Source organism: Flavobacterium sp. AC267 (assembly GCF_979258715.1).
In genome coordinates this window covers 1,960,442-2,191,127 of record NZ_OZ409875.1, presented here as the reverse complement: position 1 = coordinate 2,191,127, position 230,686 = coordinate 1,960,442, and the positions used below count along the sequence as shown (strand labels likewise).

Below are 230,686 nucleotides of genomic sequence, written 5' to 3'. Positions count from 1 at the left end.
CTAAATATTCTTGTGTGATTTGAAATTCCATCATTAAAGGCGTTTTGGGCATCGCACCAAATAACGGATGAAATGGTTCTCTAGGCTGAAAATCGATTGCCCCGTTTTTAACCTGAACGATTACATTGTGTTTAAATTTTCCGTCATACGGCTGAAATTCCGCGTAAGCCTGTTTCGCCCGATCGTTTGCATCATGTTCAGAATATACAAAAGCTCTCCAAATAATTACGCCTCCAAAAGGAGCAACTGCATCGGCCAGCATATTCGCACCGTCAACATGATCTCTTCCATAATTTTGAGGCCCAGGCTGACCCTCTGAATTGGCTTTCACCAAAAATCCTCCAAAATCAGGAATTCGTTTGTAAATTTCAGCAGACTTTGTCTTTCCACCACTTTATAACTTGTGCATCTTTTGGATCGGCAGTTTTTAGATTTCCAATTTCAATTGGTGCTGAAAATCTTGCCGTTAAATATACTTTTATTCCGTAAGGTCTAAAAACATTTGCGAGTGCTTCTACTTTCTCTAAATATTGTGGTGTCAGAATAAGAGCATTTGCATTTACATTGGTCAAAACTGTTCCGTTAATTCCTATTGATGCATTTGCTCTGGCGTAATCAATATAGCGTTCATCGATAAAATCAGGTAATTTTTGCCAGTTCCATAATGAGAATCCAGCATAACCACGTTCCACAGTTCGATCGAGATTGTCCCAATGGTTTAAGATTCTAATATTTGTTTTTGGTGAATCAGATATATTTAGATTTTGGATTGATTTATGGGTCTGTACTAATCTTAAAAAATTGAAAACTCCATATAAAACTGCAATATCATTTTTCCCCGAAATGATAATCTGCTTTTTATTTTTTAAATTAATTGTTTTGATTATAAAACCTTCATTAGTTATCTTATCAAAATCCGTTTTTAGTATTTTTCGTAATTCCGAATTTAGAGAAGTTTGAGAGCCTATAATTAAATTATTTTCTCCAATAATTTCTGAATTGATTTCTGGTTTACTACCGAGCATATTTACAATTCCGTTCTCCAGTTCTTTTATAGTAATTTTCGATGTTTCAGAATTTCCAAAAGAAACAATTCCCTGAATATTATTTTTATATTCTGAAGAAATTATATCATTAGCTATCTTATCATACTGAAGCCATAATTTATAATCCTTTTGCGCTAACGCCGAAAAGGAAATTAAAAATAACAGGAAAACAAATTTTAATGAAGTCATTTAATTTGGGTTTATTCTGAATGTTTATTTTTTACGATTTCAGATTTTTTCTTCTCAATACGTATATTTGATAATATTTTAATTTAAAAAATACATTATTAAAAATAAAACAATAATTGCAATCGGTTGCGTAAAAATATAGGATTGTTGTTTAAGAAAAAAATTTTATCCTATTTTTTTTCATTAATTTTATTTTTATAACAAATAAAAGCAGGATAATTTAAAAAACTATCCTGCTTTAGTATGGTAGAATCAAGATTAAAGATCTTGAATTTTGCAATGTTTATTTCTGCGTAGATTCCCTCGCCAGTACTTCTGTATTTAAAAAAGTAATTTCTTTGGCATCATCATTTTTAGACGATTTCAAGTTTTTGATAATAATTTCCGTCGCCGCTTTTCCCATTTTTTCGGCGGGATGCGTAATAGTAGATAAGTTGGGATCAATAATCTGCGAAATAGGGTCGTTATTAAACCCTATAACTTTTAATTCTTCTGGTACTTTTATACCTCGTTTTTTAGCCGTCTGCACAGCACTAACCGCAATAATATCTCCAGGAGCAAACAATCCGTCTGGCATTGGTTTTAAATCAAATAAAGCATTGCTTGCTTTTACACCGTCATCATAAGTAACCGAATTTAAATTAATAATCAATTCTTCTTCAACGGTAATATTATGATCTTTCAACGCTTCTATATATCCTCTTTTTCTTTCATTGTATAAATTACCTAATTCAGATCCGGCGGTTAAATGCGCAATGCGAAGACAGCCTTGCTCAATAAGATGTTTTGTAGCTTTATAACCAGCTGAATAATTGTCGATTACCACACGAAAAGTATTATAATCTTTTGGAACCCTGTCGACAAAAACCAACGGAATATTATTGTTTGAAAACTGATGAAAATGCGCTGTATCTCTGGTTTCCATAGCCAATGAACAAATTACGCCGCTTACGCGATTGCTGTAAAGGGACTTAGCCATATTTACCTCTTCTTCGTAGGAGTCGTGCGACTGCATAATAATGACAGTATAATCAGACTTTTGAGCCGTAATTTCGATGCCGCTGATTAAGGATGATAAAAACGGCTGGGTAACGGTTGGAATTAAAACTCCAATCGTTTTGGTTTTGTTTCCGCGTAAACCTGTCGCTAAAGTGTTGGGTACAAAGCCCATTTCTTTCGCAGTTTCTTTTACTTTTTTTATCGTTTTATCACTAATGGTGTGATGATCTTTTAAAGCTCTCGAAATAGTAGATGTGGCCAAATTTAATCTTTCGGCAATATCGTATATCGTAACGTGTTTATTTTCTTCCATGAAATAGATAATAGAAATGTAAATATAAACTATTTTCCCGTTTATAGACCAGTAGATAAATGGGGTCTATAAACGGGAAAATTAATTTGTAGAATAGCTTTATTTATTTTTTCACATCATTCTTTTTATCTTTTAGAATCTTACCGTCTTTCGTAAATTCCAAATCGATATCATTTGTTAAGTCAACATCCAAATCTTTGTGTCCATAATCTATATGCGTTATTTTTTCATTTGGATGATTTTTGGCGACATAAGCCTTAATATTATCTGGAATAAAAGCGGTTGGAATTGGTGTATCGCCACCATCAACTTCACGGTATGATCCGTCTTTCCAAAATTCTACTTCCGTTCCGTCTTTCAATTTTACTTCAAAACCTTTTTCTCCGTGTTCTGCGTCTTTTTTGGCGCTTTCAACAGCGGTGTTGCCAAAGTGTTTCTTTAAAAATTCCTGAGCTGGTTTTGGCAGTTCTGTAACTTCTATTTTCTTCTGTGCGCTGGCCGAGATTGTTAGACTTAACAATACGATGGCTAAAAATATTCTATTTTTCATGATGTATTTATTTAAGTATAGTATACTAATTTACATCAAGAAAAATTATATTCAAATTAATTTAAGAAATTTTTAGTCATTTAAAAGCACATAAATCATTAAATAACAACCATTTAACGATTGAGGAATTATCAATAATTTAAGCAAATTTCGTTTATTCACAAAACCCATATAAAAGCAAAAAACCCTATCCGGTTTGGATAGGGTTTTTCAAAGAAAGGCGACGACATACTCTCCCACATAACTGCAGTACCATCTGCGCAGGCGGGCTTAACTACTCTGTTCGGGATGGGAAGAGGTGAGCCCCGCCGCAATAACCACCTTAAGGTTTTTAGTAATTAGTCCTTAGTGCCCAGTAATTAGTCCTTAGACTCTTTACCAGTTACTTTTCACTGCTTACTGCCCGCGACAGGCAAATATCTTAACATACTGAGATAAAGAAAAGTATTTTAGTTTTAGAAAAGTTTCTCCCAGCCCCCTTTGTTCCCCCTTCGGGGGTTAGGGGGCTGGAAAAGGGTGTACATAAGCTTACGGATTATTAGTACTACTCGACTATGACATTACTGCCTTTACATCTATAGCCTATCAACGTGGTCATCTTCCACGATCCTTAAAAGAAATCTCATCTTGTGGTGGGTTTCGCGCTTATATGCTTTCAGCGCTTATCCCTTCCAAACGTAGCTACTCTGCGGTGCCCCTGGCGGGACAACAGATACACTAGAGGTTTGTCCAATTCGGTCCTCTCGTACTAGAATCAGATCCACTCAAATTTCTAACGCCCGCAGTAGATAGAGACCGAACTGTCTTACGACGTTCTGAACCCAGCTCGCGTGCCACTTTAATGGGCGAACAGCCCAACCCTTGGGACCTTCTCCAGCCCCAGGATGTGACGAGCCGACATCGAGGTGCCAAACCCCCCGTCGATATGAGCTCTTGGGGGAGATCAGCCTGTTATCCCCGGCGTACCTTTTATCCTTTGAGCGATGGCCCTTCCATGCGGAACCACCGGATCACTATGCTCTACTTTCGTACCTGATCGACCTGTATGTCTCTCAGTCAAGCTCCCTTATGCCATTGCACTCTACGCACGGTTACCAAGCGTACTGAGGGAACCTTTAGAAGCCTCCGTTACTCTTTTGGAGGCGACCACCCCAGTCAAACTACCCACCAAGCAATGTCCCCCGCTAAACGGGGTTAGGCTTCAGATAAACAAAGGGTTGTATTTCAACAATGACTCCACAACGCCTGGCGACGCCGCTTCATAGTCTCCAACCTATCCTACACATCATTTATCCAAAGTCAATACTAAGCTATAGTAAAGGTGCACAGGGTCTTTTCGTCCCACTGCGGGTAAACGGCATCTTCACCGTTACTACAATTTCACCGAGCTCATGGCTGAGACAGTGTCCAGATCGTTACACCATTCGTGCAGGTCGGAACTTACCCGACAAGGAATTTCGCTACCTTAGGACCGTTATAGTTACGGCCGCCGTTTACTGGGGCTTCAATTCAATGCTTCTCCGAAGATAACATCTCCTCTTAACCTTCCAGCACCGGGCAGGTGTCAGGCCCTATACTTCATCTTACGATTTTGCAGAGCCCTGTGTTTTTGATAAACAGTCGCCTGGACCTCTTCACTGCGTACCCGATTGCTCGGGGCGACCTTTCTCCCGAAGTTACAGGTCTATTTTGCCTAATTCCTTAGCCATGAATCTCTCGAGCACCTTAGGATTCTCTCCTCAACTACCTGTGTCGGTTTACGGTACTGGTACTAATTACCTGAAGTTTAGAGGTTTTTCTTGGAAGCCCTTAGGCGCACTATCTCTTTGTCCGAAGACTCCGAGTACTATCGTATTTCCCCAAAATCTGTGGATTTGCCTGCAGATCTTATAGGTAGGTACTTCAACGAACTATTCCGTCAGTTCGCGACGCTTTCATCACTCCGTCACCCCATCACAGTAATTAGTAGTACGGGAATATTAACCCGTTAGCCATCGACTGTCCCTTTCGGGTTCGCCTTAGGACCAGACTAACCCACAGCTGATTAGCATAGCTGTGGAAACCTTAGTTTTTCGGTGTGCGGGTTTCTCGCCCGCATTATCGTTACTTATGCCTACATTTTCTTTTCTAACCGGTCCAGCATACCTTACGATACACCTTCTGCCCTGTTAGAATGCTCCCCTACCACTTAGAGTAATCTCTAAATCCATAGCTTCGGTAATATGCTTATGCCCGATTATTATCCATGCTCGTCCGCTCGACTAGTGAGCTGTTACGCACTCTTTAAATGAATGGTCGCTTCCAAGCCAACATCCTAGCTGTCTGGGCAGACAAACCTCGTTCTTTCAACTTAGCATATATTTGGGGACCTTAGCTGATGGTCTGGGTTCTTTCCCTCTCGGACTTGGACCTTAGCACCCAAGCCCTCACTGTTAGTGAACATTATACAGCATTCGGAGTTTGTCAGGAATTGGTAGGCGGTGAAGCCCCCGCATCCAATCAGTAGCTCTACCTCTGTATAACTTTATAACTAACGCCGCACCTAAATGCATTTCGGGGAGTACGAGCTATTTCCGAGTTTGATTGGCCTTTCACCCCTACCCACAGGTCATCCGAAGACTTTTCAACGTCAACCGGTTCGGTCCTCCACTGTGTGTTACCACAGCTTCAACCTGCCCATGGGTAGATCACACGGTTTCGCGTCTAACACTACTGACTAAAGCGCCCTATTCAGACTCGCTTTCGCCGCGGATCCGTGGCTTAACCACTTAACCTTGCCAGCAACGTTAACTCGTAGGCTCATTATGCAAAAGGCACGCCGTCACCCCACAAAAGGGCTCCGACCGCTTGTAAGCGTATGGTTTCAGGATCTATTTCACTCCGTTATTCACGGTTCTTTTCACCTTTCCCTCACGGTACTGGTTCACTATCGGTCTCTCAGGAGTATTTAGCCTTAGCGGATGGTCCCGCCAAATTCAGACAGGGTTTCACGTGCCCCGCCCTACTCAGGATACCACTATCTATTACATTTATTACCCGTACGGGGCTGTCACCCTCTATGGCGTCACTTTCCAGTAACTTCCGGTTCTGCATGCATAAAATGTCGTGGTCCTACAACCCCAGCACTGCCGTAACAGCACTGGTTTGGGCTAATCCGCGTTCGCTCGCCACTACTTACGGAATCACTTTTGTTTTCTTCTCCTCCGCCTACTTAGATGTTTCAGTTCAGCGGGTTTGCCCACCTATCGGTGTACTATGTCTTCAACATAGTGGGTTGCCCCATTCAGGTATCTGCGGATCAATCGGTGTGTGCCCGTCCCCGCGACTTTTCGCGACTTATCACGCCTTTCTTCGCCTCTGAGAGCCTAGGCATCCCCCATACGCCCTTATTTTGCTTATTGTACCAGCCTTAAAATTAATCAAGACCGTTTTTTTTTGTCTTTTGTTAGTTGTATTGCTACTATAACAAAAAACGCTTTCTACTTTTTATTATTTTCTTATCTCAATATGTCAATGAACTTTTTTCTAGTGATTAGTCCTTAGTAATTAGTGATCAGCTTTTGACTAATTACTTTTACTCTTTACTATTCACTTGAATAGTGGAGAATAACGGAGTCGAACCGTTGACCTCCTGCGTGCAAGGCAGGCGCTCTAGCCAGCTGAGCTAATCCCCCATTTTTCAATCTTAGATTGTAGAATTCAGATTTTAGATTTCTTAATTCTTCTCTAATTTCTTTTGGCGAATCCCAACTTCCAGAATTTCCTTTTTTAAGTTAAATAGTAGTCCCGGGCAGACTCGAACTGCCGACCCCTACATTATCAGTGTAGTACTCTAACCAGCTGAGCTACGAGACTCTGTTTTACTTAATTTTCATTTTTTTTTAAATTAACAGCAAGAGTAATTGAATCTTGTGATTCAGTTCCTTTAGATAGACATCTTTTTTCCCCATCGTGCAATAATGCTAACAAATGGGGCTCTAGAAAGGAGGTGTTCCAGCCGCACCTTCCGGTACGGCTACCTTGTTACGACTTAGCCCTAGTTACCAGTTTTACCCTAGGCAGCTCCTTGCGGTCACCGACTTCAGGCACCCCCAGCTTCCATGGCTTGACGGGCGGTGTGTACAAGGCCCGGGAACGTATTCACCGGATCATGGCTGATATCCGATTACTAGCGATTCCAGCTTCACGGAGTCGAGTTGCAGACTCCGATCCGAACTGTGACCGGTTTTATAGATTCGCTCCTGGTCGCCCAGTGGTCGCTTCTCTGTACCGGCCATTGTAGCACGTGTGTAGCCCAAGGCGTAAGGGCCGTGATGATTTGACGTCATCCCCACCTTCCTCACAGTTTGCACTGGCAGTCTTGTTAGAGTTCCCGACTTGACTCGCTGGCAACTAACAACAGGGGTTGCGCTCGTTATAGGACTTAACCTGACACCTCACGGCACGAGCTGACGACAACCATGCAAGACCTTGTAAATTGTCTTGCGAAAAGTCTGTTTCCAAACCGGTCAATCTACATTTAAGCCTTGGTAAGGTTCCTCGCGTATCATCGAATTAAACCACATGCTCCACCGCTTGTGCGGGCCCCCGTCAATTCCTTTGAGTTTCATTCTTGCGAACGTACTCCCCAGGTGGGATACTTATCACTTTCGCTTAGCCACTGAAATTGCTTCCAACAGCTAGTATCCATCGTTTACGGCGTGGACTACCAGGGTATCTAATCCTGTTCGCTACCCACGCTTTCGTCCATCAGCGTCAATCAATTAGTAGTAACCTGCCTTCGCAATTGGTATTCCATGTAATCTCTAAGCATTTCACCGCTACACTACATATTCTAGTTACTTCCTAATAATTCAAGTTCAGCAGTATCAATGGCCGTTCCACCGTTGAGCGATGGGCTTTCACCACTGACTTACTAAACCGCCTACGGACCCTTTAAACCCAATGATTCCGGATAACGCTTGGATCCTCCGTATTACCGCGTACGCTGGCACGGAGTTAGCCGATCCTTATTCTTACGATACCGTCAAGCTGATTCACGAATCAGTGTTTCTTCTCGTACAAAAGCAGTTTACAATCCATAGGACCGTCATCCTGCACGCAGCATGGCTGGATCAGGCTTGCGCCCATTGTCCAATATTCCTCACTGCCGCCTCCCGTAGGAGTCTGGTCCGTGTCTCAGTACCAGTGTGGGGGATCTCCCTCTCAGGACCCCTACCCATCGTTGCCTTGGTAAGCCGTTACCTTACCAACAAGCTAATGGGACGCATGCTCATCTTTCACCGTTGTGACTTTAATTATAAAATGATGCCATCCTATAATGCTATGAGGTATTAATCCAAATTTCTCTGGGCTATCCCTCTGTGAAAGGCAGATTGCATACGCGTTACGCACCCGTGCGCCGGTCTCTATCTCCGAAGAAATATACCCCTCGACTTGCATGTGTTAAGCCTGCCGCTAGCGTTCATCCTGAGCCAGGATCAAACTCTTCATCGTATATTGTGTGTCTTAAATAAATCAAGACTAATTATTATGCGATGTTTTCTCTATCGGTTCCTATCGAATCTCTCGATTCTATTACTCTTATTCTTTTGTCTCATCCTGCGACGAGACGGCTGTCAATTCAATATGTCTACGAACGTGTTCTTCTTTTCAATTTCGCTTGTGTTGCAAAGCGGGTGCAAAAGTAGAAAACTTATTTCAAACCGGCAAATGTTTTTTGAAGTTTTTTTTTAGAAAATTTCTTTTCCTTTTTTTCTTCTAAACCTTACCAATCTTTCAATGAACTTTCCCTGTTTGCGGGGTGCAAATGTAACATCCGTTTTCAAATCCCACAAGCTTTTTTGAATCTTTTTTTGAAAAAACTTTTCAGTTTAAAATTCAATGCCTGTCAGTGTTTCAGTGAACGTTTGTCGTTGTTGCGGGTGCAAAAGTACCACCTTTATTTACATTTACAAGCCTTTTTTTTATATTTTTTCCATGTTTTAAACGCTTTTTTCTTAACACTCTGATAACTGATTATTTACAAAACTAATTTTTTCATTATGCTGTAAGTTTTTTCTTCACTAGAGTGCCATTATTATATTTTTACTGCTTTTTACAATGCCTATTTTGTCAATTTTATATTCTTGAAGGCTCTTTTTTGATATTCATCTCCTCTTTCCTTCTTTTGAAAACTACTGCCCTAGCCCCGAATTAAAAATAAAATCCAATTTTTTAAAATCCAAATTCCAATTTTCTTGGATTGTGGGATATGGGACGCGGGCTTCGACTTCGCTCAGCCTGACAAACGGTATTTGAATTCTAAAAACTTCCGCTTCGCTCAGCCTGACATGACTTTACATTTGTCTTAGTAAGTTAGATTAACAAATCAGATTTTAAATAATACCTGCGTATTGCATAAGACGCACTGCTGTGCGTCTCTACGGAAAATTGGATTTTAATTAAAATTAATTCTATATGTATATATATATATATACATATATATATATATATATGTATATATAGGTAAATACAAAAGTAAACCCGACAGGTTTTAAAACCTGTCGGGTTGTGTGAATGAAATCTACTCTTTATATATATGTATACTTATATATGTATACTTTCATTTAAACTGTCGATTACTTCTTTTGTGATCTCAATGCTTTTTAGTTTTGCCTGATGGTCGAAGATTGGGCTTGTTACCATAAGCTCGTCGATTCTGGCGTAGTCTATGAACTTTTTCAAATCGGTTATTAATTGTTCTTTGTTTCCTGTAAAGGTTCCTGCTGTCATTTGGTTTACATGGAAACGTTCTTGTTCGTTCATAATGTCATCTAATGATGGAACGGGCGACTGTAAACCTTTGCGGTCGTTTCTAATTAAGTTCAGAAACATTTGATGTAAACTTGTAGATAATAGCTCTGCTTCTTCGTTTGTATCTGCCGCAATGATATTAAGACAGGCCATTGTTTTGGGTTTGTCTAAATATTCTGAAGGCTGGAAATTTTCGCGGTAAAATTCAAATGCCTGAATCATCAGCTTTGGTGCGAAGTGTCCTGCGAATGCATAAGGCAATCCGTAAGTCGCCGCTAATCGTCGCGCTGTCCATACTTGATCCTAGAATCCAGATTGGGACTTTTAAACCTTCGGCTGGGAATGCACGTACTTTTCCTGTTTCATTTTCTGAAGAAAAATATTCTTGAAGTTTGCTTACATTTTGCGGAAAACGCTGTGCCTGTTCAAAAAAATCTTTTCGAATTGCTTCTGCAGTTGGCTGATCTGTTCCCGGTGCTCTTCCTAAACCTAAATCGATTCGGTTTGGATAAAGCGTTTCAAGGGTTCCGAATTGCTCGGCAACTACTAAAGGAGAGTGATTCGGCGACGATGATTCCGCCAGAACCTACACGGATATTTTTTGTCTGACTTGCTACATAACCAATCAAAACAACTGTTGCTGTACTAGCAACATGTGCCATATTGTGATGTTCGGCCAGCCAAAATCGCTTGTATCCTAAATTATCTGCTAATTGCGCTATGTCTTTTGTTTTTTGAAATGTTTCTGAGGCATTGCTATCCTGAGTGATGATAGCTAGGTCTAATAAAGAGACCGAAATTGGGTTTTTCATATAAAAAAATGCTAGTATACAAAATTAACTCATTTATATGGATGCGTTTTGTTTTCTAATGTTAATAGAATTATAATATTCTTAAAAGAGCTAAGAAGCAGAATTTTCAATAATTAATTATTGTTTTACGATAATTAATTATACATTTGCAATATCAATTTAACTTTTCAGTTTATGAAGACAACTCATATTGTATCAAAAATACTATTTTACTTTACTCGATTTTTGGCTGTTGTTTATTTCTTTCTGGCCTTATATTCTGTTTTTACTTTGCTAACAGGATTATTTTTGACATTTAAGGACAACGGAAGGTATTTTCAGGTTTGTTATCCTTTTACTTCTCATCCTTTAATGCTTGGTGATTATAACGTGCCGTATATTCTTTTTGATTTTTTGGCTCCGTTGAGTTTATATGGACTTTTCTTTTTATTAAGCAGTAATGTTTTTAAGGTATTTTATCAGCCTAAATTATTTACTCCAAATGGAATTTCCCATTTAAGGCGTTTCTATTTATCCAATTTATTGATTCCAATTAGTGTAATTTTTGTGGCTTTCTTTTTTGTTCCGTTGGACAATGAAGTATCCATTTTTATATTGCTCGCACGGAATGCTTGGGGTTTTCGCTTATTTTTTAGCAGCTGATTTTTAAACAAGGTTTAAACCTTCAGAACGAACAAGACTTATTTATATAACTATGCCAATAATTGTAAATGTTGATGTAATGCTTGCCAAACGCAAGATGCAGAGTAAAGAGTTGGCAGAAAAACTAAATATTACACCTGCTAATTTATCGATTCTAAAAACTGGAAAAGCAAAAGGAATCCGGTTTGACACACTCGAAGCTATTTGTAAAATCTTAGACTGCCAGCCTGGCGATATTTTAGAATACACGGCCGAATAGCTTTCTTCTAAATCTTAATTTCTAAACATAATAAGTCGGTTTTTGAAGCCGAGAGGTATTCTATTGCCTAAATTTTTCACATCATAATTTAATTTAATCATCAAAATCAATCAAAAAATGAACAGTTTATCAATCAAAAATCTCAGCAAAACGTACGAGAACGGTACGAAAGCGATTGACCATTTATCGCTTGAAATTACAAACGGAATGTTTGGCTTATTAGGTCCAAACGGCGCAGGAAAGTCAAGCTTAATGCGAACTATTGCTGCTTTGCAGGAACCGACTTCTGGAATTATCGAGTTTAATGGAATTAATATTCTGGAAAATCCAATTTTTATCAGACAAAATCTGGGTTATCTGCCACAGGAATTTGGTGTTTACCCTAAAATTTCTGCTTATCGACTTCTGGATCATCTGGCGGTTTTAAAGGGAATTATCAATAAAAAGGAACGCCACAATCAAATTCTGTATTTGTTGCAAGAGACTAATCTATTACAGCATAAGGACAAGGCGGTTCATTCTTTTTCTGGCGGTATGCGACAAAGGTTTGGCATTGCACAGGCTTTACTGGGAAATCCCAAGATTATTATTGTAGATGAACCAACAGCAGGACTTGATCCCGAGGAAAGAAACCGATTTAATAATCTGCTGAGTGAAATTGGCGAAAGCATTATTGTAGTTCTTTCGACTCACATTGTAGAAGACGTTCGTGATTTATGTCCAAAAATGGCAATTATCTCCAACGGAAAATTGATTTTGGAAGGAAAACCCAACGAAGCAATCGATTCTCTAAAAGATAAAATCTGGATGAAGGCGATTCAAAAACATGAATTAAACGATCACAAATTGAACTTTAATATCATTTCATCACATTTAAATTCAGGTAAAATCAATATTCATGTTTTCTCAAATGAAAGACCCGATTCTGGTTTCGAATTGATCTCGCCAGATTTAAGCGATGTCTATTTTAGTATTTTAAATCAAAATCAACTTAAAAATTAAAGTTATGCTTTCTAAATTAATTCAATTTGAATGGCATAACAACACCAGAAGCTGGACTTTTTATGCCACATTTATTATATATCTGATATTAGGCTTTTTTGTGAGTGCTTTTGCGAACTTCTCTTTTTCGGGTGCTTACAAAAACAGTCCGTATGTGCTTACTTATGCGATTGGTCTGATTTCATTAATGACGATATTTTCGATTACACTTCAAACAGCACAAAGTTTTTTAAAGGAATATGAAACGAAATTCGATTCGATCATTTTCTCCTCTCCTATTTCTAAGTTTCATTATTTGTCGAGTAAATTCATTACCGCATTTGTAATTGCTGTAGTTTCTTTCGGAATGTTTATTATCGGAATGATCGTTGGGCATCAAATGTCATGGCTTGAAAAAAGTGAACTTGGACCTTTTGAAATTATAAATTATGTCTGGCCGTATTTGATCATTGTGATTCCCAATATTTTCTTGTGTCTTTCTATTCTCACAGCTTTAGCTTGGCTTACAAGAAGTAAACTTTTCATTTATGTTGGTGGTTTACTAATTTACATCTTATATATTGCGGGTTCGATTTTTTCTAATTCTCCTCTATTTGCGAATGCTTCTCCATCTTCGGCGAAAGCCATGTCTCTGGCGACAAAAATAGATCCGTTTGGTTTGGTCGCTTTTTTAGAACAAACGAGATATTGGACAGCGATTGAAAAAAACACAGAACTGTTTTCGCTTTCGGGGAACTTTTTATTCAATCGGATTCTTTGGATTTTGGTTTCGATGCTTTTACTTTTTATTTCGTATCGATTGTTTTCTTTCCGAAAAACGAAAACCAAAAAAGTCAAAACGCCTAAAATTATTTCAAAAGAAGTAAATGTGCTTTCTTCGGAAATTCCAAAAAACATCGAATTCAAAACTTTCAGACATAATTTTACTGTTTTTAAAAGCAATATTAAAATGGATATTTTTTTGATTCTAAAAGGAATTCCGTTTTTGTTGATTGTTCTCTTATTTTCTGGATTGTTAATGATTGAGATTTCAGATGAAATTGACGGCGGTATTAGATTAGCGGAAAAAACTACCGATACGGCTTTGTTGCTTACAACCATAATGGACCGTCTGCCTTTTATTCTGATCTTGATTCTTCTTTTTTATAGCAGTGAATTATTAAACCGAAGTGAGAATTCGAAATTTGAAATGCTGGAGAATACAGCGCCTTATTCTCAATTTGCAGTTTTATTGGCGAAATTGACGTCACTTTTTATAATTCCGTTAATCCTTATTTGTATCAGTATTTTGATTGGATGCGCATTTCAGATTGCTAATTCTAATGCTCCAATCGAAATTGGTCTTTATCTTTCTTTATATTATTATCTGGGATTTCCGTTGTTGTTGATTTCAATAATGATTATTGCGATTCAGACTTTTATTAAAAACAAATATATAGGACTTTCAGTTGTCGCTTTTGTCTGCATTTTGTTTTGTACTGGAGTTGGAGAACAATTGGGTATTTCGCATCCATTATTACGATTTGCAAATCCGTTTAAAACAGAATATTTGGATTTGAATGGTTTCGGAAGATATACTTTCCCATTTCATATTTCGATGTTGTACAATTTCGGATTGGCTTTAATTCTGCTGACTTTGACAGGGATTTTATGGAAAAGAAATGCTTCAATCGTAAAAACCTTTCGAAGAAATTCATTTAATATTATTCAAAAAACAACTTTAGGTTTTGGAATCATCCTTTTTATTGGTTTTGGAAGTTACCTTTTTTATAAAACTAACATCGAATATCCATATTTAACCGAAGACGATCAGAATAACTGGAGCGAAAAATATGAAAATCAATTGAAAAAATATACAAATCTGGCACAGCCTACAATTGTTTCAGTAAAAAGTAAAGTCGACTTATTTCCAGAAGAAAACCGCTATGAAGTTAAAGGCAGTTATGAGTTAATCAATAATTCTGAAAAACCAATTGATAGTTTACTCCTATATATAGATCGAAATTCTAAACTGACTTCTATTGAGATTCCGAATTCTAAAAAACTAGAAGATGTTTCAACATTTCATCATTATTGGTATCGATTGGAAAAATCTTTAGAACCTCAACAAAAAATGAAAATAAACTTTTCATTTGAGTCATCATGGTCGCCATTTAAAGGACATACGCCATTTAATTCAATAATCGAAAATGGTTCTTTTATGCGTATAAGCCGTTACTTTCCTCTTTTTGGTTATCAAGAATCTAATGAAATCAGCAGTAAAAAAGAACGAGCCAAAAGACATTTAAAACCACAGACGCCTCTTAAAAAACTGGAAGATAAATCGGAAATCAAATACGATTTTGTTGATTATGATGCTGTTGTTTCAACTTCAGAAAATCAAACTGCAATTGGTGTTGGAGATTTAATTGAAAACTGGAAAAAAGGCGATCGCAATTATTTTCATTATCAATCAAATGGCAAGATTCCGTTTCGATTTGCTTTCGCTTCCGCGGAATATCAAATCAAAAAAACAAATTATAAAGGTATTTCGATTGAAGTTTTTTATGATAAAAGACATTCTAGAAACATTGAAAAGTTAATTCAGGATGTAAAGAATACGTTAGATTACTGTCAAAATAATTTTGGAAAATATCCGTATAAATCCATTCGCTACGCCGAAGTTTCTGCTTTCGCCGATGGATTTGCCGCGACTTCCTATCCGTCGACAGTTTTTATGAAAGAGAATTTTGGTTTTTACAGCGATCTTACCAATAAAGACAAAGAAGATGTAATTAACCAATTAACGGCTCATGAAATGTCGCACGAATGGTGGGGAAATACGCAGATAAGTCCGGAACAAAAGGAAGGAAGCTGGATTTTGACCGAAACTTTGGCGCAGTATACAGAGCTGATGTTGTATGAAAAAGAACATGGTTTGGAAAAAGCGCTGGAAACTTTAAAAATTCATCTCGATTTATATCTAAGCGCCCGAAGTTACGATCCTGAAACACCTTTATACAAAACTAACTACGACACGCCGCATTTACCTTATGACAAAGGAATGATTATAATGCATCAATTGCGAATGTTAATTGGGGAAGAAAAAGTAAATCTGGCTTTGAAAAATTTTTTACATCAGTATAAATATCCAAATCCGTTTCCTGATTCTGAGGATTTATTAAAAGAGATTTATGCCGTAACGGATAAAAAACTGCATTCTAAATTAGATGAAATGTTTAAGCAGATTATTACCTATTCTTCAAAAATAGAATCGGTTACAAGCACTAAAAAAAATGGTTTTTATGAAATTTCTTTTAAAGCTGTTTCTGAAAAATATCAGGAAAATGCAACTGGAGTACGAACACAAATTACAAACGACGCAACAATCGATATTGGAATTTACGATGAAAACCGAAAGTTATTCCATTATACTTTCCTTATAAAAAACAATAAAATCGAAGGTAAAATTAAACTTAAAACAAAACCTCAACGCATTGTTATTGATCCATATTTAATGAATATAGATACTTTTATAAAAGACAACGAAAAGGAAATTGATTAGTTTGTAATTATTTAAACACATAGAAACATAGTTTTCTCTCTATCTTAAAAAGAAGATTAAAAGAAACTAGTTTCTAACACATAGCTATAAAACGCCTTTTACCAGTTGCAAAAACTATGTTTCTATGTGTTTATTTTTTTTAGCCACAGATTAATTGGATTATTTCCATTGAATTAAAATCTGTTTATGAGTTGTTTTTCCGTCGTCTTTAATTTTAAAATGTGAATTATTGTTTTCTATTTCAAATTTTGAAGAGGTATCAATTAGTAATGAAATATCGCGATTTCTGAATTTTTCTGGAATTTCAGGTAACACGATTGTCACTTCAATTTCTTTATTCGTCTGCTTGTATTCGACTTTAATTCTGTCTCTTAACCAAATATATTCGTAGACTTCCTGCCACGGCGCCATCCAGATGGAATCGTTTCCTTTTACGCCGTATTTATTAGAAAGCGTTGTCATATAATATTTAAAATCAGGAAAACGCATGCTTAAATTCCACAGATTTCCATTTCCTGTTCCGTGTGTAAATTCGTTAAACCAAACTGTATTGGGTTGTTTAACAATCGAATCTAAGGTTTTTAAATAACGATCCATTGTTTCAAAACTGGTTGTGTCTTTTGAACTCTGCACAAAAGTTCTCGCAGATATCATTTTATCTAAATTCATTTTAGAATCAACGTTAAAAACTGGACCAACTCCTTTATAAGATGCAACAGAAAGAAATCCGTTAGCAAGTGCTTCTTTCTCATATTCCAAATGATAATCTGGATCTCCTTCTCCGCCTGGAACTACAAAATGAGACATTGTAAAATCAAGATTTTGCTTTATCGAAGTAGTATTTTCGGTTACTTCTGTCGAATAATTCGTGCCGTGCTTTGTTGCATGATGAAAACTGTGATTCAAAATATCCCAGCCAGCATTGTACATTTCCTTTATTTCTGGCCAGGAAAGATGTCCGCGGTTTGTTGGTAAATCGCCAATTGAACCGCCGTTGACTGCCAGAGCCAATTTAAACGGAATTTTATTTCCTAATCCGTCTGAATAGAAAAGTCCTTTTGAAATTGTTCCGTCGCCTCCTTGATCGATTTTCCATTCGTTTTGGTTTGGACTACTTATTTTTCCGCCATACAATAATGGAAATGCTGTTAAATAAGCTGATCTGTATCCATCGTCAAGCGTAAAACTATAGGCGAAATGTTTATTGAATTTTAAAGGCGCTGGTTTTATTTTGACTTTACTATCCGATTTTAATTTGATTCTAAAGAAAATAGTTTTAGCCTTTGTGGAATCTTTTTTAGCATTAAAATCATTTGCAAAAGAAAAAGAAACCGAAATAATCAGCAGAACTAAAGTGAATAAAAGTGGTTTTATCTCGTTATGTGGTATTTTCATTTTAAAGGTCAGGGTTAGATTTTCTAAAGGTACATTTTCTTTAAACATAAATTCATGTGATCAATTGAGCGTGGATAAAACAGATTCGCTTTGCGAAAATGCTGATTGACGCAGATTTGATTTTTTATTAATAAAACCAAAAATTAAAAATCCGTTTTTATCCCAATAAAAATTGATATTTCAATACCTCAAAAAGTATTTAACGAAATATAATAATTCGAAAAGGAACAATATTACTTTAAACTCATAAAAATCAACACTTTGCAAAGAGGCATATCATTTGTATTTCACGATTTATCTAAAAATCCTGTTATGTATCTTTCAAGTGCCAAAACGATAGTATTTATTTCGGGAGCTTTTGTGAGCCATTTGTATTGGGGGAAATGGCTCACTTTTTTTGAAAATAAAGGATATAAAGTTGTGGCACCTCCGTGGCTTCATAAAAATGATAGCGCTTCAAATTTAAGAGAGCAAAATCTGCGTGTGAAAATTGGGTCTATCACTTTATTTGATCTTTTGTGTTATTATACCGAAATCATAGAAAAACTTCCTGAGAAACCTATTTTAGTAGGACATTCTTACGGAGGACTTTTGGTACAATTACTGGTTCAGAAAGATTTAGCCGAAGCGGGAATCTGCATTAATTCTTTTCCGCCAAAAGGCTTTACGACTTTAAAACTTTCATTTTATAAAATTATTTTACGCTTTTCTTGCGCGATTTTTTCTTCTAAAAAAACTTTGCTTTTATCGTTTGAAAATTGGAAGAATCTGTTTTTTAACGACATATCAAATCAAGAACAAAAAACAGAATATGCTCAATTCGTTATTCCCGAATCTAAAAAAGCATTGCGTAATTTGTTTTCAAAACAAGCAAAAATCAATTTTAGAAAAAAACATATTCCGCTTTTCTTTATTTCCTCTTCTAAAGATGAAATTATTCCGCCAAAATTGGTTCATTGGAATTTTAGAAAACATAGAAATTTACATTCCATAACTTGTTATAAAGAATTTAAAAACAAAAATCATTTTGTAATTCTTCATTACGAATGGCAGGAAGTGGCGGAAAGTATTGCAAAATGGATTGAAAAAGTAATTTGAAATTGTAATTAAACACATAGAAACCTAGTGTGTATTACCGCTAAAAGGCGTTTCACTTGCGTTAACAAACAAAGCTAACTATGTGTTAGAAACTAGTTTCTTTTCATTTTCTTTTTAGTTAAAGAAAAAACTATGTTTCTATGTGTTATATTTTATACAGTAGATTAACTAATTTCCCGCTTAATTTCTAACTTCTTAATTTTTGAATTTAAAGTGGAAGGGTGAATATCTAAAATTTCGGTCGCTCCGCCTGCGCCTGATATTTTTCCGTTACATTTCTTAAGGATATATAAAATGTAATCCCGTTCATTTTCTAAAATAGTTTTAATTGAAAATGAATCCATATTTTGTTGTGGATGCATTTTTGATGAAGATGAAAATTCAACTGTTTTAATCGTATTTCCTTCCGTCAACAATAATGTACGCTGTATAAGATGCTCCAATTCCCTGATGTTTCCCGGCCAGTCGTAACTTGTAATTTGCTGTAAGGCATTATCAGAAAGCATTGGTATTTTTCGATTCATGCGATCGCTGTATACTTTTATAAAATGATCTGCCAATTCTGGGATATCTTCTTTTCTCTTTTTAAGCGAAGGAACTAAAATTGGAAAAACATGAAGTCGATAATACAAATCCATTCTAAAACGTCCAGCGACGACTTCTTCTTCGAGGTTTTTATTGGTTGTCATGCGATAATTCTAACATCAATCTTTATGGGCATAAGTCCGCCAACGCGTTCTATTTCACGTTCTTGCAATACACGCAGTAATTTTACCTGAAGTTCTAAAGGCATCTCTCCTATTTCATCAAGGAAAATAGTTCCGCCGTTTGCCAGTTCAAATTTACCAATTCGTTTTTCCGAAGCGCCCGTAAAAGCCCCTTTTTCATGTCCGAACAATAATGATTCTGCTAGGTTTTCAGGAATAGCGCCACAGTTTATAATGATAAGCGGTTTGTCTTTTCGAGGTGATAAATCATGAATGCTTTTGGCAATTTTTTCTTTTCCCGTTCCGCTTTCGCCTAAAATTAAAACCGAAGTATCAGACGGTGCTACTTTTTTGATGTAATTAAAAACCGTTACCATTTGAGAACTATTTCCAATTATTCCCTCAAAACCAGTTTTTACATTTTCAACTTTTTCCCTTTTAACAGGAATTTCTTTTGTCTCTGTAATTAGTGTGGCAGGCGAATAAAAACGAGAAATAAATTTTGAAAATGTATTTTCAAGATTAGATAATAATTTCAGATTTTCATTTGAATAAATATTGAAATTACGGCTGTAGAAAGTCAAGCAAAAACGCTCCGAAACTGCAATCAATAGCGGAAAAACCAAATACGATTTGATTCCGAAATTATGTGAAATAATTCCTTTTATTGGTGCCGACTGAAAATTATTAATCAGCGATTCTTCACTGTAAATAATAGGTTTTAGATCAATCTGCGATTTTATATAGGTTTCGTTTAATTCTTTTATAGAGATATCAGCAATCTGCGAAAGCTTTTGTACGTTGATAATTTGATATTGATCGATATTTTTTCTGATGATTCCGAGATTGGAATATTCATCTGCACTTACAAACCCAGCCTCTAAATAATCAAAACAAACAAAAGTCTGAATGATTTTGGCAAAAGCCAGTAAAGCTTCTTCGAGTTTGAGGTTGGAATTGATTATTTCTGTAATCTCGTTTTTCAATTCTAACTGTCGCATTAACTGCGATTCAAGACTGTATTCTTGTCTGTAAAAAGCAATTTCGAGAGTAGTCAAAATATCCTGTTCTCTAAACGGTTTTACAATAAATCCGTATGGATGTGTAGTTTTGGCTTGGTCTAAAATTCTCTTGCTTGAATTGGCAGAAATAAAAATAAAGCCGATATTTTTTTCTTTTAAAACGTGCGCCAGTTCGATTCCGTTTTTATCTCCTTTGAGCATAATATCAACAAATACCAAATCTGGTTTCTGGGTCTGAATTACATCCAAAGCTTGATCTACCGAACGCACAATCCCGATCACTTTATAATTTGCTTTTTCGAGAATTAATTGCAAATCATGCGCTTCAATAAATTGATCTTCTACAATTAAAATTTGTTTTTGAAAGTCATTTTCGTCAGATTGAGGGCTTTTATCAGACAAGGTTCCCATAAATGTAGTATTATTTATATTATAATCCCGTAATTCACTGCTATAAAAATAGTTAAATAACCTCAGTAATTTCAGTGTTTTGAAAAAATTGTACCAAAAAAACCATATTTAATGTGAATTTTCTTGATATTTTTCAAAAAAAGCGAACTTCTTTATTTCTATATTTGTTTTACCAAAAACCATCCAAAAACCTAATATTTAACAAATTATGAAGCGATTCGTTATTTACTATTTGCTTTTATTCGTTACCACTTCATCATTGGCACAACTACCTCCAGCAGTTGCCAAATATGATCTTCCTAAAAAAAGATTATTGATACAAGCCTCCTCGATGTATTTGTACAATGCCAATCAAGGTGCAATTGATGTCGACAGTGCCGTAGTTGTCGCTTGCAAAGCATATAAACTCCCTGTTTCGTTAAGTTACGATGAGGGTTTTTATGATGATGCTAAACTAATTGGAAATGATTTAATCCAGAAAGGCGATATCAATTCTGTACAAAAACTTTTGGCTAAATCAAAAGGAGAAGACAGAATCAAACTATTGCTTCAGTTAGGAAGTTTTTATTTATTTAAACCCGGTATGAAACCACAGGATTTAAAAAATGCAGACTTATATATAAAGCAAGCTGTTGCCGCCAGTAAGCGAACTTTAAAATAAAAAAATGGCAGCAGAAGAAAGTTTACTATTGTTAGGTAAATATTATTATCAGGCCAATAATCCGATCGAAGGCAAAAATTGTTTTACGAAAGTTATAGACGAATGCCGAAAACAAAATGATAAACGAAGTCTTGCCGAAGCGCTAGATGCTTATGGAACTCTTTTATTTAATCTTGATCCCGAAAAAGAAAAAGATCCTGCAGGAAGCTGTTTCGCTTTATGCGTCTTTAGGAATGGAAGAGAAAAGAATCGAAAATTACATGAAGATTACGACTATTTATTTTTGGGGAAGAAAAATAAATGAGGCCAAAAAAAGGTTATACCAAAATTTAGCCGATTTACGAAAAATCAATTTCACACATCAGCAGTTTGCAGAAACAACAATTGTTTATATTGAATTATTTCAGCACAATATACAAACAGCTTTATATTATGCCTTGAAAAGTGTAAAAAGAATGGACGTTGAAAAGGATTACACTTTTGGAGATGTTTTTTATATGCGTTTGGGAGATGTTTATAACCATTATGGTCATCATGAAGAAGCATTAGAATTATACAAAAAAAGTATAGATATAGGCCGACAGACAATTGACACTGGAACTTGGTATAAAAGTTTTTACAGCGCTGTAGCCGCTTTATCCCTAAAAGGAAAAACGAAAGAAGCTATTGGCTACATCAATTCAATGACAGAAAAATATCCTCCTAAAAGTATTTTCGATAAAATGTCTGTTGCTTATATTAAGGCTAATTGTTATGAAGTATTAAAAGATTTTGCTCGGGCCGAAAAGTATTTTAAAGAAACAGCTTATTACGCTGGTCAGTTAAATAGCCCCGAAACATTTAGAGAAGTTATTCATGAATATACGATTATAGCGTTATTTTATATCAGGATCAAAAAACCAGAAGAGGCAAAATTTTATGCTGATAAGGTTTTTTCTCTTATGAGAACTAAAGACACAACTTATAATTCAGAAGCGCTTCAGCTTTTATTGTATAAAACAGATTCTATTAAAGGAAATTATAAAGATGCTTTAGTGCATTTTCAGGATTATAAAAAAATAACCGATTCTGTTCATGGAGTTGACAAAAACAAACAAATCGATGAACTTAAAATTCAATATGAAACAGCCAATAAAGAACAAAAAATTAAGCTTTTAAACAATCAGGATAAATTGCAAAAAAGCGAACTTCAAAAATCCAAGCTTTTAAATAGCGTATCGATTTGGAGTTTGGTTTTATTACTGATTATCATTGCGTTATTATTTAACAGATATCGTTTAAAACAACGAAATCACGCTAAACTTGAAATCAAAGAAAAAGAAATCAACCAGAAAAATACTAATCTGAAACATTTATTGGATGAAAAAGAATGGCTGTTGAAGGAAATTCATCATCGGGTAAAAAATAATCTGCAGACAGTCATTAGTCTTTTGAATTCGCAATCGGCTTATTTGGATAATGATATGGCTTTATCGGCGATAAAAAACAGTCAGCACAGGATTCATTCCATGTCTTTAATTCATCAAAAATTATATAGCTCAGAAAATATTTCAACAATTAATATGCCCAATTACATTAAGGAATTGGTCGAATATTTACGAGAATCTTTTTCGCTTGGGCAGAGAATTCGTTTTGATGTTAAAGTTGATCCGCTTGAATTGGATGTGGCACACGCAGTCCCGCTTGGATTGATTTTGAATGAAGCAATTACAAATTCGATTAAATATGCTTTTCCCGAAGATCGAACTGGAATGATTTACGTAACGCTGGAAACCAAAGCCGAAAATCAATACCTACTGACAATTTCTGATAACGGAATTGGTTTTGATCTGGACGGCGCCGATAAAAAAGCAAACTCATTCGGAATGATGCTAATAAAAGGTTTAACCGATGATCTGGACGGAAAATTAAGCATCGGAAATAATAACGGAACCGTTTTGAAAATCGAATTTTCGCAAGAATTTCCTCTGAATCAAAAAAGGCAAATGATTTAAAACCTAAATTTGTATCACGAAAATAAATTTCGTTTCTAGCTTTTTCCTTAAATGACACACAAAATTTTAATTATAGACGACGAAGAAAAACTTAGAAGTCTGCTGGCACGTATTATAAAATCGGAAGGATTTGAAGTTTTTGAAGCCAAAGATTTAAAATCAGGTTTTAAAAAACTCGAACAAACTGATATTGATGTGGTTTTGTGTGATGTAAAACTCCCTGATGGAAACGGCGTTGATTTTCTGCAAAACATAAAAAGCAGTTTTCCTTTGATTGAAGTTATTTTACTAACCGCTTTCGGAAATATTCCAGACGGCGTTCAGGCCATGAAAAATGGTGCTTTTGATTATATTGTAAAAGGCGATGATAACGATAAAATTATTCCGCTTCTTTATAAAGCGGTAGAAAAAGTACAGTTGCAGAAAAAAGTGCGCAGCTCGAAAAACGTATTGGCAAGAAATATTCTTTCAATACCATTATAGGAAAATCAAAAGGAATTGAACAGGTTATTGATCTCGCACAAAAAGTCGCTAAAACAGATTCGACAGTTTTACTAACCGGCGAAACTGGAACTGGAAAAGAAGTTTTTGCACAGGCAATTCATGAAAACAGCCTTCGCGTTGGCAAATCATTTGTGGCGCTAAACTGTAGTACTTTCAGTAAAGAAATTCTTGAAAGTGAATTATTCGGACACAAACAAGGTGCTTTTACCGGAGCTTTAAAAGATAAAAAAGGTTTTATTGAAGAAGCCAATGGCGGTACTCTATTTTTGGATGAAATTGGTGAAATGCCAATTGATCTTCAGGCTAAATTATTACGTGTTTTAGAAACTTCCGAATATATTCCGGTTGGCGATACCACGCCAAGAAAATCAAATTTCAGATTAATTGCCGCCACAAATAGAGATTTAAAAACAGAAAGTGAAGAACATCGTTTCCGTTCTGATTTATATTTCCGTTTGAATATCTTTGAAATAAAATTGCCTTCTCTAAAAGAAAGAATCAAAGATATTGCACTATTGGCGAATTATTTCGTCAAGCAATTTTCTGAAAAAACAAATAAAAAAACTTTAAATATAGCCGATGATTTTCTGGAGAAATTAGAAAATTATTCTTGGCCGGGAAATATTCGCGAACTTAAAAATATCATCGAAAGATCGGTTATTTTGAGTAATGGAGATACTTTAACTTCAGATGTTCTGCCTTATGAAATGCAAGATCAGCCAGAAAAACCTACCAAATCTATGTCGGCTTTCTCTATGCAAAGTATTGAGAAACTTCATATACAAAAGGTTTTGAATTATACTAAAGGCAATAAAGCGGAAACGTCCAGATTGTTGGAAATTGGAATTGCGACTTTATATAGAAAATTGGAAGAATATGGGATTGAAAATTCCAAAATTTAAATTCCAAATTTCAAGTAAAATAACAATGTCAAATTCAATTTTTAAAGCTTCAAAAGAAGCGAAATATTTATAGAATTATTTATTGCCAATGATGTAAAGCTCCAGAGGAGCGACACCTACGCAATCCAAAAAAATATTTCACCCCGCTTGGGGCTCTGATGACTATGATTCTTTATTTCTATAAATATTTCGCTCCTCCGGAGCTTGACAATAACATATCAAAACGAGAAAAGCTTATCAAAATGATAAGCTTTTTTTATGCGTATTTTTTGGCACAAAAACACATTCCTTTTATTGACAGCACTTTAACTGTAACTTGACTTTTTCGGAACATATTTTGGCATAAGGAGGAAGAACATTAAAATTTCATCCAAATGAAAAATCAAGTCACCTCAATCTACAAACAAGCGGAACGTTTTGCCGAGATAACAAAAAAATCTATTATTTCCGGCAACATCGTTCGTGCAAAAAAAATGCTTAGCTCTTGCCGAACGTTTGTTTATAACGGGAAGCATCGAAACTAAAAATGCCATTTCTAATGTCTATGTTTTCTCAGTTTCTTCTTTTATGGAAGTGCGTCACTGCAATATTTCACATCTTTTTCCACAAACGCTTAAAGCAGAATATATCAAGCAGGTTAATGCGTCTGGCGTGTAAAAGTTTAATCGGTTAACTGTTTAATTGTTTAATCGGAAAATCTAAAATCTAAAATCTGAACTCTAAAATCTAAAATAAATTATATGATCACAATTCTTTTACTCGCATTGGCTGTTTTGCTGTTTGCGATTTGTTTTAAATCTGTTGAATTTTTTGAAAAAATCTAAATCATGACTGCACTATTTATTATTTCAATCGCCGTTTTCGTGTATTTGATTTACGTATTAATCAAACCCGAAAAATTTTAAAAAATGAATTTTTAGAATTTAAGATTGTCTCAAAAAATCTAAAATCTAAAATCAACAATCTAAAATTAAATATATGAATACAGAATTATTAGGCGTCATTGGTATTTTTATCCTCACCATTGTTTTGGCAATTCCTTTAGGAAAATATATTGCTAAAGTTTTCTTGGGAGAAAAAACACTTCTTGACCCAATTTTCAATCCAATTGAAAAATTTATTTTCAAAATCAGCGGAATTAATTCCAATGAAGAAATGAACTGGAAACAGCACTTAAAAGCACTTTTGAGCATTAACATGGTTTGGTTCTTTCTTTGTTTTTTTGTTCTGATGTTTCAAGGTTCTTTACCATTAAACCCAGATAATAATCCATCGATGACGCCTGATCTGGCATTTAATACCTCCATTTCATTTTTAGTCAATTGCGATTTACAGCATTATTCTGGCGAAAGCGGTGTTTCTTATTTATCTCAAATGGTTTTAATGTTCCTGCAATTTGTTTCAGCTGGAGTTGGAATAGTCGCTGCCGCAATAGTTTTTACTGCAATGAGAGAAAGAAGTGCCGATAAATTAGGGAATTTCTACAACAATTTCATCAAAAGCTGTACTCGTATTTTATTGCCTCTTTCTGCAATTGTTGCTGTTGTTTTAGTTTTCAGTGGTACTCCAATGACTTTTGAAGGAAAAGATGCCATTACAACTTTACAAGGCGATAACGTAGAAGTTTCACGCGGACCAGCAATCGCTTTTATTGCGATTAAACATATTGGTACAAATGGAGGTGGTTTTTTTGGAGCTAATTCGGCACATCCGTTAGAAAACCCAACTTATGTAACAAATGCCGTTGAACTTTGGGCGCAAATGATTATTCCGTTTGCGATGATTTTTGCACTTGGATTTTTCCTTAACAAAAGAAAATTCTCTTATATCATTTTTGGTGTAATGACGGTTGGATTCTTACTATTAGTAATTCCAACAATCTCAAGCGAACTTAACGGAAATCCTGCCATTGAAAAAATGGGAATCGCTCAGGCAACTGGAGCTATGGAAGGAAAAGAAGTTCGGTTTGGGCCCGCAATTTCAGGATTCTGGAGTATTGCTACAACCGTAATTTCTACAGGTTCTGTAAATAGTATGCACGATAGTGCGATGCCGGTTTCTGGAGCGATGCAATTATTGGCAATGATGGTCAATGCTTTTTACGGAGGCTGTGGCGTGGGTTACCTCAACTTTTATATTTTCATTATTCTGGCTGTATTTATTTCCGGATTAATGGTTGGTCGTACTCCTGAATTTTTAGGAAAGAAAATTGAAGCTCGGGAAGTTAAAATCGCCGCTTTTATTGCTATTCTTCATCCTTTATTGATATTAGCAGGAACAGCTTTAGCATCTTATTTTGTCGCACATGATACCGCAATGGGTTATTGGTTTAGCGGAAATGCAACAGGCTGGCTAAACAATCCTGGAAATCACGGATTCTCTGAAATGTTATACGAATATACTCGAGCGCCGCTAATAACGGTTCTGGATTTGAAGGTTTAGGAGATAACAATCCGTTCTGGAATATCTCTACAGGAATTGTTTTATTGTTAAGCCGTTTCATTCCGATTATTGGGCCATTGGCGATTGCAGGTTTATTGGCCAATAAAAAATACATTCCTGAAAGTGCGGGAACTTTAAAAACGGATACTACAATTTTTGGTATAATGGTTTTTGCTGTGATTGCAATTATTGTCGCTTTATCATTCTTTCCAGCTTTGGCTTTAGGTCCATTAGCTGAATATTTTACAATCAAATAATAACTCATTTTTCAATGCTGAAAATTTAAACACATAGAAACATAGAATTTAATTATCTAAAACGTAATGTATTTCAATATAGCCCGCGGTTTCAACCGTGGGAGACACGGAGACGATAAGGATTGTGTTAATATATTGCGCTCCCACGGTTGAAACCGCGGGCTATATTTCATAGCATTCGTATTTACAATTTTATCTCTAAGTGTTTAAATCAGTTAAACAAAATAATCTAAAAATGACAACTAATAAATCCGCATCATTGTTTGAAAGCAAACAGGTAAAAGAAGCCTTAGCGCAGTCTTTTGTGAAGCTTAATCCAAAATTGATGATCAAAAATCCGGTAATGTTTACCGTAGAAATAGGAACTGCCATTATGTTTGCTGTTTGTGTTTCCATTTTAATGGGAGCTACAAATCAGGGCAGTTTTACTTATAATTTAATTGTGTTCTTCATTTTACTAGCAACGCTTTTGTTTGCCAATTTTGCCGAAGCAATTGCCGAAGCAAGAGGAAAAGCACAAGCTGACAGTTTAAGAAAAACACGTGAAGAAACTCCAGCCAGACAAATTTTACCTAACGGAGAAATCAAAAACATCAGTTCCTCAGAATTGAAAAAAGGAGATATTTTCATTTGTGAAGCTGGCGATCTAATTGCAACCGATGGGGAAATTATTGAAGGTTTAGCCACTATCGACGAAAGCGCCATTACCGGAGAAAGTGCTCCTGTAATTCGCGAAGCCGGCGGTGATAAATCGTCTGTAACTGGAGGAACAAAAGTACTGTCTGATAAAATTAAAGTAATTGTAACTTCAGAACCTGGCGAAAGTTTTCTAGATAAAATGATTGCTTTGGTTGAAGGTGCAAGCGCCAGAAAACACCAAACGAAATCGCTTTGACTATTTTGTTGGTCGCGTTTACTTTAATCTTCGTGATTGTTTGTGTTACGCTAAAACCATTTGCTGATTATGCGAATGCGCCTATTACAATTGTCGCTTTTATTGCACTTTTCGTTTGTTTGATTCCAACGACAATTGGAGGTTTATTATCAGCAATTGGTATTGCGGGAATGGACAGGGCTTTGCGTGCAAACGTAATTACAAAATCTGGAAAAGCGGTTGAAACTGCCGGAGATATTGATGTATTGCTTTTGGATAAAACTGGAACTATCACCATTGGAAACAGAAAAGCAACTAATTTTTATCCAACCAAAGGAATTTCCTTGGATGATTTTATAAAATCTGCCGTATTGAGTTCGCTTGCAGATGATACTCCAGAAGGAAAAAGTATTATTGAATTGAGTAATACTATCAATTTAAATGGTAAAATGCAAGAAGACATTTCATATTTTACAGAAAATATTTCACATACTATCAAATTTACCGCAGAAACCAGAACTTCTGGAGTCGTTTTAAAAGACGGAACCAATATTAGAAAAGGTGCTCAGGATGCTTGCAAAAAACATTGCACTTCAAGCTGGGAATTCATTTCCGGAAGATACGGCTCAAAAAGTAATTGACATTTCGACAAACGGAGGAACGCCATTAGTGGTTATTAAAAACGACCAAGTTCAAGGTGTTATCGAATTGCAGGATATCATTAAAACGGGAATGAAAGAACGTTTTGACCGATTGAGAAAAATGGGTGTAAAAACGGTGATGGTTACTGGAGATAATCCACTGACAGCGAAATTTATCGCAGAAGCCGCAGGTGTTGATGATTTTATTGCCGAAGCAAAGCCTGAGGATAAAATGAACTACATCAAAAACGAACAAAACTTAGGTAAACTTGTTGCGATGATGGGCGACGGAACCAATGATGCTCCTGCCCTAGCGCAAGCGAATGTTGGTGTAGCTATGAACAGCGGAACCCAAGCCGCAAAAGAAGCAGGAAACATGGTCGATCTTGATAATGATCCAACGAAGTTAATTGAGATTATTGAAATTGGAAAACAACTTTTAATGACTCGTGGAACTTTAACGACGTTCTCAATTGCGAATGACGTAGCGAAGTATTTTGCTATTGTTCCCGCGCTTTTCATTACAGCGATTCCTGCTTTGCAAGGTTTAAATATTATGCATTTGCATAGTCCGGAAAGTGCTATTTTATCGGCTGTAATTTTCAATGCGATTATCATTCCTATTTTGATTCCGCTTGCGTTGAGAGGCGTTGATTACAAACCAATTGGAGCAAGTGCAATCCTTAAAAGAAATCTTTTGATGTATGGTTTAGGCGGATTGATTGTTCCTTTTATCGGAATTAAATTAATTGATTTGGTTGTAGCTCTTTTTATGTAAAATTAAACCTGTCAGGTTTACAAAGCTCAAATTAAAAACAAAGACTTTGGATTGCTAGTTTTCTAAAAAAAACTTAGAACCTTAGCAACTTAGTCCCTTAGAATCTCAAAAAACAATGAAAACAATATTTTCACTTTTAAAACTTACCGTACTTACTTTAATTCTGTTTGCGGTTATTTATCCTTTAGCGATCTACGGAATTGCACAAATTGCTCCAAATCAAGGAAAAGGAGAAACTATTTCGGTTAACGGAAAAGTGGTTGGTTACCAAAAAATTGGTCAGAAATTCGATAAGTCGAATTATTTCTGGGGAAGACCTTCGGCTGTGGATTATAATGCTTGCAGGAAGTGCCGGAAGCAACAAAGGACCAAGTAATGCAGATTATTTGGCTCTAGTTCAAAAAAGAATTGATACGCTTTTACTTGTTCATCCGTACCTGAAAAAATGGGAGATTCCGTCAGATATGGTTACGGCTTCGGGAAGTGGATTGGATCCGAATATTTCTCCTCAAGGCGCTTTGATTCAGGTAAAACGAATTGCTAAAGAAAGAAATTTAGCTGAAGCTAAAGTAAAAGCTTTGGTGGAATCTAAAATTAATACGGCTGTTGTTGGTCCTGAAACGGTTAATGTTTTAGAATTGAATGTGGCTTTAGATGCGCTACGCTAAAGATGCTAAGGTTCTGAGATACTGAGATACTGAGATACTGAGATTCTAAGTTTTTCTCCTGCAAGGTTTTCAAAACTTTGTAGGTATGAAAATCGACATCAACTATAATCATGAAGTAACCACAGAGTTTGTCATCCTGAGGAACGAAGGATCACACGAGAAACTCCATCTGCATGATCGCCAATCTTTGTCGAGCTCCTAGTGTGATCCTTCGTTCCTCAGGATGACAAAAAATGGCGAGAATTGGAATCGAAAAACTAAACTTACAATAATACCTAACAGGTTTTGGAAACCTGTTAGGATATGAAAATATTATAATACAAAAACGCCTTTTTAGCCCAAATGCCCTAGCCCCGATAGTAGTGGAAATCCTTTTGTGCCGGTCCCGAGGCTTCGGGAGGCACAAAAGATTGAAACGGATTGCTTCGCCAATTCGCACTTTCAGGCTCGGGTGCGGGATTAGCTCCTAAAAAATCTACTAATAAATAATTGAATACCACAAAAATGAAAAAAATAATACTTACTGCTTTAATCGCTTTTGGTTTTAGCAACTTACACGCACAAGAAGAATCAAAAAGTCCATTTACGTTTTCAGGATATGTAGACGCTTATTATAGTTATGATTTCGGAAAACCGGAAGATCATACACGTCCGGGATTTTTTTATAGCTACAATAAAAGCAACGAGGTAAATCTGAATTTGGGTATGGCAAAAGTGAATTATTCGAAAGAGAATATTCGGGGAAATTTCGCTTTGATGGCAGGAACTTATGCTGAATATAATATGGTCGCCGAACAGGGTTTATTGAAAAATGTTTACGAAGCAAATGTTGGTGTAAAGATTTCTTCCAATCATAATTTGTGGATTGATGCGGGAATTATGCCTTCGCATATTGGTTTTGAAAGCGCAATTGGGAAAGACTGTCAGACTTTAACGAGAAGTATTCTGGCTGAGAATTCTCCTTATTATGAAACGGGAGTAAAAATTGGTTACACTTCTAAATCTGGAAAATGGTATTTGGCGGGAATGTATTTAAACGGCTGGCGCCGAATTGAGAAAGTCGAAGGCAATCAAACACCAGCTTTTGGGACTCAAGTTACGTACAAACCATCGGACAAAGTGGTTTTGAACTGGAGCACTTATGTTGGAAATGAACAGCCGGATATCGACAAAAAATGGCGTTATTTCAACAACTTTTATGGACAATTTAAAGTAACGGAAAAAACAAATATTACAGCTGGTTTTGATGTTGGATCACAGCAATCGGCTAAAGACAGCAACAAATACGACACTTGGTTTTCGCCAATTTTAATCTTGCAATACAAACCGACGGATAAAATTCAGCTTGCGGCGCGCGGTGAATATTATAGCGACGAAAAAGGCGTTATTATCGCGACTGAAACGCCAAATGGTTTTAAAACTTACGGATTTTCAGCTAACTTTGATTACTTAGTTACTGATAATGTAATGTTTAGAATTGAAGCCAGAAATCTTTCGAGCAAAGATGAAATCTTCACAAAAGATAATCTTCCAACGGATACGAATACGTTTGTAACAACTTCGCTGGCGATTTCTTTTTTAGCTTTAAGCTATAAGCTTTAGGCAATAGGCTTTTTAAAAGTCATACTGCCTAAAGCTTACGGCTTATAGCTTAAAGCAAAAAATATGGAACAGAAAAATAACGCACAGCACTTTCTCGATTTAATTCAGAAATCACGAAAGGGAAAGTTTAAAATCTACATTGGAATGAGCGCCGGTGTGGGCAAAACTTTTCGTATGCTTCAGGAAGCGCATTCGTTATTGAAAAACGGAATCGATGTAAAAATTGGTTACATCGAAACGCATATGCGAAAAGAAACGCATGAATTATTGGCGGGTTTGCCTGTGATTCCGCGACGGACAATTTTCTATAAAGGAAAAGAATTAGAAGAGCTTGATGTTCAAGCTATAATTAATCTTCGTCCTGAAGTAGTTATTGTAGATGAATTGGCACACACAAATGTGGAAGGAAGCAAAAACGAAAAACGCTGGCAGGATGTTTTAGAAATTTTAGAAGCTGGAATAAATGTGATTTCGGCGGTTAATATTCAGCATATTGAGAGTTTAAATTCGGCTGTAAAACGTATTACAAACATTGATGTTCAGGAACGAATTCCAGATAATGTTTTGCGATTGGCAGATGAAGTCGTCAATATCGATTTGACTTCGGAAGATTTAATTGCGCGTTTGAAAGAAGGAAAGATTTATACTCCAGATAAAATTCAGACGGCTTTGACTAACTTTTTTAAATCGGAACAAATTCTGCAATTGCGTGAATTGGCTTTGAAAGAAGTCGCCAGTCAGGTGGTTCGAAAGGTTGAAAATGAAGTTCCGCAACTTCACGCTTTACGCCATGAGAAACTTTTGGCGTGTATTAGCAGTAATGATAAAACGGCAAAAATTGTAATTAGAAAAGCCGCACGATTGGCGAGTTATTATAATGGAAGCTGGTATGTTTTGTATGTAGAAACGCCGAAGGAAAGCAGTACAAAAATTGCTTTAGACAAACAGCGGCATTTGATTAATAATTTCAAGCTTGCCGTGCAATTAGGCGCAGAAGTGATTAAATTGGAAAACAAAAATATTGCCGATGCGATCTTAATTTCCGTTGAAGAAAAACAAATTACAACTGTCTGCATTGGAAAACCTCATTTGAATTTATTTAAAGTAATTTTGTCTACAACAATTTTTAGACGTTTGCTAAACAAACTGTCGTTATCAAATGTTGATCTTGTTATACTTTCGTGAAAATTTTCAAACCATATAAGTTATATAAGTTCATTTTAATGTAGGAACGATAAAAGTTTTAACCGCAAAGAGCGCTAAGTTCTTTTTATTTACAAAGCTTTGCATATAACACATAGGTTCGCAAAGCTTAGTAAATAAACTTTGCGTAAACCTTAGCGCTCTTTGCGGTTAGAAAAACGCAATGCTACTATTTTCTTACATCACTTATATGGTTCAAAAAAGTTCAAAAAAAATTAAATGTTTTATAAAATGAGAATTAAAACCAAATTAAATCTGGGTGTTGGATTATTATTTTTGATGATCATTATACTTTCGTTAGTGAGTGGGTATTCTGTTTTTTTAATAAAAGCGGATACCGAAAATATTCTGAAAGCGAATTATAATACGCTGGAATATTCCCGAAATATGATTTTGTCTTTGGATGAAATTAAAGCCAATCCTGATAATAAGATTCAAACTTTTAAAGAATATCTGGAAAAGCAAACTCTAAATGTTACCGAACCCGGCGAAAAAGAGGCAACCGCAAAACTTGAAAATGATTTTTCGTTTTTAGAAAAAAGCGACTCCGATGAAACCATAAAAGCGCAAATTAGACAAGATATTTTTGCGATTATGAAGCTGAATCTGGATGCGATAAAACAGAAAAGTGACATTGCAAAACTTACTGCCGAAAATGCTAATTTATGGATTGCGATTGTGGGAAGTTTATGCTTTTTGATTGCTTTTAATTTACTGGTTAATCTGCCGAATAATATTGCCAATCCGATAAAAGAATTGACGATGAGTATTAAGGAAATCGCCAATAAAAACTATTCAGAACGGGTACATTTTACCAATCATAACGAATATGGAGATTTAGCCAAATCGTTTAATACGATGGCGCAGAAACTTCAAGAATATAATGATAGTAATTTGTATAAATTATTCTTCGAAAAGAAACGTTTGGAAACTTTAATCAATAATATGCACGATCCTATCATTGGTTTGGATAATGAAAATATCGTTTTGTTTGCTAATGACGAAGCCTTAAAAATTATTGGTCTAAAATTAGAAGATGTTGTTGGCAAATCGGCTTCAAATTTGGCTTTATCGAATGATTTAATTCGTTCTTTAATTTTAAAAGAAGATACAGAAACTCCTAAAAAACAACCGCTTAAAATTTACGCACACGGAAAAGAAAGTTATTTCGAAAAAGAGATTCTGAATATTACGATAATTCCAACGGGAGAAGAAAAAGAAATCAATATTGGCGATGTAATTATTCTGCGAAATATTACGCTTTTTAAAGAACTGGATTTTGCCAAAACCAATTTTATTGCTACGGTTTCACACGAATTAAAAACTCCAATTGCGTCTATTAAACTAAGTCTTCAATTACTTGAAAATACCAAAACGGGCGACATGAACGACGATCAGAAACAATTGGTCGAAAGTATAAAAGATGATAGTCAAAGGTTATTAAAAATCACAGGCGAATTATTGAATCTATCTCAATTAGAAACTGGAAATATTCAGCTGAATATCGAAAAAAGCAATCCACACGAAATTGTAAATTATGCTGTTGAAGCCGTAAAAGTCCAAGCCGATCAAAAGCAAATTAAATTGGTTATTAATGCCGATGAAAACCTTCAAGACGTAAAAGCTGACAGTGAAAAAACAGGCTGGGTTTTGATTAATTATTTATCGAATGCGATTCGGTATTCTTCTGAAAAAAGCACGATTATCATCAAACTAAAAAATGAAAACAATCAAATTGTATTTCAGGTGATCGATACTGGAAAAGGAATTGACGCGAGATATAAAGACAAAGTTTTTGATAAATATTTTCAGGTTCCGGGAAGTCAGAAATCTGGAACCGGATTGGGTTTGGCAATTAGCAAAGAATTTATTGAAGCGCAGAATGGAAATGTTGGGGTTGAGAGTAATTTAGGATTGGGAAGTATGTTTTGGTTTTCGTTGAAAGTCTAAATTATTTACATCTTTTTAAAAATAAATCTTTAATTTTGAGTATTAAAAGAATTTGATATGGACATGACAGCGCAAATAAAGGAAAATTTAATCTCTAGAATTAGAGATTCTAAAGACATGAATTTTTTAAAAGCTCTTCAAACTATTTTTGATTCTTCTGAACAATCTCTATATGAATTAAATCTTGAACAGGAATCTTCTATTGAAACGAGCAGAAATCAGATAAAAAATGGCAAGTTTCATAAAAATGAAGACGTAATTTCAGAGATGAGAGAATGGCTAAAAAAGAAATAATCTGGTCGGAACTTGCTAAACTTGAGTTCTCTAATGTTCTTGAATTTTATGTTCTTCGGAATGAAAATTCAGATTATAGTTTAAAAATTCTTGAAGAAGTTGAAGATTTACTGGAAACCCTTTCAAACAATGAATTTATAGGAAGGCTCACTTCAAATAAAATTACCCGAGTTATTCCAATGAAAATCTATTTGATTTTTTATGAAATAAATTATAATCAAATAGAAATTATATCTTTTTGGGACAATCGTCAAAGTGATAAAAAGAGAAAAGTAAAATAATATTACAATTATTATTTCATACTGTTTGTCTTATGAAGTCGAAGACCTCATCGTTACAACGTCTTCGACTTCACTTAGACTGATAAATGAGAACTTTTACGTATTCGAAGTATTATTCTTAATCTCCATAACTTCTCTTTTTTACTTCCAAAAGCAATTCTTTCATACTTTCAGTTTCAGAAAGCTGTTGCTTTTTGTCAGATCGGCCGATATTGCATTCGTATTCCCAAATCTCAAGAATATCAGAAGCTTTCACTTCATAATTCGGATAAAAACTATTGTCTGATTCTAAAACTAAGGTGTTTTTTTTATTTTTATTGAGACGTTTGTAAACCATACCTTCATTTTTGGTAATCAGAATATAGGTTTTTCCATCCATTACCTCGCCCAGCCTTTCGACATAACGGCCAATAATGATAGAACCATCTTCATGCGGCAGCATCGAATCTCCTTCTACGGGAAAGCCACGGTGTTTACCTGGTCCTAAAAACGGAAGCGAAACCTGCTGTAAACTTTCGATATATTCTGGATCGGCATAACCGTTGAGGTATCCTGCTTTTGCTTTTTGAGAGACAATTTCGATATAATTCTCCCCAAAACTATCTACTTGTATGGGTAAAATAAGTCGGTTGCCTTCTAATTTGATCAGGTTTTCTATATTGATTTTACGTATATCGACAGATAATAGTAAATCGATACTCATATGAAAATATAAGGCGATTTGCTTTAAAATGTCATACGGCGCTTCGGAGGTTCCATCTTCGTATTTAACGTATCTACCTCGGGTAATCTTTAGGTTTCCAGCTAATTTCTCCTGCGATATTTTATGCTTAACCCTTAATGCTCTGATGTTGTCTGAAAATAAGGACATAATTAATTTGTTATAATTTGGAACAGCAAATATACAAAAAATTGTTATCGTCTGTACTAATTTTGCTTTATACAAAAACAAAAAGGAAAAATGGCAAGGGCAATTGTACATATGGATCTGGATACCTTTTTTGTATCCTGCGAAAGACGCACCAACTCTGAACTCAATGATATTCCGCTTATTATAGGCGGTGGAGATCGTGGTGTTGTCGCATCTTGTTCTTATGAAGCCCGTAAATTTGGAGTCCGTTCTGCTATGCCTATTCGTATGGCACTGAAACTTTGCCCAGACGCAAAAGTTATGAAAGGTGACATGGAATTATATTCTCAGTTATCACATGATGTTACTGAAATTCTTCAGGAAAAAGCGCCTGTTTTAGAAAAAGCCAGTATTGATGAATTTTATATGGATATTACTGGAATGGATAAATTTCACGGCAGTTATAAATGGACAAATGAATTGGCACAAAAAGTGATTCAGGAAACTGGACTTCCTATTAGTTTTTCATTATCTGTTAATAAAACGGTTTCTAAAATTGCTACCGGCGAAGGCAAACCAGTTGGAAATCTAGAAATTCCAGAACAAGGTGTACAAGCATTTTTAAATCCGTTATCTATCCAAAAAATACCAATGGTTGGTGCTGTAACTTTTCAGCTTTTATCGCGAATTGGTGTTCGTAAAATTCAGACTTTAGCCGAAATGCCTCCCGAAGTGTTACAGCAGATGATTGGTAAAAATGGTATTGACATTTGGAAAAAAGCCAACGGAATCGATCATACTCCTGTTGAGCCGTATACCGAAAGAAAATCAATTTCTACTGAGCATACTTTTTCTCAGGATACGATTGATATTGAAAAACTCAAAAGAGTACTGTTGGGAATGGTCGAAAAACTGGCTTTTCAGCTTCGCTCAGAACAATGGTTAACCTCAACAGTTACAGTTAAAATACGTTACGCCAATTTTGATACTGAAACCAAACAATGCAGAGTAGCATACACTTCTGCAGATCATATTTTAACCAAAAATATAATGGAGCTTTTTGAGAAATTGTATCAGCGCCGTATGCGTCTTCGTTTGATTGGCATTCGCTTTAGCGGACTCGTGCGCGGTACGTATCAAATTGATCTTTTTGAAGATACTCAGGAAATGCTTTCGCTTTATGCGACAATGGATAAAATGAAAAGCCGATATGGTTTTGATGCCGTAATGCGCTGCGCCGGAGCTCATTTTAAACCAAATAATAAAGATGAAATTTTAAAACGCAAAAAATAATCATGTACCTCAATTGTCATTCATACCATTCACTACGCTACGGCACAATTCCACTTAAGGAACTGGTTGACTATGCTGTTTTGAATGACATAAAAGCAATGGCATTGACGGATATTAATACCGTTACCGGAATTTATGATTTTATAAGAGAATGCAAAAAAGTCGAAATCAAACCTCTTATTGGAATGGAATTTAGATGCAATCATCAATTTCGATATATTGGTCTGGCTAAAAATGTGGAAGGTTTAGCTGAAATGAATCGGTTTTTAACAGATTATAATTTCAGCGACGAAGCTTTGCCTTTGATTGCTCCCGAATTCGAATCGGTTTTTGTGATTTATACTTTAGAAAATGCTCCGAAAACACTTCGTGAAAATGAATTTATCGGTATTCGGACAGATGAAGTTTCAAAGCTTTTTACATCAGAACATAAAAATCAAATTTCTAAAATGGTGGTGCTTCAACCGGTAACTTTTAGAAATAAAAAAGAATTCAACCTGCATAAAATTCTTCGCGCGATTGATACCAATATTATTTTATCAAAATTGACAGAAGCTGATTATTGCAGAACTTCTGAAAAAATGTCGCCTTTAGAATCGCTTTTGCCTTTCTATGAAAAATATCCTGAAATTATTGCCAACACACAGAAAATAATCGATTCCTGTGATTTTCAATATGATTTTTCAATTAAAAGAAATAAAAAATTCTTTACCGGAAGCCGTGAAAGTGATCTCAAAAAACTAACAGAATTGGCCGAAAAAGGTTTTGAATGGCGTTATGGAAAAGAAAACAAAATTGCTCGAAAACGTGTAGAAAAAGAATTAAAAGTTATTGACGAATTAAAATTTAGCGGCTATTTTTTAATCACTTGGGATATTATCCGATACAGCAACAGTCAGGGATTTATGCACATCGGGCGCGGAAGCGGTGCCAACAGCATTATTGCCTATTGCCTCGGAATTACCGACATCTGTCCAATCGAACTCGATTTGTATTTTGAACGTTTTTTAAATTTAAATCGAAAAAGTCCACCCGATTTTGATATCGATTGGAGCTGGAAAGAACGCAACACCATTTTAGAATATATCTTCGATAAATACGGTCGTGATCATGTTGCTTTTTGTGGCACTAATGTCGAATTCAAACATCGATCTATTTACAGAGAAGTCGGAAAAGTGTTTGGCCTTCCAAAAGAAGAATTGGATATGCTGGCTAAAAATCCGATGGCACTACACGAAACCAATTCTATCGTGAACTTGGTACAGAAATATAGCATGATGATGGGTAAATACCCCAACCAACGCAGTATGCATGCTTGTGGGATTATCATTTCTGAAGATCCCATTACGAATTACACGCCTTTGGAAATGCCTCCAAAAGGATTTCCAATCGTACTTTTTGACATGCATATTGCCGAAGAAATTGGTTTCGATAAATTTGATATTCTGAGTCAGCGTGGGATTGGACATATTGATGACAGTGTAAAACTGATCGAAAAAAACCGTGGAATTAAATTAAATATTCGTGATACTTCTATTTCTAAAAATGAAGCTGTATGTAATATTCATTTGGCACAAGGCAAAACAATTGGCTGTTTTTATATCGAAAGTCCAGCCATGCGCGGTTTATTACGCCGATTGAATTGTGATAATTATAAAGTGTTAGTGGTCGCGTCTTCCATCATTCGTCCTGGAGTTGCTCAATCCGGAATGATGAAAGAATACATTTTCCGCCATAATTATCCGGATCAATTCGAGTATTTTCATGAGGTTTTTAAAGAGCATCTTGGCGAAACTTATGGAATTATGGTCTATCAGGAAGATGTCATTAAAATTGCCCAGCATTACGGAGGCGTTCCGGTCGCTGATGGCGATATTTTGCGTAGAGCCATGTCTGGAAAAGGACGTTCTCTAGAAGCTTTACAAAAAGTAAAAGATAATTTCTTTGCGTCTTGTGCCAGAAAAGGACATCCAGAAGCGCTAAGTCAGGAAATTTACCGTCAGATTGAATCGTTTGCTGGATTTTCATTCTGCAAGGCACACTCGGCTTCTTATGCGGTAGAAAGTTACCAAAGTTTGTATCTCAAAATTAATTATCCTGTTGAATTTATGGTGGCGGTCATCAACAATCAGGGCGGATTTTACCGAACCGAAGTTTATGTACACGAAGCGCGTATGTCTGGCGGGACAATCCTAAATCCGTGTGTGAATAAAAGCGAATATCAAACCACGGTTTATGGAAATGATATTTATTTAGGTTTTATGCATTTGCAGGGTTTAGAATCGAAAACGGCGAATTTGATTGAATCAGATCGGGAGAAAAACGGTCCTTATCTTTCTTTGGAAGATTTTATCAACCGAATTCCGATCGGGATTGAGAGCATTAAAATTTTAATTTTTATTGATGCTTTTCGTTTTACAGGAAAAACCAAAAATCAGCTTTTGGTTATTGCGAGTTTACTTTTAAACAATTTCAAACCCGAAAACAGAAGTTTAATGCTTTTGCAGGAACCCGTTAAAGAATATAAACTCCCAACTTTAGACCGTTCTGTTTTTGAAGATGCTTTTGACGAAATCGAATTGTTGAGTTTTCCTGTTTCGTGTACTGTTTTTGATTTGCTTCAGATTAAATACCGCGGCGATATTATGGCAAAGGATTTAGTCGCGTATCATAAAAAACAGGTTAAAATGCTGGCGTATTTAATTTCCAGAAAACAAGTTCCGACCAAAAAAGGGAACATGTATTTCGGCACATGGATCGATCACCAAGGTACTTATTTTGATACGGCACATTTTCCTGATTGTCTGGCAGAATATCCTTTTCAGGGCGGAGGCTGTTATTTGCTTTTAGGAAATGTAGAAGTCGATTATCATTTCCCGACAATTACCATTATCAAAATGGCAAAAATGCCTTTTATTCCAGATCCGCGTTATATGGATGCTAAAGATCAATTTAAAACCCAGCATCAAATTAAGGAAGATGTGAGTTCGACGCATCGGGAACCGTATCCGCAGGGACATGAAATCAATTTACCAAGACACCGAATGAAATTTCAAAAATAACCACGATGATTTTACAAGAACAAAAAGAGGTTTTGCGTTATAATAAAGAGATGAAAAATACGGAATATGCAATAGTAGATATCGAAACCACAGGCGGGAATGCCAGTGGCGATAGCATTACAGAAATTGCCATTGTAATTCATGATGGTAAAAATGTAATAGACCGTTATGAAACGCTTGTAAATCCAGAAAAAGATATACCCTTGTCTATTTTTGGCTTAACGGGTATTAATAACGAAATGGTCGCCAATGCACCTGTTTTTGATGACATTTCAGAGAAAGTTTTGGAAATGCTTACTGATCGTATTTTTGTGGCTCATAATGTAAACTTTGATTATTCTTTTGTGCGCCATCAGCTGGAACAAGCAGGATTTAAGTGGACAGCAAGAAAACTGTGCACCGTTCGCGCAAGACGAAAAATTAAACCAGGATTGACATCTTACAGCTTGGGGAAACTTTGCTATTCGTTAGACATTCCTTTAGAAAATCAACATCGAGCTGGCGGAGACGCAGATGCTACCGCAATATTATTTTCCCGATTACTCGAATGGGACAATGAAGGCGAAATAGCGAAAATGGTCAAAATGACTTCACAAGATCAGCGCTTACCCCCAAATTTACCACCGGAAGATTTTAATAATTTACCCGAAAAACCAGGTGTTTATTATTTTTATAATCAGCAGAAAAAAGTGGTTTATGTTGGAAAAGCAATCAACTTAAAAAAACGGGTAGCTTCTCATTTTAGCGGTCATAAAATCAATCCGCAAAGACAGCATTTTTTAAGGGATATTTATGGTATTTCCTTTGAAGTTTGTGCTACCGAATTAATGGCACTTTTACTAGAATGTACTGAAATAAAACAGCTTTGGCCAACTTATAATAGAGCATTAAAACGTTTTGAAGCAAAATTCGGCATTTATCAATATGAAGCAAGAAACGGATATAAATATTTGGCCGTTGGAAAATTAACCAAATTTCAGACTTGCATTCATGAATTTAATAGTTTGTATAACGCGATAGATTTACTGAGAAGTCTGGCTGAACAATTTGAAATTGATCAAAGATTCTGCAAATATTCCAGACCAGAAGAGGGAGAACTTTTTCAGAATAAAGACATAAAGGATCTTCCGGAAGTTTCGCTTCATAACGAACAAGTCGACAATGCTATTGATTTTTTATTAAGCAACCGACCCACTTTTGCAATTATAGACAAAGGAAGAACCAAAGACGAACGCGACTGTATTTGGATTGAAAACGGTCATTTTTATGGAATGGGACATATCCCGACAGATGTTTCAATTCATGACGCATCAGAAGTAAAAAACTATGTCACGCAGTACAAAAGCAATCAATATATGGTGCAATTGATTTTTGCTTACGCAGAAAAATACCCAGGTAAAGTCTTCTTTAACAAACAGTTTCTGAAATAAGAATATAAAAACATATCTAATTAAATGCTTAATAATCAGTAAATTTAATATCCAACTAATTAAATGTACCATGAAAATAGCAACATATAACGTAAACGGAGTCAACGGACGTCTTAATGTATTACTGCAATGGCTTGAAGAAGTCGCTCCAGATATTGTCTGCCTTCAGGAATTAAAAGCACCACAGGATAAATTTCCAATTAAAGCAATTAATGATGCTGGTTATAATGCTATTTGGCACGGGCAAAAACAATGGAATGGTGTTGCTATTCTTGCCCGTAATATGGAAATTGAAGAAGTTACGCGAATTCTTCCTGGTGATAAAGAAGATGTCCAGAGTCGTTATATAGAAGCTTTGATTAACGGAATCGTGATTGCCTGTTTGTATCTTCCAAATGGAAACCCTGCGCCGGGACCAAAATTAGAATATAAACTAAAATGGTTTGATCGTTTAGCCGAACGTGTCGCAACATTGTTAAGTTTAAAAACACCTGTGATTCTTGTGGGAGATTTTAATGTAATGCCAACAGAATTGGATGTTTATAAACCTGAAAAATGGGTAAAAGATGCGCTTTTCCTGCCCGAAGTTCGAAAAGCGTTTGCGACTATTGTTTCGCAGGGATGGACAGACGCAATTAGAAAATTATATCCTGATGAAAAAATTTACACTTTTTGGGATTATTTTAGAAATGCTTACGAAAGAGATGCAGGATTGAGAATTGATCATTTTTTACTAAGTCCGCAAATAGCAAAAGAACTCCGCTCCGGCGGTGTTGACCGTCATGTGCGAGGCTGGGAAAAAACAAGCGATCATGCGCCTGTATGGATTGAAATTGACAAAATATGAATGGAAAAATGACATTATTTAACGACACCGAATTATTTACAGCAGGTTTGGCAGGAAAAAAAGTATTTGACATCCCTGATTCTGAATTGATTTTGATTGATAACTTTTTTAACAAAGAAGAATCGGATCGCTTTTATGAAAGGATTCTTCGTAAAACCAAATGGAGAGAACATGAAATGGAAATTTATGACAAAACGTACACGGTTCCTCGAATGATTTCTTGGTACGAAGACAAAGATAATCCCGGTGCAGATCCAAACGGTCCTGACTGGACGTATGAATTGCTGACTATTAGAGGACGTGTAGAAAAAGAAACACAGCTCGATTTTAACAGTCTTCTTTTAAATTTATATCGAAACGGAAATGACGGCGTGGGCTGGCACAGCGACAAAGAACATAATACAGGGCCTAACCCAGTTATTGCTTCGGTAACTTTTGGAGAAACTAGAATGTTCAGGCTTCGTCATAAATACAGCAAGGAAATTCCGCAGGTCGAAATTCCGCCGCATCATGGTTCTTTTTTATTGATGTCTGGAACAACAAATAGTTTTTGGCGAGCACCAAGTTCCAAAAACAGCGCGCGATGTTTTACCAAGAATCAATTTAACTTTTAGGCAAACCTTACGAAATCTGTAATCTATTAATAACTAAAAACTAGCCTGTTTTTTAGCTTTAAAACCACGAGGAAAATTCTGTCGAAAAAAGTTAAAATACTGATTGTATGAATGTTTTATTAGGCAGACCCTATCTTTTTTACTATTTTTGCAACCTTTTTTTAAACACAATACCGTAATGGCATATTCAAACAATGATTTAGCGCGTTTCTTAGATGCGCAAAATAAACTCTATCTTACCGCTCTTTCTGAAATCAGTAAAGGGAAAAAAGAAACTCACTGGATGTGGTTCATTTTTCCACAAATAAAAGGATTAGGAAAAAGCGATACTGCAATTCTTTACGCCATTAATGATTTAAAAGAAGCTTCTGATTATTTGGAACATCCAATTCTTGGAAAACATTTAATCGAAATTTCAGAACTTTTGCTAACCTTCAAAAGAAAATCAGCAGATGGAATTTTTGGCGATTTAGACGCTCGAAAATTACGTTCGTGCATGACACTATTTTCTTTGGTAGAAAATGCAAATCCAATATTTCAAGAAATTCTGGATTGCTTTTTCTCAGGAGAATGTGACCCTATAACTTTGTCTATTATTAATTCAACTATAAAATCATCTCCAGAGCCTGTTATTGCATAATTTTAGAGCTCGACGATTTTTTACATTTTAAAGACACTACTTAATTGTAGTGTCTTTTTTTTTTAGTCAAACGGCAAAAACTTGAACACGCAAAAGCTTTATATTTGTATATCTATTAAAGTTCTATCTTGCATTACCCTAAAAATCAATATTATGAACGAAAAAATCAAAACTTTACAAATTATTCATCTTGCCATTTGTGCCGGAACTATTCTTGCCTATTATTTTTTAGGAGAGCTTTCTCTTGAAAAATTAAGTATGCCCAATATAGATTCTGCCTCACTAGTTTATGTTTTTATACCCGTTTTAGCTTTTGTTTTTAGTAGTTTTTTATTTAGATCCCAATTAAAACAAATCGATCCAAAATTAAAAGTCGAAGAAAAACTGCCATTTTATCAAGTCGCATCTATAATGCGATGGGCTGTTTTAGAAGGTGCGGCGTTTTTAATATTACTTTTAAAACCAGATTTTATCTTATTTGGAATATTAGTCATCATCTATCTTATCTTCTTAAGACCTACAGAAGAAAGAATTAATAATGATTTAAACGGACTATAAACCTAACCGCAAAGTCTATTCTCTATTCTCTATTCTCTATTCTCTATTCTCTATTCTCCAAAAAGTCGATAACGAAATTTCACTAAATACAGCTCCATTCACGATATATAACAGCCGAAATAACACTTAAAACACTCTTAATGCCTTGTTTTTAGTACATTTTTCAAGTGGCATGTGTATTGGTTTCTAATAACCTATTAACATTAAACCACATGAATTATGAAAAAATCAATTTTTATTTTATGCTTTATCGTTTTTAATTATGCCGTTTCAAAAGCTTGCGACAAATGCGGCAATTACGATAATAGTGATTTCAAAATAAAATCAGCCTCGATAACCCACAAGGCCGATTTAGGAATTACGGTTTGGGATATTAAAGTAGAAGGAACAGCTGGAAAAACAATGCCCAAACCAGTTGGTCAATTAAATGGAGCTCCTGTTCTCGCGTATGTTTTTCCAACCACCTTAAAATCATCTGATATTGGTTTCGGTCAAGCCGAAGGAATTGTCGCTCTGGCACTAACCTCACACCCTGATTTTGAAGACACACCGCTTTGGGACGAAAATCTAGATGGAAATTATCTTAACGATGGTTTGATCTGGCATGCACACTGGGTTTTATTGGTTGAAGATAAACGCGTCGCCGGCGGACTTTCGGTTAGGGAGTTTAAAAAAGGAGATCCAAATGTTGTTTTACCGCCAACAAATCCCGGAATGGCAATGTATATGGACAGCCCAGGTTTTAATATTGCTGTTAAAGGAAATTCTATAAAAGTAATTGTTCCCGATTTTAGAATCAACAACAAAACCAGCTTCAAGTTTGATGCCGTAAGCTGTTATATGGAAGTCAGCACTGGAGCTGGCGGGTCGCATGAAGGCGAAGGAACAAAACCAATGTTAGGCGTTTATAAAGTTTATACAGGTGCTAGCGGTAATCTTTCGCTTCCTTATTCTGTCAAATAATAAAAAAAATGTCTCATTTATCACTTAGTCGAGATGCTTGCCAATTGGAGCAGTTTACTTAAAATATTTTATTGTTCAATTTTGGTTTTAAATTTGTTGCACAAAAAAAGCGCCTTGTAAATTACAAGGCGCTTTGGTTTCTATAAAGAAAGATTCTGATCTTGAAACTAACTTATTTTATCTTCTTTTGGTTTGGTTAAATAATAAACTGGAATTCCTGTCAGCATAATTAAAACTCCCCATCCGCAGGTTGAGAATTTTGTAAGTAATAAAGAAACGCAAATTGCTCGTCGCAATAATAATATACAGCATTGGTAAAAATGGATACCCAAAAGCTTTATAAGGTCTTTCTACATCAGGCATTTTTTTACGTAAAATAAAAATCCCATAGATTGTAAGAATGTAGAAAATCAAAACTATAATAATTACAAAGTCCAATAAATCGCCATACTTTCCAGTCAGACATAAAGCAGAAGCCCACACACATTGTGCCCAAAGCGCCCAAGCAGGAACGCTTGAACTATTTAAAACAGCCGCTTTTTTAAAGAACAAACCATCGTTTGCCATTGTATAATAAACCCTTGCCCCCGCCATAATTAATCCGTTGTTGCAGGCAAAAGTCGAAATCATAATCATAATTGCAATAATCAATGTTCCAATATTTCCGAAAATATATTGCGATGCTACAACCGCTACACGATCAGATTTTGCTGTTGCAATTTCGTCTAACGGAATTACTGCCAAGTACATAATATTCGTTAAAACATAAATAATAGTTACAATAAAAGTTCCTAGAAACAAGCTGAAACCAACATTACGTTTTGGATTTTTAATTTCCCCGGCAATAAAAGTAACGCCATTCCAAGCATCACTTGAAAACAAAGATCCAACCATCGCCGCTGAAATTCCCGTAATCAAAGCCGTTCCGCCAATTGGAAGCCATGAACCGCTTTCTTTATCAAATACGCGAGTATTCCATCCGTCTGCCCAGTTTGCATCCCAAACAGAAGCTTTGGCTCCAAGAGTAAATCCAAAAACGATTAATCCCAGCAATGATAAAATTTTGATAATGGTGAGAACGGTTTGCAGAATTTTACCGTTTTTTACGCCGCGACTATTTATATAAGTCAATAATACAATTGTAAAAATAGAAACAAGCTGTGCAAGCATTAAGTTTAAAAGCCCCTAATTCATAAAGAATATTTTCGTCACTGAAAGGCTCATATAAATAAGCCGCGAATTTAGAAAAAGCCACTCCGACCGCGACAATTGTTCCTGTCTGAATTACAGCAAAAAAACTCCAGCCGTACAAAAAGGCGATTAATTTGTTATAAGCTTCTTTCAAATAAACATATTGTCCACCTGCTTTAGGAAACATCGCGCTTAATTCGCCATAACTTACGGCAGACAATAATGGTAATTAATCCAGAGATAAGCCAAATTAAAGTCAGCCATCCCGCAGATCCTACTTGTCTGGCGATATCGGCACTAACAATAAATATCCCAGATCCTATCATAGAACCAACTACAAGCATAGTTCCGTCTAATAATCCGAGTTCTCTTTTAAAATGTTCTTGGTCGTTTTCTTGCATTTCTATTGGTTTATGGTTGGTTAAAGATATACTTTTTTCTGAAATTTTAAATTTTAGAGCACTGATTTTAGATTATTTAAAAATATTTTGGGCGTGTCCCTTCGGGTCGGGCTTTCGGCTATATCTTTTGTTCCGTTTCTCTTCACAAAAGGATACCGCCTCTATCCCTCACGCGAATCGGTTTCATAAGATCTTTCTCTTCTAAATAGAATTATTGGCACAATAATTATAATAGATATTGTATTTGATTCATGAATCAAAAGAAGAAATTATAAATAAAATCGCCCAAGACAAATTAGATTTTGATCTTGGTTTGCAGTTATTACTTGAAGAGAAGAATAATTTTAAAGAACTTTTTACGACATTACAGAATTATATTTTTAATTCAATTCCAAACAAAACCCATTATAATTCAGAAGCTTATCAGACTGCAATTGATACAATTCCATTAAAACCAACTTATACACCAATTGTAATTTTAAAAAGTTTCCCAACGAAGATTGCATTTAATAAATTAGCTTCACTTCCTGAAAATGAGAATGAAAAAACGGTAACTGCCTTACTTTGGATTTTTAAAATAACAGATACAGAAAGAAGAAATACAGAGTGCAAAAATGGTCGCGGTCATTTTTGGCACAACCTTTATTAGATTTTTTAAAATAAAAACCTTCCTTTACGTCTTCCCGTAAACTTATACCACTCTGCCCCTTTACATTTGCAAGCATATAAAATAAAATCTTTTCAAATTAAAGTAAACCTATTTTAAAAAACTATGTCGAAACAAAATCCCTCAAACAAAAAGCTTTTTTTCTTTTCTTCTTTTATTTAACTGCAATGGCGGTCTTTTCTCAGCAAAACAATGCCCCAATTGACGCAAATAAAATTGCCAAATTACAAAAGAAATATGCGTATGTTTCCAAACCATCTAATGAAGGAACTTTTCTAACGGCAATCAATCCAAAAACTAATAATCAAGTTACTCTGAACTATGAAAACATCAGAGTAGTTGATATTAATGGAAAGATCATTAAAGAAAAAGAATTATCTTCTTATAAATTAGAAATAACAATGGGAGATAAAAATGAAAATTTCCCTCATACACACTGTATTATTGACGCTTCTAATAAAGTGGGACTAATAACTACTACTGGTGAGATTATTCTTCCTCCTACTTACGACCATATAAATGATTTTAATTCTAAAGGTCAAGCAGTTGCATTTTCTGGAACTGATTTACAAGTTATCGACACCAACGGAAAGCCATTGCTTACAGAAAAATACAAATCAAATAGTGATATGAATATTTATTGGGGATACTTACCCGATAACAAATATAGATTCTCTGTTATAAATGATAATGTGATCTGTGGTATTGATGAAAAACATTATGGAATTGTAAATGTTCTAACTAATAAAACTGTTGTTCCTTTTGAATATGAAAAAATTGGAGACAAGCTTTTTATTGATGAAAAGGATACAATAGGTTATTTTGTTTCTAAAAATAACCGAGCTACTATTCTAGATTTTAAAACCAAGAAAGAAATTGCTCCCTTTCCTTTCGAAAAAATTCAGACCGCTTTTATTTACAATAACTCTATTTATATTGATGGTCAAAATAATTCTCAGACTACTCGCGAGAGAAATTATTACGATGTAAAAAATAAAAAAATGGTTTTTGACAATAAAATTTCTTTGGAAAAAGCTGTTCCTTACGATCAAATCTTTTGGAAATATGAGAAAGATGGTATTTCATATCTTTACAATACCGTTAAAAATGAAGTTGTCAAAATTCCAGAAGAAGCCACTAATATCAGAAGGTTAACAGATAATTTGGCACTGTATTCTATTCGTGTTAATGGTAAAACATCATCTTGGATTTTCGACCTTACCCAAAATAAATTTTTACATAAATATGCTTCTCAGGTAGATTCCTACAGTTTCACATTAAAAAAAGGTACAACTTCTCGCGAATATTTTTTTATTACTGAAAAGAAGATACCAAATGATAGTAGATCGGAAAGTACTACCATGTATGACAGAAACTTAAAGACTTATTTTACAGATCTTCATTTAAGCACATCCTATTATGAAAATGATCGAATTGTAATTAAAGAAGAAGTTAATGGCCAATATCCTAATACTGCGTACGACATTGATGGCAATGTGATTGGAAATATAAGAGAATACAAAATGAAATAAATCCGTTTTTTTTATAAATAAAAACTTTTACAGAAATAAAAAATAAGGCCGTAAATAAAAATTTATGGCCTTATCTTTTCCATTCTTTTATAATTCTTATCCTGCCTTTAATCGAAATCATACAGCCTTTTATCTTTATCTCTCTTCGTAAAACATTTTTTTTTAAAATAAAAACCTCTCTTTACGTCTTCCCGTAAACATAAACAGTTTCAAGTATTTATATTTGATTCACTAATCAAAATAAACCAAAACTAGAAACTAATCTATGGAAACAACCAATCCAAATTCGCTTGAAATTTCAAGTCAGTTTTACAATTATGCGGCAGACCTAATGGTGAATCAGGAAAAATCTGCTTATGAAGCTAAGAATGCTTTAATCTTACAGGGGCTTACTCCAGAAAATGCGACTTTTGTTGTGGAGAATGTCGAAGATCAAATACAAGAAGCAAATAATAGCAAAGCTAGAAAAGATATGATCTACGGAGCTTTATGGTTTGCGGGCGGTACTATTTTAACCCTTTCCAATATTGGCTTTATTTTTTGGGGAGCAATATTATTCGGTGGCATTCAATTTTTTAAAGGATTGATAAATTTAAATTCTTAAATTCACTTCAGTATTTTCACACAAATTAATCTTTACTTTTTAAATTTCGAAAAATGAAAAAAACCACTTTTTTACTTTTATTCTTTTTTGCTTCTCTAAGCACATTCGCTCAAGACATTGTTGGTGACTGGAAAGGAGTTCTTAAAGTTCCAAATATGGAGCTTAATGTTGTGTTACATGTTGTAAAAACCGATAATGGCTTCAGCGCTACCATGGACAGCCCAGATCAACAAGCATTTGGCATTCCCGCTACCTCAACAACTTTTGAAAATTCAACTCTAAAAATTGCGGTAGAAAGCTTAACGATCGAATATGAAGGCGTTCTGGATAAAAACCAAGTTATTACTGGAACTTATAAACAAATGGGACAATCTGTTCCTTTAATTTTAAAACGTTAGCATTTTTTACTAACTTTAAAATAAAACTACATATATGACTTGGGATCCCAAAAAATACAACGAGTTTAAAGAAGAACGTTCTAAACCTTTTGAAGATCTTACAAGTCATATTGTTGACCAGCCAAATCTAAAAGTCCTTGATTTAGGGTGCGGTACAGGTGAACTCACAAAGAAACTGTCCGAAAAGCTTAACAATCCAACTGTTCTCGGCATCGATAACTCCGCAGAAATGCTGGCCAAAGCTCCAGTGGGAGAAAATCTTAAATTCGAAGAAAGAACAATTTTAGACCAGCTTAATACTGATAAGAAATGGGATTTAATTTTTTCTAATGCCGCATTACAATGGATTGATAATCATAATGAACTTTTTCCAAAAATAATTTCTTGTATAAATCCAGGTGGTCAGCTGGCTGTTCAAATGCCGCGACAGAAATGAAAATATTCTCAATAAAATACTTTTAAATTTAGTGCAGGAAGAACCTTTTTCGTCTTACTTAAAGAATTGGACACGCCCTTCTCCAGTACTAACTTTGGACGAATACGCAAAAATCCTTTTTGAAAACGGCGGTAAAAATCTAAATATTTATGAGAAAGTCTATCCTCTAATTTCAAATAGTAAAAATGACTTTTTTGATTTTATTTCGGGTTCCGCATTAACCGTTTATCAAGAACGCTTGAAAGAAAATGAATTTGAAGAATTATCAAATGAATTTAAAAAAAGAATTAATGCTTATTTTCCTGTTGTTCCGTCTATTTATGCCTTTAGAAGATTGATCTTATATGCCAAATTTTAGTAGTATCTGCGCATCGTTCAATTAAACAAAAATCCAATTTCCTCTCTTTCAAATGGAGCTATTTTTTTCTCTTTTTTAATTCATAAATGTGACTTTAAAAAATCATTTTTATTACGCCCTGGCAAAAAAACAATATCAAAAAACGATTAAACATTAAATTTCAATTATCTATAAAAACCGAAAAAATTAGTAATTATTTTTTCATTCACTCCTCTTTTTTGCAAATATTATAAGATAAATTTTACTACATTTGAAATAACCATTCCAAATTTATTTTCAAATAGCAAATAAAATTAACAATTGTTTAATTCAAAACAATAGATAACCTTTCCCCATAAGGTTATTTTAAGTTAGAAGCAAAACACCAAAAGACGCTTTATAATTAACCTGCTAATATAAAACTATGTCAAAGCTACGAGCGTTAAAGAACTTTCGCTTCCCCAATGTTTTCATTCTTATTTTAATAGTTTTTATCTCTTGTGCACTTCTTATCTGCATTAATTTTTTTACCATTAAAATTTTATCTGCAAACAGAGCTTACGTTAATGGAGAATCTCATTACTCCAAAGGACAGAAAGATGCATCAAGACATCTGCTAACTTACCTTTACACTAAAAATCCAAATCAATGGAAATTATATTTAGAAGAATTAAAAGTTCCGCAGGGTGATGGTATTGCACGAATTACACTTTTAAAAGCCGGAGACAACAAAATCGCGCGAAATGGTTTTTTAATTGGACGAAATCATGAAGATGATTTGGATGATCTCATTTGGTTATTTGACAATTTCAAACATGTCTCTTTTTTATCAAAAGCAATTGACGAATGGGGAAAAGCCGACAAACTTGTTTTTAGATTATTTATTATAGGCCAGCAGATTAATGCTAAAATCGAAAGAAATCTTTTAACGCTAGAACAAGAACAGCAATACTTAGAAGAAATTAGCACCATAAGCGATCAATTGACTATTAATCAACGGAATTTTTCGAATGTTTTGGGAGAAGGAACCCGAAAAATAAAAGACTTATTAATTATTACTAATGTTTTTTTCATCTTAGTAATAATCTGCGGCGTTTGTCTTTACTATTCAATAATGGTCAAAAGACTTCTTATTTCAAAAAAAGAAATTGAAGTAAAAAATGAAAATTTAATTATTGTAAATCGTGAATTAGATCGATTTGTTTACAGCGCTTCACACGATTTAAGATCTCCAATAACCTCACTAAAAGGTCTTATTGAAATTACAGCTTTAGAAGATGATGTAAATCAAGTGCGCAATTATCTGGAAATGATGCGAGCAAAGCTTGGCCAGACAAGACCAATTTATAAGTGACATTATTGATTATTCTAAAAACAAAAGAAAAAGAAGTAATCATGGAACCTGTAAGTTTAAAGGAGTTATTCAACGAAGCTATTTTACAATTGATGCATATTGAAAACGCCAGCAGAATAAAATTCACACAGGAACTTCTTGTAGATCAAATCGAAAGTGATGGTCTTCGTCTAAAAATCATTATTAACAATCTTTTATCCAATGCCATCAAATATGCTGATTGCAGTAAACAAGAAATGTTTATTACCATTAAAACTTATTTTAGTGACGGTGTAAATAAAATTGAAGTGGCAGATAATGGAATCGGGATTCATGACGACCACAAAGAAAATATTTTTGAAATGTACTTTGGAACAAACAAAAATAAAGGATCAGGATTAGGACTTTATATTGTAAAAGAAGCTGTTGAAAACATTAAAGGAGACATTTCTGTTATTTCAGAAAACAATATCGGAAGTAAATTTATAGTAACCATACCAAATTCTCATGGATTTTAAACCTCAATTCATAATTATAGATGACAATTTAATTGACCAATTTGTAACTAAAAAATTGCTCAAAAAAGGATTAGATGTCAATCCGCTGTTTATAGCAAATAATGGAAAGGAAGGAATAGAATGGCTATTAAAAAATTCAGATAATAATGAATCACTTATTATACTTTTAGATATTCAAATGCCTATAATGAACGGATTTGAGTTTTTAGATGAATTTGCACGACTTGGAGAAGACGTAAAAGAAAAGATTGAGATCTTTGTAATTTCTTCGACTTTGGATACAGAGGAAATTAAAAAGGCAAAAGAAAACAAATATGTTTCTGATTTTTGGAACAAACCGTTCCGATTGGATTTATTAAAAAGCGCTTTTCGTTAGTACTATTCTAAAACTCGATTTACTTGAGAAAATGCTCTTGTGTAATATGGTTCTTTTGTAGAAGAAATCATTACACCTCCGTGAGTTGATGAATGTACAAATTTAATTTCTCCATCGGCTACTTCAACTATCATTCCCACATGATTGATATGACGTCTTCCATTTGTTCTAAAGAAAATCAAATCTCCTTTTTGAGCTTCGTCACTTGTGATTTTTGTACCATAGCGTGATTGCTCTATAGAACTTCTTGGTAATTTAATATCGAAATTATTAAAGGTACAAATCATTAAACCTGAACAATCGAAACCTGCTTTTGTTGTACCGCCCGATCGATAGCGCACTCCAATATTTTCAGTTGCATTTGCGATAATCTGGTCTATTAATTCAGAATGACTGCCAGATGAGAATCTAACAAAAGTAGAATCTCTTTTGATTTCTGGAGCAGTTTCTGCTATTTGAGTTGAAGAAGAAATTGAAGCTATATTAGATTCCTGCAAGTTTTTCGCGACTTGAATTGCATCGGCTTTTTCCTTTGGAACACTAATTTTTAGTAGATAACCTACCGGCACTTTTCCCTTAATTGATGGATTCTGACGCTCTAATTCTGCAACAGTAATTCCATATTCTTTAGAAATACCGTATTTAGTTTCTTTAGATTTTACTTCTCTGTACAATTCAACATTAGTAGAAATAATTTCTGGAGTACTTTCAATTGTTTTTTCATTTAAAGAAGCAACAGTAGAAGAATTTGAAGGAATAACAATCTGCTGTCCGATTTTAAGTCCTTCTGACTCTAAAAGCGGATTTGCTTTCTTTAAATCATCAACAGAGACATTGTATTTTTTTGAAATTCCCCAAAGTGTTTCTTTTGCGACCACTTCGTGTGAATTTGGACTAGTATTTAGAACTACTTCAGATTTAGACTCTGTTTTAGTTTTAACTTTAGCAATATTTTTATTTTTATTCGGAATTAAAAGAACCGAATTTAGTTTTAAGATTTTAGAAGTGTTCGGATTGGCATCAGAAATATCTTTTACTTTCACTCCATATTTTTTAGCAATAACGGAAAGATTTTCTCCTTGTGAAATTTTGTGCTTAACAAAATTATCTTGTGCAAATGCCCCAACACTGAAAAAAAACAACCCTATTATTAATCTAAAAACCATAATCACTATTTAAGTTAGTACTCTTTTTTTTTAAAGTTTAGTTATAGAATTAAACTCAAAAATTACAAATATATTACCTCAAAGGCGAATTTAACTCTTAAAAGCATAAAAACCATAATTTTTAACAATTAATTTATGCTAAAATGCCAAACTTAAAATTGAATTAATATAGAAAAAAGCTTTATTATTGATTTTCAGTTAATTAAAATTTAAACTTACTTTTCTTACAAATATGATTTTTATCTAAAAAATACAATTCCAAAAAAAGTAAAAATTTTGAAGCTTTTTTCCAAGTATTGATGTTAAATAAAAAATGCTCTGTTTTCACAGAGCATTTTCTTTATATAAAGTATTTACTTAAAATTATGCTTTTCCAGCTGCAATTAAGTTTAAAGCAGAACCAGCAACAAACCAGCCAATTTGACCTGCGTTGTAGGTGTGATTTGCTAAGATTATATCTTTTGTACCATCTGCATGAACAAATTCCAATGTCAATGGTTTACCTGGAGCAAATTCGGTTAAATCTAAGAAATTAATAGTGTCATTTTCTTCAATTTTATCGTAATCAGCTTCATTTGCAAACGTCAATCCTAAAAGCCCTTGTTTTTTGAGGTTCGTTTCGTGGATACGTGCAAAAGATTTCACCAATACCGCTTTAACTCCTAAGAAACGAGGTTCCATCGCGACATGCTCGCGAGAAGAACCTTCACCGTAGTTGTGATCTCCAATTACGATAGATGGCACTCCAGTCGCTTTGTAGGCACGAGCAACAGCAGGAACAGCATCGTACTCTCCTGTTAGTTGATTTTTAACTGAATTCGTTTTTTGGTTGAATGCATTTACAGCACCAATCAGCATATTATTAGAAATATTATCCAGATGACCACGGAAACGAAGCCATGGTCCTGCCATAGAGATGTGATCTGTAGTACATTTTCCAAATGCTTTGATTAACAATTTAGCACCAGTAATATTTTTACCATCCCAAGCATCAAATGGAGCCAATAATTGCAAACGCTCTGAAGTTGGACTAACCACAACCTGAACTCCTGAACCGTCTTCAGCCGGAGCTTGGAATCCTGGATCTTCGGCGTAGAAACCTTTAGAAGGAAGCTCGTCTCCTGTTGGAGCATCAAGCATTACTTCTTCCCCATCTTCATTAATTAATTTATCTGTTAATGGATTGAATCCTAAATCACCTGCTATTGCCAGTGCCGTTACCAATTCTGGAGAACCAACGAAAGCTAAAGTGTTTGGATTACCATCTGCACGTTTTGAGAAGTTACGGTTGAAAGAGTGAACAATAGTGTTTCTTTCTTCTTTCTCTGCTCCTTCTCTGTCCCACATACCAATACATGGTCCGCAGGCGTTAGCAAACACAGTCGCGTTGATTTTATTAAACGTATCAATAAATCCATCTCTTTCAATTGTCGAACGAACAACCTCAGAACCTGGAGTAATTGTAAACTTTGCTTTTGTTTTTAAATTCTTAGCGAGCAACTTGCTCTGCTAACGAAGCGAGCACGAGCAATATCCTCATAAGAAGAGTTGGTACAAGAACCAATTAAACCAACCTGAATTTGTAATGGCCAGTTATTTTTTATTGCTTCTTCTTTCATTTTCGAAATTGGAGTAGCTAAATCTGGCGTAAAAGGACCGTTTAAGTGCGACTCTAATTGCGATAAGTTAATTTCGATAACTTGATCAAAATATTTTTCTGGGTCAGCATAAACTTCTGGATCTCCAGTTAAGTAAGAAGCAACCTTATCTGCTCGCATCTGCAACATCTGCTCTATTTGTAGAACGTAAGTAACGACTCATAGAATCATCATAACCAAAAGTTGAAGTTGTAGCTCCAATTTCGGCACCCATGTTACAAATAGTACCTTTACCTGTACAAGACATAGCTGTTGCACCTTCTCCAAAATATTCAACGATAGCACCAGTTCCACCTTTTACAGTAAGAATACCGGCAACTTTAAGAATAACATCTTTAGGAGCAGTCCATCCTGATAATTTACCAGTTAATTTTACTCCAATTAATTTAGGAAATTTAAGCTCCCAAGCCATTCCGGACATAACGTCTACGGCATCGGCACCACCAACACCAATTGCTACCATTCCTAAACCACCTGCATTTACAGTATGTGAATCGGTACCAATCATCATTCCGCCAGGAAAAGCGTAATTTTCAAGCACTACCTGGTGAATAATTCCAGCTCCTGGTTTCCAGAAACCAATTCCATATTTATTAGAAACTGACGACAAGAAGTCGAAAACTTCATTACTTTGTGTTTTTGCTCTGGCCAAATCGGTTGCAAGCATCTATTTTTGCCTGAATCAAGTGATCGCAGTGTACCGTGGTTGGAACCGCAACTGTTTTCTTACCAGCGTGCATAAATTGTAATAATGCCATTTGAGCAGTTGCATCCTGACATGCTACACGATCTGGTGCAAAATCAACATAATCAACTCCTCTTCCAAATGCCTTAGAAGGATTTCCATCCCAAAGGTGATTGTATAAAATTTTCTCTGTTAAGGTAAGTGGACGACCAACAATCTCGCGTGCTTTATCAACACGAGCGGGCATGTTCTCATACACTTTTTTTATCATTTCAATATCAAAAGCCATAAGTTATAATTGTTTTGTTTTTTTTATTTGATCATCACAAGTTACGAAAAATAGAGGAGTTAGAAAAGAAAAAGCCCGAGTTTATCACTCGGGCTTTCTATATATAATGATTATAACTAATCGAATATATTACATCACTAATTGTTTGCTAGAAGGCGCAAACTTAGTCAAACTAATACCTTCTACTGCGACTGTATATTCATCCATTGTAGGAGTTCTTCCAAGAATTGTAGACAAAACAACCACTGGTGTTGAAGAAAGCAATGATTCTCCTTTTTTACCCTCAGTATCTTCTACTACTCTTCCTTGGAACAAACGTGTAGAAGTTGCCATTACAGTATCTCCTTTTGCCGCTTTTTCCTGGTTACCCATACATAGGTTACATCCTGGACGTTCTAAATACAACATGTTTTCGTATTCTGTACGCGCAACACCTTTAGGAGCATTATCGTCGAATTCAAAACCTGAGTATTTCTGTAAAACTTCCCAATCTCCTTCAGCCTTAAGTTCATCTACGATGTTATAAGTTGGCGACGCTACTACAAGCGGCGCTTTAAACTCAACTTTACCATGTAAATCTTCTATATTTTTAAGCATTTGAGCAAGGATTTTCATATCTCCTTTATGAACCATACAAGAACCGATAAATCCAAGATCTACTTTTTTCACTCCTCCGTAGAAAGAAAGAGGTCTGATAGTATCGTGTGTATATCTTTTAGAAACATCAACATTGTTAACGTCTGGATCTGCAATCATTGGCTCTACAATTTGATCCAAATCAATAACTACTTCAGCATAATACTTAGCGTTTGCATCTGGAGTTAAAGCTGGTTTTTCAGCAGACTTAATTTCTGCAATTCTCTTATCAGCTTTATTGATCAATCCTTGAAGAACTTGTTTATGATTATCCATTCCTTTGTCGATCATAATCTGGATTCTCCCTTTTGCAATCTCCAATGAATCAATCAAAGTATCATCTTCAGAAATACAGATAGAAGCTTTTGCTTTCATTTCTGCAGTCCAGTCTGTAAATGTAAATGCTTGGTCAGCAGTAAGAGTTCCTAGGTGAACTTCAATAATTCTTCCTTGGAATACGTTTTCACCACCAAATTTCTTAAGCATTTGAGATTGAGTTGAATGAACTACATCACGGAAGTCCATGTAACCTTTCATTTCTCCAACAAATGTCACCTTTACAGATTCTGGAATTGGCATTGAAGCTTCACCAGTAGCAAGTGCAAGAGCAACTGTTCCTGAATCGGCACCAAAAGCAACACCTTTTGACATTCTTGTATGAGAGTCACCACCAATAATGATAGCCCACTCATCAATAGTAATATCGTTAAGTACTTTGTGAATTACGTCTGTCATTGAATGATAAACGGCTTTCGGGTCACGCGCTGTGATTAAACCAAAATCGTTCATAAATTTCATCAATTTTGGAATATTTGCCTGAGCTTTTTTATCCCATACAGAAGCCGTGTGACAACCAGATTGGTAAGCACCATCAACAATTGGCGAAATAACTGTCGCGACCATAGACTCCAATTCCTGAGCAGTCATAAGACCAGTAGTATCTTGTGAACCCACAATATTAACTTCTACACGAACATCAGAACCAGCATGTAACACTTTACCTGGAGTAATACCAACAGCGTTTTTGTTGAAGATTTTTTCTACTGCAGTAAGACCTTGACCTTCAATAGAAATTTCTTTTGATGGAGCAAATACAAGAGGAGCTTCAACATCAAGAACTTTTGTCGCTAATGTTTGCAATTTTTTACCAAATACAATTGCGTATGATCCTCCGGCTTTTATAAATTCCATTTTCTGAGGTGTGAATGCCTTAGAAATATCAATTAATTCTTTATCGCCGTTATAAAGCTTTTTAGTTTTGGTGTTTATTGTAAGTACAGTTCCTGTAGCAACAGAGTATGCTTCTTCCAAAACAGGTTCATTATTCTCGTTACGAATAACATCTCCATTTGCATCAAGTTTTTTAACCCAGTTTTTAAGATCTAAACCAATACCACCTGTAACATCTACAGTTGTTAGGAAAATTGGAGAGATACCGTTTGTTCCTGCAACAATAGGAGCAATATTAATAAATGGAACATATGGACTTGCTTGTTTACCAGTCCAAAGCGCCACGTTGTTTACACCAGACATTCTTGACGAACCTACACCCATTGTACCTTTTTCAGCAATAAGCATTACGCTTGCGTCTGGATATTGCGCTTGCGAGCATTTTAATTTCGTCTTGTGCCTGAGGCGTGATCATACATTTACCATGAAGTTCACGGTCAGAACGTGAGTGAGCTTGGTTACCTGGAGATAGCAAATCTGTAGAAATGTCTCCTTCACCAGCGATATATGTAACTACTTTAATTTCTTCAACAACTTCTGGCAGTGAAGTAAAAAACTCTGCCTTTGCATAACTTTCAAGAATTTCTCTTGCGATTGCATTATCATTTTTAAATGCTTCTTTAAGACGGTCAGTGTCTGCCTCGTAAAGGTAAACTTGAGTCTTAAGAACATTTGCCGCTTCTTTTGCAATAGAAGCATCATTACCCAATGCTAGATCCAACAGAACCTCAATAGAAGGTCCGCCTTTCATGTGTGATAATAATTCAAAAGCAAAAGCAGGAGTTATCTCTTTTACTAAGGATTGACCAAGAATGATTTCCTTTAAAAATTTAGCTTTAAGACCAGCAAGCACTAGTGGTCCCAGGCACAACATTATAAATAAAAAATTTAAGAGAGTCTTCTCTGTATTCGTTATTTAAATCTTTAATTTGTTCAATGATTTCGCTTAATAATTCAGCACCATCAATTGGTTTCGGGTGAAGCCCTTGACCTTTTCTTTCTTCAATTTCTTGGATATAATCCTGATAAATGTTCATAGTAAGAAGTATTTCTAGGTATTTTTATTTTTTTGTTCGCAAATTTAGTTATTAAAGCCGAGAATTAAAAAAAATATAATAGAACTCGCCTTTTCAAAAATTATTATTGTTAAAAAACGATTTTGACCGTCTGTTTTTGCTAAAAACTCAATTTTGCATAAAAAAAATGAATTATTGATATTTTAAAATCTTTTCTTTAACAAAGTCGAAATTTAATGTTACGCAGTAAGTGAGATTTTACCTCTATTTTCGCTAAGAATCTTTCTAAATAATCAATTATAACGTTATAGTTGGAGTTTTCTTGGTCTAAATTTGGATTTCTCACACACCTCTTTTTTTTACCAAAACAGAGATTTAAAAAAATGCCATAAAAAATTTGTAATTCAAATTTTATTATAACTTTGCAATTCAAAGTTCTTTTAAAAACATAAAACTATGAAATACAAATTAAAAAATACGAATGATTATTTTCAACAAACTGGAGTTGGTATCAGCACAATAGTTACGATGTTTAATATGCTTTTTCTAATCGTTTTATTAGCGAGTGAAAAATTCAATTTCGGCATGTCGCCCTTCTTAACACTACCTTTAGTAATTGTGTTTATATTTGGCGTTGTATTATCTTTTTCTTGTCCTCAGAAAAAGAGAAAAATATATTCATCTGCTTCCTTTTCTTTTGTTAAACTGGCTAATAGGTTGTTTTTGCCTTAATACTTCTATTCCTATTTTTGAAGATTTACCAGTCTGGATTTACATCACAACCTTACTTTTTTGTATTACAAATTTTTTCATCTATCAAAAATTAGAAGAGAACTACATTTCACTTTCACTTTTCTTTATAAATGGAGTTTGCTACACCGTAATACTATATTACACTTTATATCTTTTACCAATTTTTCCATTTTCAATTATTGCAATTTTAGTTCTTGGAATGGGATTCTATGGGGTGGTACCGCTAATTATTTCAGTTATTCATTTAAGCAAGATGATCCGGTCTCTTCAGGAAAACCAAAAATTTTTCAAGTCATTTGCTCTGGGATTTTTAACCGTTATTATTGGTTTAACTGCTTTTGTGATCCGATTAAATAGTGAAAGTGAAAAAATAATCAAAAATAATACTATCAGCTCTTTTGATCACAATGAGGATTTACCTACTTATATAAAAATTTCTCAAAATTTAAAGCCTAATTTTTTTAATGAAATTCTATTAAAAAAGGACATTGTTTATAAAGGCCCAGAAGAGTTTTTTAGATTTAGAGGTCTAGATTCTTTTGGAACTAAACAATTTAATGAAAGAAAAGTTCATAATCCATTTATAACAATTGCATATCTTTTTTGCAAAGATCTTAATTTAGATGGTGATGACCGAATCAATATTTTAAAATCAAATTTTGATAAACGTCTGGAAACCGAGGAACAATTAGTGGAGCGGTGAAGATTTATTTACCAAAAATATAAAGGAAGACGTAAAATTATATCCCGATTCGAGATTGGCATACACCGAAATTACTATGAATATCGCGTCCGAAAAAGATTTTTGGCAGAATAAAGAAGCTATTTATTCTTTTCAGCTACCTGAAGGTTCTGTGGCCACATCACTCTCTTTATGGGTTAATGGCATCGAACGAAAAGGGGTTTTAACTACAAAAGAAAAAGCTCAAACTGCTTACAAACAAATTGTGGGAGTTGAAAGCCGTGATCCGTCATTAATGCAGTGGAAAGAAGGCAATAAAGTTGTCGTGAGAGTTTTTCCTATCAATTCTAAAACTCCCCGTACCTTTAAATGCGGTTTTACAACACCTCTAAAAGTAGAAGATCATGAAATGAAATATGAAAGTCTTTCTATAAAAGGTCCAAATATTTCAAATGCTTCAACAGTTTCACGAATTCAGATAATTGGCAATTCTAAAGTCCAAACCAGTAAAAATTTTGATTTAAAAAACAATACTTACCTTAATCAATCAACAGGGCCTGACAGCTGGTCTGCCGTTATCCCTTTAAACAAAACGCTCCTTCCAAATTCTTTTGTGTGGAAGGATAAGGTATATGAGGTAAAAAATATTCAAAAAACAGTTGTCCCATTTAAAGCTTCTGAAATTATTTTAGACCTAAACAGTAAATGGACAACTCTGGAAATTGAATCTTTTTTAAACTTAAAAGGAAAACGATTTTACGTTTATATTGATAAAGAAAAAAAGGAAATCAATAAAGAGAATTACACAAATCTTCAATCAGAATTTACAGATTTACAATATTCTTTACTTCCTCTTTATAAAATTGCAAAGAACAGTTTAATCGTTACTAAATGCGGTACTTTCTCCGCTAATTTTGAAGAACTTGAAAAATTTAATTATTTAGAGAAAATAAGAACTGAAACTAAGAAGCAAAATTTAAAAGTCATAAATATCGCAAAGAGAAATTAATCCGTTTTGGCAGACTGCTAAAGAGCAAAAATATGTCGAATATTTCCAGACAACTTTAAGAAATGGTTTAAAAATGATAGAAGAAAATCAATTTGCAACCTTTAAAACAGCTGAAAATTTAGTTAATATTGAATCTGCACAAATTTCTATTCAGGAAAACCCTAAAGACAGTATTTCTAAAAGTTCTGGTTCCAACCATATTTACAGAATGTACGCTTTTGGAAAAGTCCTTGAAGAACAAGTTAAAATTCAAGGAGATACTTTAACTGCCAACAAATATGTAAGTCTTGCAAAAGATGCCAATATTGTGACTCCAATTTCATCTTTGATAGTTCTTGAAACTGATGAGGATTACAAAAAAAATGGAATTGAAAAAAATGTAGACACTTTAGGAAATGCTTCTATAAATAATGACGGCGCCGTTCCTGAACCGCATGAATGGGCCTTAATTTTTATTGCAGGCACAACTTTATTCTTGTATTACAGAAAAAGCAAAAAGCAGTCAAACTAATGAAAGAGTTTATAGTACAGCATACGAAAAGTATATTCATAGCAATGACAATTGTACTGTTATTGCTCAATTACAGCATTATTTTAAATGGTCTGGATGCTAATATGTTTGGTATTGTATTTTCAATAGTTTTATTTATTATTGGAGGAAGAAAGACCAATTTAAATTTAAACTATTCCCTTTTTGGGTTACTATTTATATTAGAGTTTATAAGTTTTCGCCTGCATACAAAATCGCCGCATTTTCTGGCTTTGGCTGTATTTGTATGTTTGCTGTACTATAATTTTACTGGAAAATTTTCATTTATTGCCTTTTTCTGTGTTATACTATTCTCGTCACTTTTTAATACTTTTTTTAATTATTTAACAACCGAGATAAAGCAAACATTGTGTTACACCAGCTATTTGGCTTTAAAAAATTTTATTGCAATTGACAAGATAGAAGGCGTAAATTTCTATATCAATAATTCTAAAATTACGGTAGACACGGCCTGTATGGGACTATCTATGTTTAAAACAGGATTGCTCAGCGGTGCTTTTTTATTGACTTTAGAAGAAAGAAAACAGCAAGCCTATTTTAACATTAAACAGATTGTAGTTTTTTGTTTTATTATGATTGCTCTTAATATTGTTTCTAATTTTTTCAGAATCATAACTTTAATACTATTCAATTGCACAGAAGAAAATATAATGCATCACAGTATTGGAATCCTTTGTTTCGTTTTTTATCAAATTATCCCGATGCTGTTTTTAATTCGTTTTTTTAAACCTGAAAAAAAAGAACTTGTTTCCAAAAAGAATTATGCCAGACTATTTCCGGCTTTAATGGCTTTAGGATTATTATTTGTGACTAGTTTGAAAATCAAAACAGACCAAAACTATGATATCTTAAAAGACCTAAATCCAAAATATGCTATTGAAAAGGGAAGCTGGGTTGATAAAGAAGTTTATAAAATTTCAACTCCTGAAAAACTTATTTATATTAAAACACCTATTCACAAACCTTTAATTTGCTGGACTGGAGACGGCTATACAGTAACAGAATCAAAACAAATAGACAGAAATAACGAAAAGATCTGGCAGGTTAAAATGGAGAAAAATAACATTCAATACCTTTCTTTTTGGTGGTATGAATGCGATAACAAAAAATACACCTCACTGGTAGATGTGTTATTTATAAAGTTGTTTTACAACAAATCGGTGCGGTTAATTAACGAGACCATCAAGGTATAAAACTACAAAGCCGGAAAGATTTTACAATCTTTCCGGCTTTTAATCTTAATGTATTTTTACATCAGCTTTTGAATAATAACTTCTTCAGTTATTCCTTCCGCATCTGCTTTATAATTTTTAATAATTCTATGGCGTAAAATTCCAGTTGCAACTGCTTGCACATCTTCAATATCTGGTGAAAATTTTCCGTTAAAAGTCGCGTGTGCTTTTGTCGCTAAAATCAAGTTTTGAGATGCTCTTGGTCCTGCTCCCCAATCCAAATAATTTTTCACAAAATCATTAGACAACGGATTGTCTGGACGTGTTTTACTTACTAATGTTACAGCATATTCAATAACATTATCTGCAACAGGAATTCTGCGGATTAAATGTTGAAAATCTATAATTTCCTGCGCTGTAAATAAAGGGTTAATTTCTGTTTTAACATCAGAAGTGGTTCGTTTTACCACTTGAACTTCTTCTTCAAAAGTTGGATATTCTAATTTTACCGCAAACATAAAACGGTCTAACTGCGCCTCAGGCAATGGATATGTTCCTTCCTGCTCAATTGGATTTTGAGTTGCCAAAACGAAATACGGCAAATCTAATTTATGATGCTGGCCCGCTATAGTTACCGATCTTTCCTGCATAGCCTCAAGTAAAGTCGCCTGAGTTTTTGGAGGCGTTCTATTAATCTCGTCGGCTAAAATGATATTAGAAAAAATTGGTCCTTTAATAAATTTGAAATTTCTATTTTCATCCAAAATCTCACTTCCTAAAATATCAGAAGGCATTAAATCTGGGGTAAACTGAATTCTTTTAAAATCCAAACCTAAAGCTTGAGACAATGTATTAATCATTAAGGTTTTTGCCAAACCGGGAACGCCTATTAAAAGTGCATGTCCTCCAGAAAATATACAAAGTAAAATTTGATCTACAACGGCGTCCTGCCCTACAATTATTTTCGCTATTTCTTTTTTTAATTCGTTTCTTTTTTGAACTAAATTGTGAATTGCTGTTACGTCAGACATTTATGAGTGTATTTAAAATTAAAAAGAGTTAATTCTATGAAATCATAAAACTAACTCTTTTTATTTATTTAATAAAAATTATTTTTTCAACCAGTTGTTTGCGAAGTCGCATTCTTTGTATTCTCCAATAATTTTAATGTAAGTATCTTTAATCTTATTATCAAACCATTTTGCAATTGCATTGATCTGCTTTTCTTTCAACGCTAATTCTTTAATTTTTGTATAATCTTTAGCGTAGTCAGCAGTATGATCTTCAATTCTATTAGTTACAGTAATAAGTTTATAGGTCTTTTTACCTTTATCGTCTGTATTTAAAAGCAGCTGTGTTACTTCATTTCCTTTTAAATTAGAAACCTGGCTATACAACGTTGGATCCATTTTTGTTAATTCGAAACGAGTATCCTGAGTTGTTGGGTTTACCAAAGTTCCTCCATTTGTTCTAGTTTCTTTTTCATCAGACTCTGTTCTTGTCGCATCTGCAAATGATATTTCATTACCAACAATCTTATTTCTAATATTAGTAATTCTTTCTTTTGCTTCTTTTAAAGCTACTTCAGAAACTGTAGGAGCAATCAAAATATGACGTAACTCTACTTCTTGTCCTTTAATTTTTTCAACCATAATAATATGGAATCCAAAAGTTGTTTCGAATGGTCGCGAAATTTCACCTGCCTGCAGACTAAAAGCAACGTCTTTAAACTCTTTTACGAAAGAAGTTTTTCTGTTCATTTTATAATAACCTCCATTTGGAGAAGATCCTGGATCTTGAGAATATAAAACTGCCTTAGTAGCAAAACTTGAACCATCAAGAACATCTTGTCTTATACCATTTAATCTATCGATTACTTTTTGTTTATCTTCTTTAGAGACTTTTGGCTCAACAACAATTTGAGCTACTTCCATTTCAGCACCAAAAGTCGGTAATTCATCTTTTGGGATTTTCTTAAAGAAATTACGAACTTCTTCTGGAGTAATTTCAACATCTTTAATAATCTTGTCTCTCATCTCTGAAGCAAGTTTTTGCTCTTTTAAGATGTCGGCAAAATAAGTTTTAAATTCTTCAACAGAACTCTTCTTGTAGTATTCAACAACTTTACTGATATCTCCTCCTACTTGCTGCGTCATATAATTCAGACGCTCTTCCATCATCCCTCTAACTTCGGCATCACTCACAATAATACTATCCTGAATTGCTTGGTGAGCATACAATTTGTCTTCTAGAAGTTTACCTAGCATCTGACATCTTGTAATATCTTTAGTAGATCCGCCTTGAGCTGTAATCTCTAAAAATCCTTTATCAATATCAGAATCTAAAACAATATAATCTCCTACTGTTGCAATAATTCCGTCAATTTTTAATTTCCCGCCTGAATGAGTTTCAACAGGTTTTTCAGCTACAACATCAGGAATTATTTCTTGTGCTGTAATAATTGGAGCAAAAAAAAGAAAAAAACAAACTGTTAGTGCAAACCTGTAGTCAATTGTTTTTAGCTGTAACTTTTTTAATAACATTATTTTAAATTTTATTTGAATGTAAGCCTGTTTGAGATAATCCTCCAAAATTATGGATGTTTTTAATACTTTATCAAAACATAAATAATTAAAGTATAGTTCTTTCGTAACTTATAACGAACAAAAATAACAATTCAATTACATAATACAACTATCCGATATACTATTAACAAAAAATTATAGGATCAATCCTTTATTGTCTTCAAAAAAACTGATGTTCTTTCCTGAAATTCAGCGATTAACACATTCCTAATCTCCTTAGTATAACATTCAATTTCTTCTGAGAAATAAACACTTAATTACAAGTCATTTAAAAAAGTTCTCAACACTACAACGTTTTCGTAACTAACTATTTCCTCACAAATTAAAATTAATGCAAAAAAAATATACTTTAGATGCGTAATTAATAATTTACAGCGTCTTAAAATGATAATTTCTATTTTTAAAACCTAAAATTAGACAATTACAATAACTATTTAACTAAACCCTATCTATCATGAAAAAACCTTTTTTAAAGTTGTGCCTTATTACAGCTTTCGCAGGAATGCTCTATTCTTGCTCAGAAAACGAAACGAGCGAAATTGACTCAAAAGCTGAAAGTCAGCAATTCAAAGTTATTGATGTTACACATCACGATGGAAAACCTTTTAGCACAGGAGCTTCCAGTTCTTCAACTGGAAAATATGTTGACAATCCCGGAGGAGGCGTTATGATTCAGGCTTTTTATTGGGACGTTCCTGCTGGTGGAAACTGGTGGAATACTGTAAGCTCTAAAGTAACTGCTTGGTCAAATGCTGGAATTGGTTCGATATGGCTTCCACCCGCATCTAAAGCTCAAAATGGAGCATTTTCCATGGGATATGATCCTACAGATTATTTTGATTTTGGAGATTTCAATCAAAATGGAACTACAGAAACCCGCTTTGGTTCAAAGACCGAATTAGTAAGTTTGATTACAAAAGCACATACTGAAAACATGAAAGTTTATGCAGACATTGTCATTAATCATAATAGCGGCGGACAATCTGAAGCAAATCCATTCACAGGAACTAATACTTGGACAAATTTTAATGGAGTTGCATCAGGAAAATTCAAACGTACCTATTCTAATTTTTATAAAAACAGTTATGGCAATAATGACGAAGGTTCTTTTGGAGGATTTCCAGATTTATGCCACGCAGATCCTTACGTACAAGATTGGTTATGGAAAAGAGCTGATGGCGTTGGGAAGTATTATAAAAATACCATGAAGTTTGACGGATGGAGATTTGACTACGTTAAAGGTTTTGGCGCTTGGGTCGTAAAAGACTGGAATACAAATGTAGGTGGTTTTTCTGTAGGCGAATTATGGGATTCTAATGTAAACATATTAAATGATTGGGCTAATAATGCAAATAGTTCTGTATTTGATTTTGCTTGTTATTATAAAATGAATGATGCTTTCGACGGAAATAATCTGGCTCTTTTAAATGATGATATGATGTGGAAAAGAAATCCGTATAAAGCGGTAACCTTTGTAACCAATCATGATACCGATGAAATTTGGAGCAAATTATTGGCGTATTCCTATATATTAACTCATGAAGGTTATCCAACAATATTTTATAGAGATTACGAAGAATGGCTGGATAAAAATAAATTGAATAATTTAATTTGGATTCATAATAATAAAGCAACTGGAACCACTTCGATTCTTTACTCTGACAACGATGAATATGTAGCTAGAAGAAATGGTTATAATGGAAATCCCGGACTAGTTGTTTACATAAACAATTCTGACGTTTGGCAGGAAAGATGGGTTGAGACCAATTGGGCGAGCACTCAAATTAAAGACTTCACCGGAAATTCGACTTGGTTCCCAACTACTCAAGCCGATAAATGGGTAAAAATACAATGTCCTCCCAAAGGATATTCAATTTGGTCAATTAATCAGTAATTTAAAATGACTATTGTAAGGCTGTTTTAGAACAGCCTTACTTTTTTTAAAGAATCTTTAAGCGAAAGACTTCCAAATTAAGAAGTGAATATTTTTATTAAGCCGTAATTAATAGTATTTTTGCAACCTATTTATACGAAATATGAGCTTTTTAAAAGAAATACAACGCAGAAGAACATTTGGAATTATATCGCATCCCGATGCTGGTAAAACAACATTAACAGAAAAGTTATTGTTATTTGGAGGGGCAATTCAGGAAGCGGGAGCTGTAAAAAACAATAAAATTAAAAAAGGAGCAACGAGTGATTTCATGGAAATCGAACGCCAAAGAGGTATTTCGGTTTCGACTTCTGTACTTGCTTTTAATTATAAAGACAAAAAAATCAATATCCTTGATACTCCAGGACACAAGGATTTTGCTGAAGATACATTTAGAACCTTAACCGCTGTTGACAGTGTAATCGTTGTTATCGACGTTGCAAAAGGGGTTGAGGAACAAACTGAAAAATTAGTGGCAGTTTGTAGAATGCGTAACATTCCGATGATTGTTTTCATTAATAAGTTAGACCGTGAAGGTAAAGATGCTTTCGATTTGATGGATGAGGTGGAGCAAAAATTAGGTCTAAAAGTTACGCCTTTAAGTTTCCCGATTGGAATGGGTTATGATTTTCAGGGAATTTACAATTTATGGGAAGAAAACATTAATCTTTTCAGTGGTGACAGCCGTAAAAATATTGAAGAAACAATTGCTTTTTCTGATGTTCAAAACAATCCAGAATTAGATAAAATTGTTGGTCAAAAAGCGACCGAAAGACTTCGTGAAGAATTGGAATTAATTGATGAAGTTTATCCAAAATTTGAGCGTCAGGATTATTTGGATGGAAAAATACAACCTGTATTTTTTGGATCTGCTTTGAATAATTTTGGAGTTCGTGAATTACTAGATTGTTTCGTTGCAATAGCTCCATCACCAAGACCAAAAGATTCAGAAACTCGTTTGGTTGATCCAACTGAAGAAAAAATGTCAGGTTTTGTATTTAAAATCCATGCTAATATGGATCCTAAACACCGTGACCGTTTGGCATTTATCAAAATTGTTTCTGGAACTTTTGAAAGAAACAAACCTTATTACCACGTTCGTCAGAAAAAAATCTAAAATTTTCTAGTCCGAATGCTTTTTTCGCTGAGAAAAAAGAAATCGTTGATATTTCATATCCAGGAGATATTGTAGGTTTGCACGATACAGGAAATTTTAAAATTGGAGATACTTTAACAGAAGGCGAAATTATGAGCTTTAAAGGAATTCCAAGTTTCTCTCCAGAACACTTTAGATACATCAATAATGCAGATCCGATGAAAGCAAAACAATTGGATAAAGGTGTCGACCAATTAATGGACGAAGGTGTTGCGCAGTTATTTACTTTAGAAATGAATAACCGTAAAGTAATTGGAACTGTTGGAGCGCTTCAATATGAGGTAATTCAATACCGTTTGGAGCATGAATATGGTGCAAAATGTACTTATGAGAATTTCCCTGTTCACAAAGCTTGCTGGGTAAAACCTGATGATGCTAAAAATGAGGAATTCAAAGAATTTAAACGTATCAAGCAAAAATTCTTAGCTCATGATAAGTACGGTCAATTGGTATTTTTAGCCGATTCTGATTTTACGATCCACATGACACAAAGTAAATATCCAAGTGTAAAATTATACTTTACATCAGAGTTTGATTAATTCTTTTTTTAAGAAGAAAAACATAAAAAAGGCTGTCTAATATATTTTAGACAGCTTTTTTCTTTATACTCTCACAAGTTTGTTGATTACTGAGTATAGTTAATTCCTAATCCACCAGCAATATAAATTTTAGTAAGTTCATCTGCTTCAATAATTATATTTTGCTCCAATATATTCCCTTTAACCCTACTTCTATTAAAAGCAATTTCTTTGGAAAGATAGTAATCATTTCCAGAAACGGTAACCATGAGCGTTTTGCTGTTTTTAAAACTTGCGTGGATATAGAAAATTCTCCCGTTTTTGAATCTATTTTCACTGCTTTTTCCGAGCTATTAATAGACAAAATTAAGTTAGGATATTCCTCTTTATTAAATGGCTTATTTGTTTTAGCCTCTAATAATTTTCCTTTAATTGTTATTAAAACTTCTTTTTCTGCTACATGACTTTGCACAACTTTACCTAATTTATAAGTATTCGGTTTGGCGCAAGAGATTTCAGTTTTAATTGGTTCTTTTTGCTGTGCTCACGATATTTGAGGTTATCAAAACAGAAGTCGCCACCGCCGCATATTTAAGGTTGGCTATTCTGGAGGTTTCGTTATGTTGAAATTCTTCTTCCAATTGTGATACTTTTAGTCGGGCACAAATATTTTTATCTTTACTTTCCGTAATAAACTTAGCAATCTCAGAATTTGTTTTTCTACTTAAATCAATTACATTTTTCATGCAGGAATCACAAAATGATCCATTTGAATTTGGAATCATATTATCAAAATTTTCAGAACATGGATTTGCTATCTCTAAGGTGAATTTCTTTTTCATACTCAATATTCTTTTAAGTTAAAATCTATTACAGATCGTTACCTATATAGAGTATGTTTTCAATGGAAAGGTTGGGAAGGAAAAGAAAAAAACTTCAAATTGTATATTTATTTTTCAGACATAAAAAAAACGCTAATCAAAAATTAGCGTTTTTCTTTAATTTGAATTAATCAACCTTACTAAGTCATTATATTTCAAAAATTAATCTTTCATAGGAGTTACCAAATTACTTTAATACAATAGTATAAAGAAATTTAGTCGATTAAAAGAGTTTAAATCAGATAAACTGCAATTACTATAGCCAGACCATAAAAAAAGCCCCATTTTCATGGGGCTTTAAAAATTATGCTTGTCCAGCAGGACCAAAATTAAGCGGTATTGGTGCTTGCTCTGTCTCTTTGATTTCGCCGTGAGTCGCTTCAAATCGATGGATATTTTCACCTATTGCTCTTAATAATCTTTTAGCATGTTGTGGTGTCAAAACAATTCTTGACTTTACCTTGGCTTTAGGAATACCTGGCATAATGCTCACAAAATCTAAAACAAACTCTGATGATGAGTGATTAATAATCGCTAGATTAGAATAAATTCCTTCTGCGATAGTTTCGTCTAACTCAATATTAATTTGCTCTTGTTGTTGTTTCGGATTACTCATAGTTTCCTAATTAATAAATATATTCTTCTTTATTAGCCATCATTTCGTTGTAATCGTCTTTAGATCCTACGATAGTGTTATCGTATTCTCTCATACCAGTTCCCGCAGGAATTCTGTGTCCAACAATTACATTTTCTTTCAATCCTTCTAAATCATCTACTTTACCAGCTACAGCGGCTTCGTTAAGTACTTTTGTTGTTTCTTGGAAAGAAGCGACAGAGATGAATGATTTAGTTTGCGCCGAAGCTCTTGTAATACCTTGAAGAACTGGCGTTGCAGTTGCAGTAATTACGTCTCTTGCTACAACAAGATTTCTATCATTTCGTTTCAATAATGAATTTTCATCACGTAATTCACGAGGTGTGATAATCTGACCTGGTTTCAACACTGAAGAATCTCCAGCATCTTCAACTACTTTCATACCGTATAATTTATCGTTTTGAACGATGAAATCTTTAGTGTGAATTAATTGATCCTCTAAGAATAAAGTATCACCTGGATCCTGAACTCTTACTTTACGCATCATTTGACGAATAACTACCTCAAAGTGCTTGTCATTAATTTTTACCCCTTGTAAACGGTATACCTCTTGAATTTCATTTACCAAGTACTGTTGAACAGCAACTGGACCTTGAATTCTTAAGATGTCATCTGGTGTAATTGCACCGTCAGACAATGGAACTCCCGCTCTTACGAAGTCATTTTCTTGAACTAAGATCTGGCTAGAAAGTTTAACTAAATACTTTTTAATTTCACCAAATTTAGATTCGATAACGATCTCACGGTTACCTCTTTTGATTTTTCCAAAAGATACAACACCATCAATTTCAGATACAACTGCTGGGTTAGAAGGGTTACGAGCCTCAAGCAACTCAGTAATTCTTGGTAAACCTCCCGTGATATCGCCTGCTTTAGAAGAACGACGTGGAATTTTTACTAATACTTTACCTGCTTTAATTTTCTCACCGTTTTCAACCATTAAGTGTGCACCTACTGGTAAGTTGTAAGAACGAATCAATTCACCTTCTTTACCGTAAACCAATAAAGTTGGAATTAATTTTTTGTTTCTAGCCTCAGAAATTACTTTTTCTTGGAAACCAGTCTGCTCATCGATCTCAACCATGAACGATTGTCCTTGCTCTAAATCTTCGTAAGCAATCTTACCAGTAAATTCAGAAACGATTACACCGTTATATGGATCCCATTTACAGATTACAGTTCCTTTTGCGACAGTATCACCATCATTTACAAAAATACTAGATCCGTAAGGAATGTTATGTGTATTTAAAACAATTCCAGTTTTCTCATCAACTAATTTTAATTCAGTTGAACGTGAAACTACGATATCAACAGAGTTTCCTTCTCCGTCTTCTCCTTTAACTGTTTTTAAATCTTCAATTTCAAGTCTACCGTTAAATCTTGTAATAATACTAGATTCTTCAGAGATACCCCCAGCAACCCCTCCAACGTGGAACGTACGAAGTGTCAACTGTGTACCTGGCTCTCCAATAGACTGAGTCGCAATAACTCCGACAGCTTCACCTCTTTGTGTCATCTTACCAGTAGCTAAGTTTCTACCGTAACATTTAGCACAAATACCTTTTAAAGCCTCACAAGTTAATGGAGATCTAACTTCTACTTTTTCAATTGGAGAAGCTTCGATAGTTCTCATGATTGCTTCAGTAATTTGTTGACCAGATTGAACCATTACTTCATTAGTAAGTGGATTTATAACATCTTGCAATGCAACACGTCCTAAAATTCTTTCTCCTAATGATTCAACGATTTCCTCATTTTTCTTCAAAGCAGATACTTCAACACCTCTTAAAGTTCCACAATCTTCGATGTTAACAATAACATCTTGAGAAACGTCATGAAGTCTTCTTGTTAAGTAACCAGCATCGGCCGTTTTAAGAGCCGTATCCGCAAGACCTTTACGAGCACCGTGAGTAGAAATAAAGTACTCAAGGATCGAAAGACCTTCCTTAAAGTTAGAAAGAATCGGGTTTTCAATAATCTCACCACCACCAGCAGTAGATTTTTTAGGCTTAGCCATCAAACCACGCATACCAGTTAACTGACGAATCTGTTCCTTAGAACCCCTCGCCCCAGAGTCAAGCATCATATATACAGAGTTGAAACCTTGCTGGTCTTCTCTAATATTTTTCATTGCTAACTCTGTTAATTGAGCATTTGCTGAAGTCCATACGTCAATAACTTGGTTGTAACGCTCGTTATTTGTAATAAGCCCCATGTTATAGTTAGTCGAGATACCTTCAACTTGCTCTCTGGCATCTGCAATTAACTTCGTTTTTTGTTCTGGAATTCTAATATCACCTAAAGAGAATGATAAACCTCCTCTAAATGCGAATTTATACCCCATATCTTTCATATTATCCAAGAAAGCCGCTGTAGTAGGTACATCAGTTACACTTAAAATGTGACCGATAATATCTCTAAGGTTTTTCTTAGTCAATACATCATTGATATATCCAGTCGCTTCTGGTACTACTTCATTAAATAATACACGTCCTGCAGTTGTTTGAATAATTTTGAACACTAATTCTCCAGCGTCATTAAAATCTTTTGCTCTAATTTTCACACGAGCATTCAATTCTAATCTTCCTTCGTTTAATGCAATGTTTACTTCTTCAGCAGAATAGAAAGTCAAATCTTGACCTAAAATTACATGTTCTGGAGTCGAGATACGTTCTTTGGTCATATAATATAGACCCAAGACCATATCCTGAGAAGGTACAGTAATTGGAGCACCATTTGCAGGGTTAAGAATATTGTGAGAAGCCAACATTAATAATTGTGCCTCTAAAATAGCCTCTGGTCCTAATGGCAAATGAACTGCCATCTGATCCCCATCAAAATCGGCGTTGAAAGCCGTACATACTAATGGGTGCAATTGGATCGCTTTTCCTTCAATTAATTTTGGTTGGAAAGCTTGAATACCAAGTCTGTGTAACGTAGGAGCACGGTTAAGTAATACTGGGTGTCCTTTAATTACGTTTTCAAGGATATCCCAAACTACAGGCTCTTTTTTGTCTATAATTTTCTTAGCAGATTTTACTGTTTTAACAATACCTCTTTCAATCAATTTACGGATAACGAAAGGTTTGTATAACTCAGATGCCATATCTTTTGGCAATCCACATTCGAATAATTTTAATTCAGGACCAACAACAATTACCGAACGAGCAGAATAATCCACACGTTTCCCAAGTAAGTTTTGACGGAAACGTCCTTGCTTACCTTTTAAGGAATCAGATAATGATTTTAACGGTCTGTTAGATTCTGTTTTAACAGCAGAAGCTTTACGAGTATTATCAAATAATGAATCTACAGATTCTTGTAACATACGTTTTTCGTTTCTTAAGATAACTTCTGGAGCTTTAATCTCCATTAATCTTTTCAAACGGTTGTTACGGATGATTACACGACGGTATAAGTCATTTAAATCTGAAGTTGCAAAACGACCTCCATCAAGTGGCACAAGCGGACGTAATTCTGGTGGAATAACAGGAACCACTTTCATAATCATCCACTCCGGACGGTTTTCGCGGTTTAAGTTAGACTCACGGAAAGACTCAACAACTTGTAATCTTTTTAAAGCTTCAGTTTTACGTTGTTTAGATGTTTCGTTATTAGCACTGTGTCTCAATTGGTAAGACAACTCATCTAAGTCGATACGTGCCAATAAATCCATGATACATTCTGCTCCCATTTTGGCAACAAATTTATTAGGATCCATATCATCTAAATATTGATTTTCTTGTGGAAGAGTATCTAAAATATTCAAATATTCTTCTTCAGTTAAGAAATCTAATCTTTGTAATGATTCTCCATCTGCATTTTTAGCAATACCAGCTTGAATTACTACATATCTTTCGTAGTAAATGATCATATCTAATTTCTTAGATGGAAGACCAAGGATATAACCAATTTTGTTTGGAAGAGAACGGAAGTACCAGATATGAGCAATTGGCACAACAAGGTTGATGTGTCCTACTCTATCACGACGTACTTTTTTCTCAGTAACTTCAACACCACAACGGTCACAGATGATACCTTTGTAACGAATTCTTTTATATTTACCACAAGCACACTCAAAATCCTTAACAGGTCCGAAGATTCTTTCGCAGAAAAGTCCGTCACGCTCTGGTTTGTGCGTTCTGTAGTTGATAGTTTCTGGTTTCAAAACCTCTCCTCTTGATTCTTTCAAGATAGATTCAGGTGAAGCCAATCCAATTGAGATTTTATTGAATCTTTTAACTGGATTTTTATCTTTATTATTATTTCTATTATTCATCATAGTTTTTACTATTGATTTATTTGCAATTAAAAAATTGATTTTGTTTAAGTCGAAAGTTTGAAAGTCGAAAGTCAAAAGTCGTTTGAGACTTTATAACTTTAAGACATTGGACTTGTGACTGTAACATACCTCGGGTTACTTCTCTAAACTTCAAACCTTCTTATTTTGAAGTGCTAATTATAAAACGCTTAGGGTTTATATAAAAAATCGGAACGGGTTACGGGTATAAATCCTAAAAACTTTTATTTTAATAAACAGCTTCAGTCTCAGCTTTCAGTGCTAAACTGAATACTGAGACTGTAACTGAAAATTTTATTTATTCTTCTAAACGAATGTCAAGTCCAAGACCTTTCAATTCATGCATTAATACATTGAATGATTCAGGTAATCCTGGTTCTGGCATAGATTCACCCTTAACGATAGCTTCGTAAGTTTTAGCTCTACCAATAACGTCATCCGACTTAACTGTTAAGATTTCACGTAGCGTACTTGATGCTCCATAAGCCTCAAGTGCCCAAACCTCCATCTCTCCAAAACGCTGACCTCCAAATTGAGCTTTACCTCCAAGTGGTTGCTTGCGTAATCAACGAGTATGGTCCAATAGAACGTGCGTGCATCTTATCATCAACCATGTGTCCTAATTTAAGCATGTAAATTACACCCACAGTAGTCGCTTGATGGAAACGCTCTCCAGTACCACCATCATAAAGGTGTGTATGTCCGAAACGTGGTACTCCAGCTTCATCAGTCAAGGCATTGATTTGGTCTAAAGAAGCACCGTCAAAAATTGGAGTAGCAAATTTTCTACCCAAGTTCATACCAGCCCATCCAAGAACAGTTTCATAAATCTGACCAATGTTCATACGTGAAGGTACTCCAAGTGGATTCAATACGATATCTACCGGTGTTCCGTCTTCAAGGAAAGGCATATCTTCATGACGAACGATTCTAGCAACAATACCTTTGTTACCGTGACGTCCTGCCATTTTATCCCCTACTTTCAGTTTACGTTTTTTAGCGATATAAATCTTAGCTAATTTCAAGATTCCAGATGGTAATTCATCTCCAACTGTAATAGTGAATTTTTCTCTTCTTAAAGATCCTTGTAAGTCGTTCAGCTTAATTTTATAGTTATGAATCAAATCATTAACCATTTTATTTGTAGCATCATCAGCAACCCATTGACCTTTGCTTAAGTGAGCAAAATCTTCTACTGCGTAAAGCATTTTTTGAGTATATTTTTTACCTTTTGGTAAAACTTCTTCACCCAAATCATTCATTACACCTTGAGATGTTTTTCCATTTACGATCAAGAATAATTTTTTCAACTAATCTGTCTTTTAATTCAACAAATTTAGTTTCGAATTCCATTTCTAAAGCGCCCAAAGCATCTTTATCTTGAGTACGTTTACGTTTATCTTTTACGGCTCTTGCAAATAATTTTTTATCAAGAACTACACCGTGTAAAGATGGAGAAGCTTTTAATGAAGCATCTTTTACATCTCCTGCTTTATCCCCGAAGATTGCACGAAGCAATTTCTCTTCTGGAGTAGGATCTGATTCTCCTTTTGGTGTAATTTTTCCGATTAGAATGTCGCCAGGTTTAACCTCTGCTCCAATTCTGATCATACCGTTTTCATCTAAATCTTTAGTAGCTTCTTCAGAAACGTTAGGAATATCGTTTGTTAACTCTTCGTTTCCTAACTTAGTATCTCTAACCTCTAATGAATAATCATCAACGTGGATAGAAGTAAAAATATCATCACGAACTACTTTTTCAGAAATTACAATCGCATCCTCAAAGTTATACCCTTTCCATGGCATGAACGCAACTTTTAAGTTTCTACCTAAAGCTAATTCACCATTTTGAGTAGCATATCCTTCTGATAATACTTGTCCAGGAATAACTCTGTCACCTTTTCTTACGATTGGTTTCAGGTTAATACTTGTACCTTGATTGGTTTTTCTAAATTTAATTAAATTGTATGTTTTCTCATCAGCATCAAAACTAACCATTCTTTCGTCTTCTGTACGATCGTATTTAATAGTAATGATATTAGCATCAACATACTCAACAGTACCATGCCCTTCAGCATTAATTAATACTCTTGAATCTGAAGCTACCTGACGCTCTAAACCTGTACCAACGATAGGTGCTTCCGGACGGATCAAAGGAACCGCCTGACGCATCATGTTTGATCCCATCAACGCACGGTTCGCATCATCATGTTCCAAGAAAGGAATTAATGAAGCAGAAATCGAAGCAATCTGGTTTGGTGCAACGTCTGTATAATGAACTACAGATGGTTCAACAACCGGGAAGTCACCTTCCTCACGAGCAATTACATTGCTTGCAGTAATTTTACCAGTTTCATCCATTTCAATGTTTGCCTGAGCAATCATTTTTCCTTCTTCTTCTTCAGCACTTAAGTAAATTGGAGTACTTTCTAAATCAACTACACCATTAGTTACTTTACGGTATGGAGTTTCAATGAATCCCATTCCGTTAACTTTTGCATAAACACCAAGAGATGAAATCAAACCAATGTTTGGTCCCTCTGGAGTTTCAATCGGACATAAACGACCATAGTGTGTATAGTGAACGTCACGAACCTCAAATCCAGCTCTCTCTCTCGAAAGTCCACCTGGTCCAAGTGCAGAAAGTCTTCTTTTGTGCGTAATCTCAGCTAATGGATTCGTTTGATCCATAAATTGAGATAACTGGTTAGTACCAAAGAAAGAGTTGATAACTGATGATAATGTTTTAGCATTAATCAAATCAATTGGTGTAAACACCTCGTTATCTCTAACGTTCATTCTCTCACGAATAGTTCTAGCCATACGTGCTAAACCAACACCGAATTGTTGAGACAATTGTTCTCCAACTGTTCTAACACGACGGTTTGATAAGTGATCAATATCATCAATCTCTGCTTTAGAGTTAATCAATTCGATCAAATATTTTACAATGGTAATAATATCTTCTTTGGTAAGCACTTGCTTTTCCATTGGGATATCCAAACCAAGTTTTTTGTTCATTCTGTAACGACCAACTTCACCTAAGTTATAACGTTGATCAGAGAAGAACAATTTATCTATAATACCACGAGCAGTTTCCTCATCAGGCGGTTCAGCGTTACGCAACTGACGGTAAATGTGCTCTACAGCTTCTTTTTCAGAGTTTGTTGGATCTTTTTGTAATGTGTTGTGGATAATAGCATAATCTGCTTGATTATTATCCTCTTTATGTAACAAAATAGATTTAACGTTAGAATCGATGATCTCTTCAACATTATCTTTGTCGATAATAGTATCTCTATCAAGGATGATTTCGTTACGTTCGATAGAAACTACTTCTCCAGTATCCTCATCAACGAAATCCTCATGCCATGTATTCAATACACGTGCAACAAGTCTTCTTCCAATATATTTTTTAATTCCTGTTTTAGAAACTTTAATTTCTTCAGCTAAGTCGAAAATTTCAAGGATATCCTTATCTCTTTCAAACCCAATTGCACGGAATAAAGTTGTAACAGGTAATTTTTTCTTTCTATCGATATAAGCGTACATTACACTATTGATATCTGTAGAAAATTCTATCCAAGAACCTTTAAAAGGAATTACTCTGGCAGAATAAAGTTTTGTTCCATTTGCGTGGAATGATTGTCCAAAGAAAACCCCAGGAGAACGGTGTAATTGAGATACTACTACACGCTCAGCACCATTGATAACAAAAGTACCACTTGGAGTCATATAAGGAATTGTACCTAGATAAACATCTTGTACAATTGTTTCAAAATCTTCGTGTTCTGGATCTGTACAATATAGTTTTAACCTAGCTTTTAAAGGCACACTATAAGTAAGACCTCTCTCTATACATTCTTGAATTGTATAACGTGGTGGATCAACAAAATAATCTAGGAATTCCAATACAAAGTTGTTTCTTGTATCTGTGATTGGAAAGTTTTCCATGAAGGTGTTGTATAACCCTTCGTTGCCTCTTTCGTCAGATTTCGTTTCTAATTGAAAGAAATCTTTAAAAGATTTAACCTGAACATCTAAGAAATCTGGATAGTCAGGAATATTTTTTGTAGAGGCAAAATTCAATCTTTCAGTCTGATTTGTTATCATCAATGGACAAAATTTTGATTAAAAAAAAGTAATTTTTTGTGTAAAAACACACTGTTTAATCTATACTTTCTTATTATAATCAATACATCTTTAAAAATGAACAGTAAAGTAAGTTCAATTTTTTTCTTCGTATTGATCAAAAACTTTTTCGTATTTTAAACTATTTGATAATAAAACTTGATATATTTTATTATACGAAAAATGGTTTAGACCCTTGGATGATTCCATCCAAGGTCTAAACCTAGTTCTAAACTGTGTTTTGTTATTTTAATTCAACAACAGCTCCAGCTTCTTCTAATGATTTTTTAAGACCTTCAGCCTCTTCTTTAGAAACACCTTCTTTAACGTTACTTGGAGCACCGTCAACTACATCTTTAGCTTCTTTAAGACCTAAACCTGTAAGTTCTTTAACTAATTTTACAACTGCTAATTTAGAAGCACCAGCTTCTTTTAATACAACTGTAAATTCAGTTTGTGCTTCTTCAGTCGCACCTTCTCCACCACCAGCAGCAACTACTACAGTCTGCAGCGAGCAGGCTCGATACCATACTCGTCTTTTAATATTGTTGCTAATTCGTTAACTTCTTTAACTGTTAAGTTAACTAATTGTTCTGCGAATTGTTTCAAATCTGCCATTTTTTCTATCGTTTAAAATGATTTGTAAAATTATATTTTGTTTATTGTGCGCTATTTAAGTCGCAAGAGAAATTCTCCTGCAATAATTATTATGCTTCAGTTTCTTCTTCGCTTCCTGCGAATTTGTTTTGTAAAGCAGAAATAATTCTTTGAGCTGGAGATTGTAATAATCCAATAAGTTCTCCAAGAAGTTCTTCTTTAGATTTAATAGTTGCTAATGCATCTAATTGATTATCTCCAATATAAACTTCATTATTGATGAAAGCACCTTTTAAAACTGGTTTATCAGATTTCTTACGGAAATCTTTGATAATTTTTCCAGGAGCATTAGCTACATCAGAAATGAATATAGCACTATTACCACTCAATACTGAAGGTAAATCACCATAGTCATTAGCAGAAGCTTCCATTGCTTTTGCAAGCAAAGTGTTCTTTACAACTTCTAATTTAATACCAGCTTTAAAACAAGCTCTACGTAAGTTTGAAGTTGTTTCTGCGTTTAATCCAGAAATATCAGATACATAAATGATATTTGTACCAGCTAACTGCGCAGTTAAATTTTCAATCGCGATTGATTTTTCTTCTCTAGTCATACTAAAAATTTTTAACTACCAATTATACTGCTTTAGGATCCAAAGCAATAGCTGGACTCATAGTGCTTGTAAGGTGAATACCTTTAATGTATGTACCTTTAGCAGCAGTTGGTTTAAGTTTTATTAATGTTTGAATAATTTCGTGTGCGTTGTCAACAATTTGCTCAGCTCCAAAAGAAACTTTACCAATTCCTGCGTGAACGATACCAGTTTTATCAACTTTAAAGTCAATTTTACCAGCTTTAACTTCTTGAACAGCTTTAGCAACATCCATAGTTACTGTACCTGTTTTAGGGTTTGGCATTAAACCTCTAGGTCCTAAAATACGACCTAATGGACCTAATTTACCCATAACAGCAGGCATAGTAATGATCACATCAACATCTGTCCAACCGTCTTTAATTTTTTGTAAATAATCGTCAAGACCTACATAGTCTGCCCCAGCTTCTTTAGCTTCTGCTTCTTTATCTGGAGTAACTAATGCTAATACTTTAACGTCTTTACCTGTTCCGTGAGGTAAAGTAACTACACCTCTCACCATTTGATTCGCTTTTCTTGGATCTACACCCAAACGAACTGCGATATCAACAGACTCATCAAATTTTGCAGAAGCAACTACTTTTAATAATGCCGCGAAGATCTTTAAGAGAGTATAATTTGTTCTTTTCAATTTTTGAAGCGACTTCTTTTGCTTTTTTTGTTAATTTTGCCATGTCTTTTTCTTAATTAAAAAGGAGCGTCTCCTGATACAGTTATACCCATAGATCTAGCTGTTCCAGCAACCATACTCATTGCGACTTCCACAGTGAAAGCGTTTAAGTCTGGCATTTTGTCTTCAGCAATAGTTCTAATTTGTTCCCAAGTAACGCTAGCTACTTTTTTACGATTAGGCTCACCAGAACCAGATTTTAGCTTTGCGCCTTCCATTAACTGAACCGCCGCTGGAGGAGTCTTAACAACAAAATCAAATGATTTGTCTTTGTACACAGTGATTTGCACTGGACAAATTTTGCCAGGTTTATCCTGAGTTCTAGCATTAAATTGCTTACAGAACTCCATGATATTAACCCCAGCGACTCCTAAAGCAGGTCCAACCGGTGGCGACGGATTCGCAAGCACCTCCCTTAACTTGTAGTTTAACTACCTTACTAATTTCTTTAGCCATTTTTAAAAAATTTAACATCGTAATCAATGGAAGCGATTACAATGGTTTATTATAGTGTAACAAAAATTATACTTTTTCTACTTGCATAAAACTCAATTCTAATGGAGTTTTTCTTCCGAAAATCTTCACCATAACTTCAAGTTTACGCTTTTCTTCATTGATCTTTTCAACCGAACCATTAAATCCGTTGAAAGGACCATCAATTACTTTTACAGTCTCACCAACGCTAAATGGTATAGATCTTGTATCGGTATTTACAGCCAATTCATCAACCTTACCTAACATACGGTTTACCTCAGAAAGTCTTAAAGGAACAGGTTCTCCACCTTTGATCTCCCCTAAAAAACCAATAACACTGGTAATTGACTTAATAATATGAGGTATCTCACCAACCAAGTTAGCTTCGATCATAACATATCCAGGAAAATAAACCTTATCCTTAGACATTTTCTTTCCCTCTTTTACAGTAACTACTTTTTCTGTAGGCACTAAAACCTGGGAAACATAATCACCCATACCTAATCTGGCAATTTCAGTTTCGATGTAAGCTTTGACTTTATTCTCTTGTCCGCTTACAGCTCTAACTACGTACCATTTTTTCACATTATTATCTGCCATCACAAAAAAATTATCCTTTTAACCAGTTAAAAAATCCAGCCAAAGCTTTTGCAAAAAATTCATCTACTCCCCATGTTGCCAAAGCGAATAAGATAGAAAATACAGCCACAACAATTGTCAATTTTTGAACTTCAGCCCAAGCAGGCCAAGTAACATTTGACTTTAACTCTTCGAAAGCCTCTGATAAATAATTAGTAACTTTTGTCATTTGATATATTTTTTTATTGCACGGGCGGAGGGATTCGAACCCCCATCAACGGTTTTGGAGACCGCTATTCTACCCTTGAACTACGCCCGTAATTAAAAGCCAGTGATTTCAGTTAAGAAAATCAACTGGCTTTTTATAGTTTTTATAGGATTATCCTACGATTTCAGTCACCTGACCTGCACCTACAGTTCTACCACCTTCACGGATAGCGAAACGTAAACCTACGCTCATTGCGATTGGGCTTAATAAAGATACATTGATAGTCAAGTTGTCTCCTGGCATTACCATCTCTACTCCTTCTGGTAAAGTAATAACTCCTGTTACGTCAGTTGTACGTACGTAGAACTGTGGACGGTAGTTATTATGGAATGGAGTATGACGTCCACCTTCTTCTTTTTTCAAGATATAAACCTCAGCTTTGAAAGTAGCGTGTGGTTTTACTGATCCTGGCTTAATGATAACCATTCCTCTTTTGATAGATTCTTTATCAATACCTCTTAACAATAAACCTACGTTATCTCCAGCTTCACCTCTATCAAGGATTTTACGGAACATCTCAACTCCTGTAATAGTAGAAGTTAATTTATCAGCTCCCATACCAATGATTTCAACAGCATCACCTGTATTAGCAATACCAGTTTCGATACGACCTGTAGCAACAGTTCCACGACCTGTAATTGTAAATACATCCTCAACTGGCATCAAGAATGGTTTAGCTACGTCACGCACTGGCTCTTCGATCCAAGCATCAACAGCTTCCATTAATTCAATGATTTTTGGTACCCAAGCAGGATCATTATTCAATCCTCCTAAAGCAGAACCTTGAACTACAGGACCATTATCTCCATCATATTCGTAGAAAGATAATAAATCTCTAATTTCCATTTCAACAAGCTCTAACAACTCAGCATCATCAACCATATCCACTTTGTTCATGAAAACAACGATTCTTGGAATACCAACCTGACGACCTAAAAGGATGTGCTCACGAGTTTGTGGCATTGGACCATCTGTAGCGACAACTACTAAGATAGCTCCGTCCATTTGAGCAAGCACCAGTAACCATGTTCTTTACGTAATCCGCGTGACCTGGACAGTCAACGTGAGCGTAGTGACGGTTAGCTGTTTCATACTCTACGTGTGATGTATTAATAGTAATACCTCTTTCTTTCTCCTCTGGAGCGTTATCGATTTGATCAAACGATTTTGCTTGACAGTAACCAGCATCTGACAATACTTTTGTAATTGCGGCAGTTAATGTAGTTTTTCCGTGATCCACGTGTCCAATTGTACCTATGTTTAAGTGCGGTTTGGAACGATTAAAATTCTCCTTTGCCATTTTACTTAATTTTTAATCTTAGTTATATATTAATTTTCAATTTCCTACTTACTTGAGCCAATGTCGGGATTTGAACCCGAGACCTCTTCCTTACCAAGGAAGCACTCTACCCCTGAGCTACACCGGCAGAGAGTTCTGATTTTAGATCTGAATCTAGATTTCAGATTTTAAAAACCCTAAATCTATAATCCGTAATCTTAACTTCATTTTGTTTTGTGGGGAGAGCAGGATTCGAACCTGCGAAGTTCACACAGCAGATTTACAGTCTGCCCTCGTTGGTCGCTTGAGTATCTCCCCTTAAGATAATTTATGATTTTAAATCAATGATTTCAGATTTAACTCCAAAACCTTTTCTTTACAATCACAACTATTTCATTTTCAATATTTTAAAAGAACCAGTTTCAAATCGCATTTGAAACTTTTTTTGAGCCGATAGAGGGACTCGAACCCACGACCTGCTGATTACAAATCAGTTGCTCTAGCCAGCTGAGCTACATCGGCGAATGCATTAAAAAAGTCCGCTATTTCTAACGGACTGCAAATGTAGCTATTTTATCTTTTAATCAAAACATTTTTTAAAAAAATTTCAATTAAATATGTGCTCTTATTTTTTCTTTCCTTTTCACAAGCAAACGTTCTAAAGATTCTGCAGAAAGCTCAACCGCCTCCTCAAATGTCTTACACTGTTTTTTCACCAAAAAATCATCACCAGGAACATTAATCTTAATCTCCACCACCTTGTTTTCTTTATCACTCGTTCTTTCAACTTTTAAAAAAACATCCGAAGAAACTACCCGATCGTAGTATTTCTCTAACTTATCCATTCTTTCCTGAATAAAATCGACCAACTTTCTGTCAACAGTAAAGTTAACTGCATGAACATCTACCTTCATAATACAAATTTTAGGATTTAACATTTAGAATTATCACTTATTTCTTGGATGCGCACCTTTATATACCTTTTTAAGCTCCGCCAAACTATTATGAGTATAAACCTGAGTAGATGCCAAACTAGAATGCCCTAATAATTCTTTAACTGAATTCAAATCTGCCCCATTATTTAATAGGTGAGTTGCAAAAGTATGACGAAGCACATGCGGACTTTTCTTCACCTTTTCTGAGACCCTACTAAAGTATGAATTTATTAAACGATAAACAAAAGATTCACTCAATTTTAACCCTTTTTTTCGAAATAAAAAAATAGTCCAAATCGGCAATATCTTCTAAAGCATCCCGCTCCTTTATATAGGAGTCAATTTGATTTATTATAATTGGCAAAATAGGAATAATGCGTTCTTTGTTTCTTTTCCCTAAAACCTTTATAACACCAGCAGAACGATCTACATTTTTAACCATTAAATGAATTAATTCTGCACGACGCATTCCTGTCACATAAAACATCTCAACAATAAGCTTATCCCGTACTTCCTCAAAACCCACCGGAGTATCAATTTGACCCAGCAAATCTTTTAATTCTTTTTCAGAAAAAGGAACCTGAACCACTTTTGGCGTTTTTAATGATTTATGCTTCAGCATCGGATTAACCTCGATTTGCTTTGACTTTAAAAGAAATCTATAAAATGCTTTCAAAGAAGCCATTTTTCTATTAACAGTAACATTTGATATATTTTGATCAACCAACGAAACAATCCAACTTCTTACCTGACTATAATTAACCAAATCCACATTTTCCTGATCAAATGCTTCTACAAGAAAAGACCCAAAAGAAGTTACATCATTCAAATACGCCCCAACCGTATGTGGAGAATATTTTTTCTCTAACAAAAGATAATCACTAAAAGCTTCTTTACTTGTTTTCATTAAAATTAAAATCTAAAAATTGAGCACAAAAAAACCGTTAGCATCAAAATTAAAACATTTTGACCACTAACGGTAATTATTTTTGAAAAGCTAGATATTAACTTTCTAAACTATCTTTCAAGCCTTGAATGTAAGTCGCTTTTTGAATTTGAGCTCTTTTCACAACAGACGGCTTAATAAAAGCAGTACGTGCTCTTAATTGACGAACAGTTCCTGTTTTATCAAATTTTCTTTTATAGCGCTTTAATGCTCTATCGATATTTTCTCCGTCTTTAATTGGTATAATTAACATAATATAGACACCTCCTCTCGTTAAGGTCGCAAATGTAAATATTAATTATGAATTATGAGTTATAAATTCTGAATTATTTCAAAAAGATAATAGACCATAGAAAAAAGAGAAATGATAATAATCTAACAAAGTGCACTTTAAAACTACTTTATTCTTTATTCTTTATTCTTTATTCTTTATTCTTTATTCTTTATTCTTTATTCTTTATTCTTTATTCTTTATTCTTTATTCTTTCAACAAGTTCCTAGAAATGACTAATTTTTGAATTTCAGTAGTTCCTTCTCCGATAGTACATAATTTCGAATCTCTATAAAATTTTTCTACTGGAAAGTCTTTGGTATAACCGTATCCGCCATGAATTTGAACTGCATCATTGGCAATTTTCACACATGCTTCAGAAGCATACATTTTTGCCATTGCGCCAGATGTTGTTACCGGTTTATGCTGTTGCTTTAAAAACGCCGCTTTATGCAAGCAACAATTCCGAAGCTTCAATTTCTGTAGCCATATCAGCTAATTTAAACGAAACTCCTTGAAAGCCGCTTATTGGCTGACCAAACTGATGTCTTTCTTTCGAATATTTTAAAGTCGCTTCATAAGCTCCTTTTGCTATTCCTAATGATAAGGCTCCGATGGAAATCCTGCCTCCATCCAAAATTTTCATTGCCTGAACAAAACCCTGCCCCACTTCGCCTAATCTATTTTCATCTGGAATACGGCAATTGTCAAAAACCAATTCGGCAGTTTCACTTGCTCGCATTCCTAATTTATTCTCTTTCCTCCCTGATGAAAAACCAGCCATTCCTTTTTCAAAAACAAAAGCAGTCATTCCTTTTGAATCTCCTTTTTCTCCAGTACGCACTATAACAACAGCAATGTCACCTGAAATGGCATGCGTTATAAAGTTTTTTGCACCATTAACAATCCAATGATCTCCATCTTTTACAGCAGTTGTACTCATTCCTCCTGCATCAGAACCTGTGTTATGTTCCGTTAATCCCCATGCACCAATATATTCAGCCGTAGCTAATTTGGGAAGCCATTTTTTCTTTTGCTCTTCATTTCCGAAAGTTAAAATATGATTTGTACATAGCGAATTATGCGCAGCAACAGATAACCCAATCGAGGGATCTACTTTAGAAATTTCTTCAATTACTGTAATATATTCATGATAACCTAAACCTGAACCTCCATATTCTTCGGGTACTAGAACTCCCATAAAGCCCATTTCACCCAGTTGTTTGAATAGTGGTATTGGAAAAATTTGTGCTTCATCCCATTCCATTATATTGGGTCTTATATTTTTTTCTGCAAAGTCTTTTATAGACTGAGCTATCATGAGTCAGTGTTTCGTTATAATCAAAATTCATCCGTTGTTTTCTTTTAGAACTCCAAATATAAACTAATTATTTTTGCTTTTTCAACAGGAAAATCTTTAATTTTTGCCAAATCCTCAATATTATTAAAATTTCCGTTCATACTTCTATACGTCACGATCTGTTTTGCAAGTGCATATTTGAAATATGAAAATTGAGATAATTCTTTTAAAGAGGCATCGTTTACCTTTATTTTCTTGAATGTTGCAGGAATCACAACTTTAAAATGGCTATTCAATTCGTTTATAACTTCGGGTGAAAGTCCCCAAATGTCATTCATCTGATCCATTGAAACAAAACATCCTAAAATTTCTTTCTGTTTTAATATTCGAGATGACAAACCTTCTCCAATTCCATAAATTTTTATCAAATCATCTTGGGTTGCCTGATTTATATCTAGCACTTCAAACTTCACCGCTTTCTTTGAGAAGCTCTTCGAAGTATATTCTGTTTTTTCTGTTTTGAAGCTTGTTTTATTCTGAACCCAATCTGGAAATTTAAACAAAGGAGAAATTTTATTTAATAACGAGTCCGAAATCCCAGTAACTTGTTGAAACTCTTCTGCCGAGTTTACAAATTTATTTTGTTTGCGAAACACCATCAAACGATCTATTTCTTCGAGAGACATTCCAAGTTTATATCCTTTGTAATCAGAAATAAAATTAGGGTTAAATAGATAATTTACTGGTTTATTATTTTTCTTACTGGATTTCTCCTGATCAATTTCTGACTGGAGTGCCAGCCACTCGTTCTTAGCCGAACTTTGGTTCTCCGAAATATTAAAATCTGCAAAGAGGTAAATTAACTGCAATATCAGCATAATTGTAAACAGAATTAATATACCAGTTCTTTGGTATTTTGTAAAATGCAAATAGTGCCTTAAATGTTTAAAATTCATAATGAAAAAGAGTTTCAAATTTGGTTTTCTAATAAAATAAGAAAAACCTTTCAAATTTATCAAGAAAATTAGTAAGAAAATAGTTTTTAAAAAAATTATCAAATCTTATACAAAAGAGCAATTAATTTAATGAATATCAATACTTGCAGAATTTTCCTTGAGAGTCTTGTAAAAAAAATCAACAATTTATAACTTAAAACAAGATAAATGTTTTTATTTTTTACAAAAAACAATACATTTGGAGCTTAATAACAAATAAACCAATATAAGAGTATGTCAATTTGGAGAGTTAAACCAATATCTGCCTTTGAGGCCGATATAAAAAAAAGTAATTTAAAGAGAGTTCTTGGAAAATGGAGTCTTACTGCGATTGGAGTTGGTGCCATTATCGGTGGAGGAATTTTTGTACTTACCGGTACTGGAGCTTATTATCATGCAGGTCCAGCATTAGCTTTATCGTTTATCATAGCAGGTATTGCGTGTGTTTTCGCCGCTCTTTGCTATTCTGAATTTGCCTCAATTTTGCCTGTTGAAGGATCTGCTTATGCTTATGCTTACGGTACAATTGGTGAAATTTTTGCATGGATAATTGGATGGGGACTTATTCTAGAGTACGCAATGGGATCCATGACGGTCGCCGTTTCTTGGTCGGGCTACTTTAATAAATTACTTAAAATGTTCCACATTAAGCTTCCAGACTGGCTTACAACCGATCCTGCAAGTTACACGGGAGAAGGTTTCTCTATGAACCTACCTGCTTTTTTGATCGTTATTTTAGTTATTTCACTTCTTATTAAAGGAACAAAAAGTGCTTGCTAAAGCGAATAATGCTATTGTAATTCTTAAAGTTTCTGCCGTAATATTTGTAATTATAGCTGGTCTTTTCTTCATCAATACAGCTAACTGGCATCCATTTATTCCTGAAGCTACTCAAATTGTTGAAAAAGAAACTACTCATAATGCTTACGGAATTGGAGGAATTGTTTCTGGAGTCATCGCAATTTTCTTTGCGTATGTTGGTTTTGATGCCGTTTCTACACAAGCTGGAGAAGCTATCAATCCTAAAAAAGATGTTCCGTTTGCGATCATCGCCTCTTTATTAATCTGTACAACTTTATATATTCTTGTTTCTTTAGTATTAACTGGAATGATGAATTACCAAGATTTCAACCCGCTAGGAAAATATCCAGAAGCTATTAAAGCTCCAGTTGCTTATGCTTTTGATATCGCTGGACAAGGCTGGGCTGGTTTTATTATTACTGTTGCGGCTACTATTGGTTTAGTTTCTGTATTAATGGTAATGATCATGGGACAGTCTAGAATTTTCCTTGGAATGTCTAAAGATGGTTTAATTCCAGCTGTATTTTCAAGAGTTAATCCTCTTTCTGGAACACCAAAAACCAATTTAATGATTTTAGGTGGTATTATTGCCACTGTTGTCGCTTTTACACCAATCAATAAATTAGCAGATATGACAAGTTTTGGCACCTTATTTGCCTTTACAATGGTTTGTATCGCTGTTTGGATCTTAAGAGTAAAACAACCTGGATTAAACAGAACATTTAAAGTTCCTGCTCTACCAGTTATTGCAGTATTAGGAATTTCAATCAATACTTACTTAATCATTAATTTAAGTTTAGATGCTCAATTATTGTCGTTAGGATGGCTTCTTATTGGTATCCTAGTATATTTTGGATACAGTAAGAAAAGATCGAAACTTAACAATAGTGAAATCGAAGAATAGAAATATTATTTCAAAAAAAAGCTCCAAATTTTCATTTGGAGCTTTTTTTTTATAAATCAAATACGGATGTTCTTTTTGAACGAATTAGATCTTTTAATCTAATCCAAAAAGCCAGCGTTAGGTAAACTCCAAATCCTAAACCTGCGGTAACGAACGATATGTAGATAAAAAACAATCTTACACTTGTTACGCGCATTCCTAGTTTATCTGCCAATCTTGATGAAACATGGAAACCATATTTTTCAAAAAAGAATTTAAGTTTTAAAATTGCTGACATTGGTGATTTTAGTTTTTAGCCTTAATATTTTTAGATTCCTTAGCATTCGCTTAGAATTACAAAAGTACAAATTATCTTATTACCTCATTTTCTAATTCTCAAATTCTAATTATTTTTAAGAAGTTCTAAGCCGAGAGCGCATTGCAAACAGGCTTTCTTATTGCAGTACTCATTTTTGAGTTCTAATAGGGTTTGACTTTCAAATGCATTTTCAGCCTTTATTTCAAACAAATCAAATTTGTCAATTATTGCGTTTTTTTCGGGAGCGACTTCGTTCATAAAATCAATCAAATCTTCTGCAATTGATTCTCCCATCATCATAGAATAAGAAAACTGAAGCGGAATTATAGTATTTATAACAATTAGATCTAGAAAGGATTTTGAAAGGATTTTAGATTTCTTCGGACTTTCTTTATCAAACTGGTAATGGTTTTGCCAGTATGGAGCGACCGAAATATTTAGCAGACTCATAAACACTCTTAAGAGATTTTAATTCAATAATTTTAGAAAACAAATTCTGATGTTTGTGATATACTCCTGCTAATTGCGAAAGCCTGATTGTGGGGAAATTATCAGGGCGAAGCTTAAAAAATTGAATTGGCTCTATTATGGTTTTCTCAAACTGATATTTATGCAACAAGTAAAAATATCTAAATTTTAGATCTTTAAAATAAACATCTTCTTTTTCCGAATCCAACAAACCTGCTGTTCCAAAAAATAATGCTTCTAAATTCTCTATTTCGAAACTTTCTTTTCTTATTATTGAAAATGGAATTGCTTTTGAAATTTGTAAGAAAGAATTTCCGTTTGTGTTTAAGCCAAAATTCTTAGCCAGAAGGCAAAATAAGACCGCTTCCCAATCTTGATTTGTTTCTTCTAATAATTCGTATATAAACTTTGATTTACGCTCTAAACGTTCAAAAAACAGTCTTTCCTGCCAGCTTTTAAAAACAAAACTGTCGATTTCTTTTATTTGTTTCTCGCATGAAATCCATGTTTTTGGAGAGACTAATTCATGATAATTAGAAACCACTTCTTTTGCGACATATTCTTTTAGAACCAAAACAGGAATTTCGGTATTATTTTCTCTAAAAATTGGAGTATCATTCTCCCAAACGACATGAAGAATTACATTTTTATACGCGGGATCTTTTTCATGATTGTGCAAATACCAATCAGACGATTTTAAATGAATTTCTACGTTACCTGCCCATTTTTGATTTCCAATTTTAATATGTGCATTGAAGAAATCAGGCCCAGAAAGTTCTAAGTAATCTCCTGTTTTAATGATGGTAATTAATTCACCTTGAGCGGTTTTTAAATTCAAAGTATCAAACTTCTTGAATTTCCAGAGATAATGAAGGAAGTCTTCTCTCATTTTTAGATTTTAAAAGATAATTATAAAATCTAAAAATAATAAAATTTTAATACTATTCTTACAAAATAGTGATTTTTATTTATCGAAGCATATACAATTTAGCGCATGCTCTGGCATCAGATAAAGCTTCGTGGTGATTGAGTTTAATATTCATTTCACGACAGCAGTCGCTAAGTTTTGTTGGCTTAAAACCTTTTGCTTTAAATATTTTAACTGTGCATTCCCACTTTGTTGCAATATTCAAGTCTTCATAATTTAAGCCGTGAAGCAAGATTGATTTCATCAAAACATTGCGGTCAAAACTTTCATTATGTGCCACTACAACGCGATTTTTCAGTCTCTTTTCAATTTCAGGATAAACTTGATAAAAAGATTTTGAGTTGACTGTGTCTTTTGGATAAATGCCATGAACACGAATTGTAAATGGATTATATTCGTTATTAGGCGGTTTTATTAATGTTACGAATTCGTCGACAATTATCCCGTTCTGAACCGTAACAATACCAACTGAACAAGGATGATGTCCCGTAGCAGTTTCAAAATCAATAGCTGTAAAATTCATTTTTTATTTTTAAATGACAAATCCACAAATCGAATTGTAAAAGCAATTAGATTTATGGATGAGTTTTATTGTAAAGGCTTATTTTATTGAGCCAATGATATCATATTTCGTTATAATGTGATGATGTCCGTTTCCTAAATCTATCAGAACTGCATCATTTTCTTTTGTAAAAAGTTTTGAAACTTCTTCGATTGGAGTTCCTAATTGTACAATTGGAAAAGGCTTGCCCATTACATCTTTAATTGGTTTTTCGGCAACATTTTTATCTGCAACGTAGCTTCTAAATAAGTCTGTTTCATCAACAGAACCTACAAAACCATTGATATCTACAACTGGAATCTGCGAAATTTTATATTTACGCATACGTTCAATTGCATGCGAAACCAATTCTTCGGTACGAACAACAATTAATTCCTTGTCAATATGATCTTTAATAACGTCTTCTGCTTTTGTGACGTTTTCTTCCAAGAATCCACGCTCACGCATCCAATCGTCATTGAACATTTTACCAACGTAACGGCTTCCTGAATCGTGAAACAGAACAACTACTACGTCATCTGGCTTAAATTGGTCTTTTAACTGCAATAAACCTTTTATACAAGCTCCAGCTGAGTTTCCAACAAAGATCGCTTCTTCCATCGCAATTTTTCTTGTATAAACCGCCGCATCTTTATCGGTTACTTTTGTAAAACCATCGATTAAAGAAAAGTCAACATTTTTTGGTAAAATATCTTCTCCAATTCCTTCTGTTATATAAGAATAGATCTCATTTTCGTCAAAAATTCCTGTTTCATGGTATTTTTTAAAAACAGAACCGTACGTATCAATTCCCCAAATTTTAATGTTCGGATTCTTTTCTTTTAGATATTTTCCAACTCCAGAAATTGTTCCTCCCGTTCCTACTCCAACAACAAAATGAGTAATTTTCCCATCGGTTTGTTTCCAGATTTCTGGTCCTGTCTGCTCATAATGAGCTAATGAATTTGATAAATTATCATATTGATTTACATACCAAGAATTTGGTGTTTCTTCTGCCAAACGCTTTGAAACTGAATAATAAGAACGAGGGTCTGTAGGTTCAACATCTGTTGGACAAACGACAACTTTTGCCCCAACAGCACGAAGAATATCCATTTTTTCTTTTGACTGTTTATCAGAGATAACACAGATCAATTTGTATCCTTTAATAATTGCTACAAGAGCAAGTCCCATTCCTGTATTTCCCGAAGTTCCTTCAATAATAGTTCCTCCCGGTTTCAATCGGCCGTCAGCCTCAGCATCTTCAATCATTTTTACCGCCATTCTGTCTTTTACAGAATTACCAGGATTAAAGGTTTCGACTTTTGCCAATACTAACGCATCAATTTCAGCAACAATTTTGTTAAGCTTTACTAATGGTGTGTTACCAATTGTTTCTAAAATATTTTTTGAAAAGTCCATTTTATTTAAGTTTAATATGTGGTTCTAAATGAAAGTAAGTTTTTTTTATTGGAAGAAATTCCAAACTAAACCAAAACGCAGTACAAAATCACGATATGGATTATTTGGCGTTGCATAGTAATTACTTTGTGAAAAAGCAGACATTGAAATGTTCTGCTTTTAAATAAAATCTTGTCTGGCGAATTCTAGCATTCACAAAAAAATCGAATGTTGCAAAACCTCCAATTTTTTTATCCTGCTCGCACAAAAAATTCAGCAATAACAGGATTGTAATCATCTCCATAATACTTTGTAAGATAGTTAAATACAAGACCAGTCTGAAGATATAACGCTTTCTTAAAAAAGTAACCTGAATAGTAAAATGTGTTTCTGGTTACAAAATCAGGAACATTTAAAATTAAATCTGACTGATCTACTTTTTGGTATAAAAGTGTATTATCTAATGCAAAAGGACCAAATTTAAATTCTCTGCTTGCTTTTATTTCCAAATAATTAATAACGTTTCCGTATTGAAATGGTTTAACGATTTGAATATTTCCTGCTTTCTGCTCATCTGTTGCATCATCTGTAAAATATAAGTGATCTTTCAGTACTGTATATTGAACCTGCCCTGTCAGCCAAGGCGTCTGGATTTCAGCGCTTAGAGAATTAATTTTTTCATTTTTAAAATCATGTGACCAGTTGTATTCTATCCAGTCGCTTTGGTACAAATTATAATTGTTATTTGGCAGTTTATTGATGTTGCGATATCTAAAATCAAATTTAATTTCATCGTTTAAATCGTATCTCAGTTTAGCATCTAAATCTGAAAGAGACTGATTGGTAATCGATCTAGAATATAGAAATCTACCATTCCATTTGTTTTTTTGGTATTCATATTGCCCGCCGACATTATTGAATTGTAAAAACAAGTTATCAGGAACAGCGTTTCCATCACTATCAATAATTAATCTTTCATATTTATAATTTGATCTATAATCATCTATAAAAAAGTTAAACTTCCCTAAAAGCGAATTTTCATAAGCAAGTCCTGCTTTATTATAAAGGCGTTCATATTTTGTTTGATCGTTAATTGCGCTTGCTACATAAGAATCGCCAAAACGTGCCACACGAACGCTGTTATTATCATTATCCGTTACGGTAGAAAGCACGGTTGGCTGTTTGTATTCGTAACCTTTATTTTCATAATTAAATTGATGCGTCACGTACAAATTATTATTACCGCTTGTTGGGTTTACTCTAAAAGCATGATCAAAAAATAATCTTCGGCCTTTTAATAAAGATTCAGCATCAGTCAAATAAACCTGTAGTCTTTGTCGGTTTTTGTAATCTTGATTATCGCTTTCAAAATTGGCATCATTGGTTATCCCTCCGTTTTCTTCATTCAAAACGTCTTGAAAAGTATAATGTGCATTTATGGCATAACGTCTGCTTGTTGTGGCATAACTGGTTGTAAATCTAAAATTTCCAGCACTGACCAATTGATTAATATAATCTCCCTCAGATCTTAAACCTCTATAGGCAATTGAAAAATTCAGATTTTTAGAAATGTTTAATGTGATAAAAGAATCTACATTTTGCCCTTTGTTAATTGTTGTATTAAAAAACAATTCTGTAAAAGGTGTCGCCGCAGAATAATAACGAATTTGATCTGCCTGCATATAATTAAAATGTTTTCCGCTAAAACCAATTTCAGGATATGGAGAGAAACTCGTTAAACTATATTGTAACGTATTTAAAGGCTGGCCAATATTTGAAAATTCCTGATATCCAAAAAGGTCTTTTCTAAGGTGATTTTGTCGGTAAGCACTTTTAAGCGTTAGTGAAGTATCTTGATAAATGGTATCGTGCTCCAGCGTAATAATTTTATATTGATCTATTGTAGCGATCTTGGCTTTTTCTTTTTTACGGTATCAGTAATACTTGAATATTCCGTATTCATATCTAAATTATTTTTAGAAGCTGGTTTTACTTGAGAAAATAATAAAGTTGAAAATAAACAAAAACCGAATAAAAATAAACTTCTTGCTAAATGCTTCATAATTTAGATAAATATATCCTGCAAATGTAAAAAGATAAAGCCGAGTTTGAAAAACAAACTCGGCTTTATTATTAAATTAACTAAAAGAATTATCGTCCGTCGTTTACCGAGCCATCGATAAATTCATTGGCATCAATTTCAGCTTGAGGAATTTTTAAGAAGAATTTTTTGTCATCAACTGTTAAATTTCCAGCAAGCACCAATTCTATGATTACCAGTTCTAGTAATAGCTCTTCTCAAACGCTTAGCATCAAACCATTCAACACCACATTCTCCGTAAAGTTCTTTTCTTCTTTCAACTAAAATTTCATTTAATAAATCATTTCCAGTATTGGTAGACTTAACGGCATTAACATCTCTGTTTTTTTGCAAAGTGTATAATAAAGTGTGAGCATCAGCTGTTAAACCTTGTCTATATTTAGCCTCAGCTTCGATCAATATCATTTCTGGAGTTCTAATGATTGGATTATCACCCTCAAAAGTAAATTTAAATTTAGTAGATATCCAATATCTGAAATCAGCTGTACTCGTTATTGAAGCACTCTTTCTTTGAAATCTTCTTCTAACATCAGTAGCAGAAAATAAATTTACAAAATCATTATTAATATATGTTGCAGAGTATGAAGTTGTCAAATGATCCATCATAGAAGCAGGAGCATTATAATAATAGTTACTTTGATCAGAACGATTTGCACTTCCCCATAACCATTCTGTATTGTCAACATTATCAAATCCTGTACTATATTGAGCGACGTTTAAAACTGCTGTTGGATTTCCACCGTAAGCTCGCTTTAGTCTGCAGCTTCAGCCTCTGGCCATTTATTTCCCATTGCTTGATAAACCTGAGCCAAAATAGCATTCGCAACAGGCTTATTAATATAAGTTTTTCCTAATCTTGTATCTTTTAATCCAGCTACTGCTTTTTGCAAATCAGAAACAATAAAATCATATACTTCCCCTACTGTTGACATTGGATTACCTGTTTGAGACAATTCAGTATAAATAGGCGGAGCAGGAAAACTTGTACCAGCCGCATAGGTTGGACAAAACTCTAAAACCAATTGATGATAAAAGAACCCTCTTAATGCATAACCATAGGCGACTAATTCAACCTTATCAGCCTCAGTAAGATCTGTACTTATTTCTACACCGTTAATTAATGCATTTGCTTGATTTACCATGTAGAAAGAATAGTTCCAAGAAAAAACTGTTCTTCTGTATGTAGGCTCTCTATTATCATTAGCATAATCAAAACCAAACCAGTTATCAGTTTGGATTAAATCATTTCCTTTTACTGATCTAGCAAAGAAAATTGAATTCAAACCTGCGGCATCAGTATTTGTATATTGTCCTCTGTATCTACTCATAATACCAGAGATAAAGGCTTCAACTCCGTCACGTGATGCAAAAATTACAGTCTCAGGAACACCCTGTGTAGGTTTTGGTTCGTCTAAAAACTCCTCACTACATCCCACCAACATCATTATTGCGATAAAAGCAATAACTACTTTTGATATAATATTTTTCTTCATCTTTTTTTATATTAAAATTCTACATTTAAACCAAATGACATAACTCTTAAGTTGTATGATCTACTATCAGTAGTACCTGCAAAGTTTTGCTCAGGATCAATCCCTTTATGAGATTGGAAAGTCAATAAATTATCTCCTTGGAAATATAAACGTAATTTTGATAAATTAACTTTTTCAATTAAACTACTTGGAAAATTATAACCAAAATTCAATGCTTTTAATCTTACATAATCATTTTTGAACAAGAATCGAGTTGATTGTGAATTAAAATCATTATTCGAAGCTAACAACAACGGTACATCTGTAACATCTCCAGGCGCTTGCCATCTATTTAGCGCATCTACACTAACTGCTCTACCTGCACTCTTATAGCCTGCCTGCAAACTTGCATAAGAACTATCGTATACATAAGAACCAACGCTAAAATTGAACAAAATATTCAAATCAAGATTTTTGTATCTGAAATAATTCGTCATACCTCCTACAAAATCAGGTAAAGATGATTTTCCAACATCGTATCTAGTTGCTTGAGCATAAACCGTTGTTGTTTCACGCTCACCTGTTGGTGTACCATCAGTACCTAAAACATCTTTATACCACATTCCGTAACCTGTTGCTGGATCTACACCAGCCCACTCTTGAATATAAAAATCATACAATGACTTACCAACTTCCCAACGTTTAGTTCCGTTAATAAAGCTTGTTTGAGTCAACTCTGTTATTTCATTCTTATTTGTAGATACGTTTATATTAGTATTCCAAACAAAATTTTTAGTTTCGATATTTCTAGTATTCAAAGCAAATTCCCATCCGTAATTTCTCAGACCTCCAACATTTGTTGTTACCCCTGTATTACCTGTAGATCCTGGTAACGGCTTATTGTATATCAAATCTTTTGATTTTTTATCATAATAATCTACCGTAGCTGTAATTCTATTATTAAATAAACCAAAATCTAATCCAATATCTGTAGTCTTGTTTTTTTCCCAAGTTAAGAATGGGTCAACTGCATTTCCTAATACAACACCAGTATTATCTCCCTCATTCCAACCTGTGTCAAATAATTGTTGGTATGGGAAAAAATTATCTGTACCATCACTGTTAAGAGTACTACGGTTACCTAATTCACCATAAGATCCTCTTAATTTTAATTCACTAATTACTTTACTATTTTTAAGGAAATTTTCCTCAGAAATCAACCATGATCCTCCGACAGCATAAAAGCTACCCCATCTAACATCACTATTAAATCTAGAAGAACCATCTCTTCTGAAAGAACCTTCAATGAAATATTTCTCATCATAATTATATGCTAAACGGCCTAAATAACTAGAAATACGCTCTTCTGAAATATATCCAGAAACTGATGTTGGATTTGTACTACCTCCTAAAACATAAACACCTGGTAAAAAACCTTCTCCTTGAGCTCCCATTGCATCTAATTTAAACTGGTATGCCTCCTGAATTAAATCTGCATTGAAACCATGCTTCCCGAAAGTTTTCTTATAGTTTAAACTATTAATAAAATTCACTCCCGTTGTTATATTTCTGTTCTGAGTTACACGCCCTCCAACACTTGATGCATAACCTACTTCATTACTTGCATAATTATAAGAATCATATAGATATTTATCATAAGCTAAGTTAGTCTTAAAAGTTAAATCTTTTGTGATATTGAACTCTAAATAACCATTAGCAGTATAACTATCTCTATCATATCCTACTTTATACATATATAGCGAACCATAAGCATTTTCATTATTAAAAGTTGGTCTTGTCGCGTTTACACTTTGTCCAACTACACCTCCTCCATAATCGAAGATTTTGTTTCCATTTCCATCATAAACTAAGTTACCACTTCCATCATGTCTATATACTGGATAAATAGACGGAACATTATAAATCCACTGAATTGAACTTTGAAAACTAGAACCACTTTGTGAAGGGAAATTTTGTTTTGATGTAGAATAAAACATTGTAACACCAGCCTTCATCCAGTTATTAATCTTAGTATCAAGAGTTAATCTAGAGTTTATTCTTTCAAATTTTGATGTAACAACATTTCCTTCTTGAGACAAATAGTTTGAAGTAAAATTATATCTTGTACTTGAACTACCTCCAGAAAAAGATAAAGTATGTTCTGATCTTACTGCCGCATTATTTAACATTAGACCTTCCCAATCAGTATCCCACAATTTATTAGTCGTAACTAAATTACCGTTAGCATCAACAGGATTAGCAACTCCATATGGATTATAACCTATAGAAGATATTAAACTATTAGACGCATTTAAACCCGCTGTTGCTTGCAGTTTGCCCACTAACATATTGGTTTGAATTTCTAATTGCTTCCCAATTTAATTTCATATAATCATCAGTACTAACACGCTTATGCAAAGGCACTGCATTATCAGCAAAACCAACAGTTGTTGTAAAATTCACTTTTGGAGCTGAATCAAATTTACCTCTCTTCGTAGTAATTAAGATTACACCATTAGCTCCCCTTGAACCATACAATGCAGTAGAAGACGCATCTTTCAAAACACTCATTGATTCTATTTGATCAGCACTAATAGAGTTAATATTTCCACTATAAGGAGCTCCATCCAAAACAATTAATGGTTCTGCCGAAGCATTAATAGAATTCACACCTCTAATACGAATCGTTGGATTTTCACCTGGCATACCACCAGCCGCAATAATATTTACCCCTGCAACACTACCTTGTAATGCAGTCATAACGTTTGTTGCTTGTTGTTTTAGAAGGACGTCAGAACTTAATATTGCAACTGACCCTACGATAGACTTTGCTTTTTGTTTACCATAAGCTACAATCACAACTTCCTCAAGAGTCTTAGAAGCTGAGATCATGGCTACATCAATCTGATTTGAAGTCCCAACAGTAACCCTTTTTTCTTCCATTCCTATAAAAGAAAAAAATAATTATGTCTCCTGTTTGTGCCTTTATTAAATATGTTCCATCAAAATCAGTTTGAACGCCCTGTTTTGAACCTTGAACAGTTACATTTACTCCTGGAGCAGGACCACTAGCATCTGTTACAATTCCCTTAATGTTTCTTTCTTGCGCCATCATCAATTGCATTGATAATGTTAGTACAAAGAAAAAAATCCATTGTAATTTTAATTTCATTTTTATTTATTTTGAATTAGTAGGAAACAAACATCTTAATTATTTCTTAAAATCACAAACCATTTTTTAATAGTTTCTAAGGATTTTTTAATGTTTAATTAACACTTGCAATAAATAATCCAACAAATTCGTCGATACACCTACTTATGTTTAACAAAATGGTTAAATAGGACTTTTTTATCACTTTAATTTTTTAACATTAATTTAACTTTTCCAACTGTAACAAGGTTAATTTAACAAATAACAATCTTATTTTTTTGTAGAATTTAACCTATTAAAAATAGTCTTTTAATTTTGTCTTGATTTCGTTTTTGTCTTTATTCTTTTGATTTCATTAAAAAAAATACTCCAAACACAATTAAAAGCAGTTTTAAATTCAATCAAATCGTCAAAAACACAAAAAAATCTAAGCGTTAGTAAAAATGATATTTGATTACCTATTTCCATAAATATTACAAAAACATATAGATAACTTTTTGCTATTTTTTAAGACTTCATTTTAGGTCAATTTTCAAAAAATGATAATATTTGCGTTTTAAAAAAAGAAAGAATGCTCGAAAAAAATTTCTCAGGATTTATTTTGGAAACTGGAACTGATGAAGCCGGAAGAGGATGCCTCGCCGGCCCCGTTACTGCATACTGCTATAATTCTTCCCGCAGATTTTGAGAATATACTATTAAACGATAGCAAACAATTATCTGAAAAAACAAGAGCTCTTTTAAGACCAATTATAGAAAAAGAAGCACTTTGTTTTGCTGTAACGCATTTACTTCCAGATGAAATTGACGAAATAAATATTCTGAATGCCTCAATGAAAGGAATGCAGGAATGCATTTTAAAATTAAAGCATGTCCCTGAATTTATTATTGTAGATGGAAACCGTGCTTTGAATGCCAAGCTTGGACTTAAAAATACTTTTGGAAGACAGTTTTCTACTGATGAAATTGCGCTGTTAAAATCGATTCCGAATCAAAGTATTATAAAAGGTGATGGGAAATTTTTGAGTATTGTCTGCAGCTTCTGTTTTGGCTAAAACATATCGTGACGAATATATGGACCAGATTCACGAAGAATTTCCGATGTACAACTGGAAACAAAACAAAGGATATCCGACTAAAGAGCATCGAGAAGCGATAAAAAAATTCGGAACAACAAAATACCACCGAATGAGTTTTAGACTTCTTCCTGAACAATTAGAATTAAATTTCTTCGAATAAAAAAAAGACTTATCTAAATGGATAAGTCTTTTTTCTTGTATCAATTAAACTATTTCAGCTTCAAATAAATTCTTTAAATGTTTTAGAATTTTTGCTTTTACTTCGTCTTCGTCAACTTTTTCTACTCCAAGTTCTACGTTTAAAGAGGTAACTCCTTTTCCGCGTATACCGCACGGAATAATATTATCAAAATAGCCTAAATCTACGTTTACATTTAAAGCAAATCCATGCATGGTGACCCAGCGCGAAGCGCGAACGCCCATAGCACATATTTTACGCGCAAACGGAGTTCCTGCACCCAGCCAGACTCCCGTTTCTCCTTCGCTCCTGCCCGATTCTAAGCCATATTCTGCTAACGTCATAATAATTGATTCTTCGAGAAATCGGAGGTATTTATGAATGTCTGTAAAGAAATTTTCTAAATCAAGAATTGGATAACCAACAATTTGTCCTGGTCCGTGATACGTAATATCGCCGCCTCGATTGATTTTATAGAAAGTTGCTCCTTTGGCTTCGAGTTGTTTTTCGTTTAATAATAAGTTTTCTAAATCGCCGCTTTTGCCTAAAGTGTACACATGCGGATGCTCAACAAATAATAAATAATTTGGTGTTGGCAGATCAAGTTCTTCTCTCCTGTTTTTGATTTTTAAATCGACTATGTCTTTAAAAATTTCTTCCTGATATTCCCAAGTCGATTTGTAATCTTTATTTCCCAGATCCTGAAGTTGGATTTTTTTATTCATTTTAATTATTTTTCAAACTCAACGTCAAAGTTAAGTTTGTCGGGATTCTCCATATAATCCGTAAAAGGGTATTGAATTGTAATTGATTTTCGATCGTCGCTGAATAATGCAGTTGGGTTAGAGACTTTCTTAATCTTTTTTGGAAAGTGATATTTTACAATATAGTTTGAAGATGCAAACATCATTTTTGTCATATCGGGAGCAGAATCTTTTGCTTTTGCCGCTAGTTTTTGTTGATCGATTACTGCTTTTCTTGTAAATTTCTTTCCGTCGTATGTATAACTTAATGTACTGTTATTATCTCCAAAACCACTTCCAAGCGACCCCGCACTGGCTCCTCCTTCTAATTTTTGAAATGTACTCATCGTCTGTAGAATATCCTGCAGTTCGTTTACATTTTTAAAATCGGTTCCTAATGTCATTAAAAACTGTTTTTGCGTTGCACTCATTTTGGTTGTAACTACAAAGTTCTCGAGTTTTTTAAGCTCTTTTTGAGTTTCAGGAGATAATTTAGCAATACTATCTTTTTTCTGTTCAAACAATTGTTTGAAAGTAAAAGTAGAGTCGATATCTTTTTTGGCGTCTTCTCCCATTTGACCTGCAATTTGATCACCAGCCATTTCCATTAAGGCAGAAGCATCCATATCGACAGCAAATTTTCCAGTTCCGTTGTCATTGATATAAATATTTTCAGTAAAAGTACAGCTTGTTAATGTCGCTATTAAAAAAGAAAAACTTAGTAATTTGTATAATTTCATGGTGTTGCTAATTTTTATCAAAGATACGAAGACTTTTTAATTGTTGATTTGTTTAATTTGTTTAAGCGGTGAATCGTTTAATTGTTGAACCGTTTAATCGTTTAATCGTTTAATCGTTTGATTGTTGAATCGTTGAACTGTTGAATTGTTGAACTGTTGAATTGTTAATTTGTTTAATCGTTTAATTGTTGAACCGTTTAATCGTTTGATTGTTGAATCGTTGAATTGCTGAATCGTTGAATCGTTGAATTGTTGAATTGTTGAATCGTTGAATTGTTGAATCTGTTAACTATATGGACGTAAACTATCGTTTTTTTCTGTAGATTACTCAATCCTAAATCTATTCTAAAACAACTTCCAAATTTGTTATTTCAGGATTACCGTAAAAATCTGAAAGCAGAAATTCTAAGGTGAAAAACTTTTTATCGGAACTAATAACCGCTTTAGGGTTGGAAACTGATTTTATATTTCTCGGAAAATGATATTTTAAAACATAAATCTGCATCAAATTTGAGGCACCATAACGTTTTGTAAACTTCTCAGATTCTTGCTTTGCTTTTTCTAATTCTTCTGTATTTATGATCGTAATCGTTCTTTTAAAAACCTCACCATCAAAGTCATATCCAATTCTGTAACAATGATTTTCTGCAGTCAAAGCATAATTATGCTGAATATCCGAGGCATAATCTTCCGTTTTGTATAAATCTGGAATTTCTGAGACCTTATTAAAATGAAGTGATAATTCATTTTTAAATTCTTTTTCAAAGGAACTTTTTTTAAGATGTACATTTACATTCTCATACCTTCGAAATAACTCCTGCTCTTGTGGTGTATATTTTGAAAAATTTTCTTTGTATGCATCGATATATTCTCTGAAAACATAGGTGGTATCTTCAAAAATATTTTCTTTAGAATATTCTTCACCAGCCAATTGCATATAACTGTTTTCGTCTCTAAGTCGCTCCACTTTTATAGTGCCGCTTCCGTCTGAATCGATGATAATAGTTTCGGTAATTTGACAGCTTGTAAATAAAACTAGAATTAATAAACTTGATAGGTATTTCATTTTTTCGAGAAAGTTGTAAGTTTTGAGTTCTAAGATAATCAGTTTTTTAGTTATTTTCATACAATATAAAAGTCTGATAAAAACAAAATGGTCTAATCCAGCCCCGATAGAAGTGTAAATCCTTTTATGTCGGGGTTCGACATAAAAGATTGAAACGGATAGCGGGACAAAAGGTACTTGAAACCCAATAAATTGCCGCTTTAAAAAATCTAAAAACTGCATTCTAAATTCTACATTCTTTTCTTTATCTTTGCACACTTAAAAAAAAGAGCACAAAATGGCATTATCAGAACAAGAAATCATCAGAAGAGAAAAACTTCAAAACTTACGCAGTCTGGGAATCAATCCTTATCCAGCTAATCTTTTTCCTGTAAATCATACTTCTAAGCAAATAAAGGAGTCGTTTGAAGAAGGTAAGAAGGTTATCGTTGCGGGTCGTTTGATGAGCGTGAGAGATCAGGGAAAAGCTTGTTTTGCTGAATTGCAGGATAGCGACGGACGTATTCAATTGTACGTAAACCGCGATGTTTTGTGTGAAGGTGATGATAAAACCTTATACAATACGGTTTTTAAAAAATTAACTGATTTAGGTGATTTTATTGGTATTGAAGGAGAATTATTTACTACAAAAGTGGGTGCACAATGTATTCGTGTTGACGGATTTACTTTTTTGAGTAAAACTTTACGTCCGCTTCCTTTACCAAAAGTAGACGAAGAAGGAAACGTTCATGATGCGTTTAACGATGCTGAATTACGTTACAGAATGCGTTACGTAGACTTAACGGTTAATCCGCAGGTTAAAGAAACTTTTATCAAACGTACAAAGTTATTTACAGCAATGCGTGGTTACTTTAACGACGCTGGATATCTTGAGGTTGATACTCCTGTTTTACAGTCAATTCCTGGTGGAGTCTGCTACGCGTCCGTTTATCACGCACCATAATTCGCTTGATATGCCGCTTTACATGCGTATTGCGAATGAATTATATTTAAAGAGACTAATTGTTGGTGGATTTGAAGGTGTTTATGAGTTTTCTAGAAACTTCCGTAATGAAGGAATGGACAGAACGCATAATCCTGAATTTACTGCAATGGAAATATATGTAGCTTATAAAGACTACAACTGGATGATGGAATTTGCTGAAGGTTTGCTGGAGCATTGCGCAGTTGCCGTAAATGGAACCAGCGAAGTTACTTTTGGCGAGCACACAATCAACTTTAAAGCGCCTTATGCACGTGTTACAATGACAGATTCTATCAAACATTTTACTGGTTTTGATATTTCTGGAAAAAGCGAAGAAGAATTATTCGAAGCCGCAAGAGGCATGGGAATTGACGTTGACAACACAATGGGTAAAGGAAAATTAATCGATGAAATTTTTGGAGCAAAATGCGAAGGAAATTATATTCAGCCAACTTTTATTACTGATTATCCAAAAGAAATGTCTCCTTTATGTAAAGAGCATAGAGACAATCCAGATCTTACAGAGCGTTTTGAATTGATGGTTTGTGGTAAAGAAATTGCAAATGCATATTCTGAATTAAACGACCCAATTGATCAGCGTGAGCGTTTTGAAGATCAAATGCGTTTGGTCGCAAAAGGTGATGATGAAGCAAACGGAATTATCGATGAGGATTTCTTAAGAGCCCTTGAATATGGTATGCCTCCAACTTCTGGAATGGGAATTGGAATGGATCGTTTGATTATGTATTTAACAAACAATGCATCGATTCAGGAAGTTTTATTGTTCCCACAAATGCGTCCGGAGAAAAAACAAGCTCAGATTGAACTTTCTGATGAAGAGAAATTTATCGTAGATTTATTGAAAGGAAATGAAAATAAAATGGATCTGCAAGCAATTAAAAATTACTGCGAATTTAAGCGGTAAAAAATGGGATGCATCTATGAAAAACTTATCTAAACATGGTTTGACTAAGGTTGCTGTTGAAGGTGAGTTTAAATTTGTGGAGTTGGTGGAGTAATTTTTTAAAATTCCAATTTTTGGAAATTCCAAATTCCAAAATTGATTCTAATATTCAAACCCGACAGGTTTTAAAAACCTGTCGGGTTTTTTCGTATAATTTGCATAACTTTGATTTTTAAAATATATTATTATGGGCACTTTAGAAATAAAATTAGAGATATTTGATAAGCTCAAGAATATTGAAGATGTTACTTTATTAGAAAAAATTAGAAACCTTCTAAAAAATACAGATGCTTCTGATGATTATCAATTTGAGGAATACGAAATAGATATGCTTAAAGAAAGTGAAGAAGATATAAAATATGGAAGAGTTATTTCACAAGAAGATTTAGACAAAGAAGATTTAGAATGGCTGTCAAAATAATTTGGACTACAACTGCAGTTTTACAAAGACGAAAAATATTAAGTTACTGGACCAAAAGAAATAAATCTGCAACATATTCGAAGAAACTAATTATTGAAATAGCAGAAAGGGTTCAATTTCTGGCAAGTAATCCTGAAATCTACATTAAAACCAGTTTTCCAGATATTAGAAGATCAATCTTAGGACATTACAATATTTTTTATAAAATAACTAGTGAAGAATTAATTATAATTGCATTTTGGGATAATAGACAAAATCCTAAAACACTTTCTAAAATTTTAAAAAAATAGTTGTATTATCAAATATTCAAACCCGACCGGGTTTAAAACCGGTCGGGTTTGAATATTTTAAAACGCATACTTCTCTAATTTCTTTCCTTGAATATCTAAAACCTTAGTACTTTCTTTCGGAACCTCGCCATTCCATTTTTCCTGAACAGAAGGATTTGAAGGATATTTTCCACCTTTCATTTTTAAGAGATGAAACTTTCCTCCAGTTTCAAAAATAAGATCATAAAACTTTTCAGTTGATGAAGTGGTTACATAAATAGGAAAATTGGTTATGGTAAAACGATTTATTACGCTTCCATCATTATTTAAAATATATCCCGAACAACCGCCGCTTCCGCAGAAATACGGATTGGAAAAACCGACAAGGTATTCGTCTTTTTTATCATTATTCAAATCAAAAGCTTCATAATAAAAAAACCGATCATCTTTTGTCATTGCAGGAAGATCTTTCTCTAATAAAACATTTAATTGTTTTCGAATCACGTCGACTGCTTTATCTTCTTTTGCCGGCGCGTCACTCACGTCAGCAGTACCCGCAACGGTTTTTGACAATGTATCTTCGGCGATTGTTTTAATGATACTTTTATCATCGGTTTTATCTTTGTTCTGACAGGAATATATTGTTAGTATTCCCAAGACTATTAAAAGTTTCTTTTTCATAATTTCTTTTATTTAAATTCTTAAGATTATGTTTTTACTTCAAATCTATTTAAACTAATAAAGCGACTTTGTTTTCAATATCATTTTGCGTAAGTAATGATTTTATATTATTAAACGTAACCAAGGCAATCTGCGTTAAAGCTTCATTGGTGAAAAATGCCTGATGCGCTGTAACCAAGACATTCGGAAAACTCATTAAACGCTGAATCGCATCATCCTGAATAATATCTGCAGACAAATCTCTAAAGAACAGCTTTTCTTCCTGTTCGTAAACATCGATTCCTAAATATCCTATTTTGCCTTCTTTTAAACCTTCGATTACGCAGGCTGTTTCAATTAATCCGCCGCGACTTGTATTGATAATCATAACGTGGTCTTTCATTAAAGCAATGGAATCTTTGTTAATGACATGTTTTGTTTGTGCATTTAGCGGACAATGAAGCGAAATAATATCACTCGATTTAAAAATCTCTTCTAAACTCACAAAAGAAACGCCGTCTTTTATCATTTCTTCATTTGTAACAATATCATACGCTAAGACTTTACACCCAAAACCTAAGGCGATTTTTGCGAAAGCTTTCCCGATATTTCCTGTTCCAATGATTCCAATTGTTTTTCCGAATAGATCAAAACCTAATAATCCGTTTAGGGAGAAATTCTGCTCGCGGACTCTGTTGTAGGCTTTATGTGTTTTTCGGTTTAAAGTTAAAATCATTGCCATCGCATGTTCTGCAACTGCCTGAGGAGAATATGCAGGAACACGACAGACTTTTAAATTATATTTTTTCGTCGCTTCTAAATCGACATTATTAAAACCTGCGCAACGCAGTGCGATAATTTTCACTTCTTTTTCTGCTAATTGTTTGATTACTGCTTCATTTACAATATCATTTACAAAGACGCAGACAATTTCAGCTTTTTCAATTAAAATAACGGTTTGCGGATTGAGTTGTGTTTCAAAAAAATCCAATTCAAAACCAAAATCAGAATTGTATTTATTGAAGAACGTTTTGTCGTAAGGCTGGGTTGAGAAGAAGGCTATTTTATTATTGATTGAAACTGCACTCATGATTAAGTTGTTTTTGATAGATTCCTTAAATTTAAGGAATTTATTTTAAAGTGAATTTCTTACAATAAAAAAAGAGCTTTTTACAGCTCTTTCTTCTTGATTATAATACTATATCTTGAAAACCAACTTCTATTACTTTTTCATTTTCTATTTTAACAGCTAGACCATGTTCGGGTTCCCAGCTACAATCAAACAATAGTCCAACTCTTCTAATATCATCTCCAAAATCATATTGTAATAATAAGCCTGTTGGAATCACCAGCTGTTTCAATTTATCGATTGACGGTATTCTTTGTGCAACTTTATCCACTTCATTAAGATCTATTTTCATGGGGCGATAATCCTCAACATTTTCTAAGTAATATTTAAAAATCTGCATTTCAGATTCTTTACTAATTTCTTGCATTTTTTTAGTAAAATTCACAAAAGCCTCTTGTTGATTGGATGTAAACTCTTCATCCTCTTCTCCATATATACTAAGTTCTATTTTTTTAGTTTCTCCAAAAATAGCTAGCTCTGTAGAACCTAGCCATAAATCTTTGTATATAATTTGACCAAATATTTTATCTTTTTTTGTTTTCATACTATATCAGATTTTTAAAAATAATCCTTAACCACTTTTATTTGCGGAAATTCATTTTCAAAACCTTCAACACCTGTAATATCTTTCAAAATTAATTCACCACCATAAATTTCAAATTGAACTACTTTCTTTTCATTTGTAAAGAGAACTCCAAATTCATTTTGCTTTTCATCTTCACAGTAAGATATTAAAAATAAATTATCAGGATCTAGACCTGAGTGTTGCAATAATTCTTTTAAATCTAACCACTCTGTTTTTAAAAGTTCTGTTAATTCTAATATTTCTTCTCTATATAATTCAATTTCTTTATTATCCATATTATTTTTTTTAAATAATCCATATATATAAAATACTAAAAATCAACACGCACATTAATTTCACAAAAATAATACAATATCAAAATTTCAAAATACCATTACAAGCCACAATTATAATAATTGGCGGTACTTTTTACTATTTCCTAATTCTAAAATATTTTTTAATTTGTTAAATAAACTATAATTCTTACAATCGAATTAAACCTAATTAATTTAAAAAAGTCTTATTCCTATAAACAATTAAAAAAACTTAAAAAATGAAAAAATTAATCATCGCGGCTTTGTTATTTGTTGGAGTAGCAAGCTTTGCACAAGACGGCGGTCAAAAGAGAGAAAAATTAACTCCTGAGCGACAGCAATGAAAAACAGTTAGCAAAACTAACAACTGAATTGAGTCTGGATGCTAATCAGCAAGCACAAGTAAAACAATTATTAGCAGATAGAAGCGCTAAAGCGGAAAAATTCAGAGAAGCTCGTAAAGACAAAAAAGACAGTAATACAAAGCCAACTGCTGAAGAAAGAGCGGCTTTCAAAAAACAAATGGAAGACGAAGTTGCAGCAAATGATGCTAAAATGAAATCGATCTTAAAAGCCGACCAATACACAAAATGGAAAACTTTGCAAGAAGAGAAAAAAGATAAAGCGAGAGAAAAAATGAAAGAGCACAGAAAAGAAAAAATCTAATTCTTGCATAAAAAAAGAGGCCTTAAAAGCCTCTTTTTTTGTTTTTACTATTTAATCGGATTCAATATCAAATCAATTCTTTTGATACAATCTTCATAATGATATTTTGTTTCTGTATTAACTGCCGCAGCTTTTCCGGCAGCCGAGCGTTTTTCTCAACATTGTCAATTCTCCTCTTACCAGCGCTCTCAAATCGGATTGAGATACATTGTAATAAACTGTAGATCGATCAGTTGGTTTAATTTCTTCTGTCATCAAATAGCCCATTCTGTCGATATAGGCACGCTGTAAGTTTCTGCGATATACTGTAACATTTGCGACTGAACTTGATTCTTTCCAAATTCCTTTACGAAGATCTTTAAAGAAATCTAAAGCTTTATAGTTATCACCGCTCAGGATTTCATTATCCATCAGTCTTCCAACTCTCCCTAAACTCATTAAATTATTCAGCTGTCTCACCTGCAGATTTCTAAACTTCTCTGTATAACCCGAAAACTCTGTGTTTTGTAATGTTTTTACGTTTACAATCCAAGTTGGAGATTCAAAAGCATTTTTCTGAAGCCAGTTCATTGCTTCTATTTGTTTTGCTTTTGCAACTACTTCGTAAACACTTCCTGCCTGATTTGGCTTTTTGGAATTTTCATAAACTCCTCCAACATTTGTTACAACATGCCCAACATATCGGCTCCAGCAATCCAGTAATTCTTTGTATAATTCTTCTAAATCTTCATAATTATTGGTCGCGCCGCTTGTCCATTCATTTAAATGACCTGCAACAAATTCTAAATTTTTAAATGCATAGGAACTCGCTTTCATCGAATTATTCCCAATATCTTCTGTCTGCGATGTTGGATCAAAAGAGTCGCTTTGTTTTCCAAATTTATAAATTGGATTTCCCGCTTTGTCTAGTATCCATTTATCAAGCGTTGGCACTTCTTCTTCAGGAGAATTCACGTTTGGAATTACTCTGTATCCCCAATTTAAGGCATAATGATCGTAAGCTCCCATTTTACGGATAAAACGAATATTTTTATCACCAGGCTGTGCAATGTAATTGAAACGCGCATAATCCATAATACTTGCTGCAATTCCGTTTTGTTGTGTAAAATCACCATTTCTATAGCTTTCAATATCAAATGCACAACTTGCTCCCATATTATGCGGAAAACCTAATGCATGCCCAACCTCATGAGCAATTACCATTCGCATCATTTCTCCCATTTCTTCATCACTTGTCTGCAAAGTTCGTGCTGACGGATTTGTCGCACCAGTTTCTAGTAAATATCTATTTCTATAAGAACGCAAATGATTGTGATACCAAATAACGTCACTTTCTATAATTTCTCCAGTTCTAGGATCTGAAACGCTTGGGCCAACGGCATTTCGTGTCGTACTTGCTACATAACGAATTACAGAATAGCGAATATCTTCTGGACTGAAATCTGGATCTTCCTCTGTTGTCGGTGCATCTTTTGCAATTATGGCATTCTTAAATCCAGCTGTTTCAAAAGGTTTTTGCCATTCTTCAATTCCTTGTTTAATATATTTTTTTAGTTTTTCTGGTGTCGCAGGATCCAAATAATATACAATTGGTTTTATTGGCTCTACCAATTCTCCTCTGTTATACGCTTCTGGATCTTTTGGTTCCAATCTCCAACGGCGAATATAGGTTTTAAGATCAGATTTAAGTTCGTTGCTTCCGTAATCGTATTGACTCACCGTAAACCATCCCACACGCGAATCTGCTAACCTTGGTTTCATTGGAACTTCTGGCAGTAAAACCATCGATTGGTTCATTTGAATACTTATCGATTCTGATTGTTCAAGCGTTGACGGTTTCGAAGCATTGTATGTAAAGTCCTGAACCACTTCGATATTCATCGGAAAACTTTTCATCGAATTAATAAAACTTCTCGAATCATCGAGTCCTTTTACTTTATAAGTTTCACGCATTTCTGCTGAAATTCCGCTTATTGCTTTTACATCTGTACTGTAAAACTTTGTAACATCAATAACAGTATTTGCTGAGTCTTTGCTAAAAGCAACAATATCAAAAGCATATAATGTTGGCTCATAATTATTTGATTTTACCGAAATACTAATTGGCAGTGTATCATTGGCAACTGCATTATATGATTTTGATTTGATGAGAATCTTATCTTGAAAACGCCGCCAGATAATTAATTGCTCATTAGTTTCAGAACCTGCATTTACATAACCTCCTCCTAAATTAGAAGGCAGTTTTGCAAGCCTGCTTACCAAAAGCATGTCTTTGTTTAGATATTTATTCGGAATCTCGAAATAGTATTTTTTATCGACTTTATGAACCGTAAAAAGGCCGTCGTCTGAAACAGCATCTTTAGTAATTACTTTATTGTAGTCCTTAATAGTAGTTTCTGGTTTCTTTTCTGGCAAAGGTGCCGGAACTTCTTTTTGATCTTTTTTCTTTTTACTCTGGGCAAATTGTTTGGAAGGAAACAGCGTAAAACTGGCTAGTAAAGATAAAATGAAAAATTTCTTCATTTAGTGTTGGTTTAGTGGTTAATTCTCAAACAAAAATAAATTTTACTTACAATTATACAACTAAACCGAATAGTATTAACTTTTTATTAACTAATAAAATTCTTGCATAAAAAAGGCTCAACTTTAGTAAAAGTGAGCCTTTATAATTTATTTTTCTATTAGATTAGAATGTTTTCGAAACTTTATCAATAGCATTAATTGTAAAATCTAAATCTTCGTATGTCAAAGCATCTGTAATAAACCAAGTTTCATAAGCAGATGGCGCGATGTAAATCCCTTCTTGCAATAATCCGTGGAAGAATTTTTTAAACGTTTCGTTATCTCCTTTTGCGACCGTTTGAAAATCTACAACTGGATTGGCATCAAAATGAACAGAAATCATAGAACCTACTCTATTGATTGTAAAAACAACATTATTTCCTTTTAAAACCCTGTCAATTCCTGCTTCTAAATATGCTGTTTTTTCTTCTAAACGTGTAAAAACCTCACGATCATTATTCAATGATTGTAACATCGCTAATCCGGCGACCATCGCTAACGGATTTCCAGATAATGTTCCTGCTTGATAAACCGGACCAAGTGGCGCTAAATAATTCATGATTTCTTGGCGGGCGCAAAAGCACCAACTGGAAGTCCTCCTCCAATTACTTTTCCGAAAGTTACAATATCAGCATTGATATTATACAATTCCTGAACTCCACCGCGAGCTAAACGGAAGCCTGTCATTACCTCATCAAAAATCAGTAAAATTCCGTTTGCTGTACACAATTCCCTTAAACCTTCTAAGAAACCTTTTTGAGGCGGAATACAACCCATATTTCCAGCAACTGCTTCGATAATAATTGCTCGCGATTTCGCCTTTATTAGCTTCTATTAAAGTTTTTACATTCTCTAAATCATTGTATTTTGCCAATAAAGTATCTTTTGCAGTTCCTTCTGTAACACCTGGACTATTTGGAGATCCGAAGGTAACAGCACCACTTCCCGCCTGAATCAAAAATGAATCAGAATGTCCGTGGTAACAGCCGGCAAATTTTATTATTTTATCTCTTTTTGTAAATCCGCGAGCCAGACGAATTGCACTCATACAAGCTTCTGTACCTGAATTTACAAATCTAATTTTATCAATATTTGGAACCATAGAAACCGCTAAAGTCGCAATTTCTGTCTCCAGTTCGGTCGGCATTCCAAATGAAGTTCCCAATTTTGCTTTTTCGACTACCGCATCAACAACAGGCTGATAAGCATGACCCAAAACCATTGGCCCCCAAGAGTTGATGTAATCTATTAATTTGTTTCCGTCTTCATCATATAAATAAGCCCCTTTGGCACTTTTTACAAAAATCGGAGTTCCGCCAACCGCTTTAAATGCTCTAACGGGTGAATTTACGCCTCCTGGAATTACTTTTTCTGTCGCAGCAAAAAGCTGACTACTTCTTTTATATAACATTTTTATATTAGATTTTAGTCCCGAAGCGTCGGGATAGATTTTAGATTATAAAACTGAAAACTTATTTTGGATTTTAGATTAATTTTTTCAAAACTGAAAACTGTCACTGAGACTGAAAACTTATTTCACTTTCAACCTTTGTCCAATTGAAATTGCATTATCGGTTAAATTATTCTTTTGCTTTAAATCATCAACCAATAAATTGAATTTTTTTGAAATGGAATATAGTGTATCTCCTTTTTGAACTTCATATGAATTTGGATCGTATGAATTCATATTTATTTTCGGATCTGAATTCGCAACGGATGAAGAACTTCTAGTTGGAGCCGTTTTATTGATTGGAGCATAATCTCTTCCCGTAACCAGACAATCGTACTGATGCAGATTGTAACGTTCAATATAGCTGATTAACTTATCGGGATATTTAGGATCTGTAGCATAACCTGCCGCTCTCAATCCTTTTGCCCAAGATTTATAATCGTCTTTTTCATAAGTAAATAAAGTCTCATATCTTTTTTTGCCAACCAAAAACAACGCATGATCTCTGTAAGAATCCGAAGCTTGCGGATATTTTCTAAAACATTCCTGAGCAGAATCATCGTCGTGGCGAACACTTTCACCCAGCCATTCTTTGTGGCATTTAATTCCGAAATGATTATTAGCATCAACAGCCAAATCTCCTCTTCCCGCACCAGATTCCAAAATTCCCTGAGCTAAAATAATACTCGCTGGAATTCCGTATGTCTTCATGTTTCCCATTGCAATGTCTTTAAATTGCAAAACATAATTGTTAATTAAATCGCTGGTTACAACTGTTTTTGAAGTAGATTGAATAACCTCAGTTGTATTGTTTGTAGAAGGATAATTTTTGCCAATTGGCTTAACCGGAGTAGTTTTTTTAGTCGTCGCCACTCGCGGTTTCTGAACCGCACGCTTTTCTAGTAGTTGCAATAGCTGGTTTGCTAGACGAACAGCTTGCCAAAACTAATATAGTGAAGAGCAATACAATTTTTTTAATCATTCGTTTTAAGTATTGGTAATTTTTTCTGCTTCAATTTTATATTCATCCCGCTAATTCCCTGCAATCCGCCGGTGTGAATGAGTAAAATTTTTGAATCTGCAGGAAAATAATTTTTGCTGATTAAATCTATAACGCCAAAAACCATCTTTCCTGTATAAATTGGATCTAGGGGCACTTTTGTTTCTTCAAAAAAAGAATTAATAAATTCGATTAATTCCAAATTTACCTTGCCATAACCTCCAAAATGATAGTCAGAAATTAAATTCCAGTTATCTTTTTTTGCAAAAATACGAATTTCATCGGTTAAAAAGTCACCTTTTAACGCTGGAAACCCTAAAATTTTCTGATTTGGCAATGCACTATTAATTAATCCAGAAATTGTACCGCCCGTTCCAACTGCACAGCAAACGTAATTAAAGCCAGCATCTTCATCTGTCAAAATCTCTTCACAGCCTTTTACCGCGAGTTCATTTGTACCGCCTTCAGGAACTAAATAAAAATCGCCAAATTTGTCTTTTAATTTTTCTAAAAATGAAGTTTCGCTTTTTAAACGATATTCTTCTCTTGAAACAAACTCAAATTGCATTCCGTTTTCCTGCGCAAATTTCAAAGTCGGGTTTTCTTCTATTTTATCAAAAAGCTCATCTCCGCGAATGATTCCAATGGTTTTAAAACCCTGCTCTTTTCCCGCATACGCCACCGCGAGCAATATGATTGGAAAATGCTCCGCCAAAAGTCAGTAAGGTTTCTTTGTTTTCGGCTTTCGCCTGAAGTAAGTTGTATTTTAATTTTCGGAATTTATTTCCCGAAACAAACGGATGAATAAGATCCTCCCGTTTAATGGTCAAAGAAACAGCATTCGGAAAATTGATATGAATTTGTTGGTTCAAAATGGAATTTATTTTAATTTGATGTAATCCAGAAACTGAAAAAAAGATCGGTTTTTTAAATAGTCCACATCGGTTTCTTTAGCGTAAGCTTCTCTTTCAAAACTAATATTTCGGTACGCCAGATTTTTATCTTTATATTGTAGCAACCGAATTAAATACTCCAAAAAATACCAAATAAAAAAAGGCAGAATCAGCATTTCTATTTGTTGCTTTAAATGAATTTTTTCGTGATTTACAAAAGTTGCGTTCGATTTATCAAAATCATATTTCATTAAAACAAAAGGAAATAAAGCCATTCCACGATATCCTTTCGGAATTAAATATTTAGCAACAATCAGAAACATTGGCTGTAAAATTTATAAATTTGTAGATATAAAATTATTAGATTTCATTAAAATCATAATCAAATACTTATTTTTGATTTTTAAGAAATAAAATACGACCGAAAGCAGTTTTATGAAAGAGCAAAGTAATGAAAATAAATTAATCGAGGGCGAAGATTTTTATTATACACCCGAAGGTTATAAATGCTTTACCGAAAAACACCACTTAAAAAGAGGTTATTGCTTCGCAAAAGTGTACCGTCATTGCCCGTACGGATATGATAAAAAAACAGGGCGAATAAATAAACCATTGTAAACATACATATTGCATAATTTTTTTAAGGCATAGAAATATAGACAATAGAAATGTAGAAGATGTTTCACTTGTCAAAACAAATATAGTATGTGAGAGAAACTAGTTTCTTTTTTGCAATCTTTTAAAGCATTAAAAATCTATTTTTCTATGTGTTAATTTTTTTACAAATTATCCAATAGGTCAAAAACAATACAAAATGAACATTTTTATAACTAAAAATATACCAGAAGCGGGACTTTTACTACTGCAGGAAAAAGGTTTCAATCTTACTATAAATCCAACAGAAAATGTTTTATCAAGAGAGGAATTTATCAAAATCTGTCAGGAAAATGATGCGCTTCTTAATGTTGGTTCCAGTAATTTGGATGAAGATTTTTTTGAGCAGTGTCCTAATTTAAAGGGGATCGCTTTATTTTCTGTAGGATATGATTCTGTTCATATTCCATCGGCCAATAGTAGAAAAATCCCCGTTGGAAATACGCCTGAAGTTTTAAACAGAGCAACATCAGATACTGCTTTTTTATTGATGCAGAGTGTTGCCAGAAAGTCATTTTATAATCACAAAAGAATCATAAACGGCGAATGGGGAACTTTTAATGCTTTAGCCAATTTAGGGCAGGAACTCTATGGCAAAACATTAGGGATATTTGGTTTGGGAAGAATTGGTTTTGAAATGGCTCAAAAATGTAAAGCCGCATTTGGAATGAACATTATTTACCACAACCGCTCCCACAATGAAAATGCCGAAAAAGAACTTGATGCTCAATATGTAGATTTTGAGACGTTACTTGCGCAAAGTGATGTTTTGAGCGTTCACTCTAATTATACCGACGAAAATAACGAACTCTTTAATAAAGAAACTTTTGCTAAGATGAAACCCAATGCTATTTTCATCAACACTGCAAGAGGAAAATTTCATAATGAAGATGATTTATATAATGCATTGACTAATGATATAATCTGGGGCGCTGGGCTTGACGTTACCAATCCGGAACCCATGAAGCAGGACAACCCATTATTATCGCCGCCAAATTGCTGTGTTTTGCCACACATTGGCTCTGCAACATACGAAGCTAGAAACGGAATGGCAGTTTGTGCCGCACAAAATATTATAGCACTTTCTGAAAATAGAAAAATGCCATTTTGTGTTAATGAAGAGGTTTATTTGTAAATAAATTCCAAATTTTAAATTCCAAATTCCAATCTAAAATATCATATATGGATATTCGTTCGAGAAAATTTAGGATTACGATCCACAAATCCTATCATAGGTCGGATATCCGTTATCCTTAGTTTTTTAATTAGAGAATGTGGCATTTGATAATTGATAAATTCTAATTCTTAAATTCCAAATTCCAATTAAAAATTAAGATCCAATTGGATTCGGAATGTTTCGCTCCGTTGGAGCTTTTGAACGGAACGATTTTGCTTTCTAGAAATATGACGCCTTTCCAAGGCTGAGAAAAACTCCGTAGGAGTGAAATGTCTTTAGAAAAGTGTGTCTCGAAATAAAATTAGCATCCAGAATTTTAGCTCCAGCGGAGCGACATAATTTAAACATACAATAATTTTAGACGTTTGATTTATTCGGATTGAAAAAATCAACAATCTAAAATCTAAAATAAAAAAAATGACTTTCAAAGAACAAATACAACAGGGAATCCCCTCTATATTACCTCCAAAGGCGACGATACGATTTAGCGATTAACCATGCGCCAAAACGAAAAGAAATTCTTTCGGCAGAAGAAAAAAAACTGGCTTTAAAAAATGCCTTACGTTATTTTGAACCGAAACATCACGCCGAGTTAATTCCAGAATTTTCAGAAGAATTAGAAAATTACGGTCGCATATATATGTATCGTTTACGTCCTGATTACAGAATGTACGCGCGACCAATTGATGAATATCCAGGAAAATCATTGCAGGCAAAAGCGATTATGCACATGATCCAGAACAATTTGGATTATGCCGTGGCGCAAGCATCCGCATGAATTGATTACGTACGGCGGAAACGGAGCTGTTTTTCAAAACTGGGCACAATATTTATTGACGATGCAGTATTTGTCTGAAATGACAGACGAGCAGACTTTAACGATGTATTCAGGACATCCGATGGGATTATTTCCTTCGCATAAAGAAGCACCAAGAGTTGTGGTAACTAACGGAATGGTTATACCGAATTACTCCAAACCTGACGATTGGGAAAAAATGAACGCCTTAGGCGTTTCACAATACGGACAAATGACAGCGGGAAGTTATATGTATATTGGTCCGCAGGGAATTGTACACGGAACTACGATTACGGTTTTGAATGGTTTCAGAAAAATAAAATTAAATCCTGAAGGAAATCTTTTTGTAACTTCAGGACTGGGCAGCATGTCTGGCGCTCAGCCAAAAGCGGGAAATATCGCAGGTTGTATTACGGTCTGCGCCGAAGTGAATCCGAAAATTACCAAAATTCGTCATGAACAAGGTTGGATTAATGAAATCGTAACTTCGACAGAAGAATTGGTTAAGAGGGTCAATTCGGCGAAAGCCAATAAAGAAGTAGTTTCGATTGCTTATTTAGGAAATGTGGTTGATGTTTGGGAATGTTTCGATAAAGAAAACATCAAAATTGATTTGGGTTCAGACCAGACTTCATTACATAATCCGTGGGCCGGCGGTTATTATCCAGCTGGAATTTCGTTTCAAGAAGCCAACGAAATGATGGCCAACACTCCTGAATTATTTAAAGAAAAAGTGCAAGAATCTTTACGCCGACAAGCGAAAGCAATCAACAAACATACTGCAAAAGGAACGTACTTTTTTGATTACGGAAATGCCTTTTTATTGGAAGCTTCACGCGCGGGAGCTGATGTAATGGCGGGGAATAATATCGATTTTAAATACCCTAGCTATGTTCAGGACATCATGGGACCAATGTGTTTCGATTACGGTTTTGGTCCTTTTAGATGGGTTTGCACATCTGGAAATCCAGAAGATTTACAAAAAACAGATTTGATTGCAAGTCAGGTTTTAGAAGAAATGTCTAAAACTGCTCCAAATGAAATTCAGCGAGCAAATGCAGGATAACATTAAATGGATTAAAGGTGCGCAGGAAAATAAATTGGTGGTTGGTTCTCAAGCTCGAATTTTATATGCTGATGCTGAAGGACGAGTTAAAATTGCAGAAGCATTTAACCAAGCCATTGCTAAAGGTGAAATTGGAGCGGTTGTTTTAGGTCGTGATCATCATGACGTTTCAGGAACAGATTCTCCTTACCGAGAAACTTCCAATATTTACGACGGATCTCGCTTTACCGCTGATATGGCTATTCAAAACGTAATTGGTGACAGTTTTAGAGGAGCAACCTGGGTTTCTATTCATAATGGCGGCTGCGTTGGCTGGGGAGAGGTTATTAACGGCGGATTTGGTATGGTTCTTGATGGTTCTAAAGAAGCTTCAAAGCGTTTAGCATCAATGCTTTTCTGGGATGTTAATAACGGAATTTCAAGACGAAGCTGGGCTCGAAATGAGGGTGCTGTTTTTGCCATAAAAAGAGCAATGGAAATTGAGCCATTATTAAAAGTAACTTTACCTAATATGGTAGATGAAAGTCTGCTTTAGTTAAAGGATTTTATAATAAAACAAATTGTCATCCTGAGCGAAGTCGAAGGCTAATGAAAAAGAATGGGCTTCGACTTCGCTCAGCCTGACAGAAAAATTAAGTTGTTTTTTAGGATAAACTAATTACAAACAAGAACATTAAATTTCTAATAATATGAAAACATTCAAGTTAATTCCGATTTTACTGCTGTTGATTCTTTCATCCTGCGGCAGTGTTACTGTATATTCTGATTACGACAAAACTGTCGATTTTGCGCCTTACAAGACTTATGCTTTCTTTAAGCCCGGAATTGACAAAGTAGAAATTTCTGATTTGGATAAAAGACGTATCCTGCACGCAATTGATGCAGAAATGCAGGCGAAAGGTCTGACTAAAAGTGAAAATCCCGATTTATTGGTAAATATTTTCACCAAATCAAGAGAACAGGTAAATGTAAACCAATTTAGCGCTGGCTGGGGCTACGGCTGGGGCTGGGGTTGGAATCCGTGGATGATGTATGGCGGTAACCAAACAATGGTTTCTACTTCTACAGAAGGAACGCTTTACATTGATTTAATCGACGCCAAAAAGAAAGAAATGATCTGGCAAGGTGAAGGTCAAGGAACCCTAACCAGAAACATTGACAAGAAAGATCAAAAAGTAGCTGAATTTGTAAATAAAATTTTAGCTCAATATCCGCCGGTTAAAAAGTAGTATACAGTGGCCGTTTTCAGTTTTTTAGAAAAAGTTAAAATAGTTATTGACTTCTTCAAAAAATAATTAATACATTTGTTTTTCAACAAAGAAAAATGAAAAATTTTAATAACATTATGATCGCTATTATTAGCATTATTGCAATTGAGCAGTAATGGCGGAGTGTTATATAAATAAGTAAAATATAATTTATAAGAACCTCCCACATCGGGAGGTTTTTTTATTTAGAAAAACTAAAAAATAGCCACGAATTACACGAATTAGCACGAATTATTTTTTTAACTTAAACTTAAATTAGTAAAAATTGGTGTAATTCGTGGCAACAAAAACAAACAACATGAATCTATTTAACGAAGTACTTAATGCAAAAAAGCGACTCGAAGATGTGGTTGCCGCTACACCTCTAACCCAAAATTTAAATCTTTCAGACGAATTTGATGCTACTATTTTATTAAAAAGAGAAGATTTACAAATTGTCCGGTCGTATAAAATTAGAGGCGCATACAATAAGATTTCTTCGTTAAACGAAAAAGAAAAAGCAAACGGAATTGTTTGTGCGAGTGCTGGTAATCACGCGCAGGGCGTTGCCTATTCCTGTAATCTGCTCGCACATAAAAGGCAAAATTTATATGCCAAAAACTACTCCAAAACAAAAAGTAAAACAAGTTCAATTATTCGGAAAATCTTTTGTTGAAATTGTTTTAACGGGCGATACTTTTGATGATGCGTATGCTTCGGCAACTGCAGATGCCATCAAAAATCATAAAACTTTTATTCATCCGTTTGATGATGAAAAAGTAATTGCCGGACAAGGAACTGTTGGATTAGAAATTCTGGAAAGTTTTAAAGAACCAATCGATTATGTTTTTGTTCCAATTGGCGGCATGGACTGGCTTCTGGATTATCTGAGGTTTTTAGACATTTAAGTCCGCACACTAAGATCATCGGCGTTGAGCCAAAAGGTGCTCCTTCGATGAAAACTTCAATTGAAGAAAATAAAAATACGGCTTTAAAAACGATCGATAAATTTGTTGATGGCGCCGCAGTAAAACAAGTCGGAGATAAAACTTTTGAAATCTGCCGTTATAATCTAGAAGACATTATTTTGGTTCCCGAAGGAAAAGTCTGCACGACAATTTTACGTTTGTACAATGAAGAAGCAATGGTGGTTGAACCTGCTGGTGCTTTGACCATTGCCGCTTTGGATTTTTATAAGGAAAAAATAAAAGGCAAAAATGTAGTGTGCATCGTAAGCGGCAGTAATAACGACATAGAAAGAACTGCGGAGATAAAAGAACGTTCTTTGCTTTATGAAGGTTTGATGCATTATTTTATGATTCAGTTTCCGCAGACGTCCAGGTGCTTTGAAAGAATTTGTAAATAACATTTTAGGCCCGGATGACGATATTACTTATTTTCAGTTTGCCAAGAAAAACAGCCGAGAAGTAGGCTCGGTAGTGGTTGGTTTAGAATTGAAAAACAAAAAAGACATTAAGTCAATCAAAATGAAAATGACGGAGTTTGGTTTCGAGTTTCAATATTTAAATGATAATCAGGATTTGTTTACACAGTTAATTGGGTAATTATTTCGTGAATGATAAATATCATTAAATAAAAAAGAAGTTAAAACGTATTTTTGCATTCTACTTTTAAAATACAAAAAAAATGGCAGCGCTAAAAGATATTTCCACGATAGAAGACATTAAACAAATGGTTGACAGCTTTTATAACAATGTTAGAAAAGATGATCTTATTGGTCCAATTTTTAATGATAAACTGCAAGATCGCTGGGAGCCTCATTTACAAAAAATGTATAATTTCTGGCAGACTATTTTGTTTGATGTACGCGCTTATTCTGGAACGCCATTTCCGCCGCACAAACAATTGCCTGTTGATCAAACTCATTTTGACCGCTGGATTGCAATTTTTAATACCACAATCGATTCCCAATTTGCAGGACCGATAACGGAAGAAGCTAAAATGCGTGCCACAAATATGGCTTTTATGTTCAGCCACAAAATCGAGTACTTTAGAAATGCCGAAAATGAATTAAGAAATTCATCAGGTAAATCTTAAAATACTTGACATTAAAGTTGGAAACTATTTTAAATTAAATAATTTTGATTGATCCAAATACTATCAAAAACAAATCAATCATTAAAATGAAAAAAAGTTATCCTGTTCTTTCTAATTTGTTTCTCTTTTTTTACTCATCTAAACGCACAATCTCAAGCTCCAGTTTCTAATTTATACAAAGGAACTATTGATGGAAAAATACCAATAACGCTTTATATTCAAACAGAAGAGAATCCTTGTACGGCCGATTTAATGTTTGCCTCCATGTATCGCTACGATAAATCTAGCAAATGGATTCAAATCTATCCTACGCAGAACAAAAAAGCTGAAAATGAATTTGTAATGGTTGAACATGGTTTCAGCGGTGTCTTAATTGTAAAGAAAACAGGAAATACTTTCTCTGGTTTATGGATCAGCCCTGACACTAAAAAGCAGTTAAAGGTTGACCTAAAAGAAACTTCAATGACCAAGAAAGAAATTGAAAACTATAAAAACACAATGGAAAGAGTGAGTTTCGATAATAATGACTGCTAAAAGTCCAAATTCTTCCTTTCATTAAAAACTTACAAAAACGCAATAAAATTCACTTTCGAATAAAAATATTGTGAAGAATAGCAAAAATTAGCGGTCTAAATTCGTAATTTTACATTCTAATCTACAACGTTTTCGAAATGAATCCAAATATTGAAACCAATCCGTTATTAGAAAGATTGCCTAAACATTTACAGCAATTTATCAAACCTCAAGATTATAGTGATTATACACCTATTAATCAAGCGGTTTGGCGATATGTGATGCGTAAAAATGTAGATTATCTTTCTAAAGTGGCGCACCATTCTTATTTGGAAGGTTTACGCAAAACTGGAATTGAGATCGACTCTATTCCGAGTATGTATGGCATGAACCGAATTCTAAGCGAAATTGGCTGGGCGAGCAGTTGCAGTCGATGGCTTTATTCCGCCAAATGCTTTTATGGAGTTTCAGGCTTATAATGTTTTAGTTATTGCTTCAGATATCAGACAGTTAGAACATATTGAATATACGCCCGCACCAGATATCATTCATGAAGGTGCCGGCCACGCTCCTATTATTGCCAATCCTGAATATGCCGAATATCTAAGACGGTTTGGGGAAATTGGCTGTAAAGCGATTTCGTCTCACAAAGATTATCAAATGTATGAAGCGATTCGTCTGCTTTCAATTTTAAAAGAAGCCGAAGACACGCCGCAGGAAAAAATTGACGCGACCGAAAAAGCAGTTGCCGATTTACAAAATGATATGGGCGAATTGTCTGAAATGGCTCAAATTAGAAATTTGCATTGGTGGACCGTAGAATATGGTTTGATCGGAAGTGTTGAAGATCCAAAAATTTACGGTGCAGGACTGCTTTCTTCAATTGGAGAAAGTGCTTGGTGCATGACGGAAAATGTGAAGAAAATCCCTTACGATATTTCGGTCGCCAATCAGAATTTTGATATTACGCAGTTACAGCCTCAATTGTATGTAACGCCAACTTTTTCTCATTTAAGTTTGATTTTAGAAGAATTTGCAAATAAAATGGCTTTAAGAACTGGAGGTCTTTCAGGAATCCAAAAATTAATTCACTCCAATGCTTTAGGAACAATTGAATTGAGTACTGGTTTACAAATTTCTGGAGTTTTTACCAATGTAATTGAAGATGAAGGAAAACCTGTTTATATCCAAACAACTGGAAAAACGGCTCTTTCTTACCGCGAAAAAGAATTAGTCGGCCACGGAACTTTAACTCATCCACACGGATTTGGAAGTCCGATTGGAAAATTGAAAGGTTTTAATCTTGCGATAGAAGATATGAGTCCGAAAGATTTACAGGCTTACAGTATTGTAGAAAATGAAACCGTAAAACTGGAATTTGAAGGAAACATTATTGTAGAAGGAGAAATTATTACTGGTTCTAGAAATCTGCATGGCGAAATCATTTTAATCAGTTTTAGAAATTGTACGGTAACGCAGGGAGAAACTATTTTGTTTCAACCCGACTGGGGAAATTATGATATGGCTATAGGTAAAAAAGTCATTTCGGCATTCGCTGGCCCAGCGGATGTAAATAGTTTTGACTTAATAAACATTGTCCCAACAACTCAAACTATTAAAGCAAAACATACCGATGAACGTGATGAATTGGAGATTTTATATGCATCTGTTCGCAATATCAGAAACTCCAAAGAATCTAAAAATGAACTTCAGCCTGTTTTTGAAAAACTGAAAAACAACCATTCTAATGATTGGCTTTTGAGTATTGAAATTGCAGAACTTTTAAAAGATTCTGATGAGAAACAGCTTTTACAGGAAGTATTGGTTTATCTGGATAAATTGAAGGAAAGACGTCCTGAGATTGCACATCTAATTGCTGGTGGTTTGGATTTGATTTTTGATAACTCTTTGTCGCAAAGGCACTAGGGCGCGAAGATTTTTTCACGCAGATTTATAAACCGATAAGCGGGGATTTTTTTTAATCTCGCAGAGACGCGAAGTCGCAAAGTTTTTTTACCACTTTTGTCATCCTGAGGAACGAAGGATCACACTCGTAATTCGACAAAGATTGATAAATTTCTGTACGGAGTTTCTAGTGTGATCCTTCGTTCCTCAGGATGACAAGATTACGATAAAACCTTTGTAACTCTCAACCTTTGAACCTCAAAAAATCACAATCTCAAATCTTGATTTAACTCAGTCTCTGACTCGATAGTTTTTCCGTTGTATTGTAATTTCCATCCCATAGAATTCGTCAAAATTAAAATCTTTGATAATTCACTTATCAATCTATTTTGAGCATTTGTTTTTAAGGAAGATTTTTCGATTTTCTTTGCCAGATTGGCTTTTACTGATTTGTTGATTTTATTGTAATCATCTCCTGTAAACGGATTTAATTTGCTTTGTTCGACATCATAAAACTGAATATCTGGATTTATGGTAATTTCTTCTTTGGGAATATTTAAAATCGTAATCGTTTTATTTTTTTCATCGATGTCGTATTTCATTTGATGCAGATCGTAAGCAACCGTAACATTGGCATTTACAACAACTAATGCTTTCTTCTCAAAAGAAACCATATCCATCAAATACTTCTGTTGGTTTTTATAGGTGATCACTTCTGAAAAATGACCTTCGGTGACAACCAATTTTCCAACATTAAGAATTTCTTGCTGAATTAAATTGGTATTATAATCGATTGTAGAATCATCTTCTTTCTTGAAATCGCAATATTTAAAAGCGAGCACAATTAGTAAAACAATGACACCGACACCTATAATTCTTTTGAGTAAGTTTTGCATTCTAGTTAAATATTTAAGAGCAATTTACTTCTTTTTTTAGTTTTTTCCGCCAAGAATTCGTGAATTTTAGCTAATCTCTTTTGTATTAATCTTTACAATTTCACAAATTAAAATTTGATAAATTCAAGTTAAGCATTCCTGTAATTGTGATAATTAGTGAATTCGTGGCGAATAATTTTAAAAAAGGATATCCGATAGCAATATTCAAAATCAGGTTGTCTTTTCTCCAAGAACTGTCTCCAAAATCTATCTTATCGATCACCCAGCGTTGTCCATCTGGTAATGCCGGATTTCGAAGCGGAATAGCTAAATCTGTTCTCAAGACTAAAAATGACAAATCAAAACGTAAACCGACACCTGCTCCAACGGCAAGTTCTTTCATAAAATCTTTTGAAATTTCGGCTCCGGGTTTATCTGGATCAGCATTTAAAAGCCAAATATTTCCCGCATCTACAAATACCGCTCCACGAACAATACTAAACAATTTAGCTCGATATTCTGTGTTGAATTCCAACTTTAAATCTGCTGATTGGTCTGGCGTATAATTATTATTTGTTGTTGGCGGAATAACATAACTTCCAGGACCTAAAGTTCTTGCTCTAAAGGCTCGAATACTGTTAGTTCCTCCCACAACAAATTGTTTTGATGTCGGGAGAGTATTTGAATTTCCATAGGCGAATCCAGCTCCAACTATCAATCTGCTCGCCAATTCACTCTCTTTTCCCAGCTTCAAATAATGTCTGAAATCGGATTTGATTTTTACATATTGACTAAATGGAACATCAAAAATTGTCTTCACATTATCTTTCTTATAGCTTGCACCTGTTACCAATCCTGTAATGTTTCCCGCTAAATCCAGCTCACCATTAAAATAGATTGTATTTTTTCGACGCTTCTGCATCGTGTTTGTATAAGTAAAATTGTAAGTTGGGCCAAAAATTAACTGCTTTTCGATTACTCTTCTTAGTGCTTCATCTTGTTCTATATCGGCTAAATATTCTGCCGTGACATGATTCGGACTCACATAGGTCACATCAATAACATTCAACTGGTGTTCTTTACGAATATTTTCTTTCCATAAATAGCCAAAAGAAGTATTAAAAGAATTCAGCGCATATAATTGTGTTCTTTTTTGGTATTCGTAACGCAAAGTTGCTTTGGTTCTTGGTACAAATTCACTATTCCCTTCTATATTAAAAGGCGTAATAAATCTAGGCCAAGTCAAACTAACTTCCCCTCCGAGTTTATAAATATTTTTTCCTTTATTTACCCCGCCAAGTTGAAAATCAGCACCGCCAAAGACCGAAGCTGTAAATAATTCTGCACCTCTAAAAAAGTTTCGGTTGTTCCAATTTAAGTTTAATTCTGTTCCAGTGTAACTTGCTGAATTGGTTTTACCTATCACCTCAACACGAATAAATTTTTTAGGAAGCAAGGTTAAATAATAATAGGAATTTAAAGCATTTGGAATAGAATCAGACGGCTTAAATTCATTTTTTACAAAACTAAATGTTCCCAGATTCACAAATCGGTTTAGAGTTAAATTGTGATCTTTTCTATTATATAAATCTCCTTTTTTAAAGTAAATCGTTCGATCATAAACTCTTGGTTTAAAAGTTTCTGCCGTATCAATTATCGTAAAATCTTTGTATTGTGTAATATTTCTTTTTCTGTAAACTGCACTGTCGTTTGTTAGAGAATAATTTGGATACACAAAAATCTTATCAATCTTGTATGATGTTAATGCTTTAGAAGGCGTATCATCTTTTATAACAATTCTAATTTTTACTTCATGGTCGCCTTTGCTGCTGTCGACTTTAGCCAAAAAATAATCGGGATTAAAATAAAAATATCCCTTTTCCTTTAATCGTGCATCAAGACGTTCACGCTCGGCTTTGATCAAATCTAAATCGTACGGCTTTCCAACTTTTAAAAGACTTCTTCTACTGCTTCTTGCTAATATTTTTGATATTTTTAAAGAGTCATCTGGAAAAGTAACGCTTTTTATGATGTATTGTTTTTTCGGAGTAACGGTGTATTCTGCAGTTACTCTTTTATTTCGAACAGTCGAATCGGCACTAACACGGGTTTTAAAATAACCTCTGTTTTCTGCAAAATTTCTTAAAATCGATGCGTTATAATCCAGATCAACTTTGCTAAATAAAACGGGCGCTTCTCCCACTTTATTTCGGAGCCAATATCGTGTTCCCTTTTGTTTTTTAGGTTCGCCAGCCAAATTATAAATCCATAATTTAGGTCGTAAACCCAAAATTTGTTTGTTAGGTTTTGGTCTTAGTAAACCTTCCAGTTCCGTTTCCAGCGCTTTACGATCTTTCTTTTTCATCAGCGAATCTTTTACGGTAACCGAACCTCCAACATAAAGCAAATCGCCCTCTGGAAGATATTTTGTATTACTGCATCCTGCCATAAAAATCAAGGAAAACAGTGCAATACACTTTATATAAAATTGTCTTATATGTCTATGTTTTCTGTTCATTTCCTTCAATTTGTTTTTCCTCTTGATTTTGTAATTCTGGCTTTTCTTTTTCTTCCTTTTCTTTCTGCTTTTGTTTTTCTTTTCTTAGTTTTTCTTCTCTAATCATTTCTTTTTCCTGCTCACTGCGATGAAAAAGTTCTCTAAACTTATTGTAACTCATTGTAATAACAAACGCAACTCCTGTTTCAACAACCTGACCTTCTACGGCCACTTGATATTGGTTTTTTCTGTAGGCACGAACCATATATCTTCCGTCTTTTGTCAGTTGATAATCTAAAGCAACGTCTCCAGCGATATTGGTACTTTCTTCATTGGCACGTTCCTGCCCTTCCACACCAAAACTGCTTCCTACTGTTACTTTCAATCGGTCATCCAATAATCTTTTAGAAACTTCAACGTTAAGATCGGTTCTATTTTCCATAGTTCCAGTCGTGTAATCTTCTGTTGATTCTAAGTCAAAGTTCACTTCAAATCCCGAAACCAATTCTCCTGCCAAATTGTTTAATTGTCTGCGAAAGTATTTTACTCACACTTTGTCTGGCAAAAGATTCTGCACTTGCCCCGTCGCTTTCGCTTGAAAATGGATTTTCACCAACAAATCTGTTTAACAATAAAAGGGCAAAAACCTGTTTATTTAATTCGGCAGGATCTTGTTCCAATTGTTTTAGTTTTGTCTGCGTAAGTTCAACTACATCCGAGGCAACATTGTAATTTCCTTCTGGAAGAGTAATTCCAAAAGAAATCTCAGGCTTCATCAACTCGCCGTTCATTTTCAATAAAGTCTGGAAAGGAAGTTTTTGTTTGTATGTATTTTGCACACTCGGCGGTTCGCTTTTTAACTGATTGCCTAATAAATCAATTGGCGCAAGCATCTACTTTGTAAATTGCCGTAATATTTAAATTTGCCATTGTTGGCTCTCCATTCCATGTAATGTAGTCGCCTTTTTGAATATCAAATTTTCTTCTGATTCCATTAAAATTCATTTCGTAAGCACCATCAGAAAACTCATATTTACCAGTCAAAGTTGTTTTACCCGACTTATCAATTCCACCAACCAATTCTGCTTCTCCCTGCAATTTCAAATAATCACCATTTCCTTTATCAATTAGTAAAGTAAGTTCTGCCTCTTTATCAATTGTAATAGCAACATTTACATCCAGTCCTTTTAATTCCGATTGATCGAGTTGATTCTGCATGTCAACCGTTTGTTTCAGATACATATTATCTTCATCAACAAACTCCACAATTCCCTCACGATCAGCAATCGAAGGATCTGATTGCGGCATTACAACCGTAAATTTGGTTTCTTTATTTATTTTGATTGTTCCATCAATAACTGGACTATCTAGACTTCCTTTAATATTTAGTTTGGTATCCAAAAATAAGTCGCCGTAAAACAAATCGTTGTCTGCCGCTTTAGAATTTATAGCTCTAAAATCATTTGCTTCTACCAAAAGATTAAAATTATACTTTATAAAATCAGCCGACTGGATTGATCCATTTACATACAGTTCATTATCATTTTCATCAAAAACAGAGAATTTATCAAATGAAATGGTTTCATTATTAAAAGTGATTTTTTCTTTTCCAATTTTAAAGTACGAATTCAATTGCGTAACCCTAAAAGCGAGCATCGTTAAAATTCAATTCCCCATTAATTTTTGGAGCCGAGGTATTTCCAGTTAATTTAAAGTTTCCTGATAAAAACCCTTTTCCTTCGGTTATATTCCCCATGCTGAAACCTTGGATACTTTTAATATTCAGTTTATTGATTGCAACATCAAAATCAAAGTTTCCAGCATCTAATTTATATTCTCCTGTTAATTTTAGATCATTTCCTTCATCACTTAAAGCTACATTTGCCGCAAGTGTATTGGCAGTTTTATTGTCTACTTTTATCTCTAAGTCGCCGACTTTTTCGCCTTTAAAAGTAAAATCATCAATTTTTAAGTCTGATGTAAAAGTTGGGCTTGTCAGTACGTTTTCGACCAAAGCATTTCCGTTGATCAACCCTTGCATTAATAACTCGTCTTTTTTAACCATATTCATAATGGTTTCAATCTTGAAGTTGACAAAATCAACCTGAAGCGGCGCGTTATTTTCAGTTCCCTGGGATTGAATTTTTAATTCGTTTCCTGCATTGCTCAAATAAAATTTATTGATATAAAGTCTTTTATCTCCAAATTCAACAGCATTTTCTGGATCAACATTCCATTTTTCATAATTTAAAACGAAATTCTCTGCATCGATTTTGAAGATGTTTTTAGCATTTTCATGATTCAAGTTTCCGGCAATAAAATATTGTTGTTTCTCTTTGGCATCTTTTACTTCCAAAGCGTATGTAAGCTCATTGTTTTCTACTTTTCCAGACAAACTTGTAAACGGAATTTTTAGCGATCCGCTTTCTATAGTCGCAACAGAAACCAAATATTCCAACGCATTTTCTTTGGCTTCAATATTGATTCTTCCGTCAGAAATAGTATTATCGGCATACACAATTCTCGGAATCGTTCCTTTTACTTCCAAAGAATCGGTTTGGTTATTGTATTTTCCATTTATTGTAAATGGTTCTAATCCAGTTAATTTTGGTAATAATTTAAAAAGAACAGGATCATTGTCTACTTTTAATTTGAATGCTAATCTCTGCTCATCCGATTCCGAATTTACTTTCGGATTTTGAAGATCAATATATTTTGATAATGATTTTTGAATAGAATTTACTAAAGTCGTCAGCTTGTACTTCCCTACTACCTCAGCTTTTAAGAACTGAGATGAAATTTTGATCGAATTGCTGTCTTTGTCGGCAAAAGCCAAAACACGAATAGAATCTAAAACTATTGGTTCAGCATCCTGCAAGATTTGAATGTTAGACAAAAATACTTTTCCGTTTAAGAAATCAGGATTACTATTCGCAATATCCGCATCTACATTACCGCGAAGTTTCATTGGGCCAGCATGCAGATTTAGTTTTTCTAAATCGGCAATATCCAGGTTTAATTTCAATTTTATGGTTGGATATTTTTGTTTGGTGTCACCGCTTGCAACTAAATCAAAATTAAGATTTGGATCTTTCATTCCAGATTTTACTGCAAAAGATCCGTTTTCGATATTTCCTTTTAAAGCAAGATCTCTATACGTATATCGATTAAAAACCGCTTTTTGAACCAATCCATCAATTGCGGCATTGGCTGTTTTAGGGTCTAAACCATTTCCTTTTACTTTCGCTTTAAGCGTAATTTTTCCAATTGAATCGTTTTTAATCAATCGCCCTAAATCAAAATCAAGCAAATAAACAGTTGCATCGTATTTTTCTCTTTTTTTGATTCGCTGATCAAATAAAGCGTCAACTTTTGCATTTCCAAAACTGCTGTTTAAAGCTAAATTGGTTTTGAAATTTTGAACTGATCCTTTAAATTTCCCCTGCAGATTTAATTGCGAAGGCAGTTGAATATTCTTGGGAATTGTTCCCGCAGGCACAAACATATTAATATCTTTTGCCGTGCTCGAAATCTTTTTAATATCCAAATCGTAATATGCTTTTTGCGCATCTGGAAGTCCAGTGATTTTCCCCGAAAGGGAAACTTTTGTAGCACCAATGCCGCTCATTTCAAATTTTGAAATATTCAGATCTTTTACTTTTCCGCTCACACGGCTATCCACATACAAAATTGCATTTGGATTACTTTTAAACGGATTTGTTTTCTGCAAATCTGGCACAAACAATAAAATGTCTTTAAAACCGATTTTTGACTCTTTTAAATTGGCATCAATTGAAATATTACCAAGATCTTTTTGCAGGCGCTTCCAGCGATTTATATTCAGCTTTGATTTTATCTTGTACAAGAGTTTGCGGTGTTTTTAGATACAAATTATTCAAATACGCACCTTTTGGTCCGTAAAAGAAATCTGTTTTTAAAGCCTGAATCTGCAAGCCGCTTTTTTCGTTTACGGTAAGCGTTTTTATAGCTCCAGAAATTGTATCGTTTGCATAATATAATTTCTCGGCTTTAAAATTGAATTTACTCAAATCTAAATGACTATAATCTAAACCTTTTGTTTTTGGTTTGGACTGCATATCATCAAATTTAAAAGCGATATTTTCTAGATTAGCATCTTTTAATTTTACTTTCCAGCCTGCTTGTTTTATTGCTGTTGAATCTAAATCTGGGGCTTTAATTTGCTTGTCTTGTGCTCCTAATCTTAAATTACCGCTTAGATTTTTCACTTCGAAAGTATCAAAATCTAAAAGCTGTTTATTAAGGTCGATTTCGTTTACAGCCAAGTTTAAGTTTCCTAAACGAATGCCTGAATTTAATTTTGAGTCTTTATTATCGTATAAAATATCGATTTGAGACAACGTGATTTTATCTAATGCCAATTTGAAATCTGGTCGTTTCGAAATCGTATCTACGGTTTTAACCGAAGCTTCAGCAATTTTCTCGACCACATCTTGATCCAAAACTACTTTTAATCCGTTCAAATTGATATTTGGAATATCAAAATCCATTTTATCAAGATCGAATTTATTAAACTTTGTATCAAAATGAGTCAGATTTACGCGAATATCATTCTTAGAGAAATCATCTTTAAAATTAAATTTTACCTGATCGAGGTTTACTTTTACAACAGAAATTTTGAAAGGCTTAGCATCAGGATCTTCTACTTTTGGTTGTTTCGATTCGAATGCTTTAATGATATAGTCGAAGTTAAAAACGCCTTCTTTATTTCTTGAAATATTAGCTTTTACATTTTCAAGTGAAACCGAATTGATTTCGAGTTCGTCTGCTAATCAATTTAAAAAGATCTACATCGACTTCTAATCGTTTACCCGCCAATAAAGTATCTTTTTTTTGATCTTCAAAATAGAAACCTTCAAGAACTACATCTTTGGGAAATTTAATTAAAATTTTATCTAGGGTAACTTTGGTTTTTATTTTATCTTGCAGATACGTGATCGCTTTATCCTTAACGAAATTTTGAACGGATGGAACCTGAATTAATACGATAACAAGTAATAAAAGTGCAACTATAGAAACCACGCACCAAAGCAAGACACGGAGTGTTTTTTTAAGAAAATAAATTGGTTTTTTATTCATACGTCAATAAAACACGATTAGATTAAGTCGCGTTTTTATAGGGCTGTATTTATACAGTTTACAAAATTGTCAATTTTAAACCTTAACAATTTACATAATTATGCGCAATTATTCTAAAATTTCATTGTGGTTTGAATGAAAAGCAAAATTTTAAATTAAGTTTTTCCTGTTAAATTATCCCATAAAGTAATTTTAAACACCTAGTTTTTAAAGATCGATCAGGTTTACATATCCTTCTTCTTTTCCAAATCTGCTTTCGGTTAACAAAGGATTGTTTGGATTTTCTTCATAAGCCCAATCAGTTACACCAAGCTCTTCAAAACGTTCTTTTATTTTTTGATTATAAAAGCCCGCTATAGAGCGAACTCTTCGTTGGATATCTGCACGCGCTGTATCATGTGTGTTTGCGAGCATTTTGATTGGAGTAAATAAATTGCAGATAACCAATTTTGGGGATTCTCATTAGTTTAGTCGACAGAAAAGTTCGGACCAATAATTCATAATCATCCGCAATCGACAATCTTCTGTTATGTCCTCCAATTTCATGATAGACAGATTTTCTCCAAACCCTGATATGATTGGGAACTCCAACAATATGGCGTATTGTTTTTGGATTAATATTCATAGAAATATAGACTTTCATCAATTTCCCCATTACAAACTGGTTTTCATATTTTCCATATCCAAAAGCAAATCCATCTTGGTACGTTAAGGAATTCCAGTTTTCGTCAATCTCTGCGCAATCTGAATAAACGAATCCAACTTCTGGATAATTTTTAAATCTTGCAACTATATCTAATGCACAATCGGGCATTAAATAATCGTCATGATCCAGTTCTGCTAAATAGTCTCCATTGCACATACATCGTCGCACGATGTTTTACTTCGCCAATTAGTCCTCCTGACTTTTCCTTAAAATCATAAACTTTTACTCTTAAATCTTGAGCGACTATATCTTCGGCAATTTTTAAAGTTTTTCCATCATCTGTAGAATCATTAACAATCACCCATTCCCAATTGATGTAGGTCTGCTTTTTTATCGATTCGTAAGTACGAAGAAGTGTTTCTCCTGTATTATAAATTGGTGTAAAAAATGAAATTAAATCATGTGTTTGAGACGATAAAATATAATTCATCGCACAATTATAGGCCATTTCACCAATTTCTTCCTTGTTGCAATCAGGTAAGTTCAGCCATCTTCTCCTTATATCTATTGACAAATTCATTAGATTGGGATATTCTTCAGACGAATTTCCAGTAGTTATAATGCAGTCAGGATTAAAGGAAATAATGTATTCATTTATATTTTCATCATCCCTTAAATAAAATACATCTAATTCGTTCGATTCATAATTACCAAATTGTAAAGATTTAAGTTCTGGCTCCTCATTCCCAATATAAACAATACGGGGTAATCCCATTTTTGATTTTAACGGTTTCATTTTCAACTATTTTTACTTTTTAAATCAGTTTTTATTGCAAAAGTTTTAGACGCTTCACAATGTTCTTGTTTTCTTAAAAGAAAAACAAAAATACAAATAAAATAGGAAAATTCCTTAAATAGATTAAAATATACAACTGAAATTAAAATGAAATATGAGGCAGTTTTTTTCTTAACAAATTAATTTTCAGCTCGAGTTTAGCCAGAAATTTTTTGTGTTGTTCCGATTCGGGATTAAAACTTCTGTGTCGAAGACTTTTCTGAATCTCGTCAACTTCCTGTATTGTTAAAAAACTTTCTTGCGAAATATAATTTTCACTAAAAAGCTTCCAAATATAGTCGATCGCGATTAGATTGGGATGAAGCATATCTTCGTTGTAAAAACGATAATCGCGAAGTTCATCCATCATGATTTCGTAGGAAGGAAAGTATTCAGTATTCCGTTTTACTTTTTCAGTATTCAGAACGAAATGCAACGCCGTAAACAAATGTGATTTGCTAAGTTGGTTTTCTACAAACCCATCTTTAATATGGCGTACTGGAGAAATGGTAAAAATGAAATTGATATTGGAATTTAAAGCCTGAATTAAATGGATTGTATTTTGAATGCTTTTCTGAATTACATCAACCGATAATAGTTCTTTTGAGAATTGTTTTTGAGGCACTTTATGGCAATTGGTCGCTATTTCTTCGCTTTCAATATTTCTATAAATCCAAGAAGTTCCTAAAGTTATTATAATGTGAGTTGCTTCTCTTACTTGTTTATACGTTTCAATTATTGCTTTATTTAGTGTTTCTAATAATTCTTGCCTGTCAGAATTACTTAAATCCGAATGCACTTCGAAACTATGCCAGCGTTCATTATAAAAAAAAATATCTTTTTCTTGAAAAAAATCCTGCTCACAAACTCGTTTAAATAATTTCTCTATCGAAACAGGATTAAATATAATTCCGAATGGATTGGTTTCATTTTGAAATTTAAAATAGTCAAATTTGGCGACCATGTTTTCTGCAAAACAAGAACCCACAGAAAGTATTTTCGAATTATATTCGATTGGAAAATTACTTTTTGAAATTGGGATTTGAGTTCTGAATTGCATAATTTTTGTTTTAAACAAAGTTAAAGATTACTGACGACTCTTTTTATACCTAATTTAATAATAGGTACATTAAAATTAATAAGTAATCCCAATTTCATTTTTGTGATTTTAAGGTAAGTCAGAACTTGTTTGCCATGAACCTCAATAATTTGTTCAACTGATTTGATTTCTAATATTACTTTATTTTCTACTATTAAATCCGCTCGAAATCCAATATCTAAAGATATTCCATCCCAAATAACTGGTAGCGGCTTTTGTCTTTCAACATTTAATCCTCGTTTTACTAATTCGTGATATAATATTGCTTCATAAACTGATTCCAACAATCCCGGTCCAAGTTTTACATGTATTCTGTAACAAACATCAACTACTATTGATGAAATTTCATTTTCTGTCATTTTTTTTCTTCAAAATTACAGAAAAACCCTATATTAAATATTTTATTTATGCGTAAATTTTTGAAATTTAGGAGAAATAAATCACGCAAAGTCGCAGAGTCGCGAAGTGTATTGTCTATTGTGTATTGTGTTAAACTTAACTTTGAAACAAGGGCCAATTTTAATTTGCTTATACATTAAAAAACCACACAGCTAAAACTTTGCGACTCTGCGACTTTGCGTGAAATTGATTAAAACTTTAAAAAAAACTTTCATCATAAACATTTGAAATTTAGAAGAAATAAATCACGCAAAGTCGCAGAGTCGCAAAGTGTATTGTGTATTGTGTTAAACTTAACTTTGAAACAAGGGCCAATTTTAATTTGCTTGTATATTAAAAAACCACACAGCTAAAAACTTTGCGACTCTGCGACTTTGCATGAAATTGACTAAAGCTAAAAAAAAGCTTTAAAAAAAAATTTCACCATAAGCATTTGAAATTTAGGAGAAATAAATCACGCAAAGTCGCAGAGTCGCAAAGTGTATTGTGTATTGTGTATTGTGTTAAACTTAAATTTGAAACAAGGGCCAATTTTAATTTGCTTGTATATTAAAAAACCACACAGCTAAAAACTTTGCGACTCTGCGACTTTGCGTGAAATTGACTAAAGCTTAAAAAAGCTTAAAAAAAGCTTTCACCATAAACATTTGAAATTTAGGAGAAATAAATCACGCAAAGTCGCAGAGTCGCAAAGTGTATTGTGTATTGTGTTAAACTTAAATTTGAAACAGGGGCCTATTTTAATTTACTTGCATATTAAAAAACCACACAGCTAAAAAACTTTGCGACTCTGCGACTTTGCGTGAAATTGACTAAAGTTAAAAAAGCTTAAAAAAAAACTCTCAACATAAACATTTGAAATTTAGAAGAAATAAATCACGCGAAGTCGCAAAGTGCATTGTGTATTGTATGAAACTTAAATTTGAAACAAGGGCTTATTTTAATTTGCTTGTATATTAAAAAACCACACAGCTAAAAACTTTGCGACTCTGCGACTTTGCGTGAAATTGACTAAAGCTAAAAAAGCTTAAAAAAAACTTTCATCATAAACAAACTATTTAAAAATTTACATTTTAAATAACAAAAATGAACTTTACAAACTAAAACAATTGCTTACTTTTGCATCTTCCATTTTTTTAAACTCTATATGAAATTATTATACTCTTATATAATCAAGCATAAAATGCTTTTGCTTTTTGCTTTGATTATGGCTTCCATAAACATTTGTTTCAGTTTATCAGACTCTATTATTACCGGTAAATTAATGCAAGACTGCGGTGTTGGATTGGCAAAATACAAAGGAAACGAAATCGGTTTTATCAAATCTTTATCTTTCTGGCTCGGTCTTTCGCTTGGTGCTCGCAATGATTTCCAGAGTTACTAAAAACTTCCAAGATTATTTCACCAATGTTGTGATCCAGAGAACTGGTGCTCAAATGTATACCGATGGAATTAAAAAATCACTAGATCTGCCTTATGCCGAATTTGAAGATCAGCGAAGCGGTGAAACTTTAAGCAAATTGACGAAAGTTAGAATTGATTCTGAAAAATTAATTACACTTTCTATTTCTTTGATTTTTCAAACCATTATCGGATTCATTTTTGTAATTCTTTATGTTGCCCGAATCGATTTTCGTATTTCGATTATCTTTTTAATTACGGCACCAATTATTGCTTTAGTAAGTTCGTATCTGGGTAAAAAAATTAAAGTTGTTTCTAAGAAAATCGTAAATCAAACCAATGCTTTGGCGGGTTCAACGACCGAAAGTTTACGAAATATCGAACTAGTAAAAAGTCTTGGTTTAACATATCAGGAAGAAAAACGTTTGAATTTAAATACATTTAAAATTCTACAGTTAGAATTAGAAAAAGTTCGTTTTATAAGAAGTTTGAGTTTCATTCAGGGAACAACCGTTCACTTTTTAAGAACTTGTGTTGTTTTTACTTTGTACTATTTCTTGTTTGGAGGAAAAATTATTGTGGGTGATTTGCTTACAATGGTATTTTTTACTTTTTTCATTTTTGGTCCGCTTCAGGAACTTGGAAATTTCATTATTGCTTTGAATGAAACCAAAGTGTCAATGGAAAATTTTAAAACTTTATTGAGCGCTCCAAAAGAATTCCGTCCGAAAAACCCAAAACATGTAGGAGCAATTCAGTCTTTATTGTTTTCGAATGTAAGCTTTCAGCATAAAACGGCTAAATTTAAAGCTGTAGAGAATATCAATTTTGAAATTAAACAAGGCCAAACTGTCGCATTTGTCGGCCCGTCTGGTTCAGGAAAAACAACTTTGGTGAAATTATTGGTTGGATTATACACTCCAGCCGAAGGTCAGGTTTTGTATAATGAGATTGATTCAACAGATATTGATTTGCTTGATTTAAGAAAACAATTAGGTTTTGTTACTCAAGACGCGCAGTTATTCTCTGGAACTATTCGCGAAAATCTTTTATTTGTAAAACCAAATGCAACCGATGAAGATTTGTATGATGCTTTAAAGAGAGCAAGTTGTGATAAACTTTTAAGACGTGCAGAAGATGGATTAAATACTACAATCGGTGAAGGCGGAATCAAAGTTTCTGGTGGAGAAAAACAACGTTTATCTATCGCGAGAGCTATTCTTAGAAATCCGAATTTATTGATTTTTGACGAAGCTACCTCTGCTTTGGATTCTATTACCGAAGAAGAAATTAATGCCACAATTAGAAATATTTCAGATAAAAACCGAATCACTGTTCTAATCGCGCACAGACTTTCGACAGTAATGCACGCGGACAGAATTTTTGTTTTAGAACAAGGAAAAATCATCGAGCAAGGAAAACATGAAGATTTAATTGTCGAAAAAGGCTTGTATTACGCTATGTGGCGCCAGCAAATTGGAGAAAGAAAATAGTTGCGCGTAAAGAATCTCGCAAAGACGCAGAGTCGCAAAGTTTTTTTATAAGCTTTGCGACTCTGTTTTTATTTTAAGTTCTTCATTATAGATTCGAAACTACTCTTTTTATGCCAAACTTGATTATTGCTACATTAAAGTTTATAAGCGATCCTAATTTCATTTTTGTAATTTTGAGATAGGTCAGAACTTGTTTTGCATGTACATCCGTAACCTTCTCAATAGATTTAATTTCTAAAATTACTTTATTTTCAACTATTAAATCTGCTCTAAAACCAATATCCAGATTTATTTGATCCCAAATAACTGGCAGTGCCTTTTGTCTTTCTACATTTAATCCTCGTTAGTTAATTCGTGATACAAGATTGCTTCATAAACAGATTCCAATAATCCTGGACCTAATTTTATGTATTTTGAAACAAACGTCTACAACAATAGCAGAAATTTCATTCTCAGTCATTTTTTTAAAATTTAAAGTAAAAACCTACAAAATTAAAGCTTAAAAAATAAAAACGGTAATCTTTATATAAAAACTTTACGTCTTCGCGACTCGCGGGATTAAAATACACTTTTGACAAAAACCTTAACTTATTATATAAACAAAAAAAAGTCGCAAAGCTTATAAAAAAACTTTGCGACTTCGCGTCTTTGCGAGATTAAAAAACCTTACTTCACGAAATCAATCGCTTTAGTTAAAGCCTCTCCAATTCCATCAACATTTTTACCTCCTGCAGTTGCGAAGAAAGGCTGACCTCCTCCTCCACCTTGGATATATTTACCTAATTCGCGAACGACTTGTCCAGCGTTTAAGTTTTTAGAAGCAACCAATTCTTTAGAGATATAACACGTTAACATTGGTTTTCCTTCATGAGCTGTAGCGAAAACTACAAATAGATTATGATAAGCATTACCCAATTCGTAAGCTAAATCTTTTGCTCCTTCCGGATTTAAATCTACTTGTTTAGCTAAGAATTGAACTCCGTTGATTTCTTGTAATTCTTTAGCTAAATCAGCTTTCATGTTTTTCGCTTTATCTTTCAATAAAACTTCCAATTGTTTTTTCAGCTGTGCATTTTCGTCTTGTAAAGCCAAGATTGATTTTACTGGATCTTGAGCATTTTTAAGTGCTTCTTTAATTTCGCTTAAAGAAACAGCCTGCGTCTCAAAATATTCTTTTGCGACTTCACTTGTAATTGCTTCAATTCTTCTAATTCCAGATGCAACAGCGCCTTCTGAAACAATTTTAAAGTGCCAGATATCAGATGTATTTGCCACGTGTGTTCCATGCCGCACAATTCAACAGAATCACCGAATTTAATCATACGCACTAAATCACCATATTTCTCTCCAAACAAAGCAATTGCACCTTCTTCAATAGCCTGCTCTTTTGGTATTGCTCTTTTTTCAATTAATGGTAAACTTTCACGAATTCTTGCATTTACAAAGTTTTCCACTTCTAACAATTCCTCATCCGTAACTTTAGAAAAATGAGAAAAGTCAAAACGCAATGAAGCATTACGGACCATAGATCCTTTTTGCTCAATATGTGTTCCTAAAATCTTGCGTAAACCTTGGTGCAATAAATGCGTAGCCGAGTGGTTTGACGAAGTTTTAGCTCTTTGGTTTGCATCAACAACTGCATTAAAAGTTGCCGTAATATTTTCTGGTAACGATTGTGTTAAATGTATCGTTTGGTTATTTTCTTTTTTAGTGTCAATGATATAAGTGATATCTCCGTTTTGAGATTCTAAATATCCTTTATCACCCGTTTGTCCTCCGCTTTCTCCGTAAAATGGAGTTGCATTGAACACCAATTGATAGATTTCACCATCTTTTACACTGTCAACTCTACGGTATTTAGTGATTTTTACTTGGTGAGATAATCTGTCATAACCAATAAATTCCTGAATATCATCTTCAACAATGACATTCCAGTCTCCAGCAGTTACTTTTGATGCTGCACGAGATCTTTCTTTTTGTAATTGTAATTGTTCTTGAAATCCTGCTTCGTCTAATTTTAATCCTTTTTCAGAAAGAATCAAAGCTGTTAAATCGATTGGAAAACCGTAAGTATCATACAACTCAAATGCTTTTTTACCATCGATTGTATCGCTAGTATTGTTTAAAATTACAGCATCTAAAAGAATTAATCCTTGATCAAGCGTACGCAAGAAAGAGTTTTCTTCTTCGCGAATCACATTCGAACAAAGTGCTTTCTGCGTTCTGATTTCTGGGAAAGAATCTCCCATCTGCTCGCTTAAAGTTTCAACCAGTTTGTATATAAATGGTTCTTTTGTACCTAAGAAAGTAAATCCGTAACGAATTGCACGACGCAAAATTCTACGAATTACATATCCAGCTCCAGTGTTAGATGGCAATTGACCGTCTGCAATAGCAAAAGCTACAGCACGAACGTGATCTGCAATAACACGAATAGCGATATTCATTTTATTTTGTTGATCACTAATGTTTGTTACTTCATTAGGTGTATATTTTGCTCCGGTAATAGTTTCAATTTCTCTAATTAAAGGCATGAAAACATCTGTATCATAATTTGATGTTTTTCCTTGTAATGCCATACACAAACGCTCAAATCCCATTCCGGTATCAACGTCTTTGCGCAGGAAGTTTTTCCAGCGATCCATCCGCTTTACGGTTAAATTCCATGAATACGTTATTCCAGATTTCAACAACCTGAGCGTTATCACCATTAACTTCTCCTTTTCCTGGTTTCAGCGCTTTTTCCTCTTCAGAACGTAAATCAACGTGAATTTCAGAACAAGGTCCGCATGGTCCTTGATCTCCCATTTCCCAGAAATTATCTTTCTTATTTCCTAGAACAATTCGGTCTTCATCAATTAAAGTCTTCCAAATATCCCAAGCTTCCTGGTCAAACGGAACATTATCTTCTTTACTTCCTTCAAAAACAGAAACGTAAAGATTTTCCTTTGGGATTTTATATACTTCCGTCAATAATTCCCAAGCCCAGTTGATTGCTTCTTTTTTGAAGTAATCTCCAAAAGACCAGTTTCCTAACATCTCAAACATCGTATGGTGATACGTATCAATCCCTACTTCTTCAAGATCATTATGTTTTCCAGAAACACGAAGACATTTTTGCGTATCGGCTATTCTTGGACTTTTTGGAGTTCCGTTCCCTAAGAAAAATTCTTTAAACTGGGCCATTCCCGAGTTATTGAACATTAAGGTTGGGTCATCTTTAAGGACAATAGGAGCCGAAGGGACAATAGTATGTCCTTTACTCTCAAAAAAATCTAAAAATTGTTTACGTACGTCTTGTGATTTCATATTTAAATTAGAAAATGTATCTGTTTACAAATGTGTCAATGTGATAATGTGATAATTAGAAAAAATCTCAAATTAATAATGCGTCAATTTAAAATCGAAAAATAAAAAACTAATGTTTTACAACAATAAATTCGCTATTTTGCGCATTATATAATTATGTAATTCCCCCCAAATTATAAATTATTTTGTTCTTGTAAAAAAGTCTTGAATAACTGAAACAATTGTTCGTTTTGTTCGTCTAACTCATTTTACAAGTCGCAAAAATAGCGTATTTTAAAATATGGCGAAAGTAAAATATTATTACGACTCAGAAAATCTGGCTTATACAAAAATAAAAACCAGAAAAAGAATAAAAATTGGTTACGCATTACTTTTTTTAGTAGCCTCAGCATTGTTTGGTTTTTTAGTTTTTGTCCTTTTAATTAACACACCTTATTTTGAAACGCCAAAAGATCGTTTGCAGGCACGTGAAATTGAAAATTTAAAACTGCAGTATTCTATTTTGAATAAAAAATTGGATGAAATTGACGATGCTTGCAGACGCTTTAGAGGAACGTGACAATAATATTTACAGAGTATATTTTAATAAAGCCGAAATTCCGGATTCGATTAGAAAAGCAGGTTTTAGAAATCCTGATAGATATAAAGCATTAGAAGGTTATAATAATTCGCATGACTGGTTTTAAATACCACAAAACGAGTTGATAAACTCTGGAAAGAATTGGCCATTCAGTCTCAATCGTTAGATGAAATACTAAAATTAGCCGGTGCAAAAGAAAATTTATTATTGGCGATTCCAGCAATTCAGCCTGTTCAAAATGAAAATTTAAAACGTGTTGCTTCTGGTTTTGGATACAGAATCGATCCTTTCACGAAAGTGAGAAAAATGCACAACGGAATGGATTTTACTGCCAACACAGGAGCCCCAATTTTTGCCACTGGTGACGGCGTTGTGGCGAGGGCTGACAACACAGCTTCGGGGTTTGGAAACCATGTAGTGATCAGGCACGGTTTTGGATATGAGAGTTTATATGCCCATTTGAGCAAATACAACTGCAGACCAGGACAACATGTCAAACGCGGCGATGTAATTGGATATGTAGGAAGTACTGGAAGATCTGAAGGACCGCACTGCCATTATGAAGTTCATAAAGATGGTAACGTGGTAAATCCGCTGAACTTTTATTACGGAAATATTTCGGCGGCAGAATATGTAGCGATTTCACATATGGCGAACCAAGAAAATCAATCGTTAGATTAATATCACGAAAAAATAGTATTTTTGAAATAAAATAGAAAAAAACAAATCATGCATATTGAACTTTCTAAAGACAAAAGATATTACAGTATTGGCGAAGTTGCCAAAGCTTTTAATGTCAATGCTTCTTTGATACGATTTTGGGACAGTGAATTTGATATTCTGAAACCTAAAAAAAACGCAAAGGGAAACAGAATGTTCACGCCGGATGATGTTACAAATCTTCAATTAATTTATCACTTGGTCAAAGAAAGAGGTTTTACTCTTGAAGGTGCCAAAATACACTTAAAAGAGGGCCAGAAGAAAACATTAGATAAATTCGAAATAATACGTAAATTAGAGTCCATAAAAACACAGTTAAACGACATCAAAAACGAATTGTAATTAAAAATAGAAATAAACCTAAATTAAAACAAATATGAAAAAGTGGTTAATCCCTGTAGGAATTATTATAGCACTTATTGCTATTATCGCATTTTGGTCGATTGGTATTAAAAATACTGCTTTACAACACAGTCAAGCCGTAAATAAAGAATGGGGAAATGTTCAAACGGCTTACCAAAGACGTAATGATCTTATCGGGAATTTAGTAAACACTGTAAAAGGTGCCGCTGATTTTGAAAAAGGAACTTTAACAGCAGTAATCGAAGCTCGTGCAAAAGCTACTTCTGTAACTATTGATCCAAGTAATGTAACTCCTGAACAATTAAAAGAATTTAACCAAGCACAAAGCGGTGTTAGTTCATCATTATCAAGATTATTGGTATCTGTTGAGCAATATCCAACTTTGAAAGCAAACGAGAATTTCTTGAAACTGCAAGACGAATTGGCAAGTACTGAAAACCAGATTTTAACTGCTAGAACTCGTTTTAACGAAGCTGTACAAGTGTACAACGGATATGTTTTAAAAATTCCAAACAACTGGTTCTTGAGCGAGTACAAAGAAAAACCATACTTTGAAGCTTCTACTGGAGCAGACAAACCGGTTGAAGTAAAATTCTAAAAATCTTTTAGAGAATAATCTAAAATCTATAATCTAAACTCTAAAATTACTCAAATGTCAAAAGTAGAAGATTTTTTATCCAAAGAAGAAGAACAAGAAATTGTTGAAGCTATTCGTGTGGCTGAAAAAAATACTTCTGGCGAAATTAGGGTACATATAGAAAAAACATCTTCTAAAGCTCATTTTGATAGAGCTTTAGAAGTTTTTCATGATTTACGAATGGATGAAACCAAATTACAGAATGGAGTACTGCTCTATTTTGCAGTTGAAGATAAAAATTTCGTGATTTGTGGAGACAAAGGTATTAATGATCTCGTGTCTGTCGATTTTTGGGATTGTACCAAAGATATTATGACGAATCATTTTAAATCTGGAAATTTTAAACAGGGAATTGTTGATGGTATTTTGAATGCCGGTGAACAACTCAAAAAATATTTCCCTTCATTAGCAGATGATACAAACGAACTATCTAACGAAATCTCAAAAGGATAAATAATGAAATATTCCCAAAATAAAATCCCAAATTCCAAAGGAATTTTTCAGTTTACTCTTTTGCTTATTGCGTTTTTTAGCTTCAATACTATTTTTGCTCAATTCGATATTCCCAAAAAACCAAGTTTTCAAACTTCTGTTTACGATTATGCTAATGTTTTAAGTCTTGCTGAGAAAACACAATTAGAAGATAAATTAGTTCGCTATTCAGATTCTACTTCAACTCAAATTGTAGTTATTACCATTGAAAGCCTAAAAGGCGAAGACATTGGTATCCTAACTCCAAAATGGGCTCAGGAATGGGGAATCGGGCAGGCAAAAGAAGATAATGGAGTTTTCATTTTATTAGCTAAAGCAGAAAGAAGAATCTGGATTTCTCCTGGGTATGGTCTTGAAGACCGACTTACAGCTGGTATTGGTGGAGAAATTACAAGAAATATCATTATTCCAGAATTCAAAAAAGGAAGTTATTATAATGGACTTGATAAAGGTGCTGATGCCCTTTTTGATGTTTTTAAAGGAAAATACAAAGGAGAACGTAAAACCAGTAAAGGACAAGATTTTCCAATTTTCCCCTTTATTGTTATCGTAGTAATTGTACTTATTTTACTGGCTCGAAATAAAAGAGGCGGTGGAGGCAATTCTGGTAACAGTGGCGGCGACCCTAGCCTGCTTGACGTTATTATTCTAAGCAATCTTGGAAGAAGCAGCGGAGGCGGATTTGGAGGTTTCGGCGGTGGATCATCTGGCGGAGGCGGAGGCTTCGGCGGTGGATTTGGTGGCGGCGGTTTCTCTGGAGGAGGTTCTGGCGGAAGCTGGTAAACTTATTTTGATCAAGTTTTCTTTGTTTCTCCCGAAGTCTCAGGATCAAGTTTAGGTTTCAATCTTAAAAAATCATACTTTTACATTTTACAATATATTATAGATGTTATCACATAAAGCAAAATACGCCCTTAAGGCCTTACTTTATTTAGCAGAACAAGACGAAAATCACATTTCTAGAACAATAGAAATCGCTGATGGCGCCAATATTCCTAAAAAGTTTTTAGAACAGATTTTATTAGATCTAAAACGAGGACGTTTTGTGAGCAGTAAGCAGGGAAAATTTGGCGGATACTATCTGATTAAATCAAAAAACGACATCACTTTAGCAGAAATTCACCGCTTATTTGACGGTGCAATTGCTCTTTTGCCATGTGCTTCCTTAAATTTTTACGAGCCTTGCTCTGATTGCAAAACCGAGTCTGAGTGCAGTCTGCGCCACGGTTTAATGCTGATTAGAGATAAAACTTTGAAGGCAATGGAAGGCATCACAATAGCTTCATTAGTAAATAAATAAAAAAATATTTTCTAATTCCTAGTAAATCGATAGAATTAATATTTATATTTGCTGAAAATAATAACTAATCATTTACTAAATTTTAACTCATGAAAGTACATTCTAGTCAATCAGGTGTAACAAAACTTTTGCAAAACAAACCAAAAAGACTTTCTACAGCTTCTGAAAGTATTTCATTTATAATGTGTATGTGTTGATTTAAAAAAATTTTATTTTAAATTCTACTAATCATATATACTTAATATAAAAATGAAAACATCAATAAAAAATATCTTTCCAATTTTATTCTTTTTAACCTTCTCTATCTCATTCGCACAAAATATTGAGGGTGTAGTTACAACAAGTGAAAATACACCTTTAGAAGCCGTAAACGTGGTTATTAAAGGAACTACTAATAGTGCCATTACAGATAACAGCGGTAAATTCGTAATCGATTCAAAAGGAAGATTACCATTGACGCTATTGATTCAGTATGTTGGATATAAAACGACTGAACTTGAATTGACTGCAATACCTGCAAGTCCAATTTTAGTTACGCTTAAAGAAGAAAATGAACTTGTTGAAGTTGTGGTTTCTTCTAGACGTCGTATCGAAAAAGTTCAGGATGTGCCAATTGCAATTTCTGTAATTACAGGAAAACAAGCAGAACAAACGGGAGCTTTTAATGTTAACCGTATTAAAGAATTAGTTCCTTCGGTTCAGCTTTATTCTTCTAACCCAAGAAACACTGGTATTAACATTAGAAGTTTAGGTTCTCCATTCGGATTAACCAATGATGGTATCGATCCAGGTGTTGGGTTCTATGTTGATGGTGTTTATTATGCTCGTCCAGTTGCTACAACACTTGACTTTATTGATGTAGAACAAATTGAAGTTTTACGTGGCCCGCAAGGTTCTTTGTTTGGAAAAAATACTACTTCAGGAGCATTCAATATTACAACTCGCAAACCAAGTTTTACTTCTGGTGCTGATTTTGAAGTTAGTTACGGAAATTACTCTTTCTTGCAGGCTAAAGCTTCTGTTACTGGTGCTTTAGGTAAAAAAGTTGCTGGTAGAATCTCTTTTTCTGGTACACAACGTGACGGCTTAGTGGATAATGTTGCAACAGGAAGAGCTACTAATACATTAAATAATCAAGGAATTAGAGGGCAATTACTTTGGACTCCAACTGTAAATACTAATGTTATATTTGTCGCCGATATTACAACGCAACGCCCTGACGGATACGCGCAGGTAATTGCTGGTGTAGCTCCAACTCAGAGAGCGGCTTACCGCCAGTTTGATGCAATTATAGCCGATTTAAATTATCAGCTTCCAAGCCAGAATGCATTTGATCGTAAAATCGACCAAGATACACCATGGCGTTCTAATCAAGATATGGGAGGTTTTTCATTAAATATTGATACGAAAATTGGAGGTGGAACTCTTACTTCAACAACTGCATGGCGTTTTTGGAACTGGGATCCATCAAATGATAGAGATTTTACTGGATTACAAGTATTGGCTAAATCTCAAAACCCAACGAGACAAACTCAAATTACACAGGAAGTTCGTTACGCAGGACAGTTAACTTCTAAAATCAGTGGTGTTGCTGGAGTATTCTTTATCGATCAAACTTCGCAGACTGATGGTACTGAAGAATCTGGAAACGCACAATGGAGATTTGCACAAAGTTCAACAAGTGCTTTATGGAGAACTCCAGGTCTTTTTGAAGGATACGGAATTAAAACCGATGCCAACATTAGAGCTTCGAGCGCGACAGTATTTGGTCAGATTGACTGGGCAATTACAGATCGCCTGCATGTTTTACCAGGTTTGCGTTACAACTTTGATAAAAAAGATGCTCATTATGCCCGTACAACTTATGGAGGTTTACAAACTACAGATCCAGCGTTATTGGCTTTGAAAAGACAAGTTTATTCTGATCAGGCATTTGATTCAGCTATTGACAATACAGATTTTTCTGGAAACATTACAGTTACTTTTAAAGCTTCGGATAGAATTAATGCTTACGGAACATTTGCAAAAAGCTACAAACCAGTTGGTGTAAACGTAGCAGGTCTTCCAACAAATTCTGCTGGACAGCCTTTACTTGAACTTGCCGTTATCAAACCTGAAAAAGTGTATCATTATGAAGTTGGAGTGAAAACTTCTCCATTCAAAAATTCAATTTTCAACTTAGCTTTCTTTAAAACAGATATTAAAGATTTCCAAACAAACGTTCAGGTTTGCTGAATTGGGTGTAAACCGTGGTTATCTTGCAAATGCAGATAAAGTACAAGTTCAAGGTGTAGAATTAGACGCTAGTATTGTTGTAAATCAACATTTAACTATTAATGGTGCTTGCAACTTATACAGATGGAAAATATGTAAAATTTACAAATGCACCGCTTCCTTTAGAAGAAACTGGCGCTCCAGTATCATTTAAAGATGTTTCTGGATCTGCTTTGCCAGGCGCTTCAAGATGGGCAGGTTCTTTAGGAGGTGAACTTTCAGACAATGCAAGATTCTTTGGAAATGCAGGAAAAATTTTCGTAGCGCTTGATTCTTATGCTCGTTCTGAATTTTCTTCAAGCCCTTCGGCTTCAAAATATTTAGTGGTTCAAGGTTACGCGATTTTTAATGCTCGTTTAGGTTTCCGTGCATCACAAGGTTTATCTGTTTACTTTTGGGGACGAAACCTTTTAAATAAAGATTACTACGAACAATTATTGCCTGCAGGTGGAAATTCAGGTCAATATGCAGGAGTATTAGGTGATCAAAGAACTTACGGAATTACATTAAAGTACTCATTGTAAGGTTAGAGTTAATTAGTTTAGTATTAAAACCGAGATATATTTAAAATGTATCTCGGTTTTTTGTTTTTATTCAAATCACAAAAAAAGGAAGTATCAAGTTGGCCTGAATGTTCGCAAGGAATATTTCATCGGTAAAAATTTTTTTTTGTTTTGCTTTGTTTTGCATCCCATAGGGACACCTCTGCTAATGAAAATTAAAATCGACCTCATTTATCAGACGTTCCTACGGAACGTAATAACCTGAACCAAAATTAAGTTCTACCAATGAGACATTCCTACGGAATGAATTTGCATAAACAAAAAAGACATTTATAAAAAAACACCTGATCAAATTTTAATGACTAGGCATTTTTAACCGTTGTACCTTTGAAACTTTGCCCCTTTGCAACTCTAAAACCTTAGAACCTAAGCCTCTCAGCACCTTAGCGCCTTAGCGCCTTAAAATTATCAAACGTTCCTACGGAACGTATAACCGCAACCCAAATTAAGTTCTACCAACGAAACATTCCTACGGAATGAATTGGATTACTAAAAAAGACAACATTTATAAAAAAAACGCCTGATCAAATTAAAATTTGATCAGGCGTTTTAACCTTTGCACCTCTGAACCTTTGCATCTCTGAACCTTTACAACTTTGCCTCTTTGAAACTCTAAACCTTAGAACCTCAGCTTCTAAGCACCTTATAACCTTAAAAAAAATCAAGACCCTCTCTGTCTCTTTCCTCCTTTTTTGCTTTCAGCGAAGTTTCCGATTTTATAAGCTAAAGAAAACATTACATAACGTTTTAAAACTGTATTTTCCTCATCGCGAATCGACGTTGCCGAAATTGTTCTTGTGGCACTTTGGTTTTGATTTAAAACATCATAAACCTTTACTTTAGCATATAATTTTTTATCTAAGAAACCATAAGACAAACTTGTATTCCAAAGAAAGAAATTCTTTTTGAAATCGTCTGAGATGTTTGAATTATAAGTATACCCAAAATCATTTCCGAAAATTAAATTTGCCGGCCAGTACGAGGTTGTCTGCATATTAATTCTGTGAATTACATTTGAAGTAGCATCTCTTGAATAATTCTCATATCGAGTTTCGTTATACGACAAACTATAAGATGGCGCAATCGAAAGTACCTCACCATAATCGTAAGACGCATAAACACTTGGCGTTAAAACAATAGATTTTGCATTATACAAAACATCATTTGTAAATCCTTTATCAAAATTATAATTACCGCTTAAGCGCAATCCGTATCTTACTGTATGTGCATCTTTTTTAACCTGCTGATTCCAGTTTCCTCCAACCGAAGCTGAATACGTTCCCGAAATATTCACATAAGTGGTGTTTCTTTTTCCACTTTCATCATAGATTGAAGTCGAAACAATATCATTATTATAATAATCTCCTTTTATAAAAACACTATAACCAGAACGTGTTCTAAAATCAAAATTCTTAAAATCAATACCAGCGCTGTTTTTTTCAATAGGATTCAAATCTGGATTTCCGATTACACTGTTTAATGGATTATTTAAATTCGCTATCGGCATTAATTGCGTTGCAGATGGAAGCGCATTCGAATAATCATATTTGAAAGTTAAATTCTTTGAACGATTGAATTTGTATCGAAATTGAGCATTTGCATAAGGAAGTGCGTATCTCTTATTTAAATCAGTTGCTTGATTAAGATAAAAAGAATGATTATCAAATTCAACAATTGAAGTTCTCGAGTTTATATTTAATGAATATTTACTTTTCTGCCAGCTGATTCCGACTTTTGGCGTAATTGAGTTTTGCTTTGATGATGTAAAATTTGTAAGCGATAAATTTAAATCTGAATATTGCTGTGCAGTGTCATCAAAATCAAATGTTTTCTGATCATTTGTTGAATTCTGCCAGTTAAAATCAGATCCAAAACGCACTCTAAGAGAATCTGTAATTGGCTCCGTATATTCTACATCTAAAACATATGAATCGCTTTTTGAGGTATTTTTTGCATTCTGATTTCTTTCATCATTGGGCTTTGCATCCTGATAAAAAATAGTTTCAGAAATATTGATTCCGTTAGAATCATTTTTACTGTTATTGTTATTAAAAACCACACTAAGATTTCGTGATTTCTTTTCAAAAACTTTATTAAAATTAATACTGTTTGCAAAGTTAGTATTAGATCCTTCCGTATGCGATGATGCAGTACTTTCGTTAAGCGGATCACCAATTTCATTTTCAGAAAAAGTTGATGAAAAGGAATTGCTGTTAGATTGCGACTGATTTAATTTTGGAGCAACAACAAGACGCATTGTGGGATCAATTTTATATTCTAATTCAAAATTGACATTATTCCCTGTATTTTCATTTCTAGTTTTAGAATCTGACTCGGTCACAATATTTCCAGTTGGAAGAAAACTTACCTGATTCGATTTACTATCATTTTTAGTAACCGCGTTTGTGAAATTATAACTGCTCATAAACTCCAAATCCTTTGTCCAATCATCAGAATAATTAATTCCTGCCAAAGTTGACTGCGTAATTCCTTTTCCGCCTCCGCCGGCACCCTGATTTCCTCCTCTTGCATTACGTCCGCCTCCCATATTATCAAAAACCTCATCCATAGAAAATCCTGTTGAGTTGATATTGTTCGAAGACGCAAGTACACTAATTTTTTGTTTATTCTTAAAAAAGTTCATCATCAAACTGCTTTCATAGCGTTCGTCAGAACCGTATCCGCCAAGAACTTTACCAAAATATCCTTTGTTTTTCTTTTCGTCAATAGTAATATTTACAGTCGAATAATCTGAAGTCGATTCTTGTTTCGCCAGTTCTTCTTTCTTGGTTTTAAAGTCAGAAACCTGAATTTTTTTAATAATATCTGCCGGAAGATTTTTAATCGCAATAGCGCCATCTTTATCAAAAAATGTTTTCCCGTTAACTAAAAACTGATTCACTTCCCGCCCATTCACCGTAATTTTTCCAGTGTTATCAACGTCAAATCCGGGTAACTGCTTCAGTAGAGTCTCAACATTTGCATCGGGACGAACTTTATACGAAGGAGCATTAAATTCTAAAGTGTCTTTTTTGATGGTAATTGGCGGTGCTTCAGATTTTACAATCACCTCATTTAGAACATTTGCATTTTCAATCATATACAATTTGCCAAAGTCTTTACTTTCTGTAAGTCCTTTTTGCTCTTCAAAGTAAGCCTGATATCCTGTATAATTCACTTTTAAAAATACTGGTCTTTCATACTTTTTTGTATTGATAATAAAATTGCCGTTTTTATCAGTCGTAGCATATTCTATAATAGTAGAATCTTTTACGGTAGTAAAATAAACGGTAGCAAGCTCAAGTGGAAGGCTGCGTGTTGATATCAACTACAGTTCCTTTAACAATGATATTATTTTGGGCATTTGCCGAGTAAACAAAAGCTAAAAACAATAGAAATGAATAAATTTTGGTCATAAAATTAGGTTAGTTAGATCAGTAAGACTTAAATAATTGCAAAAGGTTTAATTGTGTTTTTTACATTTATTCAAATATAATGCCAATAAAAAAATGGATCTTATAATTCTATAGACACAAAACATAAAAAAGTCCCTATTACGGGGACTCATTTTTTTATTTTTCTCTAATATAAATATCTATTGGAACTCCAGCAAAATCCCATTTCTCACGAATTTTATTCTCCAGATAACGTTTATAAGGTTCTTTAACGTATTGCGAGCATATTGGCAAAAAATACAAACTGAGGTGTTTGTGTTGGTAACTGCATACAATATTTAATCTTTACATATTTTCCTTTTGTCGCTGGCGATGGATAAGCTTCGATAACTTTCAACATAAATTCATTGAATTTTGAAGTAGGAATTCTTTGTTTTCTATTTTCAAAAACCTGAACCGTAGCTTCAAGTGCTTTCAACAAACGTTGTTTCGTTAAAGCCGAAACGAACAAAATTGGCACATCTGTAAAAGGCATTAATTCTTTTTTAATTTTCTCTTCGTAATCGCGTGTAGACATAGTATCTTTTTCAACCAAATCCCATTTGTTTACTAATATTACAACACCTTTACGGTTTTTCTCTGCCAGCCAGAAAATACTCTGATCCTGACCTTCAAATCCGCGGGTTGCATCGATAACCAATATACAAATATCTGCATGCTCAATCGCACGAACCGAACGCATTACAGAATAAAACTCTAAATCTTCTTTAACCTTTGCTTTACGACGAATACCAGCAGTGTCTACCAAGTTAAATTCGAAACCAAAACGGTCAAATTTAGTATCAATTGCATCACGCGTAGTTCCAGCAATATCCGTTACCATGAAACGATCTTTACCAATTAAGGCATTGATAAAACTAGATTTTCCAGCGTTTGGACGTCCTACAACAGCAAAACGAGGCAGTACCACTTCTTCCTGAACTGGTTCTGGTTTCTCTGGGAAAGAGTCAATCAAAGCATCTAATAAATCCCCTGTTCCACTTCCTGAGATACTTGCAAATGTGAAATATTCACCTAATCCAAGGTTATAAAACTCAACAGCATCTTTCTCACGCATGGCATTATCAACCTTATTTACAGCCAATAAAACTGGTTTTGTTACTTTACGAAGTAACTTAGCAACCGTTTCGTCCATTGGTGTAATACCTTCCTCAACATCAACCACAAAAATAATAACATCGGCTTCATCGATAGCAAGTTCGACTTGTTTACGGATTTCACCTTCAAATACGTCATCAGATCCGCGAACGTATCCACCCGTATCAATAACAGAAAACTCTTTTCCGTTCCACTCGCTTTTACCATAGTTTCTATCACGGGTAACCCCAGATACTGAATCTACAATAGCTTCTCTTCTTTGTATCAGCCTATTAAAAAGGGTCGATTTCCCTACATTAGGTCTTCCTACTATCGCAACAATGTTATTCATTTTTTTTGAATTTTAGTCCCGAAGTCTCGGGATTAGATTTAAATTTTAGACTTCTAGTTTCCTAAAAACCTAACATCTTGGAATCCAAAATGCTTTATTTTAATTTTTTGCAAAGGTAGTCTTTTTTAGTTTGCAGTTATCAGTTTTAAGTATTCAGTAAAAAAACTTATAAAACTGTGACTATAAACTGAAAACTGACCACTTTTTTCAGGAGCTAATCCAGCTGTCCACTCTATCTTTTGTGGTCTCGTTAGAAAAAAAACGAGACCACAAAAGGATGCCGTTTCCATCTGGGCTAGGGCTTCAAGGTATCAAGACATTTTCCGTTTTTTTCCGATTAAACAAATCAACGATTAACCGATTCAACAAAAATTACTGATTATACCCAAATCGTTTCAACATATTAGCATTGCTTCTCCAGTTTTTATTCACTTTTACATATAGTTCGATGTGAATTTGTTTTCCGAAGAATTTCTCTAAATCGGCACGAGCATCGGTTCCTACTTTCTTAAGAGCTGACACCTTTATGTCCTATGATAATTCCTTTTTGTGTTTCGCGTTCGACCATAATTACAGAACGGATTCTAATAATTTTTTCATCCTCAAAAAATTCTTCTGTAACGATTTCAACCGCATACGGAATTTCTTTGCTGTAATTCAACAAGATTTTTTTCACGAATGGTTTCGTTTACAAAGAAACGTTCTGGTTTATCTGTTAATTGGTCTTTTGGATAATAAGCCGGAGATTCTGGCAGTAATTCGATAATTCTTCCAAAAACTTCTGGAACATTAAAATTTTGCAAAGCCGAAATTGGAAAAATTTCTGCATTTGGCACTTTTTCTTTCCAAAAAGAAACCTGCTCTTCCAATTGTTCCTGATTCGAATTATCGATTTTATTTAAAAGAAGTAAAACTGGAATTTTAGCATGAATGATTTTATTAAAGAAAGCTTCGTCTTTTAAGTCCTGCTCTCCTATTTCGACCATGTAAATTAGAATATCAGCATCTTCAAAAGCCGATTTTACGAAGTTCATCATCGACTCCTGCATTTCGTAAGCCGGTTTTATAATTCCGGGAGTATCAGAAAGTACCAATTGAAAATCTTCACCATTTACGATTCCAAGAATACGGTGGCGTGTTGTTTGTGCTTTTGATGTAATGATGGATAATCTTTCTCCAACAAAGGCGTTCATCAATGTTGATTTTCCAACATTTGGATTTCCGATAATGTTTACGAAACCTGCTTTATGTGACATTTGCATATTATTTATTTTGCAAAGGTAGTCATATCAACTCAATACAGAAAATAAAACATTTTTTAAAGTTTTCGTTGGATTTCTCAAAAATCGACGTATCTTTGCACCCGAAACATCGCGGGATAGAGCAGTAGGCGACTCGTCGGGCTCATAACCCGAAGGTCACAGGTTCGAGTCCTGTTCCCGCTACTAAACAAAAGCTTCAGAGAAATCTGGAGCTTTTTTATTTTATTTATTATTATCGGGCTCATATCCGCTACAGTTGGCACAGGTTAGAGTCCTGCTACCCTTAAACGAAAAAAAAAAGCTTAAGATTCCTCTAAAGCTTTTTTTTTCTATGACTTAGCTTTTATATTTTCCACATTAGAGCAATTCCTTGAAATTAACTCTCATATTTCTTTTACAGTTTTATTCCTTATTTTCATAAATGGTTTTTCTACTGTCAAGTGAAGAATGTATGCTCCTAAAACACAAGTTATCATACAAATTAAAAGCATTACATTATTCTCTATTTCAAAATCTTTTAATAGTTTATGAGTTGTAGTAATGATTCCTTTATGTGTCAAATAAATTGAAAAAGAAAGATTGGCAATAAAGGTTGTAATTTTTGAATTCACTTTATATAAAAAACTTGTAGGACTAATGGAGCCAATAACCATAAAACCAAAACCAAGCGCAATTAATGGAAATCCAAAAACAGATACGTTAAAAATTAGTAAGTCTTCACATAAAAAATAAGCCCCAGCCAAAACACATAAGCTTAATAAAAGAAATTGATTACCATATTTTGAAAGCGTGGTCCATAAATTTGGTAAAAATTGATAAATTCCTGCAATTGAAACACCAACTAAAAGTCCGTCTAATCGATTGTAAGTTGGATAGTAAATAAATTTATACCAGTACATCAAGCTATTTTCTTCGCCAATTTTCGGCATGTACAAGTAATTAAAACTATAAAATCTAATTGCAAAACCGAATAAAAACAAGCCTATTAACAGCCAACATGATTTAGAAAACAGTTTTGAAGTTTGCGACACTATTAAAATAATTGGTAAAAAAAGATAAAAATGTTCTTCTACACACAGCGACCAGCAATGCGAAAATGTTCCGTAGTCTTTTAAATTAAGATTGAAATTTTGGGTAAAAGTTAGAAACCTCCAAATTGAAGGTAAAGATTCTTTTTCCCTGAAATACGGGATGCAAAAATAAATCGCAACTGTCGCTAAATACGCAGGAACAATTCTAAAAAATCGTTTAATAAAAAAAACTTTAAACGAAATTAACTGCCCGTTTTTAATTTGCAGAAAGAGCTGTGAGGAAATTAAAAATCCACTTAACACAAAAAACAAATCAACGCCGGTCCAGCCAAATGATGTCGCATCAGGAAGCCATTCGGGTTCTCCGCCACTCACAATAAAATAATGAAAAAAGAAAACTAAAACAATAGCAAAAGCTCGTAAATGATCAAGCCCGTATAGTTTTTCATGAGCTTTAATCTCCAATTTATCTATCACTTTATATTGCTAATTTTAAGTTTGTTTTTCTCTGTAAACGGTAAACAAACATAACACTTAACTTTTCAATTTTGACGAAAAAGGAAAGTAAATTCAAAGTATTTTTTCACATTTAGCATCTTATAAATAAATCGATTTTTTTTCAATTATTTTATAGATGTGCCATATCTTGAACCGCTTTTGTTGAAAGCTTTTTTTTGTTTTGGTTTCTCACAGCTTTCGGTAAGTCTCTTCCCAAGCGGTGAGAATTTGCTTTTTTTATGTAAATTAGCCACGTCTCACGGCTAACAGTACTCCCAAAAAACCGAAGACAATACAAAAGAATAAATTGATCCTATATTTAACTGACCAATGACAAATAACTGTTTAAACTGTAACAACGTAATAGTAGACAAATTTTGCAAGCAATTGCGACCAATCAACATCTACACATAGATTTTCATTACCTCACGTTTTACAACACGATTTTATTCACGGAATATTTCATTTTGATACAGGATTTTTCTACACAATAAAAAAATTATTTACCAGACCTGGACATAGCATTAGAGAATATGTACAAGGAAAAAGAGTAAAGCACTTTAATTATTTTTCAACCATAATTCTTTTACTAGCAATTGGTTACTTTCTAAAAAAATGGACAAATTTAGATGCGTCTGTTTTATACGAAGATAAAAAACAAGTAGAAGGCGTTTTAAAAGTACTAAAGGAGTATTCAAAAATTGCAATTTTCCTTCATATACCAATTATTTCTTTTCTGAGCTATTTGTTCTTTAAAAAAAGCAACCAAAATTACACCGAAAATCTCGTTCTCAATTTGTATTTGTTATGCGGAACATTAGTAATTAGTTTTATACTAATAATCTGTATGATCTTTAGTGACAACAAAGACTTTCTTCTTTTTGTAAACTATTTGCTGACTGCATTAACCTTTTTGTATGTCATAATTTTCTATTATCAATTCTTTTCTGCTTTCGATTATAAAAAAAATGAATTAATTATTCGAGTTATTTGTCTTGCAATTTTGTACTTATTGACCAAACAAATAATGAACAATATGTTGAACATAATTGGACTTAAATATTTTCATTAATTCAAATCAAAGAGATTATCCCAGACAAAAGTTATAAAAACAAAGCTTCAGAGAAATCTGGGGCTTTTTTTGTATTGAACTGAGTATATATTTTTCAAAATAAAATAAAAATGAAACAAAAACCAAAAGAATATTCTTTCAAAAAGGAGTAATTCTAGTTTTTTTTTGAAATTTTTTAATACCGAAAAAAAGCTTCTTTTTCCTTTTTACTAAACAAAACAACCAATTATTAATCAAATAAATACAGCTGAAATTAACCCAATTAATTTACCACTGAATTCTTTTAAATACGGCAATTTCAGAATAATTTAAATAATTTTTTTTCAAAAAAATTTTGAGTATTTTAAAAATAGTTGCACTTTTGCACCCGCAATAAAGAAGCAGGCCCGTTCGTCTATCGGTTAGGACGCATGGTTTTCATCCATGTAAGAGCGGTTCGATTCCGCTACGGGCTACTAAGAAAAAGCTCCAGAGAAATCTGGAGCTTTTTTGTTATATTAGTTTTTCCTCACTGTTTGATTGGTAACAGGTTCTTCGATTTTGCAAACCGTCCAATGTTAAGTTATTATTTAAATTCCACATTTTCCAATAACTGCGTTTATCTTAATAAATGTTTTTATAAATTTGCGATCCTATATTGAAACCTATCATTTTTAATTCAGAATTATGACTTTCACATAATTACCTTAAATTCTTTTTCAGAAACAAATCATATCATAATTATAAATAACTACAATGCTTAAAAAAAACAAACCCCAAGTTCTATTTTTTATTCTTTTAAATTTATTTTTTACCCTTAATTCATTTTCTCAAAAAAGTATTTATGCTGGGATTGAAATTGGCCGTAGAGCAATAAAAGTTTCTGTTCTTGATGTAAATAATATCAAGAAAGCCGATTATAAAATCCTTTCTTTCTGGACAGAAAGAATTCCTTTTGCAGATCATATCGTCGCTTCTGGCGAGCTTACTACAGAAGATATCACGAAAACAAGTAATACCGTTTTTGATCAATTGAAAAAAATCAGAGCTGAGCACAAAATTCTAGAAGAAAACATCTTTATTGTTGCGGCTCCCGTTTTCGAATCTGCACGTAATATTGACGTTTTAAAAAATAAAATTTCTTCTCTTACCAGTAAAGAATTGGAAATACTGGATGTTAACGAAGAAGCAAAAACATTAGTTAAAGGCGCTATTCCTCCAGTTGATTTTGCTAACGCTTTCCTTTTGGATATTGGTGCTCAAACCACTAAGGGCGGTTATATTGATGAATTAAAAGACAACAAATTAGAGTTTATTCCTTTAGCATTAGATTTTGGAACAATGACATTAACGGATGCTGTAGAAAAAACAGTTGTTAATAAGAGCCAGATTAATGATATGTCTACTTATCAGGAAAAATCTTTTGACTTTAACCCTGTTTTACGCAAGAAAACAAAAGAAATGTTTGACGCAAATCCGCCTTTGGAAAAAAAGGATAAATTATACTTATCTGGCGGGGCTGTTTGGGCATTTTCAACGTTATATTATAATGAAAACGTGAAAGAGCATTATATTGCTTTAACTCTGCAAGATGTTATTGATTACGATGCTGTTTTGAAAAACAATTTTACCAAATTTACTACTCTTGCTAAAACCAATAAAGAAGCAACTAGAGTTTTAAGCACGTATGACCAAAAATACCTGATTTCAGCAAATAATATTTTAGTGACTTGTCTGGAAAGTATTCCAAATTTAGCAAGAAAGAAAATATACTTTGTAAAAGAGGGACAAGTAACCTGGCTTATCTCTTATATCGCAGATCGATCTAAAAAAATAAATACTAATTTCTAAAAAAGTATTTTCTACAATACAAAGCTTCAGAGAAATCTGGAGCTTTTTTAATTAGATCCAATATTAGTTTCTTTAACTAACAAATCATTAATTCTATCCAAGAGCTCCATTTCATCCGAAGGAAATAAATGAAGTGCCTGCTCTAAAACCAATCCTACGCATAGCCGATTTTCTACCATTATCCTGCTCCAGCGCCAGGATGCATAATTTCAGCATATTTGTAATAATACAACCGAGCTCTGAATAATTTAAAACTCTAATTTCTGCATTACAAAATTGACCATCAGCTGGCTTTAGAATATTTAAATATTTCGTTGATAGTCTTTTAATGTATTCTAATTTTTTTAATTCATCTATTTCCATCTTACATTGTTTTATATCACAATGCAAATTTGTTCATATATTTCTGTTAATTGGTTATCTTATATGATAAACCTCAAAAAATAATAGAAAATTAGAATTCCTGTAAAAACAAAAAATGTAACTGTTACACAAAAATTATAATTGTGCATCATTTACAAAACGACGAATTTTATCACATCGCTTTTTTTTACCGTTTGTTTCTTTTCTAATAATTGAAGATGATTTTCGGCACAAAGAATTTTTTCTGTTGTACCATTTTTTTGAATTTCAATCAAATAATGAAAATCCCTCTCTTTTGAAGTAGATTTTATTATAAGCCCCTTTTTAAAATCCATTTTTCTTTCGATCACTGTCGCCTTATAAGATCTCCCACTCAATGCAGTGTAGGATACATCTTGTCCTTGTGTAAATTTCATCGTTTTAGCAATTCGATTATTAATATTCGCTAATACTAGTACGCTCATTTAGAGATAAATCAATCAATAAGGGGGTTTGATTAATTTTTCATACAGTTGCGCAATTTAGATAAATCGAAAAAACCTCAACCACGTATTTATACCTGTTTTTAAGTCTGCGTAAAAATTAATTCCTCAATATATAGTTATTTTCTTGTTATAAAAAATTGATACAATTTAGAACAGTGATTTCCAGTTCCTTTTTGAGCCAAATGAGTAGTTTTGAATAGATTAATTTTCTTTTCAAAAACAATTAAATAAGATCAAAATGGTACATGAAAGAGTGATGGAGAAATTGGCGATCTTAGCTGATGCGACCAAATATGATGTTTCTTGTTCTTCGAGTCAAAGCAATCGCAAGAACAAAAATAAGGGTTTGGGCGATGCATCCGCAAATGGCATTTGTCATTCGTATACAGAAGACGGACGCTGTGTGTCTCTGCTGAAAATTTTATTAACCAATCATTGTATTTTTGACTGCGCCTATTGTGTAAGCCGAAAAAGTAACGACATAAAACGTGTCGCTTTTTACGGTTCAGGAAGTGGTAGATCTTACAATTGGTTTTTACAGAAGAAATTATATCGAAGGATTGTTTTTGAGTTCGGGCATATTTGACAATCCCGATTTTACAATGGAACGCCTTGTTAGAATTGCAAAGAAATTACGATTAGAGGAAAATTTTAATGGGTACATTCATCTCAAAGCAATTCCAGGTGCCAGTGACGAACTATTAAAAGAGGCAGGATTATATGCAGACCGTTTAAGTGTCAATGTCGAAATGCCAACAGAAAAAAGTCTAAAACTTCTTGCACCAGATAAAAATCATGTCGATGTGATTAAGCCTATGGAATATCTTAAAAATGAAATTGCGGGTCACAAAGAGGAAAAAAAATTAAACTATAAAGCGCCGCTTTTTGCACCAGCCGGTCAAAGTACACAAATGGTTATTGGCGCTACACAAGAAAATGATCTTGAAATTTTAGGAATGGCCAATTATTTCTACGAAAAAATGAGCATGAAACGTGTTTATTATTCTGGATATGTGCCAATAAGTTACGACCACAGACTTCCTGCAATTGGAACTCCAGTTCCGATGATTCGAGAAAATCGCTTGTATCAAGCTGATTGGCTGATTCGTTTTTACGGATTTAATGTAAACGAAATTGTTGGTTTTGACCAGCCTAATCTTGATCTCGATATTGACCCAAAATTAGGATGGGCTTTGCGAAATATGGATCAATTTCCTGTTGATATCAATACCGCAGATCTTGAATTAATTAAGCGTATTCCTGGAATAGGATTTTTGAGTGCCAAAAAAATTGTTGCGACTCGAAAGTTCAAAAAATTAGAGCCTCAGGATTTGCAAAAATTAGGAATTGCTTACAATCGTTCGAAATATTTTCTGGCTTTTGCTTCGCCTTTTCACCTGCAGAAAGATCTGACTTCAATTCAAATAAAAAGTCAGATTCTGAATTTACAGAACAGTAAATACAAAAATAATTTTTCGAACCAGCTTGCTTTATTTTAATCCAAATGACACAAGTAATTTATGATGGAAGTTACGAAGGCTGGCTTACAGCAGTTTTTGAGATTTATGAATACAAACTCAAAGATATAGTTTTTGCAAAAAATGAAGCTTCTGGCGCTTTACTTTTTTCTAATATTCATACTGTAATAACAGATAATGCTAAAGCAGACCGCGTATTGGAACGCCTGAGAAAAAAGCTTTCTTCTGCTGGATTTTATGCTGTTTACGGTGCTTTTTTATCAGAATTAAATCAAATTGAAGAAACGTTATTTCGATTTGTAGCGTACGCCTTTTCAAGCTCCATTAATATCGAACAAGATCTAAGTAATAATGATGTTTTAAATGTTAGAAAAGCGACACATTTAACGGGAAAAGAAAGTCATAGAATGAAAGCGTTTGTGCGTTTCAAACTCACAAAAGACGAATTGTATTATGCGATCGTCGAACCCGATTGCAATGTTTTACCGATTATAGAAAAGCATTTTAAAAACCGTTATGCCGATCAACGCTGGCTGATTTATGATTCCAAACGCAAATACGGAATTTACTACGACCTTGAAAATGTTTCAACGGTCGAAATAAAGTTTGATGCAGAAACTTCCTCATCAAAATTTTTAGCTGAAATATCTGATGAAGATGAAGAATTTTTCCAGAATTTATGGCGCAACTATTTTAGCAGCGTCAACATTGAATCGCGAAAAAACACCAAACTTCATCTCCAGCATATACCCAAAAGATATTGGAAAAATTTGACAGAGAAAATTCCTGATCTCAAAAATAGAAAGTAATTGTTATTTACTATTTTTTAGCGCATCCAGCAATTCTGCAAGATTTACAACTCCATAAGTAGAACAATAATCTGACACTGCGTAAGGCAATATCAGGCTGTCGTTATGAATAATCGCCCCGCAGGAATACACGACATTTGGCACATAACCTTCGCGCTCATCTTCAAGAGGAGAAAGCAACGGTTCTGTAAGTCTTCCAATTTCTTTCGACGGATCGTCTAAATCAAATAAGGAAGCCCCTATGCAATAGCGTCTCATTGTACCCACACCGTGCGTAATAACAAGCCAGCCTTCTTCTGTCCACAGCGACGAACCGCAATTTCCAATTTGCGTCAACTCCCACGTGTAACGAGGTTCTTGCAGTAAAATTGGCGTATTCCATTGTGTAGCCCGCTCAGAATACATAATGTAATTATTCACTCCGTCAATTCGGGCAAGCATGGCATATTTCCCTTTTATTTTTCTTGGAAACAAGGCTAAATTTTTATTTTGTGCACCAGCTCCGTGAAGCGACATTACTCTAAAACTATAAAAATCTTCAGTAGAAATAAGTTTCGGTAATATCGTATGTCCGTTATAAGCTGTGTAAGTTGCCATTACGCGAACTGAATTATCATCATCGACAAAACGAACAAAACGAGCATCTTCTATCCCACGGCTTTCAGAATCTGAAATTGGAAAAATGACACGTTCTGTAATATCAGAATCGTGTTTGAATTGTATGTCGTAAAACGAATTGGCCAGCCAAAGTATTTCCTGCAATGCGGTTTTTCTTTCTTCACGAATAATAGGATCACTCAAAGCGGTGTTTAGTATGTTTTTAAGAATCGCAAATTCAAATTCATCAGGAAGATCCTGCATAATCTGGGTAATATATTTATCCGTAGTATGCATTTCCATCAATTTAGTCAGAAATCGTTCTTTATTAAATAGGGTCTTATGTTCAATTTCGGCTTTATCAATATGACTTCCAATTTTCATTATATGCAGATTATTGTCTCTGTCTAAGATTCCTCTTCTAAAAACAATAGACGAAATATGACCTTCTCCCGTAGCACGAAAAGAAATAACGACACGTTTTTCTCCCGCTTCTAATCCGGTTTGGTCAAAATCTTCTACAATTGAAGGATTAAAAATCGCCGCAGATTCAATCGCATATTCCATGGTGCAATAAGAACCAATAAGCATTTTTCGATCCAAAGACATTGCTTCATAATCAATCTTCATTGCTTCTATTATAGGTCTTATTCTTTCGCAATGTCTAAAAAACACTGCTGAAATATTTCGATGACGTCTCGCAAATTCACGAAGCGTCTGCTCTAAAGTCTGTAATACTTGTTTTTCATCCAGCATCATGATCCGAAGTACCATTTGCTGAGTTCGTTCGTTACCATTCATAAAATATCGGGCAACAACTCTTCTAGAATCTGGTGTAAATTTTATATTTTTTCGGACAACTGATACTCTCATAAATATGTTTTTGGTTAAAATAAAACGGGCAAAATCTTTATTCTACAACAAGTTAATAATTTTGTTAAAGAAAAGGCTTAAATTTTTATTAAACTTTCGAAGTTATCCGGTATTCCGACCTAAAATATTAAACTACAAAAGCTATTAATTGAAACGGGACAAATAATTAAATTGTTGTGATCAAGACTTTTTTTGCTATTTTCGTTTCCATACTTTAAAAAGCAATCTAAAGAAATGAACAATAAAGTTAAAGTTTTGAGAGAGGAAAAAAATATGACTCAAAATGAATTGGCTGAAAAATCTGGGCTTTTCCCTGCGAACAATTCAGAGAATTGAAGCCGGCAATATTCTTAAAGGATTTACATTAAAAACAATTGCGCAATCTTTAGGAACAATTCCAGAAAATCTAATTATTAAAAAAGAAAATAACGGAATTGAAAGAGCCAAAATCATTAATCTTTCTGCCTTATCTGGACTTATAATCCCCTTTGGAAGTATTATTTTTCCTTTAATCTTAACGTATAAAACAAAAGATCTTACAAACAGAGAACTTGGAAAACAAATTATAACGATTCACCTTTTTTTGAGTCTTATGCTTTCCTTTCTACTAATTGTAAGTCCGTTTATTCAAAAGGCTTTTTCTATCGATTTTCCACTTTTTCTTATTCCATTAATTACAATTCTCTTCTTAAAATTAGTTGTTGTTGTGCTAAACGGAATCAGTTTGAACAAGAACCAAAGTCTTGCTATTAAACTAAAAAACAACTTCTTATAATTCAAGTCATAAAAATGACGTAAAAATGTCATATCGTTTTTGCATGAAAATTGGAACCTAAATCCGAATCTTGCAGAAAAAATCAGCTATGAAATTATTTAAGAAAATTGCGTCGATTACTTTAGTCGTTATTGTTTTGTTTTTGTTGGGAGGATATTTTTATTTCCAGAAGAAATTTACACCGCCAGAGAACTATCTGACACTATCTGGAACAGCAGAAAATATTCCTATAAAATGGATTTCTGATAAAGAAAACCCAAATACTGCATTGCTCTTGCCTGTAAAACTCAACGGAATCGAAAAGACGTTTTATATGCAGTTTGATTCAGGTTCGCCAATTACCGCATTTTACAAAAATTCTTTAGAATCTATTTCTGAAAAATTTCAAAATCAGATTAAAATTAATGCGGAGGAAAATGAGATTTCTTCAGGTTTTAAGATCGGAAACATGAATGTTGCTTCTGCTCATTTTGAAGTCTTGAATTATGGCGACAAAATTAATTTTGATGATCCAAATTCCGAAAATATAATTGGCACAATTGGAACCGATTTATTAGAAAAACGAATTACCATTTTTGATTTTAAAAACAATAAATGCTCGTTTGTACACCAAATACAAGAAACCAGTTTTATAGATTTTGAATTTAAAAAACGTAAAATATTAATTCCTGCCTCAGTCGAAAACGAAAACCTAAAACTATTATACGATTCTGGAACGAGCGGTTACGAATTTATTACCACAAAAGAAGTCTGGGAAAAATACAAAATCAAAAACAGCGAGATAAAAACGGAAAAAGGAAATTCGTGGGGAAATATTTTAAGTGTTTTTTCGGCTGTGGCAAATCAGAAAATACAATTTGGAAATCTGTCCTTAAAACTTTCTGAGGTTACCTACATCGAAGGCACATCGAAACTGCAAAACTTTCTAATGAAACGCTCTGGAATGCAGGGAATGATTGGAAACAAACTTTTCCTTAATCATACACTAATTCTCGATTGCAAAAACGAAAAATTTAAACTGGAATAAAAGTAATTTTCTTTTCGATAAATAGAAATTAAGAGTTTTGCTCTATGATGGTTTTAACGTTCTCTATAAAAGCGTCTGTATCTTTGACTTCTTGTTTTATTGATAAATGATGATCTGACAAATTGTATTGTTCGATCATGTCTTTTTTCAAATATTTCAACATCGATTCAAGGCTTCGCGTATCATTTTGGCCTTGTCTTTTTATTTCATTGTGTTTGCTTTCAATATACTTTAAAGTCTCTTTTAACTTTTGAACGTTTAATTTTCCTGTCATTTATCGTTGCTTAAAATTATAAAAAAATAACAGCTAGAAATGTGGTCAGACTCAATATGCTCCAAAAACCAATATCATTTGAATTTGCCTCATTCCTAGCCATTATCTTTTGACACTTACGTTCAAATTGACCATTTGGTTTGAAATGAATTCATTTTTTTATTGCTTTTTGAATTGATAAAAAATAATTTATTGGCTTACAATAATTTACATTCAAAAAATAATTTGATTTTATGAAAATTTTAAAAGGATGAATGCGATTACAAAGCATTTTCGATGCAGGAATTCACAACTTTCAGAACATCAAAACATTATCAAAAAATATTCAAAATTGTGAATATCTATTTTGAGATTTAACTATTTATTTTCCTGTAAAATTTATCTTTGGCATCCTTAAAATTTAAAAGAGATGAGCGTAGTTTGGTACGAATGCAAAGTAAAATATAGAAAAACAGATGAAACTGGCGGACAAAAAGTTTTAACCGAACCATATTTGGTTGACGCATTGTCTTATACAGAAGCTGAAAAAAGAATTAATGAAGAAATGGTCGCTTATATTAGTGAAGAATTTAAAATCACCAATATTAAAGTTGCTAATTATGCTGAAATTCATCCGTTTGAAAATACCGACAGATGGTTTAAATCTAAGGTTTCTTTGATCGCTTATGATGAAGAAAGCGGTAAAGAGAGAAAAACGAGTATGTATATGCTTATTCAGGCAAATGACGTTCGTGAAGCTTATGACAATACGATTCATGTAATGAAAAACTCTATGGGAGAATATTCGATTCCAGCAATTTCAGAATCGCCTATTATGGATGTTTTTCCTTATTTCAGCGGTGAAGAAGGAGAATCTGAAATGTTGGAAAGATTCAATGCGCTAAAAGCTTCAAAACCTGAAAAAGCAGAAGCTGAAATCGTAGATCACATGGAATTTGAAACAGCAGAAGAGGAATAATTTCTTTTTAATTTTCAAAAAGAAAATTCCAAATTCCAATAAAAGAAATTCAATATTATAAAATGGCTTCAGAGAAATCTGAGGCTTTTTTTATTCAAAATAAATCTTATATTCGTTTAACATATGCGCTGACATAAAACCATTTACAACCAAAAACCAAAACCTTCATGACTAAAAAAACAGCGCTTTTAATTGGGTTTATTATTCTAAAATTTGTTTTACAATATGTTTTAATTAGTCCCGAATATGATTTGCGGCGCGACGAATATCTGCATCTCGATCAGGGGCACCATTTGGCTTGGGGTTATTTATCTGTTCCGCCTGTTACGTCTTGGTTTTCATATCTTATTTTCCTTCTTGGAAATTCGGTTTTCTGGGTCAAGTTCTTCCCTGCCCTATTTGGCGCTTTGACGCTTTTAACGGTCTGGAAAACTATCGAACTTTTAAAAGGAAATCTCTACGCTTTGATTCTTGGTGCAATGGGTATTTTGTTTTCTTGTTTATTGCGTCTTAATATGCTTTATCAACCAAACTCGCTGGATGTATTGTGCTGGACTTTATTTTATTATGTTTTAATTCAATACATAACTTCTGAAAATACAAAATGGCTTTACATTGGCGCGGTTGTATTTGCATTCGGATTTCTGAATAAATACAATATTTTGTTTTTGTTACTCGGATTAATTCCTGCCATTTTACTTTCTAAACAAAGAAAAATACTTGCTCAAAAACAGCTTTATTTTGCTTTAATTTTAGGATTCCTTTTGATTCTCCCGAATCTTGTCTGGCAGTACCGTAATCAATTTCCAATTGTACATCACATGAAAGAGCTGGCAGAAACGCAATTGGTAAATGTTGATCTTGCAGGATTTTTAAAAGAACAAATTCTCTTTTTTTATTGGTTCTCTTTTTGTAATCTTAGCAAGCACTTTATGCTTTCGTGCGTTACAAACCTTTTCAAAAATATCAGTTGTTCTTGAGCGCATTTATATTTACACTTTTAATATTTATCTACTTCAAAGCCAAATCGTATTATGTTATAGGTTTGTATCCAATTTACATTGGATTTGGATCTGTTTATCTTTCAGAAATTTTAAAAGATGGATGGAAACGATTTCTAAAACCTGTTTTTATACTGATTCCTTTACTTCTTTTTATTCCGATGTACAACGTTGCTTTTCCCAATAAAAGTCCCGAATATATGGCGACAAATTCAGAGCAATACAGAGCATTGGGAATGCTTCGCTGGGAAGACGGAAAAGAACATCAATTACCTCAGGATTTTGCAGATATGCTAGGGTGGAAAGAATTGGCCGGCAAAGTTGATTCTATTTATGTCAAACTCCCAAACCAAAAAGAAACCATTGTAATCTGTGACAATTACGGACAAGCCGGTGCCATTAATTATTATACCAAAAAAGGTATTAAAGCGGTTTCTTTTAACGCCGATTACGTAAACTGGTTCAATCTCGATATTCGATATAAAAATTTAATCCGCGTAAAAAATTTTGAAGAAAACAGCGACGAATTTAAAACGACAAGTCCGTTTTTTGAAAAGGCATATATTGGAGGCCAGATTACAAATAAATATGCCCGAGAATATAAGGCGGCTATTTTTGTTTTTTTGAATGCTAAAATCAATATCAACCCAAGGTTAGCAAAAGAAATCGAGGAAGAAAAAAATTATAAGGATTAATAAACATGACTGATTTTACTAACATCTCTTATTTGAAAACAGGTAATCAAAAACAGCAATTCGTTTTTCAACTTCTCACGAAACACAAAGTTTTAGAAAATCTGTCTGCATTTGATCCTATATTGGTCGGCACGATTCCGATAAATATAGACATTGAAAATAGTGATCTTGATATTATTTGTTATTGGAAAAACAAAACCTATTTCATCGAGAAGATTGAACAAGTTTTCGGGAAAGAAAAGAACTTTGTTATTCGAGAAATCGTCATCAATAATCAAGAATCGGTCGTTGCGAACTTCAATATTGACGTTTTTGAAATCGAAATTTTCGGGCAGAATATTCCAACCCAAGATCAAAATGGCTATAAACATATGGTAATCGAAGAGAAAATTCTGCATTTAAAAGACGAAAACTTCCGATTAGAAGTTATTAAATTAAAAGAAAAAGGAATAAAAACCGAACCCGCATTCTGCATGCTACTAGGCTTAACAGGAAATGTTTACGAAGAATTATTAGATTTTAAAGTCTAGAAAAAGCCACTGTTTTCAGAAATCAAAAAAAATAAAGTAACAAAATTATTTGCATAACCGTATTTAGTGTGTATCTTTGCACCCGAAACATCGCGGGATAGAGCAGTAAGCTGACTCGTCGGGCTCATAACCCGAAGGTCACAGGTTCGAGTCCTGTTCCCGCTACTAAGACAAAAGCTTCAGAGAAATCTGGAGCTTTTTTTGGTTTAACTGTGTATCATCTCGTTGCGTTCACGAGCGGGACGCTCGCGCCAGCAGGGGGGAATTTGCCAAATGATCCAAATACAATACCAACTTTCCTCCCGATACTTCGGGGAAGCCAATTGCTCAAATTCGTTACCATGGCTGTTGGCGGTTCGGCTTTATTTAAGATAAATTGTGATATCGTTTTTGGAGCTTACATTAATATTTTTAATTTTAGCTGGAATCCATTTTGTTTGTTCGATTAATGGAAAAGCTATTCTTTTAAAATACTCCCAATGCTTTTTGTTATAACCGCTTTCTTTGGTTTTGTAATCGAAGAACTCGATGTGATAATCATATATTTTAGCATTCCCATTTCTGTCAATGTCTAGATAAACTTGAAGAAATGTTAGAGAATTTGTGTCGTTGGAATATCTGTAATCATTCGGGTAAATTACTTTAGAATCGAATGCTTTCTGCAATCCTGAATGATTTTTTTCATCATAATGTATATCACCGGGAAATAATGCTGGTTTGTCCCATGAACCTGCCATCTCGCCATTGTAATATAATTTATCAATATTTTTTAAGACATGTAGACTATCAGAAATAAATAAGAGAGAATCTATAAATTTTTCTCCAAATTTTTCATCTATTTTTTCCTGCATAAGTTCACAATAACAATGATAATTTAGTTTTTCATCGACTATACACGGAGAAGATTCATTTATAAATTCTATATCATGCAACTTTAATAGACTGTCCATTTCTCTTTGTGCTCGAAGAGGAAAGTGGGTAGGCGCTCCTGTGTAATTACAATAAATAATTTTATTGTTTTTCAAGTCTTTTTTGGCTTCTTCTAATTCTTTAATACAAGAAGTGTCTTGGGGATTAACTGTATCTACAATCGATTTCTTCTTGTTTGAATTACAAGATATTAATGTAATAATTAAAAATAGAAAGTGCCATTTTTTCATTGATTTCTTTTTTGCTAAAATACATTAAATTAAACCCATTATTCGGATTTGCCACCCGAGCGATAGCGAACAGGCGAAGCAAATCATTTCTAATACAAAACCAACTTTCCTCTCGATACATCGGGAAAGCCTATTACCCAGTCGCGTTATAGTTGCTGTTAGCGGTAGTATTTTCTATTCATTGTCTTTAATTCTGTTTATAAACACAATATAGTTTTCTAAATATTCGGTGTTGATTTCTGCTTTCCAATGGGGTTTATTTTGAATAAACTTCAGCCAATTTGCTTTGTGTTTGTCAACTAAGTTGCTGTTATTTATTTTGTCTATATAAGTTAAAGCTTCCATAGCTTCTCTTTGGTCAAACCAAAGTTCGTTTTTAGATAAGTAATACGTCAAATAATCATCTAAATATTGAGTTGCTTTTCTGTTATTTAAACAAGCAAACATATAAGTGTATATTCGTCCAGCGTAACAGACTTCACTTTTTAGTAAGTGTATACCAATAATGTCTATTAAATCTGAATAGTTATTGATTATCGCAAAGAATGCTCCAGTTTGTCTTGTTCTCCAATTAAAATCTCCAAGTAATTTTATAACATCTTCTTTGGTTATTTTCTTTTTTTGCATCCAATAATAATTTAAACCATTCTTGATTAGTTTCTTCAAGATTCATATAAAAAGGAACAGCCCACTCTTTAACAAATTCAGGAGTCAATTCTTCTTCGTTTTTGAAAGAAATTAAGTTTTCAAAAGTCGATTTGTGTCTTACAATTGCGCCAAGTGAATGAAGTCTGATTTGTTCGTTTAGATTTTCCATTAATAGTTCAATTATTCTGGAGTACTATTTGCTCTTTTTGTAATATTACCGTCAACGTCTGTCGCTAAACGCAGTTTGGGACTAAATTAAGTCCATTCTTCGGATTTGCCAAATCATTCAAATACAAAGCCAACTTTCCTCCCGATATTTCGGGAAAGCCAATTGCCTAAATCCGTTGCAGTAGCTGTTGGCAGTAGTAATTTCTTCACTATTTAATATTCATTAAAGTCTTCTTTGTCCCAAATCTTTTCGCCTAACTCTTTTTCGCAAAAATCGTAACGTTTTACTATTCCTTTTTCGGGATCTCTATCGTATTGGAAAATCCATATTTCGTTGTCTACGATTTTTATCCTACGCAATCTTCTATCGTCGCAAGCGTCAGTTGAACAAATTTGAATTGAAGTTTTCTTTAAAATTACTTTGCCTTTAGTATTAACTATTTGATCAATAGTAATTATCTTTTTGTGAGGTAATTTCCAAAAAATAAATTTTCGGTTCTTCTCAATTCTTTCAGTTTTTAATGTTAAGTTTTTGACAGAACATTTTTTTTCGTTTTGTATTGTATCCTCAGTTGATTTAAATTTATTCATATTACTCACAGAAAGCGAAAAGAAACTAAAAACGATTAATGTTATAAATGTTATTTTCATTCGATTTTTGTGATTATTAGTACCAACGTCTTGTTACTACAGCGGGTTTGGGACTAAATTAAGCCTATCCCTCGGATTTGCCAAATCATCGCAAATACACAACCAACTTCCCTCCCGATATTTCGGGAAAGCCAATTGCCCAAATCCGTTGTAGTAGCTGTTGTAGGCTGTTTTTTTTAATACGTCACTAATTTAGACTCTTTTAGTTTCCACTTTTTTGTTTTCACATTATATTCAAATGTGTTTTTGGATAATTGATAAGAGCTTGCGTGAACGTATGTTATTAATTTTTTACTTTTTACTATGAATTTTGTTGGGAAAAATTCCATTTCAGTTGTTAGAAATTTATCTAATGTGAATTTTTTATTATTGTCTTGAATGTAAAAATTATAAGTTGGACCTCCATTTCCACCAGAATCATTTTTAATTGCAAAATCTTCTCTATTGTCAAAATTAAAATCTGCAATCACTAAATCTCCAAATTCGTTATCAACAATTTCAGCATTTTTATTAATTCCTGTTGAATAAGACCTTACCGTTTTACAATTAATAAAAGTCTTTTCAAAAAGAAAACTTGACCCAAAATTAAATTCCTGTTTCTTATTTGAGATTTTGTTATAGACAATAACTTTCACAGAATTACTATCGATAATTTCGTTTGGAATTTTTATTTTCCGAAGTTTTATTTCAAAGTTAAATTCTTTAGATAAATTTTTGTGTAAACAAGTTTGACCCAATAATATTTTCGGAAAAACTAAGCAAACCAATAAAATAACGATATTTTTCATTTCAACTTTTAGTTTCTGCTCAGCGAAAATAGCCACTAACTTATGTATATGTGTGACAAAACCACACAAAGCCATTCAAATTTGGGTGAATATGTGTGATAAATTTCACACATTATTTACTTTCAAATATATGTTTTTTTTACTAAAAATTTTCGAAATGTTTTAATTTGTGTGATGCTTTTTGGTATCTATATGAGGGACTATGCAAACTAAAAACAGAGAAATCTAGAGCTTTTTTTCGTTTTGAGCCTCTTTGTTAACATCTCGTCTCATTCACAATTCGGACGCTCTCGCCAGATCTGCGAGAAAAGCATAGAATTAAATAAATAATAAAAGTGATTTTACTCAAAATCTCTTCTATTTTTGCCAAATGTTAGAAATTCTTTACCAAGACGAATATATTATAGCCATTAATAAACCCAGCGGATTGTTGGTTCACAAATCATTTTATGCGCGCGATGCAAAAGTGTATGCTATTCAGGAACTGAGAAATCAAATTGGGCGACACGTTTATCCTATTCATCGGTTAGATCGGAAAACATCTGGCGTCTTGATATTTGCGTTGAATGCGACCGTTTTGAAAATTATGAATGATCGTTTTGCGACTCGCGAAGTCGAAAAAAAATATTTGGCAATTTTACGGGGCTGGTCACCCGACGAACTAACGATTGATTATGATTTAACCAACGATGATGATATTACACAAAATGCCATAACCTACTTTCATCGTTTGCAAAATGCCGAAGTTGAGTTAGAATTTAACAATCGACCAACTTCACGATATTGTTTGGTAGAAGCGATTCCTGAAACAGGACGTATGCATCAATTACGAAAACATTTCAAGCATATTTTTCATCCCATTTTAGGAAGTCGTCCGCATGGTCGCAACAAACAAAATAAATTATGGCTGGAGAATTATGACTTAAAAGGAATGATGCTTCATGCGCATCAGTTAATATTTAATCATCCAATAACGAATGAACAACTAATCGTGAATGCAAAGATTAACGAAGAGTTTAGCAGAGTAGGCACTATTCTTAATCTGGATCTGAGTAAGTATGAGTAGATTAAATTAAAAAAAAGCGCAAATTTCATAGAGAAACTTGCGCTTTTTTAATGATACTACTTTGGAAACAAAGTACACTACCAAATGGTTATTCTGTCTTTCGCAGGCAGAAACATTTTATCTCCTGGTTGTACATTAAAGGCCTCGTAAAATGGTGTAGTATTCATTAGAGGTCCATTTACACGCCAATTTGGCGGAGAATGCGGATTATTGTTAATCCACAAACGCAGGAACTCGTCTTTCATTTTTACTCTCCATATTTTGGCTATAGAAATAAAGAAGCGCTGGTCTGGAGTAAAACCATCAATTTTTGTATTTCCTTTTCCTTGTTCCGTCATTTTAAAAGCATCATAAGCAACTGCTATTCCGGCAATATCTGCTGTATTTTCGCCAACTGTCATTGCTCCATTAATATGTAAATCGCCTAAAACGGTATAGGTACTATACAAATCAATAACCTGTTGTATTCTTGACTTAAACTGTGCATAATCCTCTTTTGTCCACCAGTTTTTTAAGTTGCCATCTTTATCATATTGAGCACCTTGATCATCAAAAGTATGGGTTATTTCGTGACCTATTACCATTCCTATACCTCCATAATTGAGGGCATCATCTGCATTATTATCAAAATATGGCGCTTGTAAAATACCCGCAGGAAAAACAATTTCATTTGCAGTAGGATTATTATAGGCCGTCACCGTTGGAGGTGTAGTATACCATTCTGATTTATCGACTGGTTTGTCCAATTTTGCCAAATGAAATTGAAATGCGGCTGTAGTATCGCTACCATATTCTCAAAATAAGTATTTCTGGCTATATTTACGTCGCTATAGTCTTTCCATTTATCTGGGTATCCTATTTTCTTAGTCATGGCTGCCAATTTTTCTTTAGCTTTTTGTTTCGTACCTTGACTCATCCATTCCAATTTATCAATTCTTACGGCATACGCTTTTTGCAGATTATTCACGAGAACTAACATGCGTTTTTTGGCATCTTCTGAAAAATATTTTTTTACATACAATTCGGCCAATGCTTCGCCTAAGTTATTATCGAGGACATTAGCCATTTTTTCGCCACGTGTTTTTTGAACCGCTTGACCAGAAAGCACTTTGGTATACTCAAATGAGGCATCAACAAAAGGCTTACTTAAATCATCTGCATATCTTTCTAAAGAATTTGCTTTCAGATAAATTTTCCAATCATTGATGGGAATGGTTTTTAAGAGCTTATTAAGAGCGTCATAATACGCGGGCTGACCTACATTAATGGAATTGGTTTGAGCACCTAAATTATTTAAAAAAGTAGGCCAGTCTATATTCGGATGTCTTTTTGAAAGATCTGTCACAGCCATTTTATTATAATTTGCCTGTACATCCCGAAGCTCAACTTTTGTTTTATGCGAAACGGCGAGTTGTTTGTCAATATCGTAAACTAAATTAGCATTCTTTTTAGCTTCTATTGCATTACTGCCTGTTTGCTGAAATAATGTAGTAAGGTATTTTTTGTACGCCTGCTGTATAGCAACAGTTGATGAATCTGATTTGAAATAATAATCCCTATCTGGCAAACCAATACCCGTTTGATAGATTTGGGCAATATTCATACTGCTGTTTTTTTCATCTGGTGAAACTCCAAATCCTATAATAGAAGGATTGTTAACCTTTACCTGATTAACTACAAAGTTCATTAAGGACGGTAAATCGTTAATTGCTTCAATTTTAGCAAGCGGCGGTTTGATAGGTGTATAACCCCGTTTGTCAATAGTTACTGTATCCATACCAGATGCATAAAAGTCTCCTACCTTTTGTGCTATACTTCCTTCTGGATTTTTGCTTTGCGAAATACTGTCTAATATCCCCTGCAGGCGCATTCGGCGCGGATAATTCATAAACATATAAGCACCAACTCCAGCTTGAGATGCTGGTATTGATATAGAATCATACCATTTGCCATTTACATATCTAAAAAAATCATTGCCAGGACGTAATGTAGAATCTATTCCAGTGATAGCAATATTTTTTTTCCTTCATGTTTTGAGCACGCTGTAAAAGCTAAGAATGCAATGAAGAGCATTAATGAATTTTTCATAATCTGGTCTATTTGTATTTAAATGAACTGAAAAACGTTTGAAGGCGACTATTTTTAAATGTATATAACTGGTATAGTTAATTTTAGGAAAACAATATACGAATTCCGTTTTTAATTCTAAAGTTTATCTCTTCTATTGTTATAGTTACGAACGCGTTCTACTACTACAGCGTGTTTTGGAGTAAATGAAGTTTTGTTTTCAGATTTGGATTTTCCACATCATCCCACATACAAAACCAACTTTTTATTAAGCTATTGCCCCAATCTGTTGTAGCGACTATTTTTGGTATTGATAAAACTACTTTTCTATAACGTTCCAGTTTAATAACTTTACATTTCTGCTATATTTTAAATCTTTCATAAGAATACTATCTTTATAAACTTTTAAAATTAAATATTTGTTATCGCTTATATTTAAAATGCTATCATTCGTTGTAAATTTCCAATTCATCGTAGGGCCATATTGACCTTCGTTTTTATCAAAGAAAAAATTTGTACATTTTCCATTATCATCAAACTTTAAATATGTAATGAATGAACCATTATTCTTTTCATATTTTTTTTCGTAATTATAATATACCCACTTTTTTGTTGGGTTTGTTAATCCAAGCTCATCTTTGTTTTTACACGAATTGAGAAGCAGAAAAAGCATGCCTAATAATAAAATTTTATTTCTCATAAATTTAATTTAATGTGGTCTTCAGCTCTGTCAAATTTTTCTGAAATTACACAAATGCACTGCGCAAATGTTTCCAATTGTGCAGTTTTTGTAATAACCGTTCATCAAACCGTTCACTTCTAAAAAGTTCTGATTTCATAATAAATTATTTTAGAAAGATATTTCGAAAAACTGGCTTTAAATTCAAAACATCAACAATTGTATGATCTGCTTTTTAATGCTTATAGAATTTAAATGTATTAGGAAAAAAAGCAAAGCCAGAGACAATTGCGCAGTTTTTCATAAGAACTCTTTGCAGAGCAGAGAACAATTATTTTGACCATTCTTCAGGTGTTCCTTCATTATCAATACAATCAGGGTGTGTAGTTTTATAGACTAATCCTCTTTTATCTGTCCAAATTTTAATGACATGTGGATTTAATCCATTCCCTGACTTTTTTCACTATATATCTACAATTAGGTTTTAATTTTATTTTAGATTTATATAAAATACCTCCTTTAGTACAACGATATTCTTTAGGTATATTATTGAATGAAAAATCAGAAGGAACTAACTCATTATCACCTTCCCATACGAATAAGAACCCTCCTTCATAAGGAAAACCATCTGCTTTAATCGAATCGTTATCCACCTTCAATAAATTAATTGGTAAATTATTACAACTAACTACTTTTTGAATTTTTATATCAAAATAAATATTGTGTTTTTGACATGAAGTCAGTATAAAAAATATGATAATTACATATTTTATATTATTCATCTTTACTTTTTTGTTTTTGATAATTATTCCACCATTGATCTAATCTTTCAATAATATCTTTTTGTGTATTGTTTTTATTATTGAATAACTTAGATAAAACTCATCATTATTGATGAGTTTTTTTAGTATAAATTCATTGTTTTTGTTCTTTAAGTTCATGGGCAAGATGTTCGCGCCAGAAATGTCTACTATTTTCCAATCTCCAAAATGCATCTTTCTAAGTATTCCAAATAACTTTTCGTTGAATAACTTAACAAATCCATATAAAAAAATGCATATCTTTTAAGTTTTTCACCGTATTCATTTGAATGCACTAATTTAATTGTCTCATTGTCAACTCTAACAAAATTTCTAATCACTTTAGGATCTTCATTTTCTGGATAACGCTCTCCATAATGATATAGTTCAATTATTGAGAACGATCTCAATGGATAACAAGGAGGATAAAAAAAAGGATTTCCCAAAATTCCTAAACTAAATATATCATCATTATATTTATAGATATATTCTATTTCCTTCTTTTAGGATCAAAATTTCTATTAATTAAAATAATATTAAAATACGGTAATTGAACTCCATTTTTTTTAATTTGATTTTTCAAATCTGTGGCGTCATATTCAAAACCAAATTCAAACATATTTCCTAAGGATTTTAAAAATCTGTATTTTTTATTTGATTTAGATTTTTGATATCTAAAATCCGGAAAATTCATTTCTACCAATTTAAAAATATAGAGCATCCAAGAATCTACATTATAAATTGTTCCTTTCTTTTTTAATTTTATCCAATTCATTTACTTTAAATTCAACATTTTCAAAGCATAAAAAATTAGAAATTTCATTATAACTTTTATCTTTCACTGGATCTTTCCAAAAATCATCTTCACAATTGTATAAAAAATTCTCACTGTCAATACGATGCTGAATTTCTTCTTTAGAATGTAATTCCAGCCCTATATTTTTAATAATATTAAACTCAATTTCATTTTCTCTAAAAACTTCCCAATCATCATTTCTCAACCTTAACTTTGGCACATCAGCAACTTCTAAAGTTCTGTTGACATTGTATACAGCTTTATCGTAATCTATTTGAAATGGATGATATTGATCTGAGATATTCTCTAAAATAATTTTGTTGTAATTGTCTTTAACTTCATTAATTACATTAATACTAATTTCTTTTAAAAAATTAGTATTTTCAATTAAAGCAATCTGAAGACTTGACCTGAAATTTTCATTGAAATTCATATGCAATTTATGACAAAAATAATCTTTATTAGGCTAAGATTCCAAGGTTTGCCCTCTGATAGGATCATTGAATATCGTGGAATTGTTTGTTGTAAAAATGGAGGAATCAAAATATTCATTTGTACTAATTTTCAGTAGCTTCACTAAATTTTCAAATTCTATAGACACTTTCTCTGCTTCATTTTCTTTATAAGCATACGTCTAGCATACGAATCTTTAAAATAAGCCAATTATTTTATACTTTCATAAAGAACCCAATCAATAACCTAAATACATGAGTCTGGTCTTGCCAAATCAAAGACACTTGCCAGCCTTTTATCTGACGAATTCAAAGATTGTAGAAAATATATTTTTTTAATCAATTAATATGAAACATCACAACCTCATGTAGTAATAGTATCCAAAAAACATGAAATATTTATTGATTTTTTAATTTTTTTATTAAACATAACATTAAATAAGAAAACAAAGCCTTTTGCGTTTATAAGCAATAGGCACGTTAGTCTTTTAAATTAAAGATAATTAGACAATAAGTTCTCTAAATCTTTTCTCGAAAATGACTTACTAAAAACTATTTTATCGATTGAATCACTTTGTAGAAATCTCAACATTTCCTCATTTAAAATATTCAATGTAATTTCATCATAAATTGACATTGAGCGTATTAACATATTATAGGATATACCTTCCTTATAGCTATATTTTAAAGCTAAATATTTTGAAAATTCATCAAAAAAATCATAATAAATTTGATTTTCTTTTCCTGCAATATAACCGTTTGCAAAAAAATAAAAATCTTCAATTTTTTGAATAAAAAACATTTTAGGTTTGTTGCACACATGCAATATTATATTAATAAAATCTGTCATACTATTTTACTTCTTTAGCGTTTTGTAATAATTCCTTTCCTGATATAGCTTTACCAGGCATATTTGCCCCTTCAAGCATTTTCTCATATTCACTTTTTAAAACTCCATTTTTTGTTCATATTATCAAATATATAAGCTTTTCCATCAACAACTTTTTCTACAACCCTATGCATACCATTTTCAGTAATAGGAATCTCTTTACCATTCTTTACTAAGCTCATAAAATTTGCCCTTATTTCATATATTTTACCTCCAAAATTCTTTTTAAATGCTTTAGCAAATTCTTTACATTTACCATATACTGCAAATTTTTCTACAGATTTTGTGATTTTAATAACTTCCCTCGCTTTATTAATCTTTGCAACAGCCTTAACTCCATTCTTCGTATTTCGTAATTCAGATAAAAGAAAGATAGACAATCCCTATCAAAACTGCTTAATTGGTTTCCTTGCATGTCAGTACCATAAATACCTTCTCCAAACCCTTTAATATCTCCTATTAACGGAATAAAGTCAACTGCATATCCTCCATTTTGAAGTCCATCTCTCCAACCTTTAATTACATTATCAGCCTGTCCATCAGGAATCCCCCTGAGCGCACCCGCCATACTTTGTTTTCCATTTGGATCAATGTACTTTATAGGATTCTGATAACAATAAATGTATGGGTTTAAATTGCCACTATAATAAATGCCACCATTATGTTGTCCATCAAAATAGAATTCTTCCTCGAATATTGGATTATATAAAGCCAATGGATCAACATTTAACCAAAGCGAAGTCTTCATATCCAAATACCTAGCCCCATAATAACTCAAATTCGTTTCCCTATCCAGTTCCTTCCCATTAAATAAATAAGGAGAACTAAACGATGAACTATGCTCCTCAAACAAAACCTCCCCAAAAGCGATATACTCCACATGTCTTGCGAAATAGATCCGTTTCGAGCTGTAATATACGAAGTACTTCCCAAATGATAAGAGCATTGTTCCAAAAAAAGGCAAAATGTAATTTATACTTTTTTGCTTTTTGAACTAAAAAAAACTCGCCATTACTGACGAGTTTTGACTTTTTATTCTTTGTCGATGTACTTTGTGGGCACGGAAAGAATTTCCCGCCATCGTTGCGCATATCCGAGCGATCGGGTTTTCTTTTTGTTTTATAATCTTTCTTAGGTTACGAGCTGGATAGTCTCAACTATAAGGAAACTATTTATCTGTAGCCTTCTGTCCATAAAGGAACATCATAAAAATAATCATCAAAACCACCTTTTTCAGGTTTGTAAATAAATTTTTCTTTAATTTTTTTTACCAATAAAATAATTTCTTTATAAGTCAACTTGTCTACATTAATATTTTTACTTTCTTTATTCATTGCTTTTTTTAATTTTATGCTTCCTTTAATGTATTCATATTTGTAAACGTGGTAATCTTTTTCACCAGTCATTGAAATAGAATAGATTGGCATTAATTTATTATCTAATATATATAAAGAATTTGGAACTCCATCTCTAATCTTAAAATCTGGTAAAATACAAACTAATGCAAAATTTAATTTCAAATTTTTATCGATAAAGATTCTCGTCTTGTATTGATCATAAATAACTTTGTAATTTTTATCATCAAACAGTACTTTACATTTATCTAACCGATCTTTACCGAATGTTTCAAAAGAAGAATCACAGATATATTTACTTTTTATTAGTTTATTAATATCTGATAAATATTCGATCTTAATTTTTTTATCTATACACTGCTTACTTTGCGAATTGCAAGATGCAAACATCAATAAAAAAATAAACACTAATTTTTCCATATTTTTTTAATTTTTATAAAGAGGTTTTTTATAATGACTAAAATCCATAAACCATTTCATTTTTTGAGTACTAATTCCTCCCGAACTATTTATCTTAACATCATAAAAATTTGGCTTCACTCCATCTTTTGTAGACCAAAGAAATCCAGCCCAATCTTGTTTATGTAACCCTACATCAAAATTTAAACTTGTCCATGCGCCATTAGTTGCGCTTGAAAGCGTGTAATTTAAAAATAAATTTCTTTGAGAACCTTTCACAAAAAAATCTGAAAATGTATCTAAAGCATTTCTTCCTTGTTGAGAATATCTTTTTCCAGGCTGTAACGATTCCCCTACTAATGAACAGGCTGTAAAAACAACATTTGCGTCCTTTGTTAACAATTCTTTTATGTAATGTAGAGATTTAACCTTGCTTGGGTCTGTAACAGGTAATTTTGGATTAACATCAAGCAATGCTTCACCAGTTCCGCCATGTGATCTCCATACTAAATTTTCAATAAATCCTTTTTTATCACCATATTCAGCTTTTAAAAGGTCTTCTGCCTCTTGTGGACTTTTAACTGCAATCCAATCATAATCTCCGGAATCTTGATTCATTTTATCTCTATCTATACCATTTTCTGCTGTAAAAATGACTAAATTTTTACTTCCTGTTAACTTCCCTTTATTTGGATCAATACTTGTATCCTCAGGTGTAAGACCTGAAGGATCAACAAAACGTATAGGGTTATTAAGCGCATAAATAAAACCACTATAATTTGGGTATTTTTCAGTTAATTTATCAAGTCCGTAAAATTGTGAAATTTTTGTATCCATATATCTTTGTCCATGATATTGCATACCTGTCTCCCTGTCCAATTCCTTACCATTAAACAAATAAGGGCTAGAAAACGACGAACTATGCTCCTCAAACAAAACCTCCCCAAAAGCGATATACTCCACATGCTGTGAAATAGATCCGTTTCGAGCTGTAATATACGAAGTACTTCCTAAATGATCAGGATGGAAATAAAAAATATCATTTTCTGGCATTCCGGTTCCAGTAAAACCTTCTCCGCCTTTTACGGTTGTGGGTTCAACAGGAGGACCAAATTGTACCGGCGGTCCAGGAACATCACCTGGCGCATTGAAAATTGGGTTTCTAGGCCAGCCTTCCGGCGGTTCTTGATTTTCTTCAACTGGTTTAATAACTTCACTAGGATATGGATCGCCTGTAAATTCTGGAGTTGCATAAATTCCCTGTTGCGTTGGAGGTCCTGGAGGCAAGCCTAAGCTTTTTACATACGTATCTAATGCTTTTTGCTGTTCTGCTGTCAGCTTACCATAATTAACACCTCCAGCTGTTATTTTTAAAGGCTGTGCAAAAGATCCATTTCCTAATTTACTCACAATACGCCCTGCGCCTTCAAAATAATGCTTGGTAAATTTACCTTTGCTAATCACAAAATACGGAGAGACATAACCTGTGTAATCATCAGTATGCACAATTGTGGTCGCGGTTTCACCATTTATTGCAACGTTTTGTGAGTCGCCTGAACTTTTTACTACGCGTTCGCCTGAGGAATCATAGGTAAATTGATGAATTCTTCCGTTGTCATTAATTCCCATTAAACGATTTTCCTCGTCCCAGGTCATTTTTCTGAAACTCTTTTCTTCCGTATAGCTCGTTGGGTTTCCATTGCCGTCGTAAACATATTCTCTAGGTTCGGTTTTTCCTGATTCGGCAATTTTGTTTGGTGCGTTAGGATGCAATTCGTTATCGTAATTATAATCTAATACATAACCTTTTTGCTCATTGTTTACGTTATGCACCAAATCTTTCGTAGTAATATTGTGCATTTTATTATAGCTCATATTCAGCTCATAACTTGCTTTGGTAAACTCACCCTGATAGGTTGCTTTTGCCGATTTTAATCGGTAGAAATCATCGTATTGGTATTCATGATTTGATGTTCCTCCTAAAGTATTGTTTACAACTGGTGCTGTATTTTTTATATTCAAAACATTTCCAACTAAATCATATCCATACGAATTATTCATTACTTGTCTAGAACCGCTTTTTACCTGCGTATGCTGTAATCTTCGCATTACTGGATCGTAGGTATAATTGGTTTCGGTATCGTTACCGTATTTTAAATATTTACGCTGTTCAAATTCATCATAACTTAATTGTTTGATGTAATTGTAAGTGTGGCTTTCTTTCTTGCCCTGCATGCTTTGCAGGTTTCCAGCACGGTTATACGTATATTCTACCACTTCACCATCAGGATACGTCATTTTCTGGATTCTGTTCCAAGTATCGTATTCGTATTGCGAAATATAGGTTTGTATATCTGTAGGTGTAATACGAAGTGTGCGAATTTCTTTTTCTACCTCACCCAATTTTCCGTAGAAAAATTCCTGTCCATACGCTGGCGTCCTGCACAAACCATAATCGACCTCTGCGTCTTTGCTGTACCATCTGCTTTACCATAATTGTACTGTACATTATTCTGCGGGTTTTTAGGGTATTTTATACTCTCTAAACGGTTATAATTATATACATATTCAATTGCACCGCCATTTGGTGTGGTATTTTTAATATCCTGCGTAATACGGGTTGTTAAGTTTCCTGCCAAATCATACTGCATTGTCGTTGTGCCTGCATCTGGATGCGTAAACTCTACACGTCTGCCCAGCCAATCGTAGTCGCTTTTGGTAATGTGATCCATAGCATCTGTAACTTTGATCATTTCTCCTAAGGCATTGGTTTCAAACTTTGTCGTTAAATCGTTTTGCATACTTGCTAAATTCTGCCCTGTAGCATCTGTATAGGTCTGACTTGTATTATTTAATGCATCTGTCTGTGTTGTACGAAGAACTAGAAGTCCATCGTAGTCTTCTATTGCAAAAGTACTTGTATTAGTGCTTCCGTCAGGCAATGTTACTTTTATTGGTCGGTTTACCTCATCGTATTCCGTTTTTGTCGGAGTTACATTTGATATTGCTGTACTAAAATTATTATCAATCGTTGTTGTAGTTGTTGGATAATAACTTGTTATGGGTCTTGCCAAACCATCATAAATTACTTTTCCAGAAACAATTTGTGCTTCTTGGTCAGCACTTCCCGCCTGCGTAAACAAACTGGCTGTTTTTTTAATCTGCAAAGCTCTCCCTAATCCATCTGTGTAGGTATAAGTTTCAATATCCTTATCTAATTCTGGATCGTAATTTTTTGTTTTAGCATAAGGTACTTTTGCTTCCGGGAAATATTCGTACGCAATTGTATACGGTTTACCTGATGCAATTTCGTAAGGTGCCCTAATAAAAGCTATACGACCTTTTCCGTCTAATGTATAGATGTTACTTTGATCATTACGATCAGTTGTTTTTATTGGAATTCCAAAACGATAATCATATTCCATTTTATTCTGATAACCAAAAGCATCTTTAATTTCGGTCATGTATTGATGATTTTCGGGATCAAATACATATTCTAATGTCATACGCTGTGCTTTGTGATTTGTCGGACCTGTAATTTTCTGCAGGTTTCCGTAAGTATCATAGGCAATATCTGTAACGGCAATCTTGTCGGCGGCGATGTAGTTTTTGATCTGAGTAACTTCGGCTGTTGTTGTATTAATTGTCGTTGCTCTTTTTCGGCGTAAACCGTCGGTTGTAAATACTTCTAACTGCCTTGGGATTCCACCATAATAAGGCGTAGTACTTTCATAGTAACTAATTTTGGCCGTTACTTTATCAGCAACAGAACCGTTTCCTAAATCTTCGTATTGAATAATATTTCCGTTGGCATCATACGTATTAAAAGTATTCGTTTCTAGATAATCGCTTCCGCCTTCATATACTTTTTGATTGGCATGAATCAATCCTACGAAAACTCTTTTAGCATCACAAGATGGTAAATTCAACTCTGATACAGGAACACTCGCCTGTGTTGCAACATCAACAAAACTATATTCGTTTTCAGACTCCTGACGCATTTTTCCGTTTTTGTCTAAAGCGTAACTGTGCATCAATAGATTTTTTCTGAAATAATCCTGATTGTAAAATTCCTGAATGCTGGTTGTAAAAACTGAATTATCTGCCGCATCAATTTGTTCCTGAATTACTTTCGCAAACCCGTAAAATTCTCTTTCTCGACGATCGTAATAACCATTCTCGTATTTAAATTTTGCAATGGAATGATCAATTCCATCACCTACGTGTCCGTCAAAAACATCAACAGACTGTAAAACCCATTTTGAGTATGGATTTTCGTAGCTTGGTTTCAATAATTCGTAATCTACAACGTAACTATTTCCTGCGCCGTTTGTAACACTTTTTAATTTATTAGTTCTTTTGATATTGGAAAGACGTACTATTAGCTTGTTTTCATCTTCAGAAAGTATATAATCTAAGTTTCCATCACCATCAATATCATTAAAAGTTGCTTCGGTTCGATTGGTACTAAAACCACCCGATCCACCTATACTTGGTGTAATTTTTATTCCGATAATAGGAATAGGAATGTCGTAACTAAAACCTGTACTTATTCCATAACTGGTACTGTTATTTTCGTTCATTCTGGAGAATCTAGGATAGGTAATAGCTTCCATAAAACTATCTCCCATATTCAAAGATACCATCATCTTTCCTCCAGTATAAACAACTTTATCTGCAAGACCGTCTGAGTTGACATCCATCATTAAAGTATTGGAAGTATCCGTTCCTTTTCCGTAATTAAATCCTCCTGTAAACGAACTTGACTTGTACGACATACCACTTTCGATGGACTTATAGCCCAATTTTCTGAAGATCCAGTGGCAATTCCTTCAAAATTCCACTTTTCTTCTGGTAAAAATCCGTAACCAAAATTAAGTGCTACTTCACCCGTTTTCTTGATTCTGTCCACCAATCCATCTCCATTAATATCGGCATGCAAATACTGTGATTCATCTTCATTATTATTCAAACTACCAGACAATGAAATGGTTGCCGAAATACCCAAAGATTGCTGTTCAGATACGTTCATGTTTACAATGTTGCAATTACTATCAGAAGCGGGTACTACTTTTTCAACGGTTTTGGTAAAACCATGAGAATAACTTCCATCTGCAGTTATCCCGTCCGATTTACTTTCGCCATGACTGTAATTGTAAATATCTGTTTTCTGACTGCTTATACCTCCTGTTGGAGAAGTAAACTGAACTTGTTTTCCTCTAATATAATCAGGATAACGGTCTCCGTTTAAATCTGCCATCGTTTGTGTAACATAGCTGGTTCCCGTTCCTTTACTACCCCCCGGTCCAAGAGGCCCGACTTTTAGTCCTGCAGAATAACTCGTACTTTCATTTTCACTTAATAATGTAAGCGCCATTGTACCGCCTCCATCTAAACCAGGTAAACTTGCATCATAATAAGACGTAATATCATCTTCTCCCAGACGCGATGCACCCATAAATTTTCCATCAATATAAGAAGTCGTTTCCAGACCAATCATATTGTTTTGATTATAGATACTCTGCATCGAAACAAAATAAACCTTAGACATACTATAACCTTCCTGCTCTGTTTCCGATTGGTTATCAGGATCTAAATTGGGTCGCGCATTATAAGTATCAGATGTTTTTAATTCAGATACAGCAATTAAATCAGATGCAAAAGTGCCGCTATTGTTAATCACAAAACCGCCCCATTCTCTATGTCCTAATCCCAGTTGTAATTCCTCTGCATAAAATGGAGAATAAACCGCATATTTGTTTGTATCTGCTGTCCAAACAGTGCCTAAATCTCCAAGTACATTTAAATAAACCGGCATTTGAAAAAGCGACACGCAGAATTGAGTCAACGCATTACTTTCTAATTCTGGAACACTAATTTCCAAATCAATAGGCAAACCGTTTATAACTTTTGCAAAATCTGTTACAGGTTCTAAATTAGTTAAATCATCCTGCAAAACTCCATTAACCATTTTGTAGCGCTTTCTTTGTCGCCAATTGGTTATTTTGTTTTGCTGTAATGATAACTGTTCCGTTTAATTTTGCCTTAAGCGGACTAAACCCTGAAATTAAATCAAAATCGGTTGCGACTAAATTAATTGATAAGATCCCATCAATAGCAGAAGCCTTTTTCTCAATAATATAATTTCCTTGTCGCTTTTTATAACGCTGCAAAAACACGTCAATTTTTTTATTCTCTGGCGCAACAACTCCTACAGGAGGCATATTTATTGAAGGATTAAATGTTATTGTGCTCCAGTTAACATTGGTTTGACTTTCTAAAACAAAACGAATTTGAGATGTCACATTATTATTTATTGTTCCAATGTTGCTTAGGTCAAAAGAAGTCACTTCATTTGCTTTAAATAATCTTTCATAGAGTATTGTTTCGACTGCTCCTGCATCAAGATTTTTTTCTAAAAATTCGAAGTCTCACATGATCTGATGTAATCGGTTTTATAAAATTTCCTGCAAAAGAAATCATGCCAGCCGGTACTAAAAGTCCAGAATTTGTACTGCTTAAAAAATCTTTCTCAGCATCATAATTTTTTAATGAATACGAGTTGGCATCTACCGCATCATCATCGATTGGAACTAAACTGCCCGTATTGTCATTTATTGTTGTATAAGAAATTTTTGGGCTCCACAAAACCTGATCAAAATTTCCATCTAATAAAGAACTTACCCTAAAAAACAGCTTATCGCCTTTTGTTACAGTAAGTAGATCTTCTTTTGTTTTTTCGTTGTAATCATTTGATGCAATCGCCTGCTTCCAGACTAAACCATTCTGTTTCTGGAAAAACAATACCACTCCATCTGCCTTATCTTTTCCATCATTTGTTAAATATTCGATTCTTTCCTGCGAAAAGTCCTGCTTGCAATTGGTATCTGTGTGAAACTTTAATCTGTCCTGTAACTGGTGCTTCCCACATACGAACGGCATCATGCAAAGGATTGTTTATCTGCATCTGCTCTTTTGTAATTCCGGGGTCAGGAAATTCTAAAGATAGCTCGCCATTTCCTGAAACTGGTGCGGGAGTACCCCGTCGCTCGTCTTAAAAGTTGGAACTCCATCTACAAGTCTATTATAATACACTTGTCCGTTATCGGCAAAATCCACTAGTCCATCACCATTAAAGTCCATAAAATAACTTTTGGTTTTGCTCTTTGTGTATTGTTTGTCAAAACCAACACTTGCACTTACTTGCGAATATCCTAAAATCAAACCAACTCCCCAGTTAAAGGTTTTACTAGACGAGTTTCCGATATTATTTAGTGTGATCTCCTGAATTTCCCCAAAACCGTTAGTCCCTTGATTGGAAAGATTTTTTCTATAATATACATTATTACCTTTTCTAAAAACTTTATCTGGTAATTGATCTCCATCTAAATCTTCCAGAATTACGATAGTTTCAGATGAACCCCAGCTATTTCCTCCATGGGCACCAATCGTATTTTGTTTAAAATTTCCAGTATCAGTTGCTAATCCAACTCCAATACGATAATTAATACCTGCCGATTTACCGTTTGAACTATTACCCAGCGTATGTTTTCCAGAAACATCTACATTTGGGAGAATGTTATTTTTTAATTGATCGTCCTGCACATTCCAATTTTGCTCCGGCCCAAACGGATTGTACTTTCCAGATGCATCACGAACATCATCAAAATAATCAAGCGTATTGGTATAAAATAAATTAGATTCTGAATCGTATTCTGAAACCGACTTAAGTAAGGTTTTCTTATATGCACCTTCCGTATAATTCAATTCGTAACTGCGAACCATGTCGTTTTTATAGCGGACTTCAATTTTACGTAATAATTGATTATTTAGTTGTCTAAAACCTAATCGTGCCGAAACTTGAACATCAGGGCGGTTTGCTTCGCCTAAATCTGAGTTTTTTACAAAAGTTACGCTGTAGTTTCCTTTTTGAGAATTAAAACCAGTGTAATACACTTTTTTAAGATACAATTCGCCATCGCGTTTGTCATATTCATATTCGACCGTATTTCCTTTTAAATCGACCTGAAGGCAAAGTGCCCAATGCCCAACATTTCCGTTTCCATCCTGTAAAACACCATTTGCTTCGCAAGTCCGGATAAATTTCCTCCGTAATAACTGGCCACACCGCTTTTATCTTTTACAACCCAATAATAATTTTTAGGAGATGATCCTTTACGAATAATCTGCTGAAAAGCACCTTCTCGTCTTGGATAAAATTGTTTATCTGTGGTTCTGCCAATCCATTCTGCTCTGTGCGAATTAGGAATCAATGCTTCACCGCTGATAGAATAACTTTCAGTTTCATTTACCGCGTCATATCTCGGTGCTCCCCATCTTGTTTCAATACTTACAGCCGGTGCCGAAATATCCCAGCCCATTCCTGCCCAGCTGTGTCCGCCGTCACTGTCATATTGCAAATTCAAAGACGGTCGCATGCCTCCTCTTCCATTCGGAATTACGATAGAAAATCCTGTACTCATTGTTCCTCTTCCGTTTGCAGAAGGCGGTGCAATGGATTGAATTCCAACAAGCGGACTTGCCGCTTTTAAATCTTTTATACTTGTTGGCGTGTAACCGGATGTTTCTGGAGATTCAGGCATTTTGATGATTCCAGCAATAAAATCGGTAAAATGGGTTGTTTTTGCCTTAATTATTCCCTGTTTGATGTCTAAGGAATCTTTGGTTACTTCCTGCCAAAGACGTTTGTTTTCATCAAAATAAAATACATTAATATCTTTTTCTGTATAACCTTCTGGGATTGTTTTTTTATCGTAAGGAAGTGAAAGTGTAACGGCTTTTTCAAAAATAGTTCCGTGTGGCAGTAATCTATATCCTGCATTAGTTCCTGTTACATTGACCATTGCCGAGTTTAACGGCGCAATATCTATTTTTCTTAAACCGCTTACGGATACTTTTACATTGTTTTTTAAAGCTCCAACAGGAAAAACAGCCGAAAAATCTTTGTAATCTAAAGTATTTACGGTTTCAAAATTTATCGTTTTAGCAATACTTTCTTTAGCATTTTCTAACGGTCTGAAACTTGGAACTTTTAGAAATTGATTTAGTTCTAATTTTTCGTTTACAATGACTCCCGTTGCAGTTTCTTTTTGTACTAAAATTGACCTACCGATACTTTTTCCATCCAAAACCAATTCAAATTCTGGCTGGTTAACATCAACAGCAATTCCAGCGATGGTCATTTTTTTGATCTGCGAAGGAAAATTAGTTCCCTTGATATATAATTTATCTTCTGATTTTAACAGCGTGAAATTCTTAGAAGCGGTTTCTGATTTGTAAACGATTCGTACGTTTTTGATTTTATAACCGTTTAAAATGCCTTCTGGAGCTGTAAATAAAAGTACGTTATCTCCTTGTCTCAATGATTTTTCAGATAACAATTCTGATTGTTTTGTCCACGCTTTATTTTCAGATAAAAACTGCCCTCCAATACTTGGCTGATTGTTTAAACTTCTAGAAATTGAAGCAGATTGATCGTAACCATATAATTCATATTCCAAATAAGCATTTTCATTATTTTCTGGAAGCTCGTCTAATTTCAAATGAAAAACGTTATCATACGCGTCATCAACCTCTTCAGCAGTATTCACTCCAATATTTCCCTCTTTAATATCGGCGGTAAACAATTTAGTACTTTTGTTTTCATTTTTAATTATTGCTGTTGAATCTGACTTGGAAGTCAAAACTTCTTCTGTTGAGGTATTTTCAGAGAATAATGAACTCATTTTATATTCACCAAAATTCGCGGCAAATAAAAATGTACCAATTAAAAATACAAGTAATATAATTTTATTTTTCATAAATCAGAATAATCGATTAGGGGCAATCGGTTTATATTATATAGCAATACAGCTTGAAGTTTCTTTCAAACTTCAAATTATTTCACAATTACTTTAAAGGTTTTTGTACCAAAATCTGATGTCACATTGACCAAATACATACCTGTTGCGGCTTTTATGCTGTCTTCGTACAAGTAAGTTTCTATTTGGGTAAATTGTTTTTCCTTTACAAGTGATCCTGTTGGAGAATAAATCCTGATTGTTGCATTTGTTTTTTTAGGAAACTGCATTGCAATAGAAAATTTTCCGTCAGGCGTTGGATTCGGATATAAGATCAATATGCTTGAATCTGTAATTTCTTTTCCATCTGTTGCAACAACAATTTTTTTAGAAGTTTTACATTCCTGAGAATTTAATAACCTAAGTTCATAATTACCTGGCTGATCAATTAAAATTCTTGGATTATCATCGATAAAATTACCTTCATAAAACCATTGATATTCGTAATTTCCTGCTGGCAAATCTTTACTTGCATCCAGAGTTAAAGCATTTCCATCTGTTAATAAATAATCTGATTTTAAGTTCGGAAACGTGCCTTCTTTATCGGCAACAAAAACGGTTTCATTGTATAAATTTCCCTTTGCATCTTTAACTATATAATCATAAGTTCCAGACGAAAGCTGTACTCCCGTTTTACTTTTTCGTCGCTTGGTTCCATTGTTTTACAACCGCTTCGCTTCCTTCTTTTTTAACGGTTACAGTAAATGGTGCTTCTCCGCCTTCAATCGAATAATTTAACTCTCCAGATCTTGAAACACCACAAGTTGCTTCTGTAATCCAGACTCTGCTAAACATTACCGGCGCCACTTTTAAGGTAAATTTTGTGCTTCCTGTTTTTTGTTTATTCCAGTCAAAATCGTTTAAAACTAATTTTTCGCCGCTTGATGTACTTGCCAGACGAATATATTCTGAGTCACTTTCATTGTATGTCCCTTTCCCTGAATAATCTACCCACAACCAATAATAAGTATCTTTTGGTAAAGTCCCTTTTATAAATGCGGGGTTCAAAGTCCAATTCAAACTCAAATCACTCGGATTTGCAAAATCTAGTCGCCATTCTCTTGAAATGCCAATTGGTTCACCCTGTTCTTGTTTTTTTACTAAAAGATTTTTTCCGTTATCACTCCAAAAAGCAAAATAATTATCTGGAATTTTGCCTGACTTGCTTTTAAGTTCAACCGTCAAAAGTCCTTCTTCAATCATATTACTGCTTTTAGGTCGCAACAAACCGCTGGCATCGTCACGGCCAACTGCGGTAATTGAAGATGTAAATCCTTTGTGTTTGTCTGCGTCCCAAATAGTTGTTCCCTGACTGTTGAGGTAGTTTTTATTGTCAAACTGAGAAAGTGAAATTCCATATTTGATAGCCAAATAACTGGTCGCTTTCTGCGTTTCTAAACCAGATAAAACTCGGTTGTAAACCAGAATTTCGCTGATGTTTCCCGCAAATTCTTCTGGCGGCAGTTTTTCAAATTTTGGCTTTTGCCCAATCGTTATTGACGATAACTTTGCGACACTATCAGTTATGTTCTGCTGAAAAAAATGAATGTTTGCTTTATGCGGTTTTATCTTTTCCTGATACGATTGATAGGAATATTTCTTAAGATCTACCAAACGTTTATTGGTTCCAACCGAAAGTACTTTTTTAGGATCTGTGATTGTCCACAAAAATTGTTCTTTAATACTGTCTTTTACTTTGTACACCATGAACAAAGTCTGGCGTCTTTTAGTATTAATTCCTAAAGGCAGAATCAAAGAGTCCTGCGCGGTATCAAAAACAATACTCGGATTAAAATTAAAAACTGCACCAGCATGTCTTTTTCCAGAAATTTTTGCTTCCTTATCTGTCAGGCTTTCCCAATAATAATTTTCACCGCTATTTTTTGATTTAATCCAAAAATAGGGATCTGATACTGCTCCAGGCAAAACTTTTTGCTGTGAAAAAATCAAATTACCAGTCAATAACGATATAAAAATTGATACTGAAAAAACCTTTTTATACATAATACAATGTTTTTAATTGATAATCGTATGCCTAAAAATTGGCCAAATCGTCGAAGTCAAAAGAATAGCCGATAATCAAAGAAATACTGTTGATTTTGTTTTTATTCTCAATGTAACGATGCCCGTTTTCCTCGGTTGCCATTGCATCTGTCAATCCTAAAGTATATCTTGCTCCAACAGATAAATTGGAATTGAATTCATATCCTAAAGAAAATATTCCAGAGAAATAATTTTTGCCTGTAAATGATTCCTTTAATACTTTCTGCACATTAGCATCGGGTTCAAAATAAACACCAGAATCTGCAAAAATCTCCTGCGCATTTGAGGTGTATTTTATATTATCGCTGGCAATATTAAAACTGATATATGGTCCAAAACCAACGTAAAATCCGTCAACTGGATAATATTTAAACTGCGCACCAACATTTATGTAGCTGTATCCAAAAGTCATTTTGTATTTCAATCCTTTTATATCTTCATAATTCAAATCGGTACTTTGACCAGAATATGAGATTTCGGTTTGAATGCTGACTTTCGCATACGGGTATTTCCAATTGATAAAAACACCGCCTGTTCCGCCAAACCGGCCTTCTTCTTTTAAGGTATAACCTTCGTATATAGGACTGGATATTACTGCTCCCGAAATATTAGACATTTTAGAATAAATACCGCCGCCAAAAATACCATACGTTATCTCTCTGTCGCCTTGTGCCAAAACAGATTTTGTGCTTACTAATAAAAGAAGCAAAATAATTTTTTTCATTTTTTATAAATTACCATTGATGAAAACTGTAGCCCAGCGAAAAACAAAACACACTGCTCTTATTTTGATTTTCGATAAACTGAAAAGAAGATGCATTACTTTTGATCATGTCTTTTACGCCAAGATAATAGCGAAGATCAAAGTGAATGCTTTTATGAAGTTCATACCCAAGATTGAAACATAACGAAAAATCGTCTGCACCATCAAGACCGTCTTTATAAAACTGTCGTGTCGCCACATCATACATTCCGTCTGCTTCATTAGAAGTATAGGTGATATCGTTAGGTGATAAATTGATTCCGTAAAACGCGCCAAATCCCAAGTTTAATCCTTCATACGGATAAACTTTATACAAAGCTCCAATTTGCAGAAAAGCATAATTAATTCCGAGTTCAAATTCTTTTCCCACTGCATCGCGATAGGTAACGGTTTCTCCAGACTGCCTAAATAAAATTTCAGGCTGAATGGCAACACGAGTGTCATAAAGTTTGCAATTCATAAAAAAACCGCCTTCCAAACCGTACTTACCTTTACTTTCCAAAACACTGTTATCAAAAGTATTATCCCTTCCTTTGATGCTTTCAGGTAAGTTACTAAAAGTAGAATGTATCGCCCCAAGTTTTATTCCATACGTAATATTGGTTTCGTTTTGACTGTAAACGGAGGCATTAAAAAAAGTGCTTAAAATTATTAAGGGTAATATTACTTTCATTCACAAAATTTTTTGCGAATATATGTATTAATTTTAGTTTAAAAACGCAAATAGTCGACAAAAGGATTAAAATAACCGACAAACAACAAGAAATTCTTTTTAAATAGTGAATTCACACAAACTATAATTAAGTTTTATCAATTTAATAATTATTTACAGGATTAGCTAAATTATATTAATCCAAATTATGGCAAAAATCTTGGGTAATTTGATTAAATACTTCTTTTAAAAGTTTCAAAACATAATATAGAAAACAAAAAAAGGACCATTTTAAAAATGGTCCTTTTTCATATTATTTTGTGAAAAATTATGCTCTGAATAAAGCATATTTATTGTGGTTATACAAAACCTTATCGTAAGGAACATAAAGCGAAACGATTTTCTCCGTTGACTCGTCAAATTTGATTCCGTTATATTTTCTGAATAAGTAAATTTCTTTTAAACAATTAGAAAGACTTTGGTGAATTTCAGTTGTAAAAGCTGGCAGTTGTTTGTCTCCTACCAAAAGGTCAATTTGGTAATTTGAACTGCTTTTTGATAAATTGTTACCAATAATTCTAATGGTAAATGTGGCTGACTTTCCGTATTGTTCACCTTGATATTGTAGTGTCATAATTTTATAGTAAAAAGGTTAATATTTTGTATCTCGACTTACTTTGATATTGAATTTTAATTTAAAGTTATAAAAAAAAATGACTCCTTTAAAAACTTAAATTCAATTTCTGAATGCAAAGTTACTATAAATTATATTCTCAATATTTTTTTATTTCTGAGTTAATAATAATTGAAGTTCAAAATTTGCCAAATACCAAAAATACTATGTTATGAGGATTCTAAGATGGCTATAAATTCCTTTACAGATAATAACGAATGTCCATAACTAGGAAAATTTATTTCTACCGTTGCTTTTATTTCATCCTGATTAAAAGCTCCAATTCCATCTTTAATTAAGGTAACATGATATCCAAGCTCTACTCCATATCGTGCAGTTGAATCTATACAGGTATTAGCGCGCATTCCAGCAATAATAATGTGGTCGATATCATGCATTTTTAAAAGAAAATCTAAATCTGTATTGGCAAAACCGCTTGCTGTCCAATGATTTTGAGCTATTAAATCTCCTTTTTCCGGTAAAAGTTCTGGATGAAAGGTCGCGCCCCAGCTTCCCTTTTCAAAAAGATTTAAATTTTTACTGCCGTTATGTGATGGTGAAAAGTATTTCCAATTTAAATAATCTTCTTGCTGCGTATGACGATGTGGAGCATACACCACCTTAATCTGATGTTTTCTGGCAGTATTTAAAAGGATTTTTATATTGGCTACAATATTGCCGCTTTCTACAGTTTCTTTTACAAAAGGCCACAGCTTTCCTTTTTCTGAAAGAAAATCATTAAAAGGATCAACTAAAATTAATGCCGTTCTATTATTTTGGTACGTATTCATAATTTGGAATTTTAGAGTTTACATTTCTAAAACCAAAATTCAATCCAAAAACAAACGGTTGACTATCAACAAACTAACTAATTCTAGCTTAGTGACATTCCGTTAAAAAATTGGTTATCAGTGAAATATCAAAAAATGAGCATCGAAACTTTATAAAATAAAAAAACCGCAACGAATTACGGTTTTCAGCAATTAACTAAATATATTTAATCAACTTTTTTAACGAGTGTAAAATTCATTCATAAGCACGATTAATTTTTGGGAAGTATTATAATTTATTTTCAAGATTTATTTCGCATAAAACAGATTTCCATTCTGATTAAATTTGATCCTGTTTTAGCATTCAAGAGTGTCTTTTAATTCGGAGACTAAATTATACATTTCGTAGATATAATGCACGGAATGTCGACAAAGTGTTAATAAATATTTGATGAATTAAGATATGTTTTGCTTTTTTAAAAAAGAGATTTGCTCATTGTTTTTTTGATTACATTTGATTAACTAATTCTAAAAACCTCATATCATGGAAATTAACTTCGTTGCATTACTTTTAGCCGCAATTGTTACGCTTGTTGTCGGCTTTATTTGGTACAGCCCCAAAGTATTTGGAACTATCTGGATGAAAGAAAGCAATCTTACCCAGGAAGAACTGAAAAAAGGAAGTATGATTAAAATCTTTGTATTAACGTACATTTTTTCTTTAATGATTACAATGACTTTAATGTCGTTGACAATTCATCAATCTGGAGCGGTTGGAATGGTTGGCGGACCTCCTTTAATTAATAGTGCGAAACCATCGTTTGCGGCATTTATGGCCGATTACGGAATGGCTTACAGAACTTTTAAACACGGCGCCCTTCACGGTTTTATATCTGGTTTATTTTTTGCATTTCCTTTAATCGGAATCAATGGTTTGTTTGAAAGAAAATCTTGGAAATACATATTTATCAATACCGGTTATTGGGTAATTACGCTTACACTAATGGGCGGTATTATTTGCGGTTTTGCATAAACAATAAAATACTAACCCGTTTGAAGTAAATTCGAACGGGTTTTTCTTAATAATAACTTAAAGAAAATAAGTTATTGCAAATATTATCTAATTTTGAAGAAATTAGTTCACTCTTTTGAATACAACATATTCTTTCCAGATTTACAAAAGCGCTTCAGTACTGCCTTCAGAATGGAATTCGCTTGTCGCTGACAATATTTTTTTAACACGGGAATATCTCGAAGTACTGGAAAATTCTTCTCCAGTAAATATGACTTGTCATTTTATTGGAATTATCGAAGAAAAAAATCATCGGAATTGTTTTAACTCAGTTTCTATTTGCAGAAAAACTAGAGTCTTTTGGCGAACGCGATAAATGCTTAAAAACTTCTGTTCGTAATTTTGCCCTTAAAAACTTTGCTTCACATGTTTTATTCATTGGCAATAATATGCTGACTGGACAAAATGCTTTTGCTTTTGATAAAAGTATCAAGCAGTCAAAAGCAATCAAAACGCTTCATAAAGCTATAAATCAACTCAAGAAAGATTTAAAAGAAAGCGGTAAAAAAGTTCACATAACCAGCATTAAAGATTTTACTTCAAAGGAAATTGAACCGCTCCAAGCTGAATTCAAAAACAATTATACGTTTTCGACACAGCCCAATATGATTTTTGAAATCAAAAATAACTGGAAAACAGAACAAGATTATATTGATGCTTTATCCAAAAAATACCGCGACCAGTACAAACGCGCCCGAAAAAAATCTGAAGGAATCGTAAAACAAAAAATGTCTTTAGCCGATATTCAGAAATATGAAGATGTAATTTATGATTTGTATTTTCATGTTGCCAAAAATGCGCCTTTCAATACCTTTTTTCTAGCTCGAAATCATTTTAGCTTTTTCAAAGAAATTATGGGGGATAACTTTTTATTGTACGGTTATTTTATTGACGAAAAATTAATTGGTTTCAACACTTTAATCAAGAACGGAACTGTAATGGACACTTATTTTTTAGGTTATGATGAAAGTGTACAACGCGAAAAAATGCTGTATTTAAATATGCTATACGACATGATCGCCTATTCTATTAAAAAAGGGTTCAAAGAAATTGTTTTTGCTAGAACCGCTCTTGAAATTAAAAGTTCCGTCGGTGCAAAACCTGTGAAAATGTATGGTTTAATTACGCACAGTAATGCATTAATAAACCATAACATTTCAAGATTTTTTAATTATCTGGAACCAAAAACAGAATGGCAGGAACGAAATCCTTTTAAATAAGACAAGGATAATTATACCGCTCCGATGGAGCTTTTTTATCTCCTCCTTAAATATTTTGCTATAAATATTTCGCTCTTCCAGAGCTTTACTTATCATGCTTGAATATTGCTTTCACCTTCCTTTTAATTTTCGCTATGAATATTTCGTTCTTCCAGAGCTTTACTTATCATGCTTGAATATTGCTTTCACCTTCCTTTTAATTTTCGCTATGAATATTTCGTTCTTCAAGAGCTATATTTATATCTTTCCAAAGCAACGTAATTCCAGAGCTATAGAAATGCAATCAAACTCCTTTAGGAGTTTAATATTTATAGAACCTGAATTTCACACAAGCAATAAAGCCCCATCGGGGCGATATAAAACTACAATCTATTTTACTGCCAAACTTTATCTGGATCTTTAAGGAACAGCCAATTTCATTTGTTTGTGCAGAATATGAATTTCTAAAGATTTCTGCGCACCGCAATATTCACCATCAATTTGAAAATTAACTGGATAATCGGTTTCGATAGTTGCTTTATCGGTTGAAATAATTACAATATCATCTGAATCGATCGGCATGTTTCCTGTAATAATTTTTCCAATTAAAAGTATATCCAAGCTTTTCAAAATCACCAATTCAAACTTTCCATCATTCATGGAACCGTTTGGATTAATAATTACACCTGTTCCATATTTTTGAGAATTGGCAATTACAATCATCCTTGCAACATGTTCCACCTTTTTATTATTTGCAGAAATAGTCGCGACAAATGGATCATCTGATTCTTTCAAAGTAGTAAAAGCCTGTAATGCATATCCCCAAAAACCTCTCACATCACTTTCTTCGTAGTTCTTGACCAAGTTTGCATTTAAACCAATATCACTTAAATGAATACTTTTTTTTCCATTGATGCAAATCATATCCATTTCGATATAATGATGCAAAAATGCTATTTTAAGATTCTCTTCGATTCCTTCTGGAAGATTTAAATCTACAGAAAGTCCGTTTGCAGATCCAGCTGGTAAAATCCCGATTATCACATCATGATCTTCCATGGCTTCGGCAACCATCTTAATTGTTCCGTCTCCTCCTGCCACGACAATTCGTTCAGGATTATGCTTCTCGTAGATTGTTTGTATTGCTTTTAAATCGCTTTTACCTGTAGTTTCATAAACCTCCAGATTAAAATGATTTGTTGCTCGCGAATTCTTCAACAGCGTCTATTAAATCTGATTTATCAAGGTCTCCCGATATCGGATTTACAACAAATAGTATATTCTTTTTCAAAATTTTATTTTTAAAACCAATTAATTTAAGTAATTTACAGTTACCTAAATATACGTAATTAATGAAACCAATTCTACAATTATATCGAGGTTATGCAAATGAGCAAGAATTAATTGTGATGGGGCATGTTTTAAGAAGAGAACACAATTATGACTTTGAAAAAAGGAAATTAAAAAATGCCACCTCGATCCTCAAATTATTCCGAATAAAGACGATTAAAAATTTTGATGTTTACCTTCATTATAATGATGAAATTATTCATACCAAAACTTTAGATGACGGCTATTTTAAATTCTGCATTCCGCTTGAAAAAGAAACACATTTTGGATGGATGCCTTATGAAGTGAGCCTGAAATACGGAAATGAATCTAAAAGTCGCAAAGGCAGTTTTATAAGACCGCATAAAGGGAAGCTCGGAATTATATCGGATATTGATGATACTTTTTTGATTTCGCACACCAATAATTTCTTTAGAAAAATTTACATTTTACTTTTTAGAAACGTAAATGACCGAAAGGTTTTTAAAAATGTTGTGGCACACTATCAGGCATTGAGCCAGTCGGGAAGAAATAACCCCGAAGAAGCAAATGCATTTTTTTATATTTCGAGCGGCGAATGGAATTTATACCGCTTTATTGCGAAGTTCACCCGTATACACAAGTTGCCAAAAGCCGTATTTCTACTGAAAGATATTAAAAGAGGAATTACCGATTTTTTTATGAGCTGGCAGAGGCAGTCACGATCATAAGTTTGAAAAAATAAAACATGTTGTAGAATTTTATCCTACTCTTAAATATATTTTAATGGGAGATGATTCGCGAGATGATCCTATTTTATACGAAAGAATCTGCAAAATATTTCCTGTTACCGTTATCGCTGTTTACATTAGACAAACTGGAAAATACCAAAAAAGAGAGGTCGAAAAGATCCTAAAAAACCTGGAAAGTCTAGATGTCAAGGTTTGCTATTTTAGAGACAGTAATGAAGCTATTGCGCATTCTAAGTCTATTGGGATTATTAAGTAGTTGGTTTCAGGTTTCAGGTTTCAAGTTTCAGGTTTCAAGTTTCAGGTTTCAAGTTTCAGGTTTCAAGTTTCAGGTTTCAAGTTTCAAGTTTCAGGTTTCAAGTTTCAAGTTGGAGCAACGTGAAACTTGAAACCTGAAACCTGAAACAAATAAAACTAAAACCTAAGCATTAAAATTATCTATTTCTTCTTGAACAATTTCCCAATCTAGAAGTAATTGATCTAAATCTTTTTTCTTTTTGTTATATGCAGTAAAAAATGACGCGTCTTCAATATGTTTGTCGTAATTTGAAGCTAATAATTTATCATCGTGCTGAATGTCTTTTTCTAATTGTTTGATCTGACTTTCAACTTTACTTAAACGATTTTGAAGCGCTTTTCCTTTTTTCTGGTCTTCGTATGATGTTTTGTTTGTTTCTTTTGGAGCTGTGGCTTTTACAACGTCTTTTTTCTCGACTTCTCGCATGTTTTCAAGATTACGCTGTTCTAAGAAAAAGTTGATATCTCCTAAATATTCTCTAATTTTTTGATCTTTAAATTCGTAAACAATATTCGACATTCCTTGAAGAAAATCCCTGTCGTGCGAAACCAATAGTAAAGTACCACCAAATTTTTGAAGTGCGACCTTTAAAACGTTCTTAGATTTAATATCTAAGTGATTCGTAGGCTCATCCATCAGTAAAACATTGATTGGCTGTAATAAAAGCTTACAAAGCGCCAGACGGTTACGCTCTCCCCCTGAAAGTACTTTTACTTTTTTCTCGACATCATCTCCGCGGAATAAAAACGAGCCTAACATGTCGCGAACTTTAGAGCGGTTTGTATCTGTTGCGCCGTCTTCCATAGTTTGCGAGCAATGTAATTTCACCATCTAAATATTCGGCTTGATTTTGGGCGAAGTACCCCAATTGCACATTGTGCCCTAATTTGATATTTCCTTGGTACTCAAATTCGTTGACCAAAGCTTTGATGAAAGTCGATTTTCCTTGACCGTTTTGTCCAACAAATGCAATTTTACTTCCTCTTTCTACCAAAAGACTGATATCTTTAAGGATGGTTTTATCGCCGTAGCTTTTCGTAACATCTTCTGCTTCGATTACAACTTTTCCTGGCTCTTTTGAAACTGGAAAAGAGATATTCATAACTGAATTATCATCTTCATCAACCTCAATTCTTTCGACTTTATCTAATTTTTTAATCAACGATTGCGCCATCGAAGCTTTGGAAGCTTTCGCACGGAATTTCTCAATTAATTTTTCTGTTTCTTCAATTTTCTTTGCCTGATTTTTTTGAGTCGCTAATTGCTTTTCGCGAATTTCATGACGTAATTCTAAATATTGAGAATATGGTTTATTGAAATCGTATGCTTTTCCTAAAGAAATTTCGATTGTTCTATTGGTAACATTATCCAAAAACATTTTATCGTGCGATACAATTACCACAACACCTGGATAGTTACGAAGGAAACTCTCTAACCAAATGATACTTTCGATATCCAAGTGGTTGGTTGGCTCATCCAGAAGCAATACATCGTTGGATTGTAAAAGTAGTTTGGCCAATTCGATACGCATTCTCCAACCTCCAGAAAATGTTTCTGTTTGGTTATTAAAAACTTCTCTTTTAAAACCTAAACCTAAAAGGATTTTTTCTGTATCTCCCACATAATTATAACCTCCTAAAAGTTCAAAACGATGTGTATAATCAGATAGGTCTTCAATGATCTGGCTGTATTCTTCACTTTCATAATCGGTTCTGGTAACCAATTGATGATTGATTTCTTCTAATTTTTTTTCTACAATTTTGATCTCAGTAAAAGCTTCGTATGCTTCTTCCAACACTGTTCTTCCTTGCTCAAAATCAATATCCTGACGCAAAAAGCCCATACGGATATCTTTCTCTTGAGAAATAACTCCTGAATCTGGGGCAAAGTCTCTAGCCAGCATTTTAAGCATTGTAGATTTACCTGCTCCGTTTTTACCGACAAGACCAACTCGGTCTCCAGCTCCTAGCCGAAAAGTAACTTCTTCAAATAAATATGTTCCTCCAAAAGAAACCGAAAGATTGTGTATATTAAGCATAATTTGTGACTGTTGTTACAAGAAATAAAGGCGTAAAAATGTACCTTTGATCAAAATTTTTGCAAATGTTAAAAAAAGGATCGAAACTAAATAGTATTTTAACAGGAAGTTGTCCAAAATGCCAAAATGAGAGCATGTATGAAGACAAAAATCCGCTTCATTTGACTAAAGTTCTAAAAATGAACGAAAATTGCGACCATTGCGGATTTAGATATCAAATTGAACCTTCGTTTTTTTATGGCGCAATGTACGTAAGTTACGGATTAAATGTTGCTGTCGGAATCGCCGCATTTATTGTCTCTTTTGTCTTTTTTGGAGCTACTATCGAACAATCATTTATCGCAATTATTCTGACTTTGGTAGTTTTGTTTCCTTTTGTATTGCGCCTTGCTAGAAACCTATATATCAATATGTTTGTTTCTTATGATCCTAAGGCCGGTCGTAATTAAGACTTTTTAAATATCTTTTATGAAATCGTTTTATATCGGCTTCTCGATCTAAAGGAATATTGTTTTCAATATGATCATATAACGCTTTAGCCATTGAAGGTCCCAGCATTACGCGCGCGTTCCTAAACCGTTAAGAATATGAAGCGATTTGTACACTTCGTGTGTTCCTAAAAGAGGTCTTCTGTCAGCTACGGTTGGGCGAACACCACCAAAGTGTTTGATAATTTCAAAATCACAGGTGATAATTTCTTTTATACGATCTAAAAGTTCCTGTTTGCCTTCTTCTGTAGGTGCATCTGTTTTATCGTGCCAGTTATAGGTAGCTCCAACTTTAAACAGATTTCCTCCAAGCGGCAAAATAAATACACTCGTGTTTACAATTACATCTAAGTTTAATTTTGGCGCTTTTATAATAAACAGTTCTCCTTTTGTTCCATCCAATGGCAGGTAATTGAAATACGGATTTTTATGCATTCCGAAACCTTCTGCAAAAATAATATGACGCGCTTGAATATTTTTATACTGAATTCCATTATCCAAAACTTCAAGGAAACTGCTATGAAAAGAATCCTCCAACAATAAATTATTCTTAAGTAGATATTCTCGATAAGTATCCAACAACAATGCAGTCTTAACGTAACCTGTATGCAAAACTTCTCCATAATCGTAAGGAGAATCAATACTATTGTATTTTTTTGTAATTAATTTGGTAGACAAAAATGGAGCTAAATTTAATTTATCTGAGGCTGAAAACCAGTTGTTCTGCTCTTCGATTGAAAAGAACTTTCTTAAAACAGGCATCTTAAAGTTAAACTTCTCCTGCGACTTTTCTTCAATCTGATCGTAGAACTCATTCATTTGAACCAATTGTTCTTGTGCTTTCCAAACCTCGCTAAAACGCTTAAGAATAACAGGATTATATAAACCACCGGCAACTCGAGATGAATTCTGCGATTTGTTATCTACTATCAATATAGTTTTATTGTTCTTAAGTGCAATTTCGGCGAAAGAAATTCCAGCCAATCCAGATCCGACGATTAAATAATCAAGCATTGTAAAAGTGTATAAATAAAGAAACTCTTACTACAAAGGTAGCAAGAGTTTTTCTTATAATTTGATTTCAGAACTTAGTAATTCCACATATCTTCTTCAAAATTACGGATCTTCTCTTTCACTCTTTCCGATTCTAATAACTGACTCTGAGCATTATCTCTAATGTAATCTTTAATCTCGCGATCTCCGTACATATTTTCTTCTTTATAAATAACTGCATTAAATCTTCTTGAGTTAAATATTTGATCAAAAGAAATTGGAAGCGCCGAATTTTTATCGTTAAAGGCCTTGGCTTCGTGTAGCACATCTCGCGCATTTGGAAAGAATACCCAAAATAATTCAATATAATCTTTTTCGTCACTGTTCATTGTATAAACATCAGGAGTCACTGGACAAATTCCGAGCAGTCGATATTTTAATTCACTTTCACGTTTATCAAAATACCAGAATCCTTTAATTTTATACTGGCTCACATCTGCAGATGTAAGATCCTGTCTCAAAATATATTCAGCAGGAACAGTTCTTGTCGGTCCTACAATTTGATCTTCGTAGGTTACTTTTTTATTTTTACCTGTTCCAGTAACTATTTTTTTCTTCACCGTACGTGATCTATAGTCATCCGGATATTGATTGATTAATTCTCTCCCTCCATCTGTAGTATCTACTCGCGAAAGTGCTCCTTCAATATCTTTCAAAGATTTTTTCGTATTGAAATAACTATCAGCATACACTTCTGTTATTCTGCCATTTTTAATTGCCTTAGTTAAAACATCATACAGCGAACGCCTATTTGTACCAATATTAGCCGTATCGACAGGAAAATATAATGGAAAATTTATTTTTTCATTTAGATCAATAATTTCCCAAGTTGTTTTTCCCATCAAAATATCTCTGTCATCTACATAACCATAAGCCAATGGCTTATCATTATCAGATATCATCTGTGCGACTGTCTTAATTCCAATCTGATCGGCAGTTTTGGCATTAAGCAGGTTAGATTGTGCAGTAGAAGCTAAGCTCCCTGTAATGGAAACAATAGCTATTAAAAAATTTCTTATTTTCATCATCATAATTATTACAACACATTAAACGAAATTTTATTATAAATATTGTTATTTTTCCTACATAAATAATTTATTGTAAATATTGGTCTGGTACATTGCTTACCTAGTACTTTGAATTATCCACATAAAAAAAACTCTTGCTACAAATGTAGCAAGAGTTTTTTAATTATTATATTATGTATCAACTTAGTAGTTCCACATATCTTGTTCGAAGTTGCGAATTTTTTCTTTCACTCTTTCAGATTCTAACAACTGATTTTGAGCGTTGTCTTTCATATAATCGCTGATCGCTCTGTCTCCATAAAGATTCTCTTCTTTGTAAACAACAGCGTTAAAACGTCTTGAATTCAAAATCTGATCAAATGAAATTGGAAGAGCTGAATTGCTGTCATTGAAAGCTTTTGCTTCATGCAGTGCTTCTCTGGCATTTGGGAAGAATACCCAAAATAATTCAATATAATCCTTTTCATCACTATTCATAGTATAAACGTCTGGAGTTACCGGGCAAATTCCAAGTAGACGATATTTCAATTCACTTTGACGTTTATCAAAATACCAGTATCCTTTAATTTTATACTGAGTAACATCTGCGAGAGTAAGGTCTTGTTTCAAAATGTATTCAGCAGGAACCGATCTCGTTGGCCCAACTGTTTCTTCAACATAAGAAACACTTTTGTTTTTACCTTTACCAGTAACCACTTTTTTCTTCACTACACGTGATTTGTAGTCATCTGGGTATTGGTTAATTAACTCTCTACCAGCATCAGTTGTATCAATACGAGACAATGATCCTTCGATGTCTTTCATAGATTTTTTGGTATTGAAATAACTATCAGTATACACTTCAGTAATTTTTCCACCTTTAATAGCTTTAGTCAAAACGTCGTAAAGAGAACGTCTATTAGCACCAATATTAGCTGTATCTACAGGAAAGTACAATGGAAAATTGATTTTTTCATTTAAATCAATAATTTCCCAAGTTGTTTTACCCATCAAAATATCTCGATCATCTACATAACCATAAGCTAAAGGCTTATCATTATCAGATATAAGTTGAGCAGGAGTTTTAAGTCCTATCTGAGCAGGCGTTTTTGCGTTAAGCAAATTAGATTGCGCATTAGAAGCAAAACCTCCAGCGATAGAAACAACGGCTATTAAAAAATTTCTTACTTTCATCGTGGTATCATTATAAGATATTGAACGTAGTTCACACTACTTTATTATTGTATTTCGTAAATTACTGGAGCAGTTCTTGGCAATAAGTAACTACCTGCACCTACCAGTTTAGTTTTAATTTCAGAAATAGTAACTTGGTCTCCTTTACCTGCTCTTGAAAGTACTTGTTTACATTGTGCATTCATTTTGTTTCCTGAAACAACAACTGTAGGCTGTCCAGCAATTTTCATGTTAAATCCAACAACGTCTAAACCAACTTCAAAATCAAAATCAAGAAGTTTCGCTCCAATAGTAGCAATTTCAAGGTTAGATTTAGGTCCTTTTACAACACCCATTTCACCTCTAATTGTTCCTGTTGGACCAGGAATACCTTTAATTCTGAAAGTTTTCTTGTCTGTTACTTTATCACCGTTTGGCAATGTACCTGTTACAGAAATTGTAGCTTCAGTACCTTGACCTGGGCTCATGTTATATTTTCCTGGTTTTCCAGCAGAAGCTAATCCTGGAGCGCTAGCAACAATTTTGTTAGCGTCAACACCAGCGAAAGATACAGAGATCGGGTTAACAACTCCTCTATATACTACATTCATTTTATCTGCAGAAATTGTAGCAGAGTTCGGTCTTGGAACTACAACATAGTTTCCAGTAAAAGCAAGTGGAATAGTTTTACCATCTTCTAAGAATGTAAACTGTCCTTTAATTTCTTGCTCACCTACACCTCCAGCAGTCATATCAACAACCGCTTGTCCAGCAACAATATTTCCAGGTCTACCATTCAAATTAAATGACGTTGGAGTTGTATTTTCGTCATAACGACCTAAAACAACTTTACCAGTAACTTTTTCTCCTTGGAAATAAGCACTTTTATCCAAGACAACTATTGCTTTATAATTACTGTAAGAAGCAGTGAGCAACCGCCGCTTTTCCTAAAGCACTATTATAAACATCTGCTTCAACTTTCTTAACATCATTCTGCCAAGTTGAAAGTTTTGCCGCAGATGCAATCGCAGGAAATCCTTTGAAGTGGTAAGCTAAATATTTTTCTTTGATACCATCTTTGTTCTTAACATCAGATACATCAAATTTCTTTTCAACTTCAGAAATAATTGCCGCATATTTTTTATCTGTACCTAAAGCGGCTTTAATATCAGCTTTGTATTTTTCGATTTTAGCGATAATTTCGTTACCTTTTTTAGTATAACCGTCTCCTGTAAACCAGTCGTCGATATTATCTCCTCTATCCATTGCCTCATATGGCAATTTTCCAGTTTCTTTTTCAACTTCGAAACCTTTAATAGACTGAGCTTTTAGAGTAGCTATATAATCATAAAAATCTTTTGTAATTGTTTCAACTTTATGAGCTGTTTGAGCAAGCAATAGCAAATTCTCCTTTTGCTTCCTCAGCTTTTTGATCTAAAGATGTTAATAAACCTGCATTTGTTTCTGTTGAACTTGTATTTGCACTTTCAAATTTTTCGTTCATCAAACCAAAAGCAGAAATAACTTCTTTTGATACGTTCATTGCTAACATTGCGATGAAAACCAGATACATCAGGTTAATCATCTTCTGTCTAGGGGTTAATTTTCCTCCTGCCATTTTTTTCTAATTAGTTCTTTATTAATAAATTTAATATTAGTCAAAAACTAATTATCCTTTGTTACTCATTGCAGAAAGCATACCACCGTAAACACTGTTTAAAGAAGCAATATTTGCAGTCATAGATTGCATTTGCTCTTTTAATTTAGAAGCATTTTCAGCGATTTCTTTGTTAGCTTCAGCGTTTCTAGAAGCGCTTTCTAACTGTACTTTATATAAACTGTTTAATGATTCCATTTGAGCAAGCAGCAACAGATAATTCTTCAGAATATTTCTTTTGTCCTGCGATTGAATCTACAGTTGGAGCAATTCCTTTAGCAAGCAGATTCGAAGTTTTTGATGCTGTTTCCTAAACTTGACATTAATTCACCGTCAATTTTAGCTTCTTTTAATAATGAATCTAATTTTTGAGATAATAATCCTTGAGCTTCTGTTGGAGCTTCAACTTTAACCTCTTTTTTTCTAGCTTGTCCGTTAGCTAATTCAGGGTAAACAAGAGTCCAATCTAACTCGTCTTCAACAGGTTCGAAAGCAGAAAGTGCAAAGATTAACGCCTCAGTAACCAATCCTACTGAAAGCATAACTGTTCCTGTTAATGGTCCAATTTCAAAGTGAGTAATTTTGAATAAAGCTCCAACGATTACTACTGCCGCTCCCATACCATAAGCGAAATTCATTGCTTTTTTACTTAATAATGCCATAATACTTTTTTTTAGGTTTTAATTTAAATAGATTTGTTGGATATTGATAAAATTATAAATTACTTTCTTTTGTTAGAGCTTCCAGTTACCTGAGTTCCCATGTAATCTTGTACAGTTCTAAATCCGATATAACTTCTAGCTGAATCAGCATATTCGTGATCACGAGTACTAACTTGTAAGAAGTAAGCAACATCTTTCCAAGAACCTCCACGAACCACTTTTCTCTGATTTTTACCATCAATTACGTTTGGATTCATTGTTGAAACATATTCGTAAGCGTTTGGATTGTAAGCAGAGTCAGTCCATTCTGAAACGTTTCCTGCCATATTGTATAATCCGTAACCATTTACATCGTATGATTTTGCTTCAACAGTATATAATGCTTCATCAGCAACATAATCTCCTCTACTTGGTTTAAAGTTTGCTAAGAAACAACCTCTATCGCTTTTAGTATAAGGACCTCCCCAAGGGTAAGTAGCAGATTCTAGACCACCTCTTGCGCCGTACTCCCATTCTGCTTCAGTTGGCAATCTGAAAGCATTTACTAAGTCACGCCCTTTTTTCTTAGATTTGATATAACTGTTTTTGTTTAATGTTCTCCAAGCACAAAATGCTTTTGCTTGTTTCCAAGTAACACCAACTACAGGATATTCTCCGTAAGCTTTGTGCCAGAAATAATCATTATGCATTGGCTCATTGTATGAGTAAGCGAAATCTTTAATCCAAACTGCAGTATCAGGATAAACATTTACCTGTTCTGTTTTTACGAAGTCACTTCTTTTTCCAACTTTAGCTTTTGCAGCTAGCTTGAATGTCCATCCAAGAATAACGGAATTTCAATTTATTTACATCAATTGTTCTTAAACCATTGTATGATTCTTCAATTGGCAAATACATAGAGTCCATTACTTCAGCGTAATATTCGTCTGGGTAAGCTTTTGTATCTTTAATTAATTTAACTTTTCTGTTTAATTTTCTTCCAGCATATGGATCATCTTTTGTACCAACACTATAATAGTTGTCGTACATGTATTTATCATAAGCCGTCATTTTTTCTGGATCAGAATCGTTGAAAGCATAGTCAGAAATACTTCCACCTTTTGAACCTTTACCATCAGTAGATTTTTGTCCTGTTTCGTCAGCTAAGATTGCTAAACGAACTCTCATTGTAGAATCTTTTACCCATTCCACAAATTGACGGTACTCACTATTTGTAATTTCAGTTTCATCCATATAAAAGGAACGAACCGTTACTGTTTTAGTTGGAGCATCTTCTACGTTAGCTAAATCAGCATCTGATTTACCCATAATAAAAGATCCACCCGGAACTAATGTCATTCCATAAGGCTTCTCGGGATGCCATTTCCCTCCTGTAACACCAACTAATTCACCTTTATCACCTGACTTACCACAGCCGATTACTAGTGTTAACATTGCCGCAAATGCAATAAACTTCTTCATATAAATTTGGGATTATCTATTCATTATTAAAAGTCCGTAAACGTATTTATTATTTATCTAAAAAACAATACTAATTTCGAAATTTATTTTACCGTTCAAAAATAATGTTAAATAAAATAAAAAAAAATATTTTACCGATAAACTGTTTCAAAAAATCGATGTAAAACGTTAATTTTTATGATATATAATTATTTTCTTACTAATTTATTTTAACTTTTTTTAATTAATTTTAAAAATTTAAGATTTTGCTTAAATTTTAGCCTTACAATGCATTTTTTCGCTGTGCTTTCCACCATCTTTCTGGCAATTCTTGGTTGCAAGCTGACAAATATTCGTCATAAGAACAGGGTAATAACGTATTTCTTTTCAATTTATTGTGACCATTAGATTCAAAAGGAATTTCTATCCACCAGCGATCAGTTTTGTCACTTTTATAAAAAATCAGCTCTTCATCTTCAAGAGGAACTATATATTTTAAATAGTTTGCACGGCTTCCAAATGGATACTCTTTTGAACGATAATGATACCCTTCTATAAAATACCAAACTATCTGTGCAATAATTACAGATTCTGCGAGAGAACTATTGTGATTAAAGATTCCAAAAGAGGAAACTTTATCACTAATTCCTGCATATCTTGCCAAAGCACAGATTTCTTTTCCATTAAAACCATTAGGCTCAAAAGTAACCGTATTTCCTGAAGCAGAAGATTTTACAGAATTTAAATCGATACTAACTAAATCTGCATCTCTAAAAATTGGTTCTGCTAATGTTATTTTATTTGAAATTTCTCCTAAACGGTAGGCATCAAAAAATAACTTTTCAATCAAGTCGATTTCTTCTTGCGAATTATAATATGTTTGAAATCCTATATTACAGTAGTTGAAAAGGTTATTTGGTTCGTCAATAATAATTTTAGTCAAATACGAATTAGCTGAAACTGACTCGTTTTCCTTTCCAAAATCAAACTTATTATCAACGGCAACCATATTAACCATTTGCTCCAAATCGTCATAAGCACGATACAAAGCATATGTTAAATCTTGCGAACCTCCCAGGACTATAGGAATGACTTTATTCTTTATTAAAGAAGCTGTAACTTTCTTTAATGCAAAATAAGTATCCTCTACAGAATCTCCTGCAAGTATATCTCCTAGATCAGCAATCGATGCATCCCAGTTACCAGGAAACATCCCATACAACTTTTTACGTACTGCAGAAAGATTAACTTCATTAACCATATTGATGTTGGTACGATCTTCCAAAACACCAATAATAGCAATATCAATTTTGTCAATATCTGGAAACTGATCTTGGGTATGAAAGACAACTTTACTCCCAAGCTCTTGTGAAGACAGTGCGCTGACGAATTTTACAATCGCATCATTAACTGGTTCTAGAAAATCGAATTCCATCTATACTTATTTCTTTTTTAGCAGACTGTTTTTTTAGCTGGTGCTTTTTTAGCAGTTGTTGTTTTTTTAGCCGCAGTTTTCTTTGCAGGTGTTTTAGCTGCAATCATTTCTTGAACTTGCGCCAATGTTAATTGTGCTCGCATCAACATCTTTACTCAATTCAATTTTCATTTTGCCTTTTAGAATTACAGAACGTCCCCAACGGGCTTTTTCCACTACAATTCCTTCGTCTTCCCAATTATGAATAACTTTGTCGATGTTTTTTTGAAGTTTTTCTTCGATAAGTTCTTCAACATCTGTTTGTGACAAATTATCAAAATTGTATTTTTTATTGACATTTATAAAAAGACCATTCCATTTAATGAATGGACCAAAACGCCCCACTCCTTTTTGAACTGCTTCTCCCTTATAAATTGCAATTGGCGCATCAGCAAGTGCTTTTTCGTCAATTAATTCCTGTGCTCTTTCCTTAGAAACATTCAACGGGTCTTCTCCTCTTGGCAATGAAATAAACACGCTTCCGTGACGAACGTAAGGACCATAACGACCATTACTTACTTCTACTTCTTCTCCTTTATATTCACCTAAACTTTTAGGAAGCAAAAATAAATTTAAAGCTTCTTCAAGTGTAATGTTTCCAATATTTTGATCTGCCATTAAACTGGCAAATTTTTTATCTTCATCATCTGCTTCTCCTATTTGAGCCATTGGTCCAAATTTTCCTAAACGAACAGAGACTTGTCTTCCGTCTGCATCTTTTCCTAAAATTCTTTCACCGCTTTCACGTTCCGCATTTGCTTCAACTTCTTTTACATTTGGATGAAATTTATTGTAGAACTCCTGCATCATAATCGCCCAGTCAATATTTCCTTCGGCAATTTCATCAAAATCCTGCTCTACTTTTGCTGTGAAATTATAATCTAAAATGTTTCCGAAATTCTTTACTAAGAAATCAGTCACAATAGTTCCGATATCTGTAGGAACCAATTTTCCTTTATCAGAACCTGTGTTTTCTTTCAAGAGTTTTTCACCTACTTTACTATTTTGCAAAGTAAGCTGTGTATAATTACGTTCCTGCCCTTCAAGCGTTCCTTTTTCAACATAATTTCTATTGATAATTGTTGAAATCGTTGGCGCATAAGTAGAAGGACGGCCAATTCCAAGTTCTTCTAATTTTTTTACCAAAGATGCCTCAGTGTAACGTGCAGGTGGTCTTGAATATCTTTCTGTAGCTGTAATATAGTTGTTTGCTAACTTTTCGTTTACTTTTAATGCAGGAAGCATTCCTTCTTGTTCTTCTTCGTCATCATCATGACCTTCAAGATAAACTTTTAGGAAACCCTCAAAAAGCAGAACTTCTCCAGAAGCTGTAAAAATTTCGCTGTGATTATCTGCTTCGATTTTTACGTTTGTTCTTTCCAGCTGTGCATCGCTCATTTGCGAAGCCAACGTTCTTTTCCAGATCAAATCGTACAAACGAGCCTGATCACGATCGATATTTACCGTATGACGAGACATATCTGTCGGACGAATTGCTTCGTGGGCTTCTTGGGCTCCTTTGTTTTTATTAGCAAAAACGCGAGGCTTAGAATATTCTTTTCCGTAAGATTTTATGATTTCTGCTTCAGCGGCATCCATTGCTTCTCTAGAAAGGTTTACTGAGTCAGTTCTCATATAAGTAATAAGTCCTGCTTCGTACAGACGCTGTGCTAACTGCATTGTAATTCCAACCGGCAGATACAATTTTCTAGCGACCTCTTGTTGAAGCGTAGAAGTTGTAAAAGGTGAAGTTGGTGATTTTTTGGTAGGTTTAGTTTCTAAATCAGCTACCTTATATTTAGAACCGATATTTTGATTTAAGAAATCTTCGGCTTCTTTTTTTGTATTGAAATTTTTAGGCAGTTTTGCTTTGAAAACTTTTCCAGCTTCATTTACAAATTCTGCAACAATTGAATAGGATGCAACTGCATTAAAGTTTTGAATTTCACGTTCTCTTTCAACAATCAAACGTACAGAAACAGATTGTACACGACCAGCAGAAAGTCCGCCTTTGATTTTTCTCCATAAAACAGGAGACAATTCGTAGCCTACTAAACGGTCTAATACTCTTCTTGCCTGCTGTGCATTTACTAAATTATAATCAATCTCTCTTGGATTGTCGATTGCTTTTAGAATTGCAGATTTTGTAATTTCGTGAAAAACAATTCGTTTAGTTTTTTTTATATCTAATTTCAATTCTTCCGCCAAGTGCCATGAAATAGCTTCTCCTTCGCGGTCCTCATCACTTGCTAACCAAACCATTTCGGCATTCTTAGATAGTGTTTTAAGTTTACTTACCAAAGCTTTTTTATCCGGAGAAACTTCATATTTAGGTTTAAAACCATTTTCTACATCTACCCCTATTTCCTTTGATGGTAAGTCGGCTATGTGACCATAACTTGACTCCACCTGAAAATCGCTCCCAAGAAATTTCTCGATCGTTTTCGCCTTTGCAGGTGACTCCACTATTACTAAATTCTTTGCCATTGCTCTATTTTTCTGCAACAAAAGTATCTATTTTTTTTAAATATTAACCTTGCTTATGAATTTTTGAAGTATTTTGATATTATGAAACTTAAAATTGCAGATTTATCTGTAATAATCTCGATAATATATATAGGTATAACTTTTAATGATTTATGACCGAGAAATGTTCTTTTTGAGACCAATGGTTCTAGCCCAGATTGCAGTGAAAAGCCCGGAGTAAAAAAATTAAAAGTTTCTTGTTTTAAAAAAGCGACCAACGGAAGCTCTTTTTAAAACATTAGAAACTTTATTTTTTTTGCGAGGACTTGAAACGTAAAGCTGGAAATTGCTTCTGAAAAAATTTAACCACAAAGCTCACAAAGATTTACGCAAAGTTCGGAAAGTTTTTTCTAAGCTGAAATTCAGAACAAAGTTCCCAAAACTATGAGAATTCTTTTTAATCTTTTAATCTGTGGCTATTTAAATATTTTAGAATCATAAAATTTTACAAAAAACATAAAAATCTAAAATCTGCATTCTAAAATCTAAAATTTCTTTCCTGCCATCTTGTCATATTGACTGTATTTACGCTATCTTTGCACTTTGAAATTTTACAATGGAAAAGATTATTGAGGAAAGCAAGCAGGGCGAAAGTCTTGTTTTGGAAAATAAACCTGAGAATACTAAAAAACTTTTTATAGAAAGTTACGGCTGTGCGATGAATTTTTCGGACAGTGAAGTCGTAGCTTCCATTTTGTCTGCCGGAGGTTATAATACCACTTCTGTTTTGGAAGAAGCCGATTTGGTTTTGGTAAACACCTGCTCTATTCGAGACAAAGCCGAGCAGACTATTCGCAAACGTCTTGAGAAATACAATGCTGTAAAACGCACTAATCCGAAAATGAAAGTTGGGGTTTTGGGTCGCATGGCGGAGCGTTTGAAAAGTCAGTTTTTGGAAGAAGAGAAAATAGTCGACCTTGTTGTTGGGCCTGATGCATATAAAGATCTGCCGAATTTATTGGCAGAAGTGGAAGAAGGCCGTGACGCTATCAATGTAATTTTATCAAAAGAGGAAACTTACGGAGATATTTCGCCTGTTCGTTTAATGAGTAACGGAATTACCGCTTTGGTTTCTATTACCCGTGGTCGCGATAATATGTGTACGTTTTGCGTTGTGCCTTTTACACGTGGTCGTGAGCGCAGTCGTGAACCTCAAAGTATCATGTCTGAAATTCAGGATTTATGGAATAAAGGTTTTAAAGAAATTACTCTTTTAGGACAAAACGTTGACAGTTACCTTTGGTACGGCGATGGTTTGAAAAAGGATTTCGTAAACGCTTCTGAAATGCAAAAAGCAACTGCTGTCGATTTTGATCAATTACTTGAAATGGTGGCTGTTGGTTTTCCTAAAATGCGTATTAGATTCTCGACTTCTAATCCGCAGGATATGCACGAAAGTATTTTGCATGTAATTGCGAAATATCCAAATATCTGTAAGCACATACACTTACCAGTTCAATCTGGAAGTAATAGAATTTTAAAAGAAATGAATCGTCTGCATACGCGTGAAGAATATATGGCTTTGATTGACAAAATCAGATCAATTGTTCCAGATGCTTCAATTTCGCAAGATATGATTGCCGGTTTTCCAACTGAAACAGAACAAGATCATCAAGATACGATGAGTTTAATGGAATACGTTAAATATAATTTTGGTTATATGTATTCGTATTCTGAACGTCCTGGAACTTTGGCTGGACGAAAAATGAAGGATGATGTTGAAGAAGAAACAAAGGCCAGAAGATTACAAGAAATTGTTGATTTACAGCAAAAACACGCTTGGTTTAGAAGCGAAGAATTTGTTGGAAAGACAGTTGAAGTTTTGGTAGAGAAAGTTTCTAAAAAATCAACGGAAGAATTCTCTGGAAGAAATTCTCAAAGTATTACAGTTGTTTTCCCGAAAGAAAACTACAAAATTGGCGATTTCGTAAATGTAAAAATCACAAGCTGTACTTCAGGAACATTAAAAGGTGAAGCAGTAGAACTAAGCGCTATGAATTAAGAAAATTTATTTCAAGTTTCTAATTTCAGGTTTTCTTTGTAACTTAAAACTTTAAAGACATATACAATAACAGTTTATTTCGATATTATTCACTATGAAAAAAATCATTATTCTATTACTCTCATTATTTATTCTATCGTGTTCAAATGATAACAATTCAGCTTCCGACTCTGAGAATATAGAAGGTACTATTTTAAAAAACTATAAAGAATATGGTGAATACGGAAATATACATCTATTTGATAATGAGGGTACCCGATACGATAAAATAACGCGTTCAAAAGGAGAAATATTTATAGATTTTTCGTACGACTCTAACAACAGAATGACTGAAATAGCTATAAGTCCTGATAGTGCTCCTGTGACAACCACTTTTACTTATAATAGTAATGGCCAAATTATTAAAATGGAGAAGGATTCCAGAAAAGCTGGGACTGCAGGAAAACTTTTTGTTTGGCTATTTACTCACAATAAAAATGTTGTGACTGGTGAATTGATTTCTGCGGATGATCCAAATTTTAATCACGTAAAAGTTCAGTACACATTTAACGATGAAGGGTCGCTTATTTCTAAACACAATTATGTTGATTATCCTGCTAAAGAGAACAGACCAATAAGAACAAGCTCGTATGCAACTTTAAAATATGACAAAAACAAAAATTTGATTTCATTAAAAATATCGACAGATGGTACGCACGATTTATCAGACAGTCCTGCAAATCTGTACGCCGGATCTGTTACCTACGAATATGATGATAAAATAAACCCAGTACATCAGGTTTATATGAATCATTATATGAACTATATTTTAAGCAATGATTATCCTTTTGTTTTGGAAAGAGGAAGTATTCAGGATCATGTTGCAGGCACAGGAAAAAATAATTTAATAAAAACTACTTATCCAGTCCCTGAGTTTGGAGGCATTCCAATCGACAATGTATATAAAAACACTTATAGTTATCAATTGAATAACTTACCTTTAAAAATGTCCAGAATTTCAACCGAAGACAATAAAGAATACGGAGGCCTGACTTTTAATTATTCTGTTAAATAATAATCCAAGAAATAACTATTTTATGGAAACAGTTCAAGCAATAAAACAACGATTTGAAATTATTGGAAATGATCCGAAATTAAATCGCGCCATTGAAAAAGCCATTCAGGTCGCTCCTACTGATATTTCGGTAATGGTAACTGGGGAAAGTGGTGTTGGTAAAGAAAATATTCCACGAATTATTCATTCGCTTTCGCACAGAAAGCACGGAAAATATATTGCTGTAAACTGTGGAGCTATTCCAGAAGGGACAATTGACAGTGAACTTTTTGGGCACGAAAAAGGTGCTTTTACAGGCGCAACAAGTACACGTGAAGGTTATTTTGAAGTAGCCGACGGAGGAACTATCTTTCTTGATGAAGTTGGTGAATTACCATTGACAACACAAGTAAGATTGCTTCGTGTTTTAGAAAATGGAGAATTCATTAAGGTTGGTTCGTCTCAGGTTCAAAAAACAAATGTTCGTATTGTTGCCGCTACCAATGTGAATTTATTCAATGCAATTGAAAAAGGTAAATTCCGTGAAGATTTATACTATCGTTTAACTACTGTAGAAATTACATTACCACCTTTACGAGAAAGAAACGATGACATTCATTTATTGTTCAGAAAATTTGTGGCAGATTTTGCTCATAAATACAAAATGCCGCCCTTAAAACTAGATGATGATTCTGTACAATTATTACAGAAATTTAGATGGAGTGGTAATATTCGCCAGCTTCGAAATGTGGCTGAGCAGATTTCTGTTTTAGAAACCAATCGTGATATCACGCTGGCAACTTTACAATCCTATCTGCCTGCAGAAGGGAGAAGCTTACCTTCTGTTATTAATGAGAATAAAAAAGAAAGTGACTTTAGTACCGAAAGAGACATTTTATATAAAGTTCTTTTTGATATGAAAAGTGATCTGAACGACTTGAAAAAACTGACTTTAGAACTAATGAAAAATGGCACTTCTAAAGTACAGGACATTAATCCGAATTTAATTCAGAAAATTTACGGAAATCAACAAAACGACAGCGAAATTGATTTTGAAGAAGAACCAAGAACCGCTGTTATGACTGCTCCCGCTGTACGCGAAGAAAATTATCAAATACAAGACGATAATTATTTATTTGCTGAAACTATTGAGGAAGAAGAAGTTTTACGATTGGAACAAAAAGAAATCGAAATGATCAAAAAATCATTAGAAAAAAACAAAGGAAAACGTAAAGCCGCGAGCAGATGAATTAGGTATTTCTGAAAGGACTTTATACCGCAAAATCAAACAATTTGACCTATAGAAAATTCCAAAGAATAAATTCCAAATTCCAAATTGCTATATTTGAAAAATAATTGGAAATTGGAAGTTTAAAAGATTTGAAGTTCCCTGACCAATTTGGAATTTAAATTTTGGAATTTATTACCATTACATTTTATGAAAAAAATATATTCTTTCTTCGCATTAATCAGCTTGTTCATGTTAAGCGGTTGTGGCTTTTATAACTTTACAGGAACAACAGGGCAGATTAATGCAAAAACATTTCAAGTTAACTTTTTCCAGAATAATGCGGATTTAGTTGAACCTGGAATCGACAGGACTTTTACATTAAATCTGCAGGATTTGATTATGAATCAAACCAACTTAAATTTGGTGAGTAACGGCGGTGATTTAGTATATGAGGGAGAAATCACAGATTACAGAATAACCCCAATGACAGCAACTGCAGATCAGCAGGCGTCACAAAACCGTTTAACAATTCGTGTGAATGTGAGATTTATGAATAAAAAGAAAGAAACAGATGATTTTGAAAAATCTTTTGAGTTCTACTATGATTTCCCAGGTCAGGATCTTCCAACAGGATCAGTTTTAAACGAAGCGTTAAGAGTCATTTTTGAAAGAATTACACAAGACATTTTTAATGAATCATTGGCTAAATGGTAATTTATGTTTATTTGTTGAAATCGTTTATTTGTTTAATCGTTTAATCGATTCTAAAACGATAAACATTGAAACAAATAAACAGTTAACGATTAAACCGTTAAACAAATAAACGGTTAAACTAAAGAAAAAAAAAGAATGAACGTTACTGATTATACCTACTTAATGAACAAACCGGATGCTATTACTGAAAGGCAGGCGGACGCATTAGGAAGTGTTCTGAATGAGTTTCCATATTTTCAAAGTGCGAGAGCATTACGATTAAAAGGACTTTACAATCAAAACAGCTTTAAGTATAATTATGCTTTAAAAGTTACGGTCGCTCATACTTCAGATCGTTCTGTTTTGTTTGATTTTATTACTTCTGAAGCTTTTACTTCTATTCAAAATGATTTCTACGAACAAAAACTTAGAGATCTTCTGGAAATTACTGTTTTTGAAAGCGAAATAATTTCTCCTGCACAAATTCAGAAAGCTATTGAAGTACCAACTGAAGTCATAGAAGAATCAATTTCGGATTCTAGTACAGAAACTGCAATTCCTTCTATAGATCAATTTGTTGAAGTAGAAAAAACAGTAAAAGTCGAAGAAACCGTAAAACTGGAAGAACCTGTAAAAGCGGAGGAACCAATAAAGACTGAAGAGCCAAAGAATATTCCAGAAATAGATCCTTCTATTTTTACTGCAATCAAAGAAGCGCAAACCGTAACTTTTGAGAAACCTGTAAAAATCGAAGAACCAAAAACGCTTCCAGAAATAGATCCGTCTATTTTTACTTCAATTAAAGAAGCGCACTCAATTACTTATGAAAAACCAGTAGTTGAACAAGAAAATAAAATTGATATTATTGAAGAATCAAGTTCTGATAGTAAAGAAGAAACCGAAACTTTTTCAACAACAGAGCAAATAAAAACGGAAGAGCCTAAAATTAATCGTATTGAAGATTCTATTTTAAGTTCAATAAAAGAAGCTGAAACTCCTTCTACACCAAAGCCCGTAAAAGTTGAGGAATCTAAAATTGATCCAGCAATTGAGCGTTCGATTTTAAATTCTATTAAAGAAGCCGAAGCCTCAATTCCTGAAGAACCAGCAAAAATAGAAGAAACTAAAATTGATTCTGTTATTGAACAGCCGGTTTTAAACTCAGTTGAAGAAGACGAAGATGAAAGTGTTATCGAAGAAATGATAATTCCAGAATTCAAGATTAATCCAATTGAACGTTCTATTCTATCTTCTATTAAAGAATCTGAAACAGCATCTCCAAAAGAAGTGATTAAGGAAGAAACTCCTGAAGAAACTCCAGAAGAACTTCAAGAGCCAATCAAAGAAGAAGTTCAGGAAGAGATTCAAATAGAAAATGAAGAATCGGAAGACGAAGAAATAAATGAAGCAGTTAAAACTGCGAGCAGAACATTTAGAAATTGGTAAGCCTTTAGATTTTTCATTTAACGAAAAACACTCTTTCCAAGAATGGCCGCAATTATCTCGAACAGAACCAATTGACCGTTCAGATGAAGTTTCATCAGAAGAAGAAATCAAAAATAAAGCTGTTGAAACAAAAAAAGAAGAAAAAGTAATTGATGAAGAGAGACTAAAAAAGGCTGAAATTATCGATAAATTTATCGAAACTAATCCGAAAATCTCTCCTGTAAAACCTGGTACAAGTGTTCCAGTAGTCCAATTAGAGAGCAATTCTGAAGACAATTCATATCTAATGACAGAGACTCTGGCTAGAGTATATCTGGAACAAAAGAAATATACAAAAGCAATTCAAGCATATGAAATATTAATTTTGAAATATCCAGAAAAAATTACTTTCTTTGCAGACCGCATATCGGATATAAAGATTTTACAACAAAATAACAATAACAATAATTAAGTAATGAGCACATTTTCAATTTTTTTAGTTTTAATCACAATAGTTTGTTTTCTATTGATCGTAGTTATTATGGTACAAAACCCTAAGGGAGGCGGATTGTCTTCTACTATCAGCGGAACGCAGATGTTAGGCGACGTACAAAAAACAACTGACTTTTTAGACAAAAGTACTTGGACTTTAGCTACAGTTCTTATTGTGTTAATTTTACTTTCAAGCTTAAGTTTCTCTGGATCTTTAAGTGATACTGAATCTAAAATCATTGAAAAAACTGAGGCTCCTGCAAATACGCCTGCAGTACCAGCACAAGGAAATACTCCTGCTCCAGCGGCACCAGCGACTAAATAATCTTAGCTCATATAAAATCTAATGCCAGCCTGTCAAAGCTGGCATTTTTTTTAAGAAATAATGTCAGTTTTACCAGCATGGCATAATTTCTGAAAGTTTATAGAACATAAAAAATGTATAACTAATAATAATATAAAATCATGGCTTTAAACATTAAACCGCTTTCAGACCGCGTACTTATTGAGCCTGTTGCAGCTGAAACTAAAACTGCTTCGGGTATTTTTATTCCAGATACTGCCAAAGAAAAACCTCAAAAAGGAACTGTAGTTGCAGTAGGAAACGGATCTAAAGATCATACAATGACTGTAAAAGTTGGTGATACCGTTCTTTACGGAAAATATGCCGGAACAGAACTAAAATTAGAAGGAACTGATTATTTGATTATGCGTGAGGATGATATCTTAGCGATAATCTAATAGTCCTGTAAGCCTTAAGCTTTAAGCTATAAGCCTCTCTCGAAGAGTATAAAAAGCCTATAGCCTACTGCCTAAAGCTTTCAAAAAAAATGAGAGATTTTAAAAAATACGATATTTGGCATCTAAGCCATTCTTTAACTTTAGAAATCTATAAATTAACTTCTTTATTTCCAAAAGAAGAATTATATGGATTAACAAGTCAAATAAGAAGAGCATCTTCATCAATCCCAACTAATATTAGTGAAGGATGTGGAAGAAATAGTGACAAAGAATTCAATCAATTTCTCAACATCGCTTTAGGTTCTGCCAATGAAACAGAATACCTCTTGATTTTAGCTAAAGATCTACAATATCTTAATAATGAAATTGCAGAAAATCAATTAGAAAAAATCAACAGTATAAAAAGCAAAATTTACAAATTAAAACAAGTATTAGCTAAGCAATAAGCTGTAAGCTGTAAGCAATAAGCTTCCAAACAAAGCATAAAGCCTACCTCCTAAAGCTTATTAAAGCAGTAAAAAACTATTACCCAAGCAGTAGATAAGCATAAAGCTTAAAGCCTACTGCCTAAAGCAAATAAAAAAATTAACCAAGCAGTAGAAAGGCATAAAGCCTAAAGCCTACTGCCTAAAGCAAAAAAATAAAAATGGCAAAAGATATAAAATTTGATATTGAAGCACGTGACGGATTAAAACGTGGTGTTGATGCATTAGCAAATGCTGTAAAAGTTACACTTGGACCAAAAGGTCGTAACGTAATTATTGGAAAATCATTTGGTGGACCAACAGTTACTAAAGATGGTGTTTCGGTTGCAAAAGAAATCGAATTAAAAGACCCGTTAGAAAATATGGGCGCGCAAATGGTTAAAGAAGTTGCTTCTAAAACTAATGATTTAGCAGGAGACGGAACTACAACTGCTACAGTTTTAGCTCAGGCAATCGTAAAAGAAGGTCTTAAAAACGTCGTCGCAGGTGCAAATCCAATGGATTTGAAACGCGGAATTGACAAAGCTGTTGAAGCTATCGTTGCTGACTTAGCAAAACAAGCTAAAGTGGTTGGAAGCGATTCTGACAAAATCAAACAAATTGCTTCTATCTCTGCAAACAATGATGAAGTGATTGGTGATTTAATCGCTACTGCTTTCGCTAAAGTAGGTAAAGAAGGTGTTATTACTGTTGAAGAAGCTAAAGGAACTGATACTTTCGTAGACGTTGTTGAAGGTATGCAGTTTGACAGAGGATATCTTTCTCCTTACTTCGTAACAAATCCAGAGAAAATGGAAGTTGAATTAGATTCTCCTTACATTTTATTATACGACAAAAAAGTTTCTTCTTTAAAAGAATTACTTCCAGTTTTAGAGCCAGTTGCTCAATCAGGAAAACCTTTATTGATTATTGCTGAAGATGTTGACGGAGAAGCTCTTTCTACTTTGGTAGTAAATAAATTAAGAGGTGCTCTTAAAATTGTCGCTGTAAAAGCTCCTGGTTTTGGAGACAGAAGAAAAGCAATGTTAGAAGATATCGCAATCTTAACTGGTGGAACTGTAATTTCTGAAGAAAGAGGTTATACTCTTGAAAATACAACTATCGAAATGTTAGGAACTGCAAAAAGAGTTTCTATCGATAAAGACAACACTACTATTGTAAGTGGTGCTGGTGAAGCTGATATCATCAAAAACAGAGTAAACCAAATTAAAGGTCAGATGGAGACTACTACATCTGATTATGATAAAGAAAAATTGCAAGAACGTTTGGCTAAATTAGCTGGTGGTGTTGCTGTTCTTTATGTTGGTGCTCGCTTCTGAAGTTGAAATGAAAGAGAAAAAAGACAGAGTTGATGATGCTTTACACGCTACTCGTCGTTGCTGTTGAAGAGGGAATCGTTGCTGGTGGTGGTGTTGCTTTATTGAGAGCTAAACTTGCTTTAGCAGACTTAAAAGCAGATAACGCTGACGAGGCTACAGGAATTCAAATCGTTTCTCGCGCTGTTGAATCTCCATTGAGAACTATCGTTGAAAATGCAGGTCTTGAAGGTTCTGTTGTTGTAGCTAAAGTTTCTGAAGGTTCAGGTGATTTTGGATACAATGCAAAAACGGATGAATATGTAGATATGCTTTCTGCTGGAATTATCGATCCTAAAAAAGTAACTCGTGTAGCACTTGAAAATGCTTGCGTCTGTTTCTGGAATGATCTTAACTACAGAATGTGCATTAATTGATATTAAAGAAGAAAACGCTGGCGGTATGCCAATGGGAGGCGGAATGCCAGGAATGATGTAATTCGTTCTTTTCTCAAAACTTAAAACGCCGGATAAAAAATATCCGGCGTTTTTTTTGCCAAAGATTAAAGGATTAAAAAGATTTTTTTAGCCACGAGTTTCACGAATTTTCACGAATTACTTTTTTTATCTTTCGCATATTTTTTAGCCACAGATTAAATATAAAGATCCTAATTTGTGTAAATCCTTTTAATCTGTGACAAACCTTTTCCCACACAAAGCATTAGTGAAAATTTGTGAAATTCAGCGGCAACCTTTTTCAAATAAAGACAATTCGTGGCAAGGCATTTTTAAATTTAAGATTGTTTAACATTCTGTTTTTGCTCTTAAAAGTACTTATTGGTAACTTTGCGGCTTCAATAAATTTCAATAATGAAAAAACTTTTTACCCCTTTTATTTCTTTACTTATTCTTTCATTTTCTTTTGTTTTACAAGCCCAAAATACTAAAGACAACTATGTTGTTTTAGTTTCGATGGATGGATTTCGCTGGGATTATGCAAAGCAATTTAATCTTCCAAACTTAAAACAAATCGCTAAAGAAGGCGTTCACGCAAAATCAATGAAACCTTCTTATCCAACCAAAACTTTCCCTAATCATTATTCAATTGTAACAGGACTTTACCCAGATCATCACGGAATTATTAATAACATTTTTTATGATGCTTCAATGAACGAAGCATTTTCATTATCGTCTAATGCAAAAAATGATTCTCGCTTTTATGGTGGAAATCCGATTTGGAATTTAGCAGAAGAACAAGGTGTAAAAACCGCTTCTTTCTTTTGGCCTGGTTCTGATATTGATAAAAGAAACCCAAGTTATTTCAAAAATTACAATGGTAAAATTCCGTATGAAGCCAGAATTGATACGGTTATGAAATGGCTCCAGCTTCCAGAAAAACAACGACCTCATCTTGTGACTTTGTATTTTGATGAACCAGATCATACGGGACATAATTTTGGTCCGCTTTCGCCGGAAAACAAAAAGATGGTCATCAAAATGGATTCGATAATGGGTGAATTATCTCGAAAATTAAACCAATTACCAATCGGAAAACAAATCAACTTAATTATTGTTTCAGACCACGGAATGGCTTCTATCAGTAATGATAAAAAAGTAGCAGTTTTAGATTATTTAAAACCAGAATGGCTGGGTTACAAAGATGTAATTAATCCAATTATGAGCCTGCAGGCAAAAACTGGATTTCAAGATTCAATCGCCAATGCTTTAAAAAAAGTGCCTCATATTAAATTCTGGAAATCAGCTGAAGTTCCAAAAAGACTGCATTACGGAACCAATCCGCGTGTGCATGATTTTGTTATTGAAGCCGAAAAAGGATATAGTTTAGTGAGTAAAGAAAGTAATCACATAAAAGGCGGTACGCATGGTTATGACAATAACGAAAAAGATATGCATGCCATTTTTTATGCAAAAGGCCCCGCTTTTAAAGCCGATAAAACAGTCAAAACTTTTCAAAATGTTTCGGTTTATCCGTTGATTGCGCATATATTGGGTTTGCAAACAGGAGAGATTGATGGAAAATTGAGTGATGTGAAATCGGCGTTGGCTAATTAGATAATGTGGCAATTTCATCAATTAAACACACAGCATATCTGTAGAGACGCATTGCAGTGCGTCTATGCCTGATATTCACGTAATGTTTAAACAAATAAACCCGACAGGTTTTAAAAACCTATCGGGTTTGTAACATATTGTCGGTACGCATAAGACGCCCTGCAGTGCGTCTCTACAGAAAATTGGGATATCTAATTCTCAAATTGAAATTAAAACCCTGTCGAAACTGAAACTGATTTCCATTCTTCTAATTGTTTTTGAACACTTGCAATCTTTTGGTTTGCCATATTATAAGCATCTTCACCTAAGAACAAATGCAAAGCAGGATTTTCTCCGTGACTCATTTTAATTAATGCTTCAGCTAATTTTACTGGATCACCTGGCTGATTTTCGTTAATATCATCTTTGTGAGCGTTTTCAGATTGTCTTACTTCTTTATAATCTGCAATTGGATTTTGAGGCAATAGTAATGAACTGTCTTTTAAGAAATCGGTTCTAAAATAACCCGGATAAACGATTGTTGCGTGAACTCCGAATTCTTTTACTTCCGCCGCCAAAGATTCTGTTAAACCAGCAACGGCAAATTTTGTCGAACAGTAAATTCCCCAGCCTGGAAATTCTCCATAATAACCTCCAACAGAAGAAATATTAAAAATATGGCCAGATCTCATGACACGCATATAAGGCATTGTATTTCTGATCACATTCAATAATCCGAAAACATTTACTTCGTAGTTTTTTCTGGCTTCAGCATCAGTCAATTCTTCTAATGCTCCAAGCAGACCGTAACCAGCATTATTTACCAATACATCAATGGTTTTAAAATGACTTACTGCTAATTCAATAGCATTTTTAACGCTTTTTTCATTAACCAAATCCATTTCAAGAGGAAGAAAATTCTCTGATGTATTTCCTAAAACCTTTATTAAAGTTTCTTCACTTCTAGAAGTTGCTGCCACTTTATAACCTTCTGCCAATAATTTTTTAGCTAATTCTAATCCAAGTCCTTTTGACGCACCTGTGATAAACCAAACTTTGTTATTTTCCATGATATTAAATTTTTACGTTTTAATTACACGACAAAGGTATTGGCTAAGTACTTCTTAAAAATTAAAGCAATCAAGCAAGAAGTTGCAAAAATCAAATAATTTCAGTCAGACGATAGTTTTTAGGCGAAACCTGAACATTTTTCTTGAAGAAATTGATAAAATGAGACAGTTCTTCGAAACCTAAACACCACGCAATTTCATTTATATTCCAATTGGTTTGTTTTAGTAAAATCATTGCTTCCTGAACAATTCTTTCGGCGATAATCTGCGAAGTTGTTTTTCCTGTGGTTTCTTTTAAAGCTTTATTCAAATGATTGACATGAACATTTAACTGATTGGCAAACTCGGAAGGGGAACGAAAATTGATTTGTCTGCGTAATAGATTCAATCGGAAACTGGCGTTCTAATAACTCTAAAAACAAGGAAGAAACCCGAATAGTTGCATTCGATTTACTATATAATGAACTAGTTACAGTTTGTGTTTTGAGTGCAAGATGAATAATTTCAAAAACCAAATTACGAAGGACATCATATTTAAAAGCGTAATCTGAATTGATTTCGTCAAACATTTTCAAATAAACGCTTTTTAAAGATTCTGCTAATTCATTTGAAATAGGAACAACTGGATTTCCGCCGGGCTGGAACAAAGGATATTCTTTTAAATTCCCAAACTGATTAAAAAAGGCATCAGTAAAAATGCAGAAAAATCCGGTTTGATTTTCATCGATATGTTCCCAGCTATATGGAATCTGCGGATTTGCAAAAAACAAAGCTTGATCTTCTATCGTGACAACTTTATCGGCATAATGTACTTTGTTTTTACCAATGATTAAACTTATTTTATAAAAGTCTTTTCGTGTATAAGGCAAAGGATTACAAGTACTCCCGACATAATCATCCAATTTAAAAACATTAAAATGTCCGATTTCTTTTTTAAGATTCTCGGGCATTCCTTTTATTTTTACGGTATAAAAATCTTCTAATGTTTCTGTTAGTTTCATTTGGCAAAGTTACAAAAATCAAATTATGTTGATTATAAAATTTGTTAATTAGATAATTTTTACAAATGTCTAATTACCCAAAGTATATCTGTAGAGACGCACTGCAGTGCGTCTCTACAAAAATGCGTTATGCGATTGAAACAACAAACCCGACAGGTTTTAAAACCTGTCGGGTTTACGGTATGATGAGAAATGATAACCAAACATTATGTAGACGCACTGCTGTGCGTCTCTACAGAATATGCGTTGTGTGTAATCGAAACAACAAACCCGACAGGTTTTAAAAACCTGTCGGGTTTA

The 230,686-nt window shown here is 33.7% G+C and carries 164 protein-coding genes, 9 tRNA genes, 3 rRNA genes and 46 pseudogenes (1 of these 222 only partly in view); 95 read left to right on the top strand and 127 right to left on the bottom strand.

The window, feature by feature from the left end; all coding sequences use genetic code 11:
* From ACZZ95_RS11215 to ACZZ95_RS11175, 9 genes and pseudogenes are all read right to left on the bottom strand, one after another.
* A pseudogene (locus tag ACZZ95_RS11215) lies at nucleotides 1-1,235 on the bottom strand (alpha-glucuronidase family glycosyl hydrolase); it reaches 917 nt to the left of the window's first position.
* 283 nt (nucleotides 1,236-1,518) lie between these two features.
* A complete protein-coding gene (locus tag ACZZ95_RS11210; RefSeq protein ID WP_463469065.1) occupies nucleotides 1,519-2,547 on the bottom strand; it encodes a LacI family DNA-binding transcriptional regulator in 1,029 nt (342 codons plus the stop codon).
* A 103-nt stretch (nucleotides 2,548-2,650) separates the two neighbouring features.
* Entirely contained in the window at nucleotides 2,651-3,097 is a 447-nt protein-coding gene (locus ACZZ95_RS11205; RefSeq protein ID WP_463469064.1) for a PepSY-like domain-containing protein, read from the bottom strand.
* A 215-nt stretch (nucleotides 3,098-3,312) separates the two neighbouring features.
* Nucleotides 3,313-3,422, bottom strand: a 5S ribosomal RNA gene (gene rrf, locus ACZZ95_RS11200).
* A gap of 193 nt (nucleotides 3,423-3,615) precedes the next feature.
* Nucleotides 3,616-6,498: ribosomal RNA gene (locus ACZZ95_RS11195) — 23S ribosomal RNA — on the bottom strand.
* Nucleotides 6,499-6,697: 199 nt separating this feature from the next.
* Nucleotides 6,698-6,771: transfer RNA gene (locus ACZZ95_RS11190), tRNA-Ala, on the bottom strand.
* A 107-nt stretch (nucleotides 6,772-6,878) separates the two neighbouring features.
* Nucleotides 6,879-6,952: transfer RNA gene (locus ACZZ95_RS11185), tRNA-Ile, on the bottom strand.
* Nucleotides 6,953-7,078: 126 nt separating this feature from the next.
* Nucleotides 7,079-8,593: ribosomal RNA gene (locus ACZZ95_RS11180) — 16S ribosomal RNA — on the bottom strand.
* The 16S, 23S and 5S rRNA genes sit together here with 2 tRNA genes alongside, the layout of an rRNA operon.
* Nucleotides 8,594-9,685: 1,092 nt before the next feature.
* Nucleotides 9,686-10,704: pseudogene (locus ACZZ95_RS11175) on the bottom strand (LLM class flavin-dependent oxidoreductase).
* Between the two features lie 174 nt (nucleotides 10,705-10,878).
* Here ACZZ95_RS11175 and ACZZ95_RS11170 point away from each other — a divergent pair.
* The 4 genes from ACZZ95_RS11170 to ACZZ95_RS11155 all read left to right on the top strand — a co-directional run bounded on the left by ACZZ95_RS11170 (nucleotide 10,879) and on the right by ACZZ95_RS11155 (nucleotide 16,151).
* Nucleotides 10,879-11,346: a DUF2975 domain-containing protein gene (locus ACZZ95_RS11170; protein ID WP_463469063.1), complete on the top strand. Its 468-nt coding sequence runs from the start codon at nucleotides 10,879-10,881 to the stop codon at nucleotides 11,344-11,346.
* A 52-nt stretch (nucleotides 11,347-11,398) separates the two neighbouring features.
* On the top strand, nucleotides 11,399-11,605 hold the full coding sequence (locus tag ACZZ95_RS11165; protein ID WP_463469062.1) for a helix-turn-helix domain-containing protein: 207 nt from the start codon (nucleotides 11,399-11,401) through the stop codon (nucleotides 11,603-11,605).
* 117 nt (nucleotides 11,606-11,722) lie between these two features.
* Nucleotides 11,723-12,607 (top strand): ABC transporter ATP-binding protein, encoded by an 885-nt coding sequence (locus ACZZ95_RS11160; protein ID WP_463469061.1) that lies wholly within the window; start codon nucleotides 11,723-11,725, stop codon nucleotides 12,605-12,607.
* A gap of 4 nt (nucleotides 12,608-12,611) precedes the next feature.
* Nucleotides 12,612-16,151, top strand: coding sequence for an ABC transporter permease/M1 family aminopeptidase (locus ACZZ95_RS11155; protein ID WP_463469060.1), 3,540 nt, complete (start codon nucleotides 12,612-12,614; stop codon nucleotides 16,149-16,151).
* Nucleotides 16,152-16,310: 159 nt separating this feature from the next.
* Here ACZZ95_RS11155 and ACZZ95_RS11150 read toward each other — a convergent pair whose 3' ends face one another.
* Nucleotides 16,311-17,546: a polysaccharide deacetylase family protein gene (locus ACZZ95_RS11150; RefSeq protein ID WP_463469059.1), complete on the bottom strand. Its 1,236-nt coding sequence runs from the start codon at nucleotides 17,544-17,546 to the stop codon at nucleotides 16,311-16,313.
* 261 nt (nucleotides 17,547-17,807) lie between these two features.
* Between ACZZ95_RS11150 and ACZZ95_RS11145 the strand changes: the two genes are divergently transcribed.
* Nucleotides 17,808-18,644: an alpha/beta fold hydrolase gene (locus tag ACZZ95_RS11145; protein ID WP_463469058.1), complete on the top strand. Its 837-nt coding sequence runs from the start codon at nucleotides 17,808-17,810 to the stop codon at nucleotides 18,642-18,644.
* 164 nt (nucleotides 18,645-18,808) lie between these two features.
* On the opposite strand, the gene ACZZ95_RS11140 is transcribed toward ACZZ95_RS11145, so the two are convergent.
* On the bottom strand, nucleotides 18,809-19,333 hold the full coding sequence (locus tag ACZZ95_RS11140) for a sigma-54-dependent Fis family transcriptional regulator (protein ID WP_463469057.1): 525 nt from the start codon (nucleotides 19,331-19,333) through the stop codon (nucleotides 18,809-18,811).
* Nucleotides 19,330-20,784 (bottom strand): sigma 54-interacting transcriptional regulator, encoded by a 1,455-nt coding sequence (locus tag ACZZ95_RS11135; RefSeq protein WP_463469056.1) that lies wholly within the window; start codon nucleotides 20,782-20,784, stop codon nucleotides 19,330-19,332. The genes ACZZ95_RS11140 and ACZZ95_RS11135 overlap by 4 nt, the downstream gene beginning before the upstream one ends.
* A 208-nt stretch (nucleotides 20,785-20,992) precedes the next feature.
* On the opposite strand from ACZZ95_RS11135, the gene ACZZ95_RS11130 reads away from it, so the two are divergent.
* From ACZZ95_RS11130 to ACZZ95_RS11065, 14 genes and pseudogenes are all read left to right on the top strand, one after another.
* Nucleotides 20,993-21,445 carry a hypothetical protein gene (locus ACZZ95_RS11130; protein ID WP_463469055.1) on the top strand — a complete coding sequence of 151 codons (453 nt, stop codon included), beginning with the start codon at nucleotides 20,993-20,995 and terminating at the stop codon, nucleotides 21,443-21,445.
* A gap of 4 nt (nucleotides 21,446-21,449) precedes the next feature.
* Nucleotides 21,450-21,749 carry a hypothetical protein gene (locus ACZZ95_RS11125; protein ID WP_463469054.1) on the top strand — a complete coding sequence of 100 codons (300 nt, stop codon included), beginning with the start codon at nucleotides 21,450-21,452 and terminating at the stop codon, nucleotides 21,747-21,749.
* Entirely contained in the window at nucleotides 21,679-23,439 is a 1,761-nt protein-coding gene (locus tag ACZZ95_RS11120; protein ID WP_463469053.1) for a tetratricopeptide repeat-containing sensor histidine kinase, read from the top strand. The genes ACZZ95_RS11125 and ACZZ95_RS11120 overlap by 71 nt, the downstream gene beginning before the upstream one ends.
* Before the next feature lie 51 nt (nucleotides 23,440-23,490).
* Nucleotides 23,491-24,845: pseudogene (locus tag ACZZ95_RS11115) on the top strand (sigma-54-dependent transcriptional regulator).
* A gap of 462 nt (nucleotides 24,846-25,307) precedes the next feature.
* Complete coding sequence (locus tag ACZZ95_RS11110; protein ID WP_463469052.1) at nucleotides 25,308-25,502, top strand: DUF7674 family protein; 195 nt, start codon at nucleotides 25,308-25,310, stop codon at nucleotides 25,500-25,502.
* 170 nt (nucleotides 25,503-25,672) lie between these two features.
* Nucleotides 25,673-25,750: a K(+)-transporting ATPase subunit F gene (gene kdpF, locus ACZZ95_RS11105; RefSeq protein ID WP_073099479.1), complete on the top strand. Its 78-nt coding sequence runs from the start codon at nucleotides 25,673-25,675 to the stop codon at nucleotides 25,748-25,750.
* 73 nt (nucleotides 25,751-25,823) lie between these two features.
* Nucleotides 25,824-27,544: pseudogene (gene kdpA / locus ACZZ95_RS11100) on the top strand (potassium-transporting ATPase subunit KdpA).
* A gap of 235 nt (nucleotides 27,545-27,779) precedes the next feature.
* Nucleotides 27,780-29,837: pseudogene (kdpB, locus tag ACZZ95_RS11095) on the top strand (potassium-transporting ATPase subunit KdpB).
* 115 nt (nucleotides 29,838-29,952) lie between these two features.
* Nucleotides 29,953-30,505 (top strand): annotated as a pseudogene (locus tag ACZZ95_RS11090) (K(+)-transporting ATPase subunit C).
* 504 nt (nucleotides 30,506-31,009) lie between these two features.
* Nucleotides 31,010-32,107, top strand: coding sequence for a porin (locus ACZZ95_RS11085; protein ID WP_463469051.1), 1,098 nt, complete (start codon nucleotides 31,010-31,012; stop codon nucleotides 32,105-32,107).
* A 63-nt stretch (nucleotides 32,108-32,170) separates the two neighbouring features.
* Nucleotides 32,171-33,292, top strand: coding sequence for a sensor protein KdpD (locus ACZZ95_RS11080; RefSeq protein WP_463469050.1), 1,122 nt, complete (start codon nucleotides 32,171-32,173; stop codon nucleotides 33,290-33,292).
* Nucleotides 33,293-33,541: 249 nt separating this feature from the next.
* Nucleotides 33,542-35,260, top strand: coding sequence for a HAMP domain-containing sensor histidine kinase (locus ACZZ95_RS11075; RefSeq protein WP_463469049.1), 1,719 nt, complete (start codon nucleotides 33,542-33,544; stop codon nucleotides 35,258-35,260).
* Nucleotides 35,261-35,317: 57 nt separating this feature from the next.
* Entirely contained in the window at nucleotides 35,318-35,554 is a 237-nt protein-coding gene (locus ACZZ95_RS11070) for a hypothetical protein (RefSeq protein ID WP_095954847.1), read from the top strand.
* The gene (locus ACZZ95_RS11065) at nucleotides 35,536-35,835 is read left to right on the top strand and encodes a type II toxin-antitoxin system RelE/ParE family toxin (protein WP_095954846.1); all 300 of its coding nucleotides are present in this window, start codon (nucleotides 35,536-35,538) and stop codon (nucleotides 35,833-35,835) included. The genes ACZZ95_RS11070 and ACZZ95_RS11065 overlap by 19 nt, the downstream gene beginning before the upstream one ends.
* A gap of 118 nt (nucleotides 35,836-35,953) precedes the next feature.
* On the opposite strand, the gene ACZZ95_RS11060 is transcribed toward ACZZ95_RS11065, so the two are convergent.
* Nucleotides 35,954-36,706 carry an XRE family transcriptional regulator gene (locus ACZZ95_RS11060; RefSeq protein WP_463469048.1) on the bottom strand — a complete coding sequence of 251 codons (753 nt, stop codon included), beginning with the start codon at nucleotides 36,704-36,706 and terminating at the stop codon, nucleotides 35,954-35,956.
* A gap of 90 nt (nucleotides 36,707-36,796) precedes the next feature.
* Between ACZZ95_RS11060 and dinB the strand changes: the two genes are divergently transcribed.
* The 8 genes from dinB to ACZZ95_RS11020 all read left to right on the top strand — a co-directional run bounded on the left by dinB (nucleotide 36,797) and on the right by ACZZ95_RS11020 (nucleotide 46,092).
* Nucleotides 36,797-37,978, top strand: coding sequence for a DNA polymerase IV (dinB, locus tag ACZZ95_RS11055; RefSeq protein ID WP_463469047.1), 1,182 nt, complete (start codon nucleotides 36,797-36,799; stop codon nucleotides 37,976-37,978).
* A gap of 2 nt (nucleotides 37,979-37,980) precedes the next feature.
* On the top strand, nucleotides 37,981-41,040 hold the full coding sequence (locus tag ACZZ95_RS11050; protein ID WP_463469046.1) for a DNA polymerase III subunit alpha: 3,060 nt from the start codon (nucleotides 37,981-37,983) through the stop codon (nucleotides 41,038-41,040).
* 50 nt (nucleotides 41,041-41,090) lie between these two features.
* Nucleotides 41,091-42,470, top strand: a complete 1,380-nt coding sequence (locus tag ACZZ95_RS11045; protein WP_463471658.1) for an exonuclease domain-containing protein — start codon at nucleotides 41,091-41,093, stop codon at nucleotides 42,468-42,470.
* A 70-nt stretch (nucleotides 42,471-42,540) separates the two neighbouring features.
* Nucleotides 42,541-43,317: an exodeoxyribonuclease III gene (xth, locus tag ACZZ95_RS11040; protein ID WP_463469045.1), complete on the top strand. Its 777-nt coding sequence runs from the start codon at nucleotides 42,541-42,543 to the stop codon at nucleotides 43,315-43,317.
* The gene (locus ACZZ95_RS11035; RefSeq protein ID WP_463469044.1) at nucleotides 43,314-43,931 is read left to right on the top strand and encodes an alpha-ketoglutarate-dependent dioxygenase AlkB family protein; all 618 of its coding nucleotides are present in this window, start codon (nucleotides 43,314-43,316) and stop codon (nucleotides 43,929-43,931) included. The genes xth and ACZZ95_RS11035 overlap by 4 nt, the downstream gene beginning before the upstream one ends.
* A gap of 178 nt (nucleotides 43,932-44,109) precedes the next feature.
* Entirely contained in the window at nucleotides 44,110-44,571 is a 462-nt protein-coding gene (locus ACZZ95_RS11030) for a DUF1810 domain-containing protein (protein WP_463469043.1), read from the top strand.
* Between the two features lie 153 nt (nucleotides 44,572-44,724).
* Nucleotides 44,725-45,129 (top strand): MFS transporter, encoded by a 405-nt coding sequence (locus ACZZ95_RS11025; RefSeq protein WP_463469042.1) that lies wholly within the window; start codon nucleotides 44,725-44,727, stop codon nucleotides 45,127-45,129.
* Nucleotides 45,130-45,348: 219 nt separating this feature from the next.
* Entirely contained in the window at nucleotides 45,349-46,092 is a 744-nt protein-coding gene (locus ACZZ95_RS11020; protein WP_463469041.1) for a hypothetical protein, read from the top strand.
* A 167-nt stretch (nucleotides 46,093-46,259) separates the two neighbouring features.
* On the opposite strand, the pseudogene ACZZ95_RS11015 reads toward ACZZ95_RS11020, so the two are convergent.
* Nucleotides 46,260-47,684: pseudogene (locus tag ACZZ95_RS11015) on the bottom strand (APC family permease).
* 244 nt (nucleotides 47,685-47,928) lie between these two features.
* Between ACZZ95_RS11015 and ACZZ95_RS11010 the strand changes: the two are divergent.
* From ACZZ95_RS11010 to ACZZ95_RS10970, 9 genes are all read left to right on the top strand, one after another.
* Nucleotides 47,929-48,333, top strand: a complete 405-nt coding sequence (locus ACZZ95_RS11010) for a DUF5958 family protein (protein WP_463469040.1) — start codon at nucleotides 47,929-47,931, stop codon at nucleotides 48,331-48,333.
* 185 nt (nucleotides 48,334-48,518) lie between these two features.
* A complete protein-coding gene (locus ACZZ95_RS11005) occupies nucleotides 48,519-49,883 on the top strand; it encodes a WG repeat-containing protein (RefSeq protein ID WP_463469039.1) in 1,365 nt (454 codons plus the stop codon).
* A 265-nt stretch (nucleotides 49,884-50,148) separates the two neighbouring features.
* Entirely contained in the window at nucleotides 50,149-50,487 is a 339-nt protein-coding gene (locus ACZZ95_RS11000) for a hypothetical protein (RefSeq protein WP_463469038.1), read from the top strand.
* 53 nt (nucleotides 50,488-50,540) lie between these two features.
* Entirely contained in the window at nucleotides 50,541-50,885 is a 345-nt protein-coding gene (locus ACZZ95_RS10995) for a hypothetical protein (RefSeq protein WP_463469037.1), read from the top strand.
* 34 nt (nucleotides 50,886-50,919) lie between these two features.
* Nucleotides 50,920-51,321, top strand: coding sequence for a methyltransferase domain-containing protein (locus tag ACZZ95_RS10990; protein WP_463469036.1), 402 nt, complete (start codon nucleotides 50,920-50,922; stop codon nucleotides 51,319-51,321).
* A gap of 31 nt (nucleotides 51,322-51,352) precedes the next feature.
* Nucleotides 51,353-51,679 carry a hypothetical protein gene (locus ACZZ95_RS10985; protein ID WP_463469035.1) on the top strand — a complete coding sequence of 109 codons (327 nt, stop codon included), beginning with the start codon at nucleotides 51,353-51,355 and terminating at the stop codon, nucleotides 51,677-51,679.
* A gap of 403 nt (nucleotides 51,680-52,082) precedes the next feature.
* Nucleotides 52,083-53,012, top strand: coding sequence for a phytochrome family protein (locus ACZZ95_RS10980; protein ID WP_463469034.1), 930 nt, complete (start codon nucleotides 52,083-52,085; stop codon nucleotides 53,010-53,012).
* Complete coding sequence (locus ACZZ95_RS10975; protein WP_463469033.1) at nucleotides 53,009-53,509, top strand: sensor histidine kinase; 501 nt, start codon at nucleotides 53,009-53,011, stop codon at nucleotides 53,507-53,509. Before ACZZ95_RS10980 ends, ACZZ95_RS10975 begins: the two co-directional genes overlap by 4 nt.
* Nucleotides 53,499-53,885 (top strand): response regulator, encoded by a 387-nt coding sequence (locus tag ACZZ95_RS10970; protein WP_463469032.1) that lies wholly within the window; start codon nucleotides 53,499-53,501, stop codon nucleotides 53,883-53,885. The genes ACZZ95_RS10975 and ACZZ95_RS10970 overlap by 11 nt, the downstream gene beginning before the upstream one ends.
* Before the next feature lie 2 nt (nucleotides 53,886-53,887).
* Here ACZZ95_RS10970 and ACZZ95_RS10965 read toward each other — a convergent pair whose 3' ends face one another.
* From ACZZ95_RS10965 to ACZZ95_RS10955, 3 genes and pseudogenes are all read right to left on the bottom strand, one after another.
* Complete coding sequence (locus ACZZ95_RS10965) at nucleotides 53,888-55,051, bottom strand: C40 family peptidase (RefSeq protein ID WP_463469031.1); 1,164 nt, start codon at nucleotides 55,049-55,051, stop codon at nucleotides 53,888-53,890.
* A gap of 363 nt (nucleotides 55,052-55,414) precedes the next feature.
* A pseudogene (locus ACZZ95_RS10960) lies at nucleotides 55,415-57,683 on the bottom strand (aconitate hydratase).
* Between the two features lie 129 nt (nucleotides 57,684-57,812).
* Nucleotides 57,813-60,586 (bottom strand): annotated as a pseudogene (locus tag ACZZ95_RS10955) (bifunctional aconitate hydratase 2/2-methylisocitrate dehydratase).
* 435 nt (nucleotides 60,587-61,021) lie between these two features.
* On the opposite strand from ACZZ95_RS10955, the gene ACZZ95_RS10950 reads away from it, so the two are divergent.
* The 5 genes from ACZZ95_RS10950 (at nucleotide 61,022) to xrtN (ending at nucleotide 64,752) form a co-directional block, all read left to right on the top strand.
* Nucleotides 61,022-61,297 carry a hypothetical protein gene (locus ACZZ95_RS10950; protein ID WP_463469030.1) on the top strand — a complete coding sequence of 92 codons (276 nt, stop codon included), beginning with the start codon at nucleotides 61,022-61,024 and terminating at the stop codon, nucleotides 61,295-61,297.
* 220 nt (nucleotides 61,298-61,517) lie between these two features.
* Nucleotides 61,518-62,021 (top strand): hypothetical protein, encoded by a 504-nt coding sequence (locus ACZZ95_RS10945; RefSeq protein ID WP_463469029.1) that lies wholly within the window; start codon nucleotides 61,518-61,520, stop codon nucleotides 62,019-62,021.
* Between the two features lie 19 nt (nucleotides 62,022-62,040).
* Nucleotides 62,041-63,009 (top strand): XrtN system VIT domain-containing protein, encoded by a 969-nt coding sequence (locus ACZZ95_RS10940; RefSeq protein WP_463471657.1) that lies wholly within the window; start codon nucleotides 62,041-62,043, stop codon nucleotides 63,007-63,009.
* Between the two features lie 73 nt (nucleotides 63,010-63,082).
* Nucleotides 63,083-63,520 (top strand): hypothetical protein, encoded by a 438-nt coding sequence (locus ACZZ95_RS10935; protein WP_463469028.1) that lies wholly within the window; start codon nucleotides 63,083-63,085, stop codon nucleotides 63,518-63,520.
* Nucleotides 63,520-64,752, top strand: a complete 1,233-nt coding sequence (xrtN, locus tag ACZZ95_RS10930) for an exosortase N (RefSeq protein ID WP_463469027.1) — start codon at nucleotides 63,520-63,522, stop codon at nucleotides 64,750-64,752. The genes ACZZ95_RS10935 and xrtN overlap by 1 nt, the downstream gene beginning before the upstream one ends.
* A gap of 56 nt (nucleotides 64,753-64,808) precedes the next feature.
* Here xrtN and ACZZ95_RS10925 read toward each other — a convergent pair whose 3' ends face one another.
* Nucleotides 64,809-65,762: an AAA family ATPase gene (locus tag ACZZ95_RS10925; RefSeq protein WP_463469026.1), complete on the bottom strand. Its 954-nt coding sequence runs from the start codon at nucleotides 65,760-65,762 to the stop codon at nucleotides 64,809-64,811.
* 78 nt (nucleotides 65,763-65,840) lie between these two features.
* Nucleotides 65,841-67,274 (bottom strand): peptidylprolyl isomerase, encoded by a 1,434-nt coding sequence (locus tag ACZZ95_RS10920; protein ID WP_463469025.1) that lies wholly within the window; start codon nucleotides 67,272-67,274, stop codon nucleotides 65,841-65,843.
* A 496-nt stretch (nucleotides 67,275-67,770) separates the two neighbouring features.
* Here ACZZ95_RS10920 and ACZZ95_RS10915 point away from each other — a divergent pair, with 496 nt between their 5' ends.
* On the top strand, nucleotides 67,771-69,210 hold the full coding sequence (locus ACZZ95_RS10915) for an alpha-amylase (RefSeq protein ID WP_463469024.1): 1,440 nt from the start codon (nucleotides 67,771-67,773) through the stop codon (nucleotides 69,208-69,210).
* A gap of 142 nt (nucleotides 69,211-69,352) precedes the next feature.
* Nucleotides 69,353-70,944: pseudogene (locus ACZZ95_RS10910) on the top strand (peptide chain release factor 3).
* 154 nt (nucleotides 70,945-71,098) lie between these two features.
* Here ACZZ95_RS10910 and ACZZ95_RS10905 read toward each other — a convergent pair.
* The 21 genes and pseudogenes from ACZZ95_RS10905 to ACZZ95_RS10805 form a co-directional block, all read right to left on the bottom strand.
* On the bottom strand, nucleotides 71,099-71,395 hold the full coding sequence (locus ACZZ95_RS10905; RefSeq protein ID WP_463469023.1) for a hypothetical protein: 297 nt from the start codon (nucleotides 71,393-71,395) through the stop codon (nucleotides 71,099-71,101).
* A gap of 49 nt (nucleotides 71,396-71,444) precedes the next feature.
* Complete coding sequence (locus tag ACZZ95_RS10900; RefSeq protein WP_463469022.1) at nucleotides 71,445-71,765, bottom strand: hypothetical protein; 321 nt, start codon at nucleotides 71,763-71,765, stop codon at nucleotides 71,445-71,447.
* Nucleotides 71,766-72,108: 343 nt separating this feature from the next.
* Nucleotides 72,109-72,420, bottom strand: a complete 312-nt coding sequence (locus ACZZ95_RS10895; RefSeq protein WP_431244328.1) for a DUF3467 domain-containing protein — start codon at nucleotides 72,418-72,420, stop codon at nucleotides 72,109-72,111.
* Nucleotides 72,421-72,430: 10 nt separating this feature from the next.
* On the bottom strand, nucleotides 72,431-76,741 hold the full coding sequence (gene rpoC / locus ACZZ95_RS10890) for a DNA-directed RNA polymerase subunit beta' (RefSeq protein WP_463469021.1): 4,311 nt from the start codon (nucleotides 76,739-76,741) through the stop codon (nucleotides 72,431-72,433).
* A gap of 316 nt (nucleotides 76,742-77,057) precedes the next feature.
* Nucleotides 77,058-80,872: pseudogene (gene rpoB / locus ACZZ95_RS10885) on the bottom strand (DNA-directed RNA polymerase subunit beta).
* A 262-nt stretch (nucleotides 80,873-81,134) separates the two neighbouring features.
* Nucleotides 81,135-81,508: pseudogene (gene rplL, locus ACZZ95_RS10880) on the bottom strand (50S ribosomal protein L7/L12).
* A gap of 89 nt (nucleotides 81,509-81,597) precedes the next feature.
* On the bottom strand, nucleotides 81,598-82,101 hold the full coding sequence (gene rplJ / locus ACZZ95_RS10875; protein ID WP_095954824.1) for a 50S ribosomal protein L10: 504 nt from the start codon (nucleotides 82,099-82,101) through the stop codon (nucleotides 81,598-81,600).
* A 22-nt stretch (nucleotides 82,102-82,123) separates the two neighbouring features.
* Nucleotides 82,124-82,814 (bottom strand): annotated as a pseudogene (gene rplA / locus ACZZ95_RS10870) (50S ribosomal protein L1).
* Nucleotides 82,815-82,827: 13 nt separating this feature from the next.
* Nucleotides 82,828-83,266 (bottom strand): annotated as a pseudogene (rplK, locus tag ACZZ95_RS10865) (50S ribosomal protein L11).
* Between the two features lie 66 nt (nucleotides 83,267-83,332).
* Nucleotides 83,333-83,884, bottom strand: coding sequence for a transcription termination/antitermination protein NusG (gene nusG, locus ACZZ95_RS10860; RefSeq protein ID WP_089051955.1), 552 nt, complete (start codon nucleotides 83,882-83,884; stop codon nucleotides 83,333-83,335).
* 10 nt (nucleotides 83,885-83,894) lie between these two features.
* The gene (secE, locus tag ACZZ95_RS10855) at nucleotides 83,895-84,092 is read right to left on the bottom strand and encodes a preprotein translocase subunit SecE (protein ID WP_008466927.1); all 198 of its coding nucleotides are present in this window, start codon (nucleotides 84,090-84,092) and stop codon (nucleotides 83,895-83,897) included.
* Nucleotides 84,093-84,111: 19 nt separating this feature from the next.
* A tRNA-Trp gene (locus ACZZ95_RS10850) sits at nucleotides 84,112-84,182 on the bottom strand.
* A gap of 60 nt (nucleotides 84,183-84,242) precedes the next feature.
* Nucleotides 84,243-85,431: pseudogene (gene tuf, locus ACZZ95_RS10845) on the bottom strand (elongation factor Tu).
* 55 nt (nucleotides 85,432-85,486) lie between these two features.
* A tRNA-Thr gene (locus tag ACZZ95_RS10840) sits at nucleotides 85,487-85,558 on the bottom strand.
* An 89-nt stretch (nucleotides 85,559-85,647) separates the two neighbouring features.
* A tRNA-Tyr gene (locus tag ACZZ95_RS10835) sits at nucleotides 85,648-85,728 on the bottom strand.
* A gap of 130 nt (nucleotides 85,729-85,858) precedes the next feature.
* Nucleotides 85,859-85,932: transfer RNA gene (locus ACZZ95_RS10830), tRNA-Thr, on the bottom strand.
* An 89-nt stretch (nucleotides 85,933-86,021) separates the two neighbouring features.
* The gene (gene hpf, locus ACZZ95_RS10825) at nucleotides 86,022-86,324 is read right to left on the bottom strand and encodes a ribosome hibernation-promoting factor, HPF/YfiA family (protein WP_057117059.1); all 303 of its coding nucleotides are present in this window, start codon (nucleotides 86,322-86,324) and stop codon (nucleotides 86,022-86,024) included.
* A 33-nt stretch (nucleotides 86,325-86,357) separates the two neighbouring features.
* Nucleotides 86,358-87,252: pseudogene (locus tag ACZZ95_RS10820) on the bottom strand (tyrosine-type recombinase/integrase).
* A 97-nt stretch (nucleotides 87,253-87,349) separates the two neighbouring features.
* Complete coding sequence (rpsU, locus tag ACZZ95_RS10815) at nucleotides 87,350-87,544, bottom strand: 30S ribosomal protein S21 (RefSeq protein WP_463469020.1); 195 nt, start codon at nucleotides 87,542-87,544, stop codon at nucleotides 87,350-87,352.
* A 225-nt stretch (nucleotides 87,545-87,769) separates the two neighbouring features.
* Nucleotides 87,770-88,914: pseudogene (locus ACZZ95_RS10810) on the bottom strand (acyl-CoA dehydrogenase family protein).
* Between the two features lie 13 nt (nucleotides 88,915-88,927).
* Complete coding sequence (locus ACZZ95_RS10805) at nucleotides 88,928-89,740, bottom strand: ComEA family DNA-binding protein (protein ID WP_463469019.1); 813 nt, start codon at nucleotides 89,738-89,740, stop codon at nucleotides 88,928-88,930.
* Nucleotides 89,741-90,091: 351 nt separating this feature from the next.
* Here ACZZ95_RS10805 and ACZZ95_RS10800 point away from each other — a divergent pair.
* Nucleotides 90,092-91,562: pseudogene (locus ACZZ95_RS10800) on the top strand (APC family permease).
* Between the two features lie 49 nt (nucleotides 91,563-91,611).
* On the opposite strand, the gene ACZZ95_RS10795 reads toward ACZZ95_RS10800, so the two are convergent.
* The 12 genes and pseudogenes from ACZZ95_RS10795 to ACZZ95_RS10740 all read right to left on the bottom strand — a co-directional run bounded on the left by ACZZ95_RS10795 (nucleotide 91,612) and on the right by ACZZ95_RS10740 (nucleotide 101,943).
* Nucleotides 91,612-91,839: a PspC family transcriptional regulator gene (locus tag ACZZ95_RS10795; RefSeq protein WP_008466940.1), complete on the bottom strand. Its 228-nt coding sequence runs from the start codon at nucleotides 91,837-91,839 to the stop codon at nucleotides 91,612-91,614.
* Between the two features lie 105 nt (nucleotides 91,840-91,944).
* Nucleotides 91,945-93,217: pseudogene (locus ACZZ95_RS10790) on the bottom strand (DUF2851 family protein).
* 79 nt (nucleotides 93,218-93,296) lie between these two features.
* Nucleotides 93,297-93,779, bottom strand: a complete 483-nt coding sequence (locus tag ACZZ95_RS10785) for a 3'-5' exonuclease (RefSeq protein ID WP_463469018.1) — start codon at nucleotides 93,777-93,779, stop codon at nucleotides 93,297-93,299.
* 78 nt (nucleotides 93,780-93,857) lie between these two features.
* Nucleotides 93,858-95,219, bottom strand: a complete 1,362-nt coding sequence (locus tag ACZZ95_RS10780; RefSeq protein ID WP_095954815.1) for a pyridoxal-phosphate dependent enzyme — start codon at nucleotides 95,217-95,219, stop codon at nucleotides 93,858-93,860.
* Nucleotides 95,220-95,264: 45 nt separating this feature from the next.
* Nucleotides 95,265-95,363: a putative porin gene (locus ACZZ95_RS10775; RefSeq protein WP_463469017.1), complete on the bottom strand. Its 99-nt coding sequence runs from the start codon at nucleotides 95,361-95,363 to the stop codon at nucleotides 95,265-95,267.
* Nucleotides 95,341-95,496 (bottom strand): putative porin, encoded by a 156-nt coding sequence (locus tag ACZZ95_RS10770; protein ID WP_463469016.1) that lies wholly within the window; start codon nucleotides 95,494-95,496, stop codon nucleotides 95,341-95,343. The genes ACZZ95_RS10775 and ACZZ95_RS10770 overlap by 23 nt, the downstream gene beginning before the upstream one ends.
* Nucleotides 95,450-97,060, bottom strand: a complete 1,611-nt coding sequence (locus tag ACZZ95_RS10765) for a putative porin (protein ID WP_463471656.1) — start codon at nucleotides 97,058-97,060, stop codon at nucleotides 95,450-95,452. Before ACZZ95_RS10765 ends, ACZZ95_RS10770 begins: the two co-directional genes overlap by 47 nt.
* 374 nt (nucleotides 97,061-97,434) lie before the next feature.
* Nucleotides 97,435-97,905, bottom strand: a complete 471-nt coding sequence (locus ACZZ95_RS10760) for a RagB/SusD family nutrient uptake outer membrane protein (RefSeq protein ID WP_463469015.1) — start codon at nucleotides 97,903-97,905, stop codon at nucleotides 97,435-97,437.
* A 146-nt stretch (nucleotides 97,906-98,051) separates the two neighbouring features.
* Nucleotides 98,052-98,792, bottom strand: a complete 741-nt coding sequence (locus ACZZ95_RS10755; RefSeq protein ID WP_463469014.1) for a RagB/SusD family nutrient uptake outer membrane protein — start codon at nucleotides 98,790-98,792, stop codon at nucleotides 98,052-98,054.
* A gap of 11 nt (nucleotides 98,793-98,803) precedes the next feature.
* Nucleotides 98,804-101,113: a SusC/RagA family TonB-linked outer membrane protein gene (locus tag ACZZ95_RS10750; protein ID WP_463469013.1), complete on the bottom strand. Its 2,310-nt coding sequence runs from the start codon at nucleotides 101,111-101,113 to the stop codon at nucleotides 98,804-98,806.
* On the bottom strand, nucleotides 101,073-101,714 hold the full coding sequence (locus ACZZ95_RS10745) for a TonB-dependent receptor plug domain-containing protein (RefSeq protein WP_463469012.1): 642 nt from the start codon (nucleotides 101,712-101,714) through the stop codon (nucleotides 101,073-101,075). The genes ACZZ95_RS10750 and ACZZ95_RS10745 overlap by 41 nt, the downstream gene beginning before the upstream one ends.
* Nucleotides 101,671-101,943: a carboxypeptidase-like regulatory domain-containing protein gene (locus tag ACZZ95_RS10740; RefSeq protein ID WP_463469011.1), complete on the bottom strand. Its 273-nt coding sequence runs from the start codon at nucleotides 101,941-101,943 to the stop codon at nucleotides 101,671-101,673. The genes ACZZ95_RS10745 and ACZZ95_RS10740 overlap by 44 nt, the downstream gene beginning before the upstream one ends.
* Nucleotides 101,944-102,493: 550 nt before the next feature.
* Here ACZZ95_RS10740 and ACZZ95_RS10735 point away from each other — a divergent pair.
* Nucleotides 102,494-103,161: pseudogene (locus ACZZ95_RS10735) on the top strand (ribonuclease HII).
* A gap of 44 nt (nucleotides 103,162-103,205) precedes the next feature.
* On the opposite strand, the gene lipB reads toward ACZZ95_RS10735, so the two are convergent.
* The 3 genes from lipB to ACZZ95_RS10720 all read right to left on the bottom strand — a co-directional run bounded on the left by lipB (nucleotide 103,206) and on the right by ACZZ95_RS10720 (nucleotide 105,728).
* Nucleotides 103,206-103,904, bottom strand: a complete 699-nt coding sequence (lipB, locus tag ACZZ95_RS10730) for a lipoyl(octanoyl) transferase LipB (RefSeq protein ID WP_095954810.1) — start codon at nucleotides 103,902-103,904, stop codon at nucleotides 103,206-103,208.
* A gap of 5 nt (nucleotides 103,905-103,909) precedes the next feature.
* Entirely contained in the window at nucleotides 103,910-104,662 is a 753-nt protein-coding gene (locus ACZZ95_RS10725; protein ID WP_463469010.1) for a hypothetical protein, read from the bottom strand.
* A gap of 340 nt (nucleotides 104,663-105,002) precedes the next feature.
* On the bottom strand, nucleotides 105,003-105,728 hold the full coding sequence (locus tag ACZZ95_RS10720; protein WP_463469009.1) for a hypothetical protein: 726 nt from the start codon (nucleotides 105,726-105,728) through the stop codon (nucleotides 105,003-105,005).
* 277 nt (nucleotides 105,729-106,005) lie between these two features.
* Here ACZZ95_RS10720 and lysS point away from each other — a divergent pair.
* The 3 genes and pseudogenes from lysS to ACZZ95_RS10705 all read left to right on the top strand — a co-directional run bounded on the left by lysS (nucleotide 106,006) and on the right by ACZZ95_RS10705 (nucleotide 108,367).
* Nucleotides 106,006-107,711, top strand: a pseudogene (gene lysS, locus ACZZ95_RS10715) (lysine--tRNA ligase).
* Nucleotides 107,712-107,843: 132 nt separating this feature from the next.
* Nucleotides 107,844-108,077 (top strand): hypothetical protein, encoded by a 234-nt coding sequence (locus ACZZ95_RS10710; RefSeq protein ID WP_463469008.1) that lies wholly within the window; start codon nucleotides 107,844-107,846, stop codon nucleotides 108,075-108,077.
* Complete coding sequence (locus ACZZ95_RS10705; protein ID WP_463469007.1) at nucleotides 108,062-108,367, top strand: type II toxin-antitoxin system RelE/ParE family toxin; 306 nt, start codon at nucleotides 108,062-108,064, stop codon at nucleotides 108,365-108,367. Before ACZZ95_RS10710 ends, ACZZ95_RS10705 begins: the two co-directional genes overlap by 16 nt.
* A gap of 57 nt (nucleotides 108,368-108,424) precedes the next feature.
* Here ACZZ95_RS10705 and ACZZ95_RS10700 read toward each other — a convergent pair whose 3' ends face one another.
* The 4 genes from ACZZ95_RS10700 to ACZZ95_RS10685 form a co-directional block, all read right to left on the bottom strand.
* A complete protein-coding gene (locus ACZZ95_RS10700) occupies nucleotides 108,425-109,027 on the bottom strand; it encodes a hypothetical protein (protein ID WP_463469006.1) in 603 nt (200 codons plus the stop codon).
* Between the two features lie 49 nt (nucleotides 109,028-109,076).
* Nucleotides 109,077-110,096 carry a 2-hydroxyacid dehydrogenase gene (locus tag ACZZ95_RS10695; protein WP_463469005.1) on the bottom strand — a complete coding sequence of 340 codons (1,020 nt, stop codon included), beginning with the start codon at nucleotides 110,094-110,096 and terminating at the stop codon, nucleotides 109,077-109,079.
* A 100-nt stretch (nucleotides 110,097-110,196) separates the two neighbouring features.
* Nucleotides 110,197-110,679 carry a DUF6985 domain-containing protein gene (locus ACZZ95_RS10690; RefSeq protein WP_463469004.1) on the bottom strand — a complete coding sequence of 161 codons (483 nt, stop codon included), beginning with the start codon at nucleotides 110,677-110,679 and terminating at the stop codon, nucleotides 110,197-110,199.
* 14 nt (nucleotides 110,680-110,693) lie between these two features.
* Nucleotides 110,694-110,996 (bottom strand): hypothetical protein, encoded by a 303-nt coding sequence (locus ACZZ95_RS10685; RefSeq protein ID WP_463469003.1) that lies wholly within the window; start codon nucleotides 110,994-110,996, stop codon nucleotides 110,694-110,696.
* 390 nt (nucleotides 110,997-111,386) lie between these two features.
* On the opposite strand from ACZZ95_RS10685, the gene ACZZ95_RS10680 reads away from it, so the two are divergent.
* The gene (locus tag ACZZ95_RS10680) at nucleotides 111,387-111,680 is read left to right on the top strand and encodes a hypothetical protein (RefSeq protein WP_463469002.1); all 294 of its coding nucleotides are present in this window, start codon (nucleotides 111,387-111,389) and stop codon (nucleotides 111,678-111,680) included.
* Nucleotides 111,681-111,727: 47 nt separating this feature from the next.
* Here ACZZ95_RS10680 and ACZZ95_RS10675 read toward each other — a convergent pair.
* From ACZZ95_RS10675 to ACZZ95_RS10655, 5 genes and pseudogenes are all read right to left on the bottom strand, one after another.
* Nucleotides 111,728-114,203: pseudogene (locus ACZZ95_RS10675) on the bottom strand (zinc-dependent metalloprotease).
* Nucleotides 114,204-114,366: 163 nt separating this feature from the next.
* A pseudogene (gene hemL / locus ACZZ95_RS10670) lies at nucleotides 114,367-115,653 on the bottom strand (glutamate-1-semialdehyde 2,1-aminomutase).
* Nucleotides 115,654-115,773: 120 nt separating this feature from the next.
* A pseudogene (locus ACZZ95_RS10665) lies at nucleotides 115,774-116,674 on the bottom strand (glucosaminidase domain-containing protein).
* Nucleotides 116,667-117,576 (bottom strand): annotated as a pseudogene (locus ACZZ95_RS10660) (1-aminocyclopropane-1-carboxylate deaminase/D-cysteine desulfhydrase). Before ACZZ95_RS10660 ends, ACZZ95_RS10665 begins: the two co-directional pseudogenes overlap by 8 nt.
* On the bottom strand, nucleotides 117,573-117,908 hold the full coding sequence (locus tag ACZZ95_RS10655) for a hypothetical protein (protein ID WP_463469001.1): 336 nt from the start codon (nucleotides 117,906-117,908) through the stop codon (nucleotides 117,573-117,575). Before ACZZ95_RS10655 ends, ACZZ95_RS10660 begins: the two are co-directional and overlap by 4 nt.
* 112 nt (nucleotides 117,909-118,020) lie before the next feature.
* Between ACZZ95_RS10655 and ACZZ95_RS10650 the strand changes: the two genes are divergently transcribed.
* The 8 genes and pseudogenes from ACZZ95_RS10650 to ACZZ95_RS10615 all read left to right on the top strand — a co-directional run bounded on the left by ACZZ95_RS10650 (nucleotide 118,021) and on the right by ACZZ95_RS10615 (nucleotide 127,022).
* On the top strand, nucleotides 118,021-118,203 hold the full coding sequence (locus ACZZ95_RS10650) for a DUF5522 domain-containing protein (RefSeq protein ID WP_463469000.1): 183 nt from the start codon (nucleotides 118,021-118,023) through the stop codon (nucleotides 118,201-118,203).
* 196 nt (nucleotides 118,204-118,399) lie between these two features.
* Entirely contained in the window at nucleotides 118,400-119,374 is a 975-nt protein-coding gene (locus ACZZ95_RS10645) for a 2-hydroxyacid dehydrogenase (RefSeq protein WP_463468999.1), read from the top strand.
* Nucleotides 119,375-119,833: 459 nt separating this feature from the next.
* Nucleotides 119,834-121,813: pseudogene (locus tag ACZZ95_RS10640) on the top strand (urocanate hydratase).
* A 154-nt stretch (nucleotides 121,814-121,967) separates the two neighbouring features.
* Nucleotides 121,968-122,507, top strand: a complete 540-nt coding sequence (locus ACZZ95_RS10635; RefSeq protein ID WP_463468998.1) for a DUF4136 domain-containing protein — start codon at nucleotides 121,968-121,970, stop codon at nucleotides 122,505-122,507.
* Nucleotides 122,508-122,844: 337 nt separating this feature from the next.
* Nucleotides 122,845-124,090: pseudogene (gene ilvA, locus ACZZ95_RS10630) on the top strand (threonine ammonia-lyase IlvA).
* Nucleotides 124,091-124,172: 82 nt separating this feature from the next.
* Entirely contained in the window at nucleotides 124,173-124,583 is a 411-nt protein-coding gene (locus ACZZ95_RS10625; RefSeq protein WP_463468997.1) for a group III truncated hemoglobin, read from the top strand.
* A 264-nt stretch (nucleotides 124,584-124,847) separates the two neighbouring features.
* The gene (locus ACZZ95_RS10620; protein WP_463468996.1) at nucleotides 124,848-125,117 is read left to right on the top strand and encodes a hypothetical protein; all 270 of its coding nucleotides are present in this window, start codon (nucleotides 124,848-124,850) and stop codon (nucleotides 125,115-125,117) included.
* A gap of 137 nt (nucleotides 125,118-125,254) precedes the next feature.
* Nucleotides 125,255-127,022: pseudogene (locus ACZZ95_RS10615) on the top strand (aromatic amino acid hydroxylase).
* Nucleotides 127,023-127,267: 245 nt separating this feature from the next.
* On the opposite strand, the gene ACZZ95_RS10610 reads toward ACZZ95_RS10615, so the two are convergent.
* The 13 genes from ACZZ95_RS10610 to ACZZ95_RS10550 all read right to left on the bottom strand — a co-directional run bounded on the left by ACZZ95_RS10610 (nucleotide 127,268) and on the right by ACZZ95_RS10550 (nucleotide 138,430).
* Nucleotides 127,268-127,897: a DUF4230 domain-containing protein gene (locus ACZZ95_RS10610; RefSeq protein ID WP_463468995.1), complete on the bottom strand. Its 630-nt coding sequence runs from the start codon at nucleotides 127,895-127,897 to the stop codon at nucleotides 127,268-127,270.
* Nucleotides 127,898-127,997: 100 nt separating this feature from the next.
* On the bottom strand, nucleotides 127,998-130,394 hold the full coding sequence (tamL, locus tag ACZZ95_RS10605; RefSeq protein WP_463468994.1) for a translocation and assembly module lipoprotein TamL: 2,397 nt from the start codon (nucleotides 130,392-130,394) through the stop codon (nucleotides 127,998-128,000).
* Nucleotides 130,378-130,890 (bottom strand): translocation/assembly module TamB domain-containing protein, encoded by a 513-nt coding sequence (locus tag ACZZ95_RS10600; protein ID WP_463468993.1) that lies wholly within the window; start codon nucleotides 130,888-130,890, stop codon nucleotides 130,378-130,380. Before ACZZ95_RS10600 ends, tamL begins: the two co-directional genes overlap by 17 nt.
* Nucleotides 130,862-131,266 (bottom strand): translocation/assembly module TamB domain-containing protein, encoded by a 405-nt coding sequence (locus ACZZ95_RS10595; protein WP_463468992.1) that lies wholly within the window; start codon nucleotides 131,264-131,266, stop codon nucleotides 130,862-130,864. The genes ACZZ95_RS10600 and ACZZ95_RS10595 overlap by 29 nt, the downstream gene beginning before the upstream one ends.
* Nucleotides 131,250-132,029, bottom strand: coding sequence for a translocation/assembly module TamB domain-containing protein (locus tag ACZZ95_RS10590; protein WP_463468991.1), 780 nt, complete (start codon nucleotides 132,027-132,029; stop codon nucleotides 131,250-131,252). Before ACZZ95_RS10590 ends, ACZZ95_RS10595 begins: the two co-directional genes overlap by 17 nt.
* Nucleotides 132,016-134,238 carry a translocation/assembly module TamB domain-containing protein gene (locus tag ACZZ95_RS10585; protein ID WP_463468990.1) on the bottom strand — a complete coding sequence of 741 codons (2,223 nt, stop codon included), beginning with the start codon at nucleotides 134,236-134,238 and terminating at the stop codon, nucleotides 132,016-132,018. The genes ACZZ95_RS10590 and ACZZ95_RS10585 overlap by 14 nt, the downstream gene beginning before the upstream one ends.
* Nucleotides 134,174-134,902, bottom strand: coding sequence for a hypothetical protein (locus ACZZ95_RS10580; RefSeq protein WP_463468989.1), 729 nt, complete (start codon nucleotides 134,900-134,902; stop codon nucleotides 134,174-134,176). The genes ACZZ95_RS10585 and ACZZ95_RS10580 overlap by 65 nt, the downstream gene beginning before the upstream one ends.
* A gap of 244 nt (nucleotides 134,903-135,146) precedes the next feature.
* Complete coding sequence (locus ACZZ95_RS10575) at nucleotides 135,147-135,446, bottom strand: hypothetical protein (RefSeq protein WP_463468988.1); 300 nt, start codon at nucleotides 135,444-135,446, stop codon at nucleotides 135,147-135,149.
* A gap of 252 nt (nucleotides 135,447-135,698) precedes the next feature.
* Entirely contained in the window at nucleotides 135,699-135,905 is a 207-nt protein-coding gene (locus ACZZ95_RS10570; protein ID WP_463468987.1) for a hypothetical protein, read from the bottom strand.
* The gene (locus ACZZ95_RS10565) at nucleotides 135,886-136,353 is read right to left on the bottom strand and encodes a glycosyltransferase family protein (protein WP_463468986.1); all 468 of its coding nucleotides are present in this window, start codon (nucleotides 136,351-136,353) and stop codon (nucleotides 135,886-135,888) included. Before ACZZ95_RS10565 ends, ACZZ95_RS10570 begins: the two co-directional genes overlap by 20 nt.
* Nucleotides 136,316-136,933: a glycosyltransferase family 2 protein gene (locus ACZZ95_RS10560; protein ID WP_463468985.1), complete on the bottom strand. Its 618-nt coding sequence runs from the start codon at nucleotides 136,931-136,933 to the stop codon at nucleotides 136,316-136,318. The genes ACZZ95_RS10565 and ACZZ95_RS10560 overlap by 38 nt, the downstream gene beginning before the upstream one ends.
* A 142-nt stretch (nucleotides 136,934-137,075) precedes the next feature.
* A complete protein-coding gene (locus tag ACZZ95_RS10555; RefSeq protein ID WP_463468984.1) occupies nucleotides 137,076-138,032 on the bottom strand; it encodes a GSCFA domain-containing protein in 957 nt (318 codons plus the stop codon).
* Nucleotides 138,033-138,052: 20 nt separating this feature from the next.
* A complete protein-coding gene (locus tag ACZZ95_RS10550; RefSeq protein WP_095954786.1) occupies nucleotides 138,053-138,430 on the bottom strand; it encodes a GxxExxY protein in 378 nt (125 codons plus the stop codon).
* Nucleotides 138,431-139,617: 1,187 nt separating this feature from the next.
* Here ACZZ95_RS10550 and ACZZ95_RS10545 point away from each other — a divergent pair.
* Nucleotides 139,618-141,364 (top strand): annotated as a pseudogene (locus tag ACZZ95_RS10545) (ABC transporter ATP-binding protein).
* A gap of 85 nt (nucleotides 141,365-141,449) precedes the next feature.
* Here ACZZ95_RS10545 and ACZZ95_RS10540 read toward each other — a convergent pair.
* Both ACZZ95_RS10540 and alaS read right to left on the bottom strand, forming a co-directional pair.
* A pseudogene (locus ACZZ95_RS10540) lies at nucleotides 141,450-141,727 on the bottom strand (GxxExxY protein).
* Between the two features lie 303 nt (nucleotides 141,728-142,030).
* Nucleotides 142,031-144,673 (bottom strand): annotated as a pseudogene (gene alaS / locus ACZZ95_RS10535) (alanine--tRNA ligase).
* A gap of 280 nt (nucleotides 144,674-144,953) precedes the next feature.
* Here alaS and ACZZ95_RS10530 point away from each other — a divergent pair.
* From ACZZ95_RS10530 to ACZZ95_RS10495, 8 genes and pseudogenes are all read left to right on the top strand, one after another.
* Nucleotides 144,954-145,934: pseudogene (locus ACZZ95_RS10530) on the top strand (peptidoglycan DD-metalloendopeptidase family protein).
* A 48-nt stretch (nucleotides 145,935-145,982) separates the two neighbouring features.
* Entirely contained in the window at nucleotides 145,983-146,315 is a 333-nt protein-coding gene (locus tag ACZZ95_RS10525) for a MerR family transcriptional regulator (RefSeq protein ID WP_057117101.1), read from the top strand.
* A gap of 34 nt (nucleotides 146,316-146,349) precedes the next feature.
* Nucleotides 146,350-146,934, top strand: coding sequence for a LemA family protein (locus ACZZ95_RS10520; protein ID WP_095953569.1), 585 nt, complete (start codon nucleotides 146,350-146,352; stop codon nucleotides 146,932-146,934).
* A 54-nt stretch (nucleotides 146,935-146,988) separates the two neighbouring features.
* Nucleotides 146,989-147,426, top strand: a complete 438-nt coding sequence (locus ACZZ95_RS10515) for a TPM domain-containing protein (protein ID WP_463468983.1) — start codon at nucleotides 146,989-146,991, stop codon at nucleotides 147,424-147,426.
* A 3-nt stretch (nucleotides 147,427-147,429) separates the two neighbouring features.
* Nucleotides 147,430-148,248 carry a TPM domain-containing protein gene (locus ACZZ95_RS10510; protein WP_463468982.1) on the top strand — a complete coding sequence of 273 codons (819 nt, stop codon included), beginning with the start codon at nucleotides 147,430-147,432 and terminating at the stop codon, nucleotides 148,246-148,248.
* Nucleotides 148,249-148,351: 103 nt separating this feature from the next.
* Nucleotides 148,352-148,765, top strand: coding sequence for an RrF2 family transcriptional regulator (locus ACZZ95_RS10505; RefSeq protein ID WP_053470541.1), 414 nt, complete (start codon nucleotides 148,352-148,354; stop codon nucleotides 148,763-148,765).
* 249 nt (nucleotides 148,766-149,014) lie between these two features.
* On the top strand, nucleotides 149,015-151,000 hold the full coding sequence (locus ACZZ95_RS10500) for a TonB-dependent receptor (RefSeq protein ID WP_463468981.1): 1,986 nt from the start codon (nucleotides 149,015-149,017) through the stop codon (nucleotides 150,998-151,000).
* A gap of 101 nt (nucleotides 151,001-151,101) precedes the next feature.
* A complete protein-coding gene (locus ACZZ95_RS10495) occupies nucleotides 151,102-151,563 on the top strand; it encodes a TonB-dependent receptor domain-containing protein (protein WP_463468980.1) in 462 nt (153 codons plus the stop codon).
* 700 nt (nucleotides 151,564-152,263) lie between these two features.
* Here ACZZ95_RS10495 and ACZZ95_RS10490 read toward each other — a convergent pair.
* The 3 genes and pseudogenes from ACZZ95_RS10490 to era all read right to left on the bottom strand — a co-directional run bounded on the left by ACZZ95_RS10490 (nucleotide 152,264) and on the right by era (nucleotide 157,742).
* Complete coding sequence (locus ACZZ95_RS10490) at nucleotides 152,264-154,930, bottom strand: outer membrane beta-barrel protein (RefSeq protein ID WP_463468979.1); 2,667 nt, start codon at nucleotides 154,928-154,930, stop codon at nucleotides 152,264-152,266.
* Nucleotides 154,931-155,174: 244 nt separating this feature from the next.
* Nucleotides 155,175-156,486: pseudogene (der, locus tag ACZZ95_RS10485) on the bottom strand (ribosome biogenesis GTPase Der).
* 372 nt (nucleotides 156,487-156,858) lie between these two features.
* Nucleotides 156,859-157,742: pseudogene (era, locus tag ACZZ95_RS10480) on the bottom strand (GTPase Era).
* A gap of 116 nt (nucleotides 157,743-157,858) precedes the next feature.
* On the opposite strand from era, the gene ACZZ95_RS10475 reads away from it, so the two are divergent.
* Nucleotides 157,859-157,931, top strand: a tRNA-Met gene (locus ACZZ95_RS10475).
* Nucleotides 157,932-158,131: 200 nt separating this feature from the next.
* Here the strand turns inward: ACZZ95_RS10475 and ACZZ95_RS10470 are convergent.
* Nucleotides 158,132-159,256, bottom strand: coding sequence for an acyltransferase family protein (locus tag ACZZ95_RS10470; protein ID WP_463468978.1), 1,125 nt, complete (start codon nucleotides 159,254-159,256; stop codon nucleotides 158,132-158,134).
* A 469-nt stretch (nucleotides 159,257-159,725) separates the two neighbouring features.
* Here ACZZ95_RS10470 and ACZZ95_RS10465 point away from each other — a divergent pair, with 469 nt between their 5' ends.
* From ACZZ95_RS10465 to ACZZ95_RS10455, 3 genes are all read left to right on the top strand, one after another.
* Nucleotides 159,726-160,349 carry a DUF3667 domain-containing protein gene (locus tag ACZZ95_RS10465; RefSeq protein WP_463471655.1) on the top strand — a complete coding sequence of 208 codons (624 nt, stop codon included), beginning with the start codon at nucleotides 159,726-159,728 and terminating at the stop codon, nucleotides 160,347-160,349.
* Nucleotides 160,350-160,732: 383 nt separating this feature from the next.
* Nucleotides 160,733-160,804: transfer RNA gene (locus ACZZ95_RS10460), tRNA-Glu, on the top strand.
* Nucleotides 160,805-161,084: 280 nt separating this feature from the next.
* The gene (locus ACZZ95_RS10455; protein WP_463468977.1) at nucleotides 161,085-162,179 is read left to right on the top strand and encodes a Ppx/GppA phosphatase family protein; all 1,095 of its coding nucleotides are present in this window, start codon (nucleotides 161,085-161,087) and stop codon (nucleotides 162,177-162,179) included.
* Nucleotides 162,180-162,290: 111 nt separating this feature from the next.
* On the opposite strand, the gene ACZZ95_RS10450 is transcribed toward ACZZ95_RS10455, so the two are convergent.
* Nucleotides 162,291-162,542, bottom strand: a complete 252-nt coding sequence (locus tag ACZZ95_RS10450) for a hypothetical protein (RefSeq protein ID WP_463468976.1) — start codon at nucleotides 162,540-162,542, stop codon at nucleotides 162,291-162,293.
* A gap of 152 nt (nucleotides 162,543-162,694) precedes the next feature.
* Nucleotides 162,695-163,006, bottom strand: a complete 312-nt coding sequence (locus tag ACZZ95_RS10445) for a hypothetical protein (RefSeq protein ID WP_463468975.1) — start codon at nucleotides 163,004-163,006, stop codon at nucleotides 162,695-162,697.
* A gap of 259 nt (nucleotides 163,007-163,265) precedes the next feature.
* Here ACZZ95_RS10445 and ACZZ95_RS10440 point away from each other — a divergent pair.
* A pseudogene (locus tag ACZZ95_RS10440) lies at nucleotides 163,266-164,526 on the top strand (putative DNA modification/repair radical SAM protein).
* Nucleotides 164,527-164,531: 5 nt separating this feature from the next.
* Nucleotides 164,532-165,314 carry a TIGR03915 family putative DNA repair protein gene (locus ACZZ95_RS10435; protein WP_463468974.1) on the top strand — a complete coding sequence of 261 codons (783 nt, stop codon included), beginning with the start codon at nucleotides 164,532-164,534 and terminating at the stop codon, nucleotides 165,312-165,314.
* Between the two features lie 3 nt (nucleotides 165,315-165,317).
* Here the strand turns inward: ACZZ95_RS10435 and ACZZ95_RS10430 are convergent, their stop codons facing one another.
* Entirely contained in the window at nucleotides 165,318-166,784 is a 1,467-nt protein-coding gene (locus ACZZ95_RS10430; RefSeq protein ID WP_463468973.1) for a glycoside hydrolase family 130 protein, read from the bottom strand.
* 283 nt (nucleotides 166,785-167,067) lie between these two features.
* Between ACZZ95_RS10430 and ACZZ95_RS10425 the strand changes: the two genes are divergently transcribed.
* Both ACZZ95_RS10425 and ACZZ95_RS10420 read left to right on the top strand, forming a co-directional pair.
* The gene (locus tag ACZZ95_RS10425) at nucleotides 167,068-167,559 is read left to right on the top strand and encodes a magnetosome magnetite crystal formation protein family (RefSeq protein ID WP_463468972.1); all 492 of its coding nucleotides are present in this window, start codon (nucleotides 167,068-167,070) and stop codon (nucleotides 167,557-167,559) included.
* 88 nt (nucleotides 167,560-167,647) lie between these two features.
* A complete protein-coding gene (locus ACZZ95_RS10420) occupies nucleotides 167,648-168,586 on the top strand; it encodes a hypothetical protein (protein WP_463468971.1) in 939 nt (312 codons plus the stop codon).
* Between the two features lie 28 nt (nucleotides 168,587-168,614).
* On the opposite strand, the gene ACZZ95_RS10415 is transcribed toward ACZZ95_RS10420, so the two are convergent.
* Entirely contained in the window at nucleotides 168,615-168,860 is a 246-nt protein-coding gene (locus tag ACZZ95_RS10415) for a hypothetical protein (protein WP_463468970.1), read from the bottom strand.
* A 409-nt stretch (nucleotides 168,861-169,269) separates the two neighbouring features.
* Between ACZZ95_RS10415 and ACZZ95_RS10410 the strand changes: the two genes are divergently transcribed.
* The 5 genes from ACZZ95_RS10410 (at nucleotide 169,270) to ACZZ95_RS10390 (ending at nucleotide 172,209) form a co-directional block, all read left to right on the top strand.
* Nucleotides 169,270-169,818: a DUF4494 domain-containing protein gene (locus tag ACZZ95_RS10410; protein ID WP_463468969.1), complete on the top strand. Its 549-nt coding sequence runs from the start codon at nucleotides 169,270-169,272 to the stop codon at nucleotides 169,816-169,818.
* 167 nt (nucleotides 169,819-169,985) lie between these two features.
* A complete protein-coding gene (locus ACZZ95_RS10405; RefSeq protein ID WP_463468968.1) occupies nucleotides 169,986-170,798 on the top strand; it encodes a glycosyltransferase family 39 protein in 813 nt (270 codons plus the stop codon).
* Nucleotides 170,795-171,514 (top strand): hypothetical protein, encoded by a 720-nt coding sequence (locus ACZZ95_RS10400; protein ID WP_463468967.1) that lies wholly within the window; start codon nucleotides 170,795-170,797, stop codon nucleotides 171,512-171,514. Before ACZZ95_RS10405 ends, ACZZ95_RS10400 begins: the two co-directional genes overlap by 4 nt.
* Before the next feature lie 5 nt (nucleotides 171,515-171,519).
* Nucleotides 171,520-172,044 carry a DUF4269 domain-containing protein gene (locus ACZZ95_RS10395; RefSeq protein WP_463468966.1) on the top strand — a complete coding sequence of 175 codons (525 nt, stop codon included), beginning with the start codon at nucleotides 171,520-171,522 and terminating at the stop codon, nucleotides 172,042-172,044.
* Nucleotides 172,045-172,135: 91 nt separating this feature from the next.
* Nucleotides 172,136-172,209: transfer RNA gene (locus ACZZ95_RS10390), tRNA-Met, on the top strand.
* A 197-nt stretch (nucleotides 172,210-172,406) separates the two neighbouring features.
* Here the strand turns inward: ACZZ95_RS10390 and ACZZ95_RS10385 are convergent.
* The 5 genes from ACZZ95_RS10385 to ACZZ95_RS10365 all read right to left on the bottom strand — a co-directional run bounded on the left by ACZZ95_RS10385 (nucleotide 172,407) and on the right by ACZZ95_RS10365 (nucleotide 175,534).
* A complete protein-coding gene (locus ACZZ95_RS10385; protein WP_463468965.1) occupies nucleotides 172,407-173,204 on the bottom strand; it encodes a hypothetical protein in 798 nt (265 codons plus the stop codon).
* A 174-nt stretch (nucleotides 173,205-173,378) separates the two neighbouring features.
* On the bottom strand, nucleotides 173,379-173,831 hold the full coding sequence (locus ACZZ95_RS10380; RefSeq protein WP_463468964.1) for a DUF6000 family protein: 453 nt from the start codon (nucleotides 173,829-173,831) through the stop codon (nucleotides 173,379-173,381).
* Nucleotides 173,776-174,021, bottom strand: coding sequence for a hypothetical protein (locus ACZZ95_RS10375; protein ID WP_463468963.1), 246 nt, complete (start codon nucleotides 174,019-174,021; stop codon nucleotides 173,776-173,778). Before ACZZ95_RS10375 ends, ACZZ95_RS10380 begins: the two co-directional genes overlap by 56 nt.
* Before the next feature lie 212 nt (nucleotides 174,022-174,233).
* A complete protein-coding gene (locus tag ACZZ95_RS10370; protein WP_463468962.1) occupies nucleotides 174,234-174,611 on the bottom strand; it encodes a hypothetical protein in 378 nt (125 codons plus the stop codon).
* Nucleotides 174,612-174,847: 236 nt separating this feature from the next.
* Nucleotides 174,848-175,534, bottom strand: coding sequence for an XAC2610-related protein (locus tag ACZZ95_RS10365; protein WP_463468961.1), 687 nt, complete (start codon nucleotides 175,532-175,534; stop codon nucleotides 174,848-174,850).
* A 295-nt stretch (nucleotides 175,535-175,829) separates the two neighbouring features.
* Here ACZZ95_RS10365 and ACZZ95_RS10360 point away from each other — a divergent pair, with 295 nt between their 5' ends.
* The gene (locus ACZZ95_RS10360; RefSeq protein ID WP_463468960.1) at nucleotides 175,830-176,525 is read left to right on the top strand and encodes a pseudouridine synthase; all 696 of its coding nucleotides are present in this window, start codon (nucleotides 175,830-175,832) and stop codon (nucleotides 176,523-176,525) included.
* A gap of 77 nt (nucleotides 176,526-176,602) precedes the next feature.
* Here ACZZ95_RS10360 and ACZZ95_RS10355 read toward each other — a convergent pair whose 3' ends face one another.
* From ACZZ95_RS10355 to ACZZ95_RS10245, 23 genes are all read right to left on the bottom strand, one after another.
* Nucleotides 176,603-177,271, bottom strand: coding sequence for a M13-type metalloendopeptidase (locus tag ACZZ95_RS10355; RefSeq protein WP_463468959.1), 669 nt, complete (start codon nucleotides 177,269-177,271; stop codon nucleotides 176,603-176,605).
* Nucleotides 177,220-178,452: a M13 family metallopeptidase gene (locus ACZZ95_RS10350; RefSeq protein ID WP_463471654.1), complete on the bottom strand. Its 1,233-nt coding sequence runs from the start codon at nucleotides 178,450-178,452 to the stop codon at nucleotides 177,220-177,222. Before ACZZ95_RS10350 ends, ACZZ95_RS10355 begins: the two co-directional genes overlap by 52 nt.
* 459 nt (nucleotides 178,453-178,911) lie before the next feature.
* Nucleotides 178,912-179,292 (bottom strand): hypothetical protein, encoded by a 381-nt coding sequence (locus tag ACZZ95_RS10345; RefSeq protein ID WP_463468958.1) that lies wholly within the window; start codon nucleotides 179,290-179,292, stop codon nucleotides 178,912-178,914.
* A gap of 401 nt (nucleotides 179,293-179,693) precedes the next feature.
* Nucleotides 179,694-180,053 (bottom strand): hypothetical protein, encoded by a 360-nt coding sequence (locus tag ACZZ95_RS10340; protein ID WP_463468957.1) that lies wholly within the window; start codon nucleotides 180,051-180,053, stop codon nucleotides 179,694-179,696.
* Between the two features lie 508 nt (nucleotides 180,054-180,561).
* Entirely contained in the window at nucleotides 180,562-180,765 is a 204-nt protein-coding gene (locus ACZZ95_RS10335) for a hypothetical protein (protein ID WP_463468956.1), read from the bottom strand.
* 40 nt (nucleotides 180,766-180,805) lie between these two features.
* Nucleotides 180,806-181,300, bottom strand: a complete 495-nt coding sequence (locus tag ACZZ95_RS10330; protein WP_463468955.1) for a hypothetical protein — start codon at nucleotides 181,298-181,300, stop codon at nucleotides 180,806-180,808.
* 512 nt (nucleotides 181,301-181,812) lie between these two features.
* Nucleotides 181,813-182,169: a hypothetical protein gene (locus ACZZ95_RS10325; RefSeq protein WP_463468954.1), complete on the bottom strand. Its 357-nt coding sequence runs from the start codon at nucleotides 182,167-182,169 to the stop codon at nucleotides 181,813-181,815.
* Nucleotides 182,170-182,258: 89 nt separating this feature from the next.
* On the bottom strand, nucleotides 182,259-182,390 hold the full coding sequence (locus ACZZ95_RS10320; protein ID WP_463468953.1) for a hypothetical protein: 132 nt from the start codon (nucleotides 182,388-182,390) through the stop codon (nucleotides 182,259-182,261).
* A 92-nt stretch (nucleotides 182,391-182,482) separates the two neighbouring features.
* Nucleotides 182,483-183,172: an RHS repeat domain-containing protein gene (locus tag ACZZ95_RS10315; protein WP_463468952.1), complete on the bottom strand. Its 690-nt coding sequence runs from the start codon at nucleotides 183,170-183,172 to the stop codon at nucleotides 182,483-182,485.
* 208 nt (nucleotides 183,173-183,380) lie between these two features.
* Nucleotides 183,381-183,983, bottom strand: coding sequence for a hypothetical protein (locus ACZZ95_RS10310; protein ID WP_463468951.1), 603 nt, complete (start codon nucleotides 183,981-183,983; stop codon nucleotides 183,381-183,383).
* A 6-nt stretch (nucleotides 183,984-183,989) separates the two neighbouring features.
* On the bottom strand, nucleotides 183,990-186,365 hold the full coding sequence (locus ACZZ95_RS10305) for an RHS repeat domain-containing protein (RefSeq protein WP_463468950.1): 2,376 nt from the start codon (nucleotides 186,363-186,365) through the stop codon (nucleotides 183,990-183,992).
* Nucleotides 186,353-188,767, bottom strand: a complete 2,415-nt coding sequence (locus ACZZ95_RS10300; RefSeq protein ID WP_463468949.1) for a toxin TcdB middle/N-terminal domain-containing protein — start codon at nucleotides 188,765-188,767, stop codon at nucleotides 186,353-186,355. Before ACZZ95_RS10300 ends, ACZZ95_RS10305 begins: the two co-directional genes overlap by 13 nt.
* Nucleotides 188,668-189,933 (bottom strand): hypothetical protein, encoded by a 1,266-nt coding sequence (locus ACZZ95_RS10295; protein ID WP_463468948.1) that lies wholly within the window; start codon nucleotides 189,931-189,933, stop codon nucleotides 188,668-188,670. Before ACZZ95_RS10295 ends, ACZZ95_RS10300 begins: the two co-directional genes overlap by 100 nt.
* Complete coding sequence (locus tag ACZZ95_RS10290; protein WP_463468947.1) at nucleotides 189,926-190,312, bottom strand: hypothetical protein; 387 nt, start codon at nucleotides 190,310-190,312, stop codon at nucleotides 189,926-189,928. Before ACZZ95_RS10290 ends, ACZZ95_RS10295 begins: the two co-directional genes overlap by 8 nt.
* Nucleotides 190,313-190,364: 52 nt before the next feature.
* Nucleotides 190,365-190,907, bottom strand: coding sequence for a hypothetical protein (locus ACZZ95_RS10285; RefSeq protein WP_463468946.1), 543 nt, complete (start codon nucleotides 190,905-190,907; stop codon nucleotides 190,365-190,367).
* A 54-nt stretch (nucleotides 190,908-190,961) separates the two neighbouring features.
* Nucleotides 190,962-191,918, bottom strand: a complete 957-nt coding sequence (locus ACZZ95_RS10280; protein ID WP_463468945.1) for a hypothetical protein — start codon at nucleotides 191,916-191,918, stop codon at nucleotides 190,962-190,964.
* Nucleotides 191,919-191,977: 59 nt separating this feature from the next.
* Nucleotides 191,978-193,783: a SpvB/TcaC N-terminal domain-containing protein gene (locus ACZZ95_RS10275; protein WP_463468944.1), complete on the bottom strand. Its 1,806-nt coding sequence runs from the start codon at nucleotides 193,781-193,783 to the stop codon at nucleotides 191,978-191,980.
* Between the two features lie 77 nt (nucleotides 193,784-193,860).
* Nucleotides 193,861-194,283, bottom strand: a complete 423-nt coding sequence (locus ACZZ95_RS10270; RefSeq protein WP_463468943.1) for a T9SS type A sorting domain-containing protein — start codon at nucleotides 194,281-194,283, stop codon at nucleotides 193,861-193,863.
* 172 nt (nucleotides 194,284-194,455) lie between these two features.
* Nucleotides 194,456-195,826, bottom strand: coding sequence for a hypothetical protein (locus ACZZ95_RS10265; protein ID WP_463468942.1), 1,371 nt, complete (start codon nucleotides 195,824-195,826; stop codon nucleotides 194,456-194,458).
* Nucleotides 195,827-195,857: 31 nt separating this feature from the next.
* Nucleotides 195,858-196,589 carry an outer membrane beta-barrel protein gene (locus ACZZ95_RS10260; protein ID WP_463468941.1) on the bottom strand — a complete coding sequence of 244 codons (732 nt, stop codon included), beginning with the start codon at nucleotides 196,587-196,589 and terminating at the stop codon, nucleotides 195,858-195,860.
* Nucleotides 196,590-196,599: 10 nt separating this feature from the next.
* Nucleotides 196,600-197,301, bottom strand: coding sequence for an outer membrane beta-barrel protein (locus ACZZ95_RS10255; RefSeq protein WP_463468940.1), 702 nt, complete (start codon nucleotides 197,299-197,301; stop codon nucleotides 196,600-196,602).
* A gap of 307 nt (nucleotides 197,302-197,608) precedes the next feature.
* A complete protein-coding gene (locus tag ACZZ95_RS10250; protein WP_095953537.1) occupies nucleotides 197,609-197,914 on the bottom strand; it encodes a hypothetical protein in 306 nt (101 codons plus the stop codon).
* 209 nt (nucleotides 197,915-198,123) lie between these two features.
* Entirely contained in the window at nucleotides 198,124-198,744 is a 621-nt protein-coding gene (locus ACZZ95_RS10245; RefSeq protein WP_463468939.1) for a cysteine hydrolase family protein, read from the bottom strand.
* Between the two features lie 523 nt (nucleotides 198,745-199,267).
* Between ACZZ95_RS10245 and ACZZ95_RS10240 the strand changes: the two genes are divergently transcribed.
* Nucleotides 199,268-199,756 carry a DUF1761 domain-containing protein gene (locus tag ACZZ95_RS10240; protein WP_095953536.1) on the top strand — a complete coding sequence of 163 codons (489 nt, stop codon included), beginning with the start codon at nucleotides 199,268-199,270 and terminating at the stop codon, nucleotides 199,754-199,756.
* A 115-nt stretch (nucleotides 199,757-199,871) separates the two neighbouring features.
* Nucleotides 199,872-201,015: pseudogene (locus ACZZ95_RS10235) on the top strand (GNAT family protein).
* A 399-nt stretch (nucleotides 201,016-201,414) separates the two neighbouring features.
* Here the strand turns inward: ACZZ95_RS10235 and ACZZ95_RS10230 are convergent.
* Nucleotides 201,415-202,212 (bottom strand): diacylglycerol/lipid kinase family protein, encoded by a 798-nt coding sequence (locus ACZZ95_RS10230; RefSeq protein ID WP_463468938.1) that lies wholly within the window; start codon nucleotides 202,210-202,212, stop codon nucleotides 201,415-201,417.
* A gap of 134 nt (nucleotides 202,213-202,346) precedes the next feature.
* On the opposite strand from ACZZ95_RS10230, the pseudogene ACZZ95_RS10225 reads away from it, so the two are divergent.
* A pseudogene (locus tag ACZZ95_RS10225) lies at nucleotides 202,347-203,310 on the top strand (App1 family protein).
* A gap of 162 nt (nucleotides 203,311-203,472) precedes the next feature.
* Here ACZZ95_RS10225 and ACZZ95_RS10220 read toward each other — a convergent pair.
* A pseudogene (locus tag ACZZ95_RS10220) lies at nucleotides 203,473-205,387 on the bottom strand (ABC-F family ATP-binding cassette domain-containing protein).
* Between the two features lie 65 nt (nucleotides 205,388-205,452).
* Here ACZZ95_RS10220 and ACZZ95_RS10215 point away from each other — a divergent pair.
* Nucleotides 205,453-205,836: a DUF983 domain-containing protein gene (locus ACZZ95_RS10215; protein ID WP_463468937.1), complete on the top strand. Its 384-nt coding sequence runs from the start codon at nucleotides 205,453-205,455 to the stop codon at nucleotides 205,834-205,836.
* Here the strand turns inward: ACZZ95_RS10215 and ACZZ95_RS10210 are convergent.
* From ACZZ95_RS10210 to topA, 8 genes and pseudogenes are all read right to left on the bottom strand, one after another.
* Nucleotides 205,817-206,889 (bottom strand): annotated as a pseudogene (locus tag ACZZ95_RS10210) (NAD(P)/FAD-dependent oxidoreductase). The gene ACZZ95_RS10215 and the pseudogene ACZZ95_RS10210 overlap by 20 nt on opposite strands.
* Before the next feature lie 74 nt (nucleotides 206,890-206,963).
* Entirely contained in the window at nucleotides 206,964-207,953 is a 990-nt protein-coding gene (porN, locus tag ACZZ95_RS10205) for a type IX secretion system ring subunit PorN/GldN (protein ID WP_463471653.1), read from the bottom strand.
* Between the two features lie 186 nt (nucleotides 207,954-208,139).
* On the bottom strand, nucleotides 208,140-209,129 hold the full coding sequence (gene porN, locus ACZZ95_RS10200; RefSeq protein ID WP_463468936.1) for a type IX secretion system ring subunit PorN/GldN: 990 nt from the start codon (nucleotides 209,127-209,129) through the stop codon (nucleotides 208,140-208,142).
* Nucleotides 209,130-209,173: 44 nt separating this feature from the next.
* Nucleotides 209,174-210,726 (bottom strand): annotated as a pseudogene (gene porM, locus ACZZ95_RS10195) (type IX secretion system motor protein PorM/GldM).
* 51 nt (nucleotides 210,727-210,777) lie between these two features.
* Nucleotides 210,778-211,427: pseudogene (porL, locus tag ACZZ95_RS10190) on the bottom strand (type IX secretion system motor protein PorL/GldL).
* Nucleotides 211,428-211,486: 59 nt separating this feature from the next.
* Nucleotides 211,487-212,888, bottom strand: a pseudogene (porK, locus tag ACZZ95_RS10185) (T9SS ring complex lipoprotein PorK/GldK).
* A gap of 262 nt (nucleotides 212,889-213,150) precedes the next feature.
* The gene (locus ACZZ95_RS10180) at nucleotides 213,151-214,302 is read right to left on the bottom strand and encodes a formimidoylglutamase (protein ID WP_463468935.1); all 1,152 of its coding nucleotides are present in this window, start codon (nucleotides 214,300-214,302) and stop codon (nucleotides 213,151-213,153) included.
* A 17-nt stretch (nucleotides 214,303-214,319) separates the two neighbouring features.
* Nucleotides 214,320-216,828: pseudogene (topA, locus tag ACZZ95_RS10175) on the bottom strand (type I DNA topoisomerase).
* A gap of 595 nt (nucleotides 216,829-217,423) precedes the next feature.
* Between topA and miaB the strand changes: the two are divergent.
* The 11 genes and pseudogenes from miaB (at nucleotide 217,424) to ACZZ95_RS10120 (ending at nucleotide 228,336) form a co-directional block, all read left to right on the top strand.
* Nucleotides 217,424-218,869, top strand: coding sequence for a tRNA (N6-isopentenyl adenosine(37)-C2)-methylthiotransferase MiaB (gene miaB / locus ACZZ95_RS10170; protein WP_463468934.1), 1,446 nt, complete (start codon nucleotides 217,424-217,426; stop codon nucleotides 218,867-218,869).
* Between the two features lie 94 nt (nucleotides 218,870-218,963).
* Complete coding sequence (locus tag ACZZ95_RS10165; protein WP_463468933.1) at nucleotides 218,964-219,923, top strand: hypothetical protein; 960 nt, start codon at nucleotides 218,964-218,966, stop codon at nucleotides 219,921-219,923.
* A gap of 22 nt (nucleotides 219,924-219,945) precedes the next feature.
* Nucleotides 219,946-221,206: pseudogene (locus ACZZ95_RS10160) on the top strand (sigma-54 interaction domain-containing protein).
* Between the two features lie 134 nt (nucleotides 221,207-221,340).
* The gene (locus ACZZ95_RS10155; protein WP_095953519.1) at nucleotides 221,341-221,847 is read left to right on the top strand and encodes an LptE family protein; all 507 of its coding nucleotides are present in this window, start codon (nucleotides 221,341-221,343) and stop codon (nucleotides 221,845-221,847) included.
* Nucleotides 221,848-221,982: 135 nt separating this feature from the next.
* Nucleotides 221,983-223,272 carry a tetratricopeptide repeat protein gene (locus ACZZ95_RS10150; protein WP_463468932.1) on the top strand — a complete coding sequence of 430 codons (1,290 nt, stop codon included), beginning with the start codon at nucleotides 221,983-221,985 and terminating at the stop codon, nucleotides 223,270-223,272.
* The gene (locus ACZZ95_RS10145; protein WP_463468931.1) at nucleotides 223,229-223,723 is read left to right on the top strand and encodes a tetratricopeptide repeat protein; all 495 of its coding nucleotides are present in this window, start codon (nucleotides 223,229-223,231) and stop codon (nucleotides 223,721-223,723) included. The genes ACZZ95_RS10150 and ACZZ95_RS10145 overlap by 44 nt, the downstream gene beginning before the upstream one ends.
* Before the next feature lie 3 nt (nucleotides 223,724-223,726).
* Entirely contained in the window at nucleotides 223,727-224,068 is a 342-nt protein-coding gene (secG, locus tag ACZZ95_RS10140; protein WP_463468930.1) for a preprotein translocase subunit SecG, read from the top strand.
* Between the two features lie 140 nt (nucleotides 224,069-224,208).
* Nucleotides 224,209-224,484 (top strand): co-chaperone GroES, encoded by a 276-nt coding sequence (locus tag ACZZ95_RS10135; RefSeq protein WP_012023920.1) that lies wholly within the window; start codon nucleotides 224,209-224,211, stop codon nucleotides 224,482-224,484.
* 89 nt (nucleotides 224,485-224,573) lie between these two features.
* Nucleotides 224,574-224,930 (top strand): four helix bundle protein, encoded by a 357-nt coding sequence (locus tag ACZZ95_RS10130; protein WP_463468929.1) that lies wholly within the window; start codon nucleotides 224,574-224,576, stop codon nucleotides 224,928-224,930.
* Nucleotides 224,931-225,130: 200 nt separating this feature from the next.
* Nucleotides 225,131-226,762, top strand: a pseudogene (groL, locus tag ACZZ95_RS10125) (chaperonin GroEL).
* Between the two features lie 371 nt (nucleotides 226,763-227,133).
* A complete protein-coding gene (locus ACZZ95_RS10120) occupies nucleotides 227,134-228,336 on the top strand; it encodes an alkaline phosphatase family protein (RefSeq protein ID WP_463468928.1) in 1,203 nt (400 codons plus the stop codon).
* Between the two features lie 209 nt (nucleotides 228,337-228,545).
* Here ACZZ95_RS10120 and ACZZ95_RS10115 read toward each other — a convergent pair whose 3' ends face one another.
* Nucleotides 228,546-229,385: an oxidoreductase gene (locus ACZZ95_RS10115; protein ID WP_463468927.1), complete on the bottom strand. Its 840-nt coding sequence runs from the start codon at nucleotides 229,383-229,385 to the stop codon at nucleotides 228,546-228,548.
* Nucleotides 229,386-229,476: 91 nt separating this feature from the next.
* A pseudogene (locus tag ACZZ95_RS10110) lies at nucleotides 229,477-230,386 on the bottom strand (helix-turn-helix domain-containing protein).
* Nucleotides 230,387-230,686 lie beyond the last annotated feature (300 nt).

Excerpts from the sequence above, each read along its gene's own strand:
- ACZZ95_RS11210 (WP_463469065.1), bottom strand. The coding sequence starts at position 2,547 with ATGGAAGAAAATAAACACGTTACGATATACGATATTGCCGAAAGATTA.
- ACZZ95_RS11205 (WP_463469064.1), bottom strand. The coding sequence starts at position 3,097 with ATGAAAAATAGAATATTTTTAGCCATCGTATTGTTAAGTCTAACAATC.
- ACZZ95_RS11170 (WP_463469063.1), top strand. The coding sequence starts at position 10,879 with ATGAAGACAACTCATATTGTATCAAAAATACTATTTTACTTTACTCGA.
- ACZZ95_RS11165 (WP_463469062.1), top strand. The coding sequence starts at position 11,399 with ATGCCAATAATTGTAAATGTTGATGTAATGCTTGCCAAACGCAAGATG.
- ACZZ95_RS11160 (WP_463469061.1), top strand. The coding sequence starts at position 11,723 with ATGAACAGTTTATCAATCAAAAATCTCAGCAAAACGTACGAGAACGGT.
- ACZZ95_RS11155 (WP_463469060.1), top strand. The coding sequence starts at position 12,612 with ATGCTTTCTAAATTAATTCAATTTGAATGGCATAACAACACCAGAAGC.
- ACZZ95_RS11150 (WP_463469059.1), bottom strand. The coding sequence starts at position 17,546 with ATGAAAATACCACATAACGAGATAAAACCACTTTTATTCACTTTAGTT.
- ACZZ95_RS11140 (WP_463469057.1), bottom strand. The coding sequence starts at position 19,333 with ATGACAACCAATAAAAACCTCGAAGAAGAAGTCGTCGCTGGACGTTTT.
- ACZZ95_RS11135 (WP_463469056.1), bottom strand. The coding sequence starts at position 20,784 with ATGGGAACCTTGTCTGATAAAAGCCCTCAATCTGACGAAAATGACTTT.
- ACZZ95_RS11130 (WP_463469055.1), top strand. The coding sequence starts at position 20,993 with ATGAAGCGATTCGTTATTTACTATTTGCTTTTATTCGTTACCACTTCA.
- ACZZ95_RS11125 (WP_463469054.1), top strand. The coding sequence starts at position 21,450 with ATGGCAGCAGAAGAAAGTTTACTATTGTTAGGTAAATATTATTATCAG.
- ACZZ95_RS11120 (WP_463469053.1), top strand. The coding sequence starts at position 21,679 with ATGGAAGAGAAAAGAATCGAAAATTACATGAAGATTACGACTATTTAT.
- kdpF (WP_073099479.1), top strand. The coding sequence starts at position 25,673 with ATGACTGCACTATTTATTATTTCAATCGCCGTTTTCGTGTATTTGATT.
- ACZZ95_RS11085 (WP_463469051.1), top strand. The coding sequence starts at position 31,010 with ATGAAAAAAATAATACTTACTGCTTTAATCGCTTTTGGTTTTAGCAAC.
- ACZZ95_RS11080 (WP_463469050.1), top strand. The coding sequence starts at position 32,171 with ATGGAACAGAAAAATAACGCACAGCACTTTCTCGATTTAATTCAGAAA.
- ACZZ95_RS11075 (WP_463469049.1), top strand. The coding sequence starts at position 33,542 with ATGAGAATTAAAACCAAATTAAATCTGGGTGTTGGATTATTATTTTTG.
- ACZZ95_RS11070 (WP_095954847.1), top strand. The coding sequence starts at position 35,318 with ATGGACATGACAGCGCAAATAAAGGAAAATTTAATCTCTAGAATTAGA.
- ACZZ95_RS11065 (WP_095954846.1), top strand. The coding sequence starts at position 35,536 with ATGGCTAAAAAAGAAATAATCTGGTCGGAACTTGCTAAACTTGAGTTC.
- ACZZ95_RS11060 (WP_463469048.1), bottom strand. The coding sequence starts at position 36,706 with ATGTCCTTATTTTCAGACAACATCAGAGCATTAAGGGTTAAGCATAAA.
- dinB (WP_463469047.1), top strand. The coding sequence starts at position 36,797 with ATGGCAAGGGCAATTGTACATATGGATCTGGATACCTTTTTTGTATCC.
- ACZZ95_RS11050 (WP_463469046.1), top strand. The coding sequence starts at position 37,981 with ATGTACCTCAATTGTCATTCATACCATTCACTACGCTACGGCACAATT.
- ACZZ95_RS11045 (WP_463471658.1), top strand. The coding sequence starts at position 41,091 with ATGAAAAATACGGAATATGCAATAGTAGATATCGAAACCACAGGCGGG.
- xth (WP_463469045.1), top strand. The coding sequence starts at position 42,541 with ATGAAAATAGCAACATATAACGTAAACGGAGTCAACGGACGTCTTAAT.
- ACZZ95_RS11035 (WP_463469044.1), top strand. The coding sequence starts at position 43,314 with ATGAATGGAAAAATGACATTATTTAACGACACCGAATTATTTACAGCA.
- ACZZ95_RS11030 (WP_463469043.1), top strand. The coding sequence starts at position 44,110 with ATGGCATATTCAAACAATGATTTAGCGCGTTTCTTAGATGCGCAAAAT.
- ACZZ95_RS11025 (WP_463469042.1), top strand. The coding sequence starts at position 44,725 with ATGAACGAAAAAATCAAAACTTTACAAATTATTCATCTTGCCATTTGT.
- ACZZ95_RS11020 (WP_463469041.1), top strand. The coding sequence starts at position 45,349 with ATGAAAAAATCAATTTTTATTTTATGCTTTATCGTTTTTAATTATGCC.
- ACZZ95_RS11005 (WP_463469039.1), top strand. The coding sequence starts at position 48,519 with ATGGCGGTCTTTTCTCAGCAAAACAATGCCCCAATTGACGCAAATAAA.
- ACZZ95_RS11000 (WP_463469038.1), top strand. The coding sequence starts at position 50,149 with ATGGAAACAACCAATCCAAATTCGCTTGAAATTTCAAGTCAGTTTTAC.
- ACZZ95_RS10995 (WP_463469037.1), top strand. The coding sequence starts at position 50,541 with ATGAAAAAAACCACTTTTTTACTTTTATTCTTTTTTGCTTCTCTAAGC.
- ACZZ95_RS10990 (WP_463469036.1), top strand. The coding sequence starts at position 50,920 with ATGACTTGGGATCCCAAAAAATACAACGAGTTTAAAGAAGAACGTTCT.
- ACZZ95_RS10980 (WP_463469034.1), top strand. The coding sequence starts at position 52,083 with ATGTCAAAGCTACGAGCGTTAAAGAACTTTCGCTTCCCCAATGTTTTC.
- ACZZ95_RS10970 (WP_463469032.1), top strand. The coding sequence starts at position 53,499 with ATGGATTTTAAACCTCAATTCATAATTATAGATGACAATTTAATTGAC.
- ACZZ95_RS10965 (WP_463469031.1), bottom strand. The coding sequence starts at position 55,051 with ATGGTTTTTAGATTAATAATAGGGTTGTTTTTTTTCAGTGTTGGGGCA.
- ACZZ95_RS10950 (WP_463469030.1), top strand. The coding sequence starts at position 61,022 with ATGAAATACAAATTAAAAAATACGAATGATTATTTTCAACAAACTGGA.
- ACZZ95_RS10945 (WP_463469029.1), top strand. The coding sequence starts at position 61,518 with ATGGGATTCTATGGGGTGGTACCGCTAATTATTTCAGTTATTCATTTA.
- ACZZ95_RS10935 (WP_463469028.1), top strand. The coding sequence starts at position 63,083 with ATGATAGAAGAAAATCAATTTGCAACCTTTAAAACAGCTGAAAATTTA.
- xrtN (WP_463469027.1), top strand. The coding sequence starts at position 63,520 with ATGAAAGAGTTTATAGTACAGCATACGAAAAGTATATTCATAGCAATG.
- ACZZ95_RS10925 (WP_463469026.1), bottom strand. The coding sequence starts at position 65,762 with ATGTCTGACGTAACAGCAATTCACAATTTAGTTCAAAAAAGAAACGAA.
- ACZZ95_RS10920 (WP_463469025.1), bottom strand. The coding sequence starts at position 67,274 with ATGTTATTAAAAAAGTTACAGCTAAAAACAATTGACTACAGGTTTGCA.
- ACZZ95_RS10915 (WP_463469024.1), top strand. The coding sequence starts at position 67,771 with ATGAAAAAACCTTTTTTAAAGTTGTGCCTTATTACAGCTTTCGCAGGA.
- ACZZ95_RS10900 (WP_463469022.1), bottom strand. The coding sequence starts at position 71,765 with ATGAAAAAGAAATTCACCTTAGAGATAGCAAATCCATGTTCTGAAAAT.
- ACZZ95_RS10895 (WP_431244328.1), bottom strand. The coding sequence starts at position 72,420 with ATGAGTAATCCGAAACAACAACAAGAGCAAATTAATATTGAGTTAGAC.
- rpoC (WP_463469021.1), bottom strand. The coding sequence starts at position 76,741 with ATGATGAATAATAGAAATAATAATAAAGATAAAAATCCAGTTAAAAGA.
- rplJ (WP_095954824.1), bottom strand. The coding sequence starts at position 82,101 with ATGACTAGAGAAGAAAAATCAATCGCGATTGAAAATTTAACTGCGCAG.
- nusG (WP_089051955.1), bottom strand. The coding sequence starts at position 83,884 with ATGGCAGATAATAATGTGAAAAAATGGTACGTAGTTAGAGCTGTAAGC.
- secE (WP_008466927.1), bottom strand. The coding sequence starts at position 84,092 with ATGACAAAAGTTACTAATTATTTATCAGAGGCTTTCGAAGAGTTAAAG.
- hpf (WP_057117059.1), bottom strand. The coding sequence starts at position 86,324 with ATGAAGGTAGATGTTCATGCAGTTAACTTTACTGTTGACAGAAAGTTG.
- rpsU (WP_463469020.1), bottom strand. The coding sequence starts at position 87,544 with ATGTTAATTATACCAATTAAAGACGGAGAAAATATCGATAGAGCATTA.
- ACZZ95_RS10805 (WP_463469019.1), bottom strand. The coding sequence starts at position 89,740 with ATGCTGATATTGCAGTTAATTTACCTCTTTGCAGATTTTAATATTTCG.
- ACZZ95_RS10795 (WP_008466940.1), bottom strand. The coding sequence starts at position 91,839 with ATGTCAGCAATTTTAAAACTTAAATTCTTTTTTGAAAAATATGGTTTC.
- ACZZ95_RS10785 (WP_463469018.1), bottom strand. The coding sequence starts at position 93,779 with ATGAATTTTACAGCTATTGATTTTGAAACTGCTACGGGACATCATCCT.
- ACZZ95_RS10780 (WP_095954815.1), bottom strand. The coding sequence starts at position 95,219 with ATGGACTTTTCAAAAAATATTTTAGAAACAATTGGTAACACACCATTA.
- ACZZ95_RS10775 (WP_463469017.1), bottom strand. The coding sequence starts at position 95,363 with ATGTCTGCTTTTTCACAAAGTAATTACTATGCAACGCCAAATAATCCA.
- ACZZ95_RS10770 (WP_463469016.1), bottom strand. The coding sequence starts at position 95,496 with ATGATTACAATCCTGTTATTGCTGAATTTTTTGTGCGAGCAGGATAAA.
- ACZZ95_RS10760 (WP_463469015.1), bottom strand. The coding sequence starts at position 97,905 with ATGATGGATCATTTGACAACTTCATACTCTGCAACATATATTAATAAT.
- ACZZ95_RS10755 (WP_463469014.1), bottom strand. The coding sequence starts at position 98,792 with ATGAAGAAAAATATTATATCAAAAGTAGTTATTGCTTTTATCGCAATA.
- ACZZ95_RS10745 (WP_463469012.1), bottom strand. The coding sequence starts at position 101,714 with ATGGAAGAAAAAAGGGTTACTGTTGGGACTTCAAATCAGATTGATGTA.
- ACZZ95_RS10740 (WP_463469011.1), bottom strand. The coding sequence starts at position 101,943 with ATGAAATTAAAATTACAATGGATTTTTTTCTTTGTACTAACATTATCA.
- lipB (WP_095954810.1), bottom strand. The coding sequence starts at position 103,904 with ATGAATAAAAAAATCCAACTTCAGGATCTGGGAAATAAAGATTACAAA.
- ACZZ95_RS10725 (WP_463469010.1), bottom strand. The coding sequence starts at position 104,662 with ATGAAATTATACAAATTACTAAGTTTTTCTTTTTTAATAGCGACATTA.
- ACZZ95_RS10720 (WP_463469009.1), bottom strand. The coding sequence starts at position 105,728 with ATGAAATACCTATCAAGTTTATTAATTCTAGTTTTATTTACAAGCTGT.
- ACZZ95_RS10710 (WP_463469008.1), top strand. The coding sequence starts at position 107,844 with ATGGGCACTTTAGAAATAAAATTAGAGATATTTGATAAGCTCAAGAAT.
- ACZZ95_RS10705 (WP_463469007.1), top strand. The coding sequence starts at position 108,062 with ATGGCTGTCAAAATAATTTGGACTACAACTGCAGTTTTACAAAGACGA.
- ACZZ95_RS10700 (WP_463469006.1), bottom strand. The coding sequence starts at position 109,027 with ATGAAAAAGAAACTTTTAATAGTCTTGGGAATACTAACAATATATTCC.
- ACZZ95_RS10695 (WP_463469005.1), bottom strand. The coding sequence starts at position 110,096 with ATGAGTGCAGTTTCAATCAATAATAAAATAGCCTTCTTCTCAACCCAG.
- ACZZ95_RS10690 (WP_463469004.1), bottom strand. The coding sequence starts at position 110,679 with ATGAAAACAAAAAAAGATAAAATATTTGGTCAAATTATATACAAAGAT.
- ACZZ95_RS10685 (WP_463469003.1), bottom strand. The coding sequence starts at position 110,996 with ATGGATAATAAAGAAATTGAATTATATAGAGAAGAAATATTAGAATTA.
- ACZZ95_RS10655 (WP_463469001.1), bottom strand. The coding sequence starts at position 117,908 with ATGTTTCTGATTGTTGCTAAATATTTAATTCCGAAAGGATATCGTGGA.
- ACZZ95_RS10650 (WP_463469000.1), top strand. The coding sequence starts at position 118,021 with ATGAAAGAGCAAAGTAATGAAAATAAATTAATCGAGGGCGAAGATTTT.
- ACZZ95_RS10645 (WP_463468999.1), top strand. The coding sequence starts at position 118,400 with ATGAACATTTTTATAACTAAAAATATACCAGAAGCGGGACTTTTACTA.
- ACZZ95_RS10635 (WP_463468998.1), top strand. The coding sequence starts at position 121,968 with ATGAAAACATTCAAGTTAATTCCGATTTTACTGCTGTTGATTCTTTCA.
- ACZZ95_RS10625 (WP_463468997.1), top strand. The coding sequence starts at position 124,173 with ATGGCAGCGCTAAAAGATATTTCCACGATAGAAGACATTAAACAAATG.
- ACZZ95_RS10620 (WP_463468996.1), top strand. The coding sequence starts at position 124,848 with ATGTATCGCTACGATAAATCTAGCAAATGGATTCAAATCTATCCTACG.
- ACZZ95_RS10610 (WP_463468995.1), bottom strand. The coding sequence starts at position 127,897 with ATGCAAAACTTACTCAAAAGAATTATAGGTGTCGGTGTCATTGTTTTA.
- tamL (WP_463468994.1), bottom strand. The coding sequence starts at position 130,394 with ATGAACAGAAAACATAGACATATAAGACAATTTTATATAAAGTGTATT.
- ACZZ95_RS10595 (WP_463468992.1), bottom strand. The coding sequence starts at position 131,266 with ATGCTTGCGCCAATTGATTTATTAGGCAATCAGTTAAAAAGCGAACCG.
- ACZZ95_RS10590 (WP_463468991.1), bottom strand. The coding sequence starts at position 132,029 with ATGCTCGCTTTTAGGGTTACGCAATTGAATTCGTACTTTAAAATTGGA.
- ACZZ95_RS10580 (WP_463468989.1), bottom strand. The coding sequence starts at position 134,902 with ATGGATTTTGATATTCCAAATATCAATTTGAACGGATTAAAAGTAGTT.
- ACZZ95_RS10570 (WP_463468987.1), bottom strand. The coding sequence starts at position 135,905 with ATGCTCGCAAACACACATGATACAGCGCGTGCAGATATCCAACGAAGA.
- ACZZ95_RS10565 (WP_463468986.1), bottom strand. The coding sequence starts at position 136,353 with ATGTGCAATGGAGACTATTTAGCAGAACTGGATCATGACGATTATTTA.
- ACZZ95_RS10560 (WP_463468985.1), bottom strand. The coding sequence starts at position 136,933 with ATGAAACCGTTAAAATCAAAAATGGGATTACCCCGTATTGTTTATATT.
- ACZZ95_RS10555 (WP_463468984.1), bottom strand. The coding sequence starts at position 138,032 with ATGCAATTCAGAACTCAAATCCCAATTTCAAAAAGTAATTTTCCAATC.
- ACZZ95_RS10550 (WP_095954786.1), bottom strand. The coding sequence starts at position 138,430 with ATGACAGAAAATGAAATTTCATCAATAGTAGTTGATGTTTGTTACAGA.
- ACZZ95_RS10525 (WP_057117101.1), top strand. The coding sequence starts at position 145,983 with ATGCATATTGAACTTTCTAAAGACAAAAGATATTACAGTATTGGCGAA.
- ACZZ95_RS10520 (WP_095953569.1), top strand. The coding sequence starts at position 146,350 with ATGAAAAAGTGGTTAATCCCTGTAGGAATTATTATAGCACTTATTGCT.
- ACZZ95_RS10515 (WP_463468983.1), top strand. The coding sequence starts at position 146,989 with ATGTCAAAAGTAGAAGATTTTTTATCCAAAGAAGAAGAACAAGAAATT.
- ACZZ95_RS10510 (WP_463468982.1), top strand. The coding sequence starts at position 147,430 with ATGAAATATTCCCAAAATAAAATCCCAAATTCCAAAGGAATTTTTCAG.
- ACZZ95_RS10505 (WP_053470541.1), top strand. The coding sequence starts at position 148,352 with ATGTTATCACATAAAGCAAAATACGCCCTTAAGGCCTTACTTTATTTA.
- ACZZ95_RS10500 (WP_463468981.1), top strand. The coding sequence starts at position 149,015 with ATGAAAACATCAATAAAAAATATCTTTCCAATTTTATTCTTTTTAACC.
- ACZZ95_RS10495 (WP_463468980.1), top strand. The coding sequence starts at position 151,102 with ATGGTGCTTGCAACTTATACAGATGGAAAATATGTAAAATTTACAAAT.
- ACZZ95_RS10455 (WP_463468977.1), top strand. The coding sequence starts at position 161,085 with ATGCTTAAAAAAAACAAACCCCAAGTTCTATTTTTTATTCTTTTAAAT.
- ACZZ95_RS10450 (WP_463468976.1), bottom strand. The coding sequence starts at position 162,542 with ATGGAAATAGATGAATTAAAAAAATTAGAATACATTAAAAGACTATCA.
- ACZZ95_RS10445 (WP_463468975.1), bottom strand. The coding sequence starts at position 163,006 with ATGAGCGTACTAGTATTAGCGAATATTAATAATCGAATTGCTAAAACG.
- ACZZ95_RS10435 (WP_463468974.1), top strand. The coding sequence starts at position 164,532 with ATGACACAAGTAATTTATGATGGAAGTTACGAAGGCTGGCTTACAGCA.
- ACZZ95_RS10430 (WP_463468973.1), bottom strand. The coding sequence starts at position 166,784 with ATGAGAGTATCAGTTGTCCGAAAAAATATAAAATTTACACCAGATTCT.
- ACZZ95_RS10425 (WP_463468972.1), top strand. The coding sequence starts at position 167,068 with ATGAATTGGCTGAAAAATCTGGGCTTTTCCCTGCGAACAATTCAGAGA.
- ACZZ95_RS10420 (WP_463468971.1), top strand. The coding sequence starts at position 167,648 with ATGAAATTATTTAAGAAAATTGCGTCGATTACTTTAGTCGTTATTGTT.
- ACZZ95_RS10415 (WP_463468970.1), bottom strand. The coding sequence starts at position 168,860 with ATGACAGGAAAATTAAACGTTCAAAAGTTAAAAGAGACTTTAAAGTAT.
- ACZZ95_RS10410 (WP_463468969.1), top strand. The coding sequence starts at position 169,270 with ATGAGCGTAGTTTGGTACGAATGCAAAGTAAAATATAGAAAAACAGAT.
- ACZZ95_RS10405 (WP_463468968.1), top strand. The coding sequence starts at position 169,986 with ATGACTAAAAAAACAGCGCTTTTAATTGGGTTTATTATTCTAAAATTT.
- ACZZ95_RS10395 (WP_463468966.1), top strand. The coding sequence starts at position 171,520 with ATGACTGATTTTACTAACATCTCTTATTTGAAAACAGGTAATCAAAAA.
- ACZZ95_RS10385 (WP_463468965.1), bottom strand. The coding sequence starts at position 173,204 with ATGAAAAAATGGCACTTTCTATTTTTAATTATTACATTAATATCTTGT.
- ACZZ95_RS10380 (WP_463468964.1), bottom strand. The coding sequence starts at position 173,831 with ATGCAAAAAAAGAAAATAACCAAAGAAGATGTTATAAAATTACTTGGA.
- ACZZ95_RS10375 (WP_463468963.1), bottom strand. The coding sequence starts at position 174,021 with ATGGAAAATCTAAACGAACAAATCAGACTTCATTCACTTGGCGCAATT.
- ACZZ95_RS10370 (WP_463468962.1), bottom strand. The coding sequence starts at position 174,611 with ATGAATAAATTTAAATCAACTGAGGATACAATACAAAACGAAAAAAAA.
- ACZZ95_RS10365 (WP_463468961.1), bottom strand. The coding sequence starts at position 175,534 with ATGGCTTTGTGTGGTTTTGTCACACATATACATAAGTTAGTGGCTATT.
- ACZZ95_RS10360 (WP_463468960.1), top strand. The coding sequence starts at position 175,830 with ATGTTAGAAATTCTTTACCAAGACGAATATATTATAGCCATTAATAAA.
- ACZZ95_RS10345 (WP_463468958.1), bottom strand. The coding sequence starts at position 179,292 with ATGAGAAATAAAATTTTATTATTAGGCATGCTTTTTCTGCTTCTCAAT.
- ACZZ95_RS10340 (WP_463468957.1), bottom strand. The coding sequence starts at position 180,053 with ATGAATAATATAAAATATGTAATTATCATATTTTTTATACTGACTTCA.
- ACZZ95_RS10335 (WP_463468956.1), bottom strand. The coding sequence starts at position 180,765 with ATGAATTTTCCGGATTTTAGATATCAAAAATCTAAATCAAATAAAAAA.
- ACZZ95_RS10330 (WP_463468955.1), bottom strand. The coding sequence starts at position 181,300 with ATGAATTTCAATGAAAATTTCAGGTCAAGTCTTCAGATTGCTTTAATT.
- ACZZ95_RS10325 (WP_463468954.1), bottom strand. The coding sequence starts at position 182,169 with ATGACAGATTTTATTAATATAATATTGCATGTGTGCAACAAACCTAAA.
- ACZZ95_RS10320 (WP_463468953.1), bottom strand. The coding sequence starts at position 182,390 with ATGAGCTTAGTAAAGAATGGTAAAGAGATTCCTATTACTGAAAATGGT.
- ACZZ95_RS10310 (WP_463468951.1), bottom strand. The coding sequence starts at position 183,983 with ATGGAAAAATTAGTGTTTATTTTTTTATTGATGTTTGCATCTTGCAAT.
- ACZZ95_RS10295 (WP_463468948.1), bottom strand. The coding sequence starts at position 189,933 with ATGGTTAATGGAGTTTTGCAGGATGATTTAACTAATTTAGAACCTGTA.
- ACZZ95_RS10285 (WP_463468946.1), bottom strand. The coding sequence starts at position 190,907 with ATGATGCCGTTCGTATGTGGGAAGCACCAGTTACAGGACAGATTAAAG.
- ACZZ95_RS10275 (WP_463468944.1), bottom strand. The coding sequence starts at position 193,783 with ATGAAAAATAAAATTATATTACTTGTATTTTTAATTGGTACATTTTTA.
- ACZZ95_RS10265 (WP_463468942.1), bottom strand. The coding sequence starts at position 195,826 with ATGTATAAAAAGGTTTTTTCAGTATCAATTTTTATATCGTTATTGACT.
- ACZZ95_RS10260 (WP_463468941.1), bottom strand. The coding sequence starts at position 196,589 with ATGAAAAAAATTATTTTGCTTCTTTTATTAGTAAGCACAAAATCTGTT.
- ACZZ95_RS10255 (WP_463468940.1), bottom strand. The coding sequence starts at position 197,301 with ATGAAAGTAATATTACCCTTAATAATTTTAAGCACTTTTTTTAATGCC.
- ACZZ95_RS10250 (WP_095953537.1), bottom strand. The coding sequence starts at position 197,914 with ATGACACTACAATATCAAGGTGAACAATACGGAAAGTCAGCCACATTT.
- ACZZ95_RS10245 (WP_463468939.1), bottom strand. The coding sequence starts at position 198,744 with ATGAATACGTACCAAAATAATAGAACGGCATTAATTTTAGTTGATCCT.
- ACZZ95_RS10240 (WP_095953536.1), top strand. The coding sequence starts at position 199,268 with ATGGAAATTAACTTCGTTGCATTACTTTTAGCCGCAATTGTTACGCTT.
- ACZZ95_RS10215 (WP_463468937.1), top strand. The coding sequence starts at position 205,453 with ATGTTAAAAAAAGGATCGAAACTAAATAGTATTTTAACAGGAAGTTGT.
- porN (WP_463471653.1), bottom strand. The coding sequence starts at position 207,953 with ATGAAAATAAGAAATTTTTTAATAGCTATTGTTTCCATTACAGGGAGC.
- porN (WP_463468936.1), bottom strand. The coding sequence starts at position 209,129 with ATGAAAGTAAGAAATTTTTTAATAGCCGTTGTTTCTATCGCTGGAGGT.
- ACZZ95_RS10180 (WP_463468935.1), bottom strand. The coding sequence starts at position 214,302 with ATGGAATTCGATTTTCTAGAACCAGTTAATGATGCGATTGTAAAATTC.
- miaB (WP_463468934.1), top strand. The coding sequence starts at position 217,424 with ATGGAAAAGATTATTGAGGAAAGCAAGCAGGGCGAAAGTCTTGTTTTG.
- ACZZ95_RS10165 (WP_463468933.1), top strand. The coding sequence starts at position 218,964 with ATGAAAAAAATCATTATTCTATTACTCTCATTATTTATTCTATCGTGT.
- ACZZ95_RS10155 (WP_095953519.1), top strand. The coding sequence starts at position 221,341 with ATGAAAAAAATATATTCTTTCTTCGCATTAATCAGCTTGTTCATGTTA.
- ACZZ95_RS10150 (WP_463468932.1), top strand. The coding sequence starts at position 221,983 with ATGAACGTTACTGATTATACCTACTTAATGAACAAACCGGATGCTATT.
- ACZZ95_RS10145 (WP_463468931.1), top strand. The coding sequence starts at position 223,229 with ATGAAGCAGTTAAAACTGCGAGCAGAACATTTAGAAATTGGTAAGCCT.
- secG (WP_463468930.1), top strand. The coding sequence starts at position 223,727 with ATGAGCACATTTTCAATTTTTTTAGTTTTAATCACAATAGTTTGTTTT.
- ACZZ95_RS10135 (WP_012023920.1), top strand. The coding sequence starts at position 224,209 with ATGGCTTTAAACATTAAACCGCTTTCAGACCGCGTACTTATTGAGCCT.
- ACZZ95_RS10130 (WP_463468929.1), top strand. The coding sequence starts at position 224,574 with ATGAGAGATTTTAAAAAATACGATATTTGGCATCTAAGCCATTCTTTA.
- ACZZ95_RS10120 (WP_463468928.1), top strand. The coding sequence starts at position 227,134 with ATGAAAAAACTTTTTACCCCTTTTATTTCTTTACTTATTCTTTCATTT.
- ACZZ95_RS10115 (WP_463468927.1), bottom strand. The coding sequence starts at position 229,385 with ATGGAAAATAACAAAGTTTGGTTTATCACAGGTGCGTCAAAAGGACTT.